Annotated in this window: 205 protein-coding genes, 3 tRNA genes, 8 pseudogenes and 2 riboswitches (1 of these 218 only partly in view); of the genes and pseudogenes, 100 read left to right on the top strand and 116 right to left on the bottom strand. The window is 63.9% G+C overall.

Annotated elements, in window-relative coordinates; all coding sequences use genetic code 11:
- Positions 1-394: 394 nt before the first annotated feature.
- Both DCY11_RS08200 and gmd read right to left on the bottom strand, forming a co-directional pair.
- The gene (locus tag DCY11_RS08200) at positions 395-1,351 is read right to left on the bottom strand and encodes an NAD-dependent epimerase/dehydratase family protein (protein ID WP_108682478.1); all 957 of its coding nucleotides are present in this window, start codon (positions 1,349-1,351) and stop codon (positions 395-397) included.
- Between the two features lie 37 nt (positions 1,352-1,388).
- Positions 1,389-2,369, bottom strand: a complete 981-nt coding sequence (gmd, locus tag DCY11_RS08195) for a GDP-mannose 4,6-dehydratase (protein ID WP_108682477.1) — start codon at positions 2,367-2,369, stop codon at positions 1,389-1,391.
- A 295-nt stretch (positions 2,370-2,664) separates the two neighbouring features.
- On the opposite strand from gmd, the gene DCY11_RS08190 reads away from it, so the two are divergent.
- Together DCY11_RS08190 and DCY11_RS08185 are read left to right on the top strand one after the other, a co-directional pair.
- Positions 2,665-3,855, top strand: a complete 1,191-nt coding sequence (locus DCY11_RS08190; RefSeq protein WP_159079884.1) for a glycosyltransferase — start codon at positions 2,665-2,667, stop codon at positions 3,853-3,855.
- Positions 3,852-4,859, top strand: coding sequence for an NAD-dependent epimerase (locus DCY11_RS08185; RefSeq protein WP_108682475.1), 1,008 nt, complete (start codon positions 3,852-3,854; stop codon positions 4,857-4,859). Before DCY11_RS08190 ends, DCY11_RS08185 begins: the two co-directional genes overlap by 4 nt.
- Before the next feature lie 48 nt (positions 4,860-4,907).
- On the opposite strand, the pseudogene DCY11_RS08180 reads toward DCY11_RS08185, so the two are convergent.
- Both DCY11_RS08180 and DCY11_RS08175 read right to left on the bottom strand, forming a co-directional pair.
- Positions 4,908-6,232: pseudogene (locus DCY11_RS08180) on the bottom strand (UDP-glucose/GDP-mannose dehydrogenase family protein).
- 298 nt (positions 6,233-6,530) lie between these two features.
- Complete coding sequence (locus DCY11_RS08175) at positions 6,531-7,253, bottom strand: bifunctional 2-polyprenyl-6-hydroxyphenol methylase/3-demethylubiquinol 3-O-methyltransferase UbiG (protein ID WP_108683742.1); 723 nt, start codon at positions 7,251-7,253, stop codon at positions 6,531-6,533.
- A 545-nt stretch (positions 7,254-7,798) separates the two neighbouring features.
- Here DCY11_RS08175 and DCY11_RS08170 point away from each other — a divergent pair.
- The 4 genes from DCY11_RS08170 to DCY11_RS08155 all read left to right on the top strand — a co-directional run bounded on the left by DCY11_RS08170 (position 7,799) and on the right by DCY11_RS08155 (position 12,844).
- Entirely contained in the window at positions 7,799-8,473 is a 675-nt protein-coding gene (locus tag DCY11_RS08170) for a hypothetical protein (protein WP_108682474.1), read from the top strand.
- A gap of 16 nt (positions 8,474-8,489) precedes the next feature.
- Positions 8,490-9,452: a glycosyltransferase family 2 protein gene (locus DCY11_RS08165; protein WP_108682473.1), complete on the top strand. Its 963-nt coding sequence runs from the start codon at positions 8,490-8,492 to the stop codon at positions 9,450-9,452.
- Between the two features lie 14 nt (positions 9,453-9,466).
- Positions 9,467-11,659 (top strand): GtrA family protein, encoded by a 2,193-nt coding sequence (locus DCY11_RS08160; protein ID WP_159079883.1) that lies wholly within the window; start codon positions 9,467-9,469, stop codon positions 11,657-11,659.
- Between the two features lie 99 nt (positions 11,660-11,758).
- Positions 11,759-12,844, top strand: coding sequence for a glycosyltransferase family 4 protein (locus tag DCY11_RS08155; protein WP_159079882.1), 1,086 nt, complete (start codon positions 11,759-11,761; stop codon positions 12,842-12,844).
- Here the strand turns inward: DCY11_RS08155 and DCY11_RS08150 are convergent.
- Entirely contained in the window at positions 12,841-14,811 is a 1,971-nt protein-coding gene (locus DCY11_RS08150) for an acyltransferase (RefSeq protein WP_159079881.1), read from the bottom strand. The genes DCY11_RS08155 and DCY11_RS08150 overlap by 4 nt on opposite strands.
- A gap of 134 nt (positions 14,812-14,945) precedes the next feature.
- Between DCY11_RS08150 and DCY11_RS15500 the strand changes: the two genes are divergently transcribed.
- The 3 genes from DCY11_RS15500 (at position 14,946) to DCY11_RS08135 (ending at position 19,961) form a co-directional block, all read left to right on the top strand.
- Positions 14,946-15,983 (top strand): hypothetical protein, encoded by a 1,038-nt coding sequence (locus tag DCY11_RS15500; RefSeq protein WP_159079880.1) that lies wholly within the window; start codon positions 14,946-14,948, stop codon positions 15,981-15,983.
- A gap of 515 nt (positions 15,984-16,498) precedes the next feature.
- Positions 16,499-18,940 carry a glycosyltransferase gene (locus DCY11_RS08140; protein ID WP_159079879.1) on the top strand — a complete coding sequence of 814 codons (2,442 nt, stop codon included), beginning with the start codon at positions 16,499-16,501 and terminating at the stop codon, positions 18,938-18,940.
- A gap of 37 nt (positions 18,941-18,977) precedes the next feature.
- Complete coding sequence (locus tag DCY11_RS08135; RefSeq protein ID WP_108682467.1) at positions 18,978-19,961, top strand: sulfotransferase; 984 nt, start codon at positions 18,978-18,980, stop codon at positions 19,959-19,961.
- Here the strand turns inward: DCY11_RS08135 and DCY11_RS08130 are convergent.
- Positions 19,958-21,130, bottom strand: coding sequence for a glycosyltransferase family 2 protein (locus tag DCY11_RS08130; protein ID WP_108682466.1), 1,173 nt, complete (start codon positions 21,128-21,130; stop codon positions 19,958-19,960). The two genes, DCY11_RS08135 and DCY11_RS08130, sit on opposite strands and share 4 nt — an antisense overlap.
- A gap of 182 nt (positions 21,131-21,312) precedes the next feature.
- Between DCY11_RS08130 and rfbC the strand changes: the two genes are divergently transcribed.
- From rfbC to rfbD, 4 genes are read left to right on the top strand one after another with little or no spacing between them, the layout of a single operon-like run.
- The gene (gene rfbC / locus DCY11_RS08125) at positions 21,313-21,879 is read left to right on the top strand and encodes a dTDP-4-dehydrorhamnose 3,5-epimerase (protein ID WP_108682465.1); all 567 of its coding nucleotides are present in this window, start codon (positions 21,313-21,315) and stop codon (positions 21,877-21,879) included.
- Positions 21,880-21,889: 10 nt separating this feature from the next.
- Positions 21,890-22,966, top strand: a complete 1,077-nt coding sequence (gene rfbB / locus DCY11_RS08120; RefSeq protein WP_108682464.1) for a dTDP-glucose 4,6-dehydratase — start codon at positions 21,890-21,892, stop codon at positions 22,964-22,966.
- Between the two features lie 39 nt (positions 22,967-23,005).
- A complete protein-coding gene (gene rfbA / locus DCY11_RS08115) occupies positions 23,006-23,881 on the top strand; it encodes a glucose-1-phosphate thymidylyltransferase RfbA (RefSeq protein WP_108682463.1) in 876 nt (291 codons plus the stop codon).
- A gap of 37 nt (positions 23,882-23,918) precedes the next feature.
- Positions 23,919-24,809, top strand: a complete 891-nt coding sequence (gene rfbD, locus DCY11_RS08110) for a dTDP-4-dehydrorhamnose reductase (RefSeq protein WP_108682462.1) — start codon at positions 23,919-23,921, stop codon at positions 24,807-24,809.
- A 1-nt stretch (position 24,810) separates the two neighbouring features.
- Here the strand turns inward: rfbD and DCY11_RS08105 are convergent, their stop codons facing one another.
- The 3 genes from DCY11_RS08105 to DCY11_RS08095 form a co-directional block, all read right to left on the bottom strand.
- The gene (locus tag DCY11_RS08105) at positions 24,811-26,223 is read right to left on the bottom strand and encodes a mannose-1-phosphate guanylyltransferase/mannose-6-phosphate isomerase (RefSeq protein WP_108683741.1); all 1,413 of its coding nucleotides are present in this window, start codon (positions 26,221-26,223) and stop codon (positions 24,811-24,813) included.
- Positions 26,224-26,416: 193 nt separating this feature from the next.
- Positions 26,417-27,043, bottom strand: coding sequence for an ABC transporter ATP-binding protein (locus tag DCY11_RS08100; protein ID WP_159079878.1), 627 nt, complete (start codon positions 27,041-27,043; stop codon positions 26,417-26,419).
- A 141-nt stretch (positions 27,044-27,184) separates the two neighbouring features.
- Positions 27,185-28,063 carry an ABC transporter permease gene (locus DCY11_RS08095; RefSeq protein WP_108682460.1) on the bottom strand — a complete coding sequence of 293 codons (879 nt, stop codon included), beginning with the start codon at positions 28,061-28,063 and terminating at the stop codon, positions 27,185-27,187.
- 165 nt (positions 28,064-28,228) lie between these two features.
- Here DCY11_RS08095 and DCY11_RS08090 point away from each other — a divergent pair, with 165 nt between their 5' ends.
- Positions 28,229-29,044 carry a sulfotransferase gene (locus DCY11_RS08090; protein ID WP_159079877.1) on the top strand — a complete coding sequence of 272 codons (816 nt, stop codon included), beginning with the start codon at positions 28,229-28,231 and terminating at the stop codon, positions 29,042-29,044.
- Between the two features lie 12 nt (positions 29,045-29,056).
- Here the strand turns inward: DCY11_RS08090 and asnB are convergent, their stop codons facing one another.
- The 3 genes from asnB to DCY11_RS08075 all read right to left on the bottom strand — a co-directional run bounded on the left by asnB (position 29,057) and on the right by DCY11_RS08075 (position 34,256).
- Positions 29,057-30,985 (bottom strand): asparagine synthase (glutamine-hydrolyzing), encoded by a 1,929-nt coding sequence (gene asnB / locus DCY11_RS08085; protein ID WP_108682458.1) that lies wholly within the window; start codon positions 30,983-30,985, stop codon positions 29,057-29,059.
- Positions 30,986-31,143: 158 nt separating this feature from the next.
- Positions 31,144-32,193 (bottom strand): class I SAM-dependent methyltransferase, encoded by a 1,050-nt coding sequence (locus DCY11_RS08080; protein ID WP_159079876.1) that lies wholly within the window; start codon positions 32,191-32,193, stop codon positions 31,144-31,146.
- A 185-nt stretch (positions 32,194-32,378) separates the two neighbouring features.
- Positions 32,379-34,256, bottom strand: coding sequence for a protein kinase (locus tag DCY11_RS08075; protein ID WP_108682456.1), 1,878 nt, complete (start codon positions 34,254-34,256; stop codon positions 32,379-32,381).
- 230 nt (positions 34,257-34,486) lie between these two features.
- Between DCY11_RS08075 and DCY11_RS15495 the strand changes: the two genes are divergently transcribed.
- The gene (locus DCY11_RS15495) at positions 34,487-34,648 is read left to right on the top strand and encodes a hypothetical protein (RefSeq protein WP_158007375.1); all 162 of its coding nucleotides are present in this window, start codon (positions 34,487-34,489) and stop codon (positions 34,646-34,648) included.
- 22 nt (positions 34,649-34,670) lie between these two features.
- On the opposite strand, the gene DCY11_RS08070 is transcribed toward DCY11_RS15495, so the two are convergent.
- The 3 genes from DCY11_RS08070 to aat all read right to left on the bottom strand — a co-directional run bounded on the left by DCY11_RS08070 (position 34,671) and on the right by aat (position 37,052).
- Positions 34,671-35,711 (bottom strand): lipopolysaccharide biosynthesis protein, encoded by a 1,041-nt coding sequence (locus DCY11_RS08070; protein ID WP_108682455.1) that lies wholly within the window; start codon positions 35,709-35,711, stop codon positions 34,671-34,673.
- Positions 35,708-35,998: an oligosaccharide flippase family protein gene (locus DCY11_RS08065; protein WP_159079875.1), complete on the bottom strand. Its 291-nt coding sequence runs from the start codon at positions 35,996-35,998 to the stop codon at positions 35,708-35,710. Before DCY11_RS08065 ends, DCY11_RS08070 begins: the two co-directional genes overlap by 4 nt.
- Before the next feature lie 76 nt (positions 35,999-36,074).
- A complete protein-coding gene (aat, locus tag DCY11_RS08060; RefSeq protein WP_108682453.1) occupies positions 36,075-37,052 on the bottom strand; it encodes a leucyl/phenylalanyl-tRNA--protein transferase in 978 nt (325 codons plus the stop codon).
- 183 nt (positions 37,053-37,235) lie between these two features.
- Between aat and DCY11_RS08055 the strand changes: the two genes are divergently transcribed.
- The gene (locus tag DCY11_RS08055) at positions 37,236-38,279 is read left to right on the top strand and encodes an NADP(H)-dependent aldo-keto reductase (protein ID WP_108682452.1); all 1,044 of its coding nucleotides are present in this window, start codon (positions 37,236-37,238) and stop codon (positions 38,277-38,279) included.
- Positions 38,280-38,312: 33 nt separating this feature from the next.
- Positions 38,313-38,921, top strand: coding sequence for an RNA 2',3'-cyclic phosphodiesterase (gene thpR, locus DCY11_RS08050; protein WP_108682451.1), 609 nt, complete (start codon positions 38,313-38,315; stop codon positions 38,919-38,921).
- Positions 38,922-38,934: 13 nt separating this feature from the next.
- Here thpR and DCY11_RS08045 read toward each other — a convergent pair whose 3' ends face one another.
- Positions 38,935-39,459 (bottom strand): low molecular weight protein-tyrosine-phosphatase, encoded by a 525-nt coding sequence (locus DCY11_RS08045; protein ID WP_108682450.1) that lies wholly within the window; start codon positions 39,457-39,459, stop codon positions 38,935-38,937.
- Between the two features lie 139 nt (positions 39,460-39,598).
- Between DCY11_RS08045 and DCY11_RS08040 the strand changes: the two genes are divergently transcribed.
- Positions 39,599-39,973 carry a YkvA family protein gene (locus DCY11_RS08040; protein ID WP_108683740.1) on the top strand — a complete coding sequence of 125 codons (375 nt, stop codon included), beginning with the start codon at positions 39,599-39,601 and terminating at the stop codon, positions 39,971-39,973.
- On the opposite strand, the pseudogene DCY11_RS08035 reads toward DCY11_RS08040, so the two are convergent.
- Positions 39,970-40,973, bottom strand: a pseudogene (locus tag DCY11_RS08035) (NADPH:quinone oxidoreductase family protein). The gene DCY11_RS08040 and the pseudogene DCY11_RS08035 sit on opposite strands and share 4 nt — an antisense overlap.
- A 132-nt stretch (positions 40,974-41,105) precedes the next feature.
- On the opposite strand from DCY11_RS08035, the gene DCY11_RS08030 reads away from it, so the two are divergent.
- From DCY11_RS08030 to DCY11_RS08015, 4 genes and pseudogenes are all read left to right on the top strand, one after another.
- Complete coding sequence (locus tag DCY11_RS08030) at positions 41,106-41,654, top strand: RNA methyltransferase (RefSeq protein WP_245409313.1); 549 nt, start codon at positions 41,106-41,108, stop codon at positions 41,652-41,654.
- Between the two features lie 72 nt (positions 41,655-41,726).
- A complete protein-coding gene (locus DCY11_RS08025) occupies positions 41,727-42,239 on the top strand; it encodes an invasion associated locus B family protein (protein ID WP_159079874.1) in 513 nt (170 codons plus the stop codon).
- Positions 42,240-42,378: 139 nt separating this feature from the next.
- Positions 42,379-43,559 (top strand): annotated as a pseudogene (gene rlmN / locus DCY11_RS08020) (23S rRNA (adenine(2503)-C(2))-methyltransferase RlmN).
- Positions 43,556-44,116, top strand: a complete 561-nt coding sequence (locus DCY11_RS08015) for a peroxiredoxin (protein WP_208430432.1) — start codon at positions 43,556-43,558, stop codon at positions 44,114-44,116. Before rlmN ends, DCY11_RS08015 begins: the two are co-directional and overlap by 4 nt.
- Positions 44,117-44,119: 3 nt before the next feature.
- Here the strand turns inward: DCY11_RS08015 and DCY11_RS08010 are convergent, their stop codons facing one another.
- Positions 44,120-44,611 (bottom strand): 2-hydroxychromene-2-carboxylate isomerase, encoded by a 492-nt coding sequence (locus DCY11_RS08010; RefSeq protein ID WP_371514992.1) that lies wholly within the window; start codon positions 44,609-44,611, stop codon positions 44,120-44,122.
- Positions 44,612-44,789: 178 nt separating this feature from the next.
- On the opposite strand from DCY11_RS08010, the gene DCY11_RS08005 reads away from it, so the two are divergent.
- Positions 44,790-45,224 (top strand): hypothetical protein, encoded by a 435-nt coding sequence (locus tag DCY11_RS08005; protein ID WP_108682448.1) that lies wholly within the window; start codon positions 44,790-44,792, stop codon positions 45,222-45,224.
- A 33-nt stretch (positions 45,225-45,257) separates the two neighbouring features.
- Here the strand turns inward: DCY11_RS08005 and DCY11_RS08000 are convergent, their stop codons facing one another.
- The gene (locus DCY11_RS08000; protein WP_108682447.1) at positions 45,258-45,479 is read right to left on the bottom strand and encodes a hypothetical protein; all 222 of its coding nucleotides are present in this window, start codon (positions 45,477-45,479) and stop codon (positions 45,258-45,260) included.
- 224 nt (positions 45,480-45,703) lie between these two features.
- Here DCY11_RS08000 and DCY11_RS07995 point away from each other — a divergent pair, with 224 nt between their 5' ends.
- The 3 genes from DCY11_RS07995 to DCY11_RS07985 all read left to right on the top strand — a co-directional run bounded on the left by DCY11_RS07995 (position 45,704) and on the right by DCY11_RS07985 (position 48,996).
- Positions 45,704-46,528 (top strand): phosphatase PAP2 family protein, encoded by an 825-nt coding sequence (locus DCY11_RS07995; RefSeq protein ID WP_108682446.1) that lies wholly within the window; start codon positions 45,704-45,706, stop codon positions 46,526-46,528.
- A gap of 153 nt (positions 46,529-46,681) precedes the next feature.
- Positions 46,682-47,893, top strand: a complete 1,212-nt coding sequence (locus DCY11_RS07990; RefSeq protein ID WP_108682445.1) for an argininosuccinate synthase — start codon at positions 46,682-46,684, stop codon at positions 47,891-47,893.
- 32 nt (positions 47,894-47,925) lie between these two features.
- Positions 47,926-48,996, top strand: a complete 1,071-nt coding sequence (locus DCY11_RS07985) for a nitronate monooxygenase family protein (protein WP_108682444.1) — start codon at positions 47,926-47,928, stop codon at positions 48,994-48,996.
- 45 nt (positions 48,997-49,041) lie between these two features.
- On the opposite strand, the gene DCY11_RS07980 is transcribed toward DCY11_RS07985, so the two are convergent.
- Entirely contained in the window at positions 49,042-50,124 is a 1,083-nt protein-coding gene (locus DCY11_RS07980; RefSeq protein ID WP_108682443.1) for a cupin domain-containing protein, read from the bottom strand.
- A 230-nt stretch (positions 50,125-50,354) separates the two neighbouring features.
- Here DCY11_RS07980 and typA point away from each other — a divergent pair, with 230 nt between their 5' ends.
- The 3 genes from typA (at position 50,355) to DCY11_RS07965 (ending at position 55,000) form a co-directional block, all read left to right on the top strand.
- The gene (gene typA, locus DCY11_RS07975; protein WP_108683737.1) at positions 50,355-52,184 is read left to right on the top strand and encodes a translational GTPase TypA; all 1,830 of its coding nucleotides are present in this window, start codon (positions 50,355-50,357) and stop codon (positions 52,182-52,184) included.
- Positions 52,185-52,304: 120 nt separating this feature from the next.
- On the top strand, positions 52,305-52,811 hold the full coding sequence (locus DCY11_RS07970) for a GNAT family N-acetyltransferase (RefSeq protein ID WP_108682442.1): 507 nt from the start codon (positions 52,305-52,307) through the stop codon (positions 52,809-52,811).
- Between the two features lie 110 nt (positions 52,812-52,921).
- Positions 52,922-55,000 carry a bifunctional diguanylate cyclase/phosphodiesterase gene (locus DCY11_RS07965; protein WP_108682441.1) on the top strand — a complete coding sequence of 693 codons (2,079 nt, stop codon included), beginning with the start codon at positions 52,922-52,924 and terminating at the stop codon, positions 54,998-55,000.
- A gap of 30 nt (positions 55,001-55,030) precedes the next feature.
- Here DCY11_RS07965 and DCY11_RS07960 read toward each other — a convergent pair whose 3' ends face one another.
- On the bottom strand, positions 55,031-55,600 hold the full coding sequence (locus DCY11_RS07960) for a hypothetical protein (protein ID WP_108682440.1): 570 nt from the start codon (positions 55,598-55,600) through the stop codon (positions 55,031-55,033).
- 162 nt (positions 55,601-55,762) lie between these two features.
- Between DCY11_RS07960 and dapB the strand changes: the two genes are divergently transcribed.
- Together dapB and DCY11_RS07950 are read left to right on the top strand one after the other, a co-directional pair.
- On the top strand, positions 55,763-56,560 hold the full coding sequence (dapB, locus tag DCY11_RS07955; protein WP_108683736.1) for a 4-hydroxy-tetrahydrodipicolinate reductase: 798 nt from the start codon (positions 55,763-55,765) through the stop codon (positions 56,558-56,560).
- 201 nt (positions 56,561-56,761) lie between these two features.
- A complete protein-coding gene (locus tag DCY11_RS07950; RefSeq protein ID WP_108682439.1) occupies positions 56,762-57,415 on the top strand; it encodes a 2,3-bisphosphoglycerate-dependent phosphoglycerate mutase in 654 nt (217 codons plus the stop codon).
- A 21-nt stretch (positions 57,416-57,436) separates the two neighbouring features.
- Here DCY11_RS07950 and DCY11_RS07945 read toward each other — a convergent pair whose 3' ends face one another.
- Positions 57,437-57,943, bottom strand: a complete 507-nt coding sequence (locus DCY11_RS07945) for a DUF2244 domain-containing protein (protein WP_108682438.1) — start codon at positions 57,941-57,943, stop codon at positions 57,437-57,439.
- Positions 57,944-57,985: 42 nt separating this feature from the next.
- Between DCY11_RS07945 and nth the strand changes: the two genes are divergently transcribed.
- Complete coding sequence (nth, locus tag DCY11_RS07940; protein WP_245409312.1) at positions 57,986-58,696, top strand: endonuclease III; 711 nt, start codon at positions 57,986-57,988, stop codon at positions 58,694-58,696.
- Here the strand turns inward: nth and DCY11_RS07935 are convergent.
- Positions 58,693-59,421, bottom strand: coding sequence for a sulfate transporter family protein (locus DCY11_RS07935; RefSeq protein WP_108682437.1), 729 nt, complete (start codon positions 59,419-59,421; stop codon positions 58,693-58,695). The genes nth and DCY11_RS07935 overlap by 4 nt on opposite strands.
- Positions 59,422-59,527: 106 nt before the next feature.
- On the opposite strand from DCY11_RS07935, the gene DCY11_RS07930 reads away from it, so the two are divergent.
- Entirely contained in the window at positions 59,528-60,526 is a 999-nt protein-coding gene (locus tag DCY11_RS07930; protein ID WP_108682436.1) for an adenosine kinase, read from the top strand.
- Between the two features lie 10 nt (positions 60,527-60,536).
- Here DCY11_RS07930 and coaA read toward each other — a convergent pair whose 3' ends face one another.
- Genes coaA through hisB form a run of 7 tightly spaced genes read right to left on the bottom strand, consistent with a single transcriptional unit; the run spans position 60,537 to position 65,288 of the window.
- Complete coding sequence (coaA, locus tag DCY11_RS07925) at positions 60,537-61,490, bottom strand: type I pantothenate kinase (protein ID WP_108682435.1); 954 nt, start codon at positions 61,488-61,490, stop codon at positions 60,537-60,539.
- A gap of 21 nt (positions 61,491-61,511) precedes the next feature.
- Positions 61,512-61,829, bottom strand: coding sequence for a phosphoribosyl-ATP diphosphatase (gene hisE / locus DCY11_RS07920; protein ID WP_174202142.1), 318 nt, complete (start codon positions 61,827-61,829; stop codon positions 61,512-61,514).
- A 60-nt stretch (positions 61,830-61,889) separates the two neighbouring features.
- Complete coding sequence (hisF, locus tag DCY11_RS07915; RefSeq protein WP_108682433.1) at positions 61,890-62,666, bottom strand: imidazole glycerol phosphate synthase subunit HisF; 777 nt, start codon at positions 62,664-62,666, stop codon at positions 61,890-61,892.
- A 3-nt stretch (positions 62,667-62,669) separates the two neighbouring features.
- Positions 62,670-63,428 (bottom strand): 1-(5-phosphoribosyl)-5-[(5-phosphoribosylamino)methylideneamino]imidazole-4-carboxamide isomerase, encoded by a 759-nt coding sequence (hisA, locus tag DCY11_RS07910; RefSeq protein WP_108682432.1) that lies wholly within the window; start codon positions 63,426-63,428, stop codon positions 62,670-62,672.
- Positions 63,429-63,441: 13 nt separating this feature from the next.
- Positions 63,442-64,092: an imidazole glycerol phosphate synthase subunit HisH gene (gene hisH / locus DCY11_RS07905; RefSeq protein WP_108682431.1), complete on the bottom strand. Its 651-nt coding sequence runs from the start codon at positions 64,090-64,092 to the stop codon at positions 63,442-63,444.
- A 4-nt stretch (positions 64,093-64,096) separates the two neighbouring features.
- Positions 64,097-64,597 (bottom strand): DUF2628 domain-containing protein, encoded by a 501-nt coding sequence (locus DCY11_RS07900; protein WP_108682430.1) that lies wholly within the window; start codon positions 64,595-64,597, stop codon positions 64,097-64,099.
- 58 nt (positions 64,598-64,655) lie between these two features.
- Complete coding sequence (gene hisB, locus DCY11_RS07895) at positions 64,656-65,288, bottom strand: imidazoleglycerol-phosphate dehydratase HisB (protein WP_108682429.1); 633 nt, start codon at positions 65,286-65,288, stop codon at positions 64,656-64,658.
- Positions 65,289-65,356: 68 nt separating this feature from the next.
- Between hisB and DCY11_RS07890 the strand changes: the two genes are divergently transcribed.
- Genes DCY11_RS07890 through DCY11_RS07875 form a run of 4 tightly spaced genes read left to right on the top strand, consistent with a single transcriptional unit; the run spans position 65,357 to position 68,515 of the window.
- The gene (locus DCY11_RS07890) at positions 65,357-66,064 is read left to right on the top strand and encodes a DUF2939 domain-containing protein (RefSeq protein WP_108682428.1); all 708 of its coding nucleotides are present in this window, start codon (positions 65,357-65,359) and stop codon (positions 66,062-66,064) included.
- The gene (gene hslV, locus DCY11_RS07885) at positions 66,039-66,617 is read left to right on the top strand and encodes an ATP-dependent protease subunit HslV (protein ID WP_108682427.1); all 579 of its coding nucleotides are present in this window, start codon (positions 66,039-66,041) and stop codon (positions 66,615-66,617) included. Before DCY11_RS07890 ends, hslV begins: the two co-directional genes overlap by 26 nt.
- Before the next feature lie 32 nt (positions 66,618-66,649).
- On the top strand, positions 66,650-67,954 hold the full coding sequence (gene hslU / locus DCY11_RS07880) for an ATP-dependent protease ATPase subunit HslU (protein WP_108682426.1): 1,305 nt from the start codon (positions 66,650-66,652) through the stop codon (positions 67,952-67,954).
- Between the two features lie 12 nt (positions 67,955-67,966).
- Positions 67,967-68,515, top strand: coding sequence for an AAA family ATPase (locus DCY11_RS07875; RefSeq protein ID WP_108682425.1), 549 nt, complete (start codon positions 67,967-67,969; stop codon positions 68,513-68,515).
- 3 nt (positions 68,516-68,518) lie between these two features.
- On the opposite strand, the gene DCY11_RS07870 is transcribed toward DCY11_RS07875, so the two are convergent.
- The 3 genes from DCY11_RS07870 to DCY11_RS07860 are packed head-to-tail and all read right to left on the bottom strand — an operon-like array spanning position 68,519 to position 70,930.
- The gene (locus tag DCY11_RS07870; protein ID WP_108682424.1) at positions 68,519-69,169 is read right to left on the bottom strand and encodes a Smr/MutS family protein; all 651 of its coding nucleotides are present in this window, start codon (positions 69,167-69,169) and stop codon (positions 68,519-68,521) included.
- Between the two features lie 24 nt (positions 69,170-69,193).
- Positions 69,194-70,198, bottom strand: coding sequence for a murein transglycosylase A (locus DCY11_RS07865; RefSeq protein ID WP_108682423.1), 1,005 nt, complete (start codon positions 70,196-70,198; stop codon positions 69,194-69,196).
- Positions 70,199-70,207: 9 nt separating this feature from the next.
- A complete protein-coding gene (locus tag DCY11_RS07860) occupies positions 70,208-70,930 on the bottom strand; it encodes a Tim44/TimA family putative adaptor protein (RefSeq protein ID WP_108682422.1) in 723 nt (240 codons plus the stop codon).
- A 298-nt stretch (positions 70,931-71,228) separates the two neighbouring features.
- Between DCY11_RS07860 and secB the strand changes: the two genes are divergently transcribed.
- On the top strand, positions 71,229-71,747 hold the full coding sequence (gene secB, locus DCY11_RS07855) for a protein-export chaperone SecB (protein WP_069444014.1): 519 nt from the start codon (positions 71,229-71,231) through the stop codon (positions 71,745-71,747).
- A 26-nt stretch (positions 71,748-71,773) separates the two neighbouring features.
- Here secB and dnaQ read toward each other — a convergent pair whose 3' ends face one another.
- The 5 genes from dnaQ to DCY11_RS07830 are packed head-to-tail and all read right to left on the bottom strand — an operon-like array spanning position 71,774 to position 75,416.
- Positions 71,774-72,463 (bottom strand): DNA polymerase III subunit epsilon, encoded by a 690-nt coding sequence (gene dnaQ / locus DCY11_RS07850; RefSeq protein WP_108682421.1) that lies wholly within the window; start codon positions 72,461-72,463, stop codon positions 71,774-71,776.
- 23 nt (positions 72,464-72,486) lie between these two features.
- Entirely contained in the window at positions 72,487-73,110 is a 624-nt protein-coding gene (coaE, locus tag DCY11_RS07845) for a dephospho-CoA kinase (RefSeq protein ID WP_108682420.1), read from the bottom strand.
- Positions 73,110-73,952: a shikimate dehydrogenase gene (locus tag DCY11_RS07840; RefSeq protein WP_108682419.1), complete on the bottom strand. Its 843-nt coding sequence runs from the start codon at positions 73,950-73,952 to the stop codon at positions 73,110-73,112. Before DCY11_RS07840 ends, coaE begins: the two co-directional genes overlap by 1 nt.
- A 7-nt stretch (positions 73,953-73,959) precedes the next feature.
- Positions 73,960-74,583: a Maf family nucleotide pyrophosphatase gene (locus tag DCY11_RS07835; protein WP_108682418.1), complete on the bottom strand. Its 624-nt coding sequence runs from the start codon at positions 74,581-74,583 to the stop codon at positions 73,960-73,962.
- Positions 74,580-75,416 (bottom strand): pyruvate, water dikinase regulatory protein, encoded by an 837-nt coding sequence (locus DCY11_RS07830; protein WP_108682417.1) that lies wholly within the window; start codon positions 75,414-75,416, stop codon positions 74,580-74,582. Before DCY11_RS07830 ends, DCY11_RS07835 begins: the two co-directional genes overlap by 4 nt.
- Positions 75,417-75,845: 429 nt before the next feature.
- Between DCY11_RS07830 and hemE the strand changes: the two are divergent.
- From hemE to DCY11_RS07810, 5 genes and pseudogenes are all read left to right on the top strand, one after another.
- Positions 75,846-76,888: pseudogene (gene hemE / locus DCY11_RS07825) on the top strand (uroporphyrinogen decarboxylase).
- Between the two features lie 15 nt (positions 76,889-76,903).
- Complete coding sequence (hemJ, locus tag DCY11_RS07820) at positions 76,904-77,332, top strand: protoporphyrinogen oxidase HemJ (protein WP_108682416.1); 429 nt, start codon at positions 76,904-76,906, stop codon at positions 77,330-77,332.
- Positions 77,333-77,617: 285 nt separating this feature from the next.
- Positions 77,618-78,883 (top strand): transcription termination factor Rho, encoded by a 1,266-nt coding sequence (gene rho / locus DCY11_RS07815; protein WP_108682415.1) that lies wholly within the window; start codon positions 77,618-77,620, stop codon positions 78,881-78,883.
- Between the two features lie 116 nt (positions 78,884-78,999).
- Entirely contained in the window at positions 79,000-79,245 is a 246-nt protein-coding gene (locus DCY11_RS15490; protein WP_159079872.1) for a hypothetical protein, read from the top strand.
- Positions 79,246-79,606: 361 nt separating this feature from the next.
- Entirely contained in the window at positions 79,607-80,017 is a 411-nt protein-coding gene (locus DCY11_RS07810) for a hypothetical protein (protein WP_108682414.1), read from the top strand.
- Positions 80,018-80,290: 273 nt separating this feature from the next.
- Here the strand turns inward: DCY11_RS07810 and DCY11_RS07805 are convergent, their stop codons facing one another.
- Positions 80,291-82,375, bottom strand: a complete 2,085-nt coding sequence (locus tag DCY11_RS07805) for a thioredoxin domain-containing protein (RefSeq protein ID WP_108682413.1) — start codon at positions 82,373-82,375, stop codon at positions 80,291-80,293.
- Between the two features lie 57 nt (positions 82,376-82,432).
- On the opposite strand from DCY11_RS07805, the gene mnmE reads away from it, so the two are divergent.
- From mnmE to DCY11_RS07780, 5 genes and pseudogenes are all read left to right on the top strand, one after another.
- Positions 82,433-83,782, top strand: a complete 1,350-nt coding sequence (mnmE, locus tag DCY11_RS07800) for a tRNA uridine-5-carboxymethylaminomethyl(34) synthesis GTPase MnmE (protein WP_108682412.1) — start codon at positions 82,433-82,435, stop codon at positions 83,780-83,782.
- A gap of 149 nt (positions 83,783-83,931) precedes the next feature.
- Positions 83,932-85,814: pseudogene (mnmG, locus tag DCY11_RS07795) on the top strand (tRNA uridine-5-carboxymethylaminomethyl(34) synthesis enzyme MnmG).
- Positions 85,811-86,476: a 16S rRNA (guanine(527)-N(7))-methyltransferase RsmG gene (rsmG, locus tag DCY11_RS07790; RefSeq protein WP_108682411.1), complete on the top strand. Its 666-nt coding sequence runs from the start codon at positions 85,811-85,813 to the stop codon at positions 86,474-86,476. Before mnmG ends, rsmG begins: the two are co-directional and overlap by 4 nt.
- Entirely contained in the window at positions 86,473-87,276 is an 804-nt protein-coding gene (locus DCY11_RS07785; RefSeq protein WP_108682410.1) for a ParA family protein, read from the top strand. The genes rsmG and DCY11_RS07785 overlap by 4 nt, the downstream gene beginning before the upstream one ends.
- Before the next feature lie 43 nt (positions 87,277-87,319).
- Positions 87,320-88,186 (top strand): ParB/RepB/Spo0J family partition protein, encoded by an 867-nt coding sequence (locus DCY11_RS07780; protein ID WP_108682409.1) that lies wholly within the window; start codon positions 87,320-87,322, stop codon positions 88,184-88,186.
- Between the two features lie 37 nt (positions 88,187-88,223).
- Here DCY11_RS07780 and pyrE read toward each other — a convergent pair whose 3' ends face one another.
- From pyrE to leuS, 4 genes are all read right to left on the bottom strand, one after another.
- Entirely contained in the window at positions 88,224-88,811 is a 588-nt protein-coding gene (gene pyrE / locus DCY11_RS07775; RefSeq protein WP_108682408.1) for an orotate phosphoribosyltransferase, read from the bottom strand.
- 56 nt (positions 88,812-88,867) lie between these two features.
- Positions 88,868-89,869: a DNA polymerase III subunit delta gene (holA, locus tag DCY11_RS07770; protein ID WP_108682407.1), complete on the bottom strand. Its 1,002-nt coding sequence runs from the start codon at positions 89,867-89,869 to the stop codon at positions 88,868-88,870.
- 96 nt (positions 89,870-89,965) lie between these two features.
- Positions 89,966-90,490 (bottom strand): LPS assembly lipoprotein LptE, encoded by a 525-nt coding sequence (locus tag DCY11_RS07765; RefSeq protein WP_069444001.1) that lies wholly within the window; start codon positions 90,488-90,490, stop codon positions 89,966-89,968.
- Complete coding sequence (gene leuS, locus DCY11_RS07760; RefSeq protein WP_108682406.1) at positions 90,477-93,083, bottom strand: leucine--tRNA ligase; 2,607 nt, start codon at positions 93,081-93,083, stop codon at positions 90,477-90,479. The genes DCY11_RS07765 and leuS overlap by 14 nt, the downstream gene beginning before the upstream one ends.
- Positions 93,084-93,232: 149 nt before the next feature.
- On the opposite strand from leuS, the gene DCY11_RS07755 reads away from it, so the two are divergent.
- Positions 93,233-93,928, top strand: a complete 696-nt coding sequence (locus tag DCY11_RS07755) for a YggS family pyridoxal phosphate-dependent enzyme (RefSeq protein WP_108682405.1) — start codon at positions 93,233-93,235, stop codon at positions 93,926-93,928.
- A gap of 10 nt (positions 93,929-93,938) precedes the next feature.
- On the opposite strand, the gene DCY11_RS07750 is transcribed toward DCY11_RS07755, so the two are convergent.
- The gene (locus DCY11_RS07750; protein ID WP_245409311.1) at positions 93,939-94,466 is read right to left on the bottom strand and encodes a L,D-transpeptidase; all 528 of its coding nucleotides are present in this window, start codon (positions 94,464-94,466) and stop codon (positions 93,939-93,941) included.
- Between the two features lie 147 nt (positions 94,467-94,613).
- On the opposite strand from DCY11_RS07750, the gene DCY11_RS07745 reads away from it, so the two are divergent.
- Positions 94,614-95,303, top strand: coding sequence for a response regulator transcription factor (locus DCY11_RS07745; protein WP_108682403.1), 690 nt, complete (start codon positions 94,614-94,616; stop codon positions 95,301-95,303).
- Between the two features lie 33 nt (positions 95,304-95,336).
- Here the strand turns inward: DCY11_RS07745 and DCY11_RS07740 are convergent, their stop codons facing one another.
- The 7 genes from DCY11_RS07740 to tesB all read right to left on the bottom strand — a co-directional run bounded on the left by DCY11_RS07740 (position 95,337) and on the right by tesB (position 104,256).
- Positions 95,337-96,158 carry an exodeoxyribonuclease III gene (locus DCY11_RS07740; protein ID WP_108682402.1) on the bottom strand — a complete coding sequence of 274 codons (822 nt, stop codon included), beginning with the start codon at positions 96,156-96,158 and terminating at the stop codon, positions 95,337-95,339.
- Positions 96,159-96,499: 341 nt separating this feature from the next.
- The gene (locus DCY11_RS07735; RefSeq protein ID WP_108682401.1) at positions 96,500-97,324 is read right to left on the bottom strand and encodes an outer-membrane lipoprotein carrier protein LolA; all 825 of its coding nucleotides are present in this window, start codon (positions 97,322-97,324) and stop codon (positions 96,500-96,502) included.
- 114 nt (positions 97,325-97,438) lie between these two features.
- Positions 97,439-99,946, bottom strand: a complete 2,508-nt coding sequence (locus DCY11_RS07730) for a DNA translocase FtsK (RefSeq protein WP_108682400.1) — start codon at positions 99,944-99,946, stop codon at positions 97,439-97,441.
- Between the two features lie 20 nt (positions 99,947-99,966).
- Positions 99,967-101,028 carry an aminotransferase class I/II-fold pyridoxal phosphate-dependent enzyme gene (locus DCY11_RS07725; RefSeq protein WP_245409310.1) on the bottom strand — a complete coding sequence of 354 codons (1,062 nt, stop codon included), beginning with the start codon at positions 101,026-101,028 and terminating at the stop codon, positions 99,967-99,969.
- A 358-nt stretch (positions 101,029-101,386) separates the two neighbouring features.
- A complete protein-coding gene (locus DCY11_RS07720) occupies positions 101,387-102,571 on the bottom strand; it encodes an ammonium transporter (RefSeq protein ID WP_371515044.1) in 1,185 nt (394 codons plus the stop codon).
- 254 nt (positions 102,572-102,825) lie between these two features.
- Positions 102,826-103,164 carry a P-II family nitrogen regulator gene (locus DCY11_RS07715; protein WP_045363861.1) on the bottom strand — a complete coding sequence of 113 codons (339 nt, stop codon included), beginning with the start codon at positions 103,162-103,164 and terminating at the stop codon, positions 102,826-102,828.
- Positions 103,165-103,389: 225 nt separating this feature from the next.
- A complete protein-coding gene (gene tesB, locus DCY11_RS07705) occupies positions 103,390-104,256 on the bottom strand; it encodes an acyl-CoA thioesterase II (protein ID WP_108683733.1) in 867 nt (288 codons plus the stop codon).
- Between the two features lie 169 nt (positions 104,257-104,425).
- Between tesB and DCY11_RS07700 the strand changes: the two genes are divergently transcribed.
- Together DCY11_RS07700 and gluQRS are read left to right on the top strand one after the other, a co-directional pair.
- Entirely contained in the window at positions 104,426-105,673 is a 1,248-nt protein-coding gene (locus DCY11_RS07700) for an FAD-dependent monooxygenase (RefSeq protein ID WP_108683732.1), read from the top strand.
- A 4-nt stretch (positions 105,674-105,677) separates the two neighbouring features.
- Complete coding sequence (gene gluQRS / locus DCY11_RS07695) at positions 105,678-106,565, top strand: tRNA glutamyl-Q(34) synthetase GluQRS (RefSeq protein WP_108682398.1); 888 nt, start codon at positions 105,678-105,680, stop codon at positions 106,563-106,565.
- A 24-nt stretch (positions 106,566-106,589) separates the two neighbouring features.
- Here gluQRS and DCY11_RS07690 read toward each other — a convergent pair whose 3' ends face one another.
- The 4 genes from DCY11_RS07690 to DCY11_RS07675 all read right to left on the bottom strand — a co-directional run bounded on the left by DCY11_RS07690 (position 106,590) and on the right by DCY11_RS07675 (position 109,049).
- A complete protein-coding gene (locus tag DCY11_RS07690) occupies positions 106,590-106,802 on the bottom strand; it encodes a Trm112 family protein (RefSeq protein WP_108682397.1) in 213 nt (70 codons plus the stop codon).
- Entirely contained in the window at positions 106,799-107,476 is a 678-nt protein-coding gene (locus tag DCY11_RS07685; RefSeq protein ID WP_245409309.1) for an LON peptidase substrate-binding domain-containing protein, read from the bottom strand. Before DCY11_RS07685 ends, DCY11_RS07690 begins: the two co-directional genes overlap by 4 nt.
- A gap of 22 nt (positions 107,477-107,498) precedes the next feature.
- Positions 107,499-108,407: a thioredoxin gene (gene trxA, locus DCY11_RS07680; protein ID WP_208430430.1), complete on the bottom strand. Its 909-nt coding sequence runs from the start codon at positions 108,405-108,407 to the stop codon at positions 107,499-107,501.
- Positions 108,408-108,554: 147 nt separating this feature from the next.
- Positions 108,555-109,049 carry a prolyl-tRNA synthetase associated domain-containing protein gene (locus tag DCY11_RS07675; protein WP_108682394.1) on the bottom strand — a complete coding sequence of 165 codons (495 nt, stop codon included), beginning with the start codon at positions 109,047-109,049 and terminating at the stop codon, positions 108,555-108,557.
- 198 nt (positions 109,050-109,247) lie between these two features.
- On the opposite strand from DCY11_RS07675, the gene DCY11_RS07670 reads away from it, so the two are divergent.
- Positions 109,248-109,322 (top strand) — tRNA-Gly (locus tag DCY11_RS07670).
- A 106-nt stretch (positions 109,323-109,428) separates the two neighbouring features.
- Here the strand turns inward: DCY11_RS07670 and DCY11_RS15485 are convergent.
- Entirely contained in the window at positions 109,429-111,390 is a 1,962-nt protein-coding gene (locus DCY11_RS15485) for a L,D-transpeptidase family protein (protein WP_159079871.1), read from the bottom strand.
- Positions 111,391-111,824: 434 nt separating this feature from the next.
- Here DCY11_RS15485 and DCY11_RS07660 point away from each other — a divergent pair, with 434 nt between their 5' ends.
- The 5 genes from DCY11_RS07660 to DCY11_RS07640 all read left to right on the top strand — a co-directional run bounded on the left by DCY11_RS07660 (position 111,825) and on the right by DCY11_RS07640 (position 116,273).
- On the top strand, positions 111,825-112,436 hold the full coding sequence (locus tag DCY11_RS07660; protein WP_108682393.1) for a LemA family protein: 612 nt from the start codon (positions 111,825-111,827) through the stop codon (positions 112,434-112,436).
- 28 nt (positions 112,437-112,464) lie between these two features.
- Positions 112,465-113,241 carry a YgcG family protein gene (locus DCY11_RS07655; RefSeq protein WP_108682392.1) on the top strand — a complete coding sequence of 259 codons (777 nt, stop codon included), beginning with the start codon at positions 112,465-112,467 and terminating at the stop codon, positions 113,239-113,241.
- Between the two features lie 108 nt (positions 113,242-113,349).
- Positions 113,350-113,982: a TPM domain-containing protein gene (locus tag DCY11_RS07650; protein ID WP_108682391.1), complete on the top strand. Its 633-nt coding sequence runs from the start codon at positions 113,350-113,352 to the stop codon at positions 113,980-113,982.
- Positions 113,975-115,342 (top strand): MFS transporter, encoded by a 1,368-nt coding sequence (locus DCY11_RS07645; RefSeq protein ID WP_108682390.1) that lies wholly within the window; start codon positions 113,975-113,977, stop codon positions 115,340-115,342. The genes DCY11_RS07650 and DCY11_RS07645 overlap by 8 nt, the downstream gene beginning before the upstream one ends.
- A 196-nt stretch (positions 115,343-115,538) precedes the next feature.
- Complete coding sequence (locus DCY11_RS07640) at positions 115,539-116,273, top strand: hypothetical protein (protein ID WP_159079870.1); 735 nt, start codon at positions 115,539-115,541, stop codon at positions 116,271-116,273.
- 65 nt (positions 116,274-116,338) lie between these two features.
- On the opposite strand, the gene purH is transcribed toward DCY11_RS07640, so the two are convergent.
- From purH to htpX, 4 genes are all read right to left on the bottom strand, one after another.
- The gene (purH, locus tag DCY11_RS07635; protein WP_108682388.1) at positions 116,339-117,925 is read right to left on the bottom strand and encodes a bifunctional phosphoribosylaminoimidazolecarboxamide formyltransferase/IMP cyclohydrolase; all 1,587 of its coding nucleotides are present in this window, start codon (positions 117,923-117,925) and stop codon (positions 116,339-116,341) included.
- Between the two features lie 3 nt (positions 117,926-117,928).
- Entirely contained in the window at positions 117,929-119,707 is a 1,779-nt protein-coding gene (locus DCY11_RS07630; RefSeq protein WP_108682387.1) for a heparinase II/III family protein, read from the bottom strand.
- 130 nt (positions 119,708-119,837) lie between these two features.
- Positions 119,838-121,196, bottom strand: coding sequence for a 16S rRNA (cytosine(967)-C(5))-methyltransferase RsmB (gene rsmB, locus DCY11_RS07625; protein WP_108682386.1), 1,359 nt, complete (start codon positions 121,194-121,196; stop codon positions 119,838-119,840).
- A 119-nt stretch (positions 121,197-121,315) separates the two neighbouring features.
- Entirely contained in the window at positions 121,316-122,287 is a 972-nt protein-coding gene (gene htpX / locus DCY11_RS07620; RefSeq protein ID WP_108682385.1) for a zinc metalloprotease HtpX, read from the bottom strand.
- A 223-nt stretch (positions 122,288-122,510) separates the two neighbouring features.
- Here htpX and DCY11_RS07615 point away from each other — a divergent pair, with 223 nt between their 5' ends.
- Positions 122,511-122,990 carry a globin domain-containing protein gene (locus DCY11_RS07615; RefSeq protein ID WP_108682384.1) on the top strand — a complete coding sequence of 160 codons (480 nt, stop codon included), beginning with the start codon at positions 122,511-122,513 and terminating at the stop codon, positions 122,988-122,990.
- Positions 122,991-123,067: 77 nt separating this feature from the next.
- Here DCY11_RS07615 and DCY11_RS07610 read toward each other — a convergent pair whose 3' ends face one another.
- The 8 genes from DCY11_RS07610 to DCY11_RS07575 all read right to left on the bottom strand — a co-directional run bounded on the left by DCY11_RS07610 (position 123,068) and on the right by DCY11_RS07575 (position 130,007).
- Entirely contained in the window at positions 123,068-123,412 is a 345-nt protein-coding gene (locus tag DCY11_RS07610; RefSeq protein WP_069443981.1) for a hypothetical protein, read from the bottom strand.
- Positions 123,413-123,530: 118 nt separating this feature from the next.
- Positions 123,531-125,498 (bottom strand): acetate--CoA ligase, encoded by a 1,968-nt coding sequence (gene acs, locus DCY11_RS07605; protein WP_108682383.1) that lies wholly within the window; start codon positions 125,496-125,498, stop codon positions 123,531-123,533.
- Between the two features lie 107 nt (positions 125,499-125,605).
- A complete protein-coding gene (locus DCY11_RS07600) occupies positions 125,606-126,052 on the bottom strand; it encodes a DUF1761 domain-containing protein (RefSeq protein ID WP_108682382.1) in 447 nt (148 codons plus the stop codon).
- A gap of 71 nt (positions 126,053-126,123) precedes the next feature.
- Positions 126,124-126,555: an EVE domain-containing protein gene (locus DCY11_RS07595; RefSeq protein ID WP_108682381.1), complete on the bottom strand. Its 432-nt coding sequence runs from the start codon at positions 126,553-126,555 to the stop codon at positions 126,124-126,126.
- Between the two features lie 13 nt (positions 126,556-126,568).
- Positions 126,569-126,859: a YciI family protein gene (locus DCY11_RS07590; protein WP_108682380.1), complete on the bottom strand. Its 291-nt coding sequence runs from the start codon at positions 126,857-126,859 to the stop codon at positions 126,569-126,571.
- A gap of 53 nt (positions 126,860-126,912) precedes the next feature.
- Positions 126,913-127,920: an NAD(P)H-dependent glycerol-3-phosphate dehydrogenase gene (locus DCY11_RS07585; protein ID WP_108682379.1), complete on the bottom strand. Its 1,008-nt coding sequence runs from the start codon at positions 127,918-127,920 to the stop codon at positions 126,913-126,915.
- Positions 127,921-127,980: 60 nt separating this feature from the next.
- A complete protein-coding gene (gene tsaD / locus DCY11_RS07580) occupies positions 127,981-129,063 on the bottom strand; it encodes a tRNA (adenosine(37)-N6)-threonylcarbamoyltransferase complex transferase subunit TsaD (protein WP_108682378.1) in 1,083 nt (360 codons plus the stop codon).
- Positions 129,060-130,007: a DUF808 domain-containing protein gene (locus DCY11_RS07575; RefSeq protein WP_108682377.1), complete on the bottom strand. Its 948-nt coding sequence runs from the start codon at positions 130,005-130,007 to the stop codon at positions 129,060-129,062. Before DCY11_RS07575 ends, tsaD begins: the two co-directional genes overlap by 4 nt.
- 215 nt (positions 130,008-130,222) lie before the next feature.
- Between DCY11_RS07575 and hemC the strand changes: the two genes are divergently transcribed.
- The 6 genes from hemC to DCY11_RS07545 all read left to right on the top strand — a co-directional run bounded on the left by hemC (position 130,223) and on the right by DCY11_RS07545 (position 136,224).
- Positions 130,223-131,149, top strand: coding sequence for a hydroxymethylbilane synthase (gene hemC, locus DCY11_RS07570; RefSeq protein WP_208430429.1), 927 nt, complete (start codon positions 130,223-130,225; stop codon positions 131,147-131,149).
- 9 nt (positions 131,150-131,158) lie between these two features.
- Positions 131,159-131,875 carry a uroporphyrinogen-III synthase gene (locus DCY11_RS07565; protein ID WP_108682375.1) on the top strand — a complete coding sequence of 239 codons (717 nt, stop codon included), beginning with the start codon at positions 131,159-131,161 and terminating at the stop codon, positions 131,873-131,875.
- Positions 131,876-131,963: 88 nt separating this feature from the next.
- On the top strand, positions 131,964-133,529 hold the full coding sequence (locus DCY11_RS07560; protein ID WP_108682374.1) for a COG4223 family protein: 1,566 nt from the start codon (positions 131,964-131,966) through the stop codon (positions 133,527-133,529).
- 3 nt (positions 133,530-133,532) lie between these two features.
- Entirely contained in the window at positions 133,533-135,296 is a 1,764-nt protein-coding gene (locus tag DCY11_RS07555; protein ID WP_108682373.1) for a heme biosynthesis HemY N-terminal domain-containing protein, read from the top strand.
- Positions 135,297-135,399: 103 nt separating this feature from the next.
- A tRNA-Thr gene (locus DCY11_RS07550) sits at positions 135,400-135,475 on the top strand.
- 149 nt (positions 135,476-135,624) lie between these two features.
- Positions 135,625-136,224 carry a cysteine hydrolase family protein gene (locus DCY11_RS07545; RefSeq protein WP_108682372.1) on the top strand — a complete coding sequence of 200 codons (600 nt, stop codon included), beginning with the start codon at positions 135,625-135,627 and terminating at the stop codon, positions 136,222-136,224.
- A gap of 7 nt (positions 136,225-136,231) precedes the next feature.
- Here DCY11_RS07545 and DCY11_RS07540 read toward each other — a convergent pair whose 3' ends face one another.
- Complete coding sequence (locus tag DCY11_RS07540; protein ID WP_208430428.1) at positions 136,232-137,092, bottom strand: 3-hydroxybutyryl-CoA dehydrogenase; 861 nt, start codon at positions 137,090-137,092, stop codon at positions 136,232-136,234.
- A 389-nt stretch (positions 137,093-137,481) separates the two neighbouring features.
- Here DCY11_RS07540 and DCY11_RS07535 point away from each other — a divergent pair, with 389 nt between their 5' ends.
- On the top strand, positions 137,482-139,947 hold the full coding sequence (locus DCY11_RS07535) for a DUF3141 domain-containing protein (protein ID WP_245409308.1): 2,466 nt from the start codon (positions 137,482-137,484) through the stop codon (positions 139,945-139,947).
- 31 nt (positions 139,948-139,978) lie between these two features.
- Here DCY11_RS07535 and DCY11_RS07530 read toward each other — a convergent pair whose 3' ends face one another.
- From DCY11_RS07530 to DCY11_RS07495, 8 genes are all read right to left on the bottom strand, one after another.
- Positions 139,979-140,881: a MipA/OmpV family protein gene (locus DCY11_RS07530; protein WP_108682370.1), complete on the bottom strand. Its 903-nt coding sequence runs from the start codon at positions 140,879-140,881 to the stop codon at positions 139,979-139,981.
- A gap of 141 nt (positions 140,882-141,022) precedes the next feature.
- Positions 141,023-142,216: an acetate/propionate family kinase gene (locus DCY11_RS07525; protein WP_108682369.1), complete on the bottom strand. Its 1,194-nt coding sequence runs from the start codon at positions 142,214-142,216 to the stop codon at positions 141,023-141,025.
- Positions 142,216-143,625, bottom strand: coding sequence for a bifunctional enoyl-CoA hydratase/phosphate acetyltransferase (locus DCY11_RS07520; protein WP_174202141.1), 1,410 nt, complete (start codon positions 143,623-143,625; stop codon positions 142,216-142,218). The genes DCY11_RS07525 and DCY11_RS07520 overlap by 1 nt, the downstream gene beginning before the upstream one ends.
- A 69-nt stretch (positions 143,626-143,694) precedes the next feature.
- Positions 143,695-146,049, bottom strand: coding sequence for a DUF3141 domain-containing protein (locus DCY11_RS07515; protein WP_159079869.1), 2,355 nt, complete (start codon positions 146,047-146,049; stop codon positions 143,695-143,697).
- Positions 146,039-146,803, bottom strand: coding sequence for an enoyl-ACP reductase FabI (fabI, locus tag DCY11_RS07510; protein WP_108682367.1), 765 nt, complete (start codon positions 146,801-146,803; stop codon positions 146,039-146,041). The genes DCY11_RS07515 and fabI overlap by 11 nt, the downstream gene beginning before the upstream one ends.
- A 164-nt stretch (positions 146,804-146,967) precedes the next feature.
- Entirely contained in the window at positions 146,968-148,146 is a 1,179-nt protein-coding gene (locus DCY11_RS07505) for an osmoprotectant NAGGN system M42 family peptidase (protein ID WP_108682366.1), read from the bottom strand.
- Between the two features lie 72 nt (positions 148,147-148,218).
- A complete protein-coding gene (ngg, locus tag DCY11_RS07500; protein ID WP_108682365.1) occupies positions 148,219-149,982 on the bottom strand; it encodes an N-acetylglutaminylglutamine synthetase in 1,764 nt (587 codons plus the stop codon).
- 7 nt (positions 149,983-149,989) lie between these two features.
- Positions 149,990-151,765, bottom strand: coding sequence for an N-acetylglutaminylglutamine amidotransferase (locus DCY11_RS07495; RefSeq protein ID WP_108682364.1), 1,776 nt, complete (start codon positions 151,763-151,765; stop codon positions 149,990-149,992).
- Between the two features lie 455 nt (positions 151,766-152,220).
- On the opposite strand from DCY11_RS07495, the gene DCY11_RS07490 reads away from it, so the two are divergent.
- Positions 152,221-155,664, top strand: a complete 3,444-nt coding sequence (locus DCY11_RS07490) for a L,D-transpeptidase family protein (RefSeq protein ID WP_159079868.1) — start codon at positions 152,221-152,223, stop codon at positions 155,662-155,664.
- Positions 155,665-155,673: 9 nt separating this feature from the next.
- Here the strand turns inward: DCY11_RS07490 and DCY11_RS07485 are convergent, their stop codons facing one another.
- The 3 genes and pseudogenes from DCY11_RS07485 to cobS form a co-directional block, all read right to left on the bottom strand.
- A complete protein-coding gene (locus tag DCY11_RS07485; RefSeq protein ID WP_159079867.1) occupies positions 155,674-157,614 on the bottom strand; it encodes a glutamate ligase domain-containing protein in 1,941 nt (646 codons plus the stop codon).
- A gap of 80 nt (positions 157,615-157,694) precedes the next feature.
- Positions 157,695-157,976 carry a hypothetical protein gene (locus DCY11_RS07480; protein ID WP_159079866.1) on the bottom strand — a complete coding sequence of 94 codons (282 nt, stop codon included), beginning with the start codon at positions 157,974-157,976 and terminating at the stop codon, positions 157,695-157,697.
- Positions 157,977-158,121: 145 nt separating this feature from the next.
- Positions 158,122-158,870: pseudogene (gene cobS / locus DCY11_RS07475) on the bottom strand (adenosylcobinamide-GDP ribazoletransferase).
- A gap of 52 nt (positions 158,871-158,922) precedes the next feature.
- On the opposite strand from cobS, the gene cobT reads away from it, so the two are divergent.
- Entirely contained in the window at positions 158,923-159,942 is a 1,020-nt protein-coding gene (cobT, locus tag DCY11_RS07470; protein WP_108682358.1) for a nicotinate-nucleotide--dimethylbenzimidazole phosphoribosyltransferase, read from the top strand.
- On the opposite strand, the gene DCY11_RS07465 is transcribed toward cobT, so the two are convergent.
- The 4 genes from DCY11_RS07465 to cbiE are packed head-to-tail and all read right to left on the bottom strand — an operon-like array spanning position 159,943 to position 163,641.
- Positions 159,943-161,256, bottom strand: coding sequence for a cobyrinate a,c-diamide synthase (locus tag DCY11_RS07465; RefSeq protein ID WP_108682356.1), 1,314 nt, complete (start codon positions 161,254-161,256; stop codon positions 159,943-159,945). It lies immediately after the preceding gene.
- Complete coding sequence (gene cobM, locus DCY11_RS07460) at positions 161,253-162,014, bottom strand: precorrin-4 C(11)-methyltransferase (protein WP_108682354.1); 762 nt, start codon at positions 162,012-162,014, stop codon at positions 161,253-161,255. The genes DCY11_RS07465 and cobM overlap by 4 nt, the downstream gene beginning before the upstream one ends.
- Entirely contained in the window at positions 162,011-162,397 is a 387-nt protein-coding gene (locus DCY11_RS07455) for a cobalamin biosynthesis protein (protein WP_108682352.1), read from the bottom strand. The genes cobM and DCY11_RS07455 overlap by 4 nt, the downstream gene beginning before the upstream one ends.
- Complete coding sequence (gene cbiE, locus DCY11_RS07450) at positions 162,394-163,641, bottom strand: precorrin-6y C5,15-methyltransferase (decarboxylating) subunit CbiE (protein ID WP_108682350.1); 1,248 nt, start codon at positions 163,639-163,641, stop codon at positions 162,394-162,396. Before cbiE ends, DCY11_RS07455 begins: the two co-directional genes overlap by 4 nt.
- Here cbiE and DCY11_RS07445 point away from each other — a divergent pair.
- Positions 163,640-164,401: a cobalt-precorrin-6A reductase gene (locus DCY11_RS07445; protein ID WP_108682348.1), complete on the top strand. Its 762-nt coding sequence runs from the start codon at positions 163,640-163,642 to the stop codon at positions 164,399-164,401. The two genes, cbiE and DCY11_RS07445, sit on opposite strands and share 2 nt — an antisense overlap.
- On the opposite strand, the gene DCY11_RS07440 is transcribed toward DCY11_RS07445, so the two are convergent.
- Genes DCY11_RS07440 through DCY11_RS07410 form a run of 7 tightly spaced genes read right to left on the bottom strand, consistent with a single transcriptional unit; the run spans position 164,365 to position 172,596 of the window.
- Positions 164,365-165,129, bottom strand: a complete 765-nt coding sequence (locus tag DCY11_RS07440; protein ID WP_108682346.1) for a precorrin-3B C(17)-methyltransferase — start codon at positions 165,127-165,129, stop codon at positions 164,365-164,367. The two genes, DCY11_RS07445 and DCY11_RS07440, sit on opposite strands and share 37 nt — an antisense overlap.
- Positions 165,126-165,857, bottom strand: coding sequence for a precorrin-2 C(20)-methyltransferase (locus DCY11_RS07435; RefSeq protein WP_108682344.1), 732 nt, complete (start codon positions 165,855-165,857; stop codon positions 165,126-165,128). Before DCY11_RS07435 ends, DCY11_RS07440 begins: the two co-directional genes overlap by 4 nt.
- A 10-nt stretch (positions 165,858-165,867) precedes the next feature.
- On the bottom strand, positions 165,868-166,500 hold the full coding sequence (locus DCY11_RS07430) for a precorrin-8X methylmutase (RefSeq protein ID WP_108682342.1): 633 nt from the start codon (positions 166,498-166,500) through the stop codon (positions 165,868-165,870).
- Positions 166,493-167,770, bottom strand: a complete 1,278-nt coding sequence (cobG, locus tag DCY11_RS07425; RefSeq protein WP_159079865.1) for a precorrin-3B synthase — start codon at positions 167,768-167,770, stop codon at positions 166,493-166,495. Before cobG ends, DCY11_RS07430 begins: the two co-directional genes overlap by 8 nt.
- Positions 167,767-171,105, bottom strand: a complete 3,339-nt coding sequence (gene cobN, locus DCY11_RS07420; RefSeq protein WP_108682338.1) for a cobaltochelatase subunit CobN — start codon at positions 171,103-171,105, stop codon at positions 167,767-167,769. The genes cobG and cobN overlap by 4 nt, the downstream gene beginning before the upstream one ends.
- Before the next feature lie 16 nt (positions 171,106-171,121).
- Positions 171,122-172,174 (bottom strand): cobalamin biosynthesis protein CobW, encoded by a 1,053-nt coding sequence (cobW, locus tag DCY11_RS07415; RefSeq protein ID WP_108682336.1) that lies wholly within the window; start codon positions 172,172-172,174, stop codon positions 171,122-171,124.
- Positions 172,171-172,596: a DUF1636 domain-containing protein gene (locus DCY11_RS07410; protein ID WP_245409489.1), complete on the bottom strand. Its 426-nt coding sequence runs from the start codon at positions 172,594-172,596 to the stop codon at positions 172,171-172,173. Before DCY11_RS07410 ends, cobW begins: the two co-directional genes overlap by 4 nt.
- A 109-nt stretch (positions 172,597-172,705) precedes the next feature.
- A riboswitch (cobalamin riboswitch) is annotated at positions 172,706-172,929 on the bottom strand.
- Positions 172,930-173,290: 361 nt separating this feature from the next.
- Positions 173,291-173,493, top strand: a riboswitch (cobalamin riboswitch).
- Positions 173,494-173,527: 34 nt separating this feature from the next.
- On the opposite strand from DCY11_RS07410, the gene DCY11_RS07405 reads away from it, so the two are divergent.
- The 4 genes from DCY11_RS07405 to DCY11_RS07390 are packed head-to-tail and all read left to right on the top strand — an operon-like array spanning position 173,528 to position 176,778.
- Entirely contained in the window at positions 173,528-174,157 is a 630-nt protein-coding gene (locus DCY11_RS07405; RefSeq protein ID WP_108682332.1) for a HupE/UreJ family protein, read from the top strand.
- A 7-nt stretch (positions 174,158-174,164) separates the two neighbouring features.
- Complete coding sequence (gene cobU, locus DCY11_RS07400) at positions 174,165-174,701, top strand: bifunctional adenosylcobinamide kinase/adenosylcobinamide-phosphate guanylyltransferase (protein ID WP_108682330.1); 537 nt, start codon at positions 174,165-174,167, stop codon at positions 174,699-174,701.
- Positions 174,698-175,315 (top strand): cob(I)yrinic acid a,c-diamide adenosyltransferase, encoded by a 618-nt coding sequence (gene cobO / locus DCY11_RS07395; RefSeq protein WP_108682328.1) that lies wholly within the window; start codon positions 174,698-174,700, stop codon positions 175,313-175,315. The genes cobU and cobO overlap by 4 nt, the downstream gene beginning before the upstream one ends.
- Positions 175,316-175,317: 2 nt before the next feature.
- Positions 175,318-176,778, top strand: a complete 1,461-nt coding sequence (locus DCY11_RS07390) for a cobyric acid synthase (protein ID WP_108682326.1) — start codon at positions 175,318-175,320, stop codon at positions 176,776-176,778.
- On the opposite strand, the gene cbiB is transcribed toward DCY11_RS07390, so the two are convergent.
- Positions 176,762-177,739 carry an adenosylcobinamide-phosphate synthase CbiB gene (cbiB, locus tag DCY11_RS07385; RefSeq protein WP_108682323.1) on the bottom strand — a complete coding sequence of 326 codons (978 nt, stop codon included), beginning with the start codon at positions 177,737-177,739 and terminating at the stop codon, positions 176,762-176,764. The genes DCY11_RS07390 and cbiB overlap by 17 nt on opposite strands.
- Here cbiB and cobD point away from each other — a divergent pair.
- Positions 177,738-178,799, top strand: coding sequence for a threonine-phosphate decarboxylase CobD (gene cobD / locus DCY11_RS07380; RefSeq protein WP_108682321.1), 1,062 nt, complete (start codon positions 177,738-177,740; stop codon positions 178,797-178,799). The genes cbiB and cobD overlap by 2 nt on opposite strands.
- Before the next feature lie 21 nt (positions 178,800-178,820).
- Here the strand turns inward: cobD and DCY11_RS07375 are convergent, their stop codons facing one another.
- From DCY11_RS07375 to ligD, 3 genes are all read right to left on the bottom strand, one after another.
- On the bottom strand, positions 178,821-179,042 hold the full coding sequence (locus DCY11_RS07375; protein ID WP_069443941.1) for a hypothetical protein: 222 nt from the start codon (positions 179,040-179,042) through the stop codon (positions 178,821-178,823).
- Between the two features lie 150 nt (positions 179,043-179,192).
- Complete coding sequence (locus DCY11_RS07370; protein ID WP_108682319.1) at positions 179,193-180,008, bottom strand: extensin family protein; 816 nt, start codon at positions 180,006-180,008, stop codon at positions 179,193-179,195.
- Between the two features lie 94 nt (positions 180,009-180,102).
- Positions 180,103-181,029 (bottom strand): non-homologous end-joining DNA ligase, encoded by a 927-nt coding sequence (gene ligD, locus DCY11_RS07365; protein WP_108682316.1) that lies wholly within the window; start codon positions 181,027-181,029, stop codon positions 180,103-180,105.
- Positions 181,030-181,254: 225 nt separating this feature from the next.
- On the opposite strand from ligD, the gene DCY11_RS07360 reads away from it, so the two are divergent.
- Positions 181,255-182,139 (top strand): SDR family oxidoreductase, encoded by an 885-nt coding sequence (locus DCY11_RS07360; RefSeq protein ID WP_108682314.1) that lies wholly within the window; start codon positions 181,255-181,257, stop codon positions 182,137-182,139.
- A 49-nt stretch (positions 182,140-182,188) separates the two neighbouring features.
- Here the strand turns inward: DCY11_RS07360 and DCY11_RS07355 are convergent, their stop codons facing one another.
- Genes DCY11_RS07355 through DCY11_RS07345 form a run of 3 tightly spaced genes read right to left on the bottom strand, consistent with a single transcriptional unit; the run spans position 182,189 to position 184,907 of the window.
- Positions 182,189-182,842, bottom strand: coding sequence for a response regulator transcription factor (locus tag DCY11_RS07355; protein ID WP_045364002.1), 654 nt, complete (start codon positions 182,840-182,842; stop codon positions 182,189-182,191).
- On the bottom strand, positions 182,843-184,363 hold the full coding sequence (locus DCY11_RS07350) for a histidine kinase (RefSeq protein ID WP_108682312.1): 1,521 nt from the start codon (positions 184,361-184,363) through the stop codon (positions 182,843-182,845).
- Positions 184,356-184,907, bottom strand: a complete 552-nt coding sequence (locus DCY11_RS07345) for a hypothetical protein (RefSeq protein ID WP_108682310.1) — start codon at positions 184,905-184,907, stop codon at positions 184,356-184,358. The genes DCY11_RS07350 and DCY11_RS07345 overlap by 8 nt, the downstream gene beginning before the upstream one ends.
- Positions 184,908-185,474: 567 nt before the next feature.
- Between DCY11_RS07345 and DCY11_RS07340 the strand changes: the two genes are divergently transcribed.
- The 13 genes from DCY11_RS07340 to DCY11_RS07280 all read left to right on the top strand — a co-directional run bounded on the left by DCY11_RS07340 (position 185,475) and on the right by DCY11_RS07280 (position 198,307).
- The gene (locus DCY11_RS07340; protein ID WP_108682307.1) at positions 185,475-187,382 is read left to right on the top strand and encodes a methanol/ethanol family PQQ-dependent dehydrogenase; all 1,908 of its coding nucleotides are present in this window, start codon (positions 185,475-185,477) and stop codon (positions 187,380-187,382) included.
- Positions 187,383-187,559: 177 nt separating this feature from the next.
- Positions 187,560-188,444, top strand: coding sequence for a methanol oxidation system protein MoxJ (gene moxJ / locus DCY11_RS07335; RefSeq protein WP_108682305.1), 885 nt, complete (start codon positions 187,560-187,562; stop codon positions 188,442-188,444).
- 77 nt (positions 188,445-188,521) lie between these two features.
- A complete protein-coding gene (moxG, locus tag DCY11_RS07330; RefSeq protein WP_108682303.1) occupies positions 188,522-189,145 on the top strand; it encodes a cytochrome c(L), periplasmic in 624 nt (207 codons plus the stop codon).
- A 25-nt stretch (positions 189,146-189,170) separates the two neighbouring features.
- Entirely contained in the window at positions 189,171-189,467 is a 297-nt protein-coding gene (locus DCY11_RS07325) for a methanol dehydrogenase [cytochrome c] subunit (RefSeq protein ID WP_108682302.1), read from the top strand.
- A gap of 171 nt (positions 189,468-189,638) precedes the next feature.
- Positions 189,639-190,697 (top strand): MoxR family ATPase, encoded by a 1,059-nt coding sequence (locus tag DCY11_RS07320; RefSeq protein WP_108682300.1) that lies wholly within the window; start codon positions 189,639-189,641, stop codon positions 190,695-190,697.
- Entirely contained in the window at positions 190,694-191,584 is an 891-nt protein-coding gene (locus DCY11_RS07315) for a DUF58 domain-containing protein (protein WP_108682298.1), read from the top strand. The genes DCY11_RS07320 and DCY11_RS07315 overlap by 4 nt, the downstream gene beginning before the upstream one ends.
- Positions 191,581-192,501 carry a nonribosomal peptide synthetase MxaA gene (locus DCY11_RS07310; RefSeq protein ID WP_108682296.1) on the top strand — a complete coding sequence of 307 codons (921 nt, stop codon included), beginning with the start codon at positions 191,581-191,583 and terminating at the stop codon, positions 192,499-192,501. Before DCY11_RS07315 ends, DCY11_RS07310 begins: the two co-directional genes overlap by 4 nt.
- Positions 192,498-194,264: a pentapeptide repeat-containing protein gene (locus DCY11_RS16155; protein WP_108682294.1), complete on the top strand. Its 1,767-nt coding sequence runs from the start codon at positions 192,498-192,500 to the stop codon at positions 194,262-194,264. The genes DCY11_RS07310 and DCY11_RS16155 overlap by 4 nt, the downstream gene beginning before the upstream one ends.
- Positions 194,261-194,878 carry a M48 family metallopeptidase gene (locus DCY11_RS07300; protein WP_108682292.1) on the top strand — a complete coding sequence of 206 codons (618 nt, stop codon included), beginning with the start codon at positions 194,261-194,263 and terminating at the stop codon, positions 194,876-194,878. Before DCY11_RS16155 ends, DCY11_RS07300 begins: the two co-directional genes overlap by 4 nt.
- Entirely contained in the window at positions 194,875-195,885 is a 1,011-nt protein-coding gene (locus DCY11_RS07295) for a vWA domain-containing protein (RefSeq protein ID WP_108682290.1), read from the top strand. Before DCY11_RS07300 ends, DCY11_RS07295 begins: the two co-directional genes overlap by 4 nt.
- 17 nt (positions 195,886-195,902) lie before the next feature.
- Positions 195,903-196,415, top strand: coding sequence for an SRPBCC family protein (locus tag DCY11_RS07290; protein WP_245409488.1), 513 nt, complete (start codon positions 195,903-195,905; stop codon positions 196,413-196,415).
- 2 nt (positions 196,416-196,417) lie between these two features.
- Positions 196,418-197,392 (top strand): cytochrome D1 domain-containing protein, encoded by a 975-nt coding sequence (locus DCY11_RS07285; protein ID WP_159079864.1) that lies wholly within the window; start codon positions 196,418-196,420, stop codon positions 197,390-197,392.
- A 12-nt stretch (positions 197,393-197,404) separates the two neighbouring features.
- Positions 197,405-198,307 (top strand): trypsin-like serine protease, encoded by a 903-nt coding sequence (locus DCY11_RS07280; protein ID WP_108682284.1) that lies wholly within the window; start codon positions 197,405-197,407, stop codon positions 198,305-198,307.
- Here DCY11_RS07280 and DCY11_RS07275 read toward each other — a convergent pair.
- Positions 198,291-198,914 (bottom strand): hypothetical protein, encoded by a 624-nt coding sequence (locus DCY11_RS07275; RefSeq protein ID WP_108682282.1) that lies wholly within the window; start codon positions 198,912-198,914, stop codon positions 198,291-198,293. The genes DCY11_RS07280 and DCY11_RS07275 overlap by 17 nt on opposite strands.
- 305 nt (positions 198,915-199,219) lie before the next feature.
- Between DCY11_RS07275 and DCY11_RS07270 the strand changes: the two genes are divergently transcribed.
- The 6 genes from DCY11_RS07270 to DCY11_RS07245 all read left to right on the top strand — a co-directional run bounded on the left by DCY11_RS07270 (position 199,220) and on the right by DCY11_RS07245 (position 207,208).
- Complete coding sequence (locus tag DCY11_RS07270) at positions 199,220-199,594, top strand: hypothetical protein (protein WP_159079863.1); 375 nt, start codon at positions 199,220-199,222, stop codon at positions 199,592-199,594.
- A 290-nt stretch (positions 199,595-199,884) separates the two neighbouring features.
- Entirely contained in the window at positions 199,885-200,607 is a 723-nt protein-coding gene (locus DCY11_RS07265; protein ID WP_108682278.1) for a response regulator transcription factor, read from the top strand.
- A 373-nt stretch (positions 200,608-200,980) separates the two neighbouring features.
- Positions 200,981-202,906 (top strand): PQQ-dependent dehydrogenase, methanol/ethanol family, encoded by a 1,926-nt coding sequence (locus tag DCY11_RS07260; protein ID WP_108682276.1) that lies wholly within the window; start codon positions 200,981-200,983, stop codon positions 202,904-202,906.
- Positions 202,907-202,995: 89 nt separating this feature from the next.
- Positions 202,996-204,924 carry a quinoprotein dehydrogenase-associated putative ABC transporter substrate-binding protein gene (locus DCY11_RS07255; protein ID WP_108682274.1) on the top strand — a complete coding sequence of 643 codons (1,929 nt, stop codon included), beginning with the start codon at positions 202,996-202,998 and terminating at the stop codon, positions 204,922-204,924.
- Positions 204,921-206,228 carry an ABC transporter substrate-binding protein gene (locus DCY11_RS07250; RefSeq protein ID WP_108682272.1) on the top strand — a complete coding sequence of 436 codons (1,308 nt, stop codon included), beginning with the start codon at positions 204,921-204,923 and terminating at the stop codon, positions 206,226-206,228. The genes DCY11_RS07255 and DCY11_RS07250 overlap by 4 nt, the downstream gene beginning before the upstream one ends.
- A gap of 5 nt (positions 206,229-206,233) precedes the next feature.
- Entirely contained in the window at positions 206,234-207,208 is a 975-nt protein-coding gene (locus DCY11_RS07245) for a PQQ-dependent catabolism-associated beta-propeller protein (protein ID WP_108682270.1), read from the top strand.
- 92 nt (positions 207,209-207,300) lie between these two features.
- Here DCY11_RS07245 and DCY11_RS07240 read toward each other — a convergent pair.
- Positions 207,301-207,376: transfer RNA gene (locus tag DCY11_RS07240), tRNA-Ala, on the bottom strand.
- 211 nt (positions 207,377-207,587) lie between these two features.
- Between DCY11_RS07240 and DCY11_RS07235 the strand changes: the two genes are divergently transcribed.
- Positions 207,588-207,881, top strand: coding sequence for a YggT family protein (locus tag DCY11_RS07235; protein ID WP_045364043.1), 294 nt, complete (start codon positions 207,588-207,590; stop codon positions 207,879-207,881).
- Positions 207,882-207,888: 7 nt separating this feature from the next.
- Complete coding sequence (locus DCY11_RS07230) at positions 207,889-208,248, top strand: DUF167 family protein (RefSeq protein WP_108682268.1); 360 nt, start codon at positions 207,889-207,891, stop codon at positions 208,246-208,248.
- Here DCY11_RS07230 and pyrF read toward each other — a convergent pair.
- The 4 genes from pyrF to dnaK all read right to left on the bottom strand — a co-directional run bounded on the left by pyrF (position 208,245) and on the right by dnaK (position 212,955).
- On the bottom strand, positions 208,245-208,952 hold the full coding sequence (gene pyrF, locus DCY11_RS07225; protein ID WP_108682266.1) for an orotidine-5'-phosphate decarboxylase: 708 nt from the start codon (positions 208,950-208,952) through the stop codon (positions 208,245-208,247). The genes DCY11_RS07230 and pyrF overlap by 4 nt on opposite strands.
- A 24-nt stretch (positions 208,953-208,976) precedes the next feature.
- Entirely contained in the window at positions 208,977-209,540 is a 564-nt protein-coding gene (locus DCY11_RS07220) for an NADPH-dependent FMN reductase (RefSeq protein WP_108682264.1), read from the bottom strand.
- A gap of 212 nt (positions 209,541-209,752) precedes the next feature.
- On the bottom strand, positions 209,753-210,910 hold the full coding sequence (gene dnaJ / locus DCY11_RS07215) for a molecular chaperone DnaJ (RefSeq protein WP_108682262.1): 1,158 nt from the start codon (positions 210,908-210,910) through the stop codon (positions 209,753-209,755).
- Between the two features lie 119 nt (positions 210,911-211,029).
- Positions 211,030-212,955, bottom strand: coding sequence for a molecular chaperone DnaK (dnaK, locus tag DCY11_RS07210; protein ID WP_108682260.1), 1,926 nt, complete (start codon positions 212,953-212,955; stop codon positions 211,030-211,032).
- A gap of 379 nt (positions 212,956-213,334) precedes the next feature.
- Between dnaK and DCY11_RS07205 the strand changes: the two genes are divergently transcribed.
- Entirely contained in the window at positions 213,335-213,904 is a 570-nt protein-coding gene (locus DCY11_RS07205) for an alpha-ketoglutarate-dependent dioxygenase AlkB (protein WP_245409487.1), read from the top strand.
- A gap of 12 nt (positions 213,905-213,916) precedes the next feature.
- Here the strand turns inward: DCY11_RS07205 and grpE are convergent, their stop codons facing one another.
- The 5 genes and pseudogenes from grpE to DCY11_RS07180 all read right to left on the bottom strand — a co-directional run.
- Positions 213,917-214,579, bottom strand: a complete 663-nt coding sequence (gene grpE / locus DCY11_RS07200) for a nucleotide exchange factor GrpE (RefSeq protein WP_108682255.1) — start codon at positions 214,577-214,579, stop codon at positions 213,917-213,919.
- 100 nt (positions 214,580-214,679) lie between these two features.
- The gene (gene hrcA, locus DCY11_RS07195; protein WP_069443911.1) at positions 214,680-215,774 is read right to left on the bottom strand and encodes a heat-inducible transcriptional repressor HrcA; all 1,095 of its coding nucleotides are present in this window, start codon (positions 215,772-215,774) and stop codon (positions 214,680-214,682) included.
- 66 nt (positions 215,775-215,840) lie between these two features.
- Positions 215,841-216,743 carry a GNAT family N-acetyltransferase gene (locus DCY11_RS07190; protein ID WP_371515043.1) on the bottom strand — a complete coding sequence of 301 codons (903 nt, stop codon included), beginning with the start codon at positions 216,741-216,743 and terminating at the stop codon, positions 215,841-215,843.
- A gap of 283 nt (positions 216,744-217,026) precedes the next feature.
- The gene (locus tag DCY11_RS07185) at positions 217,027-219,300 is read right to left on the bottom strand and encodes an ATP-binding protein (protein WP_159079862.1); all 2,274 of its coding nucleotides are present in this window, start codon (positions 219,298-219,300) and stop codon (positions 217,027-217,029) included.
- Between the two features lie 110 nt (positions 219,301-219,410).
- Positions 219,411-220,316 (bottom strand): annotated as a pseudogene (locus DCY11_RS07180) (YifB family Mg chelatase-like AAA ATPase); the annotation flags it as partial.
- A gap of 22 nt (positions 220,317-220,338) precedes the next feature.
- On the opposite strand from DCY11_RS07180, the gene DCY11_RS07175 reads away from it, so the two are divergent.
- Positions 220,339-221,997 carry a recombinase family protein gene (locus tag DCY11_RS07175; protein ID WP_108682249.1) on the top strand — a complete coding sequence of 553 codons (1,659 nt, stop codon included), beginning with the start codon at positions 220,339-220,341 and terminating at the stop codon, positions 221,995-221,997.
- Positions 221,997-222,827, top strand: a complete 831-nt coding sequence (locus tag DCY11_RS07170) for a ParB/RepB/Spo0J family partition protein (protein ID WP_108682247.1) — start codon at positions 221,997-221,999, stop codon at positions 222,825-222,827. Before DCY11_RS07175 ends, DCY11_RS07170 begins: the two co-directional genes overlap by 1 nt.
- Before the next feature lie 378 nt (positions 222,828-223,205).
- Here DCY11_RS07170 and DCY11_RS07165 read toward each other — a convergent pair whose 3' ends face one another.
- The 3 genes and pseudogenes from DCY11_RS07165 to DCY11_RS07155 form a co-directional block, all read right to left on the bottom strand.
- Positions 223,206-223,844, bottom strand: coding sequence for a helix-turn-helix transcriptional regulator (locus tag DCY11_RS07165; RefSeq protein WP_208430517.1), 639 nt, complete (start codon positions 223,842-223,844; stop codon positions 223,206-223,208).
- Positions 223,825-224,184, bottom strand: coding sequence for a hypothetical protein (locus DCY11_RS07160; protein ID WP_108682243.1), 360 nt, complete (start codon positions 224,182-224,184; stop codon positions 223,825-223,827). Before DCY11_RS07160 ends, DCY11_RS07165 begins: the two co-directional genes overlap by 20 nt.
- 117 nt (positions 224,185-224,301) lie before the next feature.
- Positions 224,302-224,949: pseudogene (locus tag DCY11_RS07155) on the bottom strand (magnesium chelatase domain-containing protein); the annotation flags it as partial.
- A gap of 122 nt (positions 224,950-225,071) precedes the next feature.
- Between DCY11_RS07155 and DCY11_RS07150 the strand changes: the two are divergent.
- Positions 225,072-225,275 (top strand): 2TM domain-containing protein, encoded by a 204-nt coding sequence (locus DCY11_RS07150; RefSeq protein WP_108682239.1) that lies wholly within the window; start codon positions 225,072-225,074, stop codon positions 225,273-225,275.
- On the opposite strand, the gene gshB is transcribed toward DCY11_RS07150, so the two are convergent.
- From gshB to hemW, 4 genes are all read right to left on the bottom strand, one after another.
- Positions 225,272-226,219: a glutathione synthase gene (gene gshB, locus DCY11_RS07145; protein WP_108682236.1), complete on the bottom strand. Its 948-nt coding sequence runs from the start codon at positions 226,217-226,219 to the stop codon at positions 225,272-225,274. The genes DCY11_RS07150 and gshB overlap by 4 nt on opposite strands.
- A gap of 108 nt (positions 226,220-226,327) precedes the next feature.
- Positions 226,328-226,687, bottom strand: a complete 360-nt coding sequence (locus DCY11_RS07140) for a YraN family protein (protein WP_108682234.1) — start codon at positions 226,685-226,687, stop codon at positions 226,328-226,330.
- The gene (gene rsmI / locus DCY11_RS07135) at positions 226,684-227,610 is read right to left on the bottom strand and encodes a 16S rRNA (cytidine(1402)-2'-O)-methyltransferase (protein WP_245409486.1); all 927 of its coding nucleotides are present in this window, start codon (positions 227,608-227,610) and stop codon (positions 226,684-226,686) included. Before rsmI ends, DCY11_RS07140 begins: the two co-directional genes overlap by 4 nt.
- A gap of 74 nt (positions 227,611-227,684) precedes the next feature.
- Positions 227,685-227,694 carry the end of a radical SAM family heme chaperone HemW gene (gene hemW, locus DCY11_RS07130; protein ID WP_108682232.1) on the bottom strand. It continues 1,172 nt past the right edge of the window, so the window shows 10 of its 1,182 coding nt (coding positions 1,173-1,182); its start codon lies beyond the right edge, outside the window — the gene reads right to left on this strand; its stop codon occupies positions 227,685-227,687.

Genomic DNA, 227,694 nt, shown 5'->3' with positions numbered 1-227,694 from the left:
CCCACGGAAGACGTCGGAAGTTCCGCACCCCTGGACACAAAGCGCCGCGCAAACGCCACGCGCCGATTTCCGTATTGGGCCAACCTGCTGCACTTCAGATTTCCACTCAGACCTGCATCTACTGCATTCCGCGTCAGCGACGAGCAGTCGTCAGGAAGCCCCGACGGCGGTATCCGACAGTAGCCGCTGATCTGGGCGCTTTTCAGTGTCATATCCTCGGAATGGCCTTATTCAAGGTGGAGAACGGTAAGACATGTCCACGAGGCAGACTACGGAACATTCGACGCGCTGGCCATGCTGCTTCACGGTCGGAGCAACCGTGCGATCGCCGAGACCGAGTCCAAACTGGGATGACTGGAATTGGCTTAGTCGGCAACGACATCCCCTCGGCAAGCTAGCTCCCTGAAACCCGCGCGCGGCAGTCGTCGAGGACATCCGCGAGGGTAACATCGAATGGGACTTCCGGGGTCCAGGACAACAACGCGCGGGCACTGGCAGCGTTGCCGGTTATTCGAGACACATCGCTTGGGCGCAAACGGTTTGGATCCTGCTCCACGGTGATCTGTTTCTGGCTAAGGGCGAGCAGCGCATCGAGGATGTCGCCGATGCGACGCGGTTCTCCGGAAGCGATGTTAAGAATAGTGCCGGGCGCAATCGCTGCCGCGTGATCGACTGCGCTGGCATAGGCTCTCGCGACATCGCGAACATCGAGGAAGTCGCGCTCGGCATCGAGATTGCCGACACGAATGACAGGCGCCGACCGGCCGGCCTCGATCCGCGCAATCTGAATCGCGAACCCTGGAATGACGAAAGACTCCGACTGCCCGGGCCCAGCGTGGTTGAAGGGTCGGCAGCGGATCACCTTCAAGCCCCGCGTGGCGAACGCGCCAAGCGCAATGTCGGCCGCGGCCTTCGTGGCCCCGTACTCATCGCCTGGTGCCAGTATCGCCGTTTCATCAAGCGGCTCGCCGGACTTGCCCGAAAGCCCGTAGGCGAGGCCGGAGCCCGCGAAGATCAGGCTGGCCTCCGGCGCGAGTGTCATCAGAGCGCGCGCGATGGTCAACGTCCCATGCAGATTGACGTCCCAGGCGGCGTCAGGGTTTCGGGCGGCTTCCGTCGGGGCGGCAATCCCCGCCAGGTGCACGACGTGGGTTGGGGCAACTTCGGAAATCAGCGCGTGAACAGCATGGGCGTCGGTTATGTCGAGGGCAACAACGCTCTGCCCCCCGAGGTCCGGCATCGACACACGCGATGTGGGCACGAGCTCCATGGCATCGCCGAATCTCTGCGTGAGCGCGGACAGCACATACGGGCCGACAAAGCCATCCGCACCGGTGACGATGACCCTCATGGGATGCTCCTTGGGCCCGGACAAGTTTTACCTAGACTCAGCTCTGTGTTGACAAGCGGCCAAGATCGGCCTCGACCATTTCGGCGACCAATTGGTCCAGAGTCGTCTTCGGCGTCCAGCCCAGCTTCTCTTTGGCCTTGGACGGATCACCGAGCAGAACATCCACCTCTGCCGGCCGCATGAAGCGCGGATCGACGGTCACGTGATCCTCAAAATTCAGACCGACATGGGAAAATGCCAGACGGCAGAAGTCCCGGACCGACACGGTCTGTCCCGTCGCAACGACATAGTCGTCGGGCGTTTCCTGCTGCAGCATCAACCACATCGCCTCGACATAGTCGCGGGCATGGCCCCAGTCGCGCTTGGCATCCAGGTTCCCCAGGGCAAGCTTGTCCTGCATGCCAAGTTTGATGCGCACCACACCGTCGGTGATTTTCCGCGTCACAAACTCGATTCCGCGCAGCGGCGACTCATGATTGAACAGGATGCCGCTGGAGGCATGGAGCGAGAAGCTCTCCCGATAATTGACGGTCATCCAATGGCCGTACAGCTTCGCAACGGCATAAGGCGACCGTGGATAGAACGGCGTCTTCTCGTTCTGCTGTGGCTCTTGGATCAGTCCGTACATTTCCGAGGAAGAGGCCTGGTAGAAGCGCGCCTCCGGGCACTCCAGGCGGACAGCCTCCAGGACATTGGCGACGCCGATGCCCGTAACCTGGCCGGTGAGCAGCGGCTGCTGCCAAGACGACTTCACAAAGGACTGGGCGCCCAGATTGTAGACCTCGTCAGGCTTCACATCGCGCATGATGCGAATGAGAGAGGCGAGATCGGTGAGGTTGCCGTCCTGAAGGTTGATGTCGTCGATAATGCCAAGCCACCGCAGACGAGCCCCGATGACGTCCGCAGAGGCACTGCGACGAAAAAGACCATGCACCTCGTAGCCTTTTTCGAGAAGCAATCTCGACAGATAGGCGCCGTCCTGACCCGTGACGCCGGTAACCAAAGCCTTCTTACCCATCGTAGCGGCCACCCTTCCAACTGCCTCTCGACACCGTCACGGCAATGAACCGCCGCGATGATCGCCAGACGGTGCAGTGAATGGGGGCTACTAGCTCCCAACTCGGCCTACGTCAACCGGAGCGCGAGCTCCGGACGGCGCCGGTCCGAACTGGGACGATGTCCCGCACAGTGTCGCATGGCGGTGGCACAATTTGGAAAAAGGTGGGATGCATCATCGCGGACGCTCGAGACCTCGGGCTGTTGGAATCTTGGGTGACAGAAGGGACGGCTGCAGGATGATATTTGGTTCGAGTTTGGACGAGGCACCCAAGCTCTTGTTCGTTGTCCATGCTTGGGGCGGGGGGACGATCCGCTTCGCCATCGAACTAGCCGAGATGATCTCAAACCGGGCAACCGTTGTCTGGGCTTGGGGCGAGAACGACAAGACCATCCACGTCTCCAGCACACGTCCGTATGACTCCGAGATCAGCTTCAATGTGGCGGCCGGACTTGAAGCGCCTCTGGAGCACCTGAGGGCCTATGGATTCCGCCGCGCCAACGTCATCCAGACTATTGGGTTCGGAAAGACGATCGGCACCCTGCTGAAGGGCCTCGACATATCTTATGACGTGACCTTCACGGACTACCACTACTTTTCGGACACGCCGCATTTCGAGGACGACCAGGGGATGTTCGTCGGCGACGAGGCGGTCGCGCAGAGCCAAGCATCTTGGCGGGGGAAGGTCCCGCCGCTCCTGCTCGGTGCGGGCCGGCTTATAGCGATCTCAGGCGACCTCGCCAACCGGCTCCAGGGCTTCATCCCCGAGAGGCCCGTCATCGCGACACGGGTTTATGAAGCTCAAAAACTGAACCGAAAATCCGTCAAGCGTCCGGTGCTCGCGAGAGGCGAAGCCATGCGTGTCCTATTTTTGGGACGTCCCAATCCGGTAAAGGGTGTGAACATCGTTCTGAATGTCATCGAACGCATCCGGCAGGCTCAGCTGCCGATCGAAGTCCACTGCCTTGGGGAGATTGATCCTGACCGAGAAAGACAGCTGCGCGCCATCGAGCAGGTGACGGTACACGGCGCCTACGAGCATTCCGATTTGCCGGAGATTGTCGGCAAGATCGACCCGCATCTCGCGTGGTTCCCATTTACTCAGCCCGAGACACATAGCTACGCGCTCTCCGACGCGATGCGAATGGGTCTTCCAGTCCTTGCCACGGCCATCGGAGCGGTCCCTGAGCGGCTCTATGGCCGGCCCCACACCTGGCTCGTTCCCTTTGGCGCATCGATGTCGGAGAACCACTTCAACTGGATCGAAAAGCTCTATCGAGACCGGCTGGACTGCGGCCCATCTTGGGTGGACATTGGTCACCTTCCGACGATTGATCGCGCCTTCTTTCCTAAGCGCTACATTGAACCAATATTGCCTGGATTCTGGGAAAGGCTATCCCGCTTCATCCGGCTCAGAAGTTTTCATGGCGGGGAATCAAGCGAATGAGAGTCATTGTTACGGGCGCCGCTGGCTTCATCGGCTTCCACACTGCCAAGGCCCTGTTGGAACGCGGCGATACGGTCGTCGGATTCGACAATCTGAATGACTATTACGATGTCGTGCTGAAAGAAGCACGACTGGCGGAGTTGGCTCCCTTCGATGCGTTCTCGCTTGTTAGGGGAGACGTTGGCGATCGGGCCGCCGTCGAAAAGCTGTTCGCCGACGCCAAGCCCCAGCGGATCATACACCTCGCGGCGCAGGCCGGGGTTCGGCATTCACTGACACACCCTGAGAAGTACGTTCAATCCAATCTCGTCGGCTTCTTCAATGTTCTCGAGGCATGCCGGCATAGCGCAATCGAGCACCTCGTGTTTGCGTCGTCCAGCTCTGTCTATGGCGCCAATACGCATGTGCCGTTCAGCATCCACGACAATGTCGACCACCCGCTGAGCTTCTACGCGGCAAGCAAGAAGGCCAACGAGCTGATGGCCCACTCCTATGCGCATCTTTATCAGTTGCCGGTGACGGGTCTACGATTTTTCACCGTGTACGGACCATGGGGACGTCCGGACATGGCCCTGTTCAAATTTGTGCAGCGGATATTGGCCGATGAGCCCATCGACGTTTACAACGAGGGCCACCATGCGCGCGACTTCACTTATATCGATGACATCGTCAGCGGCGTGGTGCGCGCGGCGGACAAAGTGGCCGCGCCCAACCCAGGCTGGTCGGGCGAAAATCCAGACCCCGCAACGTCGACGGCCCCCTATCGGCTCTACAACATTGGCAACAACAATCCGGTCCAGCTGATGGATTTCATAGCCTGCATCGAGCAAGCGTGCGGGCGAACCTCGAAGAAAAAACTTCTGCCGATGCAGCCGGGCGACGTGCCGGAAACTTTTGCCGACATTTCCGACCTCGCAAACGACATGGGCTTTTCGCCGAACACCCCAATCGAATACGGGATCGAGAAGTTTGTCGCCTGGTACCGCTCTTATTACGGTGTTTGATCAGCGCCCGGCACGTAGGACGCAAACGACCTGTCGAGCATCGCGCCTCTACCGCCACTCCTCGTCGGCCGCGCCGCGCCCTACACCAGTGTATTTGAAGCCTGCGGCGGCGGCACGGGTCGGTGAATAGACGCTCCGCAAATCGACCAGCGCGTCGCCGCTCATGGCATTGCGCAGACCCTTCAGGTCCAGCGCTCGAAATTCGTTCCATTCCGTCAGTACCACAAGCGCATCGGCGCCCTTGGCGGCATCCATTGCGGACGCAAACCATTCGACTTCCGGAAGCATGGCCTCGGCATTGGCTTTCCCTTGCGGATCGCAGGCGTGAACCTTTGCCCCTCTCGCCTGCAGCATCGGAATGACAACGAGGCTCGGCGCCTCGCGCATATCATCCGTATTTGGCTTGAAGGTCACGCCGAGGATGGCGACCGTCCGGTTCTTCACCGAGCCCCGAGAGCCTGCTCGATACGCGAGGCCATGGAAATCTTGCGCTCCGCGTTGACCTTTTCCACCTGCTCGATCAGCGACAGCGGGGACTTTGCTTCACGCGCCGTTCGTACAAGCGCGCTCACGTCTTTCGGAAAGCATGACCCCCCATAGCCTGGCCCCGCGTGCAGAAACTTGGGACCGATGCGGCCGTCGGCGCCGATGGCGTTGGCGACCTCGCCAACGTCGGCACCAACCCTTTCGCACAGATCGGCAATCTCATTGATGAACGTGATCTTCATGGCAAGAAAGGCGTTCGCGGCGTATTTCGCAAGCTCCGCCGACTCGCGGCTGGTGAACACGATCGGTGCGTTGCGCAACGCGAGCGGTTGGTAAAGCTGCTCCATCACTTTCCGGCCGAGCGCGGTATCGACACCGACGAGTACACGGTCGGGGTGTGTGAAATCGCGAATGGCGGAGCCCTCGCGCAAGAATTCCGGATTCGAGCAGACAGAAAAGTTCACATCCGGACGTAGTTCTTTCAGGCGTCGCTCGATTTCGCGACTGGTTCCCACCGGAACCGTGGACTTTGTGGTGACGACCGTGTCGCCCTGGACGTGCGGCGCCAAGTCTTCCAATGCCTGGTAAACAAAGCTCAGATCCGCGTAGCCATCGCCGCGGCGCATCGGGGTCCCCACAGCCAGAAAAATGACATCCGCATCGCGCACGGCGTCGGCGAGCCCGGTGCTGAATAGCATGCGACCGGCCTCGGCATTCCGCGCGACCAGTTCGTCGAGGCCCGGCTCGTAGATCGGGATAAGGCCCTTCTTAAGCCCCTCGATCCGATCCACGTCCTTGTCCACGCAGATGACGTTCCACCCGAAATCGGCAAAACAAGCGGCGGAAACCAAGCCGACATAGCCCGCGCCAATCATGCAAATCTTCACGCAAGTTCTCCTGGGTAGCAGCCCTGTAGACGATCGAACCGTTTGACGCCCCCCAATAGTACCCCGGCAGGATCGGCACAATAGTCAGCGGCCACATTGGGGGTGGAGCACTGGCCAGCAAGGATACTTGATGGGTGCTTGGCGCCCTTACGAACGCATCAGCCCACTTGAAGGGAGGTGGTCCGTGCGCACGCCAACCGTCGCCATGACCGTTTCGCGATTGTTGCAATACGACTACTTGGGCAACAATTTTGTGACAACAGCCTTTCGGGCAAGCCGCGGGCAGGGCGGCGCTAGGCTACGCCGCACTGGCGATGGCGAGGAGAGATAAGCCAAACGGGAGATCGAAGCTCTGCAGCAGGCGTCGTTCTGAGGAAAACACTTGGCGCAAGGCGCTATTGATCGCATCGGAGGGGATCCCAGTACCAGGCGAACGGCCCCGGCTGGCGAAGCGGGCAGCCACGGCGAATGGGAAGAGAAGCGTGTTGAAGTAGGTAATTCGGTCAACGCTCAAGCTCGCGCCGCGAAGCTTCTCTGCAAGCTCTGGCGCCGTGTAACGCCGCTTGTGATGGAGAAACTCATCGTGCGCGCTCCACATCCATTGATATGCGGGGACCGAGACGAGGACATGCCCTCGGTCGGCAAGCAGCCCTCTTACAACCTCCAAAGTCGCGCTGTCTTCTTCGATGTGCTCCAGGACATCAAACAGGCATACCAGGTCGAATGTGTCACCGACATAGGGCACCTCGTTGGGGCACGCACCAGGTCTGATGTCGAATTCGGCGCCCGTCTTCGAAACGGCGAGCTCCCGCGCGGTGCCATCCATTTCCATCCCACAGACTCTGCCGTGGCGCGAGAGCATACGCAAATTGCCGCCTGTTCCACTGCCGATCTCGAGGATCCGCGCAGAGCCCGGCAAGCCCAATCGCTCTATCTGGGACGACAGAATCTCCCGGCGGGCCACAAACCACCAGTGACGATCTTCGGTCCTGGCAAGTTCGACATACGCATCAGGTTCCATTACAGCCACCGTGCTGGAGTTCGTCGACAACGTACCATGGTCACCGCCTCCCTCGAGAACTATTGCGCCGTCACGCAACGCCGATTGCACTGTTGCCGGCGCGGCTAAACTTCTTCGATGATCGTAATGTTCACCCCGACCCCTGCTTTGGCCTCAGATACGACTGCCCTCTTCTAGCGTAGCGGCTGAACCGAGCTGCTCTAGGCTAGACAGATGCGCGGGATTACCAGAAGAACTTCATTGTACCAATTGTCCTCTCCGGCAGCCTCCGGCCCCATCGTTCGTCCACCCACCCATCGATCGCCCGGAAAAAAGACTGTTGGCAAAATCGTATTCACTGCTACCAACAGAGCCTGGGATAGGATTGCGCAACCATTCAAATGCGCCTGCACCGGCGAACCAACTGTATAGGGACTTCGATCCTGTAGAAACTGGCCCGCATTCGCGGGGAGGGGCTGTTTAGTATGCAGGAAATACAAATTTCAAAACAGGCCGCAAAGTATATTTCTCTTCAAAGACTTGAAACTCAATCTATTGGGAGAAATTTGCACTATTCTGGGCTTGGGAAATTTCTCTATGGGATCTACGAGAAGGTCCCGTTTCTGAAAACGGCGTTCCTCTACTATGCATCGACGATCGAGCCGACGCTCCGAAGCGATCGGATTTTATCGTCCTACAGCAAGGTCATGAAGACCGAGTTCGAGAGGATACGGCCGTACTTACCCGAACCCTTGAATGTTGTGCTCGGCATCGGGCCTGGTATTGGCGGGTTGGAGATTTACCTCTCGAAGTACCAGCGCGATCGTGGTTTGGAAGCTCCAAAGGTCCTCTTGCTCGACAAGACCGGCATCGATCCCATTCAGTACGGCTTCCATGAAGTCGCCGCCGTCTACAATTCCCTCGATCTGACCCGGCAGTCACTCTGCCTCAATGGTCATCCGCCAGACCGGATCGATGTCTTCGATGCCGCTGAGGCCGAGAAACTACGCGACCGCTACGAAGGACAGGTCGACCTGGTGACGTCTCTCATTGCTTGGGGATTTCACTTTCCGCTCGAGACCTATCTGGCCCTCGTCGTGGATCTGCTCAGGCCAGGCGGTCGCGTCATCGTGGACGTTCGTCGCGGGACAGACGGCAAGCAGACACTCATCGACACGTTTTCCGACGTGCAGGTGATCTACGAGGACGACAAGTTCGAACGAGTCATGGCCATCCGCTAGGCGCGAGGGCAACTCGATGGCAGATGAGACAGTCGAAGCAGGCAAGCCCGTCCTGAGTGTCGTGGTGCCAATGCGTAACGAAGCCGATGTCCTCGGCATATTTCTGGCGCGCCTCTTACCGGCAATGGATGCAATCGGCGTCGGCTACGAGGTCGTTTGCGTCGATGATGGCAGCACGGACGAAACGTGGGCTAAGGTCCGCGAGGTAGAGAGTGCCGACCCACGGATCCGTGGACTTCGGCTCTCTCGGAACTTTGGCAAAGAACTCGCGATGACGGCCGGGCTAGATGCGGCGAAGGGAGACGCGCTCGTCTTTATCGATGCAGATCTCCAGGACCCGCCGGAGCTCATCAGCGACTTCTACAAGCTGTGGCAAGCCGGCTATCAGAACGTCTATGGCTTGCGCATCAGCCGGCAAGAGGACAGTTGGGCCAAGCGCACATCCGCGTCCCTGTTCTATGCCGTGTTCAACCGGTTGAGCAGTGTCCCCCTGCCTGTCAACGCCGGGGACTTCCGGTTGCTCGGCCCCGAGGCGGTGGCGGCCTTGCGTAGATTCAAGGAACGGCATCGTTTCATGAAGGGGCTCTATGCATGGATCGGCTTTCCAAGCGTCGCGGTCCCTTACGAACGCCCATGCCGCGCAGCCGGCGCTACAAAGTTCAATGCGGCCCGCTTGTTCAATTTCGCCGTGGAAGGCATCGCCTCCCATTCCACGACACTGTTGAGGCTGTGGACGTATGTGGGGATTCTGGCCGTCCTGCTGGCCGCGCTGCTTGGGTTGTGGATGATCATCGAGTACTTCGCCTTTGGCCGAAACCCCCGCGGCTATTACCTCAACCTATTCATATTGTTAGGTTTTTCTTCGATCAATTTCATCATGCTCGGTATTATCGGGGAGTACGTTGGGCGCATCTATGAAGAGGTGAAACAACGCCCACTCTACATTCTCCGCTCCGACGATAGCGAACCCACGGAATAGGTGAGATTTCACCCGTGACGCGAACGGCGGCCTCCCAAAGACATGCAAGCGCCGAGTTTGCGTATTTTCTGCTTGTCGGCGCCACCATCACGGCCGCCAACATCTTGGTCTACTACGTCCTGGTGAGCGTCGTCGGACTGACGCCGGGGCTGTCCGCGGTCATCGCCTTCGCAATTCTCGTACCGCCGCATTTCCTGAGCTACGCGAAGATCGTGTTCGGCCATAGCGGCGTTAGCTGGTCCGTACTTTTCCGGTATGTGCTGACGCTCGCTACGAGCTGCGGCGTCAATCTCGCACTGGTGCACTTCTACTGGGCCGTCTTGATGGCCGACCCGCTCCCGGCGCAGGCTCTCGCCCTGCCGGTCGTACTTGCCACTAACTACCTGCTACTCAAATTCTGGGTCTTTCAGGGTCAGCCGGCAGACCAAGAGGGCTCCCGTTTCAGCTTAGCTCTTGTCGCCGCAATCATCGCTGCCCTGTCGGCGTACTTCGCCATGGTTTGCATGGTGCTCTACGTGCATCCAATGCCCATCGCAGACGATTGGCGGCAGCTCAACGACTATTTCTTGCGCAGCCCCATGGAGGCTATCTTCAATCGCCAAAACGGGCATTTGCTGATCGTGCCGAATGCGCTGATGTACGCCAACCAGATCTACCTAGACGGCCGCATGAGCAACCTGGCGCTGGTGAATATCGGTTTCCTGGGGTTGTTCGGGCTGGTTGCCGCAGCCGCTGCCGACACGACGCTTCGTCACCGCAAGGCTCCAATCGACATCCGCCTTGCGACCGCAGCCGTGATCATCGCATTCCCGTTCTGCTTGCTACAGCCCGTCACCCAGTTCTGGGGCCTCGGCGTCCACAATCACTTGGCGATCCTCAGCACAGGCCTTGCGGCCTTTGCGGCAAGCGGGCTCTCGGGACGGCTCGACCGAGTCAAAACAATGATCTTGTTCGTCCTTGCCGCGGCCATCGCCGGCACGAGCTTTTCCGCAGGTGTCGCTGCCTGGAGCCTTGGCTTTTTCGGGGCCATCGCGACCCGCGCAAGCTGGCGCGTCGTGATGCTGTATTTAGTCGTAGGCCTCGTCGGTGCAGCACTCTGTCTGGGTGTTGGAACGAGTGGAACCCCCGTCGATCGCGTCCCAGGGATAGCCAGACTTGCCGCCGCAGTGCTCGTGGCAGTCGGCAACGCGATGTCGCCACTTTTCCACCACCTCCGCGATCCGGGGCGGTGGAATGTCGCCTGTGCGATCGGGGCCGTTGCCGTGGTCGTCTGGATCTTCGGAACCGTGCAGCACCTCGCATTGACGCGCGGCGATCCATACGATCGCAACTTCCTCGGTGCGCGATTTTTCCTCTTACTGTGCTGTTTCGCTTTGATAGCCGGCTTTCTCATTGCCGTAGGGCGCCAGGACCTAGAGAACGCGACGCTCGCTCCGCGGTTCGCAACATGGTCGACGGTCTTCTATCTCGGCATTGTCGGCTGGGGCATTCTGGAGGTCGATCGCCTGACCGCTGGGATGGCGAGAAAGCGCATTCTATACTCGGCAGGACTCGCGCTGCTCGCGACCGTGCTCGTGATCGTCAATCTCAATGTCGTCGACAGGAGAGTACGTGCCGTACAAGCCTACGACACGCGCCTAACCACGGAAATGACGGTCAATCGCGATAGCCGTCCGACCGCAACACAACTGTGGCACAACCGGACTGACGTATGGCTCCGCGTCTTGCATGAATTGATCGAACGGAAGACGAATGTCTTCGCCAGCGGCTGGGCCCGACGCTACGGCTCCAGCCTTCCGCCATCCACGGCCGATGCGAAACGTGATTGTGTTTCTCGCGTCGCGATATCGGAAACGCCGCGCGCCGACGAGTGGCTGGTCACGGGTTGGATCTTCAGGAAGGGCGTCGTGGCCGCGCCGATTTCCACGGTGTATTTTACAGACGATACCGGCGACGTCGTGGGATTTGCCAGACCTGTCTTTGCGCCGAGGTCCTTCCACAAGGACAAGACGTACACGGCAAACCGGCCACTTTGGGTCGGCATTGCGCAGGACCTTCGTATTCCCGCTATCGGCGACCTGCCCGGACCTGCTGGTGCGATGCAAGGTAGGATCCGGCTCGCGGCTGCGAACGCAGCCGAGGTGCGGAAGCGCGTTGCAGTGACGGGCGAGAGCCGGAATGGCTCTTGGTGCAAGCCGATCCCATAAACGTGTTTGCACTTGGGCTATAGGTGCTGGCAAATGGGGACCTTTGAGGGGCCGCACACACAAGAAAGGACCACTCAGATTTCCGCGTCGAAACCATCGGTGACGTTCCTGTATCTCGGCCGAAGGGGCTCTCTCGGCCAGTTCACACGCGAGTTGATCGCTGCGGCGGATCGAGATTCGGCACGTGTGTCGCGTTTCATCGTCTCGGACGACGGTCCCGTCGGTGGAAAGGATCAGGACACTGATGCCGTTTTTTCGGTGCCGACCTTTTCGCGGGCGACACCCGTCAGCGTGGCGCGCAACTATTTCGCTGCGCGCCGCATGATTTTGGACCGGCTGCAGCAAGACCGGCCCGACGCCGTCGTGGCCCTCATGCCCCATGTGTGGACGCCTCTCCTGGCACCAGCCATAAAAGGACTGGGGATCAGATACGCGCCGATCATCCACGATGCCCGGCCTCATCCAGGCGATTCCACGGCCTGGACAACGCGCTGGCTCTTGCGCGATGCCAAACACGGCGATTCCGTGATTACCTTGAGCCAAAACGTCGCCGACAAGCTCGTGGAACAGCGCAAAGCTACCCGCGAGCGGACCGTGCCGCTCTTTCATCCCGACCTTGCTTTTCAAAATACCTTGAAACAGCGAGTACGGGATCGTACCCGGCCCTTGCGTGTCCTCTTCTTCGGCCGGGTCATGTCCTACAAGGGCTTGGCGCATTTGACCGACGCGATCGAGATTCTGCACGGTCAAGGCATGGATATCGAACTTGGCCTTGCTGGGTCAGGTGACCTCGGAAAGGAACGAGCCAGGCTCGAAGCGCTCGGTGCGGAGATCATCAACCGCTGGATCGACGAGAGTGAAGTCTCTGGGATTCTCGACCGCTACGATGTCATGGCTTCGCCCCATGTCGAGGCAAGCCAATCCGGGGTCGTGGCGACCGCGCTGGGGCATGGCATGCCAGTCGTTGCCATGCCGACAGGTGGCATTACCGAGCAAATCGTAGACTCCGAGACAGGAATTCTGACCAAAGACATCACGGCGATGGCGCTTGCCGAGGCAATCAACCGTCTTGCCACGGAGCCTGACCTTTACGACACCATCAGCTCCCACATCGTAGCCAGAGCCGACGACCGCTCGATGACGCGCTTTCTCGAAGAGATCTACGCAAGCGTGCTCGCGACTTAGCGGCCAACGGGAGGAAAGCCGATCTTCTCTAGATCCGCACCGTAAGATTCTGCCATGCGGCGCGCGATCAGCCTCGACAACGGAAGGGACCGATGGTGCATATCGTAGCTGAAGGGCTCGCCGTCCGTTTCGACGATGCAGGACTTCAGCGTTCCCTCTGGACACAGAAGTGCCATCTCGTCGATGAAGAGGAAATCCAACGTATCCGCTTCTGGGACTTGATTGGTTTTGGGACCGTCAAAATCTGCGACCGTGACGTTCTCTTTCGCTTTGCAGACATCGAGCGTGCCGAAACGGTTTGCCAAATCTGGGCAATCGGCCGAAAGATTGAGGTATGGGCCCATCACAACGAATGTGATGTTGGGATTGCGCGTCTGCATCCATTTGAGAACAGCCCACGCCTCGCGCGCATAGGCGCCGAACGGATCGTTCTGGCCCAGCACGACGATATCAATGTTCTCGAGAAAGTCTGGCCGATTTAGCACCGCAGCGCGCGCGGGACACTCGGCGTGGTTGGCAGACGAATGGATGCCGGCCTCGTCCAGCGTAAGGTCGCAACGATTTATCGTACTGAAGTAGATCAAATTGACATCGTCTGCATCGCCGTAGAGCGTTGCGAGACTATTGTAGGCATCAGGCTCGTGCGAGTTGCCGAAAACGAGGACTTGGAGCGGCCGATCCATGTGGCAGCGCTCTGAACTGTCGATCTTGTCGATGCGACACCCTTTCCGGATGAGATCGAAACGCGCGCTCTTTCCCCCCTGAATCTGCTCGGCCGTGAGCCCGGCGTCGCGCCCCAAAAAACCTGTGGCAAGTGCACTTGCCAACGCCACCGTGATGACGGCACCGGCAGCCACGACGGGCGCGAATCGGCGCGTAGGAAACAGCCAGCTCGTCTTGCGCCGGGCGGGCTGCTCAATGAACCGATAGAACAGGAACGCCAGACCGATCGACGCGGCGAGCATGGCGGCCGCGGCGGCAGGGCTCGGTTCCCGGAATGTCAGGTTGCGATAGAAGACAATGATCGGCCAATGGACCAGATAGAGCGAGTAGCTGATCAGCCCGATGCCAACCGCGACGGGGTTCGTCAGCATGCTGCCCACGAAGGTCGCGCGTGCCGCCAAGATGACAAGCAGCGCTCCCACGCACGGACCAAGGGCCCACCAAGACGGCCAAGGAACCTCGGCGGGCAGAAGCACAACGGTCCAAGCGATGAGCACCAAGCCGAAGAGCATTGCCGCTTCTTGGACCGTTCGCGATAAAGGCATTTCGCGCACGAGCCAGACACCGGCCGCACCAATTGCGAATTCGTAGACGCGAAAGGGCATCAAGAAGAACATCGCGGATATCGGTTCGTGGAGCCAGCCGGGCCGAAACCAAACGACCAGAATATTGGCGCTCAGGCTGGCAGCGCCGAGGGCAACAAGCCCCGCCCATAGTGCCCGACCGGGCCGCAATACCGCGAGCCCGAGGATGACGGCGGGCCAGACGAAATAGAACTGCTCCTCCACGCCGAGCGACCAGGTATGGAGCAAAGCCTTGGAGTCGCTCGCCGCATCGAAATAGCCGCTCTGCAGCCAGAACAAGATATTGGACACCGATAGCAGCGCGGCAACGCCTTCATTGCCGACACGCTGAGCAGCGGGGCCCGGCAGGAGCAACCCGGCTGCGAGTACGGTGAGCACAAGCGTCGCCAGCAGCGCTGGGAAAATTCGGCGCAGGCGTGCCATGTAGAAATGGCCAAACCGGAAGCGGCCCGTCGCCTCGACCTCGCTCACGATCTTCCTGGTAATCAGATATCCCGAGATGACGAAGAAGACGTCGACGCCCGAATAGCCGCCTTGAAAGCCCGGCACACCGAGGTGGAACAGCAGAACTGCGAGAACCGCCACGGCACGAAGACCGTCGACATGCGGCTCATACTGCTGCGATGAGATGCGGTAGGCTGGTCCGGCAGATGCTTTCAAGGGTAGTCTCTCGGCAAACGGCCTGAACCAGTAGCCCATTGCTTCTGTGGACTAAAGACCGTATCTGACCCAGCCCCATTTTTTTGGTACAGACAGCTGAAGATCTGCAAGCCGTGGAGTCATCCCAAAATACCATGGGACCTACCAAGGAACTCATTCTGCATATTGGGCGGTCCAAAACCGGCACCAGTTCCCTACAACACTACCTCAGCAACAATAGAGCTGCGCTTGTGGCCAGGGGAATCTGCTACCCGAAGACGGGATGCGGAAATGGTGTTGCCCACCACGAAATTGCGCGCGCCTGCTGCAATCTCGGCCTGTTCGGCCCGAAGCTTCGGGCGCTGAGAGCAGCCTTCGAGGAGGAAGTCGCGCCGTTCGACAGGCTCATCCTGAGTAGCGAGAATTTTCAACAAGTATTACTTGCCCATCGTTTGCTATATTTTTTTGGAGACTCTGGAGCTTGGCCGAATGAAGTCCTGAAACACTACGTATTTCCGTCAAAAAGAATAAGACCTTATCGCATAACGAGCATTTGTTACCTAAGAGAGTATTTGGAGTATGCATCAAGCTCCTACGCCCAGAACGTACAGAATTCCAATCAAACGCGAAATTTGACACAATATTGCAAGAAACACTTTCGTAGGCCGCTGTCCAAGTTCGTAGATCTGTGGAAGCGCTTTTCGGATGACGCGATCTTTGTCGGGTATGACAGACGAAAGCTGTTCCAGCAGGACGTCGTCGCGGACTTCTTTAACCGCATTGATGTCCCTCCCATGGCACCCGTCACCGAGACCGATGCCAATCCCTCGATCTCCGGCAACCTGCTTGCCTTCAAACTTCTTGTGAATCGAAATGTGCCTCACACGCGCGACCTGTATCGCGCCTTTAGAGACCTCGCGTTGCTCGACGCCCGCTATCGTGGCCGCATGTTCGTGAGCGATGCCCTGTCGGCGGCGCTGCGCAAACGCGGACGGAATTACAATGCCCGGCTGGAGCAGCTTGTCGGGCAAGTCGAGGAGCGCTCATTCGAAAATGGGAACCGCTTCGATGCCAGCCAGTGGAAGCATGACATGGAGTGCTTTCTCGACCATCCGAACCTGTCCAAGCTAAAGGACCGGCCCGAAATCTTCCGCACGCTGGCCAATGATGCGGCGAAGCTTGTGCCTCAGTGATGTATCGCTATTTTTCTTGAGCTTTGTGCCCCCTCATATTGTATTGAGTTGGGCAGGCGCGCCAAGACAATGGGTGGGGGCGCGCGGCGGCCCAATCCAACAGTATTTGTATGAACGGAAAATTAGACCCTAGTCGCTCGGACCCTGCGGCAGGCTCCGACAAGAAAACGGCGCCAATAGCTGATCCCGCTCAGTCCGATGGTCCGCCAGCGGACACAGTTACTTATGGCGACGACCTCCCCACACGAAGAAGACTGTCGCGGCACGCGAGGCGAGCCATATCATCTGTCAAGCAGGGCGCTCGCGTCGCCGGACGGACGACAATCGAGGCGTTGCCGCTTAGCAGCGCCGAGAAAGTCCGGATAAAATATCTGATCTTATCGGTTGTGGGACCCATTTTCGGGGTGCGTCGCGGCTATTTGGAGGCCAAGAGGGGGGATACCGCTAAGCGCCTCGGCGCGCTCAAAGAGCGCTACCGGGATCTCGCCACAACCGCGCGCGGGTTTGGTCGCGACATGCCATCTCGAAGTGTCTCTATCGTGGTGCCAGTCTACAACGAGCTGAGCCATACGCTGAGTTGCATTGCCGCCATTCGGAAGAATACCGCCGAACTCGACTACGAGATTATCCTGGTAGACGATTGCTCCACTGATGGCACGCAAGCAGCCTTCGCTCAAAGTCGCGATCTCCTCTATGTCCGCAACGAGAAGAACCTAGGTTTCATTGGATCCTGCAACGCCGGCGCCAAGAAAGCCCGCAAGACCTATATTTGCTTCCTGAACAACGACACGAGTGTCCGGCCCTATTGGCTGTCGGCTTTGGTGAATACTTTCGAGCTGCACGAGAACGTCGGGTTGGCGGGCTCCAAGCTCGTGTACCCGGACGGCCGCCTGCAAGAAGCCGGCGGCCTTGTTTGGGAAGACGGTTCGGCGTGGAATTGGGGCCGGTTTCAAGATCCGCACGATCCTCGCTACAACTACGCGCGGCATGCGGACTTCTGCTCCGGCGCGTCCATTCTCCTTCCGCGACGGCTTTTTGAGAGCGTCGGCGGGTTCGACACTCTCTATACTCCTGCCTATGCCGAAGACGTCGATCTCGCCTTCAAGGTGCGGGCGCTCGGCCTGTCGACGATTTATCAGCCTCTGTCGCAGGTGCTGCATTTCGAGGGTGTCTCAAGCGGCACGGACACCTCTCAGGGCATCAAGAAATACCAGGTCGAAAACCTGGTGAAGCTGGCTGCAAGATGGGCGCCCGCGCTCGTCGGCCAAGGCTACAGCGAGGATGCGGACCGGCATTGCGATCGTGGAGTGGTGGGCCGGATCCTCGTGGTCGATCAGATCACGCCGGAACCCGACCGTGACGCAGGTTCCGTAGCGCTTCTCGAAGTTTGCCTGGCTTTGCGCGACTTGGGCTACAAGATCACCTTCATGCCGAGTTCGAACCTTTGCGACATGCCGCCCTATACGGACCTCCTCGGAGCCCTTGGAATGGAGTCGGTCCTGCTCCCCTGGGCCAAATCCGTCGGCGACCATCTCAGAGACCACGGTTCGTCCTATGACGCGGTCATCGTGTCACGGCCCGACACGTGGTTCGAGCATATCGACGACATCCGTAGCCTCGCGCCGCAGGCGAAGATTGTCTACGACGCCTGCGACCTTCATTTCCTGCGTCACCAACGCGAAGCTGAAACGGTGGCGAGCGCGAGCATGCAAGCGAAGGATGAGCTCGAAATTGCCAAGCGTGCTGAGCTGGATCTGATCGCAAGTGCCGATGTCGGCATGGTTCACTCATCCGCGGAGAAGGCGCTGGTGGAGCAAGAGCGGCCCAACGCCCGGGTGGTGGTTGTCCCGATTATCCACGAGCCCCGCGGCAAGGGGAAACCCATGGAAGAACGATCCGGCATTGTCTTCCTGGGCGGGTACCGTCATCCGCCGAATGTCGATGCCGTCGAGTACTACCTTTCCGAGATCCACCCTGCTGTCAAAGAAGGCATCGACGAGCCCGTTGTCTTTACGGCAGCGGGCAACGCGCCGCCGGCAGCATTCGAGGAGCTCGCCAGCGCAGAGATCTTGGTGCCGGGCTATGTCGAGGACTTGGAACCGCTCCTCTACAATGCGCGGCTCATGGTTGCGCCTCTGCGTTACGGCGCGGGCGTCAAAGGCAAGATCCTCAGTGCAATGGCGCACGGCCTGCCGGTGGTGACGACTTCGATCGGGGCCGAGGGCATCTCCGACCAGGACGATATGCTGGTTGCGGATGACCCGAAGTCGTTCGCCGAGGCCGTCTGCCGGCTCTACTCCGACCGCGAGCTGTGGCACCGGCTGCAAGGCGCCGGTCTCGCGTTTCTCGAAAAAAATACCTCCTGCGATGTCGCGCTCAGAATTATGGGCGGCGTGCTGGAACAGCTTGGGCTGCCGTACCTTCGGTGGCGCGTTCCCGAGGCCGCTCAACCCGGGGGAGCATCCAATTTTGGTACCCCGACATACTTGAGCGACGTACGTGCGCTCGTCGGCGCGGGGCGCCGTCTGCTGATGGACACTGACAATATCGACCTGGTCATTTTGCCGGATGGGGTCGCTGCCCCTCAATGCGATTGGACGCCGATAATGGCGCACCGTTCCGGCTGTACCGAACGCTTGCGGGCTGCCCGTTCGATCGTGGCGATCGCGGATGCGGCCGATGAGAAAGCCACCGAGGCACTTGGCCGGGACCTGTCGACGTCACTCGGCGCCGACGCGAACTGCGCGGTTGTTTTCGCACCGCCCCGTGTGACTGCAGGGCCTCGTGGCTATGCCATCAAGGCGCCTTTCCGTGACACCGAAGTCCAAGATATACACTTGCCGTTTCACGAGTCGCTTGGCGACCATTTCAACATATCAACCCACACTTGCTCGTGGCACATTGACAAGAGCCTGACGGGATTCCCATCCATCGCCGTTCTACGGATTGGGGCCTAGGGATTCTCAGCCGCAATAATTTTGTAGAGAGACTGAAATGCCTCAGCCCATTTTTATTATCGGCTCGCCGCGTTCGGGAACCTCGATTCTGACTTGGGCGATCGGCCAGCACCCCAACATCGCGGTGCAGCCGGAAACCAACTGGATGCCGATCATTGCCCAAGCTGCTGTCGATGCGTACAAGCTCGGAACGGCTCGTCAGCAATTTTCTCAATTGAGCTGGGCCAAGCTTCCCTTTGAAGACTTCATCACGCGGTTCGGGAAGGCCATAGACGACATTTCGCTCGACTGTTTCGAGCGCCGTGTGGAATTGGCCATCCCCAATTATCGCGACAGCAAGGGCAAACCACACGAGCGTTCGGCCGGGCCGCTCATCAAGAGTGCCGACGAGCCCAAGCAAAGATGGGTCGACGGAACGCCGGAATACTCTTTCTCTACTTATGCACTCGGACTCATGTTCCCAGACTGCAAATTCATTCACATCCTGCGGCGTCCCGACCAAGTGGTGAATTCGCTCGCGCACTTCTCCAATCTTGGCTACGCGGATACCCAGAACAAGAGCATCGCAAACGCATTGGGCGTCTGGATGCGGCATACCGTTGCGGCGCGAGACGCTGCCAACTATTTCGGACAATCGAGACTGTTGAGAATTGATCATGCCGATCTCGTTGCGGACAACGAGAGCGTCATGTCGCGCTGCTTCGAATTTCTCGGTGAGCCAAATTGCGAAGGCGCCGCGGCATTGCTGTCGAAGAAGAAGATCAACAGTTCCTCTGCCGACGACGAGCGCCAGACGACGTTGGCAGAGCTCGAAAGCAGATCCGATTACGTACAGGCAACCGAGCTATACGAAACGCTGCGTGACAGCGACGTGCCGGTGTGCGGCGATCCTCGTGCCCTTTCCGAACAGCTTCGCAAGTTCGCCCCCGAGAGTGCGGCTCTCGGAGAAAAGCTAAAGAGCGACCCGCTTGATGGCGCGACCAAAGCACTTAATAAGCTTAAGACCAAACTAGGCCACTAGCGGCGAAGACCGCATAGCTCAAGGAGCTGGTCGGCAACGTCGCTGTCCGCGAAGGCGAAGGGGTAGACCTCGCCATCACTGCCGAGCTGCGCCTCTTCCCCGTTGGGTTGCAACAGAAATTGGGGCGAGCCCGGCGGAGAAACCGCGTCCCCTCCCGCCGTCGACACAAGCCGCGCCAACACCGCAAAGCAGACCGCGCGGGCCTCGTTCCGGTCGAGATAGCCTCGAACCAGCCCTGCGTAGTCCGGGTGGCGGGCCAAGAGCCGGATGAGACCCTCGCGCGCCCGGCGCTGCGACGAAGCCCCGAAGCTCTGTCCAGCTTTATGGTAGACGTACGTGTTGGGCGCGAGGACGTTTCTAAAGCCCGCGTGTCGCGCCCGAAGGCAGAAGTCGGCCTCCTCGCCATAGCCCGCACCGAATTCGAGATCGAAGGGGCCGACGCGATCAATGGCGCAGCGCGACATCGCCATGCAGAAACCGACGCCGCGAGGGATATCGATGGGCTCGAACGGACCGGCGGCTTGGAACGCCGCATCGATTTGCACCGTTGTCATGCCGAATGGGCGTTTGTTCTCGTAGTTCAAATCGGGAAAGCCCGCGCCGTAGGCATTGCTTGAGAACGGCGTCACGGATGCGATGTCCGGGTTCGACCTCAACGTCCGGATAAGGCGCCCAAGGGCGCCAGGGGGCACCTCGATATCCGTGTTGAGGATGATGACGTCCCGTTCCGAGGCAGCCAATCCCCGATTGCAGGTCTCTAGAAACCCGACATTACGGGCATTCTCGATCAGGGTCGCGTTCGGGACTGCGGCAACGAAAGACTGCAACAGCGGCGAGAGCCGCGTATCGGCGCTGCAATCGTGTACCAGGACGACTTGGGCGAAGTGAGCCGCCTCCTGATGCAGGGTGCGGAGCAGGCCGTCAACTCCTTCGAAGTCGTTGTAGACCGGCACCACGATGTCCGCATCCCATACCGCGGGACGCACATCGGCCCGGGTCGCCCCCGACGCTAGGCGGGGCACAGTCCGGATTGGGCGCTGGCGCGACGTCCGATTCAGATAAATGAGCCGCGCATAGTCCGCCAGGATGCGCGGCGCGGCGGCGCCCCCGATCCGCAAGGCGGTCTTGACGATGCCTATGGCCGTCGAAATGGCTTGGAAAGCTGCCAATGGGACTGGGTCTTGACTGCTGTTGGTGGATTCTGCGTTTACCTAAATTGACTTAGCAGAGGGTACCGCGATTGGCACCCAGGCAATTGACGGTGTGCGCTGACCTAGGTTAAGTCCGCCCCTTCGGTAAACGCCGCGCTGTCCCTTTTGGCCGCGCGCGCCACCAGTTGCGGGGTTACCCAATGCTTGTCAGGCAACTCGGCCTGCCGGAAGTGCTTGAGATCGTGCCGAAGAAGCACGGGGACGCCCGGGGTTTCTTCTCCGAGACGTACAACGCCAAGCGCTTTGCTGAAGCCGGCATCGAATTGCCCTGGGTTCAGGACAACCACGCTTTTTCTGCGCACGTTGGCGTCTTGCGGGGTCTCCACTTCCAAAAACCCCCATTCGCCCAAGACAAGCTCGTCCGGGTGGCCAAAGGCGCGATCGTTGACGTTGCCGTCGATGTCCGCCGCGGATCTCCGCGTTTCGGACAATGGTGCAGCCTTCGCGTATCTGCTGACGACTGGAACCAAATCCTTATTCCAAAGGGGTTCGCACACGGCTACATGACGCTGGAACCCGACACCGAGGTCATCTACAAGGTCTCGGAGTTGTATGCCCCCGAGCACGATTGCGGGATCCATTTTGCCGATCCTGACATAGGTATAGTCTGGCCGCTCGACAGCATGACGCCAACCCTATCGGCTAAGGATGAGGTTGCCCCGCGCCTGCGCGACGTCGAGACAGGCTTCGAATATTCCGAAAACTAAGGAGCGAATTTTGAAGATTCTTGTCACAGGTGGTGCGGGATTTATCGGCTCTGCGGTCTGCCGCCACCTGGTTAGCGACCTTGGCCATGACGTCGTCAATGTCGACAAGCTCACATACGCCGCAAATCTCGAATCGCTCAAACCCATCGCCAACAGCCCGCTCTATCAGTTTCGCCAGCTTGATATATGCGACGGCGAGGCGATCCTCGATGTTTTGCGCAACGAGGCCGTGGACATCGTCATGCACTTGGCCGCTGAGAGCCATGTGGATCGCTCAATCGACGGCCCCGCTGTCTTTATAGAAACGAACATCGTCGGCACGCATTCCCTTCTTGAGGCTGCCAAGGCCTACTGGAACGAACTCAACGGTGAACGACGCGACAGGTTCCGTTTCCACCACATTTCGACCGATGAAGTCTTCGGTGATTTGCCCTTCGACGACAGTCTCTTTACCGAGGAGACGCCCTATGATCCGTCGTCACCCTATTCCGCATCGAAGGCGGCATCGGATCATTTGGTCCGATCCTGGCATCGCACCTATGGGTTTCCGGTGGTGCTCTCGAACTGCTCCAACAATTACGGGCCGTACCACTTCCCAGAGAAGCTCATTCCGCTTGTGATCCTCAATGCATTGGAGAACAAGACATTGCCCGTGTATGGCAAAGGCGACAACGTGCGCGACTGGCTTTTTGTCGAGGATCACGCCCGCGCGCTTGCGATGGTCGCCATGAAGGGACGAGTTGGTGAGTCCTACAATGTCGGCGGCAACTCCGAGCGCACCAATCTTGCGGTCGTCGAAGCCATCTGCGACATCGTTGACCAACGGCGCCCGCGGGAAGACGGCACCTCCCGCCGCGACCTGATCTCTTTCGTGATAGACCGTCCTGGGCACGACCGGCGCTACGCGATCGACGCGAGCAAGATCGCGGACGAGCTCGGCTGGAAACCCGCGCGGACGTTCGAGGAGGGTCTCCGAGAGACCGTCGACTGGTATCTCGCCAACGAGGAATGGTGGCGGCCGATCCGCGACGGCCGCTATGCAGGCGAACGGCTGGGGACCAAGAAACTTGTGGCGGGAGCCAAATAGGTTGGCCCGGTAAGCCGACTAGAAACAGGGATTGGGTTGATGAGAGGGATCATACTTGCCGGTGGAGCCGGGACGCGTCTGCATCCGATGACGCTGGTCACGTCGAAGCAGCTGATGGCGCTCTACGACAAGCCGATGATCTACTATCCGCTCGCGGTCCTGATGATGGCGGGGATCAAGGAGATCCTCCTCATCTCGACACCCGTCGACCTTCCGAATTTCAAGCGGCTTCTGGGCGACGGCGCCAAATGGGGCATCAAGATCGAGTATGCCGAGCAACCGCGCCCCGAAGGTCTGGCGCAGGCCTACATTATCGGCGCGGATTTCGTCGGCGATCAGAATTCGTGCCTCATCCTCGGTGACAACGTCTTCTACGGCCACGGTCTGTTGGAGCTTCTCGCCAGTGCGCGGGAACGCCCGACGGGTGCCTCCGTGTTCGCCTATCACGTCACCGATCCCGAACGGTACGGCGTCGTCGAGCTGGACGCGTCAGGCCGGGCCCTCTCCATTGAGGAGAAGCCGGCAAAACCGAAATCTCCCTGGGCCGTCACGGGGCTGTATTTCTACGACAACCAGGTCGTCGACATCGCTGCAAACCTCAAGCCGTCCGCGCGTGGCGAACTGGAAATAACGGACGTCAATCGTGTCTATGCGGAATGGGGGCAGCTCTTCGTTGAGAAGATGGGGCGCGGCTTTGCATGGTTGGACACAGGTACGCCCGACGCCCTGAGCGACGCGACCGCTTTCGTGGCCACGCTGCAGCGCCGCCAAGGTTTCCGCATCTGCTGTCCCGAAGAGACGGCTTACCGCATGGGCTTCATCGATCGCAGCCAGCTTGAGACGCTAGGTAGCGAGCTTGGCAAATCCGACTATGGAAAGTATCTCCTGTCCGTGGCGGCCGAGGAAACCGAGTAGGTCGGCCACGAACGCTTCCGATAGTGAGTAGAGTCCGATGCGCATTCTTGTGGCCGGGAACACCGGCCAGGTAGCCCAAGCACTGGCGGAATGCGCTGCGCACGGCAGCGGCCTCACCCTTCGCTCCCTCGGCCGCGACACCATGGATATTCGCGACAAGCCTGCCGTTGTGCGGGCCGTCGATGCGGAGCGCCCGGACATCGTCGTCAATGCTGCCGCCTACACCGCCGTCGACAAGGCGGAGTCCGACGAAGACGCCGTCTTTGCCGTGAACGAGACAGGCGCCCGCAATCTCGCCGAGGCGAGCGCGTCGGCGGGCATTCCGGTTATTCATCTGTCTACGGATTACGTCTTCGACGGCACGAAGCCGGACCCCTATACCGAAGACGACCCGGTCGCGCCCGCAGGCGCCTATGGCCGCTCGAAACTTGCCGGCGAAGTTGCGGTGGGCGAGGCGAATCCGCAGCACATCATCTTCCGCACCGCCTGGATTCACAGCGCGACGGGGCATAACTTCGTCAAGACGATGCTGCGTCTCGCGGCCGACCGCGATGCGCTCAACGTGGTCGATGACCAGCGTGGCAACCCGAGCTACGCCCCTCACATCGCAGACGCGATCCTGACGGTCGCGCGCGGCCTGAAGGCAGACGGAGCGTCCGCCGCTTGGGGCCTCTATCATTTGGCGGGAACCGGCGCCACGACCTGGTGCGGACTGGCGCGCGAGGTGTTCGCGCGTTCGCGCGCACTCGGCGGGGATTATGCCGACGTGAACCCCATCACGACGGCGGACTACCCTACACCGGCACAGCGCCCCGCAAACTCGCAACTGGACTGCGGGAAGCTCGCCCGTACATTCGGGATCGAGATGCCGTCCTGGCAGGACGGCGTCGCCGAATGCGTCTCACGTCTAGTGACGCGCGAGGCCTAGGTCAGTTCCGGTTGTAGATGTCTTCGATCCGGATGATGTCGTCTTCACCCAGATAGCTGCCGGTCTGCACCTCGATCAGCTCGAGGTCGATCTTTCCCGGATTGGCGAGGCGGTGCGTACACCCGATCGGCAGGTAGACAGACTCGTTTTCGTGGACCTGCATGACCTCGTTGTCGCGGGTGACCTCGGCGGTTCCCTTGACCACGATCCAGTGCTCCGCCCGATGGAAGTGCTTCTGCAACGATAGCCTGCCGCCGGGGCGCACCAAAATGCGTTTCACCTGGTGGCGGACACCCTCGTCGACACCCTGGTAGTAGCCCCAGGGCCGGTAGACGCGCCGGTGTTCCACGATCTCACGGCGCTTCTCCTGCCTCAGCGTTTCAACCAGCGCCTTCACCTTGTCGGCCTCGTTGCTGTTGAGAACGAGCACCGCGTCGGGCGTCGTGACCACGACCGCATCCTTGATGCCGACAACAGCCGTCAACGTCTCCTCGGAGCGCACGTGGACGTTCTCACAATCAACCAACAGCACGTCGCCGCGTGCTGAGTTGCCATGCTCGTCCTTGGCCAGGAAATCCTGGACCGCGTTCCACGTGCCCAGGTCCGACCAACCGACATCTGCTTCGACGACGGCGGCCCTGTCCGTCCGCTCCATGACCGCATAGTCGATCGACTTCTTGGTCGCACGCCCGAACGCCTCCGGATCGAGCACGACAAAGCCGAGGTCCGACTTGGCACCCTCGACCGCCTCGTCGACCGCCTCCGCCATCTCGGGCTCGAACCGCGCGATTTCACTCCGCATCAGCTCCGCCGGAAAGACAAAGTTGCCGGAGTTCCAAAGATAGCCTTCCGCGACATACCTGCGTGCGGTCTCCTCGTCGGGCTTCTCGACGAAAGCCGCGATGGTGTGTGCACCGGCGTCGCCGATCGGGTCCCCGGGCTGGATATACCCGAACCCCGTGGCTGGAAATGTCGGCTTGATGCCGAAACTTGTGACGTACCCTTGCCGTGCCGTGGCCACGGCTGCGTCGCAAGCTTCCAGGAACGCCTCGGGCTTCTCGTAGACGTGGTCGGCGGCGAACAGAGACACGATCATGTTCGGCCCGCCCTTCGCCGCCAAGGCGGCGGCAACAGCAACAGCGGGCCCCGAGTCCCGGCGCTCAGGTTCGAGCACGATGGTCGCCTCCAGGCCGCATTGCTCCAGCTGCTCGGCCACGAGAAAACGGTATTCCTGATTGGTGACAACGAGCGGCCGGTCGAACTGGCCGCTTTCGCCCAGCATCGTCACAAGGCGCTGAAATGTGGACTGCTCGCCGACGAGCGGAATGAACTGCTTCGGCAGCGTCTCACGGGATTCGGGCCAAACACGGGTACCGGCCCCGCCACACATGATTACAGGAACGCTTCGCGCCACCATCTCTAATCCCTCACTCCCTTAGTCCAATGATCGGATGGTCGCCACCGCGCCAGACACCGTGAGCCAAACATTGTGGAACCCAAGTTTCTCAGCGCAATGTGCCACAGTTTTCGTTCGTACTCTTTCGCGTTCTGGTCGTACGGAAAGCGCCTCTGCTGTGTCACAAGATCCTATAGGAGCGCCTCGCCGACTAGGCCTGTTGGTAGAGGTCGGATTCATAGAAGGCGATCGCATCATCGATGCTACCATCGAAAACGACCTTGCCGGATTTCAGTACGAGCCCTCGCGTGCACAGCTCCTTGAGAATGTCTGAACTATGGCTCGCGAAAATCAGCATACGGCATGAATCGATGTGACCGAGAAGCCGTTCCCGCGATCTCTGTACGAAGAATCTGTCGCCGGCGCTGATCCACTCGTCGAGAATTAGGATCTCCGGTTGGACAGTCGTCGCGACGGCGAACGCAAGTCTGAGCTGCATGCCGGAGGAGTATGTTCGCACCGGATCATCGATGACCTTCTCAAGCGCCGCGAACTCCAGGATGTCCGGGATATGCCGTTCGATCTCCTTCTTGGACATGCCCGAGCAATAGCCGCGCAGATAGATGTTCTCCATCCCCGTGGCTTCCTTCTCCATTCCCATCGAGACATTGAGAAGGTTCTGGGTTTTCCCCGAGATTTGGAGCCGGCCGCCGCTGGGCCGAAGGACGCCGGCAAGTACCCGCAGCAGGGTCGTCTTGCCGGCCCCATTTGCGCCGATCAACCCGACGCGGTCGCCGTCATTGAACTCAAAGCTCATGCCCTTGATCAAAGGGCGCAACTGCCTCTCCTTCCCTCGACCCAACAGGTCGCGCGCAACGGAAAAGCTGCGAATGGTCGGCCTTCGCCTCGTGATCAGGGGTACACTGAGGTGAATATCGCGCGCTAGGATATGGCTTTCAGTTTGCATTCGGACCCTCAGCTACACCCAAAGGGGGATATACGGCTTCGCACGCCTGTACACTATGCAGGCCACACTCCAGGCAATTAACGCAAGGAGCACGACGACACCAATTTCAAACCACGGGACGACGCCGTAGATCAGCGGCCCGCGTATGATCTCAACGAGGTAGTAGAACGGGTTGAGATAGATGAAGGGCCCGATCATTCCGGCTTTGCCGGTCGTGCCAGTCGACCAGATGATCGGCGTGAGAAAGAACGCGAGGCGCATCAATGACTGAAGCAGTTCGCCGAAGTCCGGATAGCGCGCCCCGAGCACACTGAAAAATAAGCACACGCCGAGGATCGTCAGCATCAGGAGGGGCACGGTGAGCAACAGGGCCACGGCAGCGGTAGTCAGCGGTATTTGCGTAACCACCATGGCGCCGACGACCACGATAAGGTTGTAGGCGAGGTTGATCAGCTGACCTGTGAAGTCGCGAAGGACGTAGTCGGGATAGTTCACATAACCATTCTGGATCATGCTGCCGTTCTGCTGGAACAGGCGGGAACTCTTGACCAAGAGTTGCTGCATGAAGGTCCAGAATACGTATCCGGCAGCAAGGTGCCCGAAATAGTAAGGATTGTCACCACCGAGCATCTGCGAATAGAGCGTCCCCAGCATCGTGACGAATGCCAGCGTACCGGCCACCATCCAGAACGCCCCGAGCGCCTGGGAACGATAGCGGACGCTGGTCTGGATCCAGGCGCCATACAGCCAGAAGCCCGGCGCCCGTAGCGATGCCAGCACATCGCGGATCAGCTCAGGCAGGAGAAACGTTGACCGAGGTGCGGATTGGCTGCCGCTGCGGGCGTCGTTCTTGGGCGTTTTCTTGGTATCGATCGGCGCTCGGCTATCCATTAGCGCTTCCGTGGACGAGACATCTTGTTTAGGCGCGATGCAGATTGGGCTCGCACTTCGCGCACTGGGTCTATATTAGGTCCGGGCGCATAGCAAGGCGCCTAACCGGCGCGCCCAGAAGCATTGTCCCACGACCCAAACAGCCACGATTCCAGCAAATTCTCAGTGACTAGACTGGTCTATATCGGCGGCTACGGCCGCAGCGGGAGCACGCTACTTGAGTACTTGCTGACCGCGAGTCCGAACGTCATTGCCTGCGGCGAAGTGGTCGCCTGCGCCAACGGGCAGTCGGCCGAGCTGTGCTCCTGTGGGGAGCCGCGTGAAGTCTGCCCCGTCTGGGGCAAGCTACTCAGGACAACGAGCCAGCCCGTCAACTGGTCGCATCTTGCGCTCACCAAAGCGGTCCTCGATCAGGTGACGCCGGACGACGCAATCGTGGTCGATTCCTCGAAGACGGCCTGGGGCTCGTTCCGGGTCCCATTCGCGCTCCAACAAGAGCTTGGCAAGCGGTTTGGGTTGATCCACGTCGTCCGCGATCCGCATGGCGTCTGCTGGTCCAATGTCACCGGCAGGCGGAGACGGCGCGGCAAGCTTCTTCCAGAAATTCAGTATTCGCCGATGCGCTTCGTGCGGCACGCCAGGAGCGTGCTTGGGTGGTGGGTCGCGAACATCGCTTGCGAATTCTTCCGCCGGCGTCATCCGGACCGGTATGTCCGGGTTCGCTATGAGGACCTGGCCAGTGCGCCAGATGCGGTGTTGGACACAATCTTCCGCCAACTTGAGCTCGGACCGAAACCGGACTTGGGTACGGTAGGGGAGCACAACAACCGCCACCAGCTTTTCGGAAGCCGCGTGCGCTTCACCAAACTCTCTCCGACCGACATTCGACCGGACACAAGGTGGCGCAGCGACATGAAACCGCTGGATCGCTGGGTGATTTCGGCGCTGACGTGGCCGTTACGTTGGCGCTACAGCTACTAGGCCGCGCGGCGCCTACACTGCTCGGCGCCAAGCCTCGAACATCAGTACATTCCAGAGGAAATGCTGCCAATTGCGCCGCCCCGACAGATGCTCCGCCCATTTGAGCCTGATCGGCGCCGGATCGAGATATCCAGCCTGCGCCAATTGAGTCGGATCGAGGAGATCCTCAGCCCAGTCCTTCAGCGGTCCCCGAAGCCAAGCGTCGATGGGAACGCCGAAGCCCATCTTGGGCCGCTCCACAAGCGCCTTCGGGACGTATTTGTAGAGGAGCTGGCGCAGCAGCCACTTTCCCTGACCGTCCCGAATTATGAGATTGTCCGGCAGTTGCCACGCGAACGCGACCACGCGGTGGTCCAGGAGCGGCACCCGCGCCTCAAGCGACACCGCCATCGAGGCGCGGTCGACCTTGGTGAGGACGTCGTCCGGCAGATAGGTCACCATGTCGGCGTACTGCATCCACGCCAACTCGTTCTTGAAGCGCTCCCGCACGTCCTTTGCGAATGGTGCCGGCTCAGGCCGGCGAGCGCCCCGGACCAGCGACCACGCCTCAGCCCAAGGGGAAACCAGAACGCGGTAGTAGTCGTCCGCGTCCGCGCCCAGCACGGCGGCAAGCTTGTGCAGCTTGTCGCCCGCCTGCCGTGGACGCAGCCCCGCCGGCACGGCTGAGAATAGGGCGTCCCACGTCTGCGGCGACGCCAACGACAAGAGCCTGGAAACGGCGCCGGGCAAAGGCCCGGGCAACCGCCGCAGCGCCCGCACCGCGCGCAAGCCCTGGGCGTAGCGATTGTAGCCTGCGAAGAGTTCGTCGCCCCCGTCGCCCGAGAGCGCCACCGTGACGTGCTTCCGCGTCATCTCCGACACCAGATAGGTCGGGATCTGGGATACATCCGCGAAGGGCTCGTCGTAGATCTGAGGCAGCTTCGGCACGACACTTTGCGCTTCCGCGGCGCTCACATAGAGCTCCGTGTGATCGGTACCGAGATGCCGCGCCACCGCCTTCGCAGCGTCCGCCTCGTTGTAGGCCGCCTCATGGAAGCCGATGGAGAAACTTCTGATGGGCGCCTGCGCGTTCGCCTGCATGAGCGCCGCCACGGTCGACGAGTCGACGCCGCCTGACAGGAACACCCCGAGCGGCACATCCGCGACCATGCGCCGTGTCACCGCATCGGTGAGGAGCGCTTCCAGTTGCGCGACCGCCTCGGTCTCGTCTGCCTTCAAGGGCAAAGACTGTCCGCGCACCGCCACATCGAGCGCGGACCAATAAGCGTGGCACCTGACGACGCCATCGGCTCGCACTTCGAGCATCGTGCCCGGTTCCAGCTTGGAGATGCCGCGATATATGGACGCCGGCGTCGGCACGTAACCGGTGCAGACGTAGGACGCGAGCGCCTCGCGATCGATCTCGGGCGGGAACCCCGGCAGCGGCCGCAATGCCTTCAACTCGGAAGCAAACGCGATGCGGCCATCGATACGCCCCCAGTAAAGCGGCTTGATGCCGAGCCTGTCGCGGACGAGCGTCAAAACCCTTTCTTGCCGGTCGAAGACGGCGAAGGCGAACATGCCGATCAGCCGCTCGACTGTCTCCGGGACGCCCCACGCCGAGAAGCCCTCGACGATTACTTCCGTGTCGGAGTGGCCGCGAAACCGGTGCCCCACCTGTTCGAGCTCGGCGCGGAGCTCGTCGGCGTTATAGACCTCGCCGTTGTAGGACAGCACGTAGCGCCCCGACGCCGACGCCATGGGCTGCGCGCCCGCGGCGCTGAGATCGATGATGGAGAGGCGCGCGTGTCCCAGCGCGACGCCGGCTTCGGGTTCCGTCCAGACCCCGTGCGCGTCAGGGCCCCGATGGTGCAGTACCCGCACCATGTCTTGCGCCAGCGCCTCCAGCGCCTCGCCCGTGTAAAGCTGTTCGGGGTCGAGCAGTCCTGCAATGCCGCACATCTAGGAAACCCAAAGCGCGGAGCGGGGGGAGGATGGGATCATAAGTCGAGAGACGGCATCGGGCCCGAGATTGTCAAGATGGCGCGCTGCAAGGTGCCGCTCTCGACCCCAGGCGATACCCATGGCGATCCGGGCGCCGTCGGGAACCACGACTCTGTTCAGCTTCGGCCAATGAACCTCGACAAACGATTGCGCGCTGACTTCACAAGCGCTGCTGCCTTCCTTAGGGGCGCCGTGACCTTCCACGAGCTCGACGTCAGCAGGGCCTTGTTCCTGCGTTCCTCACGCGCGATTTTCAGAACCTGGCGCTCGATCTCCAGCCCCTGGCGCTGGATCTCCGACCTCTGGCGCTTGATTTCCTGCTCCCGACGCTGGATCTCCTGCTCCTGGCGCTGGATCGCTGCGCCTCTCTCCTCGACGAGCTTCTTGATGCCGCTATCGAGATGTCGCGCCACGGCAGGCCCAATCAAAAGATTAGCCGACTTCTCGGGCGGCAACCTTGGTACCCAGTTCATCGGGTCGGAAATGGGAAACTCGGACCCCGTCAATAACCGAGAGAACGGACGGCCTTTGACCGTGGAGTGCTTCTGGACCACCAGCATCGAGTCGAAGAAGGCGAGCCTTGCAATCTGCGTGCCCAGCGCTTGCAATCGCGCCAGCTCATCTTGAGGCAGTCTTGGGCTCTCTTCGAAGTGATCGACGTTGAGGGCATCAATGAGATCTTTGGCCCACTCGATTGGCGCCCCCCTAAGGCGAAACCCACCGCCGTAGTCCGGCCAATAGCTCGTGTGCATATCCTCGATAATGTAAACCCCGCCGGGCTTCAGCCGCTCGAACAAGATGTCGAAGCTTGTGATCACGTCGCGCGCGAGATGCGAGCCGTCGTCAATGATGACGTCGAAACGCCTTTCGCCCAGGGCGCTCGTGACAAACTCCAACTGCGTCGCGTCGCCGATATGAATCTCTATGCCGTCACTGAACCTGAGCTCGCGGCATCGGCTGTCGACGTCGATCCCCACCACATGAGAGTTCGGCGGCAGCACTTTGAGCCAAAGTTCTAGCGAGCCTCCATTCTGCACGCCGATCTCCAGTAGTGAGAGAGGCGCTCCCCGCTCGATCCGTGGACCAAGTTCAGACTCGTAAACTGGAAGGTATTGCTCCCACTTGTCGCAAAGTAGGCCGCCATGTGCCCAGAACGCTTCTTTCAAGTTGGCAGAGCCCATTGCCCAATCTCTGGTTCTGGAACTTCGCAAGCGCGACCTATCCGTCCCTCTAGGCGGCGCAGATTGCATCGCGCGGAGCTTGACCGAACTCAACTGCGAGGGCAATGATCGAAAGCTTCGACCCGAAACATTCCGTCCAAATGCGTCCGTGCGGGGTCCAACTTCCCCGCTCAATCCTCGGTCTCGGCTGGCTCTTCTTGGTTCAGCTGGGCCTTGAGAGCCTCGATGATGTCGCCGAGATCAGTGGTGCGGCGGCTGGGTTCCGGCGCCGTCATGCCGCGCACCAGATCGCCGATGTCGCGCGGCATCTGGTCCCCGGCGTCGCGCTTCCAGAGGCGCCCCAAATTCGCCCGGGAGGGCACCCGGCCGCCCCAAAGCTCGGCGATCATCTGTCCGAGGGCGTAGATGTCGGCGCTCGTGTCGACCTCCGCGCCGGCCACCTGCTCCGGCGCCACGTAAGGCGGCACGCCCGGATACCCCCCAACCCCGGGTGCCGCGGCGACGGGCGCCAAACCCAGCTCGATCAGCACCGGAAGCTCGCGCCCCTGGTTGTCGCGCCCGATGACCACGTGGTCTGGGGTCAAGTCGCGGTGCACGATCTCGCGGCGGTGCAGCACGCCGAGCGCCCCGGCCGTATCGGCCAGCAGCGACAGCATGCGGGCCGGCTCGGTGCCGGCTGTGTAGAGGTCACGAAGCGTCGGGCCCTCCGGGCGGAGCTGCAGCGTGTAGAGCGAGCCGCCCGGCGCGAGACGCATATCGCGGATCTTGGCGATCCGCGCGTCGTGCAGCGTCGCGACCGTCGCGTAGGCCCGCCGCTCCTTGGACAGCACCGCCTCACGCTGCTTCTCGCCGAGCGCGCCGAGATCCAGCGTCCGCAAGGAGACCTCTTCGCCGTCGCCCATATCCAACGCGAGCACGCTGTCGCCGGCGCTCCCGTGACCGAGCGGGCGGAGTTTCACAAACCGCAAGTCGCGCTCGCCGTCGAGCCCGACCAAGCTCTTCGAGCCGGCCAGATCGAGGAGCCGATCCGCGCCCGCGCGCCGTAGAATTTCCGTGCGCAGCTCGCCTGCCACTTTGAGCTTCGCCTCAAGCGCCGCCCGCAGGGCGCAGCCGAGCGCACTCAAGGTGCCGGTCACGTCGCCGCGCCTCAGAAGCGCGTTGGCAAGCGCGCGGCACGCAACAACGACGCGCGCCGCCGCGTCTTGCTCCGTGTACTGTTCAACGAGGAGCTTGAGGCTTTCCACGGCGGGTTCGCCGGCACGAATCTCCTGCAACTCCGTCACGGCCTCGACGAACTCCGAATGGTCTATCGCGGTGGGGTCCTCGGGCAGAAAATTCTCGGCTACCAGCAGCCCGCCTTCCGCCTCGTCGTGGCGGCCGAGACCCGCACTCGCACGGGCCGCCTCGAGCTGCGTGAGGAACCGCAGGCGCCTGTCGTCCTCGCTCAAGGTCGCGTTGGAGACCTTGACGTGGGCGGGAACCTCCTCATGCCGCCCCAGCGCGTTCAGCGCCTGAACGAGATTGATGCGGGCGCTGTGGACGGCGTAGTCGGGCACCATGAGCGTGTCGTTGCCCGTCAGAAGAAAGTCGAACAGAAGGGCGCTGTTCTCGAAGCGGCGCGCTTCCAGCTCGCTCTGCGCGACATCGGCAACGAGCCGCACGACCTCTTCGGGTTTGCCGCCGATTGCGGTGAAGGCCAGCGCCGTGACCAGCTCATCCCGCGCGAGGCGATCGTCGCCAGACGCCGCATGAATGGCGGACATGGCGCGGGCGACATTGCCCAGCTCGCGGTAGCTTGGCGGCGACAGCTTCGCCGCCAGCGTCCGCGCCTCGCCAAGTTCCTTGAGCGCATCGGCGTCGCGGCCCATCTGGCTATAGACGACGCCCAGCATGCGATGGGCGCGCGGGCGCTGCTCGGAATCGCGGGGGAAGCCCAAGAGAAGCGTCGCGAGTTCCGAAAGCAACGAGTCGGGCGACGACTGGCGCCGCTCGACAGCCTCTTCCAGAGCGTCCAGAGCCCCGGTCAGATCTTTCGACTTTTCGGTCATACGGCAACACCCCCGGCCAATGCCGTGGACGGAGTGTCGTCGGCAAGTCGTCGGAAAGCAAGTTTCGGGAAGTATGTGTCCAACAGTCCGCCCGGTCACTCAAGTCCGTTTTTCAAGTTCATTGATCGCGATCCACCTGTTGCGCTAGGGTCGCCGCGACAAAGCTGGCGTCCGCTCTGTTGCGGTGCAAGACAATCCTGACAAGACAAACCCGAAACGAGTTTTCATTCATGCCCCTATCCTTCGGCGCTTTCGGCAAAGCCGTCGCGATCTTCGTGGTCGCCGCGTTCGTTCTGTGGCTTATCTTCACCTATATGTTTGCCAGCGAGGAAGCCGCCGTGGAAGCGGAGCAGGTCGGCGCGCTCCCGGCGGCTGCGGCGCCACTCTCGTAGCGGCTGCACCCTCCTAGAAGAATTATCCGCGGTCCCGCAGGGCGCGCGACATGACGTGCAGCGCGTCGGTCCGAAGTCCGCTCACGCGCGACAGGACCACCGCACAGGCACTCAGCCAAACCAGCGTCGCGACGGCGACGGCAAGCGCGGCCCCGACGACGCCCAGAGGTGGCACGAGCGCCAGGTTGGCCAACACGAGCACCACCAAGGCGGTGACCGCGAGCAACGCGTTCTGGCGCTGTGCGCCGATCACCGAGAGCAGAGCGACATTCGGTCCGAACACAGCCCGCACCAGCTGGCACCCGATTAGGATCAGCAGCGGCACCTTCGCGCCCGTGAAGTCCGGACCGAACAGCGACAGGATGGTCTCGCCCCAGAGCGCGACAACGAGCATCGCGACGAGGGTGGCGGCAAGCGGAAATCCGATGGCCTTCAGCGCAATGCTGTCGATGTGGCCGTGCTCCTTGCGCGCGTGCGCGTCGGCGAGGTCGGGCACGCTCACCTGGTGCGCCACCTGCACCGCGAAGCCGACCAGCAGCGCCATCTTGAGACAAATGCCGATAATTGCCGTGTCGGCGCTGGTCAGAAGCGGCGTGACCAAGAGGATGTCGACGTCAGCAAAAAAAGACGTATAGAGCGCAACCAAGACCAAGGGCGGCCCCTCGCGCCGCCAAATCCGCAGGTAACGCGGCGGAACCTCAGTGCCCGGCATCTCGGCCCCGGGCACGGTCCTCGACAATAGAAGGTACTGCACGACTGCGAGGCCGATGATGATGATCGCAAATAGCCCCGCTGTGAGCGGTGCCGTCAGGGTCGCCCCCAAAGCGACAAGGATGAGAAGAGCCGCAAGCAGCACGAAGGGCCGGATGCATGTATCCGGCAGATAGGCCAGCGCGAACCTGCGAAACGACGATGCCAGAGATCCGTTTAACTCGATCGCGGCGATCGCGGGTATCGCCAGCGCAGCGGCGCCAGTCGCAATCCTCGCGTCGAGCTCCAGCCCCGGCCAGAATACCGCAAATGCAATGACGACGCCCGTGGCGAGGACGGCGCTTCGCGTCACGGTATTCCTGACGTAGGCGATGAAGGCAGCAAGCAGCCCGCGCGGCCCTTCTCGCGGTAGCGCGATACGAAGCGCGACGCGATGCTGGGGTAGCCGAGCGCCGCGACCATCCCCATGACGGCGGCGAGGCTGGTGACGGAGTAGAACAAGCCCAGCGCCGAGGCATGGAGGGTGCGCGCCAGCAGCACCTGGGTGGCGAAGCCGGCCGCCGCGCCGGCGATCCGGGCGAGCGACAGAAGCGAAGACGTCGACACGAACGGCTTCAGGTGCCGGTGCAGGAACGCCATCCAATCTCCTTCCCTCGCAGCGCCCCCGGAGACGTTGGGCCGTTGGGTCGAATAGTGCATGCGCGCCGTGCCGCCCTCACGCCGCACGCGGCGCCGCGCCAGGTGGATTGGGCGACGCGACGTCCCAGCCCTTGGACCAGTCCGCCGGGTCGAGCGCGGGATCGACAGTCCAGCGACCGACCCGCCCCTCTTCGGAGGTGTACCACGGCAGCAAGGACAGGAAGTCGTCGCGCGGCATGGCCACAAAGCCGGTCTCGGCCAGATGGGGCGTCATCCATTTCGCATCGTAGAGACGGTAGCCCCAAGCCGCGAGGTGCCGGTGCAGATAGGCGACCGCCACCTTGGACGCATGGGACGAACGGCAGAATTTGGACTCGCCGAAATAGACGTCGCCGATGGCGAGGCCGAAGAGACCGCCGACCAGCCGGCCTTGCCCGTCCCACACCTCGACGGAGTGCGCGTATCCGGCTCTGTAAGCTGCGTAGAAGGCTCGCATGACCTTCGGCGTGATCCAGGTGAGCGGCGTCTTGCCGGGTCGCGGTTGCGCGCAGGCCTCCATCACGCCGGCGAAATCCGTGTCCATCGTGACCGTGAAGTTGTGCCGGCGAATGAGCCGCCGAACGGTACGCCCGACATGGGCAAGCCTCGGATCCTGCACGGCCCGCAGCGACGGACACCACCATTTCATCGGCCCGATATGGCAGACCGGAAACAGGCCCCGCGCGTAGTTGTGCAGGAGCGCCGGAACGCTGAGGTCGTCGCTGATGCCGGCGAGCCCCCAGCGGGTAGCGTAGGTGGGCCGCGCCGGCAGCTGATCCCGCGTGCCTTTAGGGCTCAGATAGTAGGCAAGCGTCATCTGCCACAGCCGCGGCAGGAGCGCGATGCGCTGCGGCTGCATCGCATAGGCCGCACCGACAACGAGCCGCCGCAGATACCGGTCCCATGGTTCCCGAAAGGTCGGCTCATGAAATGACGCTTCGTTCGGGCTGGGCGGCTCGATGGCCGCAGCGCTGCCCAAATCCCTCGGTAGCCTTTTTGGCCCAAGCACACCCATGCGGGCATCCCATCCCTGTCGGCGCCCGGCCGGCGGGTTTCCCGCGCCGGGCTGGTTTAACCTACCTTTCTAGGCCAGGAGTCCTTAACAACTGGATTAGGGCCGCCGCCGCTAACAACTTGTTATCCTTTGCGAAATGTGACGCAACGGACAGACACACGCGACACGAACGACGGAGATTGCATGGAATATCGGGAACTTGGACGCACCGGCGTGAAGGTGAGTGCGCTCACGCTCGGCACGATGACTTTCGGCCAACAGAACACCGAGGCCGAGGGCCACGCGCAGATGGACTACGCGCTCGAGCAGGGCATCAACCTGTTCGACGCAGCGGAGATCTACCCGATCCCGCCGAAAGCTGAGACCCAAGGCGCCACCGAAGAGATCGTCGGAACCTGGCTCGCGTCACGCAAGGCCCGCGACAAGGTGATGATCGCCACCAAGGTGGCGGGGCGCAGCAGCGTCATCGACTGGCTGCGCGACGAGCCCATGTTGTCGCGCCAGACGCCGGAGCAGATGCGCGAGGCCATCGACAAGAGCCTCAAGCGCCTCCAGACGGACTACGTCGACCTCTACCAGCTCCACTGGCCGGACCGGCCTATCCGCGTCTTCGAGGGCCTCGAATACCGGCGGTTGGGCGACGACGCCCACAACATTCATGAAATTCTCGAAGTGCTCGGCGAACTCGTCGCAAGCGGCAAGGTGCGCTTCATCGGCCTCTCAAACGAGACGCCATGGGGCACGATGAGCTTTCTCAAGCTCGCCGAGCAGCACAACCTGCCGCGGGTGGTCTCGATCCAGAACGCCTTCAACCTCGTCAACCGCTCCTATGAAGTCGGCCTTTCGGAGATCAGCTACGAGGAGCACGTCAGCCTGCTCGGCTATTCACCGCTCGGCCAAGGCTATTTGACCGGCAAATACGAGGACGGGGCGCTGCCGGAAGGCGCGCGCAAGACCCTGTTCAATAGGCTCGGCCGTTACGAGCAAGGAAACGGCCCGCGCGCGATCTCCGCCTATGTGGCGCTCGCCCGGCGCCACGGCCTCGACCCCTCGCAGATGGCGATCGCCTACGCCCTGTCGCGCCCCTTCATGACGTCCGTCATCATCGGCGCGACCTCGATGGAGCAGCTCAAGACCGATATCGACGCCGCAGAGCTGACGCTGCCCGAGGCGGTTCTTGAGGACATCGAGAATATCCACCTTGACTACCCCAACCCTTGCCCCTGAGACTCGTAGTCGCAACAACATGTTGATTCGGTTATGCCCAGGCTATTCACCGCAATAGAGATCCCGAGGAGCATCGCCGATCGTCTGTCCATGCTTCGAGCCGGGCTATACGGGGCCCGCTGGATCGACCCGGAATACTACCACCTGACATTACGCTTCATTGGCGATGTGGACGGCGCGACGGCCCGTGATTTCACCGAGGCTCTCGGTGAGCTGGTCGCCGCGCCCTTCACCCTTAAGCTGAACGGTCTCGACTCTTTCGGCGGAAAGAAGCCTCGGACGATCTTCGCGGGCGTCGCACCCTCGCCGGAGCTCGAAGCGTTGCAGCACGCCCATGACGGAGCGGCAAGGGTCGCCGGTCTCGCGCCGGAGCGGCGCAAGTTTACCCCCCACGTGACCATCGCCCGCCTGCGCGGCACCCGCCCGGATGCTGTGGCGGCCTATCTCCAGAACGCAGGGCTGATCTCCGAGACCTTCACAGTGAAGCGGTTTGTCCTCTACTCGTCGCGCAACTCGGTCGGCGGCGGACCCTATGTCGTCGAGGCGGCCTACGACCTCGATGACGAGGAGGTTGACTACGGCGACGACTTTTATGGCGGCTACGAGTTCGACCACCCGCCGCTCTTCGGGATCGATCCCTAGGCCCGCGACGTCCTCAGACCTTCGACGCCGCCTCGCTCGCGCGCATCAGCTCGGACAGCAGACCCTTCGACGCCGCCTCGATGAGGTCGAGCGCGTGGTCGAAGCCCGCCTCGCCGCCATAATATGGGTCGGGCACGTCCTCTTCGGGAAGATGCGGAGCGAAGTCGAGGAAGCGCCGGATCTTATGGCGGGCCGCGTGTGGTGCGATGTCCTGAAGATCGGAGATGTTCGATCCATCCATGGCCAGGATCAGATCGAAGTGGTCGAAGTCCTCGAGTTCGACCTTGCGCGCGGACTGGGCGGAGATGTCGACCCCGCGCGTCAGCGCGGCCTTCTGGGCCCGGGGGTCGGGCGCCTGGCCCTTGTGCCAATCGCCCATCCCGGCCGAATCGATTTCGAACAGATGAGCCCCGCCCTCCTCTTCGGCCACGCGGCGAAACACGCCTTCGGCCATGGGCGAGCGGCAGATATTGCCGAGGCACGCAAACAGCAGCCGGTGCCGGACGGTCTCGGTGTCTTCGGTTTTGTCTCCAGTCATGTCTCGGGTCTTAGGGCTCCACTTGAGAAGGGGGTCACGACATCCCACATAATAAAGGAATTATGCCCGCACACATCAAACGGAGAGGCAGTCGACTATGACCGTATTTGAAGACGCGGCCGATCTCCGTGAGGCCGCGATGGGACGGGAGATAACCGTGGAAACATTCCACAAACGCGAGCAGAAAGTGCGCCGCAATTTTTGGCGCAAGCTGAAGCGCGTCGCAGGACTTGTGCCCTTCGTCGAGGACCTTGTCGCCGCGTATTTCTGCGCCATGGATCCGTCCACGCCGATGCGCGTGCGCGGCATGCTGCTCGCGGCGCTCGCCTATTTCATCATGCCGATTGACCTCATTCCGGACATCGTCACGGGCCTCGGCTTCGCCGACGACATGGCGCTCCTGACGGCCGTGGTGGGCCTCGTCTCGGCGAACATCACGCCGGTCCACAGGACGGCAGCCGCACGGGCGTTGGACAAGGAATTGCCGGACGCGAGCGCGGCCGCACACGGCTAGCCTGGACGGCGCAATAACCCTCTATTCCTGCGGCGGACGATCACCTTGCCGCTGGCCTTGCGCTCCTGGATGACGCGTAGGGCCTCCTTGGTTTCGGCAAGCGGGTAGGTCCCGTGGACGTGCGGCGCGAGCCGCCCCTCCTGGCACCAATTCAAGACCTGCAGCGTGTTCGCACGATGCGCCTCTGGCTCGCGGTCCACGAACGCCGTCCAGAAGACGCCCAGCACGTCGCATCCCTTCAGCATGATCACGTTGAGCGGCAGGCGCGGGATGTCGCCGGACGCAAAGCCGATAACGAGATAGCGGCCCTTCCACCCCAGCGCGCGTAAAGACGGCTCGGCCGCATCGCCGCCGACGCAGTCATACAGCACGTCGAGTCCGTCGGGGCCGTGCGCTCCTTGAGCGTCGTCTTCAGGTCGCAGGTCTCGTAGTCGATGCCCTCGTCGGCGCCGTGCCGCATGGCCAGCGCGATCTTCTCCTCCGACGAGGCGACGGCGATGACGCGCGCGCCCATCAGCTTGGCGATCTCGACCGCCGCGAGACCCGCACCGCCGGCGGCCCCCAGCACCGCAACGCTCTCGCCGGGCTGCAGCTTGGCCCGGTCCTTGAAGCCGTGCATCGCGGTCCCGTAGGTGACGGAGATCCCCGCCGCCACGTCGTCGCTGACCCCATCGGGAATGGGGATCACGCGCGCGGCGTTGACGGCGAGCCGTTCGCGGCAGCCGTTGCCGCCCACATGCGCCATGACCCGCTGGCCGATCGTGAGGTCGGTGACCTCGTCGCCGAGCGCCTCCACGACCCCGGCGATCTCCCCCCCTGGCGAGGCCGGCAGGCTTGGCGTGAATTGGTACTTGTTCCGCAGGACCAGCGTATCGAAGAAGTTCAGGCCGACCGCGGTGACTTTGACCACGACCTCGCCTGGCTTCGGCGTCGGGTCTGCGATCTCAACGAGCTTGAGCGCATCGATCCCCGAGAACTCACTGAACTGCACTGCACGCATGTAATGGCCCCCGGCTCTGTCGCGTTGCCTTCCATGCCTTTTGCCCCGTGCGCGCCGCCATCACAAGGCCGCGCGGCAACGAGGCTGCACAGCCGCCTTTTGCTCAGGTCCCACGTGTGGCAAACAAGCCCCGTGAGACGAACCACTCCAAGCACGCGCGGCTATTTCGGCATCGGCGCCGAGGGTATTTCCAAAGCGGAGAATCTCGGCGGCCTGCTCCGGTCGGCGCACGCCTTCGGAGCGAGCTTTGCGTTTACGGTCGGCGCGGACGCCCGGTCCCTCAAAATGCGCTCGGACACATCCAAGGCGGACAACCACTTGCCGGTTTATCACTGGCAGACGGTGGACGAAATGCAGTTTCCCAAGGGCTGCAGTCTCGTCGGCATCGAAATCCTGGACGACGCCACAGAACTGCCGAGTTTTCCTCATCCCTTGCAGTGTGCGTACGTGCTGGGACCGGAACGGGGTGTACTGAGCGCAGAGCTGCTTGCGCGCTGCGGTCATGTAATTCGCATTCCGACGAATTTCTCATTGAATGTGGCGACAGCAGGGGCAATCGTAATGTATGACCGGCTTCGGGCATTGGGTCGTTTCGCCCCGCGTCCGGTCAGCGAGGGAACCGTAGCACCGCCGCTGACGCCCCATGTGCAGGGGCGGCCCAAGCGGCGGCGTCAGGGTTGACCTTTGGACCATAACTAGGGAAGACTGCAGCCATTCATGCGTAGAGACTGCTCACGACACGGGGACGGGGAGATGCGCCGAGCCGTTGTAGCGGCTTGTGCGGTGGTGGCGTTCAGCGCAACGCCGGTCGTCGCGCAGGAAGTCAAACTTCTTCAGAAATTCAACGACTGGGCCGCCTACGTTTCGCAAGGCAGCCCCAAGGTCTGCTTCGCCGTCTCGCAGCCTCGCAAATCGTTGCCGCGGAACGTGCGGCGCGGACCCATCTATTTCTACACGTCAGATTATCCCAGCGACAAGATCGCCGGCGAGATCAGCGTGAAGATGGGCTACCCCTTTCCGCCTGGCGGCAAAGTCACGGTGACGATCGGCAGCGACTCGTTCGAACTCTTCACCAAGGACGAGGGCGCCTTTGTCGAAAAGCCGGAAGACGAGGCCAAGCTCGTCGAGGCGTTGAAGGCCGGCAGCGCCATGACCGTCAAAGGCCGGTCGGCCCGCGGCACCAACACCACGGATGAGTATTCCCTGAGCGGCACGTCCAGCGCGATCGAAGCCGCCGCCAAGGAGTGCGCCCCCGAGGCGGGCTAGGCTCACCGAACTTCTTTTTGCTGAAAAGCCTGCCGGCCGGGCGCCCGAAGCGGGCGACCCTTGAGGCCGCTTTCGTACCGCTGCATCTTGGCATTTCCGGTTCGCCTCATGATATGAGGGGCCAAGAAAGCAATTTGTCATGACCACGACCGCCACAATCGATCCGGCCACGGAGCCGCAGACCGCCGAATCGCACCCACACGAGAGCCTTGCCGGGCTTGGCAGGGACGGCTTGCGCGAGCGGCTGGCCGCCGCCGGCGTGCCCGAGCGGCAGCTGCGCATGCGCGTCGCCCAGCTCTGGGGCTGGCTCTATGTGCGCGGCGCGACCTCGTTCGACACCATGACCGATGTCGCCAAGGATCTGCGCGCCACCCTGGCGGCGCAGTATTCCCTCGATCGCCCGGCAATCGTGTCGGAGCAGGTCTCCGTCGACGGGACGCGCAAATGGCTGCTCCGTCTCGCCGACGGCAAGGATGTAGAGACGGTCTACATTCCCGAAGAGGATCGCGGCACGCTCTGCATTTCGAGCCAGGTGGGGTGCACGCTGAACTGCACCTTCTGCCACACGGGCACGCAGCGGCTCGTGCGCAACCTCACCGCACAGGAAATCGTCGGGCAAATCCTGCTCGCGCGAGACCGGATCGGCGATTGGCCCGGCGCGGTCCCGAAGATCCCACGGGGCTCCCCTCCGGCGAGCGGAAGATCACGAACGTGGTGCTCATGGGCATGGGCGAGCCGCTCTACAATTTCGACAACGTACGCGAGGCGTGCGCCATCGCCGCCGACGGCGAGGGGCTCTCGATCTCCAAGCGCCGCATCACGCTCTCTACCTCCGGCATCGTGCCGGAGATTCCGCGCTGGGGCGACGAGGCGGGCACCATGCTCGCAATCTCGCTGCACGCCGTCCGCGACGAACTGCGCGACGAGCTCGTGCCCATCAACCGCAAATGGCCAATTCGCGACTTGCTGGAGGCCTGCCGGGCCTATCCGGGCCTCTCCAACGCGAAACGCATCACATTCGAATACGTGATGCTCAAGGGCGTGAACGACTCCATCGACGACGCCAAGGCGCTTGTGCGCCTGCTCAAGAAGATCCCCGCCAAGATTAATCTGATTCCGTTCAATCCCTGGCCGGGCGCGCCCTACGAGTGTTCCGACTGGGAGCAGATCGAGAAATTCGCCGAGGTCGTGAACCGCGCCGGCTATGCGAGCCCGGTGCGCAGCCCCCGCGGCCGCGACATCATGGCTGCCTGCGGCCAGCTCAAGAGCGCCAGCCTGAAGCAGCGCGCGAGTACCCGTCTCGACGAGGCGCGGGCTTGAGCAGCCTGCAGGATCTGCCGGACGACCTTCCCCGCCCCATCGACGACGGCGCCTGCGATCATCTCGCTGGGAGGGCGATGCCGGAGATCGTCCTCGCCTCCACCAAGGGGCGCGACGTCAACCTCGGCGCCCTCGGTCCCGGCCGCACGGTCATCTACTGCTATCCGCGCACCGGCGTGCCCGGCGAAGCCTTGCCCGATGGATGGGACGCCATCCCTGGTGCGCGCGGGTGCACGCCGCAGGCCTGCGCCTTTCGCGATCACGCCGCCGATTTGGCCCGGCTCGGGGCGCAGGTGTTCGGGCTCAGCACCCAGGACACCGCCTATCAGCGCGAGATGGCGGAACGTCTGCACCTTCCCTTCGAGATCCTGAGCGACGACCGGTTCGCCTTCACCGAGGCGATGCGTTTGCCGACCTTCACGCTGGACGGCATGCGGCTGATCAAGAGGCTCACGCTCATAGTACGCGACGGCGCCATCGAGCACGTATTCTATCCGGTGTTCCCGCCGACCTCGAGCGCGGCCGATGTCGTGGCCTGGCTCGAGAGCCGCGCTTGAAAGCTACCCCTTCGCCCAGCGCAGCGCTGCTTCCAGACGGTCGTTGCCCCAGAACAGCTCGTCACCGACCGTGAAGGACGGTGCGCCGAAAATGCCCAGTGCTTTCGCTTCGTCGACCTGAGCGAACAAAGCCTCCTTGCCCACCGGCGCGTTCGCCGCCTCGAAAGCGGCATCCGAATCGACATCGATGCCGGCCAGAATGTCCCGCAGCGTTTCGTCGTCGGAGATGTCGCGCTGCTCCGCATAGTTCGCCGTGAAGACGGCGCGCGTGAACGCCGCCGTCCAGCCATCCCCCTCGCCGGCGAGCGCGAGCCGCGCAGCCTTCACGCCGTTCTGCGGGAAGCGCACCGGCGGCAGGCGCAACGGCAAGCCCTCGTCATCGCAAACGCGGGCGAAATCGCGCCACATATAGCGCCCCTTCGCGGGATAGATGTTGAAGGGCGAATCGTTCCATCCGAGCTCCTTGAAGATCGGCCCAACAGAAACGGCCGCCAACGGACCGCGACGCCCGCATCGCCCGCGAGCCGCGCGATGCGCATGGCGGTTACATACGAGTACGTGCTGGCGAACTCGTACCAGAAGTCGATTCTAGGCATGATGCCGGTCCCCGGGGCTGCGATGCATCTTCTATAGTCGCGCCATCTATAGTCGCGACCGGGGCGGGCGTCACGGAGTGGAGCATTTGGAAGACCGCACGATTGGGCATTTTGTTTGGCGCGGGATCGTCGTCGTCGTCTCGTTCTGCGTGGGCGTCGGCGTCGCGCTCGCCGTGCTGTTCGCGCTGGGATCGGTGTGGATGGGCGACGAGCTGCGCGCCATCGCGATCGAGGACCCGCAGTTCCGCGCCTTCGTGCTGCAAGACCCTGTCCTGCAGGATCCGCAAGTGCAACGCAGCGTGGCGATGGCGTTCGGCGCGGTCGTATTCATCGGAACCGTCGGCCCGCGCTCACCGCCCTGCCGGCCTTCGCCGCCGCCGTCATCGGGGAGGTCGCGCGCATCCGCTCGTGGATGTACTACGTGCTGGCCGGGGGCGCGGCGCTCGCCGCCATTCCGATCCTCGCCGGCGCAGCGGCCGACGCGCCCTCGCTGCCCGCGAGCGACTACATGACCATCTTCGCCACGGCGGGTTTTGCCGGCGGCTTTATTTACTGGCTTCTGGCAGGTCGCGGAGCTTGACCGGCGAACGCGCCTTTTCGTGGGCGAGGGCCACGAGCCAGGGCTCCGGCTTGAAGAGCGTCACGGTCTCGCGCCAGGACCGCTTGGCCTGGCTGCGGCGGCGACGCCATGCATAGCCGAATTCGCGAAGCAGAGCCGAGCGCGACTGGGTCGGCTTCTGGTCGGTATCGATCGTGTCTTTCGTCATCTACGCACTCCTTCGGACCCCCGAAGAATCAACTTGCTCCACTCTCCGTGGTTCCACCCGATTGCGCAACAATCATAAAATCGTCACGGTGGCACGGGTTTACGAGACCGCATGGCTGTTGTTGGCATTGTGCCTGGGCTGCGCCATAAAGCCTTGATTTTGGTCATGCGAACCCGCCGCCGGCACCCCCGCGGCGGCCGGTTCCCTCACGTTAGGAGATATGCGTGGCGCGCCGCTTGCTGCTCGCGACTCTGGCTTTCGGGCTGATCCTGGGTTTGATCTTCGCAATCTTCCCGGAGATCGACCTGTGGGCGGCGTCTCTGTTCTACGATCCGCAGACCGGCCGGTTCCCGATGGCGCGCGACGCGGACTGGGAGAGGGTCCGGAACCTCGCCTATTGGGTCCCCTATCTCCTCGTCGCCCCGTCGCTCTTCGTGCTGATCCGCAAGTTCGTGTTTCCGCGCACCAAGATGATCATCGCGCCGTCCGTGGCGCTGTTTCTCGTCGGCTCGTTCATCGCCGGGCCCGGCGTCCTCACCAATCTCGTTCTGAAAGACAATTGGGGGCGGCCGCGGCCCAACCAGGTGGAGCAGTTCGGCGGCAAGGACACGTTTGAGCCGTGGTGGCGCCCCGGTGGCGCGTGCCACCGCAATTGCTCCTTCGTGTCGGGCGAGGGGAGCCTCGCCTTCTGGACCGTTGCGCCGGCCATGCTGGCACCGCCAGCCGCCCGGCCCTTCACCGTGGGTGCCGCAGTGGTCTACGGCATCTCCGTCGGCGGGCTGCGCGTCACGTTCGGACGGCACTTTCTGAGTGACGTCCTCTTCGCCGGCGTGTTCACCGTCGGCATGGTCCTGCTGTTCTACTACCTGCTCCTGGCGCCGGGGCGCCGCAACGATGCAAAGCTGGAGGCGCAGCTCGACAGGATCGCCTTCGCCCTCCATCGCGGCATCGCCGCGCTTCTCGCCGGCATCGGCACGGGGCTCACGCGACTGGGGGCGGGCCTGCGCCATTCGGGCCAGGCATTGCTGCGGCGCGCCGACCCCGACTAGCGGCCCTATCCCTCTGCGCGGGGCCTCTCCCTTTCGGGCCTCTTGCGCGCGGGCGTGCCGCGCCTATAGTCCCGGCCAACGCTGCAATCGCGCCGTAAACGCGCGCCTCTCCAAGACTTCAGCAGGACTTCAAGACTTCGGCAGGACTTCGGAATGACTGATATCAAGAAGGTCGTGCTCGCCTATTCCGGCGGTCTCGACACCTCCATCATCCTCAAATGGCTCCAGGAAACCTACGGCTGCGAGGTCGTGACCTTCACGGCCGATCTCGGCCAGGGCGAGGAACTCGAGCCCGCCCGCAAGAAGGCGGAGATGCTGGGCATCAAGGAGATCTACATCGAGGATCTGCGCGAGGAGTTCGTACGCGACTATGTGTTCCCGATGTTCCGGGCGAACGCGCTCTACGAAGGTGTGTACCTGCTCGGCACCTCGATCGCGCGTCCGCTGATTGCCAAGCGGCAGATCGAGATCGCCAAGGAGACCGGGGCCGATGCGGTCTGTCACGGCGCCACCGGCAAGGGCAACGACCAGGTGCGCTTCGAGCTTGGCTATTACGCGCTCAACCCGGACATCAAGGTGATCGCACCCTGGCGCGACTGGGAGTTCAAGTCCCGGTCCGACCTCATCGAGTTCGCCGAGAAGCACCAGATCCCCGTGGCCAAGGACAAGCGCGGCGAGGCGCCCTTCTCGGTCGACGCCAATCTGCTGCACTCCTCCTCGGAAGGAAAAGTGCTTGAGGACCCCAACGTCGAGCCGCCGGCTTACGTCTTTCAGCGCACCGTCGCGCCGGAGGATGCACCGGACGAGCCCACCATCATCACCATCGGCTTCGAGAAGGGCGACCCCGTCTCGATCGACGGCATGGCCCTGTCGCCCGCAGCAGTCCTCACCAAGCTCAATCAGCTCGGCCACGACAACGGCATCGGGCGCGTCGACCTCGTCGAGAATCGCTTCGTCGGCATGAAGTCGCGCGGCATCTACGAGACGCCGGGCGGCACCATCCTGCTCGCGGCGCATCGGGCCATCGAGTCGCTCACCCTCGACCGCGAGGCCATGCACCTGAAGGACCAGCTCATGCCGCGCTACGCGGAGCTCGTCTATTACGGGTTCTGGTTCGCGCCGGAGCGCGAGATGCTGCAGGCGCTGATCGACAAGAGCCAGGAGCACGTGGAAGGCGAGGTCACGCTCAAGCTCTACAAGGGCAACGTCATCGTCATCGGCCGCCGCAGCGAGAAGTCGCTCTACTCCGATGAGATCGTCACTTTCGAGGACGACCAGGGCGCCTACGACCAGAAGGACGCCGAAGGCTTCATCAAGCTCAATGCGCTGCGGCTGCGCACGCTTCGCAAGCTGCAAGGGTCGTAGCGGCGCGGCCGCACCGGGAGGAGAAAGACGCCATGACCTGGCCTGACCGACGGCTTCTCGACCTGTTCGGCATCGACGTCCCGATTCTCGCCGCGCCCATGGCCAATTCGGCGGGGGTCGAGGTGGCGATTGAAGTTGCCCGGGAGGGCGGACTTGGCGCGCTTCCGTGCGCGGTGCTGAGCCCCGCTGAGATCGAAGCCGGGGTCGCCGCCTTCCGCGAAAAGACGGACGCGCCGCTCAACGCCAATTTTTTCTGCCATACGCCCGAGCCCGACGATCCGGAGCGCGACCGCGCCTGGCTCGCGCATCTCGCACCCTATTTCGAGGCCGCCGGGGTGGCGCCGCCGGATCTGCCGCTGCCGGCCGGGCATGCGCCGTTCGGTGAAGCCGAGTGCGCCGCAATCGAGTCCGCCAAACCGGAGATCGTCAGCTTTCATTTCGGCCTGCCTGCGGCGCCGCTTCTGGCGCGCGTCAAGGACACTGGCTGCAGGGTCATCTCCTCGGCGACCTCGCTCCGCGAAGCCCGATACCTCGCCGAGAACGGCGTCGACGCGATCATTGCCCAAGGTGCCGAGGCGGGCGGCCATCGCGCCATGTTTCTGGAGACCGACGTCTCCCGCCAGGTCGGGACGTTCGCGCTCGTTCGCAGTATCGCGGCGAACCTCGATCTGCCGGTGATCGCGGCGGGCGGCATCGCCGATGGGCAGGCAATCGCCGCGTGCTTTGCGTTGGGCGCCGCCGCCGTGCAGGTCGGCACGGCCTACCTTCTGACGGACGAGGCCTGGACGCCGCCGCTCCACCGCGCGGCGCTGACGGATCCGGCACGCGAAACCGCCATGACGAATGTGCTGACGGGACGCCCGGCGCGGGGCGTCGTCAATCGCTTCATGCGCGAACAGGGGCCGATGAACGCGGCCGCGCCGCGTTTCCCACGCGGACGCCCGGCGATCGCGCCGCTCCGCGCCAAAGCCGAGGCCGAAGGCTCAAGCGACTTCTCCCCGCTCTGGTCCGGCCAGGCCGCGACCCTGCCGGGTGCCATGGGCGCCGGCGCGCTGACGCGCTGGCTGGCCGACGGCGCACGCGCCGAGCTGTCCCAGGGATAGCCGCCGGACTTGGACCTACACTTCGGTCCGTAACCGCGCGCCGGCCTAGGACTCCTCCTCGGGCATGATGACCGCATCGCCGGGCATTCGTTCGAACACGCTCTCCTTCACGCCAAAATTCGTCGAGAGGAGAAGGTCGGGCGTTCCCGCCATCCAGGCGGTGATCGAGATCGACTCGTAGGTGCCGTTGTTGAGCACGACGAGCAGCTCGAGATCCTCGTCGCCCGTGTTCTCGATGTAGTGGCCGAAGCCTTGCGGGACGTAGCCCACGTCGCCGGCCGCGAACTCATCCGTGCGGGCGCGCCCGGCCGAGCCGAACACCGTCATGCGTCCCGTGCCGGTCAGATAGTACTGCCACTCGACCGCGTTCGGATGCCAATGCAGCTCGCGCATGCCGCCCGGCGCAATGGTCAGCAGCGCACCGGTCATCGTCGTCGAAATCGGGAACTCGATCTCCGAGGCGATCCGCATCTCGCCGCCCGGAAACGGCTCCGGCGCCTGGGCGAGAAGGCGATAGCGGTGGGTCAGCGGGGGCGCGTTGAGCGTGCCCGGCGCCGGGAACTCGTCCAGCGGCGGCGGCACGGGGCCCTTGGCGATATAGACTTCGTGATCGGGGAAGTTCGCGAAGGCCGATTCCGGTAGACCGAAATTCTTGGCCAGCACGTCGTGCGGCGTGTGCCCCAGCCAGTCTGTGATCGAGAAGGTGCCGAATTCCGAGAAGTAGCCGTTGTCGAATACGAGGATGAAGGTGCAGCCGTCGGCGAGCCCCTGGATCGAATGACCATGACCGCGCGGGAAGTACCAGACGTCGCCGGGTCCGAAATCGACGACCTCGGCCTGGTTCTCCGGATCGATGGTGGTGACCCGCGCATGGCCCTCGATCATGTAGGCCCACTCGGCGGCATTGGCGTGCCAGTGCAGCTCACGCACCGCGCCGGGCTCCAAGGTCATGTAGACGCCGGCAAGCGCCTCGGAGACCGGAAACTGACTGACATTGGCTTCCTTCGCGGTGCCGCCCGCGAACTGCTTCGCGCGCGCCTCGCCCAGCGCGTATCGGAACGACGGCAACTCCTTGCCGGCAAGAGCCTGTGGCGTCGGCCCATAGGGCGGCTCCGGGGTCTCGGACATCGGTGAACCTTCTGTGCTTGATCACAACAACCACGCCGGGAACCGACCCAACGGGCGGGCGAGTGTGCGGTATCGGCGCCCGCGCGCGCAACGGATATCGCGCCGCCGCGACGCACCTGTGACCGGCGCGCCCGCGCGCCATTGCGGTTGACGGCAAAATCCCTATATTGCGCCGCAATAACAGCCCGCTGGCGCATCCGCCCGCGCCTGGCCGAAAGACCTATCCAAACATGAAGCTACGCAACATCGCCATCATCGCGCATGTCGACCATGGCAAGACCACCCTCGTCGACCGCCTCCTCCAGCAGTCGGGCGCCGTGCGCAACAATCAGCGCGTCGACGAACGCGCCATGGACTCCAACGATCTGGAGAAGGAACGCGGGATCACCATCCTGGCGAAGGCCACCTCCATCGTCTGGGACGACACCCGCATCAACGTGGTCGACACACCGGGCCACGCCGATTTCGGCGGCGAGGTGGAGCGCATCCTCAACATGGTCGACGGCGCTCTCGTCCTGGTCGATGCGGCCGAGGGCCCCCTGCCTCAAACCAAGTTCGTCGTGTCCAAGGCGCTCAAGATGGGGCTTAAGCCCATCGTCGTGATCAACAAGGTCGACCGCCCCGATGCGCGGCCCGACGAGGTCCTGAACGAGATCTTCGATCTGTTCGCCGCGCTCGATGCCAACGACGAGCAGCTCGACTTCCCGGTCCTCTATGGGTCGGCGAAAGAAGGCTGGATGGCCGAAAGCCCCGAGGGGCCGAAGGACCAGGGCATGACGCCCCTGTTCGAACTGGTCTTGCGCCATGTGCCGGCGCCGGCCATCGAGGAGGGTCCCTTCCAACTGCTGGGAACGATCCTCGAGTCCAATCCTTATCTCGGGCGCATCGTCACCGGCCGCATCACCGCCGGCACGATCAAGCCCAACGAAATGGTCAAGGTGCTGGACCACGAAGGCAAGCTTGTCGAGCAGGGGCGCGTCTCCAAAGTGCTCGCCTTCCGCGGCCTCGAGCGCGCGGCGCTGGACGAGGCAAGCGCCGGCGACATCGTCTCCATTGCGGGCCTGCCCAACGCCACGGTCGCCCACACGATCTGTTCCCCGGAAATCGATGTGCCGCTCACGGCCCAGCCCATCGACCCGCCGACGCTCTCCATGACCTTCCGCGTCAATGATTCGCCGCTTGCCGGAACCGAGGGGTCGAAAGTCACCGGCCGCATGATTCGCGACCGGCTGCTGCAGGAAGCCGAAGGCAACGTGGCGCTGAAGGTCACCGAATCGGACGAGCGCGACTCGATGATCGTTGCCGGCCGCGGCGAGCTGCAGCTTGGGATTCTGATCGAGACCATGCGCCGCGAGGGCTTCGAGCTTTCCGTGTCCCGGCCGCGCGTCCTGTTCACCCGTGACGAAACCGGACAGCTCTTGGAGCCCATCGAAGAGGTCGTCATCGATCTCGACGAAGAGCACCAGGGCGCGGTCGTGCAAAAGCTGTCCGAACGAAAAGCCGATTTGATCGAGATGAAGCCGTCCGGCGGCGGGCGCGTGCGCCTGGTCTTCCATGCGCCGACACGCGGCCTGATCGGATATCAGAGCGAACTTCTGACGGACACGCGCGGCACCGGAATCATGAACCGCCTGTTCCACGGCTACGCACCGCATAAGGGCGCGATCCAGGGACGGCGCAACGGCGTCTTGATTTCCACCGACCAGGGCGAGGCTGTGGCCTATGCGCTGTTCAACCTGGAAGACCGCGGGCCGATGATGATCGAACCTGGTGCGCGGGTGTATCAGGGCATGATCGTCGGCGAGCACACGCGCGGCAACGACCTCGAAGTGAATGTCCTGAAGGGCAAGAAGCTGACGAATATCCGCACCACGTCCAAGGACGAAGCGGTACGGCTGACCCCGCCCATCCGCATGGTTCTGGAAAAGGCGTTGTCCTACATCCAGGACGACGAGTTGGTCGAGGTGACCCCCGATTCGATTCGTCTGCGCAAACAGCATCTCGATCCGAACGATCGCAAGAAGGCCGAGCGGCAGCGGGAAGCGGAAAACGCCGCCTAGACTGCGCCGTCCGCAGCACGGACGCACAACAGCACCGCGTCGGGGCTCGGGGCCATCGGAACAAGGGATAACCCAAACGGACCCTTTGCCCGATCGGAGCCGCTGAGCTAGGCTTGGTGCATGTCCGTCGATGTCGCTCAGGTGAGGCCGGCACGGCCAAAAGATGCAACCGCGCTTGCGACCGCTTACGAGGAAGCATGGCGCGGGGCCTATCAGGGCATTATTCCCCATCTCGATCTTGAACGAATGATCGCCCGCCGCGGCAAAGGCTGGTGGGAACGGGTGCTGCAGCGGCGCGCGTCCGTGCTCGTGCTCGACTTTGGCGGTCAGGTGGCGGGCTACGTCACCTTCGGGCGTTGCCGCGTCGGCCGCGGCCCCTTCCGCGGCGAGATCTTCGAGCTTTACCTCTGCCCCACCTATCAAGGGTTGGGACTCGGCACGAAGCTCTTTGAGGGCGCGCGACAGAAGCTCCAGGAATGGCGTCTCCCGGGCCTCCTGGTGTGGGCCCTCGCGGACAACGAAGCCGCGTGCGACTTCTACCTCAGGCTCGGCGGCAAGCCGCTTGCCGAGGGCACAGAGGACTTCAGCGGGACGAGCCTGCGCAAGATCGCATTCGCTTGGCGCTAGTTTTCATCTGCCGATTCAGCATCCATTAACTCTACCCATTCGGTCTGCCTTAACGACCTCGCCCATAGGGTCTTCTATTCGGGAAGGGACGGCAGGGAAGACAAGATAATATGGCAGAGTTCGACAAGCGCGACCGATGGATCATGCTCGGTCTTGTTGCGCTGGGGCTTTTCACCGTGATGGCGGCCGTTCTGTCAGGCGGATCGGCAATCAACTACGCGCTCGAGGTCGAGGCCAGCAACGCGGCGCACGCCTGGGGCGCCAAGGCCGACAAGCGCATTCGCGGCGCCCTGGATGGGTCGGACGCTCTGCCTGAGGGAGAGGCTCTACACATTCTCGATGCGGCAGCGCTGCGGCGGCACTTGACGCAGGACTCGGATCCGGCGGGCAGCATGCCGACGATTTCGGTCAATGAGAGCCATCGCAAGTTCGCCGACCGTCTTCGCTGGCTCACGGGCGGACTGCTTGCCGCCGATCCCGGACGCTCCGGCGAGGATGCCGTCAGCAAGATGGAAGGCTTTGCCGTGCTCAGCCCGAGAGGCGAGCCCATGGCTGTCGGCGGTCCGCTCGCGCCGGACGTCCTTACACGCACGCTCCAGACCGACCAGAACCGAGCCGCCATCGCCGACGCGGTTGCGCTGAAAGAGATCACGGTCGCCTCGTTGCCGGGACAAGATCGAAAGAGCCTCGCTATCGTTCCCGTGATCCACAACGGCAACGTGGCCTATCTCTATGCGTTCGAATTCGACCAGAGCGCGGCGGCTTCCCTCACGAACCTCGCCCTTGTCGTCGTGACCGTGACCACGGGCCTTCTGATCATCATGGGATTCTCGGTTCCGGCCGCCATCGCTTCGCGGCGCATTCGCGAACGTTGGCAGGCCGAGGACAAGATCCGCTACCTCGCCATGCACGATTCCCTGACCGGGCTGCCTAATCGGCTGCAGTTCCGCTACCACCTGGAACAGGCGGTCGCCCGCGCCAAGCGGCATGACACCAAGATTGCCGTCTTCGGCCTGGACTTGGACCGGTTCAAGAACGTCAACGACACCCTTGGCCACGCGACCGGCGACGCCTTGCTGGAAGAGGTGTCCGCCCGGCTGGTCGAGACCCTTCGCGACAGCGACATCGTCGGACGGATGGGCGGCGATGAGTTCGCCGTCGTCGCCGAGAACATCACGGTTCCGGAAGACGCCATGACCTTGGCCCAGCGCATCTGCGATGCGCTCGGAGCGCCGTATCGGGTCAACGGCCACGAGATCACCACCTCCGCCAGCGTCGGCATCGCCCTCGGGCCGATCGCCAATCAGCCGGTGGAAATCTTGATGAAGAATGCCGACTTGGCGCTCTACCGCGCCAAGCAGGACGGCCGCAATACGTTCCGCTTCTTCGAACCGGCCATGGACGCCGCGCTTCAGAGACGCCGCCGTCTGGAGCATGACCTGCGCAACGCCATCCGCAAGAACCAGCTCTATCTCGACTATCAGCCGCAGTTTGGTCTCAGCGAAGGCCAGCTCACCGGCTACGAGGCGCTCGTGCGCTGGTGGCACCCGACCGAGGGCGAAATCCCGCCGTCGACATTCGTGCCGATTGCCGAGGAGACGGGCCTCATCGTGCCTCTCGGCGAGTGGATCCTGAAGACCGCCTGCACGTACGCCTTGGGATGGCCGAGCGACACCAAGCTCGCCGTCAACCTGTCGCCCGCCCAGTTCAAGACACAAGATGTCTTCGAGCTCGTACGACGCGTGCTCGTGGAGACGGGCCTGGAGCCGGAACGCCTCGAGCTCGAGATCACGGAAAGCACCATCCTGCAAAATACCGACAAGGTCATCGACACGCTCAGCCGGCTGGACCAGCTTGGCGTTTCCATTGCGATGGACGACTTCGGCACCGGCTATTCGAGCCTGTCCTACCTGACCCGTTTCCCGGTCAAGAAGATCAAGATCGACCGATCCTTCATCGATACGCTCGGTACGAACCCGCAGACGAGTGCGATCGTCTCCAGCATTGTCGGCCTCGGCCAATCCTTGCATGTGACGATTACCGCCGAGGGTGTCGAAACCGAAGGGCAGGCGGCCATGCTGAAGCGCTGGGGCTGCGATCAGGTCCAGGGTTACTATTTCGGCCGGCCCGAGGCCGAGGTGCCCGCCAACCCGCTCGAAGACGAGCCGCTCGACCGCAACGTCGCGTAACCTGTTGAAGCGAATCGCTGCGACCGGTCGTCAGTCGACCGGTTGACCGCCCGCGCCGTATGTCCGCGGTCGATCTCGTTCGCATGAGAACCGACCCGCGTCCTTGTCAGCGATTTCGCGGGCCAGCTTGTTCGCGTCCGGGTTCTCTTCCGCGCGCACATAGGCGACATGGCAGGCGTTGGTGTTGCCGAGCTTGGTGACGACCAGGGTCGACCCTCCGCCGAGGCCGTCCGAGTCCCAATGGTACCGAAGGATCGTGGCGAACGGCTTCCCGGCCTCGACCCGCCACTCCAGCGTCTCTCCGATCGTGTTGAACATCGGGAGGGTCTGCCCCGCGGCGGTCTGATCCTTAGCGTGGGGGCCATAGGACACGAACATGCGCAGGTCGCCCTCCGCGACCCGGGCGGCCATCCCGCCATATCCCTTGCACCGAAAGACCGCCCCGTGTTCGGCAAACGCGGGCGGTGTGACGTTGTCGCATTTGTCGAGAACGAGCGGCGTATAGGCGCTTTCGGCCGCAACGGCGGACGGCACCGTGGCAAGGACCACGCCGCAGCTCCCGAGAGCGGTCGCAATGGTCCCGATCAACCGTCCACTCATGTCCGACAGCCCCCCTACTTTGGTCCTGTGACATTCCAACCTTGCCAGACTTGTGACAAGCGCCTGGTCGTCATACAACGGCACCGCACAATTTTTTGCCGTCGGCCGTCCTACCATGGCGGCACCACGAGAGCACCGAGGGCGCCACACACGATGAGTGACATGAGGATCGCGGTTCTCGGTGCTGCCGGGCGCATGGGCCAGGCCCTGACCCGGGCCCTGCACGCGACCCCGGGCTGCGAGATCGCCGGCGGCCTCGAGACGGCGGGTTCACCGGCCATCGGCTGCGATATCGGCGAGATCGCCGGCCTCGATCCCATCGGCGTTCCCATCACCGACGACCCCCATGCGCTCTTCGCCCATGTGGAAGGCGTTCTCGACTTCACTCTGCCCCATGCCACGACGGAGTTGGTGGCGCTCTCGGCCCAGGCACGAATCGTCCACGTCATCGGCACGACCGGGTTCAGCGATGAGCAACTCGCACGGATCGACGCGGCCGCCCGGCACGCTACCATCGTGAAGGCCGGCAATATGAGCATGGGTGTCAATCTCATGACCGCGCTGACGAAGCGCGTCGCCGAGATTCTGGGACCCGAGTTCGATATCGAAATTCTGGAGATGCACCATCGCCACAAGCGCGATGCGCCGTCCGGTACGGCGCTGATGCTGGGCGAGGCGGCCGCAGAGGGGCGGGCGGTTGCGCTGGCGGACAAGGCGGTCCGGACCCGCGACGGCGAGACGGGCCCGCGCGCCGAAGGCGACATCGGCTTCGCGACCCTCCGGGGCGGCGACGTCGTCGGCGAGCACAGCGTGATCTTCGCCGGTCCCGGCGAGCGTTTCGAGCTGACACATATTGCATCCGACCGCGGAATTTTTGCCCGCGGCGCGGTTCGCGCGGCCCTTTGGGCCCGGGGACGGCCGCCGGGGCTCTACTCGATGGCGGATGTGCTTGGACTGTAACAACGCAGTGATAGTTCGGTTGGGGACATCCGATGGCAGAGCTAAGGCCTTGTTATCCTTGCAGCCAAAAAGTCACCCCATTGGTCGATAATAGTGACCATGGCTCTTAACCATGCGGACCTATAATCGCCGCCAAGAAGAGGCGTCCACGGCGTCAAAGGGCCAGTTGAGCAGACGATGACAGGGCGGTATTCAGGGGACATGCTTCAAAAGACGAGCGATCGACCGCAGGGCTCAGACAATGTTCTTGTTTTGGTCCGGCACGGCCAAAGCGAGTGGAACCGCCTGAACATGTTCACGGGCTGGAAGGATGTCGGCCTCAGCGAGGAAGGCGTCTCCGAAGCCCACCGGGCCGGTCAACGGCTCAAGGACGAGGGCTTGGTCTTCGACAGCGCCTTCGCCTCCACGCTGAAGCGGGCCCACAACACGCTCGACATCATTCTCGGCGAAGTGGGTCAGGGCAAACTCCCCATCATCAAGGCTGCCGCGCTCAACGAGCGCGACTATGGCGACCTGGTCGGGATCAACAAGGAAGAGGCGCGCAAGCGCTTCGGCGCCGAGAAGGTTCAGATCTGGCAGCGCTCCTACGACGTCGCGCCGCCGGGCGGCGAATCCCTGAAGGATACGGCGGCGCGGGTCTGCCCCTTCTTCGACCGTTGGATCGTCCCGGAGCTCCAGTCCGGCAAGAACGTGATTGTGGTCGCGCACGGCAACTCCCTGCGCTCACTGATCATGGAGCTGGATAAGCTCACGCCGGAAGAGGTGCAGCACTACTCCCTGGCGACCGCCACACCGGTGATCTATCGGGTCAAGGCGGACGGGACCCTCGCCGAGAAGCGCAGCCTCGCCGCGTAGGGCTCAAACCAGCCTGCTTCGTCAGACAGCAGGCGCGCAGCCCTCGCGCAGTGCCGCCTTCAGCGCATCCGCAAAATCTTCCCGTTCCGGATCGGTCAGAAAAGCGCCGAACACGAGGCGTTTGCCGTGGCTTGCAAGTGACAGTTCCGACGAGAGCCCGACGCGCTCGTCGACCCGGACCCGAACCCAATAGGGGTTGAACCGCCAGGACTGCTCCTTCCCATCGGGCGCGACACGCGTCACCGTCAGCGCCTCGTCGTCGAGCGCCACAGTCTCGTAGACCCGCAAGGCCCGGAAGTTGAGTCGGAACGCCACGTAGACGAGCAGCACGTCGAGGCCCATGAAACCGATGATGGGCCAGGCCCCCATGAGGAAGAACATCAGCCCGGTGCCGAAAGAAACCGTACTGATGGCGGCCATGAAGATCACAAAGCCCTTCGGCCCCAGAGATCGGTGCGGGGTCAGGACCGCACGAAATCGGGGCTCGCTGTCATCGGGGCCTTGCGGCAGGGTCGGCGTGTCTGTCATAGCGTTCACAATAATACAGCCGGGAAGGGTGGCACAACGCAAGTGGCGGTTGGATCGAGAAAGGGTGAAGCGCCGAAACGGCGCCCGGCGCGTCGGCGCTCGGGCACCAAGCTGACCCGCGCCCAGATCGCCGAAATGTTCGCGCGCTTCGAGGCTCTCGATCCCGATCCGCAGACGGAACTGAACTATCGCGATCCGTTCACGCTCCTCGTCGCGGTGGTGCTGTCCGCCCAGGCGACCGACACTTCCGTGAACCGCTGCACACCGGCTCTCTTCGAGATCGCCGACACACCGGAGAAGATGGCCGCGCTTGTCGAAGAAGACGTCAGTGATCGGATCAAAACGATCGGTCTGTTCCGCAACAAGGCCAAGAACGTGATCGCGCTGTCGAAGAAGATCGTCACCGAGCACGGCGGCAAGGTGCCTGAGTGCCGCGAGGATCTGGAGGCGCTGCCGGGGGTGGGGCGCAAGACCGCGAATGTCATTCTGAACGTCGCATTCGGCCAGCCCACCATCGCCATCGACACGCATATCTTCCGGGTCTCCAACCGCACCGGCCTCGCACCCGGAAAGACACCGCTGCAGGTCGAGGAGACTCTCGAGCGCGTGATCCCTAACGAATACAAGCTACACGCCCATCATTGGCTGATCCTGCACGGACGCTATGTGTGCAAGGCACGCAAACCTGAATGCTGGCGCTGCCACATCAGCGATCTATGCGCCTTCAAGCAGAAGGTCGAGGCGCCGGCTTAGGTGCGCGTCGATTGCGCAATGGGCGCTCGTGCCGCTCCACGCTGTCCGGGCCCTGGCAGTCCAGGCTTTGTCTTGGCAGCGATGCGCTTCCACATGCGCACCATGAAACCTGTCGCAAAAAGCGGTGTGATTAGGTTGAGGATCGGCACGGACGCCACGGCCGCAATCACCAGCCCGCACAACAACACGGTCGTAGTGTTGGCCTTGCGGATGCGCTTCGCCTCGCGCTCACTTACATGCCGCATGGCGGCGAGCTCAAAATACTCCCGGCCGAGCAGGTAGCCGTTGCCCACATAGAACGCGATCAGGTTGACGCCCGGCACCAGCAACAGCAGCAGCGCGACGAGGTTGACCAGGAGCACAATGAAGAAGAAGCGGATCGCGAGCCAGATCGAGCGCGCGATCGGCAGCTCGCGCCCGGGCGGATCGGCGGGGAACCCCTGTTGCTCGACCACGGCGGCGATGTCGTCGAGATAGAGGCCCGCGATCAGCGACGTCACCGGCGGTATGAGGAAGATCGAGGCCGCGACCAGTGCGAGACCGCCGAGAACCTGAACGGATGTCTCGATCCAGTCCGGCCACGCGACGAAGTAAGCAAACGACCACTGGATCGCGATGAACAGCCCGGCCAGCAAGGCGAGCGTAAAGGCCACGCACTTCACCATGACCGAGCGGAATGGCGGCGAGAAGAGTTCCCCAAAGGCTTGACGTGCTGCGCTAAGCATGACTTGTCCTGCGTCTGTCTGCTGGAGGAATATAGTGATGGAAGATCGCGACGCCAGCAGCCGTACCTGAACCGAAAAAAGCTGAACCGGGAGACTTGGCGGGACTATGGCTGAAAAGACGATCGACGTGGTTGGCATCGGAAACGCCATTGTGGACATCATCGCACGTTGCGACGACGCGTTTCTGACCAAGCGGAACCTGGACAAGGGCTTCATGCGGCTGATCGATTCTGCCGAGGCCGCCGAACTCTACGAAGAGATGGGACCGGCCACGGAGCGTTCGGGCGGATCCGTCGCCAATTCGATCGCAGGCCTCGCCGCACTCGGTGCGAAATGCGGTTTTATCGGTCGCGTCGCCGCCGATCAGTTCGGCGGCATCTTCCGTCACGACATCCGCTCGCTGGGCATTTCATATGAGACCGAGCCGGCCGTCGACGGCGCGCCGACCGCGCGCTGCCTGATCCTGGTGACGCCCGATGGCGAGCGCACCATGAACACGTTTCTCGGTGCGAGCGTGGACATGACGGCAGCCGACATCGATGCCGAGCTCATCGGCGCAGCCAAGTTCGTCTATTTGGAAGGCTATCTCTTCGACAAGGATGAGGCCAAGTCCGCGTTCCGCGAAGCGGCCAAGCTCGCCAAAGAAGCCGGCGCCAAGGTCGCCTTGTCCTTGTCCGACCCGTTCTGCGTCGACCGGCACCGGGAAGATTTCCGCGAACTCGTCAAACACGGCGCCGACATCGTGTTCGCCAACGAGAAGGAAATCACCTCGCTCTACGAAACCAACACATTCCTGGAGGCGGCGGATGCGGCCCTGCAGGACTGCGAGATGGCTGTCCTCACCCGGTCCGAGGACGGGTCGCTGATCGTCGGCGGCGGCGAGACCATCGAGATTCGTGCCGAACCCGTCTCTCAGGTGGTGGATGCCACGGGCGCGGGCGATCTGTACGCGGCAGGTTTCCTGTTCGGCCTCTCGCGCGGCATGCCGATCGCCGATTGCGGCCGTCTTGGCAGCATCGCCGCCGCGGAAGCCATCTCCCATATCGGTGCGCGGCCCGAGGCCAACCTGGTGGAACTCGCCAAGTCTCGCGGGATCCTCTCCTAGCGTCAGTCCGTCAGAGCTTCCGCAGCGCCACGCTTTCCACGGCGTGGCCGGCGCCCTTGCGCAGGATCAGATCGGCGCGCTGCCGCGTCGGCAGGATGTTCTCATGTAGGTTGACGAGATTGATCGTCCGCCACAGGGACAGAGCGACTTCGCGCGCTTCACCTTCTGACAGCGTGGCGTAGCGATGGAAATATGCCGCCGGATCGCGGAACGCCGTCTGGCGCAAGCGCAGGAAGCGCTCCACGTACCAGTGCTCGACGAGGGCTTCCGACGCGTCGACATAGATCGAAAAGTCGAAGAAGTCCGAGACGAACGGGATCGTCTCGCCGTCCTTCGGCAGAATGGCGGGCTGCAGCACGTTGAGCCCTTCGACGATGACGATGTCCGGATGCTCGACGGCGAGTGTCTGGCCCTGCAGCACGTCATAGACGACGTGCGAATAGACCGGGGCCACCACGCGCGCCTTGCCCGATTTCACGTCACCCAGAAAATTGAGCAGGGTCGGCAGATCGTAGCTCTCGGGAAACCCTTTCCGGGTCATCAGCCCACGCTCTTGGAGGACTGCGTTCGGAAACAGAAAACCGTCCGTCGGAACCAGCGCCACGTTCGGATGGCTCGGCCAGCGGGCGAGCAACGCCTGAAGCACACGGGCCGACGTGCTCTTGCCCGCAGCGACACTGCCGGCAAGGCCGATGACGAAGGGAATCTTCCCGTTTCCCTTGCGCAGGAACTCTTCTGTGACGCCATGCAGGCCTTGCGAGGCCTCGACGTAGAGATTGAGCAAACGGCTGAGGGGCAAATAGACATCGACCACCTCGTCGGTGGACACGCGCTCGGTCACGCCAGAGAGATTCTCGATGTCCGCCTCGGTCAGCGTGAGCGGCGTGTCCTCGCGCAGGCGCGCCCATTCCTCGCGCGAGTAGAGCGTGTAGGGCGAGAAACCGACGGCGGGCATGATGTCCATCACGAAACACCCCGTGGCGGGTTAGCCGGCCGAGCCTTTTTGGCGCGCAAGACCCGACGTGCCCATACGCTGCTCGAGCACCTCGCAGACCTCGTCGAGCGCAATGTCGCGGGACTCCAGCAGCACAAGGAAGTGATAGAGCAAGTCCGCGCTCTCTTCGAGGAGCGCGTTCCTGTCCTGCGCCGTCGCGGCGATCGCCACCTCGACGCCCTCTTCGCCCACTTTCTTGGCCGACTTGATCGGATCGTCCAGAAGCTGCCGGGTGTAGGACTTATCGGCCGCTTCGGTCCGGCGTTCGCGGATCGTGGCGGCGAGCCTATCCAATGCATCCTTGCTCATGCTGTGGCTCATACACTGTGCCGCCGCCGCTGGGAATAGGCGCAAAGGCGGATCAAAGGTTCAGGGGTCCAGGCGAACAGGCAGTCCCGCATCGGCCATGAAGCGCTTGGCTTCGCCGATCGAATGCTCGCCGAAATGGAATATCGACGCGGCCAGCACCGCCGAGGCATGGCCCTCGCGCACCCCGTCCACCAGATGCTGCAGATTTCCGACGCCGCCCGAAGCAATGACGGGCACCGAAACCGCGTCCGCGATCGCCCGTGTCAGCTCGTTGTCGAACCCGGCACGCGTGCCGTCGCGATCCATGGAGGTCAGCAGGATCTCGCCCGCGCCGAGCGAAACGACTTCTTCGGCATAGGCGATTGCATCGATGCCAGTCGGCTCCCGCCCGCCATGGGTGAAGATTTCGAAGCGCGGCGCCTTGCCGTTGGCGCCCACGCGCTTGGCGTCGATCGCCACTACGATGCATTGGGCTCCGAACTTCTCGGCCGCGCGGCGCACAAGCTGACGGTCGCGCACCGCCGCCGTGTTGATCGAGACCTTGTCGGCGCCCGCTTCGAGAAGTGCGCGCACGTCGTTCGTGGACCGCACGCCGCCGCCCACTGTCAGCGGCATGAAGCAGCGCTCCGCGGTGCGGCTGACGATGTCGAGAATGGTTCCGCGCTTCTCGTGGCTTGCGGTGATATCGAGGAAGCACAGCTCGTCCGCGCCGGCCTCGTCATAGGCGGCGGCGGCTTCCACGGGATCGCCAGCATCGCGCAGATCGACGAAGTTCACGCCTTTGACGACGCGCCCGTCCTTCACGTCGAGACAGGGAATGACGCGGACCTTGAGCATCGATCAGTACTGTCCCGTCACGCCGTGGTGGCCGTACTTCGCCGCGATAATCGCGAGAGCCTCGGCCGCATCGAGACGGCCGTCGTAGAGCGCACGCCCTGCAATCGCGCCGTCGAGCTTCGCGCAGCGCGGCTCAACGAGGCGCTTGATATCCTCGATGGACGCGAGGCCGCCGCTGGCGATCACCGGGACGGAGACCGCATCGGCCAGCTCCACCGTGGCGTCGAGATTAAGCCCTTCGAGCAGCCCGTCACGGGCGATGTCCGTGTGAATGATAGCGGCCACGCCCGCGTCCTCGAACCGGCGCGCGAGATCCAGCGCCGTCATTTCCGAGGTCTCGGCCCAGCCTTCGATGGCGACCTTGCCGTCGCGCGCATCGATCCCCACGGCGATGCAACCGGGGAAATCCCGTGCCGCCTCGCGGACGAGATCGGGGTCGCGCACCGCCGCCGTACCGAGGATGACCCGGTCGATACCCTTGTCGAGCCACATGGCGATCGTGTCGATGTCGCGGATGCCGCCGCCAAGCTGGATCGGCAAATGGCTCGCCGCGTAGATCGCCTCGACCGCGGGTCCGTTCACCGGCTTGCCTTCGAACGCGCCGTTGAGATCGACCACGTGCAGCCATTCGAAGCCTTGGTCCTCGAACGTCTTGGCCTGAGCCGCCGGGTCCTCGTTGAAAACGGTGGCCTGGTCCATCTCGCCTTGGCGGAGGCGCACGCATTGTCCGTCCTTCAGATCGATGGCGGGATAGAGAATCATGAATGGTGTCTCGCTATGGCTTCCATTTGAGGAAATTGGCGATCAGGGCCAATCCCAGCTTCTGGCTTTTCTCGGGGTGGAACTGGCTGCCGGCCACATTTTCCCGCGCAAGGAATGCCGTCACCGTGCCGCCGTAGTCCGTGGTCGCGACACGGGTCTCACGCGCCGACGGCACGAAATGGTAGGAGTGCACGAAGTAGGCGTGAAGCCCCTCCGGGCCCGTTGGAATGCCCTCGAACAGTGCGTGGTCGCGATCCAAGTTGAGCGTGTTCCAACCCATATGCGGGATCTTCAAGGTGACGTCGTTAGGTTCGATCGCACGCACCTCGCCGCCAATCCAGTCGAGCCCCGGCGTGACCCCGTGCTCCAGCCCGCGGGTCGCCATCAACTGCAACCCGACACAAATCCCGAGAAACGGCGTGCCCCGCTCGCCGACCGCCTCGTCCAGCGCCTCGATCATGCCCGGCACGGCGGCGAGCCCCGCCTTGCAATCGGCGAAGGCGCCGACGCCCGGCAGCACGATACGGTCGGCACCCAGAACCTCGTCCGGTTCCGTTGTGACCTTGATCTCGAGCGGGGAGCCTTGTTCGCCCGCGGCACGCTCGAAGGCCTTCGCGGCGGAATGGAGGTTGCCGGAGCCGTAATCGATGATGGCGACGTGCATGGTGTCAGTTCCGCGGAAACGAGCCGATCACTTCATCGCCGGCAGCAGGGCGCGTCGGCACGATCGCGGCGGCCTTCGCCGGTACCGGAAGGACGGCCGGAACGCCTTGTGTTGCCGTCTCTTGCTCTGGTAGCCAGCGCGAGAAGAACCGCGTCTCGGCCTCGACCTGATCGCGGCCGAAAGCCGTGCCGGCGAATTTGAAGCCGCGGCGGCGCAGGGCCCAGCTACGGAGGTCATTGGCCTCGAACGCGAACAAAACCGTGAGGCCGATCGAAACCCAGCCCGCGATTTCCTGTCCGGCCGGACCCGATCCGAAGACGACAGGCAACGACAAGAAGATGGCCAGGAAGGCGATGAGCTCCAACCACATCCGCTGATAGATGAGCCAAAGGATCGGGACGATCAGCGCGAGCCAGGCAATTCCCTCCTTCACGAAGGCGACCTTGCCCGCGCGCGCGTCGAGATCGGCGTCGTCGGCAGGCTCATAGACGGAATAGACAGTCACTGTTCGCTACGCTCAACTTCGATCAGGCCGCCGCCCGGCGTTCCGCCCTCACGGAACGTCAAAGCTGGCCCTTGGTGGAGGGCACGCGCCCGCTCTGCCGCGGATCCACGGCGACAGCCTGGCGCAACGCCCTTGCCAGCGCCTTATAGCAGGTCTCGGCCACGTGGTGATTGTTCTCGCTGTAGAGAGTCTCCACGTGGAGCGTGATGCCCGCGTTCTGCGCGAAGGCCTGGAACCATTCGCGGAACAGTTCGGTGTCCATCTCGCCGATCTTGGAGCGGCTGAAGTCCACCTTCCACACGAGAAACGGCCGACCGGACACGTCGAGCGCGACGCGGGTCAGCGTCTCGTCCATGGGGAGGTAGCAGGAGCCGTAGCGCGCGATGCCGGCCTTGTCGCCGAGCGCCTTGGCGAAGGCCTGGCCCAGCACGATCCCGGAATCCTCGGTCGTGTGGTGCTGATCGATGTGGAGATCGCCCTCGGCCTTCAGCGTGATGTCGAACAGCCCGTGGCGCGCCAGCTGCTCCAGCATGTGGTCGAGAAAGCCCACACCGGTCGTGACATCGTAAGCGCCCGTCCCGTCGAGATTGACGGTAGCGCTGATGTTCGTTTCCTTGGTGCGGCGGTCGATTGTCGCCGTGCGGGGCGTTGCCGCACCGGCGGCATCCGCTGATTTGCTTCGCTGTTGCATGTCTGCCAGCCTAATCCAAAGGCTCTTAGCAATTCGCTTCCATAACGAAAGCGCTTATACGCCCCGTCATGGAGCCATGCTATGGGCGACTGTCACAAATTGAGGGAATTGCGCCAATGCGCCGTTTGTTTCTGCTGATTCTCATCCTGCTCGCCATCTACCTGGCCTACCCCTACTGGACGCTGTACCGGCTTCAGAACGCGCTGCTGTCGAACAACGCCGAAACTTTGAAGAAAATTGTCGATTTTCCGGCCGTCCGGGCCAACATGCAGAAGCAGGTCCAGGGCGGACTGCTGAAAAAATCCCAGGAATTAGGCAAAAAAGCCCCGGTTCGGGGGGATATCGGCGAGGCGCTGACCCGCGCCTTCGGCCCATCGGTGGTCGGCGGCTCGATCGACAGCCTCGTGACGCCGGAGGCGGTCCTGAGCAATCCGACGATCGTGGAACACCGCGAGAACCAGGAAGGTTTCGGCGATTTCCTCAAATGGGCGTTCTTCTCGGCCCCGACCACCTTCACGATCCAGTCGCAGAACCCCGAAAAGGCCGATGCACCCGTGATCACCTCGACCATGAACCTCGAGGGTTTCCGCTGGCGCATCACCGACATCGACCTGCCGCCGCTGAAGACCCTGGTGCCCGACATGATCGCGCCGGAGCCGGATGCCGCCCCGCGAACTAGGAAAACGGGTCGCCCTGGAAGGGAGCAGCGCTTGACGAACGCGACGCCAGGCCCGATATCGCAGGACAGTTATGAGTGCTTCTTCCTCTTCGTCTGAGACTTCGCCCCCCTCCTGGCACGGCACGACCATTCTCACCGTCCGCAAGGGCGGCAAGGTGGTGGTGGCGGGCGACGGCCAGGTCTCCTTGGGCCAGACCATCATCAAAGGCACCGCGCGAAAAGTGCGCCGCGTCGGCTCGGGATCGGTGATCGCCGGGTTCGCGGGCTCGACCGCCGATGCCTTCACCCTGTTCGAGCGCCTCGAGACCAAGCTGGAACGGTTTCCCGATCAGCTGAAGCGCGCCTGCGTCGAGCTCGCCAAGGACTGGCGGACGGACCGCTATCTGCGCCGGCTGGAGGCCATGATGATCGTGGCCGACCGGGACGAGAGCCTCGTCCTGACCGGCACCGGCGACGTGCTGGAGCCGGACGACGCGGTCATGGGGATCGGCTCGGGCGGCATGTATGCCCTCGCAGCGGCCAAGGCCCTGCTCGACTCCGACCTCGATGCGGAGCAGATCGCGCGCAAGGCCATGGCCATTGCTGCCCAGATCTGCGTTTACACCAACGACTCCCTGACCGTCGAAACCCTCGATACGGCCGCCCGCTAATCCGACACCAACCAGTATCCGCCAGTACCTGTATGACCGCTTTTTCCCCCCGCGAAATCGTCTCCGAACTCGACCGCCATATCGTCGGCCAGAGCGACGCCAAGCGCGCCGTGGCCATCGCCTTGCGCAATCGTTGGCGGCGTCAACAGCTGGACGAAGACATGCGCGAGGAGGTCCTGCCGAAGAACATCCTGATGATCGGCCCCACCGGCGTCGGCAAGACGGAGATTTCCCGCCGCCTGGCCAAGCTCGCCAACGCGCCCTTCATCAAGATCGAAGCGACCAAGTTCACCGAAGTGGGCTATGTGGGGCGCGACGTGGAGCAGATCGTCCGTGATCTGATCGAAACCGGCATCGGCCTCGTACGCGACGCAAAACGCAAAGAGGTTTCGGCCCGCGCCCAGGTCAATGCGGAGGAGCGCGTGATCGACGCGCTTGTGGGTCCCGGCGCCGGCAGCACAACCCGCGAGTCGTTCCGAAGGAAACTCCGGGACAATGAATTGAACGACAAAGAGATCGAGATTCAGGTGGCCGATACGGGCGGCATGCCATCGTTCGAGATTCCAGGCATGCCCGGCAGCCAGGTCGGCATGATCAACCTGTCCGACATGCTCGGCAAGGCGCTGGGCCAGCGCACGCGATCGCGCAAGGTCACGGTCGAGGACTCCTTCGAAATTCTGATGGCGGAGGAATCCGACAAGCTCATCGACGACGACATGATGATCCAGGAAGCGATCCGGAACGTGGAGAACAACGGCATTGTGTTCCTGGACGAGATCGACAAGATCTGCGCCCGCTCCGATCGTGCCGGCGCGGACGTGAGCCGCGAGGGCGTGCAGCGCGATCTTCTGCCGCTCATCGAGGGCACGACGGTCGGCACGAAATACGGGCCCGTGAAGACGGACCACATTCTCTTCATCGCCTCGGGCGCGTTCCACATCGCCAAGCCGTCGGACCTGCTGCCCGAGCTGCAAGGCCGCCTGCCGATCCGCGTGGAGCTGCGCGCGCTCACCCGTGAGGACTTCCGCCGAATCCTGACGGAGCCGAAGGCCTGCCTCATCAATCAATATGTGGCGCTGATGAAGACCGAAGGCGTGACGCTCGAGTTCACCGAGGACGCCATCGACGCCATTGCCGACATCGCCGTGGAGGTGAACACCTCCGTCGAGAATATCGGCGCGCGGCGTCTGATGACGGTGATGGAGCGCATTCTGGACGACATCTCCTTCGGCGCTTCCGACAAGAGCGGCGAGGCGATCACCATCGATGCGTCCTACGTGCGCGAGCATATTGGCGACCTCGCCAAGAACGCCGACCTCTCCAAGTTCATTCTCTAGGAACGATCTCCAATGGAGCGTCGTGTCGTGATCTCCGGCTGCTCGGGCGGGGGAAAATCGACCCTGCTCGAAGCACTGCGCGAACGGGGTTTTAGCGTCGTCGACGAACCGGGACGCAGGATCGTTCGCGAGCAATTGGCATCGAACGGGTCAGCGCTGCCCTGGGTCGACCTTGCGGCGTTTGCGAGAGCCGCGATCTCGACGGCGATTTCCGACTGGAAAGCCAACGCGGAATCCGAAGGTTGGGTCTTCTTCGACCGCGGCCTGGTGGATGCCGCGTCGGCCTTGGAACATGCCACCGGCGGCCGCGTCCTGGCTGAGCGGGGCCGATCGTACTCCTATCATCGGCGCGTGTTTCTCACCCCGCCCTGGCCTGAGATCTACGGACGGGACGAGGAACGACAACACGGTTTCGAGGCGGCCACCGAAGAGTACGCGCGGCTCCTCGCGGCCTACCCGGATCTCGGCTACGAGGTGACGGTCCTGCCCAAAACCAGCGTCGCCGAACGGGCAGACTTTATCCTTCGCACGCTTGAGGCCGACGAGTCGTCAGGCGATTAGCAGTCACCGCCTGCGGTCTGACCGCCGCAGCCGCACATAGAGCGCGCCTTCGCCGCCGAGACGGCGGGGGGCGTCCGAGAAGCTGACGATGAGCGGCGCCAGGTCCCCATGGGAAAGCCAATGGGGCACCGCCTGGCGCAACACGCCCCGCGTCTCCTCGCCATAGAAGCTTCCGCCCTCGGCGCGGAGCGAGCCCTTGCCGGTGATGACGAGCACATGGCGATAGTCCTTGGCCCGGGCCCATTGCAGGAATTTCCGCAAGGCGCTGTGTGCCTCGCGCTGGCGCATGCCGTGCAGATCGATCCGCGCTTCGATGGCGAGATGGCCCTTGTCGAGCTTGCGCGCGGTCTGCCGGTCGAGGCCGGCCTTCGGCGAGGGCGCTTTCTTGACGCTGACATTGCCGGCGGTGGTTCCGGGTTTCGGCTCAGGCTGTAGCGCGCCCGAGGGCACCGCCTCGGCTGCCCTCGGTGGTTTGGGCGTGGAGGGTCTTGCGGGAGCCTTGAGCGGCGTTTCCACATCGATAAAACGGTTCTTCTTGGCGAGCGGCTGAGCGGTTTCGGCCACGCGCGCCCACAGCGCCTCGTCGTCCTCGAGACGGACGGGCTTGGTATCCTTCTTTGCCGCCGTGTCTTTGCCTGGTTTCTCCTTGGCCATGACCGCACACTAGCGCAAAGCGCCTTAACGCTTCCGCATCAGGACATGGAACCGCGCCGCATGGCGCGTGCGACCCGCAAGCGCGCCCGCGGCCTCGCCTGTCCCAAAGAAGATGTCGCCGCGCTGGGGGCCCCGGATCGCCGAGCCCACATCCTGGGCGATCATCAGTCGCCGGAAGGGTCGTCCGTCCTCCCCAGCGAGATCCGGGACCGTCACGAAGACCGGCGTACCGAGCGGGATAAAAGTGGGATCCACTGCGAGACTGCGGCCGGGTGTGAGGGGCACACCCTCGGCCCCATGCGGGCCCCGCGCCGCCTCGTCGCCCCGAAGCACGGAAAAGAAGATATAGGACTGGTTCATCCGCATGAGCGCGCGGCCGCGTTCGAGATCGCTACGCAGCCAGGCTTTCAGCGCATCCATATCGATGCCGCCGGCATCGAGCTCGCCGAGATCGACCAGGACCCGTGCCAGCGATGTATACGGCTGACCGTTCTTGCCCGCATAGGTGAGACGCACCGAGGTGCCGTCGTCGAGATGCACGAGGCCCGACCCCTGCACATGCATGAAGTAGAGGTCAACAGGATCGTCCGTGTAGAGGACGACCAGCCCTCTCCCGTCAAGCGCACCCGCTTCAATGTCGGCGCGCGTGAAGAATGGCACCATACCCTCAGACGTCAGACGAAAGCCGGTCAGGGTGTCGTTGTGTGCCGCGCGGTTCGTCTCGTTGATTGTGGTGACGAGATCTCTCGGCAGCCCGTGGATCGGGATGGGAAACTGCCGCGACCAGGTGGAGGAGCCGCGCAGCTCCGGCTCGTAATAGCCGGTGACGAAGCCGGGCGTGTCGGCGCTCGCCGCAAAAGCCTCGAACCCGGATTCGAAGTACTCCCGCGCCTCTGCCTCTTGCAGGCGCTCGACGCCATCGCGTGTTGTCGAGTTCACGAGGGCGCGCAGCGCCGCTGCGTGATCGTCCTCCGCCCAGCCGTCCAGGTCGGCAAAACTGCACGGGGTTGCGTAAATGGAGCCGGTCAACGCCGGCTGCTAATTCGCTGCCTCGGTGGCCACGAGCTTCCAGTTCGGATTGCGGGACGCCGTATCGCGAGCGAAGGTCCAGATGTCCGTGACCTCGCGCACCTTCTTCGGATCGCCGTCGACGACCTCTCCGGCCGAGTCGCGGGTGACCGAGATCAGCTCGCTCACGAACTTGACCGTGACGAAGGCCTGCTTGTCCTTGACCTCGGCTTCGATCATGTCCGCCTTGTCGATGCCGACCAGCGTCGTGTGGTGCGTCTCGCCGCGCTCGTCGCGCTCGGCGATCGCGCGCGAGAAGCCCTCGAGGACGTCGTCGCCGAGGAGCTGCTTGAGAGTCTTCTCGTCGCCCTCGGCAAACGCGGCCACGATCATCTCGTAGGCCATCTTGGCGCCGTCCAGAAACTGCGCCGGGTCGAATCCGGGATCCGACTTGATCAATGCGGTGAGCGATTTGCCGAGCGGGCTGTCAGCCTTGGCATACCGTTCCAGACGCTCTTCGATGTCCTCGGCCGAAGGGCCGGTATCGGTACCCACGGGAGCCTCCGCGTTCCGGCCGCGCGGCAGCGCCACGACGGTGCCCTCCGGCGCCTGTTTGGTGTCGGGGCGGGAATAGGGATCGAAGGGCTGCCGCTCGTTTCCGGTCCTGCGTCCGAGCACGCTGCGCAGCCTGATGAAGATCACCACCGCGAGAACCAGAAACAGCAATGTATAGATGTCGAAAGCTTCACTCATAGTCTTGCTGCCATCCAGTTCCGGATCCTGTCCGGTTCATGCAAAACGCCTCGCGGTCAATGGACCAATGCCATAGGTACAATATTGTTGCATGCCACGGGGTTTTCTAGCGGTCGCAACCCGCCGCAGCGCATTTTTCATATCGAACAGGCTGCGTGATAGGGCCAACTTACGTCATTCCCCTCACAGACGCCAACCCCAAAGGAATGGCCGGGCGCACCCGTGCACTTTGTCGAATTGCGTGGCGCTCGCCTCCCGTGCTAGCCAGCGGTCGGAGTTTGCGCCGAGGGAGGATGAGATGGCCAAGAACGACAAACAGAATAGCCCGAAAGGCGCCAACGGGGATGGGCCGGCAGACGCGAAAGCCGGCTCTCAGGCCCAACTCAACGTGCTTGCACAGTATGTGAAGGATTTCTCCTTCGAGAGCCCCGGCGCGCCGCAGACGCTGCAGGGCCCCGGCGAAAACCCCCAACTCCAGGTCGGTGTCAACGTCAATGCCGGACCCCGGGGCGAGGACATCTACGAGGCCGTGGTGCATCTCGAGGCCCATGCAAAGAGCGACACCGGGGTCATCTACAATGTCGAACTGGACTTTGGTGGCCTGTTCCGGATCAAGAATGTCCCGGAAGACATGCTGCAGCCGGTGCTGTTCGTGGACTGCCCCACCCTGCTGTTCCCGTTCGTGCGTCGGGTAATCGCCGATGTCGTCCGCGATGGCGGGTTCCCGCCGCTTATGCTCGATCCGATCGACTTCGGCCGCCTCTACGCCCAGAACCTGTCGAAGGGCGGCGACGTCGATATGAGTCAGCCGAACTAGGACGTCTGACAGCCGTCAGGATTCACTCACTCGTAGCGGCGCCAGATCGCGTCTTCACCCAAACTGGCGACGAAGGCGTGATGGGCTTCGCGTTCCTCGGCCGTCAGCCGTGAGGGCAGCGGCGTCGCACGCGGGGTCACCGTGACAGCGTTCCCCGCTGTATCCGCCTGCTGCGCCCCGTTCCCGGCCAGCTCCAACCGCGCCTGCTTGCCGCCAACGAGCTCCACATAGACGCCGGCCAGCAGACGGCAGTCCAGGAGCGCGCCGTGGAGATCGCGGCCGCTGAGATCGATGCCATAACGGCGGCAGAGGGCATCGAGACTTGCCGGCGATCCAGGATGGCGCCGCCGCGCCAGCGCCAGCGTGTCCACAATTCTGTCCCAGGTCAGAAGCGGCTTCGATGCCCAGCCGAGCTCCGCGTTCAAGAAGCCGAAGTCGAACTTCGCATTGTGAATGACGAGCATGGCGCTTTCGACGAAGTCGAGGAACTCGTCCGCCTTGTCCGCGAAGAGGGGCTTGTCCCCGAGGAACTCGGCGGACAGCCCGTGCACGGCGAAGGCCTGCTCGGGCATGTCGCGCTCAGGGTTCAGATAGCAATGCCAGGTCCGGCCGGTGGGGATGGAGTTGACCAGCTCCACGCAGCCGATCTCGACGATCCGATGTCCCTCCTTGGGATCGAGACCCGTCGTCTCCGTATCGAGAATGATCTCACGCACCGGTTCGAATGAACTCCGCTTGGTTAGGGACGTTGAGCGCGCAGGCGCTCCATCACGCTTCCGTCCTTTAACTTAAGCGATTCGATCAGCACATCGAGCTGCGCCTGCAGGTTTTCCAGACTGGACCCGCTGTCCAGCACGTGGTCGGCCCGCGCGCGCCTGTCCGCATCGTCGAGCTGCCGCGCCCGAAGCGCTTCGAACTTCTCTTGCGTCATGCCGGGGCGCTCCATGACACGCCGGCGCTGCACGTCTTCCGGTGCACTGACGGCGACAGTGACGTCGACGCGGGACTCGGCGCCCGTCTCGAACAGAAGCGGAATTTCCAGAACCGCCATCGGCACGCCGCCGTCCTCCTGGTCGCAGAGAAAATCGATCTCCGCCTGGACCACCAACGGATGCACGATCCCCTCGAGTTCCTTCAGCCGGTCAGGCCGGCCGGCCACTTCCTTGGCCAGAAGCGCGCGATCCACCTGGCCGTCGCGGGTGGTGCCCGGAAAAGCGCTCTCGATCAGGGGCACGGCCTTGCCCTCGTACAGCTTGTGCACATAGGCGTCGGCGTCGAAGACGGGCACCCCGTGGCGCTTGAAATGAGCGGCGGCAGAGCTCTTTCCCATGCCGATCCCGCCCGTGAGGCCGACGACCAGCATCAGCCCGCCTCCAACGTGGCGACCACGTGGGCGCGCAGGTCTGGGGTCACCTCCGGGCGGACGCCGAACCAGCGCTCGAACCCAGGCACGGCCTGATGCAGCAGCATTCCCAACCCGTCCACAGCAGTCAGCCCACGCGCCCGGGCGGCAGCCAGCAAAGGCGTCTCCAGGGGCACGTACACGATGTCGGTCACCACGGCGTCAGCCGGCAGCGCCGACACCATGATGTCCAGCGGGGCCTGGCCTGCCATGCCGAGGCTCGTCGTGTTGACCAGGAGGCGGCAGGCGGACAGCGCCGAATCCTTGTCCTCCCAGGGAACCACTTCGACGGGATCGCCGAAGTCCCGGGCCAGCGTCTCGGCCTTGGCAATCGTGCGGTTCGTCAGGAGGATCCGGGGAATGCCCGCCTCGATCAGCCCATGAAGGATCGCCCGCGCGGCGCCCCCGGCGCCCAGCACCATGGCCACGTCGCAGCCCTCGCGCCAATCGGGCGCGGACGATTGGAGATTGGTCATGAAGCCGTAGGCATCCGTATTGCTGCCCCGGATCGCGCCGCTCTCATCGAGCCACACCGTATTGACCGCGCCGATCGCCTTGGCCGCCGCGTCGACCTCCTGGACTGCGCGCAAGGCCGCTTCCTTGTGGGGCAGCGTGACGTTCGCGCCCACATAGCCGTGCTTCGAAAGAGCAGTGAGGAATTCAGGGAAGTCCTCGGGCCGCACGGCCTCTTTAGTATAGGCCCCGTCGATGCCGTAATGGTCGAGCCAATAGCCATGGATCGCCGGCGAGCGGGAGTGCTCGACCGGCCACCCGATCACGCATGCGCGCGGCGCCGTGCTCATGGTCCCGTCATCCCTCGATCGCCCCCTCGCGCCGCAGCGCATCGAGCAGCGGGAGCAGCGGCAGGCCCAGGATCGAGAAGAAGTCGCCTTCGATCTTTTCGAAGAGCTGGATGCCAAGCGATTCGATCTGGTAGGCCCCGACCGCGCCTAGAACGCCCTCACCCGCCGCGGCGAGGTAGCGCCCCACGAATTCCGGCGACAGACGCCGCATGGTCAGCGTCGCGACGTCCGTGTAAGCCCAGACGGTGGCACCACCCGTGGCAATAACAACGGCGGTGTGCAGTTGATGGCTCTTGCCGCTGAGGTCGAGCAGCCGGGTTCTGGCATCCTCCATCGACTGCGGCTTCCCGTAGATCTTGCCGCCGGCGGCCATCACCTGGTCTCCGCCGATGACGAAGGCATCGCCCGACTGGGCGCTCACGTCCTCGGCCTTGGCGCGCGCCAGGACCTCTGCCACGTCGCTGGGTTCCACCGTGCCTTCGAGACCCATCGCCGTGCGCATGGCCGCCTCGTCGAGATCGGAGCTCTTCGTGCTGAAGGTGAGGCCTGTGCCTTCCAGAAGCTTGCGCCGCGTGGCGCTGGCGGAGGCGAGAATGAGGGGCGCGCGGCCCTCTTGGAGAAAATTCGTCATGTATCGAGGGCCGGTGCGTCGCGGTCGTCATAGAGCCGGATGATCGCGGCCGCGGTCTCTTCGATCGACCGGCGCGTCACATCGATGATGGGCCAGCCGTGGCGCGCGCAGAGCTGGCGCGTCTGCGCGATCTCCGCCGCAATGGCGTCGCGATCCACATAGTCGTCCAAATGCCCATGGGCCTGCTCGATCACCCGATTGTGGCGCACTTGCGAGATCCGCTCCGGGCTCGCGACCAGAGCGACCACGAAGGCGTTCGTCTCTTGTTCGAGCTGCGGCGGGACGGGCACGCCCGGCACGAGGGGGACGTTGGCGGTCTTCAGTCCCCGATTGGCGAGATAGATGCTGGTCGGCGTTTTCGAGGTCCGGCTGATTCCGAGTAGGATGATGTCGGCATCGTCCAGATTGTCCGGCAAATGCCCGTCGTCGTGCATCATGGTGAAGTTCAGCGCCTCGATGCGGCGGAAATAGTCCGCGTTGAGCTGGTGCTGCCCGCCCACCATCGGCGTCGATGCCATGCCCAAATAGGATTCGAACACCTGAAGCACGTTCAGCAGCGGCGCGACGTAGGGAACGTTCAAACCTTTGCAGGCCTGCTCGAGCTTTTCGGCCAGGTCGCGATTGAACAGCGTGTAGAGGACGATGCCCGGCGCCGCCTCGACCTCGCGCAGCACCCGTTCGAGTTCGCGTTCGCTGCGGACAAGCGGATGCAGATGTTCGATCGCTCGCGCCGCCGCATATTGCACTCCCACGGCCCGCGCGATCGTCACGAGCGTCTCGCCCGTGGCGTCGGAGATCATATGCAGATGGAAGGTACGCTGTTGGATATCCATTGTACGGCCATTGGATAACTGGGGCGGGCGATGGGAGCAACACTAGCCGGTGCCGCGTCTCTCCCCGCTGACCCGCAAATCATACGCTTTGTTTTTCACAGATTCGTCTGTGTCTAGATCGTGACGGAGTTTGTCAGCAGGGGGGACAATAGCCTTTTTCATCCCCAGCTCCGAGAGGGTGAAACGCACAGGTCGTCCCGCCGTTCTCAAGCCGTCCCGTCGCGGAAAAAAATGTGAGGGTCCATAATGTTATGCCTTGTATCAAGCGCGCCTGGCCACAGCCCGCTACAATCATCGCGATACCGTCGCATTCGGCCATGCGAAGCCTGTTGAAACAGTGGTGATGAAGATGAATGTCCGCTATCCACGGCATAACAAAAACAACAGAAACCCTTTTAAAGACTCTTCTTATTAGTTTTAGAGAGGCGCATGTCTGTTCCCGAGTCTCCCTTTCTGTCCGTTCTGAGCGGTCAGACCTGTTCGCCTGCACCCATGTGGCTGATGCGTCAGGCCGGCCGCTATCTGCCCGAGTACCGGGAAGTCCGGAAGACCGTTCCCTCGTTCCTGGATCTGTGCCTAACACCCAAACTGGCGGCGGAAGTCACGCTTCAACCCTTACGCCGGTTTCCGTTCGACGCTTCGATCGTGTTCTCCGACATTCTCATCGTGCCGTTTGCACTCGGTCAGTCGGTTGCGTTCGTGGAAGGAGAGGGTCCGAAGCTCGAACCCATTCGCGACGCCGCGGCACTGGGTCGGCTCGATCCTACAGCGGCCCCTGAAAAGCTCTCACCGGTCTATGAGACGGTGGAACGGGTAGTCGCCGGGCTTCCGGAGGGCGTTCCGTTGATCGGCTTCTGTGGGGCGCCCTGGACCGTTGCCACCTACATGGTCGAAGGCGCGGGCAGCAAGGACCAAGCGCGGGCCCGGGCGCTATCCTACGAGGACCCCCCGCTGTTCCGGGCTCTCATCGATACGATCGTGGAGACGTCGGTGACCTATCTGCTGGGGCAGGTCCGCGCAGGCTGCCGGGCGCTCCAGATCTTCGACAGCTGGTCGGGGAGCCTTCCCGAAGATGCGTTCGCCCGGTGGTGCATCGCGCCAACGCGGGAGATCGTGGAGCGGGTGAAGGCCGAGGTGCCGGATATTCCGATCATAGGCTTTCCCGGGGCGCCGGACCTTCGGCGGTGCGTTACGCGCAAGAGACGGAGATCGATGCGGTCGGATGCGACACCAGTCTGCCGGTTGGCTGGATCCGCGACACGCTCCAGCCCATCGTGCCCGTGCAGGGCAATCTGGATCCGGTGCTGCTGGTCGCGGGCGGCCCCCAACTCGATGCGCGTGTCCATGAGATCCTGGAGACGCTCGGCGACCGGCCGTTCATCTTCAATCTCGGCCATGGCATCCTGCCGGAGACACCGATCGAGAACGTGGAACGGCTCGTGCGTCTGGTGAAGGGCGATCACGCCGTCTAAAGGTCTGAAAAACTTATGTTTCTTCTCTACATCAAGGCGTTTCACATCATCTCGGTGATCGCCTGGATGGCCGGTGTCCTCTATCTGCCGCGGCTGTTCGTCTATCACACCGAGGCGGAGGCGGGATCGAAGCAGTCCGAAACCTTCAAGGTCATGGAACGCCGGCTCCTGAAGGCGATCATCACGCCGGCCATGATCGCGAGCTGGGTGTTCGGGCTGATCCTCGCCTATTACGCAGTGGATTGGGCCCTTGCCGGCTGGTTCCACCTCAAGCTGCTCCTGGTCGTGGCGATGTCGGGTTTCACGGGCTTTCTCGCCCGCTGGACCCGGGAGTTCGCCGAGGATCGCAATACCCACAGCCAGCGCTTCTACCGGATCGCCAATGAAGTCCCGACGCTCCTGATGATCGCTATTGTCATCCTGGCGGTGGTAAAGCCTTTTTAGGGGCTTATTGCGGTTTTTTGCGGCTGATTACGGCTCAATCAGAACCCAAGCAAATTCTGTGCGGCTTTTGAGCCAAGTCTATTCCGCGCGGGCGCGGGCTCTGCTATAAGACGACTCGAATTTAGTCTAAGCCTCAAGGTTCCAGTCCGGTATCTGACGTGGACTGGCCGGGGCGGTCCGCCGCCCTCCCGCCATAGACCATCCCTTTCCCTTTCTCTTCGTTCGCGTGCCGCAAGGCGCGCGGCAATCAAACCGACAACCCTTTTCCCCATTGGAGTTAGCAGCGTGCAGGAAATGAAGCTGCAAGATTTGAAGGCCAAATCGCCGACGGAGCTTTTGAGCTTTGCCGAGGAGGTCGAAGTCGAAAACGCGAACGCCATGCGCAAGCAGGAGCTCATGTTCGCGATCCTCAAGCAACTCGCCGCCCGGGAGGTGGATATCACCGGCCAGGGCGTGGTCGAGGTTCTGCAGGATGGATTCGGCTTTCTACGGTCGCCCGATTCGAACTATCTGGCCGGCCCCGACGACATCTACGTTTCGCCCTCGCAGATCCGGCGCTTTGGTCTTCGGACCGGCGACACGGTTGAGGGGCAGATCAGAAGCCCCAAGGAAGGTGAACGCTATTTCGCGCTTCTCAAGGTCAACACGATCAATTTCGAGGACCCCGAGAAGCAGCGCCACAAGATCCACTTCGACAATCTGACGCCGCTCTATCCGGACGAGCGTCTCGAGATGGAGACCGAGGATCCGACCAAGAAGGACTACACCGGCCGGGTCATCGACATCGTCGCGCCGATCGGCAAGGGCCAGCGTGGCCTGATCGTGGCGCAGCCGCGCACCGGTAAGACGATCATCCTTCAGAACATCGCCCACTCGATCACCGCCAATCATCCGGAGTGCTATCTGATCGTGCTCCTGATCGACGAGCGCCCGGAAGAAGTGACCGACATGCAGCGCTCGGTGAAGGGCGAGGTTGTGTCCTCGACCTTCGACGAGCCGGCCGCGCGCCACGTGCAGGTGGCCGAGATGGTCATCGAGAAGGCCAAGCGCCTGGTGGAGCATGGCCGCGACGTGGTCATTCTGCTCGATTCGATCACGCGTCTTGGCCGCGCCTACAACACTGTGGTGCCCTCGTCGGGCAAGGTGCTGACCGGCGGTGTGGACGCGAACGCGCTGCAGCGCCCGAAGCGTTTCTTCGGCGCCGCGCGCAATATCGAAGAAGGCGGTTCACTGACGATTATCGCTACGGCCCTGATCGATACGGGCAGCCGCATGGACGAAGTCATCTTCGAAGAGTTCAAGGGCACCGGTAACTCCGAAGTCGTGCTCGACCGCAAGGTCGCCGACAAGCGCGTGTTCCCGGCCATCGATATCGCCCGCTCCGGCACCCGCAAGGAAGAGCTGCTGGTCGAGAAGGATCAGCTCAAGAAGATGTACGTGCTCCGCCGCATCCTGAACCCCATGGGCACCATGGATGCGATCGAGTTCCTGGTCGACAAGCTGAAGCAGACCAAGAACAACGACGAGTTCTTCGATTCGATGAACACTTAAGGTTAGATGCTTAGATCCTTCGATGGGCCGCCTTGTCGGCGGGCGTTTGTACAATTGGCGAATCCACAAAGCTGAAGTAGGCTTATCTCTGGTTTTACAACTAGGGAGGGCTGGAAATGGCCGAATGGGATTCAGGTGTTCCGGGTTGTTTTGGCAGTGCTGACGGCATCTTCGCCGGGCATCCCAGCGATGAGAAACGCGCATTCAAGTTGCTCACGTCATTGCGCGAGCGGCACATCGGCTGGAAAGCTGCAAGAAGGCAGCTCAGTCTGTATTTGGATTCCAAGGGCGCTGGTGCAGACCACAAGCGTGAGCAGCTCAAACGAGCGCGACGGATGCTTAAACCCTGGCTCCTTGATTGATGCCCATTTTGTTGACGAAAGCCCCGGCTCATTTGGCCGGGGTTGTTCGTTGAACTCTCGGCGCGACTCAGACTAAAATCCTCAGTATCCGAACGGGGATGTCCCCTCCTTACATTTGAGTGATTTGAAGGTTTCGCTTGCTGAGCCGGGCCATTCCGCACGACTCCGCTCGATGAAAGGTTCTCGGATATATGGACGCCATTCTCTCTTCACAGAGTCTCTTTGTGAATTGGCCAGAGCCATGCGCGTTGTCTGGTCGCGATTGTTTGCAAGATGGTCGTGGTGGCCGACCAGTCACGCCTTGCGTTGGAGTTAGACCGCGTGGTGGTGGTGGTCGTTTTGAGTCGCAGGTCCTCGACCCATGACGATCACTCTGGGCGACATCGCAAAGCTGCGCTCTGGCTGGTGTGAGATCATCGAGGTTGGCAACCTTCCGTTTGGTGTTGCCTCGGAGATCGGAGTCTTTTCAACGCTCGTGTACCTCTCACGAGAGAGCCTGCTTCATATCAATGAGAAACACCCCGACATTTCCGACATCGATCTGTTGCTGTCGTGCTTGGTTATTCAAAATGGAATGGTCGTGCAAGAAAAGGCTAAGCCCAATGCCTACGTCTGCTCGTACATCGAGCCAAACTCTCAGCTTAGGTATGTTGCCGTTCTAAAGGTCGCGTCACCCGACCGTGAGATGCTGATGACATCGTTTCGAAGATTACGGAGGCGACAGACTCGGAGCTTCTTGCGTCGCGGTCGCTTGATCAAGAAGCATCCCTGAATAGTAGACGAGCGCCCCTGGGCCAGGGGCGCTCGTCTTGATGGATCGAGGTGGGGCCTGCCGGTGAACCCCACATTGTGCGACCGCTCGCCCAAAGAACTTTTCAGCGCAGTGCTACGGCAGGCAGATTTTCACCGTGTCACTCGATCCATTCACTATATGGTGCTATTCGCACTCAAAGTCAAGAATCGTTATTGAATCTCAATAGGTTAACGAATTATCATTGTGCCAGAGTCACTTAGCTGGCCTGTCGTTGTGGACGATCTGCGCGGCTTAGGTCTGCTTGGACGCCCTATTGCTCGGCCCTGCAGTTCCGGAGCTGGGCGCTTGCCGCGCCGTCTTGATTGTCTCCACGAGCTTTTCCGGTTCGGTGACCGGCAGGGAGCATTGCGGGCCGATACAGACGTAAGCCGTGGTCTTGCCGTCGATGACAGTCTTGCCGGCGGCGGGTGACGTCGACGGCAGGGTCTCGTCGGCCCAGACTTCGTCGACAACCGCATTGGGGAGCGACACGTCGCGGAGCGCCGCGCGCATGGCGGTGGGGTCGCCGCCTTCCGGAACCATCAGGACTACGAGCGCCGGCGCCAGCCGGTCGAGCGCCGCGCCCAGCATCCCTGAATGGCCAACGGGGTTTGCTGTAATCGCGGGGCCGAACGCCTCGATGAGCCTCTCGGCACGATCCGTATACGTATTATTGCCGGTCCAGGAGGTGAGCGCGACGAGGTTCGACACCATCATCGCGTTGGCATTGGGCGTCGCGTCGTCATGGGCGTTGAGCGGGCGCACGAGGATGTCGTTCGTGTCGTCGGCCGCCAGGTGATAGCCGCCGAGATCCTCGGACCAATAATGTTTGTCGAGCACGTGGGTCCAGGCGCAGGCCTGCTCCACGTATTCGGGGTTGTTGGTGGCGTTGGCGAGCGCGAGCGCGGCGCGGATCATATTGGCATAGTCGCTGGCTGTGGCAGGGGCGTTACCCGGGCCTTCGCGATAGGAATGAATGAGCCGCACGCCCATACTCATCCGCATAAGGACGAAATCGAAGGCGGTTTCCGCGGCCTCTAACCACTCGGGCCTGTCGAAGGCCGTGGCCGCATTGGCAAGCGCCGCGATCATCAGTCCGTTCCAGTCGGCCAAGACCTTGTCGTCGAACCCAGGACGTATACGGAGGGAACGGCTTTCGAAAAGCGTCCGCAGCATGCGTTGCAGCCGCGCCTCGGTTTCCTCGTCCCGCAATTCGACCGTATGCAGACGGTTGGGAATATTCTTGTCTTCGAAATTGCCCGGCGGTGTGACGTCGTACATGTCGGCGAAGAAGTTGATGTTGTCCGCGCCGAGCAGGGCCTTCACCTCGTCGAAGTCCCAGACATAGAACTTGCCTTCCTCCCCTTCGGAGTCCGCATCGAGCGAGGCGGCGAAGGCGCCGCCTTCCGTGACCATTTCCCGCAACAGCCAGCCGACCGTCTCCTCGATGCGCGTGGCAAAGAGGGGCGACTTGGTCTCGCGCCAGACCTCGGTCATGAGGTCGATCAGGAGCGCGTTGTCGTAAAGCATCTTCTCGAAGTGCGGCACGAGCCATTGCTCGTCGACGCTGTAGCGGGCGAAGCCCCCACCCACATGATCGTAGGTTCCGCCCTGGCAGATATGGGTCAGGGTGAGGTCGACAGCCTCGCGCAAGGCTTCGGCGTCGTAGCGGAGGCCGCCGCGCCAGAGGAGCGCGAAGAAATTGGTTTGGGGAAATTTTGGGGCCCCTCGCATGCCCCCCGTCACGGGATCCACGGCCTGGAGGAAGCGCTGGGTCCAGTTCTGGAGCGTGGCGTCCGTGAGCCGGACCGCCTCGCCCTTGGGCTGGGTGGGGTGAAGCCTGGTGCGCAGGGCGTCGGCGTTGGTGCGGACCTTTTGCGGCTCCGCGTGAAACGTGTGGGCGACCGTGCGCAGAACGCTCACGAAGGCCGGCCGGCCATAGCGCTGGTGCTTCGGGAAGTAGGTTCCGCCCCAGAAGGGTTCGGCGTCCGGCGTGAGGAACATGGTCAGCGGCCACCCGCCCTGTTCGCCGATCATCTGCAGCGCGTTCATGTAGATCGAGTCGACGTCTGGCCGTTCCTCGCGATCGACCTTGATGTTCACGAACAGGTCGTTCATGACCGCGGCTGTTTCAGGATCCTCGAAACTCTCATGGGCCATGACATGGCACCAATGACAGGCGGCATAGCCGACAGACAGCAGAATTGGCTTGCCGGTGCGTTTGGCTTCGGCCAGCGCCTCCGGGCCCCACGGGCGCCAGTGGACGGGATTGTCCTTATGCTGGCGCAGATAGGGGCTGGTCTCGTCGCCGAGTTGGTTTCCGCCGTTTTCGGTCATCCTGCCTTCCGGTCCGCGTGTGGACGCGAATTCGATATTCTTTGGGTACGATAGACTATGAAGCATAGCCCCACGCATGACGAGGCCAGGCGGGCGGAAGCGTCGCAGTCCGGCGAGACGATCGTGGCCCTTGCCTCGGGCGCAGGGGTTGCCGCCGTCGCGGTCATTCGGATTTCCGGGCCGCAAACGCGTGCGGTACTGGAGCACCTCATAGGATCGGTGCCCGTTCCACGTGAGGCTGCCTTGCGCCGTATCGGTGGAATCGATCGTGGGCTGGTGCTGTGGTTTCCGGGTCCGGCCAGCTTCACGGGCGAGGACATGGCCGAGCTGCAAGTTCATGGCGGCCGTGCCGTCGTGAAGGCCGTGGTGGAGGCCGCGCTGGCCACAGTGGGTACGCGCCTTGCCGAGCCCGGCGAGTTCGCCCGGCGGGCCTTCGAGAACGGCAAGTTGGATCTCACCGAGGTCGAGGGCCTGGCCGATCTCGTCAGCGCCGAGACCGAGGCGCAGCGGCGTCAGGCTCTGGCCCAGTCCGAAGGCGGGCTTCGGCATCTCTACGAGGGCTGGCGGGCCGAGCTCCTGAAGGCGCAGAGCCTTATGGAGGCGGGCCTGGACTTTTCGGACGAGGCGGACGTGGCCGACGACGCCACGCGGTTGTCCGTGGATGTGGTTCAGGGGCTGCTGCCGCGCATCGAGACTCATCTCGCCGACCAGAGCGGCGAGCGCCTGCGGGACGGGTTCCGCGTGGTCATCGCGGGACCGCCGAACGCCGGCAAGTCGTCCATCCTGAATGCGCTGGCAAAGCGCGACGTCGCGATCGTCTCGGAGGAGGCCGGCACGACACGCGACGTGATCGAGGTGCATCTGGATATCGGCGGCTTGCCGATCATCGTCGCGGACACGGCCGGGCTTCGCGAGGGCGGCGGCGCCGTCGAGAGCGAGGGTATCCGCCGTGCGGTCTCGCGCGCGGAGGCGGCGGACCTGGTGCTTTGGATCGTGGACGGCGCATCGTCGAATCCGGTCCCTGCGCCGGGCTTTGGTGAAGTGCCTGTTCTGACCGTGACCAACAAATCGGATTTGGTCTCGGGTGCGGAGCGTGGCCCCGCATCCGGGCTGACAATCTCGGCCAAGACGGGAGAGGGGCTCGAAGGGCTCGTCGCCGAACTGGGCCGGCGCGCGGGCGAGGGTATCGACGTCCAGGGCGGCGCGCCGATCACGCGAACCCGGCACCGGGTCGAACTTGTGTCAGTTCGGGACGCCCTGAAACGATTTGTTAACCATGGTCTTGATGCGGAGCTCCGGGCGGAGGAGCTTCGGATCGCCGCCCACCATCTGGGGCGTCTCACGGGCCGGATCGACGTGGAAGAAGTGCTGGGCGCCATCTTCTCCGAGTTCTGCATCGGCAAATAGGGCGCAAGGCGCCCGCGCCTGCCGAAATGATTCACGTGAAACGTTGCCGAGCGCCGCGCTCTGAATGATTCACGTGAAACATCCGTCGGGCGCTGCTGAGACGACGGCTCTGCTTTGACGCGGGGGCGTTTCACGACTACTTACCGCCCATGAGCGACGCGCCTACACACAAGACTTTCGATGTCATCGTCATTGGCGGCGGCCACGCCGGCTGCGAAGCCGCGGCTGCGGCCGCGCGGCTTGGTGCGCGCACGGCTTTGGTCACCCACAAAGCGGCGTCCATCGGCGAGATGTCCTGCAATCCGGCCATCGGCGGTTTGGGCAAGGGGCACTTGGTGCGCGAGATCGATGCGCTCGACGGACTGATGGGCCGGGTCGCCGACGCAGCAGGCATTCAGTTCCGCATGCTGAACCGGAGTAAGGGGCCGGCGGTGCAGGGGCCGCGCGCCCAGGCGGACCGCAAGCTTTACCGGCAGGCCATGCAGGCCGCCATCGCGGCCACGGACAATCTTCATGTGATCGAGGCGGGCGCCGAGGACCTCATCGTGGATGGGGACCGCGTGGCGGGCATCGTCACAGGCGACTGCCGCCGGTTTATCGCAGGGGCGGTCGTTCTGACGACCGGGACGTTCCTGCGCGGGCTCATTCATATCGGAGACACGCGCATTCCGGCCGGGCGCATGGGCGAGGCGCCCGCCCTGGGTCTGTCCGAGCGCCTCTACGGCCTCGGGCTCCGCATGGGACGCCTGAAGACGGGGACACCCCCACGCCTCGACGGCAAAAGCATCGATTGGGACCGGTTGCAGGAACAACCCGGCGATACGCCGCCGGTGCCGTTCTCGTTCCTCACGGAGACGATCACGACGCCGCAGGTGCCCTGCCACATCACCTATACGTCTGAAGAGACTCACAGAATCATCGAGGCGAACCTCTCGCGCGCGCCGATGTATTCGGGCGCCATCGAGAGCGTCGGCCCGCGCTACTGCCCCTCCATCGAGGACAAGGTGGTCCGCTTCAAGGACCGGGCGAGCCACCAGATCTTTCTGGAGCCGGAGGGCCTCGACGACGACACGGTCTACCCGAACGGGATTTCGACCTCCCTGCCCGAGGATGTCCAGGATGCGTTCCTGAAGACCATCGCGGGTCTCGAGAACGTTCACGTGAAACGCCCGGGCTATGCGATCGAGTACGACTACGTGGATCCGCGCGAGCTGCATCCGAGCCTCGAGACCAAGGCCGTGGGCGGGCTGTTCCTCGCCGGCCAGATCAACGGCACCACGGGATACGAAGAAGCGGGCGCGCAAGGCCTCATTGCGGGTCTCAATGCCGCGAAGGTCGCGGGGGCGACTTTGATCGCTTCGCCGTGACACGGGCCGACGGCTATCTCGGCGTGATGATCGACGATCTCGTGACGCGCGGCGTCACCGAGCCCTACCGGATGTTCACCTCGCGGGCGGAATACCGGCTCATGCTCCGCGCCGACAACGCGGACCAGCGGCTGACGCCGCTCGGCATCGCCGTGGGCTGTGTGGGCGCCGAGCGGCGCCGGTCTTATGAGGCGAAGGCGGAACGTCTGGCGGTGGGTGCCGAACTCCTCCGCGCCCTGACGCTCACACCGACTGAAGCCGCGAAGGCCGGGCTTACCATCAATCGGGATGGGCGCAAGCGCAGCGCCTTCGATCTCTTAAGCTATCCGGAGATCGATCTGGCGTGTCTCACGCATATTTGGCCGGAGATTGGTGCGCTCGATCTGACCATCGCGAACCAACTCGCGATCGATGCGCGCTACGCGGTCTATATCGCGCGGCAGGAAATGGACGTCGCCGCGTTCCGCAAGGACGAGGCGATCGCAATCCCCGCCGACTTTTCCTACGAGGCGCTTCCGGGGCTATCCAACGAGCTCCGGCAGAAGTTGACCCGGCATCGGCCGGCGAGCCTCGGCCAAGCCGCGCGCCTCGACGGGATGACGCCGGCGGCGCTGATGTTGCTCCTCGCCCATGTGAAAAAAGGCGCACCGGCGAAAAGCGCATGAGTGCGGACACTAAGCGCGGCGCCCTCGCCTCGAGTGCGGAATCGTTCGCCGAAACCTTTAAAGTTTCACATGAAACAATCCACAGGCTAGAGCGCTTTGTGGAGCTCCTGGAGCACTGGCAGAAAACGACGAATCTCGTCGCCCCCTCCACGCTTCCCGACGTCTGGAGCCGCCACCTGGCCGACTCAGCACAGCTTTCAGGGCTTGCACCGAAAGCACGACTCTGGCTCGATCTAGGATCGGGCGGCGGCTTTCCAGGAATGGTCGTCGCCATCCTTCGAACCGGCGATCCGGACTTCCGCATGCATCTCGTTGAATCGAATCACAAAAAATGCGCGTTCCTCGGCCAGGTCGCTCGGGCCGTTGAGGCCCCTGTGGACATTCACGCGATGCGTATTGAACAGTTTGCCGAAAACGCCCAAAGCCTAAGGCTGGACGTGGTCAGCGCCCGCGCGCTCGCGCCGCTGCCCCGTCTCTTGGAGCTTGCAGAGCCGTTTCTGCGAGGTGAAACCCGGGGGCTGTTCCTGAAAGGCCGCGAGACAGAAGCCGAGATCGCCTCCGCCCAAGACCGGTGGAGCTTCGATCATGCGTGCCATCCCAGCATGACCGCAGACGACGCGCGGATTGTCGAGATCACGAACCTGCGCGGGAGGCCCGCATGAGCCGGAACGCCATGCGCGTCATCGCACTCGCCAATCAGAAGGGCGGCGTCGGCAAGACCACCACCGCGATCAATCTCGGCACCGCCCTCGCCGCCGTCGGCGAACGCGTGCTGATCGTCGATCTCGATCCGCAAGGCAATGCCTCCACGGGGCTCGGGATCGAACAGCGCGAACACTCGACCTTCGACGTTCTCACGGGCGACTCCTCGATCCTCGACGCCAAGGTCGCGACGCATGTTCCGCGCCTGTCGATCATCCCGGCGACCATCGATCTGATGTCGTTCGAGCGGGAGGTCGGCGAAAGCAGCGGCAAACACTACCGTCTACGCGATTGCTTCGCCGAGCTTGCGGCCAGCGAGACCGACGATGCCCGCACCACCTATGTGCTGATCGACTGCCCGCCCTCACTCAACCTTCTGACCCTGAATGCCTTGGCGGCGGCAGACGCCGTGCTGGTGCCGCTGCAATGCGAGTTCTTTGCCTTGGAGGGTCTGGCGCAGCTCTTGAGCACCGTCGAGGAGATCCGCGGCCGGCTCAATCCGAAGCTGCGCATCCATGGCGTGGTGCTGACGATGTACGACCAGCGCACCAGCCTGTCGGATCAGGTGGTGCAGGACGTGCGGGATGTCCTCGGCGACAAGGTCTACACGACCGTGATCCCCCGGAACGTGCGCGTGGCCGAGTCGCCGTCGCACGGCAAACCCGTTCTTCTCTACGATTACAAGTGCAGTGGAAGCCAAGCCTATATCCAGCTCGCCTCGGAGGTCATCGAGCGCGAGCGGCGGATCAAGGCGGCATGATGCGGGGGCGGCCCAATGCCGTCCGGAACTGGAGACCAAGAAGATGGCAGTGAGCGCACAGAAGAAGCGATTGGGCCGGAGCCTCGCCTCCCTCATCGGAGACGAGCCGACGGGAGCCCCGCTCGCTTCCGAGGATCAGCGAACCGTGGCTCTATCGGCGCTCAAGGCGAGTTCCTACAACCCGCGGCGCGACTTCCCCGATGCCCAGCTCGATGAGCTCGCGGCGTCCATTCGCGAGCGCGGTCTGGTGCAGCCGCTCGTCGTGCGGCCGAAGGGAACCGACAAATACGAGATCGTCGCCGGCGAGCGCCGCTGGCGCGCGGCCCAGCGGGCCAACCTCCACGAGGTTCCCGTTATCATCCGTACACTGACGGATAAGGAAGCGATCGAGATCGCGATCATCGAGAACGTTCAGCGCGAGGACCTCAACGCCATCGAAGAGGGCGAGGGCTATCAGGCGCTCATGGACGGTCACGACTACACCCAGGAAGACCTGTCCAAGGTCATCGGCAAGAGCCGCAGTCACCTTGCCAATACGCTCCGCCTACTGAAGTTGCCCAAGGCTGTCCGTGACCTTGTCCGCAATGGCGATCTCAGTGCAGGTCACGCCCGCGCGCTGATCGGGCGCGATGATGCCGCGCAGCTTGCCGAGCGTATCGTCAAGGAAGGCCTGACCGTGCGCCAGGTGGAGGCGCTGGCCCAGGAACAAAAGGCCAAGGGCAAGACGAAAGCCAAGGCCGGCAAGGACGCCAATACGCGCGCCGCCGAGACGGAGCTGCACGAGGCGCTGGGCCTGCGTGTCGAGATCAAGAGCGGACGCGGCGAACGCGGCGAGCTGCGCATTCGCTACACGAATTTCGATCAGCTCGAAGACTTGCGCGAACGGCTCATGCGCACACCCGGCCGCTAGCCGCAATCGTCGTTCCTAAATACGACGTATACGGATGTTATGCCGCGTCGGCGCCGAGAAACTCTTCGGCCTTGAATAGAGACTTGAAGGGAACGCCTGCGCCGGCATAGAGCGCCGCCGCGCCTTCGCCACGGTCGAGGATCGAGATGACCAGGGACACCTTGGCGCCGGCGTCCTCGACGACCTTGACCGCATCCATGGCGGAGCCGCCCGTCGTCGTTACGTCTTCGAGAATGACGACCGTCTTCCCTGTGATGTCATTTCCGTCGACGCGCTTCTTGGTGCCGTGGTCCTTGACCGCTTTGCGCACGAAGAAGCCGGGCAGGTAGCGCCCATAGGCGGGAGACTTCATGGCGACAGGCGCGATCAAGGGAACGGCGCCCATCTCGAGCCCGCCGACGGCGTCCGCCTCGATGCCCTCGAGCTCCTGAAGAATAAGCTCGGCCATCAGCGCCGCGCCGTCCGGGTCGAGCATCGCCGGCTTCATATCGAAGTAGTAGGTGCTCTCCTTGCCCGAGGCGAGGACCACCTTCCCGCGCCGGAAGGCCTTCGCCTGCAACAGCATGAAGAGCTTGTTGCGGCGCTCGAACGTCGCGGGGTCCTGTCCGGCAGCCTGGTGCTCCATTGCGCATCCCTCTGTAAGTGAAGTCGCCTACTGAATAAGAACGCGCAGGCGCGGCGTCAAACCTTTGACGCGAGCGCCAACAGAAGCCGTTCGCCAAAGGCCGGCCCAAGGTCAGGCGACCGCCGGGTCCGGCGCACGGCCTCTTGAATCAAGGGCAGGGTGCTCGCCAGCCGCCGGGCGCCCCATTTGCGGCAATGGCTGAGAAACACGTCCCGCTGCTTGTAGTGCAGTGGCGGCCGCAGCTTCTTGGCGCCGTCCTCGATCGTGCCCTTGTGGGTGGCGACGAGGTAGAGCTTGGTGAAATGGCGCGACAAGGCGCCGAGGGCCACGGTGCGGTCCGTGCCCGACGCGGCCAGCCGGTTGAGTTCGCGCAAAGCCTTTGCGGCATCGCCGGCACTCACGGCGTAGACGAAATTGTCGAGGGCGATCTCCGACGCGTCCCCGACGATGGCGGCGACGTCGTCATGAGTGACCTGTTCCGCGCCTTGCGCATAGAGGGCGAGCTTGGCGACCTCGCCCCGCGACAGCGCCTGGTCGGCCCCGAGGCGTCCCATCAGATAGGCCTTGGTCTCACGGTCGATGGACAAATGGCTCTTGGCGAGTTCCGTCTCGATCAGCTCCGATAGGCCCCGCTCGTCCGCATAGCAGGGCAGGGCAGCGGCCTCGGCATGCTTCTCGAACAGCTTCCGTAGCGCCGAATCGGGCCGGAGATTTCCCGCCTCGATGACGAGGGGATTGTCGAAAGGCTCCGAGAACAGGGCCTTGAGCGCGGCGACGTCGAGTTTGGCTCCGGCCTTCGCCCGCACGACCTTGCCGGAGGCGAACATGGATCGCGTCCTGCATTCGACCTCCAGCCGGGCCGGATCCTCCGCGAAGTCCCGGTCGTCCAGGCGGACCACCTCGGCGTCCTTGCCTAGTCTGTCGGCCAGAGTCTTGGCGAGAGCGGCCGCCCGCTCCGACACGAGCCCGGCATCGGGCCCATAGACCAGCATGGCCCGGCACGCGGGATCCGGAGACCGGAGGAATCGTGAAACGGTGGCGGCTTTATAGGCGACCATGGGACCAAGGAATCATGGGCTCAAACTCGGGCTCAAGCCAGCACGGGGCGTGACCGCCCGCAAATCATGAGAACGCCGCCGGGCCGGTGAGGCTGGCTACGTGGTCGCAAGGTAGGCCGCGAGTTGGCTCTTGATGCTTTGCGAGACCGTCTCGGCGGCGCGGTCCTCGGCGTTGTACCGGGCCCGCACATTCGCGAACACTTCCTGGAAGCGCGTGTACGGCGCCCGCGAAACGGCCTTGCCTTCGTGGATGACCTTGCCGGTGGCGATGTCCGTGAGCCTATACGTGGCCTGGAGCTGGTAGACCTGCCCTTGCGCGTTACCGGTCACCTGCACGAGCTGCTGAATGTCGCGCTCTTTCAGGGCAATCTTGAGCTGGTAGCGGGGGGTCGGCGCGGCGCCGCCGCCGGTGTTCGAGAAGATCAGCTCGTTGCGGACCTTCTGCCCGACACGGCCGGGGATCGGCTGCACGTCGACCGCCGACATCGCCTCCGAAAGCCGTGCCCCGGAGGCGGTCGTTGTATTGCTGCCGTACAGCGGCTGGAATCCGCAGCCCGCCAGGCCCAGCCCGGCGATGGCGGCTACCGCGACAACAGCGAATGCGCGACTACGCGACCACATTGACGATCCTCTGTGGTACGACCACGATCTTCCGAATTTCCCGTCCCTCAATGGCGCGCGCGACCGGAGCCAGCGCAAGCGCCGCAGCCTCAATATCTTCTTTCGAGGCGTCGCGCGCAATCGTCAATTCGCCTCGCCTCTTGCCATTCACCTGGACGGCGATTGTGACCGAATCTTCGGTCAACAATGAGGACTCGGCCTCGGGCCAGGCCTGTTCGGCCACAAGGCCTTGATTTCCCATGATTTTCCAGCATTCCTCGGCCAAGTGCGGCACCATGGGCGCTGCCACCCGCACCAGAGCCTCGGCAGCCTCGCGAATCGCGAATTTGACCCCCTCGCTTGGGGCTTCGGCCTGCAGCGCCGAGGAAAGGGTACCGGCCAGCTCGTAGATCTGTGCCACGGCCGAGTTGAATCGCAGCCGCTCGACGGCGCTCGTGACCGCCGCGATGGTCTTGTGGGTCGCCCGGCGCAGGGCAAGCGCGTTGCCGTCCAAGTCCGCCGGACAGGCGGTTCCGGCAGCGGCGCCCTTCTGCGCCGCCTCGCCGGCGAGGCGCCAGATGCGCTGCAGGAACCGGTGGGCGCCGTCGACGCCGCCCGTGGTCCACTCGATGTCGCGCTCGGGTGGGGTATCGGAGAGCATGAACCACCGGGCCGTATCGGCGCCGTAGGTCCCGATGATGCTGTCCGGATCGACGACGTTCTTCTTCGACTTCGACATCGATTCGACGGCGCCGACCGTGACGGGCGCGCCGGTTGAGACGTGTACGGACTTTCCGTCGCGCGTGGCGACGTCTTCCGGGAACAGCCACTTGCCGTCCTCGTCCTTGTAGGTCTCGTGGGTGACCATGCCTTGGGTGAACAGGCCCTGGAAGGGCTCGTCGAGCGCCACGTGTCCGGTCTTGTGCATGGCGCGCGTGAAGAAGCGCGCATAGAGCAGATGCAGAATCGCGTGCTCGACGCCGCCGATATATTGGTCCACGGGCAGCCAATAGCCGACCGCGTTCGTGTCGGTCGGCACGCTGGCCCGCGGCGAACAGAACCGCGCGAAGTACCAGGACGAATCGACGAACGTATCCATGGTGTCGGTCTCGCGCGTCGCCGCGCCGCCGCATTTGGGACAGGACACCTTCTTCCAGGTGGGATGCCGGTCGAGCGGATTGCCGGGCACGTCGAAGGTTACGTCCTCGGGCAGCTTGACGGGCAGATCCTCGTCCGGCACCGGCACGAGCCCGCAGGTCTCGCAATGGATCATGGGGATGGGACAGCCCCAATAGCGCTGGCGGGAGATGCCCCAGTCGCGCAAGCGGAACTGCGTCTTGCGCACCCCCTGCGGTGCCCCGCCGACCTCGCGCGCCTCCAGGCGATCGGCCATGGCGTTCTTGGCATCGACCACGGCCAACCCGTCGAGGAAGCCGGAATTGAACAATGTTCCGTCGCCCGTATAGGCTTCCTCGCCGACCTCGAACGCTTTGGGGTCCGCGCCGGGCGGCAGCACCACGGGCAGTACGGGCAGCCCATAGGCGCGGGCGAATTCCAGGTCGCGCTGATCGTGCGCCGGACAGCCGAAGACGGCGCCGGTGCCGTACTCCATGAGAATGAAGTTGGCGATGTAGACCGGCAGCTCGGCCCCTTCGATCATTGGATGCGCGACGCGCACGCCCGTATCGTAGCCCTTCTTCTCCAGCGTCTCGATTTCCGCCGCGCTCGTGCCGTGCCGCTGGCACTCCTCGACGAAGGCGCGCGCTTCCGGGTTAGAGGAGGCGATGGCCTGCGCAAGCGCATGATCGGGCGCGATGGCCACGAAGGACGCCCCGAACAGCGTATCGGGACGCGTGGTGAAGACCTCGACGGTCTCGAAGCCCTCCGGGCTGCCGCCAGGCGATGTCTCGAACTTGAGGAGCAGACCTTCGGATTTCCCGATCCAGTTCGCCTGCATCAGGCGCACCTTGTCCGGCCAGCGCTCGAGCGTTTCGAGCGCGTCCAACAAATCCTGGGCATAGTCCGTGATCTTGAACACCCATTCGGGCTGCTCGCGTTGCTCCACCAGCGCGCCCGAGCGCCAGCCGCGCCCGTCGATGACCTGCTCGTTGGCGAGCACGGTGTTGTCGACCGGGTCCCAGTTCACCTTGCGCGTCTTGCGGTCGACGAGGCCCGCCGCGAGCATGTCGAGAAAGAGCTTCTGCTGCTGGTGGTAGTATTCCAGATCGCAGGTGGCGATCTCCCGCGACCAGTCCAGCGACAGGCCCATGCTCTTCAGCTGGCCGCGCATGGTCGCGATATTGTCGTAGGTCCACTTGCCCGGATGGACGCCGCGCTCGATGGCGGCGTTCTCGGCCGGCAGGCCGAAGGCGTCCCAGCCCATGGGATGCAGCACGTTGTAGCCGCGCGCGCGCATGAAACGCGCCACCACGTCGCCCATGGTGTAGTTGCGCACGTGGCCCATGTGGATCCGCCCCGAAGGATACGGAAACATCTCGAGCACGTAGTATTTCGGGCGCCCGCCATCCTCCTGCGCCTCGAACAGGCCCCTGTCGTCCCAGGCCTTCTGCCAGTGCTTTTCACGTGCCGGCGCGTCGTAGCGATCCGCGGCCATAGTCACCCCATTCTTTTCTCGATTGCGCGGCAATCGAAACCAAATCGGCAACCGGGTCAAGCGCGCGGTGATGCCGTGCGGCGGCATGACCTGCGCGGGTGCTGGACATGCTGGGTGCTGCCGCTAATGATGGGCGCCGGGAATCCCGCATGAACACAGAAAGCCACTCCGCCGCCGAAATTCCGGCCCGCCTGAACCAGGTTCGGGAGGATATCCGTCTTGCCTGCGAGGGCGCGGATCGCCCGGCCGACGCCGTCGAGTTGGTGGCCGTCAGCAAGACCATGCCCGCCGCCGCAATCGAAGACGCCATCGAGGCGGGCCAGCGCGTCTTCGGCGAGAACCGCGTGCAGGAAGCATTGGGCAAGTGGCCGGCGCTGAAGGAGCTTCACCCCGGCATCGAACTGCATCTCATCGGACCGCTGCAGACGAACAAGGTCAAGGACGCCGTGGCGCTGTTCGATGTCATCCAGACCGTGGACCGGCCGAAGCTTGCGCGGGCCCTCGCCGAGGAAATGGAGCGCACGGGCAAGCGCCCGCGCTGCCTGGTCCAGGTGAATACGGGCGAGGAGCCGCAAAAGGCCGGAGTGGCGCCGGACGACGTTGCCGAATTCGTCGAGCTCTGCCGCGAGACCTTCAACCTGCCGATCGAGGGACTGATGTGCATTCCCCCGGTCGATGAAGAGCCAGCCATGCACTTCGCCTTGCTGGCCAAGCTGGCGGACGAACTCGGCCTCCCCGAACTCAGCATGGGCATGAGCGGCGACTTCGAAACGGCGATCGTTTTCGGGGCGACCCATGTCCGGGTCGGTACGGCAATCTTCGGCGCGCGCGTCCTGCTCGACTAGGCGGCGCCGGCTAGGGCAGCACCAGAAAACGCCCGCCTGGACGCAGCTGGGCGAGCACTGCTTGCAGATCCCGCAGCGAGAAGGCGATGCAGCCCTCTGTCGGCGTGTAGCCTGGCCGGGCGAGGTGACTGAAGATCGCGCTGCCGCGCCCCCGGATTCGCGGCCGGTCGTTGTGTCCCAGAACCAGCACGATGTCGTAGAGCGCGTCCTCGCGCAGCATGGACTCGGTGCTCGGGCCGTAGGGAATGCGGACGTGGCGGTTGTAGTTTCGGTCCGACGGGTCGTCGCACCAGCCGTCGCGCGGGTTGATCGCCTTGAGGGGAAACGGGGTGCGCGGCCGTAAGAGCCGGTCTGCCCGGTAGAACACGCGGCGCACGGGCAGCGGCCCAGTTGGTGTGCCGCCGTCGCCTTCGCGTTTGAGCGGCTTGATGCCGCCTCGGCCGAGTGCCGCCCGGCGGACGCCATGGGCGAGCTGTACCCGCGCCTCCGTCGGCCGTCCGGGCGCGCGGCGGACAATGATGGGCTTGGGCCGTTTCACGCCCGCGGGGCCTCCATTCGCCAATACGCCAGAGAATCGATATACTTGTAGCTTCGCTGCGCCCCCTTAAGAACGTGTACCGAGAAACTGTCCTGCTGGCGACCAGCAACAAGCCCTTGGCAGAAATCAGTCGGGAAGGACCGCCCCATGAGCAATGCGCGCAAGATCCTCATCATCGACGATGACGATGAGCTGCGCGAGTCCTTGAGCGAGCAGCTGTCGCTGCACGAGGAGTTCGAAACAGAACTCGCCTCGACGGCGCAGGACGGACTCAAGCTTGCCCGCAACGGCCATGTGGATCTGGTCCTGCTGGACGTGGGGCTGCCGGATCTCGACGGCCGCGAGGCCTGCAAGCTCCTGCGGCGCGGCGGCTTCAAGGGGCCGATCATCATGCTGACGGGCCAAAGCTCCGATGCCGACACCATTCTGGGTCTCGAGTCGGGCGCGAACGACTATGTCACCAAGCCGTTCCGGCTCGGTGTCCTTCTGGCGCGCATCCGCGCCCAGCTCCGGCAGCACGAGCAGAGTGAGGACGCTGTCTTCACCATCGGGCCGTACACGTTCAAGCCTGCCTCGAAGCTGCTGCTGGAGGCCAATGGCGGGAAGAAGATCCGGCTCACCGAGAAAGAGACGTCGATCCTCAAATATCTCTACCGCGCCGGAGAGCGCGTGGTGACGCGCGACGTCCTGCTGCACGAAGTCTGGGGCTACAACGCCGGGGTCACGACCCACACGCTCGAGACCCACATCTACCGTCTGCGCCAGAAGATCGAGAAGGATCCGTCCCAGGCCGAGCTTCTGATCACCGAGACGGGCGGCTACAAGCTCGTTCCCTGATAGGTCTTTACCGACAAGCGGCCGAGAGCCGCGTCACCCGATCTCGAAATCCGAAATCACCGGCACATGGTCCGACGTGCGCTCCCAGTCGCGCGTCTCTTGCAGGACCCGCATGGCGACAGCCGCGCCCTCCAAGGCCGGCGTCGTCCAGATATGGTCGAGGCGGCGCCCTCGGTTGGAGACGCGCCAGTCGCGGTTGCGGTAGCTCCACCAGGTGAACAGCGATTCCTCCGGCGGCACGTGGCGGCGCATGACGTCGATCCAGTCGTGCGACGCGAGCGCCTTTGCCATCCGTTCGGTCTCGGGCGGCGTGTGGCTGACGACTTTCAGAAGCTGTTTGTGAGACCACACATCCGTCGGCAGCGGCGCCACGTTGAGATCTCCGACCAGGATCATGCGGTTCTTGGCCTTGGTCTTGTGTGCCGCCGACCAAGCCGTCAGGGCATCGAGGAAATCGAGCTTGTGCTGGAACTTGGTGTTGGCCACCGGATCGGGAATGTCGCCCCCGGCGGGTATATAAAAATTATGCAAAGTCAGCGGCTTATGACCGATCAGGCCGTCGTCCAGCACGACGGAGACGTGGCGTGCGTGCCCGTCGCCGCACAGATCCATGCGGTCCATTTTCACGAGGGGAATTTTCGAAACCGTCGCCACGCCGTGGTAGCCCTTCTGGCCGGTCACGGCGATATGCGGAAAGCCCATCGCCTCGAAGGCGGCGCGTGGGAACTGATCCTCCTGGCACTTAATCTCTTGCAGACAGAGCACGTCCGGGTTTTCGGCGCGCACGAAGCGTTGAACGAGATCGAGCCGAAGGCGAACGGAGTTGATATTCCACGTGGCCAGTCTGAAACGCATGATCAGGCTTGCTAATCCGTCACCGGGGCCCGCGCAATGGTAACGGCCGGCTAAGGCGCTGTTTTCTGGGGATGGCGGCCCAACAAGACTCCGGGCAAAGAAAAAGGCGTCCAACCGCTGCGCGGGGTTGGACGCCTAAAGCGCGTTCTTCGCGCGAGCCGGGAGGGAAGCCGGCTCGAGCAGACCACACCTTCGGCTAGACGGGGGGCACTGCCGATGAAAAGCGATGTGGTCCGCTTCTGATCCAGAGATATGCAGTCCCACCGCCGACTTCAAGCTTTGCCACAAGAAAAACTTAATAAGTAGTAAAGAAGATGAAGCTAATGCCGTAAGTCTCTGATTCAGCCACCCATTCTAAATGGGTTGGTCTCTTCCTTAATCTTGAAGAAAGTAGGCGATTTCTTGCGCCCGCGGACGAGACTGTCCACCGTCACGCGTGTGGTCAGGCCTTGCGCGTCCGTGATGGTCCACTCCTGCAGTTCGAGAGTACCGCCGGACTTGAACAAGAGCCGGATATGCCCGGCTGTCCCCTTCTGGTCCTCCAGCGTGATCGCCAGGCTGCCGTTGTCGCGCTCGACGCCGACAATCTTGGCGTCCCGTCCGAGATCGACCGTCTTCCCCAGCAGCAGCCGGAACGGGGTCGACTTGATGGGATATTTCTCGACTGTCTTCAGGCTCGTGTCCTGAATACCGAGCGAGTGACCGTCGGCCACGATGCGCAACGGGCTCGGGGGCGCATAGTCGAAGCGGATCTTTCCGGGACGCAGCACGTAGAAACGACCGTGCGTGCGGTTGTTGCTCGCGTCCGTCTGACTGAAATTGCCCTCAAGGCTCGTCATGCCGTTGAAGTAGGCGTTGATCTTGCTGACCGCCGCGGCTTGCTGCTGCCCGACCAGCGGAGTCGGACCCTTGGCTTGCTCGACCGCAACCTGCCAGCTCCCTCCCTCGTCAACCTTCGGCGGTACAACCTCTTCAACCGGGACCGCGCTCTCGACCGGCAGAACGCTCTGGTCGATGCTTGGACGCAGAGCCTCGGGAGATGCGGGTTGTGGCGCGGGTGTCTTGGTGACGGTTGTCGAGGAGCCCTGAGCATATGCCAGACCCATGGTCAGGCAGAACGCAATCGGCAGACCTGCGGCAGCTCGTGCAGCGCAGCCTTTCGTCATAAATCCCCCATCATCGGAGCCCGCTTGGCGAGGACGTGTGTTCAACGCCTCGGAATAGACGATTCCGCAAAATATGGTCAACTTCTTGGCGGCGACCCGTTTTGTCGCGGGGGTCTAGTAGGGGGAGGCGCCGTCGTCGTTGCCGACGAGGATTTCACGCTTGCCGGCGTGGTTGGCGGGGCCGATCAGGCCTTCCTTCTCCATCCGCTCGATCAGGGTGGCGGCACGGTTGTAGCCGATCCCCAAGCGCCGCTGAATGTAGCTGGTCGAGACCTTCTTGTCGCGGAGCACCACGGCCACGGCCTGATCGTAGAGGTCGTTGCTGCCGTCGCCATACTCGGCCGCGCCGCCATCCTCGTCGTCGCCGGACTCATCGTCCTCGGTGATCGCATCGAGATAGGCAGGCACGCCCTGTTTCTTCAGATGGCGGACGACTTTCTCCACCTCATCATCCGACACGAACGGGCCATGGACGCGGATGATCCGGCCGCCGCCCGCCATGTAGAGCATGTCGCCCTGACCCAGGAGCTGCTCGGCGCCCTGCTCGCCCAGGATCGTGCGGCTGTCGATCTTGGAGGTCACCATGAAGCTGATCCGCGTCGGGAAGTTCGCCTTGATGGTACCGGTGATGACATCCACGCTCGGCCGCTGCGTCGCGGTGATGAGGTGAATACCGGCCGCGCGGGCCATCTGCGCCAGGCGCTGGACTGCCGCCTCGATGTCCTTGCCGGCGACCATCATGAGGTCCGCCATCTCGTCGACGATGACGACGATGTACGGCATCGCCTCATAGTCCATCTCTTCTTGTTCGTAGATGGCCTGCCCGGTTTCGCGATCGAAGCCGGTTTGCACCGTCCGGGTCAGGGTCTCACCCTTGGCCTCGGCTTGTGCGATGCGGGCGTTGTAGCCCTTGATGTCCCGCACACCGAGCTTGGACATGCGCTTGTAGCGCTCCTCCATCTCGCGAACCGTCCATTTCAAGGCGACGACGGCCTTTTTCGGATCGGTCACGACGGGCGCAAGGAGATGCGGAATGCCGTCATAGACCGACAATTCCAGCATCTTCGGGTCGATCATGATGAACTTGCACTGCTCCGGCGACAGTCGATAGAGCAGCGACAGGATCATCGTGTTGATGCCGACGGACTTACCCGAGCCTGTCGTACCGGCGATGAGCAGATGGGGCATCCGCGACAGGTCGGCGACCATGGGTTCGCCGCCGATGGTCTTGCCGAGCGACAACGCGAGCCGCGCATCGGTTTGCTGGAAGTCGGGCGATTCGAACAGTTCACGGAGCATCACCATCTCGCGCCGCTCGTTCGGAAGCTCGATGCCGATGGCATTGCGTCCGGGTACGACGGCGACGCGGGCGGCGATGGCGCTCATGGACCGGGCGATGTCGTCGGCGAGACCGATCACGCGCGACGACTTCGTGCCGGGTGCAGGCTCCAGCTCGTAGAGAGTGACCACGGGCCCCGGGCGCACATTCGTGATTTCGCCCTTCACGCCGAAGTCCTGAAGCACGCCCTCGAGCTCGCGGGCATTCTCCTGCAACGTCTCGTCGCTGATCCCGGCGCCCCGTGCGACGCGCGGCTTGGCCTGCAGCAGCCTCACGGACGGCGGGTCGAATGGTGCACCGCTCGGGCGCGCCGCAACCCGCGTTTGCTTGCGGACCGGTTTGCGCTGCGGCTCCTCGGTGCGTGTGATGCGGTACCCGGGGTCTGCGGGACCGTCCTCATCGTCGTAGGAGTCCTCGGCATAGCGATTGTCGACGAGCGGCGCCGGTCCGAAGGACGGCTCGATGCGGCCGTCGTCGTAGGCGAGCAGCCTCTGCTCCTCCTCCGCGTCTTCCCAGGGCTGGAGATCTGGCTCCAGGTCCTCGTCGGCCTCGAGGTCGTCGTCATCCACGGCCGCGGCGCTCGGCTTGCGGCGGAACAGCCGCCGCACACGCGCGAAACTGTCGATGGACACATGCATCGCAGCGCCGAGCCAGGCGTTGGCCCACTCCTCGGCGGCGCTCGGACGTGGGGCCCACAAGCTGACCAGCTTCGAGACGCTGGTGCCGCTTGCGAAGAACAAGAGCCCGAAGCCGGCGATCATGAACACGAGGCCGGCGACGAAGGACACAGCCGCTTCAGGCAGGAACGGTCCGATGACATGGGCCCCGGCCATGATGAAGTCCCCGAGGATGCCGCCGAGCCCGTTCGGCAGCGGCCAGCTCTTGGGCTGGGGCAGTCCGGCGAAGGCGGCGGCGAGGAGAAGGCCGGCGAAGGGCCACGCCAAGAGGCGATACTTGATCTTGCCGGGAACCGTATTGGTCACGAGATGCCAGCCCCAGGCTGCCAGCGGCAGGAACATGAAGATCGCGGCAAGTCCCAGGGATTGAATCCCGAGATCCGCGATCACGGCGCCCCAATCTCCCAGAAGATTGCGCGGAACGACGGGGGTCGCATTGTTGAGGCTGGGATCGTGGACGGACCAGGTCGCCAGCGCCAGCCACACGGCGCAGGCCCCTGCGATCAGGACAAACCCGTAGGTGCCGAACATCAGGCGCCGCAGGCCATGCGCGACAGCGCTCGGCAGGAGGCGTCGCTTCGGTTCTGATCTGCCTGTTGCTGCCATACCGCTTGCTCGCTGTCCCTCTAGCCCAATGTGGCGACGATCCGCGCAAGGCCGTCGCGCGTTGTCTCCGCGTCGTGCACGAGCGCAAGGCGGACGTAGTCCCGGCCGGGATCGGCCTGGCCGTCTTGCGACTTCGTGAGATAGGTCCCTGGGAGAACTTTGACGCCACATCCTTTCCAAAGGGTTTTCGCGGCCTCTTCGCCGCCCCCGAAATCGGCCATATTCAGCCAAAGAAAAAAGCCGCCTTCCGGCCTGGCATAGCCGTACCGGTCTTGAAGAATGGCCTCTGCGGCCTCGAAATTGGCCCGGTAGACGGCGCGCGCCTGCTCCACATGGGTCTCGTCGGCCCACGCCGCGGCGGAAACGTATTGGATCGGCAAGGGAACCTGGGGGCAGGCAACGTTCCGAAAGCGCCCGAAAGCAGCCAAAAACGCCGGATCACCCGCGATAAATCCCGATCGCAGGCCCGGAAGCCCGGAGCGTTTCGACAGGGACTGGAAGGAAACCACGTTGGCGAGGCTGCCCGTGGTCTCCAGCGCCACCTCCAAGGCGCCTGGGGGCGGCGTATCGGCATAGATCTCCGAATAGCATTCGTCGGCGCAGAGCAGAAAATCGTGGGCCCAGGCGAGGCGAATCGCCTTCTCGAGATAGTCACGAGAGGCCACGGCGCCTTCGGGATTTGACGGCGAGCACAGATAGAGCGCCGCCGTCCGCTGAAGAAGCACCGGATCCAGGCTGTCGAGATCCGGCAGAAATCCTGTATCGGCGCCGGATCTCAGAAAGATGGGCTCGGCGCCCGCAACCGCCGAGGCCGCCGCGTAGACTTGATAGAACGGGTTCGGAATGAGGACGGCCCGGTCGGCGATGTTCGGCTTTCGCGCTAGCGCCGGAAAGATCGCGGAGAAGAGTCCCTCCCGCGAGCCGTTGAGCGGCAGCACATGCCGTTCCGGGTCGGCCACGCCGTCAAGCGCAGGGTAGCGCCGCCCGAGCCACCCGCAGATGGCCTGGCGCAATTCCGGTATGCCGCGAATGGGCGGGTATTTTCCGAACGAGGCAACATGCTCGTCCAGCACGGGCTGCACGAAGGGGGGCAGCGCCGTGTGCGGCTCCCCAGCGAGAACAGAATGGGGTCGGCCCCGGGAGGCGTGTCCTCCAGCAACGCGTTCAGCCGGGCAAACGGCGATTGGATCAGGGCGTCGAGGGCGGTTTCGGCGGCGGCTTTAGAGTTGGTCATCGTGCGCCTGCGTGTAGGCCAAGTCGTGGCTCGCAGCAACGGCGCGGCTTGCAGCCATGCCGCGCTCGGACGTTGCGCGGCTCGACATAAAGAGACCCCGGCATCGAAGTGATGCCGGGGTCCGAGGTGGAGCTAGCTGTCAAGGGAGGAGGAGACCTAGCTCAAATTCTCCAATGTTCTTGTCCCTCTTTGTTTTGCGCGAAGGCTTATTGGACGGTCTCACCATGGAGATTGATGTCCAAGCCCTCGATCTCGACCGGCTCGCTGACCCGGAGACCCACCAGAATGTTGGTGACGATCAGGATCACGAAGGTCGCGATCGCGCACCACACGATGGTGGCGACGATGCCCCAAAGCTGGGTCAGCACCTGGCCGGGGTTGCCCTCGAGCAGGCCGGCCGTACCGCCGATCGCCTCAACGGCGAAGACGCCGGTGAGGATGGCGCCGACGATACCGCCAACGCCGTGGATGCCCCAGACGTCGAGCGAGTCGTCATAGCCAAGAGCCTTCTTCACGGCAGTCGACATGAAGAAGCAGATCACACCGGCGGCAATACCGATCCAGAGTGCGCCCCAACCATCGACGAAGCCGCAAGCCGGGGTAATGGCCACGAGGCCCGCAACGGCACCGGAGATGATACCGAGTACGGACGGCTTCTTGTGGACGAGCCATTCGACGAACATCCAGGCAAGAGCCGCAGCTGCCGTCGCGACTTGCGTCGCAAGCATGGCCATGCCGGCGCCGCCATTGGCACCGAGAGCCGAACCGGCGTTGAAGCCGAACCAGCCAACCCACAGCAGCGAAGCACCGATCACGCTGAGCACCAGGTTATGCGGTGCCATGTTCTCGTTCGGGTAACCCACACGCTTGCCGAGGAAGATACACGCCACGAGAGCGGCAACACCGGCATTGATGTGAACGACCGTACCGCCAGCGAAGTCGAGAACGCCGTCCTCGGAGAGGAAGCCGCCGCCCCAGACCCAGTGCCAGACCGGCACATAGACGATGATCAGCCACAGGCACATGAAGATGCACACGGCGGAGAACTTCATGCGGTCCGCAAAAGCACCCACGATCAGGGCCGGGGTAATGGCCGCGAAGGTGAGCTGGAACATGAAGAACACCGACTCGGGGATCGTGCCGCTCAACGTGTCCGAACCGATACCGGCAAGGAACATTTTGTCGAAGCCGCCGATATACGCGTTCAGTGAACCGCCGTCGGTCGCAGCCAGCGAGTAGCCGACGAAGTACCACAGCAGCGTCATCAAGCAGACGATTGCAAACACCTGCATGAGGACAGCCAGAACGCCCTTCTTACGGACGAGGCCGCCATAGAACAGGGCGAGACCGGGAATGGACATCATCAGCACGATAGCCGTGGCGACGATCATCCAGGCCGTGTCGCCTGTGTCGAGTGTGGCTTCAGGTTCGGCCTCTTCGCCCGCTTCGGCGAGAGGTTCTTCGGCCGGCGGCTCTTCAGCCTGGGCTACCTGAAACTCGGTCATCTGGGCACTTTGAGCAGTGGCCGCCTGAGAGGCGCCCTCAGCAAATGCCGAGTCGGCATGGAACAGCGCTACCAAAAAGAGCGCTGCGACCACGCCGAACATGTATTTGGCAAAGGTCGTCATCTTCAACTTTCCCCCAATCACAGTGCAGATTCGTTGGTTTCGCCGGTGCGAATGCGCACCGTTTGCTCGACGGGAACGACGAAGATCTTGCCATCGCCGATCTGACCGGTCTTCGCGGCCGCGACGATCGCGTCCACGGCGTTGTCGACCATCTTGGCCGGCACCACGACTTCGATCTTGATCTTCGGTAGGAAGTTCACCGCGTACTCGGCGCCACGGTAGATTTCCGTGTGGCCTTTCTGCCGTCCGTATCCCTTGACCTCGGTAACGGTCATGCCTTGCAGTCCAAGCTCTGTGAGGGCTTGGCGCACCTCGTCGAGCTTGAATGGCTTGATGATTGCCATCACCAGCTTCATCTGTTTGAGCCCTCCTAATGTTGACGGCTGTCTGGGCGGATGTTGCCGCAGTTCAGCCGCTGGAACCCGTTGACAGAGTCAAGCTGCGTGCCAAGTCGGCAAATGTGTCCTCAACTCGTTGGTTTTACGGAAATTTTACGATGATGGCCGCGCCCTGCGCATTGGTTGAGCAGCAGCAAGATGCACAGCTATGCAGCAAAACTGACAGGATGCACAGAAAATAGGCTATTTGGACGGCACGCGTTCGCGCACAAGCCCTTCTTGGGCTGTGGAGGCGACGAGGCGCCCATCGCGCGTGAAGAACGTGCCCCGACAGAACGCCCGTGCTGCGCCCGATATCGGGCTGTCTTGAGCGTAGAGAAGCCATTCATCCGCCCGGAAGGGCCGGTGGAACCACAGGGCGTGGTCCAGGCTCGCCAGCATCAGGTTTGGATCGAAAACGAACCGGCCATGGGCGACGAGGGCCGTATCCAGGAGGGTGAAGTCCGAGGCGTAGGCGAGGACACATTGATGTAAGGCCGGGTCGTCGGCCAAGGAGCCGTTCGCCCGAATCCAGATGTACTGGCTCGGGTCGCGCTTCTGCGGCGACAAATAGCGCGATAGATCAACGGGCCGCATCTCGATGGGACGCTCGGCCTGCCAATAGGCCTTGGCCGGAGGCGGCATTCGATCCATCAGCGTCTCGGCGAGGGCGGCCTCGCTCGGGACCTCCTCGGGCGGCGGCACGTCGGGCATAGGCATTTGGTGCTCGAGCCCCTTCTCTTGCCGCTGAAACGACGCCGACATGGAAAAGATCGGGTGGCCGTGCTGAATCGCCACGACGCGCCGGGTCGAGAAGCTCTTGCCATCTCGGAGCCGGTCCACTTCGTAGATGATCGGGACGGCGGGATCGCCAGCGCGCAAAAAATAGGCATGGAGCGAATGGGCACCCCGGTCCTCCACCGTCCGCTGGGCGGCGACAAGGGCCTGACCGATAACCTGGCCGCCGAACACCCGCTGCCAGCCGATCTGGGGACTCAGGCCCCGGTACAGATTGTGCTCCAGGGGTTCAAGGTCGAGGATCGACAGAAGTTGATCGACGGCAGCGCTCATAGGACGGACCTCGTTCGACGGCGTGGGTTGGGGCGACGCGCCCAAGCCCCAGCCCATAGCAGCTTGATTGCGGGTACGAAAAGGCGCTTAGCCCCATCGGGCGCCGTGCCGCTCGCGGTCCGGCACGCAAGATGTGGCGCGGGCGCGCCGGCTCGCCTATAGAAGGCCGGTGTCGCAGAGTGCCAAAGGACAGAGCGGTTTCCACATCGTCGTTGCCGGTGGAGGCTTCGCCGGGGGCGTCCTCGCCTTGGCGCTGGCCCGTCTCGCGCCGAAGACCTGCCACGTGACGCTTGTCGATGCGGCCCCGCCGGACGCGGAGCAGCCGCCGGACGGGCGCGGACTCGCGCTGTCGCCTGCCTCGAAGAACCTCCTCAATGCCGTCGGGCTGTGGTCCCGCCTGGAACCAGGCGCGCAGTCCATGGATGCGATAGAGATCACCGACAGTCCGCTCAATGCGGCCTTGCGGCCTCATCTTCTGGGTTTTGCGGACGAGCTGAAGGATGAGGGGACGAAAGCTTGGCTCGTCGAAGCCGGGGCGCTCCTCGGGGCGATCGCGGACGAGGTGCGCACGGAACCGGCGATCGACCTCATTGCGCCGGATACGGTTCAGACCTTCGAGACCGACGGGTTCGGCGCCACCATACATCTAGCGAGCGGGCGGACCTTGCGGGCGGTGCTGCTGGTTGCGGCTGACGGCAAGAAGTCGAAACTGCGCGAGCGCGCTGGTATCAAATGTATCGGCTGGTCCTACGCGCAGATGGGGATCGTGGCGACCGTCGCCCATGAACGTCCTCACCAGGGCCGCGCGATCCAACACTTCCTCCCCTCGGGTCCCTTTGCCATCCTGCCGCTGAAGGGCAACCGCTCCTCGATCGTCTGGACCGAGGACGCCGACCTCGCGAAGACTCTCGTCGAGGGCGACCCGGACATCTTCCTGGCCGAACTCAGCCGCCGCTTCGGTCACCGCTTGGGGACGATCTCGCTCGAAGGACCCCCGCGCGCTTTTCCGCTCTCGTTCCAGATGGCCCGTGCTTTTGTCGGCGATCGCCTGGCGTTGGTGGGCGACGCGGCCCATGTGGTGCATCCGCTCGCCGGCCAAGGGCTCAATATCGGGCTGCGCGATGTGGCCGCCTTGGTGGAGGCGATCACTGACAGCGCGCGCTTGGGACTCGACATTGGTTCGGCGACGGCGCTCGGGCGTTACCAGCGTTGGCGCCGCTTCGACAGCGCGTTCTCGGGCGCGGCGATGGACGGCATGAACCGGTTGTTCTCGAACGACAGCGCACCCTTAAGGGCGATCCGCGACCTCGGCATGGGGCTAGTCGACCGCGCGCCCGGCCTTAAACGCTTTCTCGTCCGCGAAGCCGCGGGCGCGACAGGCGATGTGCCGCGCCTCCTCCGCGGCGAGGATTTGTAGTGGCATGGCGGGCCAAGAGGCAGCGTCCACGGGTTTCGTGACGCGATTTGCACCCTCGCCGACAGGGCTCCTGCATCTGGGGCACGCCTATTCGGCCCTGACGGCTTGGGAGGCCGCCCAAGCGGCCAATGGGGTGTGTCTCCTTCGCATCGAGGACACGGACACTGGACGTGTTCGCCCCGAATACGAGGCCGCAATCTACGAAGACCTGTCCTGGCTTGGGCTCGCCTGGCCGGAACCCGTGATGCGCCAATCGGAACGGCATGCCGCCTATACGGACGCGCTCGCCCGCCTTAGCGCGCGCGGGCTGACCTATCCGTGCCGCTGCACCCGCGCGGACATCCGCGCTGCGTTCGCCGCGCCGCAGGAAGGCGCCGCGCCCGCAAACAATGCGCCGTCGGTCTATCCGGGTACGTGCCGGGGACGACCCTTGTCCGACGCGGGACCTGAGGATGCGATCCGCCTCGATCTCAATCGCGCGCTCCACCTCGTCCAGGGAGAAACACTAACGTGGCTCGAAACGGGGCCTGCGCACGCAGGCCGGCAGGCGCTGGACTGCGATGCCCTGCGGCGCGAGGTCGGCGATGTCGTGCTGGCGCGCAAGGACATCGGCACGGCCGCCTATCATCTTGGGGTCGTTGTGGACGATGCGGCCCAGGGGGTGACGCATGTCATACGAGGCGCGGACTTGCTGGACGCGACGCCGATCCATCGTCTCCTGCAGGCTCTCCTCGATCTGCCCGTGCCGGTTTGGCACCACCACGCGCTGGTGCGCGACGAGAACGGCAAACGGCTCGCCAAGCGCGACGATGCGCGTGCGATCCGTGCCTATCGAGACTCGGGAATGACGCCGGCGGAGGTCCGGGATTTGTGCCGCGCCCAGACAGTGTGAGGTTCGGCGGTTCGGCGCGAACGCCTAGCTCTGGTCGAGCTCGCGCGCTTCTTCAGGCAGCATGACGGGAATGCCGTCACGAATGGGGTAGGCGAGCCCCGCCGCGCGGCTGATCAATTCCTGCCGCTGCGCATCGTAGTCCAATGACGTTTTCGTCAGGGGGCAGACTAAAATTTCCAGGAGCCGTGGATCGACGCTCCCGCTTTCCGTGCTCGGTGTCTTGCTGGGATCGGTCATTGCAGCGAAGTCCCTGAACTGTCGTCGCGCGAGGCCAATTCCATTTCCGCCAAGGCGACCAAAGCCTCGGCGCGCTCTTTAAGGCTGGCCGCCTCGAGCAGCGCCTGCTTCTCTTCCGGCCCGTAAGGCGACAGGATCGAGAGTGTGTTGACGAGCTGCTCGTTCGCCGCCTCGTTGATCCGCTCCCAATCCGCGTTCAGACCGTTGGCCTCGAGGTAGCGCCTGAGAGTCGCGAGCAGGCGCACGCGATCCACATCCTCCTCGCCGAGGTCACTGATAAAGTCATCCGTATACGGCTTGAAGTCTGCGGCAAACAGTCTGAACGGCGTGTCGGAGGTCGCTTCATCGCCAACCAGGAAGCGCGAAATGCCTGTCAACGAAATGACCAGCGGCCCATCGTCGGTCTCGTTGAAGCTCGTAATACGTCCCACGCAGCCGACGGGGCGGATCGGGAAGGACTTTCCTTGCGGCGACTCCGCCGAGCCCGTGCTGCCGCCGGGCTGCACCACGCCGATGAGGCGCTCATTGGCCAAGGCATAATCCACAAGCGCGAGGTAGCGCGGTTCGAACACGTTGAGCGTGAGCGAGGCGCGGGGAAGCAGGATCGAGCCGCGCAGGGGAAACACCGGCAAGACCGTGGGTAGATCTCCGGGATTGTCATAGGAGTTGTTCATGGAACGCGCCCCATCGGCCTCGTCAGGCAAAAAGCAGCGACGACAATCTCTGCCGGCCCGAGGTCGTCGCGGGGTCCGCCGGACCCCAAACCTCGAAGAACTGCACAAGTTGCTTCCGGGCTGCATCGTCGTTCCAGCTCCGGTTCTTGGCGACGATCGACAAAAGCGCATCGAGCGCCTCTTCACGGTCTCCGCTCGCGTTCAGAGCCAGGGCCAAGTCGAACTGGGCTTGCGGGTCGTCAGGCGATTGCGCCGCCTTCGCCCGCAGCGTGTCCACGTCGCCGGCATCGCTGGATTTTCGCGCAAGGTCGAGCGCGGACTGGGCCGCGGCGATGGGCGCGCTGTCGGCCTTGTTCGGGGGTGCCAGCGCCAGCGTCTGTTCGGCGCGGTCAAGGTCGCCCGTCTTCACGTAACATCTCGCAAGGCCGGCGAGCGCCTCCATGTTCTCGGGCTCGTCCTGCATGATCTGACCGAAGATCTGCGCCGCTGCGTTGACATCGCCTGCCTCGAGCGCGGCCGTGGCCGTCTCCACGTCGGCGGCGGTCCCAACCGTCTCGCCCACCAGCCGTGCGATGAAGGCGTTGATCTGCGATTCCGGCAGCGCTCCCATGAAGCCGTCCACCGGACGCCCCTCTTTGAAAGCGAATACGGCGGGGATGGACTGGACGCCCATCTGGCCGGGGATCTCGGGGTGATCGTCGATGTTCATCTTGACCAGCGCCACGGCGCCCTTGGTGGCGCGCACCGCCTTTTCGAGAACGGGGGTCAGCTGTTTGCAGGGTCCGCACCAGGGCGCCCAGAAGTCGACCAGCACCGGCCGCTCGTTCGAGGCCTCGATGACATCGCGCATGAAGTCCTGGGTCGTGGTGTTCTTGACGGTCTCGGCGCCGGGCGTGGCCTCGCCATCGGCGCCCAGGATTGGGGTATCCATGCTCATACTAAATTCCGTTGGCCGCTGCGAACGCGCGGCGTCTTGCGGTTGTCTCGCTCGCCTCGAAAGATGGGCCGTCCCGCCGCGTTTGGCAACCTTGGCGCCGCGCACGGCGCCCATTCCGTGCCGCGCCTTGTCCGCACCATGTCACTGAAGCTGCAACACCCGAGGCTTGTGTCCGCAGGCCCGCATGAAGCGCAGGAGATCGGACATCGCGAGACGGGTTGTGGCGCGGTTGTCGAGGGGATGGCAGTTCACTTCCGCGAACGCCATCAGGGCTTCGTCAACGACCACGGCGGCAAGGTCCCTTGAGCCCTCATGTATCAGGGCCAGCGCCGTCACCGACCCAGGCTCGACCCCGAGCACGGCTTTCATCTGCTCGGGCTTTCCGAAGCTGAAGCGGCCGAGCCCCAGCGTCTTGGCCAAGGTCTTGAGATCCACTTTCGTGTCTTCCTTGGCCACGACCAGGACAAGCCGGTTGTCCTTGTCGCGCAAGAAGAGGTTCTTCGTGTGGGCGCCCGGAATCGTCCCGCGCAGCGCCTGAGACTGCTCGACCGTGAACATGGCGTCGTGTTCGACGGTCGTCGACGCAATTCCGAGCGTGTCCAGATACGCAAAGAGCTTCGCGCGTGCTAATTCCATTGCGTTTGCTGCCCGGTTCCTTTAATGGGAGCCCCTCACCGGGGCCGCGAGAGGACCCGGCTGCCGCGCGGCGGGCCTCGCTAGACAGGCCGGACGCGATGCAATACAAGGCCACGACACCGCCACGTCAGTGGTGCAAGTCAGTGGCAAATGACCACCAGGCGACTTGAAATTCAAGGACGGTCGGTGGTTTGGAGTGCGGGTGTAGCTCAGGGGTAGAGCACAACCTTGCCAAGGTTGGGGTCGTGGGTTCGAATCCCATCGCCCGCTCCAATTTCTCACAAGGCAGACTGCATTGGGCGCCCGACGGGCGCGGGCACGCGCTGGCGCGCGGCCAGCCTGTGCCGACACGGTTAGACCGGACGCGGTGGCCTTGGATCTAGAACTGGAAGAAACCGCGGCGCGGCGCGCGGCGCGAGGAATAGCGGGAGCGAGACCGTTCCCGCGTGTAGCTGGGACGCTGTGCGGTCGAGCGCTTGCGCACCGTGCGGCTCGGCGTGGTGCTTGCCCGCTGGACGGCTGCGCCCTTGCTCGTATCCCAAACCAGGAAATCAGCGCCCTTGGGCAGCGCCGCCGAGTTGATGGCCGTGTCGGCCACGATCAGCGACGAGCCGGGTGTCAGGCGCTCGGAGATGCGCTGGCGCACATCGGCCGGAATATTGATGCGGTCGAGGACTGACTCCGCCGTCTCCTCGTCGTTGAGGCTGATGGCGGTCCACTCGGCCTGCTTTGCGCCGGGCTCGAAATGCATGATCGTGAAGAGATGCGTGCCGAGCCGCTTGTCCGGATTTGAGAAGCTGACCGGTGTCGAGAACACGCTCGCAAACTTTTGCCGAACGAAAAGCTGCCCTTCCGCGGGCTCTTCCTTGCCGGCCACTTCGTAGATCTTCTTGATGACGTCGTCGGTGAACGCGCCCGTGACGGGCATCTCGTTATCTTTTTGGAAGGCCTTGAGCGCCCGGATCGTTGCCGACCCGCGCGTGCCGTCGAAGTTCTGCGGCGCCAGATAGCCCATGTCGGACAGCATGTACTGAACGTCGACCGTACGGTCGCGCGTCGTCCGGCGTGTCACGAGAATACGCAGGGGCTCCTGAGAGATCGGATCTGCGGCTTCGACCGCAGCAGCGCGGGCGCCGGCCTTCAAACGCGACGTCATCGCGGACGGCCGCTCCAGCGGCAGCGGCGGATGATCGTTGAGACCAAGGACCGAAAGAGCCACCGTCACGGGCTGCTGCGCACTGGCCTCCAACGTGTCGGCGGTCACTGTCGGCGTTGCGTCGGCGGCAGGCATGCTCTGCGATGCCGTATCGCTCACGAGTTCCGCAATCGGATCGCTGTCTTCCGCCTGCGGTGCCACGTCCTCTGCTTCGGCAACCGGCTCGTCGGAAGCTGCCGTCTTGTCCACGGGTGCCAAGCGGTCCTGGCCCTTCGGCTCCTCGCGGTCCAGCAGACGATCCTGATGCTTCATGAAGTCGTCGGAGGTCTCGACGGCGGCAATTTCGGCTCCGGCCAAATCGTCGTCGGCAGCCGTGGCCGGGCTCTTGGCGGCAACCGCATGGGCGCCGCTGCCCACGAAGGGAGCGGCGCTTGGGTCGATCGCATGACGAGTCGTGTCGTCCAGGCTGTGCGGCGTCTTGGGGCTCTCGGCCTGCGGGATCGAGCCCGTTGTCTCCGGAGCGAGCGCCAGCTTCGCGGAGGCCTTGTCGGCGGTGGGCTCCGGCGTGACGGCGGTCGCCTTGGCGAAGATGATTGGCAAACGGAAGGGCCGCTCGGGCGTCGTCTCGTTGCTCGACTTGCGCAGAGGCTTCGCGGCCGGCGCGGTCTGGGTCAGGAGCTCCGGGGGCATCGGCGGCGGCAGCGGCTGGAACAGCGCCGGATGCGAGATCGGCTTCGGCTCGACGGCGCTGTGCGCGACGACGACCTGCGCTCCGACCTGGGTCATCTTGAACAGCTTGGGCGCGAAGGAATAGGGCAGGCGGATACAGCCGTGAGAGGCCGGATAGCCCGGGATGGCCCCGGCGTGGAGAGCCGTGCCCGTCCAGGTCAAGCGCTGCATCCACGGCATGGGAGCGCCGTTGTAAAGGTTCGAATAGTGGCGCCGCCGCTTCTCGAGAATGCTGTAGACGCCAGCCTTGGTCGCGTAGCCGCGCTTACCGGTCGACACGGCCGTGGTTGTGATCACCGACGTGCCGCGGAAGACCGTCGCTCTCTGGTTCGGCAGCGATACGACGATGGTCATCGGATCGTCGGCGTTGCCGGGTGCGGTTTCCTCGGCCGCGGCCGGCGCAGCCCAAAGGGCCGCCGCAAACAGCGCAGCGCTGGAAACGCTCGATAATCTCATAAGGGTCCGCATCTTGGCGCCTGCCCGTCTGTTCCAGGTCTTACGCCTACGCAACACCGCAACTGCACCCATTAAGAGCCCCCAAAACGACTCACGAATCAGCCTAAAAGAGGCCTTGCAGTTTGACTAGCAAAGCCTTCGGATTGGCTAACGCCCACCACCGCGTGCCGAACGGAAGTCCTTCACGCGCGCTTGTGGAAAAAACGTTGACCTGACGCACAGTTAGTTTGGGTGTGCACCGCAAAAAGGGAAGAGGCCTGGGTCGGTATGCAGGCCCTGCGACAGCAGAAAGTTACCCGCTGTCTCATTCGCGCAACACCAAATCCAGGCGCAAAGCGCTTGTGATCTGCGAATCGGCCCCGCGAAACTGCTTGTCAGCATCCGGGGCTGCCACTACACGAGTCGGTAGAGGGATCGCTCGAAAGGAGATCGACATGCAGGCCTTGGCACGGATTTGGAACGGGCCCGTCGGCCGGGTCGGACTCCTGTCGCTGATGGCGGCGATGCTCGCCGGTTGCGGCATCAACACCATCCCCACGCTGGATGAGCGCGCGCAAGCCGCGTGGAGCGAAGTGCTCAACCAGTATCAGCGCCGGGCCGATCTCATTCCGAACCTGGTCGAAACCGTGAAGGGCTTCGCCGAACAGGAAAGCAAGGTCCTGACGGAGGTGATCGAGGCGCGGGCCAAGGCCACGCAGGTCCAGATCCCGAAAGACATCCTCACCAACAAGGAAGCCTTCGACAAATTCCAAGAGGCGCAGAACAATCTGTCCGGTGCACTGGGCCGGCTGCTCGTCACTGTCGAGCGCTACCCGGACCTCAAGTCGAACCAGAACTTCCTGGCGCTGCAGTCCCAGCTCGAAGGCACCGAGAACAGGATCGCCATCGCGCGGCGTGACTACATCGCCGCGGTTCGGGACTACAACACCGAGCTGCGGACCTTCCCCGGACGGCTATGGCACATGATCCTGTATTCGGGTCTGGAGCCGATGCAGAACTTCTCCGTGTCCCAGGATGCGATGGAGACGCCGAAGGTCGAGTTCTAGCGGGCCGACCCGTCAACGCGAGGGCTTTATGGCCGGAATTTCGCACAGCCGGGCGATCCTTCACGGCCTCCTGGGCGCGCTGACACTAGTCTTCTGTCTGGCCCTCTTGCTTCCGGGCGCCCAAGCCGAGCCGGAGTTCCCGGCGCTCACGGGGCGCGTCGTCGACAACGCCGATCTCCTGAGCCCTGCCGACGAGCAGGCGCTGACGGAGAAACTGAAAGAACTCGAAGACAAGAGTTCGGATCAGCTGGTCGTGGTCACCCTGCCTTCGTTGCAGGGCTACACGATCGAGGATTTCGGCTATCAGCTCGGCCGCCATTGGGGCATCGGCACGAAGGAGCTGGACAACGGCGTCCTCCTCATCGTCGCGCCCAACGAGCGCAAAGTGCGCATCGAAGTCGGCTACGGGCTCGAACCCATCCTCACGGACGCCCTGTCCCGGGTGATCATCGACAATGCGATCCTGCCCCGCTTCCGCAGCGGCGACTTTCCGGGCGGCATCAAGACCGGCGTCGAGGACATCGGCCTTGCGCTCACGGGCGACACGGCTGAGCTGGAACGGCGAGCCAAAGTTCGCCGCGACGCGGATGAAGTGCCGATCGACTGGTTCACCATCCTGTTCTACATCGCGATCTTCGTGCTGATCATGTACCTGTCCAGCAAAGGCGTGATCGTCGCGCCGGGCGGCAGCCGCGGCGGCCGCTCCGGCGGCGGCTATTCGGGCGGCGGCTGGAGCAGCGGCGGTGGCGGCTTCTCGGGCGGGGGAGGCGGCTTTGGCGGCGGCGGTTCCTCCGGCAGCTGGTAGCGCGGCACGCTTTCTTCACCGGCCACATTGCCGGTTCCAAACCCGGCGATTATCGCCATAGTGTGCCGGGGTGCGATCGAGGCGCTCCGGCGCGAAAGACCACAGGCGATGAAGCCCTTCACCCCAGCTGAACACGAGGCGGTTTCCGACGCGATCGCACGTGCCGAACTCAAGACCAGCGGCGAGATCGTTATCGTCGTGGCGGAGTCCTCGTCGGGCTACTACTTCTTCGCGCTGTTGTGCGCCGCGCTTCTGGCTCTCGCCGTGCCGTTGCCCTTCATCCATCTGACGAAGTGGCCCATCGAGTATGTGTATCTGACCCAGCTCGCGGTCTTCGCCGCCGGAGTGCTGCTGGTCCAGTGGCCGCCGGTCCGCGTGGCGCTTGCACCGGGACGCCTGAAACGGCGCCGCGCGCATCTGCGGGCGCTCCAGCAGTTTCTGGCCCAGAACCTTCACACCACCAAGGGACGCACCGGCGTTCTCGTCTACGTGTCCGACGCCGAACGCTACGCCGAGGTGATCGCCGACAATGGGATCTACGAGAAGGTGCCGCAGAATGTCTGGGACGATCTGATCGCGGACCTCACGGCGAAGATTGGCCGGGGGGACCGCGTGCAAGGTCTGATCGCGGCGGCGGAGCGGTGCGGCGATATCCTGGCCGAACATTTTCCGCCCGGGCCGCTGGGCGAAGACGAACTGCCGAACCATTTGATCGTGCTCGACGCCGAGCGCTATGTCTGACACCGCGCAGCCTGTCGGCAAACGCGGCGTGGTGGGGTGGGCCCTGTTCGATTGGGCCACGCAGCCCTATTACACCCTCGTCGTCACCTTTCTGTTCGCACCGTATTTCGTGAACGGCTTCATGAGCGATCCGGCTCATGCCCAATCGCTCTGGGCGTTCGCCACGAGCGCCGCACAGCTGCTGACCGCCGTGCTTGCGCCGGTACTCGGTGCCATCGCCGATGCGGGGCTGCCGCGTAAGCCTTGGATCGCGGTGTTCTCGGCCATGTTGATCATTGGTCTCGGCGGTCTGTGGTTCGCCGTGCCGGGGTCGACCGCGGCCGTGCCCTTGGTGCTCGTGTCCTTCGGCATCGCTACGCTCGGCGTGGAACTGGCCACGCAGTTCAACAACGCCATGATGCCGGGGCTTGTCTCGGCACGGCGCTTGGGCCGGCTCTCGGGCCTTGCCTGGGCGGTGGGCTACGCCGGCGGACTGGTGAGCCTTGCGCTTGTCGCCGGCCTCCTGGTGACGAGCCCGCACACGGGCAAGACGCTGTTCGGCTTGGACCCCATTATCGCACTCGATACCGCCACACGCGAAGGTGACCGGCTTGTCGGACCGTTCTCGGCGCTGTGGTATCTCGTGTTCGTCCTGCCGATGTTCCTGTTCACGCCGGATCGGCGCAGCGCACCGGCGGCCGTCAATCCCGTGCGGGAAGGTCTCGTCCGGCTGCTGCAGTCCTTGCGGGAGTTGCTGCGGGCGCACCGGAACGTCGCGCTCTTCCTGCTTGCGCGCATGCTCTACGCGGATGGGTGTGCCGCGGTGTTTTCCTTCGGCGCGATCTATGCGGCCAGCGTGTTCGGCTGGGGCGTCACCGAGCTTGGCCTGTTCGGGATCATCCTGACGGTCGCGGCCTTCTTCGGCGCGGGCCTCGGCGGCCTTGTCGACGACCACGTCGGCTCGAAGCATGTCATCGTTGTCGGCCTCCTGATTTTCATCGTGGGCTCGCTCGGCGTCCTGTCTGTGGATCCGGACGAGATCCTCTTCTTCGTGCCTGTGACGGAAAAGGTGGATGGCGGCGGGCTGTTTGCCTCGACCGGAGAGCGGGTTCTGCTCGCCTTCGCGCTTCTCATCGGCATTGCGCTGGGGCCGATCCAGGCTTCGAGCCGCACCCTGCTGGCTCGCATCTGTCCGCCCGCCCAGACCACCGAGTTCTTCGGTTTTTTCTCCTTCTCGGGAAAAGTCACGGCCTTCGCCGCGCCGCTGGCCATCGGCATCGTGACAACGCTGACGGACAGCCAGCGCCTTGGAATCTCGATCAGTCTCGTGTTCCTGATCGTTGGGCTCCTGCTCCTTCTGCCGATCCGTTCATCGCGCTGAACGGGCCCGCGGTGCGCCGGATCGCGATAGTCCGGACCGATCCAAGCGTCACACCCAGCACACGTCAGTCCCTCAACGTCACCGGCGTTTGAGAGCCATCCACGCAAACCGTAGAAATACGTGGCTTTTCGCGCTACGCTTCACTGAGTGCCTTAGGATGGAAATTCGCGCGCAATCGATGGATCGGGGGGCGATCATGAAATACGTGGGTTTGGGTGGTGCTTTGCTGGCAGCGGCGTTGCTTGCTGCTTGCGAGAAACCAAAGGACGAAACGAGCGAGAAGGACGTGGCGCCGGCCGCCACGGAAGAGACCACGACGGAGGCTGCGCCGGCAGCTGAGCCTGCTGCCGAGGAAGAGCCTGCGGCGGCCGAAGAAGAGCCACCGGCGGCTGAGGAAGAAGCAGCTCCTGCCGAAGACGAGGCCGCTCCTGCTGCGGAAGAGCCTGCTGCCGCCGAGGAAGAACCGGCTGCGACCGAGGAAGAGCCTGCGGCTGCCGAGGAAGAGCCGGCTGCGACTGAGGAAGAGCCCGAAGCCGCTGCAGAGGACGCGATGGCTCCTGCAGAGGAAGAGCCGGCTGCCATTGAGGAGACGACCGTCGAGGAGACCGTGGTCGTGCCTCCGACGGTGTCGGAAGATGCGCCGACCCTGCCGCACACGGGTGAGCCGCCCTCGCCGAACCAGCCGCAGCCGGTCTATCCGGAAGACGCTGCCGACGACATGTCGGAGAGCGCGGACGAGGCGCCTGCCGTCGTTGTCGAGGAAGCCGAAGAGGTGATGACGACACCGGAAGGCAACACCGTCGTGGTCGACGAAGAGGCCGCGACGATCGTCGTGCCGCCGACCGTGTCGGAAGATGCGCCCAAGCTACCACACAAGGGCGAGCCGCCGTCGCCGAACCAGCCCCAACCGGTCTATCCGGACGGGCTCTAGGCGAACGGCCAACAAGAGCTGACGAAGAGGCCTCCCTTCGGGGAGGCCTTTTTGCGTTTTGGGGGCTAGTGCCGGAAGTGGCGCATGCCGGTGAAGATCATGGCGAGGCCGGCCTCGTCGGCCGCGGCAATGACCTCCTCGTCGCGCATGGAGCCGCCGGGCTGGATCACCGCCGTCGCGCCCGCTTCCGCCACCACTTCGAGGCCATCGGCGAAGGGGAAGAACGCGTCCGACGCGGCCACGGATCCGCTTGTGAGGGGCTGCGGCAGCCCCAACGCCTCGGCCGCGTCCTGGGCCTTGCGCGCGGCGATGCGTGCCGAATCCACGCGGCTCATCTGTCCGGCGCCAATGCCGACCGTCGCGCCGTCCTTGGCGTAGACGATCGTGTTCGACTTCACATGCTTGGCGACGGTGAAGGCGAAAACCAGATCGGCGAGCTCCTGCTCGGAAGGCTTGCGCTTGGTCACGACTTTCAGCGCGTCCTGGTCGACCAGCTGGTTGTCCCGGGATTGGACCAGGAGGCCGCCGGCCAGCGAGCGCACCGTGATTCCGTCGGCGCGTGGATCGGGCAGCCCGCCTGTCAGCAGCAACCGCAGATTCTTCTTGGCGGCGATGATCTCCTTGGCGGCGCCGGTCGCATCGGGCGCGATGATCACCTCGGTGAAGATCTTGACGATCTCTTCGGCGGCTTCGGCATCGAGCGTGCGGTTGAGCGCCACGATGCCGCCGAACGCGCTGACGCTGTCGCAGGCGAACGCCTTCGCATAGGCGTCAGCCAGCGTCGCCCCGAGCGCAACGCCGCACGGGTTCGCATGTTTGATGATCGCGACGGCGGCGGAGCTGTTCGGATCGAACTCCGCCACGAGTTCGAAGGCGGCGTCCGTGTCGTTGAGATTGTTGTAGGAGAGTTCCTTCCCCTGTACCTGTTCGGCCGTTGCGATGCCGGGTCGCTGCTCGGCGGTTTTGTAGAACGCCGCCCATTGGTGCGGGTTCTCCCCGTAGCGCAGTTTGGCTTCGCGCGTGCCTGCGAAAACGCGCTTGTGCGGCGCAGTCACGTCGAGCTGATCGGCGAACCAGGTCGCGATCGCCCCGTCATAGGCGCCGGTATGCGCGAAGGCCTTGGCCGCCAGATGCCGCCGCGTGGCGCCCGTTGTGCAGCCTTCGTGAGTCGCGATCTCTTCCAGCACTTGATCGTAGTCGTCCGGATCGACGATGACGGCGACTCCGTCATGGTTCTTGGCAGCCGCGCGGATCATCGCCGGGCCGCCGATGTCGATGTTCTCGATGGCAGTGTCGAAGTCCGCGCCGCCCGCCACCGTCGCCTCGAATGGATAGAGATTGACCACCAGGAGATCGATCGGCGGAATGCCGTGCGTTTCCATTGCGCCCACGTGCTCGGCGTTGTCGCGCATGGCGAGGAGCCCGCCGTGGATCTTCGGATGCAGCGTCTTCACGCGTCCGTCCATCATCTCGGGGCTGCCCGTGACCTCGGCGACGTCGACCACGTCCAGCCCGGACTCGCGCAGGGCTCGTGCCGTGCCGCCCGTGGACACCAGCGTCACATCATATTTGGCAAGCGCCTGTGCGAACTCGACGAGTCCGGTTTTGTCGCTGACCGAAAGCAGCGCTCTTCTGATCTTACGTGTCGGCATGGTCTAGCTGTCGTTCGAACGATTGTCGGGTGTATCGTTGGGATCGACGAGCGCGTGCGGCGCAGCCTCGTCACCCGTCTTTTCGAGGTTCCAGACGATGCGCACTTCGCGCGCGTCGCCCATCATGCCGCTGAGCACGATCTGCGAGGTCACTTGCGGCCCGCGCGGATCGGCGAGAAGCACGCTTTCCTCGATGCTCATCTCCTCGGCGTTGGCAGTGAGCCGCCATGTCTCGCCGTTGCGCAAGACCAGCACCGCCGACATGCCGTCGCCCATGGTCTGGGCCTTGACGGAGGGGTGCAGGTGAAACCGCACGGCATACGCCCCGGCGATGAGCACATCCGGGCTCTTCAGGCCGCGCGTCGAAAGCTTGTCTTCGCTCGAGATCAGATTGCCGTCCGGGGAGATCAGGATCTGCCGGGCGTGGCTGACACCGTAGCGTTCCACATAGCCGTCATGGGAGCCCTTGATGCGCAAATTCCCGCCCTCACCCTGGTCGGAAAAGGCCCCTTGCGGATTGAGCGGCCCGATCAAGGCGGCGTCCGCCTCCGGTTCGGCGTCTTCGCTCGCCAGTTCGAACTCGGCCAGCGAGTCGTCCTCGAGGCTGAGCGTCGAATGCGCCGGCGTTGTGCGCGAATAGAGGCGCCATTCCTCGAACTCGGGCGTCGGCGCGCCGCAATTGATGATCATGGGCGCGTCTCCCGAACTCATCTCGAAAGACAAGAAGCCCGCATGGGCTTGGCGCGTGAGGGACTTCGCGGGCGGCGGCCCGAGGTCGCATAGAATGAGGGTCGATCCGGCCTCCACGCGGACATAGCCCGAATTCGCCGCGGAACGGACCGGCGCCCCATCGATGTCGTCATAAGCGCGCACGGTGGCCAGCGCGTCGGTGGGCGTGGGACCCGCGCCGTTGAATCGGGCCATCGATCCGTCGCCCAGCCGGAAGAAGCGCAGCATCGGCATGATGCGGTCGACCGCGTCGGTGAGTTCCTTCGGCGGGGTGCGGTCGCGGGCCACGAAGCATTGTCGCAAAGGCAGGAGGTCCAGCAACAGCTCGATGAGCGCCTCCGGATTGCGGGAGATATGGCCGCCATCTGGCAGGATCTGCCGGTCGAGCTCGCGGCAGAACGGCTTGGTATAGCGGTCGACCACCGCCTTCTGGTCGGCGATGCACAGCCCGCCATAGAGCAGCGCCGTCAACGACAGGAGCCGCGGCACCCCGTCGGGTGCGTCGCGATAGCCCGCCGAGAGATAGCGCAGTTGCGCGGTGAGTTCCTTCAGAAACGATTCGTAGGCCTCCGGCTCGTCGGCGGCCAGCACGAGGACCGAGTTCGAGAGCCAGGAGATTACCCGCCGGGCGACGATCTCCGGTTGCCACGCAAGCGACGGCACCTGCCGGCGCAGGCGGATGAAATCGTGAACCAGCGTCTTGGCTTGTTCGCGGGACAGTTCGGAATCCGCCGCCCGCAAATGCCGGAGCCAGCCGAAACCGTAGAGTTCCCGCGCCCAGCTCGCCGACGGTGGGTTGATTTCGAAAGGCGACTGAGCGCCGATATCGGCCAGCTTTCCGGCCAGTCCGAAATGGCCGTTGTAGATCTCCGTCGCGAAGCTCGGATCAGCGGTCCGCAGTTCCTGGGGGGCGAGAAGCAGTTGCTCGGCCTGCGACCCGGGGTAGCTGACGGCCGCGAGCCCGGACAGCATCATGCGCCGCAACGCACTCGGCCCGCCAAGCTTCACCTCTTGAGCGCCGGACTCGCGCTCGAAGGCCTGATCGCCCACCATTAGGATCGTTCTCCATCCGAGCTGCAGCACGCAAAACAGGCGCCACGCTCTCCCCCGCCGCTTGTTGACCAAGCTCGGCGCATTGTCGTGCAGCAGGACCCCAAGGGCAAGTGGCTCAACACTTTCTTCCCTAGCCGGCGGCGACGATCCGGGCCGCGAAGAACCCGTCCATGCCGCTCCATTCGGGACTATCGAGTTGGAGTTGGAAGGGGAACGTCCGCAGCACGCCGGAGGATTGCGCCCACTCCGTATTGCCAAGCGGTTCGTCGGCCCGCATTGGCTCGATACGGAGCGAATCGGTCCGGGCGAGGAGCGCGGCAACCTGCGCTTCGCCCTCTTCCGGCTCGAGCGAGCAGGTCGAGTAGACGAGGGTGCCGCCCGGCTTCAAAAGGCGCACCGCATTGTCGAGCAGCCGGGTCTGAAGCGCCGCCAGTTCCGCAATGTCTTTGTCGGTCTTGAGATAGGGCACGTCGGGATGACGGCGGATCGTACCGGTCGACGAGCAGGGCGCATCCAGCAGCACCGCGTCGAACGGGGCATCCGGCTGCCATTGGCTGGCATCGGCGGTGACCGTCTCGGCGGCGAGGCCAAGGCGGGCAAGGTTCTCCTCGAGGCGCGCGAGACGGTTCTTGGAAAGGTCGACGGCGGTCACGGCCGCGCCTTTGGCGACGAGTTGCGCCGTCTTGCCGCCGGGAGCCGCGCACAGGTCGGCGACGCGCTTGCCTGCAACGTCACCCAGCAACTGCGCCGGAATGGAGGCCGCGGCGTCCTGCACCCACCAGGCGCCTTCATCGAAACCAGGCAATTCCTCGATCCGCCCGCGCGGGATCAGACGCACGCTGCCGGTGGGCAGCACGCGGCCGCCGAGATTCTCGGCCCACACATCCGGGTCGCTTTTCACGGTGAGATCGAGCGGCGGTTCGATCAGCTGCGTCTCTGAGATGGCACTTGTCCGGTCCTCGCCCCAGGCGCGGACCCAGCGCTGCCACAGCCAGTCCGGCGTGTTGACCCGGGCCGGGTCGAGCGTGTCCGCGATGGCGGAGCCCTTCTCGGACACGCGGCGCAGGACGGCGTTGACCAGCTTGTCGTAGCGCTTGGCGCGCGGATCCCATTGGGCTAGGCGCACGGCGAGATCGATGGCCGCATGGGGCGGGACGTTCATGAAAAGGATTTGCGCCGCGCCAGAGAGCAGGATCGGATAGAGCGTGCCTGCCTTGGCGGGCAGCCCTTTTTCCAGAAACGTCTCCAGCACGCGATCGATCTGCCCCTTACGGCGCAGGGACGTGCCGACGATCGCCCGGGCGAGCGCCCGGTCCCGTGTGGGCAGATCGAACAAGGCGCCATTGCGCACCCGTCCGAGCACATCGTCCAGGGCCTGGTGTTTTTGCAGCACGGCGTCGAGCAGGTCCGCGGCGGCGCGGCGGGCCGGCAGCCCGACCTGGTGGTCGCGCGTAGGCGAAAGGGTCTTGTTCCGAGGGGTGGTCTTCATCGCTTTGTCTCCAAGGTGCTTTGGTTTCTAAGAGTCTAGGGGAGATCGGTGGCCGGTGAGGCTCTTGGTCTTGCGGCGCTCAGCGCCGAATTAGGGACTGTTGCATGGCTAGCCCGAGTTTAGCCCCACGGGCCGCGCGCGCGGCGGGGGCTCTCGGGCACGCTTCCGGACCAGGGCCCGGCTTGCGTGGTAGAACGCGTATCTCCGCCGTCATAGCCGCCGGAGCCCAGCCCGCCGGATCCCATGGTGTGCGACATGGCTTTAAGCCTCGCCACACGCTCCTCCATGGGCGGGTGCGTCGCAAACATCCTGTCGAGACGGAGACCATGCAGCGGATTGACGATGAACAAATGCGCGGAGGCGGGGTTCTCTTCCGCCTCTTCGTTGGGGATGCGCGCCGCGCCCCCGGCGATCTTCTGCAAGGCGGACGCGAGCCACAGCGGATGGCCGCAGATTTCGGCGCCGCCTTTGTCGGCTTCGTATTCGCGCGTCCGGCTGATCGCCATCTGCACGAGACTCGCCGCCATGGGGCCGAGGATCATTAGGGCAAGCGTCCCAATGAAGCCCATGTGGTTGTTGTCGCGATTGCCGCCGAAGAACATGGCGAAGTTCGCGAGCATGGAGATCGCACCCGCGATGGTCGCCGTGACCGTCATCAGCAGCGTGTCGTGATGGCGGATATGGGCGAGTTCGTGGGCAATGACCCCGGCCAACTCCTCGCGGGTGATCGTTTGCATCAGGCCGGTCGTCACCGCCACCGCCGCATTCTCGGGGTTGCGGCCCGTGGCGAACGCGTTCGGCTGCGGATTGTCCATGACATAGACCTTGGGCATGGGCAGGTTCGCATTGCGGGCGAGCCCCGCCACCATGTCGTACAGCTCGCGCGCATCGCGGCCGCCATTCGGGTCCACCAAATGCGCGCCATACATGCGCAGCACGGCCTTGTCCGAGTTCCAATAGGCGAACAGGTTCATGCCGCCCGCCATCACGAGCGCGATGATCATGCCGGTCTGCCCGCCGAGCAGGAACCCGATGCCCATGAAGAGGGCGGTGAGCGCTGCGAGCAGAATCGCGGTGCGCATGTAACTCATGGACGGTGTGGCCTCCGTAGACTGTCCAAAAAACCGCGGAAATCCGCGGCTTCTTATATGTTGGGAGCGGACCGGCCCGGCGCAAGGGCTTGAGCGGGCGCAGAAAATCCGGGTCGCTTCCCTGCCTGCGCGCCGCCGCCGACTTAAGAACGCGCTTACCTTAACGCTTCATCAATCCGGTTTGCGCATTCTGTCGAAAATTCAGTTCAAGGAGTAACCCGACATGCCAGCCGCACTGCACGTTTCGGATGCTGCGCCCAAGAAATCCACCCGGCGCGCCAGAAGCACCGCGTCCAAGGATCTAAACCTGACGACGGAACAGAAGCGTTTGATTCTCAACAGCTTTTTCCGCCTCGAGCCCGCTCTGGACCTTGTCGCCCAACTCTTCTTCCTGAAGCTGTTCCGCCTCGATCCCGGCCTTCGCAAGAAATTCGACGGTCCGGTGGAGATGCAGGCCCGGAAATTCTCGGCCAGCGCCAAGCTCGCGATGATCTCGCTCGGCCACGAAGACGGCCTGGCGCCGACGCTGAAGCTGCTCGGCACGCGTCACCGGCAGATGGGCATTCGCGCCCGTCACTACCGCACCATGTCCCGCGCATTGGTGTGGACGCTGGAGCGGTCCCTCGACAAATCCTTCGACCGCGATACGCGCGATGCCTGGAACACCATGCTGGCCCAGTTCGCGAAGGTGATGTCCGGCTAGAACCGGCACCCTCTGAAATCCGAAGATGCGTTGCGATTGGGGCCTCCCGGCGGGGCCCCAATGTCGTGTGCGGGGCCCTAGCTTTCCGGCTCGAGCTTCACCTTGATGTTGCCGTTCTTGGACACGGTGACGGTGACGTTCTCTTCCGGCTCCAGAACCTGAGCCTTGCCGTCTACCGAGAGCTGATCGGCGGTGACCATGATCTCGTGGCCCTCCACGATGATCTTCACGCCGTCCGCGATCGATTCCTGGCTGAGCGTTTCGTAATGGCCGTCGACCGTGACGGTCCGGCTGCCGACAGTGAGCGCCGTGACCTCCCTGCCGCTGTCCCCCGATCCCACATTGCCGATCAGGAGCACGATCACGATCACGAGCCCCAGGGCCAAGGCAACAGCCACCAGCACCCGCATGATCCAGACCATTCGCTATCCTCGTGAAACCGCCCCGCGCCGCACGAGGCTCCCACGAAGTTCATAGCGCGGTTCGGCCGGGCATGGGAGCCCGGCCGTTCGATAGCCCGCGATTGGGACCCTCGGGTCTTTAGCTGACGCGCTTGTTCTGCCTGTTCTCGATCAGATGAGAAACGACGGTCGGATCCGCCAGCGTGGAGGTGTCGCCCAGATTGCCGTACTCGTCCTCGGCAATCTTCCGCAAGATGCGCCGCATGATCTTGCCGGAGCGCGTCTTGGGCAGTCCCGGTGCAAACTGGATGTGGTCCGGGGCGGCGATGGGGCCGATTTCGTTGCGGACCCAGTCGCGCAGCTCCTTCTTGAGCGTATCGATCTCGTGCTCGCCGGCCATCAGGGTGACGTAGCAGTAGATGCCCTGCCCCTTGATGTCGTGAGGGAAGCCCACGGCCGCCGCCTCGGAGACTTTCGGATGGGCCACGAGGGCCGATTCGACCTCCGCGGTTCCCATGCGGTGGCCCGACACGTTGATCACGTCGTCGACACGCCCGGTGATCCAGTAATAGTCGTCCTCGTCGCGCCGGCAGCCGTCGCCGGTGAAGTACATCCCCTTGTAGGCGGAGAAATACGTGTCGACGAAGCGCTTATGGTCGCCGTAGACCGTTCGCATCATGCTGGGCCACGAGTCGAGGATGACGAGATTGCCCTGTCCCGGTCCTTCGATCATGCTGCCTTCCGAGTCGACCAGGGCTGGCTGCACACCGAAGAACGGACGCGTCGCCGAGCCCGGCTTCAGCTTCGTTGCGCCCGGCAGCGGCGTGATCAATACGCCGCCGGTTTCGGTCTGCCACCACGTATCCACGATCGGACAGCGCATCTCGCCGACCACGTGATAGTACCACTCCCAGGCTTCCGGATTGATCGGCTCGCCCACCGAGCCCAGCAAGCGCAGCGACTTGCGGCTCGTCGACTTCACATAGTCCTCTCCTGCGCCCATCAGGGCCCGGATGGCTGTCGGGGCAGTGTAGAAGATGGTGACGTTATGCTTGTCCACGACCTGCCAGAACCGCGACGGATCCGGAAAGTTCGGCACGCCTTCGAACATCAATGTGGTCGCGCCGTTCGCTAACGGGCCATAGACGATGTAGCTGTGGCCGGTGACCCAGCCCACGTCGGCCGTGCACCAATAGACATCATCGTCGTGATAGTCGAAGACGTATTGGTGGGTCATCGATGCATAGACGAGATACCCGCCCGAGCAGTGGACGACACCTTTCGGCGCGCCGGTCGAACCGGACGTATACAGAATAAATAGCGGGTCCTCGGCGTTCATCTCTTCCGGCGGGCAATCGGGGCTCGCTTCGGCCATCGCCTCGTCCAGCCAGATGTCCCGGCCCTCCGTCCACGGAATATCGCCGCCCGTGTGACGCACCACCAGGATCTTCTCGACATGACCGCTCTTGTCCGCGGCGGCGTCGGCATTGGCCTTGAGCGGAACGCTGCGCCCGCCGCGCCGTCCCTCGTCGGAGGTAATGATCACGGCCGATTTGCAGTCCTCGATGCGGCCTGCAAGCGAATCCGGCGAGAATCCGCCGAATACGATGGAGTGGATCGCGCCGATGCGCGCGCAGGCCAGCATGGCGTACGCCGCGGCGGGAATCATCGGCAGATAGATCGTGACACGATCGCCGCGTTTGACGCCTTGAGCCTTCAGCACGTTGGCGAGGCGGCAGACATTGTCGTGCAGCTCGCGATAGGTGATGTGCTGGGCGGGGGTCTCCGGATCGTCCGGCTCCCAGATGATGGCCGTCTGGTCCGCGCGCTTCGCAAGGTGCCGGTCGATGCAGTTCGCCGATACGTTGAGTGTTCCGTCCTCGAACCATTTGATGGAGACGTCCGGATACGCGAAGGTCGAGTTCTTGACGCGCGTATACGGTTTGATCCAATCGATGCGCCGTCCTTCCCGTCCCCAGAAGCTGTCCGGGTCCTCGACGCTCTCTTTGTAGAGCGCTAGGTATTTGTCGTTGTCGATATAGGCGCGTTCTTTCCACGCGTCGGACACTTCGACGGGGTCGAGTTTGTAGACCTTATGCTCGGACATCGGTCCGGATCCTCCCTAGTACGCGAGTAGCCTTGAACGGCGTATTGTGTGGGACATTATGCCGCCATGCGGGGCGGTGGAGAAGTGTCTGCGGGTCATTCTTTCGTCTAGACCCGACTTTCGTCGAAGACCTGGGGCCGTCTAGACCCGAAGGCGCCGAGGATGGCGCCCATGACCAGGAGCACGGCCAGCCAATGGCCGCCGTCAATGGCGGTGAGTTTGGTGCTGGCGCCGCTGAAGGCGTGGTTGACGCCCATGGTCGTGATGACGAACCCGATCCAAATGAAGAAGCCGCTGATGAGCCCGCCCCGGACCGTAACGTTGCCGAGGTGTCCCATCAGTCCGGACAGCATGATCGCCATCACCAGGTTGGCGACGATCGCGATCACGAAAGGCATGGCTTTGGCGCCGCCGCCGGCCTTGGTCTCGTCGCAGCTCTTGCCGAGGGCGTCGAGCCACGCCTTGCCAAGGACCGTGTACCAGATCGCACCGACGCCGAATCCCGCCAGTGCGGCGACCACGACGGCCAAATAGTTCGCCCCTGCGAATGCCATGTTTGCCTCCCCGCAGCCATCACGGCTGTCTTGTTCGACAAGACCTTAACGCAGAAAAAGCGGCGAGAGCACTAGGCCGTCGGCGGATTCTTTAGCCCCGCCAGCGCACACACCGCTTTCCACTCGGCCGCAGTCACCGGTTGCACGGACAAGCGCGAGTTGTTGACGAGAACCATGTCGGCGAGTTTCGGCGTCGCCTTGATCTCGTCGAGCGTGACGGGTTTCGGGAGATCCTCGACGGCGGCGACATCCACGCATTCCCACTTGCCCGTGGTGTCCGTGGAGTCCGGATGCGCCTCCACGACCACCTTGACGATCCCCACGCACGCCTTCTCGCCGATCGAGTGGTAGAAGAAGGCGAGATCCCCCTTCTTCATCGCGCGCATGTTGTTGCGGGCCTGGTAGTTGCGCACCCCGTCCCACTCGGCGCCCTTCGCGCCTTCCTTCTTCTGATCCTCCCACGACCACGTGCCGGGTTCGGACTTCATCAGCCAATACGCCATCGGACCTCCGCGCCTACTCTTCCGGCTTTCCGAGAGACCACTTCCAAGGGCGGATGTCGACCGAGGCGAACAGGCCTGCCTTGGCGAAGGGGTCAGCGTCGGCGATCGCTTGCGCGTCGGCGAGCGAGAGCGCCTCGATCACGACGAGGCTTCCGGTCATGGTCTCGCCGTCCTCGGCCGTGAACGGGCCGGCAAATTTCAGCGTGTCTCCCAATCCTTGGAGGTAGGCCAGGTGTTCGGGGCGGTGCGCCTTGCGGATGGGCAAGCCGTCCGGTTTGTCGGTGCAGATGAACGCGAAATACATTCAGGCCTCCCTCGGGTAGGTGTCGAACGCCGCTGCCGCGGCGCGCTGTTTCGTCATTCGGTCTCGGAGCGCAAGGGGCGCGAGAGCAGTGCGTCGATGGCAGCATCGACACCCATCTCGCCGCTCACAATGGCATGGACCGCCTCGGCGATGGGCAGCTCGATGCCCCGCGCCCGGGCGATCTCCACCATGGCTTGCGCCGTCGCCACCCCCTCGGTCACGGACAAGCGCTCCGACAGGACTTCCGCCGTCGTGGCGCCCCGGCCCAGGGCGATGCCGAGCGACATGTTGCGCGACTGCTCGCTGCCGCAGGTGAGCACGAGGTCGCCCAGGCCCGACAGACCGATCAGCGTTTCCAGCGCGGCGCCCATGGCCACACCGAAGCGCGCCATCTCGGCAAAGCTGCGGGTGATGAGCCCGGCTTGAGCGCTGCTGCCGAGTTCCTTGCCGACGACAATGCCGGCGGCGATGGCGTAGACATTCTTGACGGCGCCGCCGATCTCCGCACCGACCACGTCGCCGCTCCAATAGCAGCGGAAGGCCGGCGCGTGGAGCGCATGGGAGAGGTCCCGCCCCAGATCTTCCGCGCCAGTCGCAAGGGTCACGGCAACGGGCAATTCGCGGGCGGCCTCCGCGGCAAAACTCGGGCCGGACAGGACGGCGATCGTCGTGCCCGGCAACACGTCGGCGGCCACTTGCGACATCAGCAGGCCGGTCGACTGCTCGATGCCCTTGCAACACAGGACGAGCGGTTGCCCGCTCCGCATATAGGGCTGCAAGGCGCCGAGGATATCGCGCAGGTGCTGCGCGGGGCTCACGATCAGAAGCGCATCGCAGGTCGCCACCTCGCTCAGTTGCGACGTCGCTTCGATGGCCGGGTCGAGATCGACGCCCGGCAGATAGGTGGGATTGGCGTGGGTTTGATTGATCGCGGCGACGGTTTCGGGCTCGTGGGCCCACAGCAACACGTCGCGGCCCGCACGCCGTGCCACGGTCGCGAGGGCCGTTCCCCACGCACCGCCGCCCACAATGCCGATCGTCTGAAGCTGCCTGCCAGTCACGGCGACCGGTTTTAGCGCAGATTCGCCTTCCGCGTGGACGAAAAAGCACCGAATGCGGCGTTAGGCCTTCACGCCGGCGCCGAGTGCCGGCGCCGCGTCCGGATCGAGCGGCCAGCGTGCGCGCGCCGGCGTGCCCATATCGTCCGTGAGGCCGCGCGCCAGCCGCTGAGCACCGGCCCAGGCGATCATGGCGGCGTTATCCGTGCACAGGTGCGGGGGCGGCACCACCAGCCGGTATCCGCGCGCCGCCGCCACTTCACCGAGCGCGGTCCGGAGCGCCCCGTTGGCCGCGACGCCACCCGCGGCGACGAGCGTTAGCACCGTGTCCGCGGGGGCGAGGTCTTCGAACAGGTCCATGGCCCGGGTGACGCGGTCCCGGACCACGTCGCCGACGGCTTCCTGGAAACTGGCGCAAAGATCGGCGACGTCCTGCTCGCTGAGAGGTTCTCGTGCCATGGCCTCCTGGCGCAGCGCCGTCTTGAGACCGGCGAGCGAAAAATGCGGCTCGGGGCGACCCATCATGGGGCGCGGCAGCGGAACGTTCGCAGTCCCGCGTGCGGCCCAGCGCTCGACCTCCGGCCCGCCCGGATAGCCGAGCCCGAGCAGCTTGGCAGCCTTGTCGAACGCTTCGCCGAGGGCGTCGTCGAGGGTGGTGCCGAGACGGGTGTAGGCGCCCACGTCGTTCACGACGACGAGCTGCGTGTGCCCGCCCGAGACGAGCAGAAGCAGATACGGCGGATGGACATCGTCCGTGAGGCCGGGGCTGAGCGCGTGCGCTTCCAGGTGATTGACCGCGACGAACGGCTTTCCGGCCCCGAGCGCGATGGCCTTTGCGGTGGTCAGGCCGACGATGACGCCGCCGATCAGGCCGGGACCGGCGGCGGCGGCCACACCATCGAGGTCGCCGAAGTCGAGCCCGGCCTCCGCCATGGCCTGGTTGATCGCCGGCTCCAGCAAGTCCACGTGAGCGCGCGCGGCGATCTCCGGCACGACGCCCCCATAGGCCGCATGGAGGTCGAGCTGGGCCCGGACGACATTGGCGAGAATCTCGCCGCTGCCATCGGCGCGAAGACGCACGACCGCGGCGGCGGTCTCGTCGCAGCTGGTTTCGATGCCAAGGAGCGTGAGTGGTGTCCGGTTCATTTCTCCGGAAATAGCACACCGATCGGCATCAGCAGTACCGTCACGACCGGAATGAGGATCGATCCGAGCAGGAAGCCGAAGACGGCATGCACCGTGGCGGTGACGATCCAGGTGAGCGCACCGCCCGCGTCATCGCCGATCAGCGACGTCACGATCCAGCCCGTGGCCTCGTGCGGCCATGAGACGTGCAGGGTGTGAAGGCTGTGCTCGACGATGCTGCCGCCGACCCAGAGCATGGCGATCGTACCGACGACGGAGATGACGTTGAGGACCGTAGGCATGGCCACGACAAGACCACGCCCAAAGGAACGAAGGAACTTCAGCGACGCCTCCTGGCTCATATGCAAGCCGATATCGTCGACCTTCACGAGCAGCGCGACGGCGCCATAGACGATGACGGTGAACACGACGGCGACAACCGCCAAGACGATGGCGCGGGTCAAAAGGTCGTCGACCTCGATGGTCGACAGAGCGATGGTCATGATCTCGGCCGACAGGATGAAGTCGGTCTTGATCGCACCCTTGACCCGCTGTTCCTCGAGATGAGCGGCGCTGACGGGCTTTTCCGTGTCGCGCTCGGTCTCATGATGGCCGAGCATCCAATGCCAGATCTTCTCGGCGCCTTCGAAACAGAGGTAGCAGCCGCCGAGGAGCAGCAGCGGTGCGATGACCCACGGCGCGAACGCTTGAAGCAAGAGCAGCGCCGGCAACAGGATCACGAGCTTGCTGACGATCGACCCGGTGGCGATCTTGCCGACCATGGGCAGTTCGCGGGCTGCGGCGATACCCGTGACGTATTTCGGCGTCACGGCGGCATCGTCCACCACCACGCCCGCCGACTTGCCCGTGGCTTTCGCCGCATGGGCGGCGATGTCGTCGACCTGCGCCGCGGCCATCTTGGCGATGGCGGCGACGTCGTCGAGCAATGCGAGAAGGCCGCTCATGGCTTCAGTTTCGCTCCAACCTTGTTCTGCCCCCGTAGCGGACCGCCTTGTTATACGCAACACGCGAGCGGTGCGACAGTTGCGGCGGCAAGGCTTCGAGGTCGGCCCGAATGGCCTGGGACATTGAAGGGGCTGGCGAAACGGTCCAATAATGGGGTACTCCCCTCCGTGAGTCGCCCGCGCAGCCTATTGTTAATGCGAGGATTTTTCGCAGCTTGCCCGCATCACTTCCCATCGGCACACGAGGCAGTCCCCTCGCGCTCTGGCAGGCCGAGCACGTGCGCGACCGCCTCGCGGCCCATCACGGTCCGGAGCTCGGCGCGGCGTCGCTGAGCGTGATCACCACCAGCGGCGACCGAATCCAAGACAAGCCGCTGGCCGATTTCGGCGGCAAGGGGCTGTTCACGAAGGAAATCGACGAAGCCCTTCTTCGGGGCGATATCGCGCTTGCCGTGCATTCCATGAAGGACCTGCCGACGCAGCTTCCGGATGGACTGTGCCTTGCTGCCGTCCTGCCGCGCGCCGACGTGCGCGATGCCTTTCTCAGTACATCCGCGGCCTCCTTGGCGGCGCTCCCGGCCGGCGCCGTGGTCGGTACCTCTTCCTTGCGCCGGGGCGCCCAGGTCAAGCGGGCGCGCCCTGACGTGCGCGTCGTCGACTTTCGCGGCAATGTTCAGACGCGCCTGCGAAAACTCGCCGAGGGCGTCGCGGACGCAACGCTGTTGGCCAAAGCGGGCCTCGACCGGCTCGGCCTCGCCGATGCGGCCACGTCGGTGCTTTCGGTGGGCGACATGCTGCCGGCTGTCGCACAAGGTGCGATTGGCGTCGTTGCACGCTGTGATGATGGCGAGACGCGCGCGCTGTTGCAGCCGCTGAACGATGCGGCGACGCAGACCGCCGTCACCTGCGAACGGGCATTTCTTGCCGAGCTGGACGGGTCGTGCCGGACCCCTATCGCGGGACTTGCGGTGAGTGAGGGCGACACAATCCGGTTTCGCGGGTTGATTCTCTCTCCGGACGGCGCAGAGTGGCACGAGGTTGAAATGACCGGACCCGGCGCCGAAGCAGAAGCGATCGGCCGCCAGGCCGGCGAGGACGTGCGCGGCCGTGCCGGCTCCGCGTTCCTCGACAAGCTGACGTGATGTGAACGAATGCGCTTGCTCGTAACGAGGCCGGAACCGGATGCGACAAGGGAAGCGGAGACGCTGTCCGCATTGGGGCATGAGCCTGTCCGGGCCCCGCTGCTCGAGATCGAGTTTCTTCAGGACGTCCCGCTGAATTTGAACGGCGCGCAAGCGATCGTCATTACGAGCCGGAATGCGCTGCGCGCCCTCGGAACCCATCCCGAACGCGACAAGGCGGTCGAACTGCCGCTATTCGCCGTCGGCGAAGCGACGGCTTGGGCGGCCCGGCAGTTGGGCTTCACCGAGGTGACCATCGGCCCCGGAACGGGCGCGGGGCTGCCGCCGATCATCTGCACGGAAGTTCATCCCGACCACGGTCCGCTGCTCCATATCGGTGCGGAGAAGGTCGCTTACGACCTGAAGGGCACGCTCGAGGAAGACGGCTTCGAGTTGCGCCGGGTCGTCCTGTACCGCTCGCACCCCGTCGAGGAGCTGAGCGAGCAGATCGTCGAGGAACTCAAGCGGGGCGACGTGGACGGCGTGCTCTTGTTGTCGCCGCGGACCGCGCGCGCATTCGCCAGACTCATCCAGCGCTACGGCCTCGTCACACAAGTTAAGGGACTCGTTTGCTATTGCTTGTCCAAGGCGATAGCAGAGGCCGTCGTGCCCTTGGGCGTCGAAGCACGCGTTCCCCCGTATGCGCGTGAGGAGGATCTCATTGCGCTGGTGGAGGCCGGTGCGTGAGTATTTTCTCGATGCGTGCCACGGGCCGATTCGATTTTCGGCTGTATGAGTTCGGCCACATTGGCGACAGCGCAGAGGTCATGATGCGATGAGCGGTACCTTCGACGAGAGGGGCACGGGATCCGATTCCGCGGACAAGCGTCCGCGCCCGACCATCGAGGGCACGGCGACGGAAGTGTCCGTCGAACCGAGCGCCGAGGAGTCGAAAGCCGAAGAGACGACGGCGGGAGCGCTCGAGGCCGGTTCCGCCAGCGCGGACGAAGCGCCGGCACACGAGGCGGACGTCGAGGAGTCCGGCGAGGACAGCGCCGATGGCGATGAGCCGGGCGAGGCGGATGGAGAGTCCGACGCGCAAGCCGACGAGGCACAGCCGGCGCCTGCGGCCGTATCCAGCGACCGCTCGTTCGGCAGCAGATTTCTCGCCTGGATCGGTGCCCTCTTCACCCATGCCTTGGCGGGGCTCGCCGGCGGGCTCGCGGTCTTGGCGGCCTTGGTCTGGGGCTACCTGCCGGTAAGCGCGCCGCAACAAGAGGCCGGCATCGAGAACATCGAGACCAGGATTGCCGCGCTCGAAACTGCGCCGAAGACCCCGGACAACGCCGACGCTCTCGCGGCATTGCAGTCCCGTCTGACGACGCTTGAGTCCACGTCCGGAGAGGCTGCAACGCCGGCCGTCGACCCGGCCGAGGTCAAGACACTCGCGGCACAGGTGGCCGAGATGCAGCAGAGCCTCAAGTCGATGGCCGAGGCGGCGAAAGACGGCGGTTCCGTCGCTGACGCCGCGGCGATCAGCCGGCAGGTCGCGGAGGCCGAACAGCGTCTCGACAGTCAAATACAGAGCAAGGTCCAGACAGAGGTTCAGTCGGCCTTGGCCGGCGCCACGGCGTCCGGCGCAGACGGCAAAACCGTCGAGGCGCTGAAGTCGGAAGTTTCCGCTCTCGACGCCAAGCTCAAGGCGTTGACGACGGCCACGATGTCCGCGGATGACGGGCCAAAGTTGAAGCCCGAGATCTCAGCGTTGCAGCGGCGCCTGAACGAGATCGAGACGACGCTTCCGTCTTTGGAGCGCGCGGTCGATGAGGAGAACGCCCAAACCAGGAAGGCCAATCTCACGATCGCCTATTCGGGCCTGCGCGACGCGGTCAACTCGGGCCGCCCCTTCGCGCCGGAACTCGCGGCCATGACGGCGCTGTCGACCGACACGAACGACCTCGAAGACCTTGCCGAGTACGAGCATACCGGCATTCCGACCGTACCGATGCTGGCCGCCTCGTTTGCCGCGCTGCGCGAGCAAGCGCTGGCCGCGCAGCCTGAAGCCGAGCAGGATCTTTTTGGCCGGCTCCTCGGCGGCGCCCAGTCGCTCGTCAAGGTTCGGCGGATCGGGGAACAGCCGGACGGCACGGGGCCGGATGCGATCCTGGCCCGCGCCGACGCGAAGCTCCAAGCCGGGAATCTCCAGGAAGCCCTTATGGAAGTTGAAAAGCTCAAGGGGCCGGAGGCCAAGACCTTCGGACCGTGGATCGACGATGCGCTCGCGCGCCTCGATGCGGACACGGCCTTGCAGCGCATGCAGGAGGCGCTACTTGTATCCTTGGCAGAAACTGACGGCGCCCCTCAGATTGTGGTCCCCCCGGCGGCAGACGAGACAGAATAGCCGATGACACGCATCCTCTTTTTCACGCTCTTCGTCATCGCGGCGGCGCTGGGACTTGCCTGGCTTGCCGACCGGCCCGGCACGATCTCGGTGGAGTGGCTGGGCTATCAGATCGAGACCAGCGCCTTCGTCGGCGTTGTGTCCCTGTCGGTGTTCGTCGTGGCCGTGATCCTGATCTTGGCCATACTGCGCTATATCTGGACCCGGCCGTCGGCTGTCGCCGCGCATATGCGCCAGCGCAAGCAGAAGCAAGGCTTCGACGCGCTGTCGCGTGGACTCGTTGCCATCGGGGTTGGCGACCGCGCCCAGGCGCAGCGCTATGCGGGGGTCGCTCAGCGCAACCTGCCGCAGGAGCCGTTGACGGCCCTGCTGAAGGCGCAAACCGCCCAGCTCAAGGGAGACGACGCGGCCGCGCGGCGGACCTTCGAGGGCATGCTCGACAATCACGATACGGAATTGCTCGGCGTGCGCGGTCTCTTTCTCGAGGCGAAGCGTGCGGGCGATGAGGGGGCGGCGCTCGTCCTCGCGCAGCAAGCCGTCGACCGTAATCCGAAGCTGGCCTGGGGCGTCAATGCGCTGTTCGATCTTCAGGCCCGGTCCGGCGATTGGGATCGCGCTCTGAACACGCTCGCGGTCGCCCGCCAGAACGGACATGTGGATTCGAAAAGCGCGAACCGGCGCCGCGCGGTGCTGCTGACCGCCGAGGCGCGTGAGACCGAGGCCTTCGATCCCAGCAAGGCGCTCATCCTGGCAAACGAGGCCTTGCGGCTGGCGCCGTCGCTGGTGCCGGCGGCCGAGATTGCGGGGCGCCTGCTTGCGTCCAAGGGCGAGGTGCGCGCCGCGTCCCGGCAGATCCTGCGGACCTGGACGCTGTCGCCGCATCCCAGTCTTGCCGTGGCCTACGCCTTCGCCAAGCCCGGCCTGTCGCCGAAGGACCGCCTGAAGCGCGTCGAATATTTGGCCAAGCAGACCCCCGACGACGTGGAAGGCTCCGTCGCCATTGCCCAGGCCGCCGTGGAGGCCCAGGAGTGGGATCGGGCGCGCGAGGCTCTGGAGCCGTACCTCGAGGAAGCGCCGTCGGCCCGGATCTGCACCCTGATGGCACGGATCGAAGGCGGCAGCGGCGACAAGGGCCGCGAGCGCGAATGGCTTGCCAGGGCGCTGCGGGCCCCGCGCGACCGCGCCTGGATCGCCGACGGCTACGTCTCCGACCGCTGGCTGCCGGTGTCACCGGTTACCGGCGTCGTGGACGCGTTCGAATGGAAGGCGCCGGCGGACGCCATCGGCCGGCCCGACGAGACGCTTCAGATCGACGAATGGACCGGGCCGCCGCGTGATGCCAGCGCCATGCGCCGCGACAGCCATCCGGCGCATGCGCCTGACCTGCAAGACGAGGCCCGGCCCGCACTGGGCGAGCCGGTGACCGAAAGCCCATCCGTGATCGAGGGCACGGCCGAAGAGGTTGCGGTGTCCCCGCCGCCGTCGGCCGAGCCTCAGCCCGCCGAAACTGCCGCCGCACAGCCCGAGGATAGCCCGTCCGCGCAAGCCGCGCCGGCGCCTGTGACGTCGGTCACGCCTACGGAGAACGCCGGACCCGAGGCCAGTTCCGCTTCCGCCGTCAAGACAGGTGACGGCGCTGCCGGCGAGAAGCCGAGCGCGTCGATCCTCGTCCCTCCGCGGGCGCCCGACGATCCAGGCGTGGCGCCGGACACCGAAGACGAGAGCGAAGTCTCGCTGGAACGGCTGCGCTCCGCCCACATCCGCTAGAGGCGCGGATGCCAATTTCGGGCGGGGGACCCGCGCATTCTGCATCGCGGCGCGCTTGCGCCGCGCGGCCAATGGCATTAAGCACGAGGCCACACTGAAAAGGGCCGCAATAGCTCAGTCGGTAGAGCGGCGCATTCGTAATGCGTAGGTCGGGGGTTCGAATCCCTCTTGCGGCACCATTCTCCTCACCCCTTCACGTCCAATTTCGGCTGATCCGGCAAGTCCGGATTCACTCTCCTTTTAGGCGCTTCTTTTTTTCCGCCTGCCTGCGCTAGGATGCTTGCCGAAAGATCGGCGCACCGGCCGACGCATCGTAGGAGGGAACTGCATGTCCAACCCGACACTTCGCGATCTCACCGGCATGAGCCCGGACCCCGCGCCGATTTCGACGAGCGCGCTTGTCTTGATCGACTGCCAGCAAACCTATCGCGAGGGCGTCATGCAGCTCGAGGGCGTCGAGCCGGCTCTCAAGGAAGCGGCCGAGCTGCTTCGGCGGTTCCGCGAGGCGGGGCGCCCCGTCATCCACATCATGCACGATGCGGGCGAAGGGACGCCCTATGACGTCGGCGCGCCGATCGGACAGATTGCCGATGTGGTGGCACCGGTCGACGGCGAGACGGTCATCATCAAGAGATTTCCATCCGCCTTCGAGCAAACGGAGCTCGATTGGGAGCTCAAGAAGCACGGCGTGGACAATGTCGTGTACGGGGGGTTCATGACCCATATGTGCGTGAGTTCGACCGCGCGGTCGGCCTTCAACAAGGGCTATGCCAATACGGTCGTCGCGGGCGCCACGGCGACGCGTGAGCTCGCAAACCCGGCGACCGGCGAGGCCATGCCCGCCGAGCAGCTTCAGGGAGCCAGCCTATCGGCACTCGCGGACATGTTCGCCGTGGTCGTCCCGAAAACCAAGAACCTGCCGGATTGAGCCGGCCCTAGCTGCCGTAGTCGAAGAAGCCCTTGCCGGATTTGCGGCCGAGATAGCCGGCCGCGCACATCTGCTTCAGAAGCGGGCTCGGCCGGTACTTAGGGTCGTCGAAGCCGTTGTAGAGCGTCTCCATGATGTTGAGACACACATCGAGGCCGATCAGGTCGGCCAGCGCCAAGGGCCCCATCGGGTGGTTGGCGCCGAGCTTCATCATGTCGTCGACGTCCTCTGGCGCGGCGACGCCCTCGGCCACGCAGTTCACCGCCTCGTTGATCATCGGGATGAGCACACGGTTGACCACGAAGCCGTAGCTGTCCTTGGAGACCTTCGCCTCCTTGCCGACCTTGGCGACCATGTCCGTCACCGCGTCGCAGACGTCGTCGGACGTCTGGAGCGCGCGGATGATCTCCACCAGCATCATCAGCGGGACGGGATTGAAGAAATGCATCCCGATCACCCGCGAGGGGTCCTTGGACACCGCCGCGATGCGCGTCACGGAGATGGACGAGGTGTTGGTTGCGAGGATCGCGTCCGGACGGCAGACCTCGTCCAGCTCCTTGACGAGACCCGCCTTGAGATCGAAGACTTCGAGAATGGCCTCGACCACCAGATCGCAGTCGGCCAAGTCGGACAGCTCCGTCGTCCCGGTGAGCCGTTCCAGCGTCGCATCCCGGTCGGCGCTGCTGATCTTCTCTTTGGAAACAAGGCGGTCGAGGCTCTTCGCGACGGTCGCCATCCCCCGGTCGACATACTCGGGTTTCAGGTCGCGCATCACCACCGGGTAACCGGCCGCGGCGAAGGTCTGCGCAATCCCGTTGCCCATCGTGCCCGCGCCGATCACGCCGATCTTGCGAATCTCGATTGCCATTGACGCCCCCATTTTTTCAGACGCTATGCAGAGGATCCGCCGGGGCCGGGCTGCGGGCCAAGATCGGGTCCCTTGATCAAGTCCCGTGCGTCACCCGGACAAGCGGAACGCTCTTCCCCGCTGGCTTAACCATCTTGCGTTGTCAGTAGGGTGACACTTCCCGGCGGCTGACGCACAGTGACTCTGTGTCGCCGGGCTTTCGGTTGCAGGTGCGACAGAAAGGCCTAGAATGTTAGGCAAATAAGACGAAGGCCTTATCGGTCAGGGTGGACACGCTTCAAAGGGCTGTCATTCAATACGCGTAGGTTTTTCTCTACGACAGACGCTACAACGTTCCGACAGCTCTGCTTGAACAGACGCAGACCTGCAGATCAAAGGTCCACAGTCCCATGACCGATACGGTTGCCGACACCGGCCCGACTTCCGACGACGTTATTGAATCCATGTTCGACTCCGTCGCGAAGGCGGTCTCGGAATCGCCTGCCGTGATGCTCAACCGGCGGGTCGAGGCTGCGACACAAGTCTCCGAGGGCCTCCAGACGACGCAGACCTTCCTGATGCACAGCGCGATGAGTCACGCCGAGCGCATTGCCCACGAGCATCAAGAACGTCTCAAGGCCTCCTTGGCCACGCTGTCGGATATCGCCAAGGGCTTCTCCGAAAATCCCGACTTTGATGGTCTCGCGGGGGCCTGGCAGGCTTACGTGAACGACAGTATGCAGCGCGGGGCTCTGTTCCTCGACACCATGCGCGAGCGCGGCGACATCTTCTTGGAGCACGAGGCGGCGGGGTGTCCCCCTGTCCTGACCTACGACTACGAGGTCGTGCTCGACGGCGCAGATCTGCGCCATCCCTGCAACTACATGCTGCTGAAGATCTTGCCGCCCGAAGGCATCGAGATCGACGCCACCGCGCGGCCCTACGTGATCATCGATCCGCGTGCGGGGCACGGCGCCGGCATCGGCGGCTTCAAGTCCGACAGCCAAGTCGGCGTTGCCTTGGCGAAGGGTCACCCGGTCTATTTCGTCGCGTTCCGGCGTGAGCCGATCCCCGGCCAGACCCTTGCCGATGTGACGCGCGCGGAAGCCGAGTTCGTTCGCGAGGTGGGACGTCGCCATCCCCAATCCCCAAAGCCCGTCGTCACCGGCAACTGCCAGGGCGGTTGGGCAACGCTTCTCCTTGCCGCGACCAATCACGACCTTACCGGGCCGATTGTTCTGAACGGGTCGCCCGTTGCGACCTGGGGCGGAGAGGTCGGCAAATACCCGATGCGCTACAACGGCGGCATTTTGGGCGGCACATGGCAGCCGATGTTCTGGTCGGACATGGGCGATGGCGTATTCGACGGCGCCCATCTGGTGCAGAACTTCGAGATGCTCAATCCGAGCCGCAACTATTTCGGCAAGTATTACGACCTCTATCGCGACATCGACCATGGCCGCGAGCGCTTCTTGGAATTCGAGAAGTGGTGGGGCGGGTTCTTCCTTCTCAACGAGGCCGAAATCCACTGGATCGTCGAACAGCTCTTCGTCGGCAATCGGCTCGCAAAGAACGAAGCGCAGCTCGAGCCCGGGCGGCACATCGATGTAAAAAACATCCGTTCACCGATTATCGTGTTCGCCAGCCAAGGCGACAACATCACGCCGCCGCAGCAGGCGTTGAACTGGATCGCGGACAGCTATGCGGACACCTCTGAAATCAGAATCCGTGGCCAGCGCATCATCTACATGGTGCACGACCAGGTCGGCCATTTGGGTATTTTCGTTTCCTCCAAGATCGCCAAACGCGAGCACACGGAGATGACCGGCACGATGGAAGCGATCGAGTCGCTCCCGCCTGGCCTCTACGAAATGAAGATCGACGACTATCAGGGTCACGGCGAGGGCCGTGAGTTTACGGTGAGCTTCCACGAACGCAAGCTGGATCAACTCCGCGCTCTCGACGCCAAGCGCGACGACGAGCAGCCATTCGCGGCCGTTGCCCGCATGTCGGAGATTCAGGCGCAGCTCTACGATCTTTGCTTGCGGCCTTTCGTGAAGGCGGCAGTCAATCCGGGTATCGCCGAACTCGCGCGGATGCTGCATCCCTTGCGGCTGCAGCGCGGGCTGGTGTCCGGCCGCAATCCCGTGATGGCCGGCGTGACGAGTCTGGCCGAGAAAGCCAAGGAAGAGCGCGAGCCGGTAGCCGGCGACAACCCCTTCGTTCAGGCCGAGCGGGTGTTCGCATCACTCTTCGAACAGTCTATCGACTTCATGCGCGACGTCCGCGACGCGATGTACGAGAACATGTTCTTCTCGATGTGGTCGACGCCTTGGGCGGCGACGTTCGGTGCGCCCAACCTGCTGGGACGGACGCTCAAGAACGAGGCCGAACTTCGGGCGCTCCCCGAAGTTCAGTCGGCTCTGCGTCACATGTCGGAAGGCGGTTTCGCCGAGGCTGTGATCCGCATGCTGATCCTGCTTGCGGACTCGCGCGGCGAAGTGCGGCGTGACCGTCTGGAGCGGTCCGGCACGGTGCTCACGCAGGACGAACCCTTCCGGTCGCTCAGCACCGACCAGCGGCGGCAGATCATCGACGAGCAGACCCTGGTGGTTCAGTTCGAGCGTGAGGCGGCCATCCAGACATTGCCGGATCTCCTCAAGACCGCCGAAGACCGGAAGCTGGCTGCCGAGGTTGCCCAATTTGTGCCGGGGTCCATCGAGGAGATGTCGCCGAATACGCTGGAAATGCTTCAGCGCTTCCGCCACGTCTTAGGCCTGTCGCCGATTTCCGGCGACATCACGAAGGATCCGCTCGCCGGCCGCGGTTTCGGTACGCTGCGTGGGGGTTCGAGGATGCCGTCGGCCGCCGAGTAGCGGAGGCGCCTGGGCCAATGAGACGCCCGGCCTAGCGGTCCCAGTAGAAGCGATAGGCGAGGCCCACGGTCCCTGACACCTGATCGGGTGTCTGTACGACGGGGCTGTCCGCGGCCTCGTCCAGAAGCCGGCTATAGTTCACACCGCCCTTCAAGACCCAGCGGTCACTGATGTCATAGGTGCCGCCGACGGAGACGAACACGTCTTTGATGCCGCCATCGGTCTTATAGACCGGCAGGCCTGCCCTGGAGCGGTTGGCCTCGGCCTGCGTCACGCCGAAATAGGTCTGCATGTATTCGGCGCTGGCAAAGGTTGTGCCGACGCGGACGCCGGCCTTCAAGCGATCCGTCAGTTGCTTCTCCGTCTCGATGCCGAACCGGTATTGCGGACCGGCGGAATCGCCCGTGACCTTGTCGATATAGGCGGCATCGAACGTGAAGGCGCCGAGCGTGTAGGCTGTGTACGCGCCAAGCACGAGACCGCCCTCGACATCGCCGAGGCCTTTCAGAAGATCGCCGTCGTCTTGATCGCGCGTCGTGATGTAACCGGTCACCGCCCCGATCTGAAAATGGTCGCCGCCAAAAGCGCGGATCCGGATTTCATCGAGCCCCCGGAAGGTGACGCGCTGGCGTACTTCCTTGAAGATGCCGTCCGGCGTGTCCTCGGTCTCGACAAACGAGGGAATGATCATTGGGATCGGAATGACTTCGTGCTCGTTCGAGCCTTCGTATTTAGGCTGGATGATCGCAGCCGCGCCAAGCGCGACGCTCTTCCGCACAACGGTCTCGCCGCCCGCGGGGCCGTCGACCAGCGCCGCTTGAGCATGTGCATCGGTTGCGGCAAAGCCGCCCGCGAGGACGGCACAGATGGCGCCGACCCTCAGAGCACCGTGGGCGCAACCCTGGTGCCGCGCAAACCCTAACCCAAGCCGCATTCGTGAAACCCCGTTGAATCGTCCGGCATTTTTAGCATGGATAGGGTTAACCAGATAGTCGCGAGGGTCACAAATGGCCCGAGATCGTCATAGGAATTTGCGATGGAATTCCGGGGGCTTGGCGGCAGGCGCGGCAGGCGATCAGGCCGCCGCGGCCGACGCGATGGCCTCTTGCGCCTTCTCGGCTGCGTGAGAGGCGATCATCAACTCTTCATTGGTGCGGATGATGAAGACGCGGACACGGGAGCGCTGGGACGAGATGATCGTCTCGCCCGCGCGGTTCTGCGATTCGTCCAGTTCGAGACCCAGCCAGCCAAAGTCCTGGCAGACGCGTTCGCGGATGCGCCAAGCGTTCTCGCCAATGCCACCGCAGAAGACGAGCGCGTCGAGACCCGACAAGATCGCCACCATGGCCCCGAGCTCGCGGCGAATGCGATAGACGAAATAGTCAATCGCGCGCCGTGCCTCGATCGTGCCGGCCTCTTCCAGCACGCGCATATCGTTCGAGATTCCCGACAGACCTTTGAGCCCGGACTGCTTGTAGAGCAGGTTCTCGATCTCCGCCGCCGAGAGGCCTTTCTCGGCCATCAGGTATAGAACGACGCCGGGATCGAGCTGACCGCAGCGTGTCCCCATGGGCAGGCCGTCGAGCGCGGTGAAGCCCATCGTTGAGCCGACACTCTGTCCGTCTTGGATGGCGCACATCGAAGCGCCGTTGCCCAGATGTGAGACGACCACGCGCCCGGCTGCGTGCATCGGCGCCAGCTGCCGCAGCGCGCGCGTCACATACTCGTAGGAGAGGCCGTGAAATCCGTAGCGCCGGACACCTTCTTCATAGAGCTCCAACGGCAACGCGTAGGTGTCGTTCACCCAGGGGTGTTGCCGGTGAAACGCCGTGTCGAAACACGCAACCTGCGTCGCCTCCGGGAAGGCCGCCTGCGCGGCCCGCACCCCGGATAGATTGTGCGGCTGGTGCAACGGCGCCAGCGGAATCAGTTTCTCGAGAGCGGCGAAGCGGTCTTCGTCGATGATCACCGGCGAGCCGTAGTCGGGGCCGCCATGGACGATGCGATGCCCGACAGCCTTCACCTGGGCGCCGGAGAATCGGTCGTCCATGAGCGCGAGGATCGCGACCAGTGCCGAGGCATGATCGCTGACCTCGGCGGCGTCGAGATCCTGTTCGGTCTTTTCCGCCTCGGCGATCCGCGCGCTCAGATGCGGTTTCGTCCCGATCCCTTCGATCTGTCCCCTCACGCGCTCGTCGAGACTGTCCGCCTCGAACAGCGCGAACTTGATGGACGACGATCCTGCATTGAGCGTGAGGATATGGGTCATTACTCGGCCGCCTCCGCAAGTCGTGACCCGACGGGGAAACCGTTCTCCTGCCAGAACCGGTACAGCACCGCGATGGCGCAAGAGGCGAGCCGCGCCTTCTCGCCGTCGGCGCGGCTGGTCAGGATGATGGGTACGGAGGCACCGAGCGCAATGCCTGCGGCCTCGGCGCCGGACACGAAGGCGAGCTGTTTCGCCAGCATGTTGCCCGCCTCGAGATTGGGAACGATGAGAACCTCGGCATGCCCGGCGACGAGGCCCGTGACGCCCTTGGTCGTGGCTGCTTCGGCGTCCATGGCATTATCCATCGCGAGCGGGCCGTCGACGACACCGCCTTTGATCTGGCCGCGATCCGACATTTTCGAAAGTGCCGCCGCATCTAGGGTCGAGGGGATCTGAGGGTTCACCGTCTCGACCGCGGACAACACGCCGACCTTGGGTTTCTGGATGCCGAGAGCCAGGGCCACGTCGATGGCGCTCTGGGTAATGTCCACCTTGGTCGCGAGGTCCGGCGTAATGTTGATGGCCGCATCCGAGATGATCAGCGGATGATCGAGCCCCGGCACATCCATCACGAAGGCGTGGCTCATGCGGCGGCTCGTGCGCAAGCCGCCCTTGCTCTTCAGAACCTGATGCAACAGATCGCTCGTGTGCAAATGGCCCTTCATGATCGCCCCGGCGTAACCCTCGTGCACGAGTTCGACGGCCCTGCCGGCCGCGGCGACATGATCGGGAATGTCGATGATCTCGAACATGCCGAGATCTTCGCCCGCCTCGTGGGCAGCCTGACGAATGAGCGGCTCGGATCCGATGAGGATCGGCCGGATGAGCGCATGCCGTGCCGCTAGGAGCGCGCCGCCGAGAGACTCTTTCTCTTCCGGCGCGACGACGGCGGTCACGAGCGGCTCAAGTCCCTCGCAAGAGTGAATGTAGTGGTCGAAGTGTTGGTGACGCTGGAGGACGATCTCCGGCAACTCTTCCATGTCGACCCGGACTTTGCGCTCCGGCGCGAGCACCTCGGCCACACCCTCGGCGACCGTCTCGCCGCCGCGTCCTTTGACAACCGTGTCCATCACCACGACCGAGTTCGGGAGCTTCTCCTTCACGGTGACGGTGATCGTCAGTTCGTCGCCCACGTGGGCCCGGTCGAGAAACCGAAGGGTCTGTGACCGGTACAATGTTCCCGGTCCCGGCAGCACATTGCCGAGCACCGACGAGATCAGGGCGCCGACCCACATGGACGGTGCGACCGCCTCGTGATCGTCGTGCTCGTCGTCATCCGGAATATGAAGCGGATTGAGATTTCCGGACGCATGGGCAAAGACGAAAAGGTCGTTCGCGGTGCAGACGCGTTTGACCGACTCCGTGTCGCCAATCGAAAGTTCGTCGTAGAGCTTGTTCTCGCGGATCATGTATGCCTCCTGCGGTCTACTGCTTTCCGCTGTAATAACGCTCGGTTCGTCAGGCGAAACCCCGGTGCCTCAAGCGCCAATGCGCATGCCGGAAGCCACGCCGTTGGTCCTGCCTGGGGCGGGTTCCTTCCACCCCCGGGCCATCGTGTACAATGTTGATTGCAATTGCTTGAACATGGCGATCGTTCGTTCATCCATCTCTTCGATGGGACCGACGATGTCGAAGACAAGATTGACCGCACGGACACGGTCGACGTCGTCACGCAGCAGCACCGGGAGAGACGAGACGGCACCGTCGCCGGCGAATTCGACGATCATGTTCTGCTCGTTGATGAGGCGGGCCCGCCGGTCCGGCGTCATCGTATCGAATGGCGCGCGCGAATGGAGTAGGCGGTTGGTACGCTCTAGGCGGTCGCGCCGGACGGAGCCGCGCGCACGTGCCAGTAGGATCAACATGCGTACGATCGCTTCCTTGTAGCCGCCAGCTTCTGCGCTTCGGATTGCGTCACGAACTTGAGGCAGCCTTCGAATGTTATGCTCTTGCGGGCGGGCCCGGTATGTGGCTCCAAGCCGCATCATCCAAGGGTTCGCGTAGAGTCCGAGGAAAGCGATTTCCATGCAGGCATCACGCATGTCGCGGGCTAGGTTGAAACTCTCCTCGATTACCGTCGCCGACAGGCGCTCTGCCCGTAAGAACGGATTGTCCTCGTCAGCCTGCTCGCGTGCATCCCGTGTCGCTTCCGCCAGCGAATAGATGTCGCCGAACAATGGATTGTCGCTCGAGAAGAATGTGTACTGCGCGCGCATCGGATGCGCTTGGCGCAACGTCTCGGCGACCTCCGGCGTGACGAGCGCACGCAGCAGGGGCTGCATGGTCAGTTCATAGGTTTTGACCGCCCACTCCGAAAGCCGTGCGACGGCGGCGAAAGCCGCTTCTTCTTTGCGGTCTCCTCCAAGCGCCAGGATGTCGTCGATCGTGCGGGTCTCGAACGAGACCGTCGGCACGTCATCGCCCTCGTGAATAAGCATCTCGTAGAGACCCGGCGCCAGCGACTCGATCGTCTGGACGACCGAGGCGATCTCCTTGTGCTGCTTACTCGCGACTTTTGCGGACACGAAGATGCCGAGATGACCGATGCTGTCATGGAGCGTGTAGGCGATGACGTGACCGCGCGCGCGCAGTTCCTGGACGGACTCGTAGAGATCGGCGATCCAGAAGAGTGCCTGCTGCGGTGGGGTAATGTTGTCGCCGTGGGAAGCGAATACGACGACAGGCGAATCGATCCGTGTGAGGTCGACCGGCGTGCCGTCGTCGAGCACCGCCTCACCGCGTACCAGCTTGTTGCCCACGAAGAGGTTCTCGACGATCCAGCGTATCTCCGCCTCGTTCATGAAGTAGAAGCCGGACCACCAGCGTTCGAAGTCCAGATAGCGCTCGGAGTCCCAATCGACCTTCGAGAAGATGTCGTAGTTCTTGCGCCAGATCGTCTTGCCGGGATTGAGCTGTTCGAAATTGTGGATCAGCGTCGCGCCGTCGAACTTGCCCGCACCGAGATCGGCGGTCAGCAGAGCCGGAACGGCGCCGCCTTCCATACCGGCGAGATACCGAAACGGATTCTGTCCGACCTTGCCGGCCCAATAGGAGAGCGGCGTGCCCGCGATCACCACGGGTCCCATCAGATCCGGATGGGTCGCGGCCAGGATCATGGCGGCCCAGCCTCCCTGACAATTGCCGGTGACGAGGGGCTTGGAACTCCTCGGATGACGCTCCCGAACCGCTTTCAGGAATTCCGCCTCGGCCGCGCAGACTTCCGCCAGCGTCTGATGCGGCTCGGGGTCCCGGAAGAAGATGACGAAGTAGACCGGGTGGCCGTCGTTGAGCGCCTCGCCCACCTCGGACTCGCTCTTGAAGCCGCCGATGCCGCTTCCCTGACCGGCGCGTGGATCGATGATCACCCAGGGACGGCGGTCGTTGCGGGGCGGTGGCGTACCTTCCGGCGGAATGATCCGCACAAGTGCGTAGTTGGCCGGACGCTCGAGCAACCGTCCGTCCACGATGATCTCGTAGTCGAAGGCGAGGACCGGCGTGAAGCCCTCGGCCTCCCGGGCCGCGCACGCATCGCCGCGCCGGCACAGCGTCTCGAGCGTCAGCACCCAGCGCTGGGCCGCATCCTTCCAATAGGGAGCCAAGCTGGCAGCGGCGAAGGGGGCTGCGAAGCTGGCGGCTAGCCCAGCCCACTCCGCGGCAAGGCCGCTCCAGACTGTGTGGGCCTTCTCCGCGATATCCGATCCGTGCTGTACCGAAAGCTCGCCAAGGAGGCGCGCTTGCGCTTCCGCCTGCTGCAGGTCTTCCGCCGCATGCCGGGCATAGGCGTCCTGACTCTGTGCATAGCTACCGGATCCGCTCGGGGGCTCATCCGACAATGTGATACCCGCCGTCGATGTAGTGCACGCCACCCGTGACGTTCTCCGCCTCGCGGCTGGCGAGAAATGCCGCATAGGCGCCGATATCCTCGATCGACGCCAGGTGATGGGTGGGCGCGCGCTCGGCCGCCTCATTCATCAATTCGTCAAAACGGGAAATGCCAGAGGCGGCGCGGGTCTTCAGCGGCCCCGGGGACAAGGCGTTTACGCTGATGCCCTTGGGTCCGAGCTCCGCGGCCATGTAGCGCGTGACCGACTCCAGCGCGGCCTTGGCCGGTCCCATGATGTTGTAGTTCTCGACAACCTTTTCCGCTCCGAAAAACGAGACGGTCATGCAACTGCCCCCATGGCGCATCAAGGGCTCGGCCCGGCGCACCATGCGGATGAAGGAGTAGACCGAGATGTCCATCGCCGTGATGAAACCATCGCGCGAACAGTCCACCACGCGGCCGTGCAGATCCTCGCGCGGGCAAAACGCGATCGAGTGCAGGCAGATATCGATATGTCCCCAGATTTGACGAATGCGGTCGAACAGCTGCCCGTACTGACCATCTTCGCGCACATCGAGGGGAAGTATGATGTCGGTGCCGAGCTTCTCGGCGAGCGGCCGCACATGCTTCTCGGCTTTATCGTTTTGATAGGTAATCGCAAGGTCCGCGCCTTGGTCGCGGAACGCCTTCGCGCAGCCGAACGCGATGGAGTCCTCGTTGGCGACTCCAAGGACGAGAGCCTTTTTTCCTGCAAGTGAGAACATGGTGTGACTCGGTAGGTCTGTGACAGTGGAACCTACCGGCGTAACATGACACTTCGGATTCAGTACCGGGGTCAGATTGCGCGTTATGGTCGCGGGCGCCCTGGCGCCTAGCGCCTTTTTGGACCTTCCCCTGCCGATTGGCGCTCGGGGAGCCGTGCGCGCCGCTACTCGTCCACCGCCTCGTCTTCGATCGCGTCCATGCGCACATCCGACGAGAGCTTTTGCTCTGCCTTCTCCGTAGGCTGGCTGGTGAAGTCCTCGAGCGTGCTCACCTCCTCGGCGTCGCGCCAGAACGCGATGGGGCTGAGAAGGTAAGCTGTGATGAGTTCCGCCAGAGACCGCAAGGCGTGAACGTGAATGCGTTCCCAGCCGTGGGAGGCATCGATCCCGAAGCAGACCAGGGCCGTGCGGACGTCGTGGCCGGCCACGACAGCCGAGGCGACATCGGACCGGTAATGCCGGAAAACGTCCTTCTGGTAGAAGATGTCGTCCTCGCGGCACAGACGCGCCAGTTTGCGCGTGAGGTGGTAGTCGAACGGACCGTTCTGGTCGGCCATGGCGAGTGTGACGCCGAACTCGGCGCTGTTCTGGCCCGGAGCGGTCGTGCCGTTATCGACCGCGATGAGCGAGGCGATATCTTCCGTCAAGATATTGGCCGCGCCGATGCCGACCTCTTCCTCGATCGTGAAGAGGAAATAGGCGTCGACCGGAAGCTGTTCCTTTACCGCGATCAGGGCTTTCAGCGCCGCGAACATCACCGCCACGCCCGCCTTGTCGTCGAGATGCCGCGAGCTGATGAACCCGTTCTCCATGAACTCCGGCTGGGGATCGATGGAGACAATGTCGCCGACCTCGACGCCGAGCCGCATAGCCTCTTCCGCCGTCGAGCACCGCGCATCCACACGGATCTCCACGTACGGCCAACCCGACGGCTGCTCGTCGACATCGTCGCCGAACGTATGCCCGGAGGCCATCAGCGGCAGGATCGTCCCGCGATAGCTGCCGCGTTCGGTGAAAATCGTGCATCGCGCGCCCTCGGCGAAGCGCGCGCTCCAATAGCCGATGGGCACCACGGCCAAGCGTCCATTGTCCTTGATGGCCTTCACTTGAGCGCCGAGCGTATCGAGATGGGCTGCGATCGCGCGCGCCGGCCGCCGCTCCTTGCCACGCAAGACGGCCCGAATGGCGCCACGCCGCGTGACCTCGAACGGAATGCCAAGCCGGTCCAGCTCCTCGCCGCACCACCGCACCGCATTGTCGGTGTAGCTCGTGGGGCTCGGAATATTGAGGAAAGTCTCTAGCGTGTCGGCAAGGTAGTCGAGATCGATGTGGAGAATAGTCATCACGCAGCCCTGGTGTTCGGAGCGCTTGTCGGCGCGCCCTTCATGGATTGGCTATGGGTAGTACGAGGACGCCTACATTTGAAGCGCTTTGCGCACCGTGGCAGGCACGGTCTGGGGAAACAGAAGGTCGATAAAGCGCGCTGCGGTCGGCTGGGGCTCGTGATTGGCAAGCCCGGGGCGTTCATTTGCCTCGATAAACCAGTAATCCGGTTCCGTCGGGGTCTTCACGATGAAATCGATGCCGGTCACGGGGATTTCGATCGCCTTGGCGGCATTGACAGCGGCGTCGATCAGCGTCCGGTGAAGAATGCCCGTCACGTCGTGAATCGTGCCGCCCGTGTGCAGGTTCGCCGTCTTGCGGACGGCGATGGAGGCGTCAGGCTCGGGAATATCGTCGTAGGTGTAGCCCGCCGCGGCCAGGCATCGTTCCGTCTCCGTGTCCATCGGTATGGACGATTCACCGCCCGTCGCGGCGAGCCGGCGTTTGGTCTGGCGCTCAATGAGTTCCCGCACGGTCGACTTGCCATTGCCGATAATGGTGGCGGGCTTGCGGATCGCGGCCGCAACCACGCGGTAGTTGATGACGACGATCCGAAGATCGACGCCTTGGACGAATTCTTCGAGGATGACCTCGTTGCAGAGCGTCTTGGCGTAGTCGATTGCCGCCTTCGTATCGTCCCAGTTCGTGAGACCCACGGCGATGCCCTTGCCCTGCTCGCCGCGGGCCGGCTTCACCACGATCGACCCATACCGACCCATGAAGGCGCGGGCCGTGTCCTCGTCGTCCACCGTGATCTGCTCGGGAACTCGCACGCCCGCTGCGCTGACGATACGCCGCGTGACCCGTTTGTCGTCGCAGATGCTCATGGCGATCGCGGTGGTGAGCGCTGTCAAACTTTCGCGGCAGGCCACGGAACGGCCGCCATAGGTGAGCCGGAAGAATCCGCCCTCGGCGTCGATGATCTCAGCCGCGATGCCGCGCCGTTGAGCCTCGTCGACGATGATTCGCGCGTAAGGGTTGAGCGCGTCGTACTCGTCGGAAGTTTCGGTGAAAAGCTGCTCGTTGATGACGTTCTTGCGTTTGACGGTGAACGTGGCCCAGCGGATGAAGCCCAGCTTCTCGTACAGCGCGATGGCCAGCTTGTTGTCGTAGAGCACGGACAAATCCATGTACGAACAACCACGTTCCTTGAAGTGCTCGGAGAGTCGGCGCACCAGCGCTTCACCGATTCCAGGCAGCGTCGATTGGGTGTCGACGGCAAGGCACCACAACGAGGAGCCCTTTTCAGGATCGCCGAAGGCCGCGTTGTGGTCGACGCCCGTGACCGTTCCGACGATCGTCTTGGTCTTGTTGTCCACGGCGACGAAGTAGGTGATCGCCTCGCTGTCGCGGTTCTCCCAAAAGAAGTTCGGTGCGACCGTTACCATGCGCCGGGCCGCATAGATGCGATTGATCTCCTCGGCGTCCTGCAGTGAATCCAGTCTGCGAATCTGGAATCCGCGCGGCGCCGTCGTCGACGGCTCGTAGGTTTTGAGATCCAGCCGATAGGTATGCGAGGGATCGAGAAACAGTTCCTGGGGCGCCGCCGCCAGCACCACATGAGGATCGAGAATGTAGAAGGCGATGTCTCGCCGCCCGGGACCTTCCGCTCGCAGGCAGTCGGCCAAATCCGACGCGCTGGCGAATGTTTGGCCGAACAAGAGGCGCCCCCAGCCGCAGTCGAACGCGACGTTGCTTTGGGGACCACCCCGCGGCGACAGGTCCGCACGTGGCGTCGTGCCGTGCGGAGCGCCGTTTTCCGTCGCGCCTTCTACGCTGCTTTTTTCCGTGCTCATGCCGTGCCTAGATGTTGTGGGACTGAAGCCAAAGCTCCAACAACGCACATTGCCAAAGCTCCGATCCGCGCAACGGTGTGATGTGCGATTTCGGGTCTGAGAAAAGACTGTCGAGATAAGCCGGCCGGAACAGGCCGCGATCGCTTGCGGCCTGGCACGACAGCGCGTCGCGGGTCATCTCCAGGACGGGACCGTCGATATATTTCAGCGCAGGCACCGGGAAATAGCCCTTCGGCCGGTCTATCACGGACGAAGGGATAACATCGCGGGCCACATCTTTCAGCACGCCTTTGCCTTCGTCCTTGAGTTTCATCTCGGGCGGCACGCGCGCGGCGAGCTCGACGAGTTCGTGGTCCAGGAACGGCACCCGTGCCTCGAGACCCCAGGCCATGGTCATGTTGTCGACGCGCTTCACCGGATCGTCGACGAGCATCACGGTGGTATCGATGCGCAAGGCGCGGTCCAGCGGCGTCTCGGCGCCGTCTTTCATGAGGTGCGCTTCCACGAGCCGGGCCGGCTCGTCCTCGTCGGCCATCCAGGTCTCGTTCAGGTGCGAGCCGAGTTTCTCGCGGCCACGGTCGAAGAACAGGGCCTTGTAGTCGGTCAGCACGTCGTTGGAATTCGCCAGCTTCGGATACCAATGGTACCCGGCGAAAACCTCGTCCGCGCCCTGGCCGCTCTGCACGACCTTCACGTGCTTCGCCACTTCGCGGGAGAGCAGGTAGAAACCCACATTGTCGTAGGACACCATGGGCTCCGACATCGCCGCGATCGTCTCCGGCAGAGACTCGAGCATGTGCCCCGTGGGGATCATGATCTTGGTGTGGTCGGTGCCGAAATGCTTGGCGATGATGTCCGAGTATTTGAACTCGTCGCCGGCTTCGCCGTGCGCGGCCTCGAAGCCGATCGAGAACGTCTTCAGATGCTGCTGGCCGGCCTCGGCCAAAAGGCCCACGATCAGGCTGGAATCGACGCCGCCGGAGAGCAGCACGCCCACCGGAACGTCGGCGATCATGCGCCTGTCGACCGCGCGCCGCAGCGCGGCGCCGACACGGTCCTTCCACTCGTCGTCACTGGTGGCGAGATCCTCCGCCGAGCGATCGAAGCGCAACTCCCAATACTGGGTGTCCTTGAAGCTTCCGTCGGGCTCGATCAGGCGCAAGGTCGCGGCCGGCAATTTGCGCACACCACGCAGGATCGTGTGCGGCGGCGGCACGACCGCATGAAACGTCATGTAATGCGCAAGGCCGACCGGATCGAGCGCCGTGTCGACATCGCCCGCCGCAACGAGCGCGGGCAGTGTCGAGGCGAAGCGAAGACGCCTGTCCGACATGGTGTAGTAGAGCGGTTTGATCCCGAGCCGGTCCCGGGCCATTGCGACGCGGCCGGTGTCGCGCTCATAGACGACGAACGCGAACATCCCGTTGAAATGCTTCGGTGCCTCTGGTCCCCAGGCATGCCAAGCCTTGAGGACGACCTCGGTGTCGCTGGTGGAGAAGAACCTGTAGCCCTTGGCCTCCAGCTCCGTCCGCAACTCCTTATGATTGTAAATGCAGCCGTTGAAGACGAGCGTGATCCCGAGCTCCGAATCAACCATGGGCTGCTGGCCGCGTTCAGATAGATCGATGATCTTCAAGCGCCGATGGCCGAAGGCGAAGGTGCCGCGCGAGACGATGCCGCCGGCATCCGGGCCGCGCGGAACCATTGAGCAGGTCATGGCCTCCATGGCCTCGACCGATGCAGGCGAGCCGTCGAATGTGATCTCGCCGCATAATCCGCACATACTCTGATGCCTCTCTTGGGATGGTGGTTTCGGCTGGCCGCGCCAGGCCATTCCAAGAATAAAGCAAGAATGGGGCCGGACTCGCGAGGTTTCGCGCGCACCGGCAACGGCGCTCGTAAGAACCTAGAATTGCGTTGATATTGGAAAGTATTGCATCGATGCGTGTATCGATCAAATTGAGGCCCGCTCAATGCCCGGGTCATATCCGCGCAGATGCCGTTTTTTTGGGCAGCGGCCAATGAAATCCTCGGCTCAACTCCCGGCGCGGCAAATATGGCCGTCGAGAAACCACCGGAAAGATGCGAGGCTGGCGTTTTTGTGATGGGCCGCCCCTCGGAAAGCCAAGGAACTGCCCTGTTTTGCCATTATGTTTAGGCTCTTGCGCGATCCTCTGCAAATTCATGAAAGCGCCGACTACATTAGCGTTGAGGCGCGGAGGCTTTGAGGGACGACGAATGAGCGGACGATTCGCCATTATTGGGCTGACAGCGTTGGCCCTTTTGGCATTGGGGATTGGTACGAGCGCGGTTCCGGGCACGGCAACGGCGGAATTCCGCGTGCCCGGCCTCTTCGGCGGCAAGAAGGTCGTCAAGCGCAGACGCTATCGCCGGCCCCCGCCCGTCCAGCCGGTCCGAAATCCCGACCGGATATTCGCGGCCACCTCCGCCAAGACCGTTTCGCCTGAGGTCGCCAAAGGCAGCGACACCGCGCTCGCCGTTGGCACCGCGTCGGCCGCCAGCGTGGCCATGGCGCTGCCGGCGGCAACGCCTCTCGCGGCAAAGTCAGATGATTCCGCCGACGCGGCCGCCGACGCAAACAAGTCCGACGAGACCGAGACGGCCGATGCGGATGACGCAAAGTCGGATGCGGACGGCACGGAGGTCGCTGCGGCGTCCGACTCTGGCGACAGCGAGTCCAAGACCGAAACCGCGGATGCCTCCGACACGAAGCCTGAGCCGGAGTCGACGGCTGAGGCGGAGGCCGAAGCGGACTCTGCAGATGACGACAAGACGGCGGTGACGGACTCTGAGCCTGCGGATGCCGACGAAAGTGCGTCCGAGGAGGCGACCGCCGAGGCGGATGAGGCAGACACGTCAGAGGCTGCTTCCGACACGGCAGCGGTGACGGAAGAGACCGCCGATACGAAATCAGCGGATGCCAAATCCGAAGAAGACGATGCGTCGCCCGACACCAAGACCGCCGATGCGGCGAAGGAGGACGAGGCGTCTGATGCGAAGCTGGCCGACGCCGGGCCGGACAAGTCCGACACCGAGACGGCAGCCGACTCTGAGGCGAACGCCGACGAGGCTGACACGCCCGTAACGGCGGATGCCGAACCTGACGAAGACAAGACGGCCGGGTCCAAGACGGCTGACACCGAGAGCTCCGACGACGAAGCAGCCGAAACCAAGACAGCGGACGCGAAAACCGCTGACGACGAGACCTCCGGCGCGGATGCCGCCGATGAGAAGACGGCAAAGGACGAGACCGCCGACGACAAGGAAGCGGAAGAGCCTCAGTCGAAGAGCGCCGCTACGGACACGTCCAAAGAGACCGAAACCGCATCGGCCGATGCGTCCACCACGTCGGGCGATACCGCAGACGAAGACAAGCTCGACGAAGCGGCCGACACTGCGGCGAAGGCCATGGACACCGCCAACGACGAAGCCGAGACAGCCGCGACGGCCGCGGCTGGAGCCATAGCCGAGAGCAAGGACACCGAGGCCGACGAGCCGGCGAAGGTCGCCGATAGCACCAAGGACGACGACGCGACGGCCAAAGACGCGAAGGTCGAAGACTCGGAGGACGTCGCCGCCAAACAGGCGGATGACGAGAACGTCGATACCAAGAGCGCCGACTCCAAGACTGCCGACGCTAAGGACGCTGACGCCGAGGCTGCCGCGGACGCGGACAGCAAGGACGTCGCCGAGAACGCCGAAGAGCCTGCCGAGGCGGCCGACGATTCCGAGGGCGAGATCGTCACCGCGTCTCTCCCGCCCGCTCCGGAGCCGAAGCCCGAGATCGCGCGTATGGCGAGCCCGGCCAACACGCCGGAACGTGCAGCCGAGACCGCGACAGACCCTGAAGACACCGAGCCGACCCCGGACAGCGAGGTGACTGCCTCGATCTCACCGTCATCCGAGCCCGACGGCATGGCTCAATCGGACGAAGCGCAGGACGTTACGGATGTAACTCGCTCGTCGGACGAAGAACCGGCGGAAGAGCGGCTCGAGCTCGATCCGCGCGCCTATTCCGCGACGGTCGTTCTCGACGTCTCGCCGCCGCCAGGTGCAGAGGCGGACGGCGAGGACGCCAAAGTCGCAGCACTCGAACCCGGTTCGGCCCGTTTGACCCCCGACGATGCTGCGTCCGAAAGCGAAGACACGGAAGAGGCGGTCGACCTTGGACCGCCGCCACCGCCGCCCGTCGATCCTGTCATCGCGGGCGTGCGCTCTAAGCTGGACGGCTCCGCACCGCCCAAGGTGGCCACCGCGGATCTGGAAGCGCTCAAGACGCTGTATGGCGAGCGTGACGACGATCCGCTATGGGTCGCCGAGGACGGCCTGACGCCCAAGGCGAAGACACTGATCGCGACCATCCGCGACGCGGACGACTGGGGTCTCGACGCGGATGCCTACGACGTGCCGTCCCCCAGCGATACGCTGACGACGGACGAAGCCCGGGCCGATGCCGAACTCGCCCTCTCGGCGGCGATTTTGAAATATGCACGACACGCGCAGACCGGCCGGATGACGCCGTCGAGCGCCCACAAACTCTTCGACTTCCACCCGACGGCAAGTGATCCCAAGACGGTCCTCACGGAACTTGCCGCGTCGGACACACCGGACAAATCGCTTCTCGCGCTTCATCCGCAGAGCGAGCAGTATCAGCGCCTGCATGCGTCCTTGGTTCAGGCGCGGGACGCGGCGAAGCAGTCCGGCCGCAACCCGGACAATGACCGGACCGTCCAGCTCATCGCCATCAACATGGAGCGTTGGCGCTGGCTGCCGTCCGACCTCGGCAACTTTCACGTCTGGAACAACATTCCGGAGTTCAAGTTCCGGGTCCTGAAGGGCGGTCGCACGATCTACGAGGAAAAGACGATCGTGGGGCAGACCCAATACGCGACGGCTTTCTTCTCCGCGCCGATGCGGAACATCGTCTTCAATCCCAATTGGACGGTTCCGCCGACGATCGTGAAAGAGGACATCGCACCGAAGTTGAAGGGCCCGCAGCGCTCGGGCGGCTTGTTTGGCGGACGTGAGTCCCGCAACAGGATGCTGAGCCGCTACGGTCTCAAGGTTAGCAAAGGCGGCAAGCCCGTCGATGCGGATGCCGTCGACTGGCAGAACGTGAATGTCCACACCTACACGTTCCAGCAGGATCCTGGTCCCCACAACGTGCTTGGCCAGTTCAAGTTCAACTTCCCGAACAAGCACGCGATCTACATGCACGATACGACCCAGAAGGAGCTGTTCGGGCGCCGCGTACGGACGCTGAGCCACGGGTGCATCCGCGTCAATCAGCCGGCCCGCTTCGCTGCTTTCCTTCTCAATGAGGACAAGGGCTGGTCCATGGGCACGGTTCAGGACATTTTGGCCCGCTCCCAAGGCCAGACCAAGGTGATCGCGCTCGAGCACAAAATCCCGGTCCATCTCACCTACAATACGGCGATCGCCGACGGTTACGGCTCCATCCGTGAATTCGGGGACGTGTACGGCATCGACAACCGCATGGCGGCGAAGCTCTTCAAGAACCCGGCGCACTTCAACGTGCCGGTGTCCGGACCGGAAATCGCCGAGACATCACCGACCCAACGCTATTCCGAGCCCCGTCCACGCCGGCGGCGCACCGCGAATAGCGTCGACGACTTCATCTCCGGGATCCTCGGCAACTAGCCGGGAACGCTAGGCTCTCTCGATCGCACCTAGAATGTCACGTGCGAAAGCCGTGAGCGATGGATCGCGGGCGCCCATGACAAGAACGACGTCGCCTTCGCGCGCCTCGTTCGCGATCGCCTCGATCAGCCAGTCTCGCGAAGGCGCGAATGCAGCCTGCGTCCCTGCGCCAGCGATCTCGGCCACGATGTCCGCGGCCGAGAAGTCACGCGTGGCCGTGCCGCCCGCGTAGAACACTTCGAGCATGAAGAGCTGGTCGTCCGGGGCGAGTTCGCCCGAGAACGTGCGCACGAAGTCCCGCCACAGGAAGCGCGTCGGCCCGTAGCCGTGCGGCTGGTAGATCGCGAGCACGCGGCGTCCGCGCAGTTTCGCTGTCCGGATCGCGGCGGCGATCTTCTCCGCGTTGTGGGCGAAGTCGTCCACGACCTCAATTCCGTTCATGCGGCCGATCGTTTGGAACCGCCGCCCGATGCCCGAGAAGCCCGCAAGCGGCTCCGCCATCCCTTCCAGCGGCAGACCCGCGGCGCGGCAAGCCGCGATGGCGGCAAGCGCGTTGGTCACGTTGTGCAGCCCGGGAACGGGAATCGCGAACGAGATGCCCTCCACCTCGAAGCGCGCGCCGTCGGCGCTGTGCTCCACGTTGACCGCGCGAATGTCCGCCCGCTCGCTGAGGCCGAAGCGGATCGCGCCGCCAGAAAACGCGTCGAGGTTCGCATCGTCGCCTACGACGAGGGTTTCGCGGGTCCGCGCGCGCAGCGTGGCGAACATGGCCGCCACCTCCTCCATCTCTTTGTGGTCGCGTTGCAGGTTGAGGATGATGCCGATCGACGGCGCGTAGCGGACGAGGGAACCGTCGCTCTCATCCGCCTCGACCACGAGGAGGTCGGAGGCACCGGCGAAGGCATTGCCGATCAGTCCCTCGGCTTGCAGCGCCGGCAGGTCGCCGCCGGTGATGACGGACGGATCGGCGCCAATCCCACGCAGGATCTCGAACGTCATGCCCGTGACGGTCGACTTCCCGCTCGTACCCGTCACCGCGATGGATCGGTAGGCGCCGACGAAATGGGCGAGCATCTCGGAGCGGTGCACGATCGGCACACCACGGGTTTTCGCCGCGGCGAAATCGGGCACCGTTTCTTCCACCGCCGTCGACACCACGAGCGCGGCGCAGTCTTCCCCGATCCCGCTGCCGTCTTGGGCGAACACGCCGATACCCAACGCTTCGAATTGGGCGCGAACAGCCGCGCGCTCACCCTGGTCGAAAGCGCGGTCGCTGCCGCTCACGCGTCCGCCCTTCATCGCCTGAAACTGGGCGAGGGCGCTCATGCCGGAGCCGCCGAGACCCGCATAATGAAAACGGCCCGACGACAGATCGGGGATTTCGCGGCTCTCCGACGGCGCGATCAGAATGAGGTCGCCCTCCTGGGCCGCGTCGAACAGGGCGGTGACATCGGTGTTGCTCATGCGGACACAGCCGCACGAGGCCGGGCGCCCGATGTGCTCCTCGTGGTTGGAGCCGTGGATGTAGATGTAGCGCTCAAGGGAGTCGCAGCCCGGCCCGCGGTTCACGCCGCCCTCGAGGCCATCCAGGGTCAGGATCCGTGTGAGGATGAGATCGGACTCGCAAGTCTCGCCCTGCCAGCGTTCGCCGGTCGGTTCGCGGGAGGAGAACACCGTGCCCGCCTCTGCGCCGGCGCCGATCTTCCGGTCGATGCGGTGCCAGCCCGGCGGCGTCTTGAAAGAGTTCTCTTCGCCGCCGATCCCTTTAAGCGCCGTGGAGACCGGCCAAGATCCCACAGCCGCGCCGTTCTCGATCAGCGTCGCCGTCTGGCGCTCGACGTCGACGACGAAGAGCCGGCCGGGAAGGACCGTAGGCGCGCCGGGGCGGGCGCGGGCAGCCTCGAAAAGCGCAAGGGCGCGGGTGGTTATGGCGGAAACAGGCGGCGTCACGCGGCGCACTCTGCCACAAGGGCACGGCGCCGTGTCACTCTTTTATTGCAGCCCCGTGCAACGCAGCCCTGTGAATCGGGTCAGCGCCCGGAACTGAACAGCGGTCCGCCGTACGGATAGTAGAACTTCCAATAGCGGTATTGGTAGGGGCGCCAATAGCGCTTGCATTGCCAGCCGCACTTGCGCGCGCTGCGCCGCACGGTCTTACGCTTGCGTTTGGCGACCGTCGTCACCATCGCTCCGGCGTCCTCGGCGATCGTGTGGGCCGCGGTGCTGGACAGCGGCACGGGCGCCGCGCGTGCGGGCGTAGCGGCAAGCCAAGCTGCACCAACCATAACGAGGGCTGCAATCGCAATTCGCATGGGACAGAACTCCTTCTGGCCGGATGCATCTCGTGGCCGCTCTCAAGCAACGACGTGCACACCATACCACGGCAGTCTTTCGACCGTCTTACGCGGGTCTTAGCGATTTGGTTACCCTGACGGCTCCAGCGACCCGATCTTCGCCTCAGGGCAGCGCGGCCGCCGTGAGCAGGATCAAGACTTCGCCGGCTTGTTCGGCCGTGCCCAGAACATCGCCTGTCTGCCCGCCGATTTTCCGGATCGCCATCCGTGCAAGCAAAACAAGCGCCACCGCGACCAGGACAGCCGAGACAAGGGTCGCGCCGAACCCGAGGCACACGAGCATCACGACAATGCCGAGGGCGAGGGCGCCGGCCGCCACGTTCGCGCTGGGCTGGCCCGCGCCCGCCGACAATCCGTCCTCCCGGGCCCGCGGAACGGCCCGCATGAAAAGCGGCAACGCCCCCTTGCCCCCGCATGGGCGGCGATCAGTGCGAGAATGGCCGGGCCCGCACCGGCGGCGGCAAGGCTCGACAAAGCGCCGACGCGCAACAGGAAGGACACGATGAGGGCGATGACGCCATAGGTGCCGATCCGGCTGTCGCGCAGGATCTCCAGCACCCGCGCGCGCTCGTGGCCGCCGCCGAACCCATCGGCCGTGTCGGCCAGCCCGTCCTCATGAAGGCATCCCGTCGCCAGCGCCGTGGCGGCAACGGCCAGCGTCGCCGTCACGAAGGGCGGCAGATTGAGCGCCAACGCCACGTAGAGCACCACGCCGCCGATCAAACCGACGACGGCACCGGCGATTGGGAACGTCCAGGCGGCGTCGGCCAGCCGGGCGTCCGCCGGCGCCGTGACAGGCAGCCGCGTGCAAAAGGCTAGGCCCGCCCGGAGGTCCGTGGTAATGCCGCCCATAGAGTTGAATTCCCCCGTCTTTCCAGACTTACTTTTGCGACCCTACGCTGAAATGTCCCGATTTTCTTCTCTCAAACAGTTGCGCGCCGCCTGTCTCGACCTGCCAGCGCCTGATCAATCCGCCGCGGACGCTGCCGCCGCGCGCGAAGCCCAGCTGACCAAACCGCCGGGCTCGCTTGGGCGGCTGGAAGAGCTGACGGCTTGGCTCGCGGCCTGGCAGGGGCGCAATCCGCCCGCCTTGGAGAAGTGCGAAATTCTGATCTTCGCCGGCAATCATGGCGTGGCGGCCCAAGGCGTCTCGGCCTATCCGCCCGAAGTCACGGTGCAGATGGTGGCCAACTTCGCCGCCGGCGGCGCGGCCATCAATCAGCTCGCCCGCGTCAATGGGGCAGCTTTGCGCGTGACGCCGCTCGATCTCGACCGGCCGACCGCCGATTTCACCGAAGCCCCTGCCATGAGCGAGGACGAGTTTCTGGACGCCGTGGGGACCGGTTACGACCAGGTGCCCGACGGCGCGGATCTGATCATCCTGGGCGAGATGGGCATCAGCAACACCACCGCCGCCGCCGCGCTTTCCGGCGCGCTTTTCGGCGGTGGCGCCCGCTTCATCAGCACCGGCACCGGTGTCGGCAAGGACGGCTTCGGCCGCAAGCGTGCCGTGATCCAGCAGGCCCTGCTCTGCCATTCCGATGTTTTGGGCGATCCCTTGTGCGCGGCGGCTGCCGTCGGGGGACGGGAGCTTGCCGCCATGATGGGCGCGTGTCTTGCCGCCCGTCACAAGCGCGTACCGGTGCTGATCGACGGTATGGTGAGTTCGTCGGCGGTGGCGCCGCTCAAAGCTTTAAGGGCCGACGCCCTCGATCACGCGCGGGTCGGGCACAAATCGGCGGATGCCGGACACGAATTGCTCTTGCGCGAACTCGGTATGACACCGCTTCTCGATCTCGGCATGCGGCTTGGCGAAGGCACGGGCGCCAGCGTGGCGCTGCTGATCCTCCGCGCAGCGCTCGCGTGTCACACGGGCATGGCCACCTTCGACGAAGCTCAGGTCTCGGGGAAGGCCGCGTCCTAGCTACGCAGCTGCGATCGCGTGGAAGAAGGTGCCGGTGACGGTGCCGCGCCGTCCGCCTGAAGAGCCGATCGGTGTTCCTTCGCCGTCGGCGAGCGCGGCCAACGGGGCATCGTCTCCCGGTTCGATCACGCGGGCATAATGATATTCGTGGCCGCGCACACGCGCGCCGATGCCCCCGAGCACCGACGGCTCTAGCAGCTTCGCTTCGCGATAGCCGAGATGCATCTTTCGATCCGCAAAGCTCGTGGCGTGGCTCAAAAGTCCGGTCATGGCGTGGCGGACACCGTCCGCGTCCACCAGCCCCTTACCCAGAACCATGTACCCGCCGCACTCCCCGTGCACGGGCCGCGTCTCGGCAAAGGCCGCGAGCTTGCACGTGAAGCCGCTAGCGGCGGCGATCCGGCCCGCATGCAGTTCTGGGTAACCGCCCGGAAGCCAGCACGAATCGCAACCGGGATCCGGTCCTTCGTCCGCCAGCGGCGAGAACGGCACGAGGGTCGCGCCTTGGTCCCGCCAGCCCTGAACGAGATGCGGATAGAGGAACGTGAAGGCCGCGTCCTGCGCCACCGCGATGCGCATGCCAGGCGGGGCCAGGCGGCCCGAAACCGCGTCGCTTTGCAGGAGAGGTGGCCGCGCGAGGGCGAGGACCGCATCGACATCGAGATGTGCCTCCGCCAGCGCGGCCAAGGCCGCAAACCTGTCGTCCAGATCGTCATGCTCGCCGGCCTGGACGAGACCCAGATGCCGTTCCGGCAAGGTCACGGTCTTGTCGCGCGGGAGCATGCCGAGAATCGGGATGCGCAACGCCTCGATCGCGCGTGACACCAACTTTGCGTGCCGCTCACTTGCCACGCGATTGAGCACCACGCCGGCAATCTGCACGGCCGGGTCATGGGTGGCGAAACCCCTGAGAAGCGCGGCTGCGGATTGGGCCTGCGACGTGACGTCGATCACCAAGACAACCGGCAGCCCGAAACGGGCCGCAAGATCGGCAGTCGCACCGGTGCGGCCGGCTGCGCCAGCGATTCCGTCGAACAGGCCCATGACCCCTTCCACCACGACGATATCGGCCTCGCTCGTGGCCCCGCTCATGAGGGCGTTCAACAGTCCCGGCGGCATGGCCCAGCTGTCGAGATTGACGCTGCCGTGGCCGGTAGCCCGCTCGTGGAAGGCGGGGTCGATATAGTCCGGTCCCGCCTTGGCCGCATGCACCGCCAAGCCACGGCGCTTGAGGGCGGCCAGCAGCGCCAGCGTCAGCGTAGTCTTACCGGCGCCCGATTTGTGGGCAGCGACGACGAGCCCCCCGCCGCTCATGCAGGGCCTCCCCGGTAGCGGCGACGATAGTCCGGATCGTAGAGGGCGCTCTCTCTGAAGTCGGAGGCGGCGAGCGCCGGGCCTACCAGGATCATCGCCGTGCGCTCGATGGGGTTGGCCTCGAGCTGCGGGCAAAGCGTGGCCAGTGTCCCGCGCAGGATAGTTTCATTCGCGTGGCTAGCATGGGCGACGATGGCGGCGGGGCAGTCCGCGCCATAGTACGGCAGCAGGGTCTCGACGATGGCGGGAAGCGCGTGAATGGCCAGATGAATGGCGAGCGTCGCGCCGGTGGCGGCGAAGGCTTCGAGGCTCTCGCCGTCCGGCATCTTCGAGGCTCGGCCGGACACGCGCGTCAGCACCACGCTCTGCGCAACTTCCGGGACCGTCAATTCGCACCGGAGCGCGGCGGCCGCGGCGGCGAAAGCCGGAACGCCCGGCGTCAGCGTATAGGGAATGCCGCGCGCATCGAGCCGGCGCATCTGCTCGGCCACGGCGCTGTAGACCGATAGATCCCCCGAATGGAGCCGCGCCACGTCGTGTCCTTGGTCGTGTGCTGCCACGTATTCGGCCTCGATCTCGTCGAGCGACATCGGCGCGGTGTTCACGATGCGCGCGTCCGCAGGGCAGTAGGCGAGTAGCTCCTCAGAGACGATCGATCCGGCATAGAGGCAGACCGGGCAACGCGCGATGAGATCGCGGCCGCGCACCGTGATGAGGTCCGCGGCGCCGGGTCCCGCCCCTATGAAGTGAACGGTCACGTCTTCGGGGCGGTGCCCGCGATGGCGCAGGTCACGGGCCCGACGATCGTGCGGGGGCCGAACAGGGCGGACTCGGGTCCGGCTGCGGCGAGCGCTGCGGCTTCGGCGACGGACGGTACGCCGAACATCTCCTTGACCCTCGGCGAGAAGGACTGGGTGCGCGGGCCCGCCGCTTCCAGAGCCGCAGGCTTGATGAGGATGAGTTCGAGGCCGCACGCGGCGGCGGCATCGACGAGGCCCGGCTCGCTGCCCTTGCCGTCCGACGTGGCGAGCGACGTCAACGCCGCGCGCGTCTGTCCCGTCTCCGCGAGGGCCGCCTCGATAGCCGCGTCGATCTCCTGAGCCGTGGCGCCTTTGCGGCAGCCGATTCCAGCGACAATCATACTTTCTCCCAGGTCCATTGCGTCACGGGCATTGCCGTACGCCAGCCGGTCTTTCCACCAACGGCGTCCGCGCGCGAGATGGCCACGCGGGTCAACGTTCCGCCCCGCGCGGCATGCCTCGCGATGAGTTCCGATTCCGTCTCGAGCGTCACCGCGTTGGCCACAAGACGGCCGCCGGGCTTCAGCGCATTGAGACATGTGTCGAGCACGCCATCGCCACTGCCACCGCCTCCGACGAAGATCGCGTCGGGTGTCGGCAAATCGGCAAGCGCTTCCGGCGCGCGGGCCTGTCTCACATCGAGATGTGGCACGCCGAAGGCAGCGGCATTGCGTTCGGCGCGCGCGGCACGCGCTTCGTCCGCCTCGATAGCGATCGCCTGAAGCGAGGCGTCCGCGAGCAGCCACTCGATCCCGATCGACCCGGAGCCGGCACCGACATCCCACAGGAGTTCGCCATGCCGGGGGGCCAGCGAGGAGAGGGTCAAAGCCCGGACCTCGCGCTTGGTGATCTGGCCGTCATGCTCGAACAGGTCGTCGCTTAGACCGGGCGTATAGCTAAGGACGCGCGCGCCTGGCTCGGCCGCCACGTCGATGGCGACGGTGTTGAGCGCGGCGACATCGGTCAGGTCGAAACTTTGGGCCTCCGCTGCCCGCACGCGCTCGCGCGGGCCGCCCAACGCTTCCAGCACGGTCATACGCGATGGGCCGAAGCCAGCTTCAGCGAGGAGTTGCGCCAAGGCCGCCGGGCCTTCGGCATCCGACGTCAGGGCAAGGAGCTTCGCGCCTGGATGCAAATGCGGCCGAATGCGGTCGAGCGCACGGCCATGCACGGAGACGATCGTCGCCTCCTGAAGCGGCCAGCCCATCCGCGCGGCGGCAAGGCTGAAGGAAGACGGCGCCGGCACCACCCATGTCTCGTCGGCCGCGATATGGACCGCGAGCGTCGCGCCCACGCCATAGAAGAAGGGATCGCCGGAGGCGAGGACGCAGACCCGGCGTCCCCGCAAGGCCACCACCTGCCCCGGCGCCAAGGAGAAGGGCGAGGGCCAGGGCTTGGCCTCGCCGCGAATGAGCGGCGCGGCAAGCGCGAGGTGGCGCACGCCCCCGAACACGATTTCCGCGTTCTCGATGAGGTCGCGGGCCCCGCGGCCAAGGCCGTCGATCCCATCCTCGCCGATACCAACGATGGACAGCCACCGCTGCAATGGGGCAGGCTCCGCCGCAAACGGACTAGGACCGGACATGAACATCCTCATTCTCGGAGGCACCACGGAGTCGCGTAAGCTCGCCGGGGCACTTGATGCGCGCGGCGATGTCGAGGTCACGTTGTCGCTGGCAGGCAGCACGGCCGCGCCCCGCGCCCAAGGTGTGCCGACACGCGTTGGCGGGTTTGGCGGCGCCGAAGGTCTTGCTGGTTTCATCCAAGCGGAAAACATCGGCATGCTGATCGATGCGACCCACCCCTACGCGGATCGAATCTCGGCAAACGCGGAACTGGCGGCGGAGAAGACCGGCGTCTCGTTCCTGGCGCTGCGGCGTGCGCCTTGGGTCGCCGTTCCGGGAGATCGCTGGATCGAGGTCGCGACGGTCGCCGAGGCCGCTGCCGCATTGGGACCCGACCCTGTGCGCGTGTTTCTCGCCCTTGGCCGCAAGGACATCGCGCCATTCGAGAGCGCGCCGCAGCACACCTATCTCGTGCGTAGCGTCGATCCCATCGATCCGCCGCTCGCGGTTCCCAATGCGGAATACGTGACGGCGCGCGGGCCGTTCAGCGAAGCGGACGACCGGGGCTTGCTCGAGCAGCACGGAATCGAGGTCGTCGTGTCCAAGAACAGCGGGGGCGAGGCCAGCTACGGCAAGATCGCGGCGGCGCGGGCGCTCCACCTTCCCGTCGTGATGATCCGGCGCCCGGACCTGCCCGAGGCGCCGTCGGTTGCCACCGTCAGCGAGGCTCTCGCATGGTGCGATCATGCGCTCACCGTGGCGGCCATGCGCGGCGTGTAGACGAGCGGCGGCTGCCCGTCGCGGGCGATCACGCGGGTCTCCGGCGAGCCGACGATGATGAGCGTCGCCATGTCCGCGGGCGTCTCGGCCGCCTTGTCCAGCGTGGTCACGGTCACGGCTTCGTCGGCGCGCCCGACGGCGCGCCCGAATACCACGGGCGTCTCCGGCGCAAGATGACGCCCGAGACGTTCGAAGGCCTGGCCGAGCTGCCAGGGTCGGGCCGTGGAGATCGGATTGTAGAACGCGATCACGAAACCGCCCGTGGCGGCCGCATCGAGGCGCCGTTCGATCAGGTCCCAGGGCTTGAGATTGTCCGACAGCGAGATGGCGCAGAAATCGTGTCCTAGCGGCGCACCGGCACGGGCGGCGACGGCGAGCATGGCGGTCACGCCCGGGAGGATGCGCAGGTCGAGTGCACGCCAAGCCTCCGGTCCGTCCTCGATCTCCCCGCAGACGGCCGCGGCCATGGCGAACACGCCGGGATCGCCGCCCGAGACCATGGCTACATGGGCGCCTTCCGCCGCGTGAGCGAGCGCGGCCTGCGCGCGGTTGCCTTCGACGCGATTGCCGGATGGATTGCGGGCCTGTCCCTCGCGCATGGGAACGCGGTCGAGATAAGGGCCGTAGCCGTAAAGCGCCTCGGCGCTTGCAAGCGCCTCCCGCGCCTCAGGGGTGAGGAAGCGGTCGTCGCCGGGACCGAGCCCGACAACGGTCAAGCGTCCGCTCATCGGCGCTCCTCCCAGCCGGGCACGAGGACGATAGCGAAATAGGGCGCCGTTACGTCCAACTTGTCGGTGAGCTTCATCACGGCCGAGTTCGTCATCGTGCCGCGCTCCACATAGATCGCCCGGTCGAGGCATCCGGCCCGTTCGCAGGCGCGGCGGATCTTGGCCAGGTGCCGCCCGATCTTCATCACCACGGCGGCGTCGCTGTCGGCCAGCCGCCGTTCGAGTTCCACTTCGGGCAAGGTCCCCGGCAGCACGGTGAAGATATCGTCGCCCTGGGTGATGGGTGTGGCAGCGGACGACCAGCAGCCCGACATGCCGGTGACGCCGGGGATCACCTCCGTCGGGTAGTGCTGGCTCAGCCGCACATGGATATGCATGTAGGAGCCGTAGAACAGCGGATCGCCTTCGGACAGGACGGCCACGTCCCGCCCGTCGTCGAGATAGGAAGCAACCGCCGCCGCGGAGACGTCGTAGAAGTCCGCGATGGCGTCGCGGTAGGCGGTGTGCGCCTTGGGGATCTCGGTGGTAACCGGATAGAGCAGCGGCAACTCCTCGGCGCCGTTCAAATGGCCTTCCACAATCCGCCGCGCATTACTCTTATTGCCAGCCTTCGCGAAATAGGCGACCACGTCCGCCGACTGAAGCGCCTTCAACGCCTTCACCGTCAGAAGCTCCGGATCGCCGGGCCCGACGCCCACGCCGATCAAACGGCCGGTCATGCGGCTCATACACTCATCCTCATATGCCTTCGCGCGCGAGCGCATTCAGCGCCGCCGCCGTCATGGCGCTGCCGCCCATGCGGCCGCGCACGATAAGCCAGGGGACGCCGTGCGACCGCGCCGCCAAGGCGTCCTTTGATTCGGCCGCGCCGACAAATCCGACCGGCACGCCGAGAATGGCGGCGGGCTTGGGTCCGCCCGCCTCGATCATCTCCAGCAGATGGAACAGCGCCGTCGGTGCATTGCCGATGGCGACCACCGCCCCCTCGAGCCGATCGCGCCACAGCTCGAGCGCCGCCGCCGAACGGGTCGTGCCGAGTTGCTTAGCGATCTCGGGCGTGCGCTCGTCCCGCAAGGTACAGATCACGTCGTTGTCGGCGGGCAGCCGCGCCCGCGTGACGCCATGGGCCACCATCTGCGCATCGCAAAAGATTGGCGCCCCGTTCCGCAGCGCCTCGCGCGCGGCGGGCACGAAGTCGTCGGAGAACTCGAAGAACTCGGCCGCATCCACACGGCCGCACGCATGGATCATGCGCACGGCGATGTCGGCTTGCTCGGGCGTGAAGCGCGATAGGTCGGACTCTTCGCGGATGATCGCGAACGAACGCTCGTAAATCGCCGTGCCGTCGCGAATGTAGTCGTAGTCAAGCATTCTCGTTCTCCGCGGCGACCCGGCGCACAATCTGCTCGATCAGGTCATCCGTATACACATCATTTGTCGGCACATTACGAACGGAATCGCCGTCGATGATGCGTGCACCTTGCTCGGCGCCCATTATCGTCAGCGGCGCCGGTCTTGGATAGGCGCAGCCCTTGCTGCAACCGGAAATGTGAAGCGCGAACGTGCCTTGCGGCAGACGTTCGGCGATGCGCGCTGCGAGTTCGCGTGACGGGATATGCCCCGACCTGCAGGCGGGTGCGCCCGCGCAGGCGGCAATGCGCCGCCGCGGGTCGCGGGAATCGACGATGAAACCGAGCGTGTCGGCGGCCGTCCCGAGCGCGAAGGCCGTCATCTCACCGATGGGGCCGAGAAGGAGCGTCCGCTGGGGCGCCAGCGCCACCCAGTCCGCACCGTTGGCGCCGGCAATGCGGGCAAGCGCGATGAGGTCGAGCGCCTGAGCCTGGCCGAAAGGAAGCGCCACGCCGATCGCGCAGGCGCTGCCCGCCAGGCGGTGGAGGCCGATAGTTTCGGCGGTCCGCGCAGCAGACCGCGTGGGGGCCGTGTCGAGATGATCCCCCGCTGCACGCAGGAACCGTTCAGTGCCCTCGTGCGCGACGACATCGCGCGCCCGTGCTTTGGCGCCGCTTGCCGCCAAGGCCGCGAGCAGATTGACGGCAACCGTGCCCGCACGCTCCGGCTGCGAGACGCCAAGCGGCGTAGCGGTATCGCCGTCGCCTCCAAGGCTGACCGAAACCTTCGGTGCGGATGATGAATCCGTCAGCACCAGGCGAACGTCAGCCGCCAATCCATCGAGCGAGATGGGCCCGCCATCATCCACGACAACAGACACTTTCGGTGCGAGCCGGAGAGCGCGCTCCGCGATCCCGTTGCGGATTTCAGAGGCGAGGTCTTGAGCGTTGAAGCCGGCCCGAGGGTGCGCGGGTAGCGGCGACCCGACCACGGGGACATGATCGTCGAACGGGATGTCGAGCGCCTCGACCGCAGCTGCGAAGCGCGGCGCGGAATTATCCGACAGCCCCCGCACCTGCAGACTGCCCCGGGCCGTGATCTCCATGAGCCCGTTGCCATGGGTCCGTGCGGCCGCGCAAAGGGCGGCGAAGCCCTCGATCGGCACCGGCCCCGACAAAACCATCCGCGCAAGCAGGCCGTCACCCGTTTCCATGGGCTCGGACAGGCGGGGGCATGCGCCTCGCGGGCGTCGAGTCCCCCTGTCGTCGCTGTGATGCTGCTCCGCGCTCATTGCGCTGCCTCCGAGACGCCCAACAGGTCGTCTGTCAAAAGATCGTTCCGCTTCGGATGCCATAACCCCTTGCGGTGTGCATCGTCGAGGCGTTCGGCGATGGCGCGGGCGGCCGGCAGGTTTTCGCGGATCAGGAAATCCCGCACGTTGGGGTCCGCAAGATAGGCCCCGTGGATTGCATCGAACAAGCTATCGGAAACCGCATCCGTGATCTCGGCGAAGTCCGCGAGCCGGTCAACCGTCTCCGCCAGCTCCGCCGCGCCGCGCGCGCCGTGGCGCATCATGCCTTCGATGAAGGACGGGCTGATCGCGCGCGCCCTGACGATGCGGGCCAAGGCCTGCGGCAGCGGACGGGCTCTGGGTGCGTCCGGGTTGGTCGTATCGAGCACGACGAGATCGGGACTGGCGCCGAGTGCGCGCGCGGCGGCTGCAAATCCGCCGACATGGGCGACGTCTTCGGCGCCTTCGAGGATGTCCCGCGTCGGGTCGTCGCTCACATGCACAAGGAGGTCGGCTGCCGCCACTCGGTCGGCGAAGGCGCCGCGCCGGGCGGTGCCCATGCCCTCGGCGCCGCCATAGACGTGCGATGTGGCGGCGAGGTAGGCCGCGCTCAAGGCGTCGTCCGAGACGCTCTCGGCCCTCTCGGATCCGAGCAAGTCTTCGATTCCCGCGCCATACGCTCCTGGGGCATTGCCGAAGATGCGCGCAGGCGCGGTGTTGCCTTCGCGAGCGGCCGCAGCGGCCAGCGGGTTCTCGTCTGCATCTTCGTCCCGCGCTGCCACGAGTTTGACGGCGGCGTCCAGAAGGGCGATCTGCGCCGGAAAGAGGTCGCGGAACAGGCCGGAGATGCGGAAGGTGACGTCGACACGCGGCCGTCCCATTGCTGCGGGCGGCAAGACCTCGACGCCGGTGACGCGGCCGGTGGCGGGATCCCACACCGGCCGGCAACCCATGAGAGCAAGGCCTTGTGCGATCTCCTCGCCGCCTGTCCGCAAAGTGGAGCTGCCCCAGAGGTCGATCACGAGCGAGCGGGGCATCTCGCCGTGGTCTTGCATATACCCCCGAACGATCTCGCCGGCCGCCCGCGTTCCGAGCTCCATGGCGGTGTGGGTGGGCAGCACGCGCGGATCGGCCGTGTACAGATTGCGCCCGGTCGGCAGCACGTCGCGGCGTCCACGGGCCGGCGCACCGGCAGGTCCCGGCTTCACGCGCTTACCGTCGAGCGCATCGAGCAGCGCGGCGCGCTCCGTCCCCGCGCAAGCGAGCCAGTGGGAATCGTCCGTATGCGCATCGCGCCCGAAGACGTGCAGCCCGTCCTTGACGGCAAGATCCTTCAGATCGCACAGCCAGGTGTCGATCTTGCGCAAGGCCTCCTGCTCGCACTCACCCTGAGCGAGACCCGCCTCGGCGGCGAGGCCCGTCTCTTTCGCCTTGTCCACGATGAGGAGAGCGAGTCGGTCGCGACGCCGCGTGTCGAGCCCGTCGGCAATCGCGTACTCGTCGACGAGTTGCTCCAGCTCGAGCGCCGCGCCGGACATCTCCGTGCCCGTGAGCGGCGGTGGCAGGTGGCCGATGGTCACGGCCGCGACGCGCCGCTTGGCCTGCGCCGCTTCGCCAGGATTGGAGACGATGAAGGGATAGAACACAGGCAAGGCGCCGAGCACCGCTTCGGGGAAGCAGGATGCGGTCAGCGCGACCGCGTGCCCCGGCAGCCACTCCAGCGTGCCGTGCGCGCCGAGATGCAGAACCGCGTTGGCGCCGATCTCGTGCTGCAGCCAGAGCCCGAAGGCGAGCAGTGCATGGCGGGGTGGCAGCACCGGATCGTGATAGTCCGCGCGCCGCTCCGTGGTCTTGCCCCGGTCGGGCGGAAGCGCGGCGACGACATTGCCGAACCGGGCCGCCTTGAAGCGGAAGGCGCCGTCGCGAAAATCGGGATCCTCTTCCGGCGCACCCCAGGCCTCGCGCATGGTCGTGACCACGGATTCCGGCAGCGCTGCGAGAAGGCGCTCGTAGTCTTCGAGGGTCAGGCTCAAGCCGGCAGCCGGGTCGGTCAGGCGGGCCAGAAGGGCGCGGGAGTCCTCCGGAACATTTTCAACCGTGTATCCAGCGTCCCTGAGATCCGATAGGCAGGCCAGCACGCTCGCGGGCACGTCAAGCCCCACCGCATAGGCGGCCCGTCCGCCCGCGCCGGGGTAGTCCGGCAGTACGATCGCCAGCTTGCGGTCCGCGCGCGGCGTTTGCCGGAGGCGGGCGAGCTTGGCGATCTTGTCGGCGACGGCCTCGACGCGATCGGGTTCGGGCTTGCTGACGAAGCCTTCGAAGCCGAGCGCGTCATCTCTGTCGCGCTTGTCCTTGAAGCCGAGCGTGCCGACGAGGACACGCCCGTCGAGCTCCGGCAGCACCACATGCATAGAAAGGTCCGACGGTCCAAGCCCGCGCGGGTTGGAGGCCCAAGCCTCGCGCCGCGTATTGGCGACGATCGCTTGTAGAACCGGCGCGTCGCATCCGTCGAACACACCATCACCGGCGGCAAAGGCTGTCGTCGTCACGATCACCGAAGGGTCGAGCCGTTCGAAGGCGTCCCGCACGAAGGCGATCGCGTCCGGCGCTTTGAGACTGGGGACGAAGAGCGGGATGGGATTGAGGCCGCGTGCTTCCAGTGCGCCGCAGAGTGCATCGATCGGCCCGGTGTCGGCGGCCAGCAACGAGGCGCGATAGAAAAGAATCGGAACAACGGCTCCTCGCTCTGCGCCCAGCGGGCGCAGGGCATCGAGATCGGACACGCCTGCGCCGGGCCGGTAGGCGCCCATGCGCGGGAAGGTCTGCGGGGCCGGCGCCTCGATCGCTGCGCCGCCAAGATGGGCCAGGCGCCGCAACAGCGCGCGCAGGTTCGCAACTCCGCCCTCGCGGAAATAGGCCAGAAGAGTCTGCAGCTCGGCTGCGTCCAGTGTCGACTGCTCGAACAGGCGCGGGTCGTCGCGGTCCTCGCCCGGCAGGATGGCGAGGGCGATGCCGCGCTCGCGGGCGATCGTAGACAACCTGTCGACGCCGTAGCGCCACCAGTCGAGCCCGCCCAACAGCCGAACCACGATCACCTTGGCGTGCTGGGCGACCGTCTCGATCCACAGATCGGTGGACATGGGATGGCGCAGGTCACGCAAATGCGCGAGCCGCACGGACGGCACCTGTTCGCGCTCGTGCGCATACGCGGCCGCAAGCCCCGAGAGGTCGCTGTCCGTAAAAGACAAGACCGCGATATCGCCGGGCGTCTGGCCCAGGTCGATCGGCTCGGCGATGTCGTCGAGCGTCGCGCTGCTTGTCTGCAGGAGGTGCATGCGAGGGTCCTATCGGTTACCCGGCCACGGCTTCGTGCCCGGCCAACGATCTGGCCACCGCCTCGCGGTCGAGGCCTTTCAAGCCGATCACGACGACCTTGCCTTGGCGATCCTCGGCCTGGTCCCAGGGGCGGTCGAAATAGTGGGTCACGCGCGGACCCACGGCCTGGATCAGCAGCCGCATCGGCTTGCCCGTCACGGCGGCGAAGCCCTTCACGCGCAAGATATCATGCGCCTCGGCCAAATCGGCGATGCGCTTGGTGATGTCCGCGGGATCGGTGACCTCTGCGATCGGAACCACGAACGTATCGAAATCGTCGTGGTCGTGGTCCTCTTCGCTGTCGTGATGGGTCATGCGGTTTTCGATGTCGTCTTCCGCGCCGATGCCGAGCCCGAGCAGGGCCGTGGCGTCGACCTTTCCTTCCGACACGGTCACCACACCGATGCCGCGCGGCAGGGCGTCGGTCACCGTCTTCATGGCGCGCTGCAGCCCGTCCGGATCGAGCAGATCGCGCTTGTTGAGGACAATCAGATCGGCACAGGCGATTTGATCCTCGAAGACCTCTTCAATGGGATCGTCATGATCGAGTGCATCGTCGGCGGCGCGCTGCGCAGAGAGCGCTTCGATGTCGGCGGAGACTTGACCGTCGGCCAGCGCCGCGCCGTCCACGACTGCCACGACCCCGTCCACCGTCACGCGGTTCTTGATCGCCGGCCAATGGAAGGCTTGGACCAGGGGCTTGGGCAGCGCGAGACCGGAGGTCTCGATGACGATGTGGTCGACCGGCGGCTCGGCCGCCAGGATCTCGTCGAGCGCGGGCACGAACTCGTCGGCGACCGTGCAGCACAGGCAGCCATTGGCGAGTTCGACGATGTTCTCTTCGCTGCAGTTCTCGTCCCCGCAGCCTTTGAGAATCTCGCCGTCGATACCGACGTCACCGAATTCGTTGACGATCACGGCCAGACGCCGCCCGCCCGTGTTGGCAAGCACGTGGCGGATGAGCGTGGTCTTTCCCGAGCCGAGAAAGCCGGTCACGATCGTGCAGGGAATGCGGGCGACAGAATTCATTCGAAATCCTCCGGAATGGGGCCGAGTACGAGGGGTGGAACACGGGCGACGAGGCCGCCCTTCAGGGCGTCGGGCCTGCCGCGCCAGGGCAGAAGTCCGTCTTCGGACTCCGCGAGAAGCATCGCGCCGTCGATGAGAGCTGCCGCATCGTCCGGGGCGGTCAAGTCGCCGAAGACATAAGTCCAGCTGTCTTTCTTCCGCATCGCGGCACTGAGCGAGCGGCGGCAATTGGCAAGGCATTCGACCTGGCGGACAGTGACACCCGTCCCGCGCGCGGCCTCGGCGGTGGCCTCGGCGAGCAGGAGCCCCGCGCGCGGGCCATCGCCGTCCTCACCTGGCTTGCGGCAGGTCACGCAGACATAGACGGTCGGCCCGTCCGGGACCTTGGCGGCACTGTCCTTGGCGTCTAGGGGAGATGTCACCCTGATAGATCCCTCGGCGATCTCAAGCGAAAGCCACAGCAGACAGGGTGCAAGTCGGCCCAGATTCGGGCCGGACGAAGATCCAACCGTCGCAGAGGCACCCCGCCCGGCGGACGACTAGATCGACGGCAGGTCTCCTGGCTTCGCGGGTCTCTCCCTTCGCCGCCTTCCCGGGGTCTCCCCAGTGGCGATGGCTCGGGCGCCCAAGACCGGTGTTGAAACCGTTCCATGGGCTCACCGCTTACAGTTGCGGGGGCAGCCGCGGATTTGGAGAACCTCCATACCGCGTTCCCTGTTCGCTCGAAACGAGCAACCGTCGATCAGGGACATAAGGGCCCCAGGCGCGTGTTTGTCAATGCGGGCCTTGCCCCGCTCGCCCTTGCCCCGTTCACCCTTGGGTCGCCGTATTGAGAAAGGCACGCAATGCGAGTATAACGCCACCATAAACAACTTATGGAGGATAGCCCCATGCCTACCTACCGGAAGAGGAAGGGGAGCGATACCTGGCACTGGTGCAGGAACTGCTCGCAATGGCCGACAAGCGACTATGACGAGGTCACCACATCCGGCCGGCCGAGGTCGGGAGAGCTTCACAACGAGTGCCGGTCAAAGGAGAGAGACGGCGACTGCCGTCAGTAGCCGAACGATCCCCACACGGCGTCACGAGCTTGGTTGCGGCGCATGCGAACGTCGCTATAGTCGGGGCGCCGATGGTTTCCGCATGAGGCGGATTCAAGAAGGGAATACGGTGAGGGTCTTACCCAATTCCGTGGCTGCCCCCGCAACTGTAAGCGGAGAGCGCCCCTCCTCAGGCCACTGGAGCAACCGCTCCGGGAAGGTGGAGGGGATGCGCAGACCCGCAAAGCCAGGAAACCTGCCGCGGCGCAAACCTTGAACCGCGCCCTCGGGTGGAGGGCGCAAGGGGGATCACATGACCCGTTCTTCTCTCCAGCGCACCGCGTTTCTGGCGCTCGCCGCGCTTGTGCTCACCGCCGCGCCGGCCTCTGCGCATCACGCGATGGGCGGCGTCTTGCCGTCGACCTTCGCACAAGGGTTCCTTTCCGGTCTCGCTCACCCGGTGGTCGGGCTTGATCATCTGGCCTTTCTCATCGCCGTGGGCGTCGCGGTCGGCGTCGGCGGTCTCAATCTCGGCCTGCCGGTTCTCTTCGTCGCGGCATCGGCCGTCGGTGTCGGCATCCATGTCGGCGGGTTCCAGATGCCCGGCGCCGAACTGATCGTGGCTCTGTCCGTGGTGATTGCAGGCGTTGTGCTTGCCGGTGGCCGCGCCCTTCCGCTGGCCGCCTGGGCGGTGCTGTTCGGCATTGCCGGCCTAGCTCATGGCTATGCCTATGGCGAGTCGATCTTCGGGGCGGAGTCCACGCCGCTTGTGGCCTATCTGCTCGGTCTCGTGATCATCCAGAGCGCTCTCAGCGTCGGTGTCGCCATGCTCTTCCGCATGCGCTCCCCGTCCGTCTCGGCCATTGCGCCCCGTCTGGCCGGCGCGGTGGTCGTCGGCATCGGTCTTGCGACGCTGCTCGGGCAAATCATCCCCAGCGCATAGCGGTTCAATGACAGGTACCGATCTCGAGGACGAGGGGATCACCTTCGTCCTCGGGGGGGCCCGCTCCGGAAAGAGCCGTTTCGCCGAGAGCTTCGTCACCAGTCTGCCCCGGCCGTGGGTCTATATCGCCACGGCCGAAGCGCATGACGACGAGATGGTGGCGCGCATCGCCGAGCACCGGGCCCAGCGTGAAGCTGGTTGGCAGACTCTGGAAGCGCCGCACGATCTGCACGATGCCATAGGCGCGGCACCCAAAGGAGCTGTCGTCCTGGTGGACTGTTTGACCTTGTGGCTCTCGAATATCATGCACGGCCCTTACGACATCGAGCAGGCGACGACTCGACTGGAGCAGGCTTTGCACGCCCGTGAGAACGCCACCGTGCTCGTCTCGAATGAAGTCGGTCTGGGGCTGGTGCCGGAAACGCCGCTGGGGCGAGCCTTCCGGGACGCGCAAGGGCGCCTCAACCAGCGCATTGCCGCCATCGCCAGCCGCGTCATCTTCGTGGTCGCGGGCCAGCCTCTCGTGGTGAAAGGAAACACATGACCAAGTCGGTCGATGAAAAGGACCTCGAGCGCCATCGCGCCAAGATGGCGAACCGCAAAAAGGCGCAGGATGCCGAGGTGGCCGAGAAGACGGTCGAGAAGGGTCTCCTGATCGTTCACACCGGAACGGGCAAGGGCAAGTCGACGGCGGCTTTCGGTCTTGCCTTGCGTATGGTCGGCCGGGGCAAACGCGTCGGCATCGTGCAGTTCGTCAAGGGCGCGTGGCACACGGCGGAGCGCGATGCGCTTGAGAAGTTCGGGGACCAGGTCGCCTGGTATTCCATGGGCGAAGGTTTCACCTGGGAGACCCAGGATCTGGAACGCGACATCGCCGCGGCGGAGCGTGCTTGGGCCAAGGCGGTCGAGCTGATGGACGACCCCAGCTTCAGCCTCGTCATTCTCGACGAGTTGAACATCGCCCTGCGCTACGACTATCTGCCGTTCGACGAAGTCGTGGCCACGCTGAAGGCGCGGCGCCCGGACCTCCATGTGATCGTGACGGGGCGCAACGCCAAGCCAGCGCTGATCGAAGCCGCGGACCTCGTTACCGACATGACGCTCGTGAAGCACCATTTCGCCGCCGGGGTGAAGGCGCAAGCCGGCATCGAATTCTAGCGATGACCGCCCGCGCGCTCATGTTTCAGGGCACGGGCTCCGATGTGGGCAAGTCCCTGATCGTGGCCGGGCTAGCGCGCGCACTCGTGTCCCGCGGGTTTAAGGTCTTGCCCTTCAAGCCGCAAAACATGTCGAACAATGCGGCCGTCACCCTCGATGGGGGTGAGATCGGGCGGGCACAGGCGCTGCAAGCGCGCGCGGCCCGCGAGACCCCAAGCGTTCACATGAACCCGGTGCTGCTCAAGCCACAAAGCGAGGTCGGCGCGCAGATCATCGTGCGCGGCCAGGTTTACGGAAAGGCCAAGGCTGCGGACTACCAGGCGCTCAAGCCCGAGCTCATGGACGCGGTGCAGGATAGCTTCGCCCTTCTCAAGGACGAGGCGGACATCGTGCTGGTGGAAGGGGCGGGCAGCGCGTCGGAAGTCAATCTCCGCGCAAACGACATCGCCAATATGGGTTTTGCACGTGAGGCTGACGTGCCGGTCGTTCTTATCGGCGATATCGACCGCGGCGGCGTCATCGCCAGCCTCGTGGGCACCAAGGCCGTGCTTGCCCCCGAAGATGCCGCGATGATCCGCGGATTCCTCGTCAACAAATTCAGAGGCGACCCGTCTCTTTTCGCGGACGGCATGGTGCGCATCGCAAGAGAGACCGGCTGGGAGCCGCTCGGCCTCATTCCGTTTTTCGCAGGCGCAAGAGCCCTGCCGGCCGAAGACGCGTTAGCGCTCGAGCAGCAACAGGCGGCCAAGACGGATGCGACGCTGAAGGTCGCCGTGCCGGTGCTACCCCATATCGCCAATTTCGACGACCTCGATCCGCTCGCCGCCGAGCCGGCCGTCGAAGTCGTCCGTGTACGGCCTGGTGAGGCGCTGCCCGGGGATGCGCAGCTTATCGTCCTGCCGGGCTCGAAAGCGACGCTGTCCGACTTGCGCGTTCTTCGCGACGCCGGGTTCGACATCGATATCGACGCTCATCTGCGCCGGGGCGGATCTGTGCTCGGCCTATGCGGCGGGTATCAGATGCTCGGGCGGGTCTTGCGCGATCCGGAGGGTATCGAAGGGGCGCCGGGTGAAGCCGAAGGCTTGGGGCTCCTCGATATCGAGACGACGCTCTCGGGAGACAAGCGGCTCGAGCCGGCGTCCGGCCACACCTTCGACGGAGTGCCCTTCGAGGGCTACGAAATGCATATGGGCCGCACGAAGGGCCCCGATTGCGGGCGCCCCTTCGCCCGACTCGACACGGGGTTCCAAGACGGCGCGATCTCGGCCGATCGCCAAGTGTACGGCACGTATGTGCATGGGCTATTCGCCGACGACCACCAGCGCGCCGCGTGGCTTGCCCGGTTTGCCGCAGGCCCCTCGCAGGTCCGTTACGATGAACAGGTCGACGCCGTTCTGGACGACCTTGCCGCCCATTTGGAGGAGCATGTCGACATCGACCGTCTTCTTACATTGTCGCGCTGAGGATCACGCTGAGCGCGGCCGCGATCGCCACAAGTGCGATCAACAGGCCGTCGGCACGGGCGTAAAGCCGAAGGGCGGCGCGAATGTCTTGTGCGGTTGCCGTGCGCCGGCCATCGCCGAGCCAAGGGCTGTCGTTTCTCGATCCGGCATAGGTCCGCGGTCCGCCCAAGGCCACACCGAGCGCGCCCGCCATGGCCGCCTCCGGGTAACCGGCATTGGGGGAGGCGTGTTTGGCCGCATCGCGCCGCATCGCATTCCAGGCTTCCTCGGGAGAAGCCTTGTCGGTAATGGCCGCCGCGCCGACAAGCAACAACCCGGACAGGCGCGCGCCCGGCAGATTGACCACATCGTCGAGCAGAGCGGATGCGCGTCCGAAATCCTCGTAACGCGCCGAGCGATGGCCGATCATGCTGTCGGCGGTGTTCACGGCCTTGTAGAGCGCTCCGCCCGTGAGGCCGGCAAGCCCCAGCCAAATCACGGGCGATACGACGCCGTCGGAAAAATTCTCGGCGAGACTTTCGATGGCCGCACGCGCGATGCCGGCTTCATCGAGCTTAGTCGTATCGCGACCGACGATTTCCGAGACGGCATGACGTGCGTCCTCCATCGTCCCGCTCTCGAGCGCCGCGGCCACGGCCGCCACGTGGGCATAGAGACTACGCTGCGCGATCAGCGTGCTCGCCGCGACCGCGGCAAAGAAAAGCCCGAACGGCAGCATCAGGAGCGCGCTCTCGAGAAGAATCGCGCAAGCGCCGACAACCAACAGCAGGAGCACGAGCGCCATGAGGCCCGCACGCCGTCGCGCCTCGCCGTCCGCCGCGGAGTCGTTGAGCCGCGCATCAAGCCAGCCGATCAAACGCCCCATCCACGTCACGGGATGGCCGATTCGCGCCGCAAGCCAGGCGGGATAGCCGACGGCAAGCTCGACGAGCATCGCAAGAAGCGCTAGCGGTGCTGCCATGACGTCACCCGGTCCATCTCCACTCAATCGCCTCAAAACCGCAAATGCCGCGGACGAAACGCACGCCTCGTTGTTGCACGGCGGCGATCTCGCCGCAGCACGCGCGCAGTTTCCCAATGCGCCTCAGCCGATCGTCGACCTGTCGACCGGCATCAACCCACATCCCTATCCTATCGCGTCTCTGGGCGAAGAAGATTTTGCACGGCTCCCCGAACCCGCGGCGCTCGCGCGCCTCTTAGATCTCGCTGCGGCCTTCTACGGCGCGCCGTCGGCGCAAAACGTGGTGGCCGCGCCGGGAAGCCAGATCTTGATGGCGCTGATCGCCGATCTCATGCCGCAAGGGTCCGCCGCGATTCTGGGGCCAACTTATGCAGAACATGCGCGTGTTGCGGCGCTGGGAGGCCACGCGGTGGCGACGGTCGGAAGCCTCGCCGACCTCGGCGGCGCCTCGCTGGCCGTGGTGGTCAATCCCAACAATCCCGATGGGCGCGTGACGTCCAAAGACGACCTGTCGAACCTGGCTGACGAGCAGAAGGCGAACGGCGGCATTTTGGTTGTGGATGAGGCCTTCATGGATGTCGGCCCCGAAGGCGCCAGCGTCTCGGATCAGGTCGAACACGCGCCCATCGCCGTGCTGCGCTCGTTCGGCAAGTTCTTCGGTCTTGCAGGCTTGCGTCTCAGTTTTGCGCTGGTGAACCGCTCGCTGGCGGAACGGCTTCGCGCCCGGCTTGGTCCATGGCCGGTTTCCGGGCCGGCGCTGTCCATTGGCGCCGCGGCGCTCGCCGACCGGGCTTGGATAGACGGCACCCGAATGGCACTGAGAACCGCATCGGAGCGGCTGGAGACATTGCTTAGCGCGGCCGGTCTGACACCGGTGGGCCGTACGGATCTCTTCTGCCTCGTCAGCAGCCCGCGCGCGCAGGCGGTTTTCACAACGCTCGGCGAGGCAGGCATCTTCGTGCGCCGGTTCGAGGAGAACCCGCAACTCTTGCGATTCGGTCTTCCGGGAAAAGAAGTAGAGTGGCAACGCCTGAGCGGCGCGCTCAAATCCCCGTCTTAGGGGGCCTTCCGCGGGAGCGGCCTAGTGGGCCCAGCGGCGGTTATAGTGCTCGGCGAGTTCTATGCTGCCTTGAGCTTCTTCCGGCAGGAGCCTGGCGATCACACCCATAGCCAGTTCGACGGACACTTCGCTGCCGCCGCACTCTTTGAGTTGATCCCGAAGCCAGCCATAGACTTCCTCGTCGCCCGATTTCAGCCCTACGGCGATTTCCTCGAGCATTTGCACCAACGATTCGGCTGCCATCGCGTCCTCCGATCGAACGAAGCCCAAGGAAAAACATGGGCTTACGCCTTGGTTAAAGCGTTCCTGGTGCGATTCTTCCCCGAACTGATCATACCCCAATGGTGCGTCTGCGAAGTTGCGGATGAGCCACAGTCGGCTGTTTTCTCCCCCCTAGTGGGCAGGCCCCAGCGTGTACGCCGGCATCTGCTGGTCCGCTTCGGTCGTTCCGGTGAAGGGGATCGGCTTGACCGATGCCGTCGAGACCGGCGACGTGTCGTCGGCCGCTGCGAACAGGCCTTGCTTCGGCTGCGGCCGGCAGTAGTGGCCGCCACCCTTCGATACGTTGGTAATGAGCAGGTCCACGTGGAAATGGTTGTAGTGGGCCCGGTCGCTGCCCGGCCCGAGAACCGTGAAGAACTCGCGGCAAGCGCCTGCGAAAGCTTCGCGCAGGAATGCTTTTTCGGCAGGCGTGCCGCGCCACCAGCCTTTGACGACCGTGATGGTGCGCCCATCCGCGAGCGTGAATCCGGCAATATCCAAAGCGTTGCCGAAGGCGTGCTCGGACAGCTTGCCGGTCGATTTGCTGTTTCGGCCGCGGCAGCTATAGGCGGAGATCTGCTTGATCTCGACCACGGGCTGCCGGAACTGGCGCATGGCGGCACGCTGTACGGAATTGTTGAGCCAGCGATCCAGCGCCGCCGTCATGGGACAGCCGATGGTCGCGGTCGGCGTGACGCGGACACGGCCGCCGAGCGCCGCCGAGACCCGTAGCGGCGCCAAAATGCCGCAGGCGCTACGGCCGCGGATCGACGAGGCCTGCGTCACATAAGAAGACGCGCGCACTTGGCCCGACGCCATGCATTGTGCCTCGGCACGGTCGCGCCATTCCGCGCGCGTGTCGTTCGGAATACCGCCGCCGCCGCATGAACTGAGAAAGACAGAAGCTGCCAGCGCGGCGGCCGGATACGCAATACGAGCCCCCAACATGGGCACGACTTTGGGGCCAAGTTTGTGAACAATTCTTCAATGCGAGGCCCTGACGGCCCCCGGTCTGGTCTCCAGAACTGGCAGGATACAGCCGTTAATCGAGGCCAAGCGCCTTGCGGGCGCGCGCCGTCATCGACTGCCGTGTCGTGAAATAGCCCTCCCAAGGGTCGGATTTCAGCTGGGACAGGCGGCGGGGCAGCGTCTTGACCGAATATGGCGCGCCGCTCTTGAGGCCGGCCAATTCGTCCCAACGCAAGGGCGTGGCCACGGGCGCCCCGGGTTTGGCGCGCGGCGAGTAGTTGCAGATCGCCGAACTGCCCCGGCCATTGCGCAGATAGTCGATGAAGATCTTGCCGGTGCGGGTGCGCTTGAGCGGGTTCGCCGTATAGCGATCCGGCACCTCCGCCACGAGCGCGTCGGCGACCGCGCGCGCGAAAGCCTTCACCGCCGGCCAATCGGCCTTGGGCGTCAGCGGCGCGACGACATGGACACCTTTGCCGCCCGTGGCCTTGAGAAAACTCGTCAGGCCGAGCTTGGCGAGAAAATCGCGCACGTGCCGTGCGGCCTCTCTCAGAACGTCGAACCCCAGCTCCTCATCCGGGTCGAGATCGAAGACGAGCCGGTCCGGCGTTTCGAGTTTGTCGACGGTGACGCCCCAATCGTGAATCTCCAGCGTTCCGATTTGCGTCAGCGCAAACAGTCCATTCTCATCGTCGATATAGAGATACGGCTGATCGGTCTCGCCGCCGGGAACGTCCACCTGCTTGATCTCCTCGGACATGCCCTTGGTTGCGTGCCGCTGAAAGAAGCGAGGACCACCGAGGCCCGCGGGGCAGCGCACGAGGCTGATGGGCCGGTTGGCGACGTAAGGGAGCATGGCTTCCGCGATTCGGACATCGTACTCGGCCAGATCGCGCTTGGTCAGCGGAACCGAGGGATACAGCACCTTGTCCGGACTGGTGAGCGTGATGGCGCCGAATGTGTCCCGATCGGGCTTCTTTGCCGTGCTTTCGGCCGCCATTTCGGCCCTCGCCTCCTATCGGTCTTGCCTTTTTGACTCTTGGCGTCTGCGCCAGTTCGGGACAGAGGATGCCATGTCTCCCGCCGGTTCCGAAGCGAAGTTCTACCAATTGCCCGCAGCCTTCGCTTGCGCCAGGGCGCGTTCGGTGGTTGCTTGCCGCCCGATTGGCGGACTTATCGGCGAGGGGAGAAAGACGCAGTGAGGGGGCAACACTAAGTGGCAGGCATGGACTCGGCTAAGGAAACGCGGGCGCCATTGAAGCCGGTCGCCGTCGTCACCGGGGCGACGCGGGGAATCGGTCGCGCTTTGGCCGAGGAGTTCGCGAAGAACAGCCATGCCGTGCTTCTTGTAGGGCGCAATGAGCCGGCCCTTGCCGAACTCGCCCAGCAGATCGCTGCCACCTACAATGTCGGCGCCTATTCCGTTGCGTGCGACCTCGCGACGCCGGAAGGGTGCGACAAGGTTGAAGACGCCCTGCAAGCGAACGGTCTTTATTGCGAGTCGCTCGTCAACAACGCGGCCATGATGACCGCGGGCCACTTCCAGGATCAGGATCGGGACACGCTGCTCAAGACGATCGATCTTAACTTGCGTTCGGTGATGGATCTCACGCGGCGCTTTCTGCCCGACATGATCGCACGCAGAGCCGGGGGCGTGCTGAACGTCTCCTCGGTCGAAGGGTTCATGCCGGTGCCTTATCAAGCGACCTATGCGGCAACGAAAGCCGCCATGATCTCCTGGAGCCGGGCCCTTGCTTACGAGGTGATGGGAACAGGCGTGCGGGTCTGCATGGTCGCGCCGGGCGTGATTGAAACGGACATTCATGCAGAGGGCGGCGCTGAGAACTCCTTCTACGCGCGCTACCTGCCCAGGATGACGCCGGAGCGCCTGGCCGAAGCGTCCTATCGGCGCTTCAAGCACGGCAACTGGATCATCATCGAAGGCTGGCTGAACCGCGCCTTCGTCACGCTCGCCCGATTCGTGCCGGGCTACTTCCTCATTCCCACATCGGGGTGGTTCTTTCGTGTGCGCGACGAAAACGGCACCGCAGCAGAAGCCAAGCCGCTTCCGCATCCGGACGACAAGACGCCAGAGCACGACAAGACCTGATGTGGGCCGGGACGGCCGCGCCGAGGTGAAGCGCGTCTGCTGGGTCCCGCTACTGCTTCAAGCTTCGTCCGGGCACGGACGGAAGGTTCTCGATCGCGAGCCGCATGAGCTCGGGCAGAGACTGCACCCGCAGCTTGGACTTCAGCTGGCTGCAGGTATTCGCGATCGTCTTGTAGCTCACGTGGAGGTCCGAGGCGATCTGAGCGTAGGACTTGCCTTCTGCCAACAGCGACAGGATCTGCAGTTCACGCTCCGTGATCGCGTGCAGCGGGTTCTTAGTGTGCCCGCGCGCCTCCATGAAAGCGATGTTGGAGGCGAGCTCATGGCTCAGATACGGAACGCCGTTGCGGATGGCGTCGAACGCCTTGACGATCTCGTCGCCTGACGTGTCCTTCAGGATGTAGCCGTTGGCGCCGAGCTTCAGCGCCTGCGACACGATGAAGGGATCGCTGTGCATGCTGAACACGAGAACGGGCGTGCGGCTGTCATGCAGGCGCAGGCGCCGGATGAAGGACAGCCCGCCAAGCGCGCCGGTGCGCATCGCCAAGTCCACGATGATGACGTCCGGCTTCTTGCTGCGGTAGAGCTGAAACCCTTCCGCGAGACTTTCCGTCTGCACGATTTTTTTTGCCCCTGCGAACTTGAGGAGCTGCTTGCAGCCCTCCAGCACGATGGGATGGTCGTCGATTACGAGAACCTGCATTTATGTAACCTCGGTGTCGTCGAGTATTCTGGGTGCGGCGGCTTTGGTCTTCGCCAGCGCCGCGGTGACTGGAATGACGATCTTCAGCAACGTGCCTTTCGATGACACGTTCTCGATCTGCCAGGTGCCGGACAGGGCCTGCACGCGTTCGCGCATGGCCGTCAGCCCAAAGCCGAGAGACGTGCCGGGCGACACGCCTTTGCCGTCGTCTTGAATAAGAAGGTGCAGGAGCCTGGCGCCGCGCTTGGGACGCTTGTCGAACAGGTCCACACGAATGGCTCGTGCATTGCCGTGCCGGATCGCGTTGGTGACGCCTTCCTGAATACAGCGGTAGATGGTCAGGTCGACCAACTCGCCATAGCGCTCGCCCCGTGTCCGCAAGGACGGGGTGATGTCTACGTCCGGATACCGGTTCTGAAGTTCCCCGACAAGCTCGCGCGCCAGCTCCGACAGAGCCACGTGGTCGACCGCGACCGGGCGCAGCTTCTTAAGCATGACCCGGTTCATGTGCTTGAGCCGGTCGGTGATTTTCAGGATCTCCGTCAAGTGTTCGCCGAGTTCTGCAGCGGACTCTTTCGTCGGTTGTTCGACGAGCCGTTGCGCCGACATGGCGTTGGCCATGATCCCGAACAGGCACGGGCTCGCCTCGTCATGCAGCTCGTTGGCGATCTCCCGCCGCTCTTCTTCCTGGACGGTGACGAGCTGGCCGTAGAGCCGCCCGTTCTCCGAGCGCGTGCGCCCCAGCGTTGCCGCGAGCCGGTTGAAGCTCGATGCGATCGCGCCAAGTTCCATGACGCGCGGTGGGGTGAGGCGGGTGCCGTAATCGCCGTCCTCGAGCCGCGACAGACCTTTCGCGACGTTCGCCATCGGATCGAGCAGCCGCCCCAGCACGAGATAGAGTGTCGCGAGAACCAGGATATTGATCAGGCCGACGACAGGGGCGAGGGCCGTCAGGTCGGCCCAGACCTCCGCGACTTCGTCGGAAGGTTCGCCGGCAATCACCACGGTGCCGAGATCCCAGGTGCGTGGCCCGTCGAGAACCGGCATCTCCACCATCACGATCGAGCCGGCCGTTTTTGCCGAGTGGACCACGCTGACGGTACTTGGCGCGACGTCGGGTGCGACGAGGGCTTCGAACCAGCGCGGCGCGGGCGGCGGAAGTCCCGGGTCACGCGTTGCGTTGGGTACGGGCGACAGCTGCACCAAGGCGCCGGTCGCGTCGGCCATGTAGATGCGCACGTGCCGGAGATTGCCGATGCGAAGCCGGCTTGAGAGCTGGTCCACGTTCTTGGAGATATCCTCGGCACGCGTGTTCGGCGACAGCGATTGGATGGCGACCCGTACGAAATTCTTGGCCAGCTCGACCGAGGCATCCATCTCGACCCGCGTCGCCTTGTTGGCATTGGCGACGAAGATCACGCCAACGATCAAGAGCGCGATGACGTTGATGACGCCGATGGCGATCATGAACTGGGCGCGGATTGTCCGATCGTACCAGATCGCATTCAGTAGCTTAGCCATGGCTTCGGTTGCTCCCGGGTGTGCGCAGACTGAGTTTTTGAAGGCGTTCGACGGCGGCGTTGCGGTCTAAACCCTGCTGGCGAAGAATGAAGTATTGCTGGCATAGCGTGCCGAACCCTTGGAGAGCGCCGGGCTTGGCCGCGATGGGCACGAGGGCGGCGATGATGTCGGATGCGTTCTCTTGAATGCCTTGCTCCGCAAGCATGTTCTCAACTTGGACCGCGCGGTTGGCGATCATGCGTGGCTCGTCGCCGAAGCGGTGCGCGGCGAGCCCCAGTTCCTTTCGGGCCGCTTCAACCCGCGGATCGTTCTGCGGCAGTTCGGTCTTGGCGGCGCGGCTCGCCAGCCACTGGGCCGGCGCTATGGGGGAGCCCGCGTCCAGCCAGGTGATCTGTGAATAGACGGAACTCTCGGTGTCCTGCGGTACGGGCGTCAGCGTGGCTGTCTCGGTTTCGTCGTCGCAGCCGGCCAGGCAAAGTGCCGTCAGCACAACCAGAAAAAGGCGCGAAAGGCGCGCGGCGACAGCAGGGAGCAAAGGGGACATTTGGGTGTCGGCTCTCGAGTTATTCGGCAAGATGCCCGGGCCACATGCGCTCCGCGCGCTGGCTCTCGACGGCATCTACTCGGTAGCAATAATGTCACCAAGTTTCTTGCTACCGTTGCCCAATCGGTCTGCTCGCTGTTCCCGAAAAATTGCTTACCCCTGCCGCTGCCCGAAGCGAATCCGTCAATGGCTGCCGGGAGAAAACGCACGCCTGTCCCGTCACTTATCCACATGCCTGCGATGAAGTTGCACCCTTAGGTTTCGAGCAATGCTCCAGAGAGGTTTCTGGGAATAGGCCCAAAGACGTTTCAGCGAGCGCGGCCATAGACTTCGTCCACCGCCAGGGATGTGGGCGCCCTGTACAAACAGGCCGCTCGTTTCTCCTGACTTGGCCAGACTTCAACACGTGGTTTGAACATTTGGCTTGGCGGCTGTGTGAAGCGCCGACGGCATCGTTCGCCCAAGGCGTTGTCGCGCAGAAACCGAGCGGAGAGGACGAGGTCCCTCGATCACGAGGGCTCTTGGACTTCTTCGTCATAATGGGAGCGAAAACGCGAGGGTTCGCATATGAGGAGATTTCACAGTATCGGTGGGTATGTGTCGGCGTCATGCGTCGCGCTGGCCCTCGGTGGCCTTCTAGCAGGGGCCGCCAACGCCAACGACCGTCTGGTCGAAATGGCGAAGAATCCAGAAAACTACGTCATGCCGGGTCTTGACTACACGGCGGACAACTACAGTGAGATGGATCAGATCAACACGGGGAACGTTAAGGACCTTCGTGTTGCTTGGACCTTCTCGACGGGTCTGCTGAATGGTCACGAAGGCACGCCGCTCGTGGTCGATGGCGTGATGTACGTCAACAGTTCTTTCCCGAACAACGTCTATGCCCTGGACCTCAAGAATCCGGGCAAGATCAAATGGCAGTACAAGCCGAAGCAGGATCCTGCGGCCCGTGCCGTGGCTTGCTGCGACCTGGTCAATCGTGGTCTCGCCTACTGGCCGACCGACGATAAGGGCAAGACGCCGAACCTCATCCTCTCCAACCAGTTGGATGGCCATGTGGTGGCGCTGAATGCTGACACGGGTGAGATGTACTGGAAGGTCGAGAACTCCGACATCAAGGTCGGCTCGACGCTTACGGTTGCACCTTATGTCGTCAAGGACATGGTCATTGTCGGGTCGTCGGGCGCTGAGCTCGGTGTGCGCGGCTATGCCACCGCATACAACGTCAAGACCGGCGAGCAGGTCTGGCGCCGTTATGCCACGGGTCCGGACGCCGAAATCGGCATTGGCGACGACTTCAACAAGGACAACCCCCAATACGGTCAGAAGGGTCTCGGCCTTGCGACTTGGGAAGGCGATGCCTGGAAGATCGGCGGCGGCACCAACTGGGGTTGGTATGCCTACGATCCGTCTTTGGACCTGATCTACTACGGCTCGGGTAACCCCTCGCCGTGGAACGAGACGATGCGTCCGGGCGACAACAAGTGGACCATGACCATCATGGCCCGCAACGCCGACGACGGCATGCTCAAGTGGGGGTATCAGAAGACCCCGCATGACGAGTGGGACTACGCCGGCGTCAACGTGATGATGCTCTCCGATCAGAAGATCGATGGCAAAGACCTCAAGCTGGTCACCCATCCGGACCGGAACGGCATCATCTACACGCTGAACCGCGTCAACGGCGACCTTGTCCGTGCCGACTTCCTGGATGACACCGTCAACGTTTGGACGCATGTCGACATGAAGACGGGTATTCCGGTTCGTAATCCGGAATACGGCACGCGCATGGACCACAAGGGCAAGGACATCTGCCCGTCGGCCATGGGCTACCACGACCAAGCCCACGACTCGTACGATCCGGAGCGGGGTCTCTTCTACCTCGCCATCAACCACATCTGCATGGATTGGGAGCCCTTCATGCTTCCCTACCGCGCCGGCCAGTTCTTTGTCGGTGCCACCCTGTCGATGTACCCGGGTCCGAAGGGCGACCGCGCCAACTATCTTGGCCTCGGTCAGGTCAAGGCCTACAGCGCGCCTGAGGGCAAGTACAAGTGGTCGGTCATGGAGCGCTTCGCTGCTTGGGGCGGCACGCTCGCGACCAAGGGCGGTGTGATGTTCTATCCCACCCTCGACGGCTACCTCAAAGCCCGCAACTCCGACACCGGCGAGCTTCTCTGGAAGTTCAAGATGCCGTCTGGCGGAATCGGCTATCCGATGACCTATGAGCACGACGGCACGCAGTATGTCGCAGTGTACTACGGCGTCGGCGGCTGGCCGGGTGTTGGCCTGGTGTTCGACCTCCAGGATCCGACCGCTGGTCTCGGTGCCGTGGGTGCGTTCCGCAACCTGCAGAACTGGACCCAGCAGGGCGGTGGCCTTCTGGTCTTCTCGCTCGACGGCAAAGGCCCGTACAGCGAGGACGTGAATCTCGACGAGTACTCGACCGAGATCATCACGGACGGAACCTAGTCAGACGAAGGGTCTGCCAGGGCGCCTCGGTGCGCCCTGGCGGAACCCGCTTCCCCGAGACATTGCGAGGGTCGACCAGGCCGCCTGATGGACGAGAGAGCGATCGGTGTTTGCCGATCCGCCGCCGCGCCGAGCCGATCCCTCCGAATGACAAGACAGTCTGTAAGGACACATGTGATGGACAAGAAATTCAACTTCCTGAGTAAGGCGCTTCTGACGACCGCTGCCGCCGTGGCCCTGTTTGCCGGGCCTGCGAATGCGGCGAGCGACGCAAAGAACGACGAGGCCCCCTTGCGGGTCTGCGCCGGCGCCAACGAAAACCCCTACTCCCTGAAGAGCGAGGAAGGCTTCGAGAACCGCATCGCGAAGGCGCTCGGCGAGGCCATGGGCAGAGATGTGGAGTTCGTGTGGGAGGACCGGCCTGCGATCTATGTGGTGCGGGACCTTCTCGACAAAGACAAGTGCGACATCGTGATTGGCGTCGATACCGGCGATCCACGCGTCCTCACCACGTCGCCCTACTATCGTGCTGGCTACGTCTTCGTGCAGCCCTCGAACTCCAAGCTCGAGATCGAGGCCTTCGACAGCGAGGATCTCGCCAAGGCGAACAACGTGGGTTACGAGCCCGGCGGGCCTGCCGAAGTGATGATGGTGAAGTACGGCCTCTTCAGTAAGAACTTCAACTACGTGAAGTCGCTGACCAACTTCAAGAGTTCCCGCAATCAGTACCTGCGCATCGATCCCGCGCTGATGGTGGGCAATGTGTCGTCCGGCAAGTCCGACGTCGCCATCGCGTTCGCGCCGTCGGTTGCCCGCTACGTCAAGGAGTCGGACGGCAAGCTCAAGATGACCGGCGTGCCGGACAACAATTTCCGCTTCGATGGCGAGCCGGTGCTGTTCCACTTCGATCAGTCCATGGGCGTGCGCAAGGACGACGAGAAGCTTCTCGCCGAGGTTGAAGAGGCTTTGGAAAAGGCCAAACCGCAGATCCAAGAGATTCTGATCGAGGAAGGCATTCCGGTCGAAGAGCCCACGAAGCCGCCGTCGGATACGAAGTCCTAGGACATTGCATGCGGGCGTCTGGGCGCCCGCCATAAAGAAGACTTGAGTAAGAAGATTCGAGAAGGAAGCGAAACGTAATGAGGCAGGGTTTTAAAGTTGCAGCCGTGGTGGCAGCGCTTTCGTTGATACCGCTGATGGCTCTCGCCCAGCAGATTCAACTGGTTCACACGATCACCGGCATGCCGCTTGATCTCAGCCTTTCGCCTGAAGAGGGCCGAGATACACCGGCGGTGAAGGAGTTCATGAAGACCGGCCACAATCCTTACATCGGGGTTGAGAGCTGCCTACACGAGGCCGAAGAGGTGTATCTCACCGCATGCTCCGGCTGCCATGGCCATATTGGCGAAGGCAAGCTCGGGCCCGGTCTCAACGACAATTACTGGACGTATCCCAAGAACCAGACCGATAAGGGTCTGTTCGAGACGATCTATGGCGGCGCCCGCAGCATGATGGGACCGCAAGCGTCCGCTAGAACGATGGACGAGATCCTCCTGGTCATCGCCTGGGTCCGTCATCTGTACAAGGACGATGTGGACGGCGCCGTCTGGCTCACTGATGAGCAGAAGGCAAACTTCGTTCCCTTCGATCCCGAACACCACAAGCCTGAAGCCGAAGAATTGGTTTGCGAAATTCCCGCGCAAACGGCCGCAGTAGGTGCGGACAGCGCGGAGAAGAAGACGGAAACACCGTCAGAAAACTAGCGACTGAGCACGGAGGAACTGACCCATGAAGAAGACACTACGTATTACAGGCGCGGCGCTTGCAGGCGCTGTTGCGCTTGCCATGACGGCCGGAAGCGCTCTGGCCTACGACGGCACGAACTGCAAGGCCCCTGGCAATTGCTGGGAGCCCAAGCCGGGCTATCCGGAGAAGGTTGCAGGATCCAAGTACGATCCGAAGCACGACCCGAAGGAACTCGCCAAGCAAAGCGAGTCCATCAAGGAAATGGAAGCGCGCAACGCCAAGCGTTCTGCGCACTTCAAAGAGACCGGCAAGTGGGTCTACGACGTTTCCAAGCTCTAGCTCTGTCTTGCTTCTCCCAGAGCTAACCCTCGGAACAGGGCGTCCATCACTGTTTTTCGGGGGCGGGGTGCAGCCAAGGGCTGCACCCCCTTTTGTCTTCGACAACTCGGACGTCGTGCCGCGCGCCTGCGCTTGAGCGAAAGCGGCACAGCGCAAGAGAGGGGCATTGCTATGGCAGGTCTTGCTGAGTCGCCTGCGGACTCCGTCAGCCGGGACCAAACGATCGATCTTGCCAATTGGCGCGACCGCGCCTTGGCGTTTGAAGGCGTCCTGCGGAACACCGTCATCGGACAGGACCGCGTCCTTCGTCTGCTGACGATCGCGATCTTCGCGCGTGGCCATGTGCTGCTGGAAGGGGATGTCGGCGTCGGCAAGACGACGTTGCTGCGGGCCGCGACCCGCGCGCTCGGCGGAGCCTTCGAGCGTGTCGAGGGCACGATCGACCTCATGCCCGCCGATCTGATTTACCACACATACCTCGACGAGGACGGACGGCCTCGCGTCGAGCCGGGTCCCGTCCTGCGCCAGGGCGAGGATCTCACCGTCTTCTTCTTCAACGAGATCAACCGCGCCCGTCCTCAGGTGCATTCATTGCTGCTGCGCCTCATGGCCGAGCGCAGTGTCACCGCGTTCAATCGCGAGTACTTCTTTCCGCATCTCCTCATCTTCGCCGACCGCAACAGGATCGAGCGTGAGGAGACGTTCGAACTGCCCGCCGCCGCGCGCGACCGCTTCTTCATGGAGATCTCCATGGAGACACCGAAGGACCGCGAGATTCGCCGCGCCTTGGCCTTCGACCGGCGCTTCTACGATGCGGATGCGCTGGTGCAATCGGTCACGGAGGATGTCCTCGACCACAGCCTGTTGAACGATGTGGCGCGCGGCGTGCAGGCACAAATCCAGACCAGCGAGGCGCTCGAGAAATACACTCTCGATCTATGGTCCGCCGTTCGGGATCCCGTGTCGGCCGGCATCGAGATCAGCGGTGTCGACATGTCCCGCCTCGTTCAGGGTGGCGCGTCGCCACGCGGCATTGCCTATCTCGTGCGCGGCGCGCGTGTCGAAGCTTGGCTCAACGGACGCGACATGGTGGTCCCCGAGGACATCCGATCCGTGTTCCCGGAGATCATGTCGCACCGCGTCTTTCTCGATCCGATCTACGAGCTGCGCCGCGAGGCCCTGGTCGAAGCGTTGTTCGCGGAGGTCTTTGCGAAGGTACCGGCCCCATGAGCACGGCTTCTCACGAAGCCAGTTCAGCTATCGACGTGCCTTACCGGCTGGCCTGGCGCGCGGCCGGCGTTCGCATCGGCGCCCATCAAGGAAAGATGGAAGGCGCCGGCGGCCTCTTCAAAGATCACGAACTTCTCGTTCGCGCCCGGGATCCGCGCCGGATCGACCTGCGGGTGTCGCTGCGCGATCCGTTCGGCAACCTCTATGCCAAGCGGTTTTCGCAGCGAAGCGCAATCACCGTTTATGCGCTCGTGGACTTGTCCGCCTCGATGGGGTTCCTCGGGCAGGCGCGCATCATCGACGTGGCCACGGACCTGTGCGCGGCCCTGGCCGGGTCAGCCCGGCGCATAGGCGATACGTTCGGCCTCATCGGCGCCAACCGCCGCATCGTTCCGACTTGCTTCTGGCCGGCGACCGCGTCGCGGGGTGCTGAAGCGGAGATGCTGACGAATCTGCGCGCCTTCGATCCGGCCGAACAGGGTGAACTCGGCGACAGCGCGGAGGGTCTTGTCGATGCCGCCGCAATCATCGCCGGGCGCCGCAAGTTGGTGTTTCTCATTTCCGACTTCCTCATGCCGGAGGGCACGATCGAAGCCATCTTCGAGGCCCTGGCCGGACACGACGTCATTCCGATCGTGCTACGCGATCCACGCGAGCTGGAGGACCTGCCGCGCTACGGCCTCGTGTCGTTCGCCGATCTCGAGACGGGTCGCAGGCGTCTGTATGCGATGCGCCCCGCTTTGCGGGCGGCGCTCATCGCCGACGATGCGGAGCGATCCAAGCGCTTGCGCTCGCTCGCCATGCGTTACGGCCGTCCTCCATTCGAGATTGTCGGCAAGATCGATTGGGACAGGTTTGGCGCGTATCTCATGGGTGAAGTGGGATGATCGCGTTTGTCCTCGCTCTGCTGCTCTCGACGCCGGCACTCGCGGCTGACGAGCCCGCATCGCCTGTCTTGTCCGTCAGCACGGTCGAGCCGCGCGGCTTCGGTTACTTCGTCGGAGATCTGCTGACGCGCGAAGTGCATGTTGACGTCGCCAAACCCTACGTCCTCGAAGCGGCATCTCAACCGAAGCCTGGCCGTCTGGCCTATTGGCTCGACCTTCGTTCGGTCGATCTGACCGAGCGGGAGGAGACCGGGGCGACGCGTTACCGCCTCAAGCTCGTCTATCAAACGCTCTACGTGCCGCTGTCGCCGGCCGAGCGCTACCTGCCGGCATTCGAGCTTCGCTTCAAGGATGGCGACGACGTCGCCGTCGCCAAAGTGCCGCCCTTCAAATTCGTCATGGCCCCGCTGCGGGAAGTCATCCCGGAGGTGCCGGCGGAGGGGCCGGAAGGCTATCTGAGGCCAGACGCCAAACCGCAAGCGGTGTCCACGCGCCGCGACCGCATTCTGTTCGGCATAGGGCTAGGGCTCGCAGGGCTGGCGCTGATCTTCCTGGCTTACGATCGGGCGTGGTGGCCGTTTCGTGCAAGGCCCGACCGGCCCTTCGCGCGCGCCTCCCGCCGGTTGCGGTTCCTCGCACGCCTGAACGATGACGAGGCCTATCGCGAGGGTCTTCTCGATCTCCACCGGGCGTTCGATGCCTCCGCCGGGCGCCGCGTGCTCGCGGAAGATGTCGGGGGATTTCTGGAAAGCCACGCGGTGTTTCGCGCTCAAGAGCGCGAGATCGATCGGTTCTTTGCCGCGTCGCGCCAGGCCTTCTTCGCAAACGATGTGAGCGGCGCCGAAAAGTCCATGCCGTTGCCGGCGATGGCGGCTCTGGGCGCGGAGCTCAGTGCAGCGGAACGGAGGGCCTCATGAATCTCGCCGTCAGCCATCCGTGGGTTCTGTTGCTGCTCCCATTGGCACTCCTGCCGCTCCTGGCTGCGGCGCGCGAGGCCGATCCCTATCCGTCGTTGCGGGCCGCCAAACCGGACCCGCTCTCGCAAGGCGTCGATGTGGCCTTGCGCGTGCTCGGCGCTGTCGCGATCGCCGCACTCGAGCTCGGGCTGGCGGGGCTCCACGTCAAGGGCCAAAGCATCGAGCGAACCGGCGAAGGCGCCAGTATCGTGCTGCTCTTCGATCGTTCGGCGAGCATGAACGACACTTTCGCCGGCCAGGCGCCGACACGCAGCGGCGAGGAATCGAAATCGGCGGCGGCGCGGCGCTTCTTGAAACAGTTCGTCGCCACCCGCGAGCACGACCGATTCGGCGTCACGGCCTTCTCGACGGCGCCGATGTTCGTCTTGCCGCTGTCGGATCACAAGGACGCAACGCTTGCCGCCATCGACGCCATCGTGCAGCCGGGCCTCGCGCTCACCAATGTCGGCAAGGGGCTCGCCATGGCGCAGTCCATGCACGATGCGGATATCGTGTCCGTCGATGACATGGCCGGGGGCGTTGCGAACCGCGCCATCGTGCTGGTCTCGGATGGCGCCGCCGTCATCGACCGCAAGATGCAGCAAAAGCTCGAGGCGGCCTTTTTGAAGCGGCCGGTCAACCTGTATTGGATCTTCCTGCGTACGGAAGGCTCGCGTGGCATCTTCGAGGCGCCCGATCCGGACAAGCCCGATACGCCTCGGGCCATGCCGGAGCGTCATCTCAATCTGTTCTTCGAGAACCTCAAGATTCCATACCGGGCTTTCGAGGTGGAAAACCCATCCGCCGTCGGAGAGGCGATCGCCACGATCGACAAGCTCGAGCGGCGCCCCATGCGCTATCACGAGCGCATTCCGCAAAAGGACCTGTCGGCACTCGCCTACAGCATAGCCCTCGGTGCTCTGTTTCTTCTCGTGCTGGCCAAGCTGGCCGAGGTCAGAGTTTCGCAGCCAGGGGCACGGGTGGGCCGTGTCGGTCACGCGAGTCTTGGTCTTGTGCTCTGCGCTCTAGCGGTTGCGAGCGCACCGAGTGACCCGGCACGGGGCGCGGAAGTCACGCGTGAGCAGCTCCTCGCGGTTCTCGAAGCCTTTGGCGAGGACCGGCCCGATCTGTCGCGGCGCGATCTCACCGGGCTCGATCTTTCCGGCATCGATTTCAAAAGGGCCGATCTGTTCGCAGCAAACTTGAGTGGCTCCATGGTGCAAGGCGCAAATTTCGCGGGCGCCAATCTCAACCGGATGGTCGCCAACGAGGCGGACTTCTCGGGCGCCAACTTCGAAGGCGCGAGCATGTTCGCCATCGTCATGAACGGTTCGGATCTCACGGGCGCCAATCTGTCCAAGACCCGGATCATCGGCCAGTTGGTCAAGGCGCGCTTGAACAAGGTCAAGATGGTGGACGCCGATCTCGGTGCTGACCCCGCCAATCAAGGCATGGTTCCGGTGCGTCTCGACATGGCCGGGGCGAGCCTCGAGGGCGCCGACCTCACGCGTTCGAACCTCGTCCATGTCGTTCTCACTTTTGCCGATCTCCGCGACGCCACCTTGGTGGATACGCGGTTCAACTGGGCGAAGATGTCCGGCGCCAAGCTCGATGGAGCCAATGTCGCCGGTGCCGACTTCTCCAATGCCGATCTCGATGGCGCCACGCTGAGCGGACTGAAGGGGCTCGACAGCGCGACCGGCCTGCCGGAGCAAGCCCAATGACGGCCGCCCGGCACTCAGTTCGTACACGGGGGCTTCTGCGCGGCGCTCTCGGCGCAATCCATGCCGCGCGCATCGTCTTCGTGTGGCTTCTGCTTGCCACTGGCCTCGCGCTCGCGATCTCGTCGGGGTGGAATTGGTACAAGGCCTGGAACGACAACCGCACGATCGCCGCGCTGGCTACCGGGCAGAATGTCGAAATTCGTCCCGACACCGCGTCGCCGCCGGTGCTGTTCGCGCGCGCCTACTATCTCCTCCAGCGCGATAGGGTTGGCGAGGCGCAGGTCCTGCTCGATCAGGCGAATTTCCGCGCCGACGACGAGACGCGCGTCGCGATGCTGTACGACGACGGCAATGCGCGCCTCAGGACGACCTTCGCCGCGATCGAACAGGGCAAGTTCGACAAGGCGACCTCGCTCGTCAATCTCGCCAAGGCCGACTACGAGCAGGCGCTCCGCCTCGATCCCGGCGCCTGGGACGTGAAATACAATCTGGATGTCGCCGCTCGGCTTGTGCGGGATCTGCCGACAATCGTGCAGACCGAGGAGCCGATGCAGCAGGAGCCGCGCAAGGACCTTTGGAGCGACTTGCCGGGAGTTCCACGGGGAGAGCCATGAGCCGCGTCCCGCTACCCTACGCTGTCCACGAGCATCGCTTCTGGCTGCTCGCCGCCGCGATGCTTCTGGTCGTCGTCGCCTTGGTCCTGCCGCGCGTGACGTTGACGCGAAAAGCCTATGACGTGATGGCATTCGTCGATGTGACCGCAAGCATGAATGCCCGCGATGGGGTTCTGAACGGGCAACCGGTCAGCAGGCTCGATTTCGTCAAGGATCGATTGGAAGGCCTCATCGCTGAGCTGCCGTGTCAAAGCAAGCTTGGGCTGGGCATCTTCACGGCGCGCCGCATCTTTGTCTTGTTCGAGCCGATTGAGGTCTGCGAAAACTTCTCCAGTCTCGATTCCGCGATCGATGCGCTTGACTGGCGCATGGGATGGGAGGGCGACAGCTACGTGGCGCTCGGCGTCTACGACGCCTTAGCCGTCGCCAAGACATTCGACGACGCGGTGCTGTTCTTCACGGACGGCCATGAAGCGCCGCCGCTCCCCTGGACGGGGCTCCCACCCTTCGAGGGCAAGCCGGGAGAGGTGCCCGGTCTGATCGTCGGCGTTGGCGGAAAGACGTTGGTCCCCTTGCTGAAATATGACGACTCGGGACGCGAGGTCGGCAACCTGGGGCCGTATGACGTGCTGCAGGAAAACCGCTTCGGGCCGCCGCCCCCCGATGCGTCCAGCCGTCCGGGCTGGCATCCGCGTCAGGCGCCCTTCGGCGATTTCCCCGTCGATAACAACAATCACATGAGCTCAGTAAAAGAGGAGCACCTAGAAGCGATCGCCGCTGTGACAGGGCTGGGTTACGCGCATCTGGGAAGCACAGGGGCGCTGGTTAAGGACCTCGAACGGGTCGCACCGGGCCGAGAGGTGCGCGTCGCGATGGACGTTCGCGCCTATCCCGCCGGCCTGGCGCTGCTTCTTCTCGTCATTCTTTACGGCGTCCTGCCGCTGCGGGAGCGCATCGCACGCCGCCGCCCACACTCAAAACCAACCCTGAATGAGGTTTATCCATGACGTTGTTTAGAATAGCCATGTTGCACGTCTTCCTTCTGCTCGGCGCTGCGTCCGCAGCAGCGCATGGCCCGACGCCACAGAAGGTCGAAGAGAGCATCGCGATTGCGGCTCCGCCCGCGAAGGTGTGGGAGCTGGTCAAAAACTTCGACGGCCTCGTGTCGTGGAATCCGCTCGTCGAGACGAGCTCGGGAACGGGCGGCAACGAGGCGGGTGCGGAACGAACGGTCGTTCTCCGTGAGGGTGGCCAGCTCAAAGACAGTCTCGATGAATATGTCGAGGAGGAGATGTCGTACTCCTACCGCCTCGATACGCCCGACATCGAAGCGTTCCCCGTGAGCTTCTACTCCGCCACGCTGGCCGTAAAGCCGGGCGCAGACGGCGGCAGCGAAGTGACATGGGACGCGCGTCTGTATCGCGCCGACACCGGCAATTTCCCTTCGGAGGAACAGAACGATGCGTCGGCGATCGCCGCCGTCACCAAGTTCTACAAGGCGGGACTCGACGAGCTGAAGAAGAAGGCGGAGGAATAGAGGTGGCCGGGGCGCGGCAACGCATCGCCGCCGCAGCCGGAATTTTTGCGGCGCTCTTCGCCGCCCTGTGTGTGGCGAACGGCGCTGCAGCCGCGCCGCGCCTCTATGTCACCAATCAAGAGGCGGGCCGCGTGGTGGTGATCGACACGGCGACCGACGAGACGGTCGAAACGATCTCGGTCGCACCGGGGCCGGCCATCATCGCCGCCGCGCCGAACGGGCGCACACTCTATGTCACCTATCCCGAGATCGGCCGGATCGACGTCCTGGATCCCAACGCACTGGACGCACCCCGCACCATCAGCATCGCCGGTACGCCGTTCGGGATAGCCGCCTCCGACGACGGGCGCCTCTTCGTCAGTGACTGGAACAGGAACATCGTGTCGGTCGTCGACGATGCGACGGGCAAGGTGTTCGCGGAGATAAAGGTCGGCCGCGCGCCCGCGCACGTGGCATTCGCCCCGCAGCTCAAGCGTGTCTTTGTGGCGAACAGAGAGGACGATTCCGTCACCGCGATCGATACGGACACATTGAAGGTCGCGGGCACGGTCAAGGTCGGTAAGGCGCCGTTCGCGCTGACAGTCTCGCCCACAGGCGAGCGCCTTTACGTGGCCAACGTCCGAAGCGGCGACGTGTCGGTCTTGGATGCTGCTTCCCTGAAGACGCTGGGGACCGTGCGGACCGGCGCCATGCCGTATGGCGTTGCGGTCTCGCCGGACGGTGCGCTTGTGTTCGTGGCGAACCAGCAGTCGGGCACCGTGAAGGTTCTGGATGCCGCCTCGCTCGATCCCGTTCAGCGCACCAAGGTCGGAAAGTATCCCGAGAGCATGGGCATGCTCCCCGATGGCGGGCGCCTGTATGTAGTCAATTGGATGTCGGGCGACATCTCGGTGCTCGACGGCAAGTCTGGAAAAGAGCTGAAGCGCATCGCCGTGGGCGAAGGAATTCGCGGTCTCGCCATCGCGGCGTCCGAGTAGAGGGCGCTCGCGATGCCGCGCCCGACACGCTTCCTCGACATCGCGCTTTGGCTGGCCATCCTGATTGCGGTCACTCTTCCGGGGGCTTCGGCCCGCGCTCTTCCCAATGGCATCGAGGATCGCGATGAGCGCTATCCCTTCGTCGTGGAGATCGCCCAGCGCGGCCGTATGATCTGCTCGGGCACGGTGCTCTATCCCCGCGTCGTCGTAACCTCGGCGCACTGCGTGCAGCATGTGGCGAAGGCATGGGGCAAGCGCATCTATGTCGACTCCTATTTGCAGCCGGACGAGCTGTTCGTGCACGTGTTCAAGCAGGGGCGCATGCGATCGTACGCCGTGGAAGCCGTCAACGTCGCTCCAGAGTGGCGCGAGAACGACACGAGCCAATGGAGAACCGCCCGCCTTCCCCATGACATGGCAATCCTTGTGACGGCGGCGCCGATCGATGTCGAACTGCCGCTCGGCAAGGCGGACGCGATGGGGTCTTCGTTGCCACGTCCCGCGACGACGGGGCCCGGACGCCGGGGCCTCCTTGTGGCGTATGGAGGGCTGACTTGCGCAACGGCCGAGGACTGCAGCAATGCGGGGATACGCCGCTATCGGCCGGTGAAGATCAAAGACGCAGCCGAGTGCTTCAAGAGCCGGCTCGACCGAGAGGCAGGCTTGCATGAGACGCTATGGTGTCTGGATGAGAATGTCCTACCCGGCGATAGCGGCGGCGCCCTCCTGATCGAGGATGACGACGAAGTGTTGCGCTATGTCGGTGTCATCTCGGCTCAGCGCGGCCTGCCGCCGGAACTGGCCGCCGTCTTTGGCCGCCGCGAGAGCGCCGCCACGGCACTTTCCGCAAATCGTGCGTTCATCGAAGAGGTAACGCGTTCGCTTGGCTACGGACCGGCTAGTTCGGATCCATGATCGGCGCGAGCTTGTCCTTCATCGCAACGATCATCTCGTAGTTCTCGTCGGACGGCTCGAGGCGCTTGAGGCTGGACGCGATCCGCCGATACATCTCGATGATCTCGGTCTTTTGCTCCGGGGTGAGATTGGGATTGCGCTCGGCATGCTCGACGTTCAAACGGAGAGCCGTGTCGGTCGCGCCGGGTTTCTTGCCCTGTGCCAGGAAAATGTATCCCCTGACCACGGTTCCCGCCGTGTCGGACCACTCCTCCAGATTTTTGAAGCCGTGCTTCTGGGCAATCGCTTCGAGGGCGGCACGCTTGTCGTCCGGCAGGGCGTCCAGGTCCGAGTTGCCGCTGCCCGGTACGGGCGGCTTCTCCGGCAGCTGCGTCTTGGAGAACTTCGCCCCCGTCTTCCGTATCTCCGGAAATGACGCGATCAGCCGGGTCACGTTGTCCTCGGTGAGCTCCACCTGACGCACGGAGGCGGTCATCGCTTCGAGGTCAGCTGGGTCGAAGCCTCCCTCCGCAAGCCCTTGCGCATCCGCGGTGTTGATGAAGGCAAGCGCGAGGAACGTGGCGAGGCTCAGACACAGAGCGCGAAGAGCCGGAATAGGAGTGGACATGGGAATACTCTCTTTTCGGGGGGCACAAGAGTCTTCCCTTAGACGATTGCAGGCCCTGGTAGCGATGCCATCTCCCGCAAATCTCCCGATGGAGAAATGCCCAGGACATAAGGGCCCATACCTCGGAAGTGCCCAGTGAAAATGGCCGAAATATCAAGCAAGACTGGACGAAACAGGGCCAGACTAGTGCCAATAGGAGAGTGGCAAACTTTCCTACCAACCCCCAGGATGTTCTTGACCGGGCGCCGGGTGATGTTGACAATTTTGCCTCAACGCAAATTTGCAGGAACCAGGACAGGCCATCCATGCAGGCAAAAACTCTCTTAGTTGCGTTGGCGGGCATCTTCGCGGCCGTTCCCGTGGTCGCGGGCGAGGCCGGCTCTCCTTCAAAAGTCAACGCCATGCTGTGCGAGACCGAGGCGCAGGCCATTTCTCTTGCGTCGGAGTTGTCGGCGGGCAAGACCGAGCCCATCGCGGTCAACGAGGTCAACAAAGCTGCAGGCTCTGAAGTCTGCGGACGCTTCATCGGCTACGCCGTCGTGGAAGTCGAAAAGACCAAGAACCAGTCCGGCGCCTTGTTCATGCTCGCCGGCCTTCGCTTCGCTGAAGACGGGCGCTTGGGCTGGACGGCATCTTGGATCACGCCCTTCGACGGGCTCAGCGTCGCGCGCGGCATCTGATCGAACCCGTGTGACGCACGGTGTCCGCCGGGAAGGACCGGCGGCCGGAGTGCCGTCTTACGAGCGGCCGGTCTCTCGGCGCACTGCGCTGAGCTTCGACCTCTGATCTCACAGTGTCGGCGGTGCGATGTCGTCCCCGATCCCGATGTTGGCGAATATTGTTCCTCGCCTTGCCAACGCGGTGAGGGTCGCTTCCCGTTTTTCTACAGGCGCTCTGGAATATCAGGCATGACACGCTCTGCTAGCATTTCCCCGTCGAGGCGAATCGAAGCGGGGCGAACTGAGATCCGGTGCCGAATGATGAAATCCAGAACGATCAGCAGACTGACTCCGACGATGTCATTCTGCTTGTCGACGATCATCCGGTCGTCTTCGCCGGTATTCGCCTGCTGATCGAAGAGACCGGCGGCACCGTCATTCGCAACGCGCAAAGCTTCGCCGAAGCCTTCAGGTTCTGCCGCTCCAGGCGCCCCGCTATCGTCATTGTGGACTTGGCCATGGGCGCCGGCGCGCTTGCGGGGCTGTCCTTCATCAGGCGGCTCCGCCGCTACGACGAGAGCGTGCCGATCCTCGTGCTCAGCATGTATGACGATCCGCGCATTGCACACGAGGCCCTGAAAGTGGGCGCGAATGGCTATGTTGTGAAGGATGCATCGAACGACGAGATTGCGATGGCGCTGACGACGGTGCGTCAGGGTCTTCCCTATGTGAGTCGGATCCTGGCGTCCGATCTCGCGTTCCTCAGAAATCGCGAACCCAAGACGTTGGCCCTCGAGGCCCTATCGTCCCGGGAACGCTTCATCCTTTCTCTACTAGCGGATGGGAAGTCCTACACACAGATCGCCGACAATCTCGCCCTCAGCTACAAGTCCGTTGCTCACATCTGCAATCGCCTGAAACCGAAGCTGGGCGTGCAATCGCTGCAGGAATTGGTTCACTTCGCGGTTCAGAACTTTCCGGCGCCCCCGAACGTCGCGCGCCCGCTTGCCAAAGGTTCCAAAAAAACGGGCTAGATCTTCCCCGTGCACCGGGAAGGCCCTGGGGAACATGTGTTGCACAATGTCGGGACAAATTCCCCAAAACCCAGACATGCGTTTCGCAGTCGGCGCGCAATCTTCTCTGAGAGGTCTGGAACACCAAGCAGCGTGACACTCTGTAGCATCCCAGTCGTCGGGAGCCCCTATGGCCCTCGGTTTGTCAGAGTGTTGACTTCGTTTCGAACCCGCGTCTGGGCACTTCTTCCCAACTCGACTTTCCCTCGGAACTTCGCACTCACGGACAAGCTAGCCAGCGAGTGCTTCGCCGACGTCACGCCCCAAGGGGCAAGTTTGGCGCGCAGGAACAAATCCTACGAGCCGTCCGGATAATTCGGGAGGAGCAACCGAAATGAAGTTTGAGAAACTAGGCCTAGGTATTGGCCTGACAGCCGCGCTTCTGCTCGCGCCGGTGTCGGTGATGGCGGACCAGTCCGCATCGGCCGAGATCGACGAACGAGCCAAGGATCCCAATTTGTGGCCCGCGCCGGGCCGTGACAACCAGCTGACCCGTCACAGCCCGCTGAAAGACATCAACACGGAGAATGTCGGCAAGCTTGGGATGATTTGGGCGCAGTCGATGAACTCGCTGCGTGGCCAGGAAGGCCAGCCCGTCGTCGTCAAGTTGGAAGACGGCACGCCCATGATGTATTTCGTGAGCGGTTGCCCGTCGATGCCGCTCTGCAACGTTGTGCAGGCGCTTGACCTGACGGATCCGGATAATCCGAAGCAGACCTGGAACTACGTGAAGAAGACCGATCGTGACGAATCGGCCATTCCGCGCGCCTGCTGCGACACGGTCAACCGTGGTCTGAACTACGCGAAGGGCAAGGTCGTGTTCCACACGCTGGACGGCTTCGTCATTGCGCTCGACGGCAAGACCGGCAAGGAGGTCTGGACCGTCAAGCACGCCTATCCTGAGAAGGGCGAGACGCATACCGGTCCGACGATGATTGCCGAGAACCTGGTTCTCGCCGGCTTCGGCGGTGACGAATTTGCCGCGCGCGGCCGCATCACGGCCTACAACATCGAAGACGGCAGCGAAGTTTGGAGCTGTCATTCGACGGGGTCGGACAAGGACGTCTGCCTGACGCCCGAGACCAACAAGGCCAACCCCCATTATGGGTCGTACGGCAAGGATCTCGGCGTCGTCACCTATCCGAACGACGAGTGGAAGATCGGCGGCGGCGCCCCCTGGGCGTGGTTCAGCTACGATCCTGAGCTGAAAATGATCTATTACTCCACGGGTAACCCCGGTCACTGGAGCCCCGGCCTTCGCTGCGGTCTCGAAGGTGAGGATCATACGCACGAGAAGTGCAACGAATTCGATCCCGACCTGACCTCCGGCAAGTTCGACAACAAGTGGTCGATGACGATCTTCGCCCGCAAGGTTGAGAACGGTGACGCTGTGTTCGCCTACCAGATGACCCCGTTCGACCAGTGGGACTATGACGGCGTCAACGAGAACATCCTCGTGGACATGGAAGTCGACGGAAAGCAGCGTAAGACGCTGGTGCACTTTGATCGCAACGGCTTCGCCTACGTCCTCGATCGTGTCGACGGCACGCTTCTTCGTGCCAACAAGTTCGTCACCGTGGACTGGGCGGAGAAGGTCGATCTCAAGACCGGCCGTCCGATCAAGGTGAAGGAGCATTCGCCCTTCAACATCGGTGTGAACACGTCGGCCTGTCCGTCTGCCATGGGCGGTAAGGATCAGCAGCCCTGCGCAATCGATCCCAAGGAAGGAAACATTGCGTACTGCCCGACCAACAACTGGTGCATGGAAGACGAGCCTCAGGAGCGCACGCACACGCAGCAGGGCACGGTCTACGTGTTCGCGAACGTGTACATGTATCCTGAAAAGCCCGGCGTAACCGGCAAGTTCAAGAAGTTCGACGTGCTGACCGGCAAGACGCTCTGGGAGATCCCGGATCCGTATCCGAACTGGGGTGGCGCTGCCGTGACCGACGGCGGTCTCGTCTTCTACGGTTCGCTCGGCGGTGACTTCCGTGCGGTCGACCGGAAGTCCGGTAAGGTCCTGTGGAGCCGCAAGCTGGGCTCCGGCATCATCGGCAATCCGATCACCTACAAGCTTGACGGAAAGCAGTACGTGTCGGTGCATTCGGGTATCGGCGGCTGGATCGGCCTGCCGGTCACCGCGGGTCTGGACATGAACGACAAGTTCGGTGCGATCGGCGCGACGGCCATGGCCAAGGCCACCGGCCTGACCAACATCCCGCAGGGTGGAACGGTCACGACCTTCAGACTCCTCGACTAGCTACGGCTTGTCAGTGGCGTCAGACGGGGCAACTCGTCTGGCGCCACCTCTTTCTCTGAGAACCTTTGATCCAAACTGGGGTTGTTGCGTTGACCCACCGATTCTCCTGCACCGCGGTTTGCGCGGCGTTTCTGTTTATTACAGGCGGCGCAGCCGCGACTGCTCAGGCCGAAGAAACGGCGCTGCCGGAAGTAACGGCGCAGTCCGAAGAAACAGCCGAGTTTCTCAGTCAGGGCTTTGCCAACAAGACCTATGACGAACTGACCTCCGCCGAACTCACCGCAGCCAAGGCGGTGGCGCGCAAGATGAAGATCGAGTCGCTGCGTGTGTGTGCGGATCCGGGCAATATGCCTCTGTCGAACGACAAGGGCGAAGGCTTCGACAACAAGATCATCGAGATTGTCGCGAAGGAACTCGGCGCCAAGATCATCCATTTCTGGCGTCCGCAGATCGACCGCGGCCTGACTCGGCAGACTTTCGATAACTTCGAGTGTGATGTGCTGCTGGGAATGCCCGCCGGTTACGACCAGGTGCTGACCACCACTCCGATCTATCGAACGCCTTACGTATTCGTCTCCCGCGAGGAAGACGACATCGACATCGAAGGATTCGATGATCCGCGGCTGAAAGAGCTTCGCCTCGGTGTTTATCAGCACTCTGGCCTCCGCTTGGTGCTCGCCAAGCATGGGATTACCGATGAGTTGGACGTCCATGTCCTTAGCCACGACGCGGACTTGCAGCCGGAGAAGCAGCCCTGGCGGCAGGTCCAGCAGGTTGTCGATGGAGAGATCGACATAGCCGGTGTGTTCGGGCCCTTTGCGGGCTTCCTCAAGACCTTGCGCGGCGAGGAGATCAACATTCAGCCCGTCAATCTGATGGACGACGAGGTGCCGCTCGAGTTTAACCTCGCGCTCGGTGTCCAGCCGACCAACATTGTCCTGAAATACATGCTGGATGACGCGCTTGAACGCGGCCGCGACGAGATCAAGGACGTCCTGAACGCGTATGGCGTGCCGCTCGTGCAATGCAGCAACTGCGTCGTGTCGGGGGACCTCCCCTCCCATGGCACCTACTTCACGGACCGGCAGGAGAAGGCGCGAAAGCTCTACCTGACGCCCTTGTCGGCGAATCGCGAAGGCTTGCAGAAAGATAAGGCGTCCCCTGATCAGGTCGTAACCGAAACGCGGCTCGACGAATGGCTCGACGACGGCGCCGATCTCAACGAGGAACTCAGCAACGCGGTTGTCGGTACCGACCGCGAGCGGGTCGCCTTCCTGCTCGAGCGTGGTGCCGATATCGATTCGCTCAACCTCATGGGCCTTGCCCCGCTCCACACCGCTGCCCGCGAGCGTGACTCCGACATGATCGCGTTTCTGCTCGACAAGGGCGCGGACCCGAATCTTGCGGATCGCGACGGTTGGACGCCGCTGCTCCACGCGGCATTTCGCAACCACGTGCCGTCCATCGAGGCGCTGGCGAAAGGCGGTGCCGATTTGGATAAAGCCGCTCCCAGCGGAGTGACACCGCTGGCAATCGCGATCATGGAAGCCAAGTTCTTCGCGGCCAACGCCCTCATGGATGCGGGCGCGAAGCTTGACGAGCCGGTGGGCGCGGAGCGGCTGACGCCCCTCATGATGGTTGCCACGCAGCCCCTCAAGTCGGGACGTGCCGCCCGCTTCAATCAGGGCGCCAGTTCCGTCGATGTCGCCCGCCGGCTGATCGAGGGCGGTGCGGATGTCGATGCGCGGAGCACGAAAGGCGTGACGCCGCTGATGATCGCGGCCACGCACAACAACCCGCCGCTGATCGGCCTGTTGCTTCAGGCGGGCGCGGATCCCGACGTGAAGACGCCGGGCGGTCAAACGGCGCTGGATATCGCCAAGGCCAATCAGAGCGAGGCTGCGATTCTCCAGCTCGAACTCCCGGCCAAGATCCGTGCGCCGGCAACCAATAAGTCCGAGCGTGGCGTCGAAGAAACGCCGAAGAAGTCGTCCGCGGCGCTTATGGAGGTGAAATGAGATTTGGAACGGCAACCTTATGCATCGCCGTCGCCGCGATCTCTGTCGCACTGCTCACCCCCGCTTATCCTACGGAGCAGCCCGGCAATAACGTCTCTAAACCGTCCGAAGAGTCTCGAGCGGCGCGGAAGCCACCGGCACCGCAGCCGGAAACGGTCGTGGACATCGTCTATCTCGGCAAGCAGTACGAGGAACCGATTCCCCTGTCGCTGATGGAGCCGGTCCTGACCGACAAGGGCGTCCAAGGCGCCCGCCTCGGCATCCTCGACAACAACGCGACGGCGCGCTTTCTCGGCGTCGAGACGGTGCTGACGGAGCACATCGTGCCCGAAGACGGCGATGTCACCGCAGAAGCCAAGAAACTACTTGCCGACGGACCGCGACTGATCGTGGCCGACTTGGAGCCGGACGACCTCCTCGCCGTGGCCGATCTTCCCGAGGCGCAAGACTCGCTCATCCTGAACATGCGCTCCGCCGACGACCGGCTGCGCCAGGAGAACTGCCGCGCCAATGTCGTTCACATCGTGCCCAATTGGGCCATGCGTGCGGACGCTCTCGCCCAATACCTCGTTTGGAAGAAGTGGCCGCGATGGCTGATCGTCAAAGGGACGAGCTCGCAAGACGACGACTATGCCGAGGCCGTAAAACGCGCGGCGCAGCGATTCGGCGGCAAGGTGGTTGACGAACGCACCTATGAATTCGAGGCCGGTTCGCGGCGCGTCGAGTCCGGGCATCAGCAGATTCAAAGCCAGATCCCGATGGTCACGCAGAACGCGCCCGATCACGATGTGGTCTTCGTCATCGATACGGGCGAGGCTTTCGGACTGTACTTCATGTACCGCACCTCGGATCCCGACCCGGTTGTCGGCACGCATGGCCTCACGGCCTCGATCTGGCACCGCGCCTTCGAACAATGGGGCGGCATGTCCCTGCAGAGCGCTTTCCAGGAACTGGCCGGCCGCAACATGACCGAGCGAGACTATGCGGGCTGGCTGGCCGTCCGCACGTTCGGAGAAGCAGCCGCGCGTTCCAAAAAGCGCGACGTCGGATCCCTGCGCGACTATGTCTACTCGGACAAGTTCCGCGTGGCCGGCTTTAAGGGTCAGAAGTTGACCGTGCGGCCTTGGGACCATCAACTGCGTCAACCGATTCTGATCATGGGCCCGCAGGCACTCGTATCCCTTTCGCCGCAGGAGGGGTTCCTGCACCAGCATTTCCCGACCGACACGCTCGGCTTCGATGAGCCGGAAACGGCCTGCCGTTTCCCTGAAAACACCGCCCCCGAAACAACCGTCCAGAGATAGTGGGAATGAAACGCCGCAATGCCGTCATGCTGGCCGTGGCGCCGATCGCGATGCTTGCGATCACGCCGGCCTACGCCGACAAGATTTTCGTCTCGAACGAGCGGGACAACACCGTCACCGTGGTCGACTCGGACTCCTTGGAGATCATCAAGACGATCGCCACGGGCCGCCGCCCGCGCGGGATCGTCACGGGGCCGGACAAGACCGAGGTGTTCGTGTGCGTCGGTGACGACGATGCCGTCGAGGTCATCGATGCGGAGTCGCTCGAGATTGTCCGTACTTTGGATTCGGGGCCAGATCCCGAACTGATGGACGTGTCGAAGGACGGCAAGACCATCTACATCGCCAACGAGGACGACTCGATGGTGACGATCATGAAACCCGACTCAGGGGAACTCATCGTCGAGGTTCCCGTCGGCGTCGAACCGGAGGGCATGCGGGTCAGCCCCGACGGCACCGTGACGGTGGCAACGTCCGAAAGCTCGAGCATGGCGCATTTCATCGACACGGCAACCAACGAGCTCGTGGCCAACGTCCTTGTCGATACGCGCCCGCGCCACGCCGAGTGGCAGCCGGACGGCAAGAACGTCTGGGTCACCTCCGAAGTGGGCGGGACCGTTGCGGTCATCGACGGCGACACCTACGAGACGCTCAAGGTGATCGGTTTCGAGATTCCTGGTGTGTCGCCGGAACAGATACAGCCCGTCGGCATGCGGTTCTCCAAGGACGGGAGAAAGGCTTTCGTCGCTTTGGGGCCCGCCAACCGGGTCGCGGTGGTGAACGCCGAGACGTTCGAAGTGGAGGACTACATCCTCGTCGGGCAGCGCCCCTGGCACGTGGAGATCGCTCCCGATGGCTCGAAGCTCTATGTCGCCAATGGGCTCACAAACGACATGACCGTCGTCGATCTGGAGACGCTGAAGCCGCTCAAGTCGGTCCCGGTCGGGCGTCTGCCTTGGGGCATTGCGATCACGCCTTAGGCTGGCGCTCGGCACATCGGCGCCAAGGCGAACCGGGCGGCCCTCAAGGCTTCCGGCGAGGCTTTGTCAAGCCACTGATTGTGCGAGGGATTTGGTGGAGCCGGACGGGATCGAACCGACGACCTCAGCAGTGCGATTGCTGCGCTCTCCCAACTGAGCTACGGCCCCATGCGAGCCCCGCATTTAGGGAGCCGCTCCCCCCTCTGTCAAGCAACGCCCGCATTGAGGCGCCGAATTCTGTACGGTGGTCAGTTGGTCGGGGAAGTGCCACGAAACGGCGCAGAGGGCGCACATAAACGGGCTTTTCGTCAGGGGGCTTGCCCTTTGGCGCGCCCGTCAGCTACATGGGGTCCGAGGCCGCGCGAGGAGGGGCCGTTACATGGTGCCTTTGATCGGATTCATTGCTCTTGTCATCGACCTCTTCATCTGGGTTGTCATCGCCAGCGCCATTCTGAGCTGGCTGATCGCCTTCAATGTCGTGAACACGAACAACCGCTTCGTCTATTCGATCGCGGACATGCTCTACCGCATCACCGAGCCCGCGCTTGCGCCGATACGCAGCTTCATGCCCAATCTCGGCGGTATCGACATCTCGCCGGTGATCCTCATCCTCATTCTGTTGTTCATCCGCGACGTGGTGCTGCTGGGCTGGCTGCTGCCGGCCTTCGTGTAGCAGTCCCATGGGCGACAGCGCCCAGGGGCCTCGCGCGCTGCAACTGAAAATCCGTCAGACGGAAACCGGCGTGGCCATCGCCGTGCGGCTTACGCCCAAGTCGGCGCGGGATGCGGTGGAAGGCGTCGAGGAGTTCGGGGGCGATCCCATACTGAAAGCGCGCGTGCGCGCCGTGCCTGAGAACGGCAAAGCCAATATGGCGCTCGAAGCGCTGATCGCTAAATGGCTCGGCGTGCCACGGTCGACAGTTTCGGTCATCCAGGGCACCAAGGCGCGCATCAAGATCGTGGCGATCGATGGCAGCGCCATTGGCCTTTCGGCCTTGGTCGCCACAAGGCTCACCGAATTCAGCAATCCTCCGTCCTAGGCGGTCGCGGCAATCTCCGCGGCGATGGCTTCTGCCGCCGCGCGTGGGTCTTCCGCGCGCGTGATGGGCCGCCCGATCACGAGGTAATGCGCCCCGGCGGCGATCGCGTCGCTAGGGGTCACGATCCGCGCCTGATCATTTGCATCTGCACCCGCCGGTCTGATACCGGGCGTGACGATGAGAAAGTCCCGCAGGCGCTCATGCAGCGCCGCTGCTTCCTTGCCCGACGCCACGATCCCGTCGAATCCCGCATCCTGCGCGAGCCGCGCCCGCTCTTGCACGAGGGCCAGGGGAGGCATCTCGATGCCTTGCTCCGAGAGATCCGCCCGATCGAGATTGGTGAGCACCGTTACGCCAAGCAGTTTCATCGCGCTGTCCCCGCGACCGCGCACGGCCGCGTTCAGGGTCTTGCGGTCGGTGGCGTGGACGGTGAGGAACTGCGCGCCGGTCTTGGCGATCGCCGCCGTGGCGCGCTCCACGGTCGCTTCGATATCGAGCAGCTTGGCATCGAGAAACACCTTGCGGCCTTGGCCGACCAGTTCCTCCGCAAAGCCGAGCCCGCCGCGATAGATCAGCTCGAGGCCGATCTTGAAGACGCCCACGCTGTCCCCGAGTGCGTCGACAAGCCTGCGCGCCTCATCGAGATCGGCGACATCCAGCGCAAGAACGATCCGGTCCTTGGGCGCCAAGTTCTCCGTTGTCATGTTTCCCCCCAAACGATTTCGCGCCTAGGCCCCGAACTTGCGCGCCGCCACAGCCAAGGCCTCCACCACATCGGCAAACATCTTCTGCCGTGTCTCGTCGACCAGACTACCATCCTCGGCGAAGGCCTTCATCGCGCCGGGCAAGGCCATTTGTTGCGGGATCACGGTGGCGCCGAGCCCGACCGTGAGGACTTGGCGCAGCTGCAGCAGCGCGCGCATGGCGCCGTAATAACCGGGTGACGTGCCCGAGACCGCGAACACGCGGGTCTGGAACACGTTCGGCTCCGTGCGCACGCGGCTAACCCAATCCAGTGTATTCTTGAGGAGCGCCGGAATGCCGGAATTGTACTCGGGCGTGACGATCATGACGCCGTCATACTCGCCGAGAAGCGCCTTGAAGGCTTGGGCCCGTTCCGGCACGCCCTCGGCGTCTTCCAGATCGCCGTGATAGATCGGCATGTGGTAGTCGCAAAGATCGGCGAAGACGGCCTCGATGCCGTTGGCTTCGGCGATCATCTGCCCCAGACGGGCCAGCTTCTTGTTGTGCGATCCCTCTCGAGCGCTCCCTGCGAAAAACAACAACCGCATAAGCGTCTCCGTTGTAGTCGAGCCTTCCCGTTGATCTTTGCAGGCTGAGGCTTGTTCGTCGAGGCTTAGAGCGCCTTCGCCGTGGCCTTGTGGCGAAGCGCGCCGGTGCCGCCCTCCTGTCGTCCGCGCGGGAATGCATGTAGGGACGGTTCGGCGGGAGCGGAAGAGGCGATCGTGGAATTAATCGACCTAATCGCGTGACGGCGGATGCGCTACTCGCCGATGCCGTCGAAGAATTCTTTCACGCGCGCGAAGAAGCCCGATGATTCGGGGCTCGTCTCCGCGTTCGACTCCTCGTCGAATTGACGCAAGAGGTCGCGCTGCTTGCGTGTGAGGTTCTTCGGCGTCTCAACCTCGACCTGAATATAGAGGTCGCCCTGCTGCTTGGACCGCAGAACGGGCATGCCCTTGCCTTTGAGGCGAAACTGTTTGCCGCTCTCGCTGCCCTCGGGAATCTTCACGCGGCTGCGTCCGCCGTCGATCGTCGGGACTTCGATCTGGCCGCCTAGCGCAGCCGTCGTCATGGAGATCGGCGCGCGGCAGAACAGGTCCGCACCGTCGCGCTGGAAAAACTCATGGGGCTTGATCGCCAGGAAAATATAGAGGTCGCCCGGGGGGCCGCCGCGCAAGCCCGCTTCACCCTCGCCCGCGAGCCGGATCCGCGTGCCATCCTCCACGCCCTCGGGGATCGTCACGGACAGTGTCCGCTCCCGCATCACGCGTCCGGTCCCTTGGCAGCTCGTGCAGGGGTCTTCGATGACCTCGCCGCGGCCGTCGCATGTGGGGCATGATCGTTCGATGGTGAAGAAGCCTTGGCTCGCTCGGACTTTGCCCGCCCCGCCACAGGTCCGGCAGGTGACCGGCGACGTGCCGGGCTTGGCGCCCGAGCCGGAACACTCTTCGCAGGTGACACCGGTGGGGACGCGAATTTGCGCCGTGCGGCCCTCATAGGCCTCGGCCAGTGAAATCTGCATGTTGTAGCGGAGATCGGCGCCACGCTCGCGGCCGCCGCGTTGCCGTGGCCGGCGCGCGCCCATGAATTCGCCGAACAGATCGTCGAACATGGCTGACATGGACTCCGAAAAGTCCGAACCAAAGCCGTGTCCGCCCGCGCCGCCGCCGAAACCGCCAAAGCCGGACCGCCCGTCGAAGGCCGCATGGCCGAACCGGTCATAAGCCGCGCGGCGCTGCGGGTCCTTCAGGACCTCATAGGCTTCGTTGACAACCTTGAAACGCTCTTCGGCGGTCTCGTCGCCGCCATGCCGGTCCGGATGACATTCCTTCGCAAGCCGCCGGAACGCGGTCTTGATCTCACCGTCATTGGCCCCGCGGGCAACGCCGAGGACTTCGTAGTAGCACTGCTTCGCCATCAACCCTCCGGACCCTCATACCGCGTTCGTTTCCGAACGGGCCGCTCGCGGGTCTCTTATTGGGCAGCCGGCGGAGCCCCGAGTGGGCCGGGGCTCCGCTGCCGTGTTGGACCTTGTCGTTACGCGGATTTCTTGTCGTCGTCGTCTTTGACTTCCTCAAAGTCGACATCGACCACGTTCTCGTCTCCGCCGCCGCTTCCGGCCGCGTCGGCTGAGGGCCCTTCAGCGGCACCCTCCGCCTCGTTCGACTGATACATGGCTTCGCCAAGCTTCATCGAGGCCTGGGCCAGCGCCTCAAGCTTCTGCTTGATGGCTTCCACGTCCTCGCCTTCGGCGGCGGTCTTCACCTCGGCCGCGGCAGCCTCGACCGCTGCCTTGTCCTCGGCCGAAACCTTGTCGCCGAAATCGGCGAGCATCTTTTCGGTCGAATGGGTCAGCGCTTCCGCCTGGTTGCGGACCTCGACGAGTTCGCGGCGCTTCTTGTCTTCCTCGGCATGGCTTTCGGCGTCCTTGACCATGCGGTCGATGTCCGCATCGGACAGGCCGCCAGAGGCCTGGATGCGGATCGACTGCTCCTTGCCGGTCGCCTTGTCTGCCGCCGAGACATTCACGATGCCATTGGCATCGATATCGAACGTGACCTCGATCTGCGGCACGCCGCGGGGTGCGGGCGGAATGCCGACAAGGTCGAACTGGCCAAGCATCTTGTTGTCCGCGGCCATCTCGCGCTCGCCCTGGAAGACCCGGATCGTCACCGCGTTCTGATTGTCTTCGGCGGTGGAGAAGACCTGGCTCTTCTTGGTCGGGATCGTGGTGTTCCGGTCGATGAGACGGGTGAACACGCCGCCCAGTGTCTCGATACCGAGCGACAGCGGCGTCACGTCGAGCAGCAGCACGTCTTTGACGTCGCCCTGCAGCACGCCCGCCTGGATCGCGGCGCCGATGGCCACGACTTCGTCCGGGTTCACGCCCTTGTGCGGATCCTTGCCGAAGAAGGTCTTCACCGTCTCGGCGACCTTCGGCATGCGGGTCATGCCGCCGACGAGGATGACCTCGTTGATGTCGCCTGCCTTCAGGCCGGCATCCTTCAGCGCCGCCTCGCACGGGGCGATGGTGCGCTTGATCAGGTCTTCCACGAGGCTCTCGAGCTTCGCGCGGGTCAGCTTCATGGTCAGATGCTTCGGACCCGACTGATCGGCCGTGATGAAGGGCAGGTTGATTTCGGTCTGCTGCGTCGACGACAGCTCGATCTTGGCCTTCTCGGCCGCCTCTTTCAGGCGCTGCAGAGCGAGTTTGTCGCCGCGCAGGTCGATGCCGTTCTCCTTCTTGAACTCGTCGGCCAGGTAATCGACCAGGCGCATGTCGAAGTCCTCGCCGCCGAGGAACGTGTCGCCGTTGGTCGACTTCACCTCGAACACACCGTCGCCGATCTCAAGAATGGAGACGTCGAACGTGCCGCCGCCAAGGTCGTAGACGGCAATGGTCTGGCCGTCCTTCTTGTCGAGACCGTAGGCGAGCGCGGCGGCCGTCGGCTCGTTGATGATGCGGAGCACCTCAAGGCCGGCGATCTTGCCGGCGTCTTTCGTCGCCTGGCGCTGAGCGTCGTTGAAATAGGCGGGAACCGTGATAACGGCCTGTTCGACCTTCTGCCCGAGATGGGCTTCGGCCGTCTCCTTCATCTTCTGAAGGATGTAGGCGGAGATTTGGGAGGGCGAGTACTTCTTGCCATGGGATTCGACCCATGCATCGCCGTTGTCCGCCTTGATGATCTCGTATGGGACGAGCTTTTGATCCTTGGCAACCGTCGGGTCGTCGAAGCGGCGACCGATCAGGCGTTTGATCGCAAACATCGTATTTTCGGGATTGGTAACGGCCTGGCGCTTCGCCGGCAGTCCGACCAGCACCTCGTCGTCGTCGGCAAACGCCACCATGGACGGTGTCGTGCGCACGCCCTCGGCATTTTCGATGACCTTCGGGCTTGTTCCATCCATGACCGCGACACAAGAATTCGTCGTGCCGAGGTCGATACCAATAACTTTCGCCATTTCCGAGCCTCTCTTTCTGGCAAACCGTCCGGGCCCTAGCGCGGCACCCGGCATTCACTGATGCGCCTGGCCTTCCTCAAGGCGGCGCGATCCGGTTCCCAATTGTTTCGCAGCGCCCCCATGCGCAAAATCACACGGGGTTCCGCGGTTATATAGGTGCCAACCCTAGGGCCCGCAAGGAGAACACAGGTCGCATCTGGAGGTATTCCAGGTATCGCCGCCGGTGCTCTTGCGCGATCCTCCTTTGTCACCCCGGAGACCTCGCGATGGGGCCTGTCCTGAGCATTTCCGCCCGGTAGACTAGAGCTTCAGGGCGAGTGGCGTGGAAGGGACGCGGAAGGGCAAACGGCGCGTGCAGTATTTTCCGAAAGAATTAACCGTGGCCGAACAGACCGCGCTGCTGGGCGATATTCGCAAGATTATCCGGCAAGCACCGCTGTTCGTCCCCACCATGCCGCGGTCGGGCAAGCCCATGTCGGTCCGCATGACCAACGCGGGTGTGCTCGGCTGGGTCACGGACAAGGCGCGCGGCTATCGCTATCAGGCCACCCATCCCGAGACTGGGGCCGCTTGGCCCGCGATTCCCCAAAGCCTCCTCGCGCTGTGGGAGAAGCTTGCCGGCTATCCCCATCAGCCGGAAGCTTGCCTGATCAACTACTATGGCTGCACGGCCAAGATGGGGCTGCATCAGGACCGGGACGAGGACGAGTTTGAAGCGCCCGTGCTGTCGGTCTCGCTGGGCGATACGGCAATTTTCCGTGTCGGCGGCACCACCCGGAAAGGCCCGACGCGCAAGCTCGAACTGACGTCGGGGGACGCGGTCGTTCTGGGGGGTGCAGACCGGCTGGCCTATCACGGTATCGACTGCGTGCTGCCCGGGACGAGCGATCTCCTGGACGAGGGCGGGCGGTTCAACCTCACGCTCCGCCGCGTCACAAAGCCCGCTTAGGCGCGCTGCCTGCTAGCTCTTGCCTTTGGTGTCGTCGTTGGCGGCAGGGCCGGTACCGAAGCCGTTGCCCTCAGGCGCACCGCCTTTCGGCGCCGGGGCCGGTTTCGGTCCGCCTTTGGACACGGCGACAAGCGCGGGCCGCAAGACCCGATCGCCGATGGTGAAGCCAGCCTGCATAACCTGCACCACCGTGCCGTCCGGCACGTCCGTGGTCGGGACTTCGTACATGGCCTGCTCCTGATTCGGGTCGAAGCGCTGCCCCAGCGGCTCCAGCCGCGTGACGCCATGCTTCTCCATCATCTTGAGCAGCTCGCGCTCGGTCAGCTCCACGCCTTCGAGAAGGCTCTTGAGCGCCGGGTCCTTTTCCGCCGCCTCCGCCGGCACATGTTCGAGCACGCGGCGTAGATTGTCGCCGATGGTGAGAACATCGCGCGCGAAATTCGAGATGGCGTAGCGTGAGGTATCTTCCTTCTCGCGCTCGGTGCGGCGGCGCAGGTTCTCCATGTCGGCCATGGTGCGCAAGACCTTGTCGCGCATGTCCGCGTTTTCCGTCAGCAGCGCCTCGAGATCGCCCGCGACGTCGGTGCCGGCGTCCTTGGTGGCGGACGCCTCCGGTGCGCCTTGCGGCGCCTGCGGCTTGTCATTGGGGCGGGTATCGGAAGGTTCGTCCGGCATCAAAACTCTCAAGCGTTTGGATTGACAGGAAGAGCCCCGGATATCGACCGGGCGGCGACAAAAATCAAGGGAGAAGGCGGGGATCGCCGTGGCGGAGGCCTTACGGGACGAGCCGCCCGAGGAGCCGCGCGGTGTAATCCACCATCGGAATGATGCGGGCGTAGTTGAGGCGCGTCGGGCCGATGACGCCCAGCACGCCGACGATCTTCTGTTCTGAGTCCTCAAACGGGGACACGATCAGAGCCGAGCCGGAGAGAGAGAAAAGATTGTTCTCCGAACCGATGAAAATCCGGACGCCCTGGGCCCGTTCGGCAAGACCGAGCAGTTGGATCAGCCCTTTTTTGGCATCGAGATCCTCGAACAGCAGCCGGACCCGCTCGAGGTCCTCCATTGCCTTGATGTCCTCGAGAAGATGCGCCCGGCCGCACACGATCAAGCTCTGGCGATTGTCGGCCTCCCCAGACCAGGTCGCGAGTCCGTCCGTGACCACCCGCGCCGTCAGTTCGTCGAGCTGAGCGCGCCGTTCCTCGATCTCCGTCTCGACGCGCTTGCGCGCCTCTTCCAGCGTCATGCCGGCGATACGCGCGTTCATGTAGTTCGTCGCTTCGTTCAGGGACGACGGCGGCAATCCTTGAGGTAGCGTCACGATGCGGTTTTCGACGTCCCCGTCTTCGCTCACGAGCACCGCCAGCGCCTGACCTTGACCGAGATTGACGAATTCAACCTGCCGCAGCGTCTTGCTTTGCTTCTCGGCCAAGACCACACCGGCGCAGCGAGACAGGCCCGACAGCATTTCGCCGGCCTCGGCGAGATAATCCTTCACGCCCCGGTGGCGGCCGCTCGCACCGATGCGGGCTTCGATTTCCTTGCGCTCCGCCTCCGTGACGTCGCCGATCTCCAGCAGGCCGTCCACGAAGAGCCGCAAGCCGGTTTGCGTCGGCAGCCGGCCCGCGCTCGTGTGCGGGGCGTAGATCAGCCCCAGCCCCTCGAGGTCGGACATGACATTGCGTACGGAGGCCGGAGACAGGGTCATCGGCAGGGCACGGCTCAAATTGCGCGAGCCGACCGGTTCGCCCGTCTCCAGATAGGTCTCGACGATGCGCCGGAAGATTTCGCGCGAGCGTTCGTTGAGCTGGCGCAATCCGGCTGCTGCGTCCGCCGCCGCCATGGCGCTTTTGACGTCCGTATGACCCATGCGGGAAATTTAGGTAGCGCTCCGCACGGCGTCAAACGACATCGGCGGCGGGCGTCAGCGCCCCGACTAGTTCAGCGGCCCGAAATCATGCGCGACCGGCGCCGCGAGTTCGTCCGGTGCGCCGAAATGGGCGAAATAGCGCGAATTGATGTGCTCCACCGGCAGGATGATCAGGACATCCGTGGTCCCGAACTGCCGGTCGATCACCGCGCCGTCACCGATATAGGCCCCGAGCCTCAGATACCCTTTGATCAGCGGCGGCATCGCCTTCAGCGCCGCGCGCATGTTCAGCGCTTCCTGCGGCATCATGTTCATGTCGACACGCAGATGGTCGTGGGCCGAGACGCGCCATTCCTCGGGCGGGCTGGCGGTGTGGTGCAGGAAGCTGAGCGCCATCGCATGCTGAGCGGGATCGACGCCCGGGAAGCTGGCGCAGCCGACCATGACGTCGACGCCGTGCTGGCGCACGTAGGACCAGATGCCGTGCCACAGAAGCTCCACGGTCCGGCGGTTGCGGTACGGCTTCAGCACGCAGGAGCGGCCAAGCTCCATGAAGCTGTTCCCGGATTTGGACTGGATGAGCGGTTCGATGTCGTATTCGCCCTGGGTGTAGAACCCGTCGTGTTCGTCGGCGATATCCTGGCGCAGAACGCGATAGGTGCCGACCACCTTGGGCCGCCTCCACCCCTTTCGGTTGGGATCGCCGTGGTCCAGCACCAGGAGATGGTCGAAAATCGGATCGAACGCATCCTCGTCGCGGCGCGACAGCATGGCCAGCGCGTTGGGCGTGGCCGCCATCTCCTCGTAGAACACTTTGTAGCGGAGCCGCTGCGCTCGGCGGATTTCGCTCTTCTTTCGGGCGAGCCGGACTTCGAGCGAGCCCATCCGCCCGTAGACTTGCGGCGGCTGAAACCGCCCGCGAAGACCGGACGATAATCCGCCTTTGCCCAAAGCGCCGCCCCTGCCCATGAAGGGCAGTCCGCCGGGGACGCCTCGGAAATTCAAGCCGGGGAATTTGGCTCCCACCAGAAACTTCTCTGCAAAGCGTCCCGGAGTCGTTTTCGTCGGCATGGTGCTGCCCACCTGACATTTTCGGGGATCGTACCGCGAGGCTTAAGCCAAGCTCTCGACGGATCGCAGGGCCTTCCGGCCACCCCCGATTCGGCCACATCAGAAGCGGGTTAGCAAACCAATTCGAACCCTATGTGACAGGCGGTGGATATCCGCGTGTGGCTGAAGTGGAGTCCAGTGCCTAGGCAGCCCCGGCCCCGGCCGTGTAGCGGTTTCGCTGCCAGCGCTGGACCAGCTCTTCCAAGTCCCGTTTTTCGAAGGGTTTGGCGAGATAGTCGTCCAGGCCGGCCGCGAGATAGGATTCACGGTCCTCCGCATAGGCATTGGCGGTCAGGGCAACGATCGGCGGACGCCCGGTCCCCGGTTCCGCGCTGCCGGGATAAAGGGCGCGGATTCGGGCCGCAGCCTCGATCCCGCCGACGTCCGGCATGTGGATATCCATCAGGATCAGGTCGAAGCCGGATCCAGTGCCGAGCGCGTCCTTGGCTTTCGCGATGGCTTCGGCGCCGTTGCGCGCGCGGGTCACGGCGGCTCCGGCCTTCATAAGGACGGTGCGCGCCAACAAGGCGTTGATGTCATTGTCTTCGGCGAGCAGAACCGACAGCCCCGTTGCTGCAGGGTCGCGGGCGGGGCCGGCGCCGCCGAGACGGTGGACGGAGTTCTGGGCCGTTTCCAGCGGGGCGAACAGGCGCGTCAGTGCCGAGACGGGCCGCACCGGACGCACCAGAAAGGCGGTATGGCCCTGACCTGCGACCGCTGCGTAGGCATCGCGTTCGCCCGGGTCGATGACGACCACCACGCGGGGTCCCGGCTGGCCTTGAGCGCCGCCGAGCAGCGGAACGAGGGACCGCGCGCCGTACTCGGCGTTCGCCATATCGGTCAGTAAGCCGCTGAAGGGAGCGCCTTCGCCCGCGGCATCTTGGGCCACACGGGCGGCTTCGGCGCGGGAGACGCACGTCACAGGCGCACCGGCGCTGGCGATGAGCTCCCGCAAGATCGTCGCCTCGGTCTGGCCTTCCAGCAGGACGAGCACACGTTCGCCCGCCATGGGCTTTGGCCACGCGGCGCCGAGGCGCGGGGTGTCGATAGGGGCCTCGAGCGGGAGGTCGACGCTGAACGTCGTTCCCGCGCCCGGCCGGCTTGCAACCCGGATGTCACCGCCCATCGCCTGCACGAGCCGCTTCGAAATCGTGAGGCCAAGTCCCGTCCCGCCATGGCGGCGCGTCGGACCCTGATCGGCTTGTTCGAACTCGGCGAAGATGCGCTCGAGCGCATCGGCGCGCACGCCGGGGCCCGTGTCCGTCACGTCGAAGCGGAGGACTGGTCGGCCGGCGTCCGACGAAGCGGCGGCCTGGCTGACGGACAGGCTTACGCCGCCGTGCTCGGTGAATTTGATGGCATTGCCGAGGAGATTGATCAGCACCTGGCGGACGCGGATCTCATCCCCCACCACGCGTTGCGGCAGGTCGGGCGCAACGAGCCAGCCGATCTCCAATCCCTTTTCGCGGGCGCGGGGAGCGAGCAGTTCGACGACGCCTTGAATGGCCTCGGACAGGTCGAACGGCGCGGGGCGCAGCTCCATCTTACCCGCCTCGATCTTGGAGAAGTCGAGAACCTCGTCGATGAGGCTTAGAAGCGTTGTCGCCGACGCCGAAATGGCGTGCGCATAGGTCAGCTGCTCCGGCGAAAGCTTGGTGTCGAGAAGCAGCCCCGTCATGCCGAGGATGCCGTTCATCGGTGTACGGATTTCATGGCTCATCGAAGCGAGGAACTGCGACTTGGCCTGGTTCGCCGTCATGGCTTCGTCGCGCGCGCGCGCCAGAGCCAATTCGGCGGCCCGCTGCTCCGTCACGTCGCGGGCGACGCTCTGAACCTCGCCGGCCGTTCCGTCTTCACTCGGCAAGACGAAGTCTTCCCACACGAACCAGCGCGGGCCGGATGTGGTGTTCAGCTCGATCACGCGGGTGCTCCGGCCTGCGCCTGTCTCTTCGCTTCTCGAACCGGATTCGCTGTCGAGAATCGGCAGCGTCAGCGGCGCACCGAGAACGTCGTCTCGCGCGACGCCGAAGGTTCTGCAAAACGCATCGTTGACGAAGGACAGATTGTTTTGCCAATCGCGGCGCGCGATGACCTCGTCCTGGTGATCCAGCAGGTCGCGATAGCGCCTCTCGCGTTCGCGGATTTCCCACTGCAGATCCTTGATCGATTCGATGTCGGTATTGAGCCGCTCGGCCAGGGCCGCGAGCCGGGTGTGGTCGGCCGTGGGCTGGATGCGCATGGCGACGACAAAGAGCGCGAAGCCCAGCAGCAGCGGCGCAAGCGCGAGCGTTCCGGTCCCGCCCAGGCCGAGCAGGCACAGCCCGATCAGCGCCAGCGCGAGGGCCGCGATGGTCAGGGGTGCGCGCACCCCGCCGGCGCCGTCAGCGCCGGAGCTCTGCCAGTTCGTGTACTGCACTGTTTTGACGCCTGTTTATGCGCCGGGCTTTTTGCCCGGCTTTTCATTGGCGCTGAGCTTGGCAGAGAAAGTTTGAGAAACTCTTGAGAGGATCGTGCGGAATTGCGGCTTCAGGCCGCCACTTTCGTCCGGCGCAGGGCCTCGCCGCGATAGCTGAGCGCCTCGGCGATGTGGATGCGGGAGACGGTCTCCGCCCCGTCCAGGTCCGCAAGCGTGCGTGCCACGCGCAAGGTCCGATGATAGCCGCGGGCGCTCAAAGAGAGTGTTCGCGCCGCATCGCGCAAGAGTCCCAATCCTTGCGCATCGGGCGTGGCCACCTTCTCCAGAACCTGTCCGTCGGCCTCCGCGTTGGTCCGCACCTGCGGCAGGCCAAGGCTCCGGTAGCGCGCCGTTTGGATGGACCGTGCCGCAGCCACGCGCTCCCGCACCTCGGCGCTGCCTTCGGAGGCGCGCGGCAGCACCAGATCGGCGGCAGAGACGGCCGGCACCTCGATCTGCAAGTCAATCCGGTCGAGCAGCGGCCCGGAGATGCGCGCCTGGTAGCGCGCCGCGCAGGATTGCCCCTGGCGGCAGACATGGCCCGGCTCGCCCGCGTGGCCGCAACGGCAGGGGTTCATGGCGGCGACGAGTTGCACCCGGGAGGGATAGGCGATGCGGTGGTTCGCCCGCGCGATGATCGTCTCACCGCTCTCGAGCGGCTGCCGCAGCGCGTCGAGGACCTGGGGGTTGAACTCGGGCAATTCGTCGAGAAACAGGACGCCGAGATGGGCCAGCGCCACTTCGCCGGGGCGGGGCCGGGTGCCCCCGCCGACCAGCGCGGCCATGCTGGCGGAATGGTGAGGCGCGCGGAAGGGCCGGTTGCGCCCGATCCGCCCTCCCGCAAGATCGCCGGCAAGGCTGCGGATCATGCTGACTTCCAGCATTTCGGCGGGTTCGAGAGGCGGCAGGATCGAGGGCAGGCGTTTGGCGAGCATGGATTTGCCCGATCCCGGCGGTCCCACCATCAGAATGTTATTGCTTGAATGACAATTATGACCCATGATTTTGCTCCTCAGCAGTTCGTTGTCGCTGGGGCTTGGTGGAGGAACGAAAGTGACTGATGCGAGTCTAGCTTTGCGGCCTAAGGCCTATAGCTACGTGCGGTTCTCTACCCCCGAGCAGGCTCGTGGCGACAGCCTACGCAGACAGATGGAAGCCGCTAGGGAGTATGCCGCCCGGCATGACCTCGATTTTGACGAGACGCTGACATACCAGGACCTAGGGACCTCCGCGTTTCGTGGCCTCAACATAGAGTCAGGTAAGCTTGGCGAGTTTCTCGACGCGGTGAGAACCGGAGTTATCGCCACCGGCTCGTATTTGCTCGTTGAGAGTCTTGACCGCATTAGTCGGGAAACGGTGTGGCAGGCCGTGGGCAAGATGCACGAAATCGTGCATGCGGGGATAAACCTCGTTGACCTGTCTTACGACGGGAAGGTCTACAACGCCGAGACCCTCCAAAAAGACGGTGGCCATGAGTTCATCATCATGGCTCTTGGCTTCATACGCGCCCATCAAGAGAGCGCGATGAAATCCAGAAGGCTGCTGGCGGTTTATGAGAACAAGCGAGTTAAGGCCAAGGCCGGACTAGCGGAGCCGTTTACCCGCATGCTTCCTGGGTGGCTCCGGTGGGATGATGCGGCGAAGAGGCACGTTGCTATCCCTGAAAGGGCCGAGGTCCTGCGGACCATTTTTGCCAAAGCCGACGAAGGCTGGGGCCAGCATAGGATTGCTGCCTGGCTCAACGACCAGAAGATTCCAACCTGGGGAGGACGCGGTAAGCAGCGCAAAGCAAAGCACTGGCACCGTTCTTACGTAAAGAAGCTCCTCACTAATCCGGCCGTCGTGGGCACTTTCACCCCGCAGCAAAAGCGCGAGGACCGTCATGGCAAAATCAAGCGCGAAAAGCTCGAACCTATTGAGGGTTACTTTCCAACTGTCATAGAGCCTGAGGTCTTTGGGCGCATCAGAGCTCGCATGCTGGCCGTAGCCCCTAAAGGTCGAAATGCGTCGAGGAAGCCCGCTTCCATCTTTGCCGGTGTAATTCGATGTGCCCGTTGCGGCGGTCTGGTGACCAGGGTGTCTAAGGGCAAGTACGTCTACCTAGTTTGTTCAGAGGCCCACCGAAAGGGCGCTAGTGACTGCGCGTATTGCGCCGTCCCGTACCGACACGTCGAGGATGCTCTGGTCACGAACGCAACGGCTATTTGCCGCGATGCGCCTCGTGGGCTCAGTTCCGCGGAACTCGAAGAAGAGATTGAGTCGCAGGACATCATCGTGGGCGTGCTGAGCGATGACGCCCGCGATTTGGCAGATGAATTGCTGGTTGCGAAGAGCCCCGCGCTCCGCAGGCTGCTTCTGGAAAAGGAGGATGAGCTTCGTTTAGCCCAAGACAGCCTAGCAGAGCTTCTAGCCCGGAGAGACGCATTGGCTCAGCCATTTGTGGGGCGAAGGCTCGCTGCGCTCAGGGACGCTCTAGCGCAGCGTCCGCTTGACGTGGAACAGGCCAACAAGGCGTTGCGGGAAGCGGTTAGCAAGATAGTCATGGACCCGGAGGCTGCGAGCCTCTCGATACACTGGCACCACAGTGCTCAGACCACGGATAATGTTAGTTTCCAGTCGCGGCATTGCCGCTTGTTTGATGGCGAAGGGGCGAGCTGATGAACTCAAGAGCATACCCCGAAATCAGGCGACCTTCGTGGGAATCCAGAATCGGTTACGAGTCGCTCAGGGAGGCTGAGAGGGTCGAGCGACCGCCAACAGAAAGGCCGCCCAAACTGGACCTCGGACAAATACATGTCGCGCCGGAGGTGTTTCAGTGGCGCGACCTGCGGCTGACACAGACGGCGGACGACGCACACATGAGGGAACTTGTGCGGGTCCTGGTCGACAACGCTTCTCCGCTAGACCCGCTCCTGGTCGCCCCGATAGGCGCTAGGTTCTACGTCCTCGACGGCCACCATCGATTTGACGCGTACCACAGCGTCGATTGGTGTCAGCCAGTACCCGTCGAGTACTTCGATGGCGGCCTAAAGGGCGCTCAGGTTGAGGCTCTCAAACGCAACTCAAAAAACAAGCTGCCGATAAGTACTCGGGACAAGCTTGAGGCGGCTTGGAGGCTCGTTCGCCAGGGCGATGAGAGCCAGTCGGCCATTGCCAAGGCGGCGACCATAAGCAGACGCACGGTCTCCACGATGGCAAAGGTTCTCGGAGAGCACCCCCAGGCTGGCGCCATGACTTGGCGACAGGCCCGAACGCTGCAGTTTGATGAGCAAACTGCCAACTGCGAGGGAGATTGGCGGCAGTTGAAGGCCCAGAAGTGGGCAAGTCAGTGGGCGAAACATCTCCCATCCGACTTTGGGGCGCATGCCGATATCGTGGCAATGGCCCTTGAAATCCTGAATTCGGACTTTCCTGGGCAACTAGTCCACTACTGGACGGGAAAAGACGTAGAGTTGCTTTCCGAGGTAGAGACTGAGTTCGATGTCTAGTGTGCAAGCACTAGTGTGCAAATTGCACAGTCCTGTAAGTAGAAAACAATAATAATGCAATCAAAAGTCTATAAATGTATATATATGGTATTAGGTCATAGTCTTAACCACCATTCTTAGATTGAAAATCGGGAAAGTTTTGAACCTAGTCTGTCAATATCGGTCTAGATGGGTTCCCGCCATGACGGGAGACTGAGGTATACTAGGGTTTAGCCGTTTTTGGAAGGTGGATTATCGGCCAATAGACCGATTTGGCCATCATTCGGAGAGGCTCATGCTGCTATCGAGCCAGACGGTCTGAGCGGCAAAGAAAAGCCCCGCAAACCAATAGGCGCGGGGCTCTTGTTAGGTTCTAGGTCGCTTCCATTGTATCCGGTCTTAGGCGGCTACCTTCTCATGGCGTTCCCGCCACTTACCGCGTTCGTCGTTACAACTTTCGTCCTCTATGTGCTCTCGACAGCCTCGAGAAAACGAAAGCTCCAATTCTTTGCCAGCTTCAAAGACATTCTCGATCTTCATATCGAAAAATACGCTTCGAAAAGCTCCAACTGCTTCTCTTGCGGCCTCCCTCTCCTCATCGGAAAGTTCGGATACCGACTTAGCTTCCTTCCGCTCCTCCAGAAAGGAGACGTCCTTGCACTGGGCAAGATAGAAGGCGCACATCCGCAATAGCTTCTCTGCGGAAGTAGAGAGAGTCTTAGTGCCAGACTCACACCTACTATAATGTTCCGGCGAGATATCGAGCGCTTCTGCGACCTGAAAAGACCGCATCGCAAGCGCCGACCTAATGTACTTTAGGTCTTTCCCAGAGAACTTCCTCGGATGCAACACCCGCGCTTGGACGATGGTTGCAATAAGACCAGGAAGGTCAACTATGCTGGTCTTCAACTTCCCAGATTTCTTATCTATCTTCTCCTCGACACCATTGCTCAAGAAAACCTTGAATGGTGTTCCCAACATTTCGCTGTAGTCCCGTGCAACAGGACCGTCAACGAAGTCATGCTGCATCTGGTTCACCTTCATTTTCCTCCTTAACCACGCACGCTGCACGAATCTCAAGCGCATGAATCGAACTGTCAAAAAACACGGTCACCTCCACCGTGTCGTCCTCAGACTCATGCTCAAAAACACAAATAGCTCCCGGGCCTTCGCACTTCGAACTGAGGACGCATTCGCCCAACTGCAAGGCCTCGATAGCCCGCGTCAGCGACACCCCGCCCATATCAGCCTGACAAAAACACGTGACACCGCCTGTGCCCGAGTACTCAACGAACGCCCGTATCCAAATTTCTTCTTGCCGCGGGCTGGGGTTCGTTGCCGTGTGCCCCTGCGGCGGCCCGTCGGAATCTCGCGCCATAGTTCGAACCTCTTGAATTCTGATGAGTATGTGGTGATGGTTGATCTAAGATCAAGTTAAAAAATGATCTTGGGTCAAGTTTTTTCGGTCTGATGGCCGGATTTGGCATTGAAAACTCAACATGAAAAAGTGATGCCCGCCGGCGGCCGCCACTTCCAGGGCGCGCTTCGCGGTTTCCTGCCCCTTGATGTCGGCCAGATCCGGCATCGCTTCATCTTCCGGCTCCAGATTGGGCTCGGGCCGCCGCAAGGTCTGGAGGCCTTTGAAATGGTTGATGAGCTGCAGCAGATCCGCCGGGGCCAGGATCGGCATATCGGCGGCGGCCCAGGCGGCTTCCGCGCCGCAGGGCCCGGGGCAGATCAGCCCCTTGTCCATCGCATTGGCGCCAACGGCCGCCGGCAGCGCGCCCGCAATGGCCGCGATCGAGCCGTCGAGCGCCAGTTCACCAAGGACGCAGTGGCCCTCGATCGCGTCCGGCGCAATTGCCCCGGCGGAAGCCATCACCCCGAGGGCGATGGGCAGATCGTAATGGCTGCCTTCCTTGGGGAGGTCGGCGGGGGCGAGATTGACGGTGATGCGTTTGGGCGGCAGCGCCAGCCCTATGGCGTTCAGCGCACCGCGCACCCGTTCGCGGCTTTCCGCGACAGCCTTGTCGGGCAGGCCAACGATGGTGAAGGCCGGCATCCCGGAGCTGATCTGCACCTGCACATCGACCGCGCGGGCTTCTATGCCCTCGAATGCAACCGTCGTAACCCGCGCGAACATGCGGCGAACCCCCGTTTGATCTTCGAGGGCAATGCTATCTCAGCGGGTAGGCAGGCGCAAGAACATTAAGAGAACAAACGCCGGGTCTGCCAAATCCGGTGCGATCGTGTTTGTCTCCTCCGATGAAGAACGATTCGATCCCGCTCGGATTCTTTATCCACGCCGGCGTCTACCTCGCCGTCGTCGGGCTGTGTGCCGCGCTGGCGCTGTCGCATGATCCGCCGCGCCACTGGTTCGTGTGGGTGGCGGTTGGCTGGGGCATCGGGCTGGGCGCCCATGCGCTGGCCGTTTGGCGCTGTCGCGCGCGACAGCGCGACAGGTCTTAGCGCGCGGCCACCTTGTTCTCGACCACGTCCCAGATCATGGCGGCGATGTCGTTGCCGCCGAACTCCTTGACCTGCCGAATGCCTGTCGGCGAGGTGACGTTGATCTCGGTGAGGTAGTCCCCAATCACGTCGATGCCGGTGAAGATCAGCCCGCGCTTCTTAAGCTCGGGTGCGAGCCGCGCGCAGATTTCCTCCTCGCGCGGAGTGAGCGTGGTCTTTTTCGCCGTGCCGCCGACATGCAGGTTCGAGCGCGTCTCGTCCGCCGCCGGCACGCGGTTGATGGCGCCGGCCACCTCGCCGTCGACCAGGATGATACGCTTGTCGCCCGCGCGCACGCTCGGCAGGTATCGCTGCACCATGATGGGTTCGCGGAAGGTCTGGCCGAGAAGCTCAATCAACGAATTGAGATTGGTGTCGCCCTCGGCGATGCGGAAGATCGCGGCGCCGCCGTTGCCGTAAAGCGGCTTCACGACGATGTCCTTGTGCTCGGCGCGGAAGGCGCGGATCTCGTCCGGGGACCGGGTCACGAGCGTCGGCGGCATGAGATCGAGGAAGTCGAGGACGAAGACCTTCTCCGGCGCATTGCGCACGGAGGCCGGATCGTTGACCACGAGCGTGCCGGGCTGCAGGCGCTCCAGCAGATGTGTCGTGGTGATATAGGCCATGTCGAAGGGCGGGTCCTGGCGGAGCTGCACCACATCGAACTCGGCGAGGTCCACGCTGCGCGGATGGGCGAGCCGGTAATGATCGCCCGGCTTGTCCTCGACCGTCAGGCTGTGGCCGAACGCGATCAGCCGGCCGTCCTTCAGCGAGAGATTGGGCGGCGTGTAGTAGAAGACGTCGTGGCCGCGGCTCTGCGCCTCCAAGAGCAACGCGAAAGTCGAATCCCCGTTGATGTCGATCAGCTCGATGGGATCCATTTGGAAGGCGACTTTGAGGGCCATGATGTCCTGTCAGGTCTGGGGGCCAAGATGAGGGGCCAGGGCAAGTTCCGCGGAACTTGCGCGCTGGGGCAGCACATTTCAAGCGCGGCACATCCGCCGCCGTGTCGCTCACACGGGGAACGCGTTTTCCACGTGCTGCGGCAGGGTCCAGGGGGCGCACAGCACCACGTCGAAGGCGATGTCGCGGCCGACGAAGTCCGGATGGCTTGCGATCCAATATTGGGCGGCGCGAACGATGCGCCGCTTCTGCCGCGCCGTCACGGAAAAGGCCGCCTCGTCGTGGGTCTTGCGATGCTTCACTTCGACGAAGGCGAGCCGCTCGCCTTTGGTGGCGACGAGATCGATTTCCCCCACCGGCGAGCGGTAACGCTTCGCCACGATGCGATAGCCTTTGAGGCGGAAGAGCCAGGCGGTGAGCGTCTCGGCCATGAGGCCGTCGCGATAGGCGCGTGTACGGGCGCGGCTCATGACCTGTCCCGTTTCGTCAAAGACAGCCCCAGCTCATAGACCCGCGCGCGTTTTACGCCGTGCGCATCCGTCACCGCGCGCACCGCATCGCGGAAGCTCATGGTCTCAAGCGCGGCCTCCAAGTCCGCCGTGAGGCGCGCATCGTCAACTTGCCCCTCCTCGGCGCGTGGCGGCGCGATCACCACGGCCACCTCACCTTTGACCGGCTGCGCTTCGATCTCGCCCGCGAGCGCATCCAGCGTCCCGCGATGCAGGGTCTCGTGCAGCTTGGTGAGTTCGCGCGCGATCACCGCCTCGCGCGGTCCCAACACCGCATTCATGTCGGCAAGGCTCTTGGCGAGGCGCGGCGCCGTCTCGAAGAAGATCAGCGTTGCGGGCGTGTCCTTGAGCGCCGTGAGACGCGCCTGGCGCGGTCCGGACTTCGGCGGCAGGAATCCGCCGAACAGAAAAGAGTCGGTCGGGAGCCCGGCGCTCGTCAGCGCCGCCAGCGCCGCCGAGGGCCCGGGAATGCTGGTCACCATCAGCCCCGCATCGAGCGCCTCGCGCACGAGCTTGTAGCCAGGGTCCGAGACGAGGGGCGTCCCGGCGTCGGAGATCAGCGCCACGGCATAGCCGGCCTCGATCCGGGCCAGCAGCTTCGGGCGTTCGCGCGCAGCATTGTGCTCGTGATAGGGCGTGAGTTCGGCGGAGATGTTGTAGTGCGACAGCAGCTTGCGGGAGTGCCGCGTGTCTTCCGCCGCGATCAGCGGGGCGCGGGACAGGACCGCAAGCGCGCGCAAGGAGATGTCGGCAAGATTGCCGATCGGGGTCGCCACGAGATAGAGCCCCGCCGGGAGCGGCCGGTCCAATAGCTCGGCCAGCGCCTCACTGGCTCGGGCGACCGTTCTGGCATTGGCTTCCGTTGTTCCGTGGTCCTGCAACAAGCTCCGTCTTTCTCTCGCGTCGTATTCCGGGAGTTGGGAATTTAGGCGGATTCGCGTGGCTCCGCACGTGGGCTTCAGGCGGCA

This window comes from Methyloceanibacter sp. wino2 (genome assembly GCF_003071365.1).
Taxonomy (GTDB): domain Bacteria; phylum Pseudomonadota; class Alphaproteobacteria; order Rhizobiales; family Methyloligellaceae; genus Methyloceanibacter.
Note: the sequence above shows the minus strand (reverse complement) of the source record. Positions and strands in the feature narration are given on the sequence as shown.

Excerpts from the sequence above, each read along its gene's own strand:
- DCY11_RS08200 (WP_108682478.1), bottom strand. The coding sequence starts at position 1,351 with ATGAGGGTCATCGTCACCGGTGCGGATGGCTTTGTCGGCCCGTATGTG.
- gmd (WP_108682477.1), bottom strand. The coding sequence starts at position 2,369 with ATGGGTAAGAAGGCTTTGGTTACCGGCGTCACGGGTCAGGACGGCGCC.
- DCY11_RS08185 (WP_108682475.1), top strand. The coding sequence starts at position 3,852 with ATGAGAGTCATTGTTACGGGCGCCGCTGGCTTCATCGGCTTCCACACT.
- DCY11_RS08175 (WP_108683742.1), bottom strand. The coding sequence starts at position 7,253 with ATGGAACCTGATGCGTATGTCGAACTTGCCAGGACCGAAGATCGTCAC.
- DCY11_RS08165 (WP_108682473.1), top strand. The coding sequence starts at position 8,490 with ATGGCAGATGAGACAGTCGAAGCAGGCAAGCCCGTCCTGAGTGTCGTG.
- DCY11_RS15500 (WP_159079880.1), top strand. The coding sequence starts at position 14,946 with ATGGGACCTACCAAGGAACTCATTCTGCATATTGGGCGGTCCAAAACC.
- DCY11_RS08140 (WP_159079879.1), top strand. The coding sequence starts at position 16,499 with ATGCCATCTCGAAGTGTCTCTATCGTGGTGCCAGTCTACAACGAGCTG.
- DCY11_RS08135 (WP_108682467.1), top strand. The coding sequence starts at position 18,978 with ATGCCTCAGCCCATTTTTATTATCGGCTCGCCGCGTTCGGGAACCTCG.
- rfbC (WP_108682465.1), top strand. The coding sequence starts at position 21,313 with ATGCTTGTCAGGCAACTCGGCCTGCCGGAAGTGCTTGAGATCGTGCCG.
- rfbA (WP_108682463.1), top strand. The coding sequence starts at position 23,006 with ATGAGAGGGATCATACTTGCCGGTGGAGCCGGGACGCGTCTGCATCCG.
- rfbD (WP_108682462.1), top strand. The coding sequence starts at position 23,919 with ATGCGCATTCTTGTGGCCGGGAACACCGGCCAGGTAGCCCAAGCACTG.
- DCY11_RS08095 (WP_108682460.1), bottom strand. The coding sequence starts at position 28,063 with ATGGATAGCCGAGCGCCGATCGATACCAAGAAAACGCCCAAGAACGAC.
- asnB (WP_108682458.1), bottom strand. The coding sequence starts at position 30,985 with ATGTGCGGCATTGCAGGACTGCTCGACCCCGAACAGCTTTACACGGGC.
- DCY11_RS08075 (WP_108682456.1), bottom strand. The coding sequence starts at position 34,256 with ATGACCGAAAAGTCGAAAGATCTGACCGGGGCTCTGGACGCTCTGGAA.
- DCY11_RS15495 (WP_158007375.1), top strand. The coding sequence starts at position 34,487 with ATGCCCCTATCCTTCGGCGCTTTCGGCAAAGCCGTCGCGATCTTCGTG.
- DCY11_RS08065 (WP_159079875.1), bottom strand. The coding sequence starts at position 35,998 with ATGGCGTTCCTGCACCGGCACCTGAAGCCGTTCGTGTCGACGTCTTCG.
- aat (WP_108682453.1), bottom strand. The coding sequence starts at position 37,052 with ATGGGTGTGCTTGGGCCAAAAAGGCTACCGAGGGATTTGGGCAGCGCT.
- DCY11_RS08055 (WP_108682452.1), top strand. The coding sequence starts at position 37,236 with ATGGAATATCGGGAACTTGGACGCACCGGCGTGAAGGTGAGTGCGCTC.
- thpR (WP_108682451.1), top strand. The coding sequence starts at position 38,313 with ATGCCCAGGCTATTCACCGCAATAGAGATCCCGAGGAGCATCGCCGAT.
- DCY11_RS08045 (WP_108682450.1), bottom strand. The coding sequence starts at position 39,459 with ATGACTGGAGACAAAACCGAAGACACCGAGACCGTCCGGCACCGGCTG.
- DCY11_RS08040 (WP_108683740.1), top strand. The coding sequence starts at position 39,599 with ATGGGACGGGAGATAACCGTGGAAACATTCCACAAACGCGAGCAGAAA.
- DCY11_RS08025 (WP_159079874.1), top strand. The coding sequence starts at position 41,727 with ATGCGCCGAGCCGTTGTAGCGGCTTGTGCGGTGGTGGCGTTCAGCGCA.
- DCY11_RS08000 (WP_108682447.1), bottom strand. The coding sequence starts at position 45,479 with ATGACGAAAGACACGATCGATACCGACCAGAAGCCGACCCAGTCGCGC.
- DCY11_RS07990 (WP_108682445.1), top strand. The coding sequence starts at position 46,682 with ATGACTGATATCAAGAAGGTCGTGCTCGCCTATTCCGGCGGTCTCGAC.
- DCY11_RS07985 (WP_108682444.1), top strand. The coding sequence starts at position 47,926 with ATGACCTGGCCTGACCGACGGCTTCTCGACCTGTTCGGCATCGACGTC.
- DCY11_RS07980 (WP_108682443.1), bottom strand. The coding sequence starts at position 50,124 with ATGTCCGAGACCCCGGAGCCGCCCTATGGGCCGACGCCACAGGCTCTT.
- typA (WP_108683737.1), top strand. The coding sequence starts at position 50,355 with ATGAAGCTACGCAACATCGCCATCATCGCGCATGTCGACCATGGCAAG.
- DCY11_RS07970 (WP_108682442.1), top strand. The coding sequence starts at position 52,305 with ATGTCCGTCGATGTCGCTCAGGTGAGGCCGGCACGGCCAAAAGATGCA.
- DCY11_RS07965 (WP_108682441.1), top strand. The coding sequence starts at position 52,922 with ATGGCAGAGTTCGACAAGCGCGACCGATGGATCATGCTCGGTCTTGTT.
- DCY11_RS07960 (WP_108682440.1), bottom strand. The coding sequence starts at position 55,600 with ATGAGTGGACGGTTGATCGGGACCATTGCGACCGCTCTCGGGAGCTGC.
- dapB (WP_108683736.1), top strand. The coding sequence starts at position 55,763 with ATGAGGATCGCGGTTCTCGGTGCTGCCGGGCGCATGGGCCAGGCCCTG.
- DCY11_RS07950 (WP_108682439.1), top strand. The coding sequence starts at position 56,762 with ATGCTTCAAAAGACGAGCGATCGACCGCAGGGCTCAGACAATGTTCTT.
- DCY11_RS07945 (WP_108682438.1), bottom strand. The coding sequence starts at position 57,943 with ATGACAGACACGCCGACCCTGCCGCAAGGCCCCGATGACAGCGAGCCC.
- DCY11_RS07935 (WP_108682437.1), bottom strand. The coding sequence starts at position 59,421 with ATGCTTAGCGCAGCACGTCAAGCCTTTGGGGAACTCTTCTCGCCGCCA.
- DCY11_RS07930 (WP_108682436.1), top strand. The coding sequence starts at position 59,528 with ATGGCTGAAAAGACGATCGACGTGGTTGGCATCGGAAACGCCATTGTG.
- coaA (WP_108682435.1), bottom strand. The coding sequence starts at position 61,490 with ATGGACATCATGCCCGCCGTCGGTTTCTCGCCCTACACGCTCTACTCG.
- hisE (WP_174202142.1), bottom strand. The coding sequence starts at position 61,829 with ATGAGCAAGGATGCATTGGATAGGCTCGCCGCCACGATCCGCGAACGC.
- hisF (WP_108682433.1), bottom strand. The coding sequence starts at position 62,666 with ATGCTCAAGGTCCGCGTCATTCCCTGTCTCGACGTGAAGGACGGGCGC.
- hisA (WP_108682432.1), bottom strand. The coding sequence starts at position 63,428 with ATGATTCTCTATCCCGCCATCGATCTGAAGGACGGACAATGCGTGCGC.
- hisH (WP_108682431.1), bottom strand. The coding sequence starts at position 64,092 with ATGCACGTCGCCATCATCGATTACGGCTCCGGCAACCTCCATTCCGCC.
- hisB (WP_108682429.1), bottom strand. The coding sequence starts at position 65,288 with ATGCAACAGCGAAGCAAATCAGCGGATGCCGCCGGTGCGGCAACGCCC.
- DCY11_RS07890 (WP_108682428.1), top strand. The coding sequence starts at position 65,357 with ATGGAGCCATGCTATGGGCGACTGTCACAAATTGAGGGAATTGCGCCA.
- hslV (WP_108682427.1), top strand. The coding sequence starts at position 66,039 with ATGAGTGCTTCTTCCTCTTCGTCTGAGACTTCGCCCCCCTCCTGGCAC.
- hslU (WP_108682426.1), top strand. The coding sequence starts at position 66,650 with ATGACCGCTTTTTCCCCCCGCGAAATCGTCTCCGAACTCGACCGCCAT.
- DCY11_RS07875 (WP_108682425.1), top strand. The coding sequence starts at position 67,967 with ATGGAGCGTCGTGTCGTGATCTCCGGCTGCTCGGGCGGGGGAAAATCG.
- DCY11_RS07870 (WP_108682424.1), bottom strand. The coding sequence starts at position 69,169 with ATGGCCAAGGAGAAACCAGGCAAAGACACGGCGGCAAAGAAGGATACC.
- DCY11_RS07860 (WP_108682422.1), bottom strand. The coding sequence starts at position 70,930 with ATGAGTGAAGCTTTCGACATCTATACATTGCTGTTTCTGGTTCTCGCG.
- secB (WP_069444014.1), top strand. The coding sequence starts at position 71,229 with ATGGCCAAGAACGACAAACAGAATAGCCCGAAAGGCGCCAACGGGGAT.
- coaE (WP_108682420.1), bottom strand. The coding sequence starts at position 73,110 with ATGCTGGTCGTCGGCCTCACGGGCGGGATCGGCATGGGAAAGAGCTCT.
- DCY11_RS07840 (WP_108682419.1), bottom strand. The coding sequence starts at position 73,952 with ATGAGCACGGCGCCGCGCGCATGCGTGATCGGGTGGCCGGTCGAGCAC.
- DCY11_RS07835 (WP_108682418.1), bottom strand. The coding sequence starts at position 74,583 with ATGACGAATTTTCTCCAAGAGGGCCGCGCGCCCCTCATTCTCGCCTCC.
- DCY11_RS07830 (WP_108682417.1), bottom strand. The coding sequence starts at position 75,416 with ATGGATATCCAACAGCGTACCTTCCATCTGCATATGATCTCCGACGCC.
- hemJ (WP_108682416.1), top strand. The coding sequence starts at position 76,904 with ATGTTTCTTCTCTACATCAAGGCGTTTCACATCATCTCGGTGATCGCC.
- DCY11_RS15490 (WP_159079872.1), top strand. The coding sequence starts at position 79,000 with ATGGCCGAATGGGATTCAGGTGTTCCGGGTTGTTTTGGCAGTGCTGAC.
- DCY11_RS07810 (WP_108682414.1), top strand. The coding sequence starts at position 79,607 with ATGACGATCACTCTGGGCGACATCGCAAAGCTGCGCTCTGGCTGGTGT.
- DCY11_RS07805 (WP_108682413.1), bottom strand. The coding sequence starts at position 82,375 with ATGACCGAAAACGGCGGAAACCAACTCGGCGACGAGACCAGCCCCTAT.
- mnmE (WP_108682412.1), top strand. The coding sequence starts at position 82,433 with ATGAAGCATAGCCCCACGCATGACGAGGCCAGGCGGGCGGAAGCGTCG.
- rsmG (WP_108682411.1), top strand. The coding sequence starts at position 85,811 with ATGAGTGCGGACACTAAGCGCGGCGCCCTCGCCTCGAGTGCGGAATCG.
- DCY11_RS07785 (WP_108682410.1), top strand. The coding sequence starts at position 86,473 with ATGAGCCGGAACGCCATGCGCGTCATCGCACTCGCCAATCAGAAGGGC.
- DCY11_RS07780 (WP_108682409.1), top strand. The coding sequence starts at position 87,320 with ATGGCAGTGAGCGCACAGAAGAAGCGATTGGGCCGGAGCCTCGCCTCC.
- pyrE (WP_108682408.1), bottom strand. The coding sequence starts at position 88,811 with ATGGAGCACCAGGCTGCCGGACAGGACCCCGCGACGTTCGAGCGCCGC.
- holA (WP_108682407.1), bottom strand. The coding sequence starts at position 89,869 with ATGGTCGCCTATAAAGCCGCCACCGTTTCACGATTCCTCCGGTCTCCG.
- DCY11_RS07765 (WP_069444001.1), bottom strand. The coding sequence starts at position 90,490 with ATGTGGTCGCGTAGTCGCGCATTCGCTGTTGTCGCGGTAGCCGCCATC.
- leuS (WP_108682406.1), bottom strand. The coding sequence starts at position 93,083 with ATGGCCGCGGATCGCTACGACGCGCCGGCACGTGAAAAGCACTGGCAG.
- DCY11_RS07755 (WP_108682405.1), top strand. The coding sequence starts at position 93,233 with ATGAACACAGAAAGCCACTCCGCCGCCGAAATTCCGGCCCGCCTGAAC.
- DCY11_RS07745 (WP_108682403.1), top strand. The coding sequence starts at position 94,614 with ATGAGCAATGCGCGCAAGATCCTCATCATCGACGATGACGATGAGCTG.
- DCY11_RS07740 (WP_108682402.1), bottom strand. The coding sequence starts at position 96,158 with ATGCGTTTCAGACTGGCCACGTGGAATATCAACTCCGTTCGCCTTCGG.
- DCY11_RS07735 (WP_108682401.1), bottom strand. The coding sequence starts at position 97,324 with ATGACGAAAGGCTGCGCTGCACGAGCTGCCGCAGGTCTGCCGATTGCG.
- DCY11_RS07730 (WP_108682400.1), bottom strand. The coding sequence starts at position 99,946 with ATGGCAGCAACAGGCAGATCAGAACCGAAGCGACGCCTCCTGCCGAGC.
- DCY11_RS07720 (WP_371515044.1), bottom strand. The coding sequence starts at position 102,571 with ATGATCGTCGCCACGGCTATCGTGCTGATGATGTCCATTCCCGGTCTC.
- DCY11_RS07715 (WP_045363861.1), bottom strand. The coding sequence starts at position 103,164 with ATGAAGCTGGTGATGGCAATCATCAAGCCATTCAAGCTCGACGAGGTG.
- tesB (WP_108683733.1), bottom strand. The coding sequence starts at position 104,256 with ATGAGCGCTGCCGTCGATCAACTTCTGTCGATCCTCGACCTTGAACCC.
- gluQRS (WP_108682398.1), top strand. The coding sequence starts at position 105,678 with ATGGCGGGCCAAGAGGCAGCGTCCACGGGTTTCGTGACGCGATTTGCA.
- DCY11_RS07690 (WP_108682397.1), bottom strand. The coding sequence starts at position 106,802 with ATGACCGATCCCAGCAAGACACCGAGCACGGAAAGCGGGAGCGTCGAT.
- DCY11_RS07685 (WP_245409309.1), bottom strand. The coding sequence starts at position 107,476 with ATGAACAACTCCTATGACAATCCCGGAGATCTACCCACGGTCTTGCCG.
- trxA (WP_208430430.1), bottom strand. The coding sequence starts at position 108,407 with ATGGATACCCCAATCCTGGGCGCCGATGGCGAGGCCACGCCCGGCGCC.
- DCY11_RS07675 (WP_108682394.1), bottom strand. The coding sequence starts at position 109,049 with ATGGAATTAGCACGCGCGAAGCTCTTTGCGTATCTGGACACGCTCGGA.
- DCY11_RS15485 (WP_159079871.1), bottom strand. The coding sequence starts at position 111,390 with ATGAGATTATCGAGCGTTTCCAGCGCTGCGCTGTTTGCGGCGGCCCTT.
- DCY11_RS07660 (WP_108682393.1), top strand. The coding sequence starts at position 111,825 with ATGCAGGCCTTGGCACGGATTTGGAACGGGCCCGTCGGCCGGGTCGGA.
- DCY11_RS07655 (WP_108682392.1), top strand. The coding sequence starts at position 112,465 with ATGGCCGGAATTTCGCACAGCCGGGCGATCCTTCACGGCCTCCTGGGC.
- DCY11_RS07650 (WP_108682391.1), top strand. The coding sequence starts at position 113,350 with ATGAAGCCCTTCACCCCAGCTGAACACGAGGCGGTTTCCGACGCGATC.
- DCY11_RS07645 (WP_108682390.1), top strand. The coding sequence starts at position 113,975 with ATGTCTGACACCGCGCAGCCTGTCGGCAAACGCGGCGTGGTGGGGTGG.
- DCY11_RS07640 (WP_159079870.1), top strand. The coding sequence starts at position 115,539 with ATGAAATACGTGGGTTTGGGTGGTGCTTTGCTGGCAGCGGCGTTGCTT.
- purH (WP_108682388.1), bottom strand. The coding sequence starts at position 117,925 with ATGCCGACACGTAAGATCAGAAGAGCGCTGCTTTCGGTCAGCGACAAA.
- DCY11_RS07630 (WP_108682387.1), bottom strand. The coding sequence starts at position 119,707 with ATGGTGGGCGATCAGGCCTTCGAGCGCGAGTCCGGCGCTCAAGAGGTG.
- rsmB (WP_108682386.1), bottom strand. The coding sequence starts at position 121,196 with ATGAAGACCACCCCTCGGAACAAGACCCTTTCGCCTACGCGCGACCAC.
- htpX (WP_108682385.1), bottom strand. The coding sequence starts at position 122,287 with ATGAGTTACATGCGCACCGCGATTCTGCTCGCAGCGCTCACCGCCCTC.
- DCY11_RS07615 (WP_108682384.1), top strand. The coding sequence starts at position 122,511 with ATGCCAGCCGCACTGCACGTTTCGGATGCTGCGCCCAAGAAATCCACC.
- DCY11_RS07610 (WP_069443981.1), bottom strand. The coding sequence starts at position 123,412 with ATGGTCTGGATCATGCGGGTGCTGGTGGCTGTTGCCTTGGCCCTGGGG.
- acs (WP_108682383.1), bottom strand. The coding sequence starts at position 125,498 with ATGTCCGAGCATAAGGTCTACAAACTCGACCCCGTCGAAGTGTCCGAC.
- DCY11_RS07600 (WP_108682382.1), bottom strand. The coding sequence starts at position 126,052 with ATGGCATTCGCAGGGGCGAACTATTTGGCCGTCGTGGTCGCCGCACTG.
- DCY11_RS07595 (WP_108682381.1), bottom strand. The coding sequence starts at position 126,555 with ATGGCGTATTGGCTGATGAAGTCCGAACCCGGCACGTGGTCGTGGGAG.
- DCY11_RS07590 (WP_108682380.1), bottom strand. The coding sequence starts at position 126,859 with ATGTATTTCGCGTTCATCTGCACCGACAAACCGGACGGCTTGCCCATC.
- tsaD (WP_108682378.1), bottom strand. The coding sequence starts at position 129,063 with ATGAACCGGACACCACTCACGCTCCTTGGCATCGAAACCAGCTGCGAC.
- DCY11_RS07575 (WP_108682377.1), bottom strand. The coding sequence starts at position 130,007 with ATGAGCGGCCTTCTCGCATTGCTCGACGACGTCGCCGCCATCGCCAAG.
- DCY11_RS07565 (WP_108682375.1), top strand. The coding sequence starts at position 131,159 with ATGCGCTTGCTCGTAACGAGGCCGGAACCGGATGCGACAAGGGAAGCG.
- DCY11_RS07560 (WP_108682374.1), top strand. The coding sequence starts at position 131,964 with ATGAGCGGTACCTTCGACGAGAGGGGCACGGGATCCGATTCCGCGGAC.
- DCY11_RS07555 (WP_108682373.1), top strand. The coding sequence starts at position 133,533 with ATGACACGCATCCTCTTTTTCACGCTCTTCGTCATCGCGGCGGCGCTG.
- DCY11_RS07545 (WP_108682372.1), top strand. The coding sequence starts at position 135,625 with ATGTCCAACCCGACACTTCGCGATCTCACCGGCATGAGCCCGGACCCC.
- DCY11_RS07540 (WP_208430428.1), bottom strand. The coding sequence starts at position 137,092 with ATGGCAATCGAGATTCGCAAGATCGGCGTGATCGGCGCGGGCACGATG.
- DCY11_RS07535 (WP_245409308.1), top strand. The coding sequence starts at position 137,482 with ATGACCGATACGGTTGCCGACACCGGCCCGACTTCCGACGACGTTATT.
- DCY11_RS07530 (WP_108682370.1), bottom strand. The coding sequence starts at position 140,881 with ATGCGGCTTGGGTTAGGGTTTGCGCGGCACCAGGGTTGCGCCCACGGT.
- DCY11_RS07525 (WP_108682369.1), bottom strand. The coding sequence starts at position 142,216 with ATGACCCATATCCTCACGCTCAATGCAGGATCGTCGTCCATCAAGTTC.
- DCY11_RS07520 (WP_174202141.1), bottom strand. The coding sequence starts at position 143,625 with ATGATCCGCGAGAACAAGCTCTACGACGAACTTTCGATTGGCGACACG.
- fabI (WP_108682367.1), bottom strand. The coding sequence starts at position 146,803 with ATGTTCTCACTTGCAGGAAAAAAGGCTCTCGTCCTTGGAGTCGCCAAC.
- DCY11_RS07505 (WP_108682366.1), bottom strand. The coding sequence starts at position 148,146 with ATGACTATTCTCCACATCGATCTCGACTACCTTGCCGACACGCTAGAG.
- ngg (WP_108682365.1), bottom strand. The coding sequence starts at position 149,982 with ATGAGCACGGAAAAAAGCAGCGTAGAAGGCGCGACGGAAAACGGCGCT.
- DCY11_RS07495 (WP_108682364.1), bottom strand. The coding sequence starts at position 151,765 with ATGTGCGGATTATGCGGCGAGATCACATTCGACGGCTCGCCTGCATCG.
- DCY11_RS07490 (WP_159079868.1), top strand. The coding sequence starts at position 152,221 with ATGAGCGGACGATTCGCCATTATTGGGCTGACAGCGTTGGCCCTTTTG.
- DCY11_RS07480 (WP_159079866.1), bottom strand. The coding sequence starts at position 157,976 with ATGCGAATTGCGATTGCAGCCCTCGTTATGGTTGGTGCAGCTTGGCTT.
- cobT (WP_108682358.1), top strand. The coding sequence starts at position 158,923 with ATGTCCCGATTTTCTTCTCTCAAACAGTTGCGCGCCGCCTGTCTCGAC.
- DCY11_RS07465 (WP_108682356.1), bottom strand. The coding sequence starts at position 161,256 with ATGAGCGGCGGGGGGCTCGTCGTCGCTGCCCACAAATCGGGCGCCGGT.
- DCY11_RS07455 (WP_108682352.1), bottom strand. The coding sequence starts at position 162,397 with ATGATTGTCGCTGGAATCGGCTGCCGCAAAGGCGCCACGGCTCAGGAG.
- DCY11_RS07445 (WP_108682348.1), top strand. The coding sequence starts at position 163,640 with ATGAACATCCTCATTCTCGGAGGCACCACGGAGTCGCGTAAGCTCGCC.
- cbiE (WP_108682350.1), bottom strand. The coding sequence starts at position 163,641 with ATGTCCGGTCCTAGTCCGTTTGCGGCGGAGCCTGCCCCATTGCAGCGG.
- DCY11_RS07440 (WP_108682346.1), bottom strand. The coding sequence starts at position 165,129 with ATGAGCGGACGCTTGACCGTTGTCGGGCTCGGTCCCGGCGACGACCGC.
- DCY11_RS07435 (WP_108682344.1), bottom strand. The coding sequence starts at position 165,857 with ATGAGCCGCATGACCGGCCGTTTGATCGGCGTGGGCGTCGGGCCCGGC.
- DCY11_RS07430 (WP_108682342.1), bottom strand. The coding sequence starts at position 166,500 with ATGCTTGACTACGACTACATTCGCGACGGCACGGCGATTTACGAGCGT.
- cobG (WP_159079865.1), bottom strand. The coding sequence starts at position 167,770 with ATGAGCGCGGAGCAGCATCACAGCGACGACAGGGGGACTCGACGCCCG.
- cobN (WP_108682338.1), bottom strand. The coding sequence starts at position 171,105 with ATGCACCTCCTGCAGACAAGCAGCGCGACGCTCGACGACATCGCCGAG.
- cobW (WP_108682336.1), bottom strand. The coding sequence starts at position 172,174 with ATGAATTCTGTCGCCCGCATTCCCTGCACGATCGTGACCGGCTTTCTC.
- DCY11_RS07405 (WP_108682332.1), top strand. The coding sequence starts at position 173,528 with ATGACCCGTTCTTCTCTCCAGCGCACCGCGTTTCTGGCGCTCGCCGCG.
- cobU (WP_108682330.1), top strand. The coding sequence starts at position 174,165 with ATGACAGGTACCGATCTCGAGGACGAGGGGATCACCTTCGTCCTCGGG.
- cobO (WP_108682328.1), top strand. The coding sequence starts at position 174,698 with ATGACCAAGTCGGTCGATGAAAAGGACCTCGAGCGCCATCGCGCCAAG.
- DCY11_RS07390 (WP_108682326.1), top strand. The coding sequence starts at position 175,318 with ATGACCGCCCGCGCGCTCATGTTTCAGGGCACGGGCTCCGATGTGGGC.
- cobD (WP_108682321.1), top strand. The coding sequence starts at position 177,738 with ATGACGTCACCCGGTCCATCTCCACTCAATCGCCTCAAAACCGCAAAT.
- cbiB (WP_108682323.1), bottom strand. The coding sequence starts at position 177,739 with ATGGCAGCACCGCTAGCGCTTCTTGCGATGCTCGTCGAGCTTGCCGTC.
- DCY11_RS07375 (WP_069443941.1), bottom strand. The coding sequence starts at position 179,042 with ATGGCAGCCGAATCGTTGGTGCAAATGCTCGAGGAAATCGCCGTAGGG.
- DCY11_RS07370 (WP_108682319.1), bottom strand. The coding sequence starts at position 180,008 with ATGTTGGGGGCTCGTATTGCGTATCCGGCCGCCGCGCTGGCAGCTTCT.
- ligD (WP_108682316.1), bottom strand. The coding sequence starts at position 181,029 with ATGGCGGCCGAAAGCACGGCAAAGAAGCCCGATCGGGACACATTCGGC.
- DCY11_RS07360 (WP_108682314.1), top strand. The coding sequence starts at position 181,255 with ATGGACTCGGCTAAGGAAACGCGGGCGCCATTGAAGCCGGTCGCCGTC.
- DCY11_RS07355 (WP_045364002.1), bottom strand. The coding sequence starts at position 182,842 with ATGCAGGTTCTCGTAATCGACGACCATCCCATCGTGCTGGAGGGCTGC.
- DCY11_RS07350 (WP_108682312.1), bottom strand. The coding sequence starts at position 184,363 with ATGGCTAAGCTACTGAATGCGATCTGGTACGATCGGACAATCCGCGCC.
- DCY11_RS07345 (WP_108682310.1), bottom strand. The coding sequence starts at position 184,907 with ATGTCCCCTTTGCTCCCTGCTGTCGCCGCGCGCCTTTCGCGCCTTTTT.
- DCY11_RS07340 (WP_108682307.1), top strand. The coding sequence starts at position 185,475 with ATGAGGAGATTTCACAGTATCGGTGGGTATGTGTCGGCGTCATGCGTC.
- moxJ (WP_108682305.1), top strand. The coding sequence starts at position 187,560 with ATGGACAAGAAATTCAACTTCCTGAGTAAGGCGCTTCTGACGACCGCT.
- moxG (WP_108682303.1), top strand. The coding sequence starts at position 188,522 with ATGAGGCAGGGTTTTAAAGTTGCAGCCGTGGTGGCAGCGCTTTCGTTG.
- DCY11_RS07325 (WP_108682302.1), top strand. The coding sequence starts at position 189,171 with ATGAAGAAGACACTACGTATTACAGGCGCGGCGCTTGCAGGCGCTGTT.
- DCY11_RS07320 (WP_108682300.1), top strand. The coding sequence starts at position 189,639 with ATGGCAGGTCTTGCTGAGTCGCCTGCGGACTCCGTCAGCCGGGACCAA.
- DCY11_RS07315 (WP_108682298.1), top strand. The coding sequence starts at position 190,694 with ATGAGCACGGCTTCTCACGAAGCCAGTTCAGCTATCGACGTGCCTTAC.
- DCY11_RS07310 (WP_108682296.1), top strand. The coding sequence starts at position 191,581 with ATGATCGCGTTTGTCCTCGCTCTGCTGCTCTCGACGCCGGCACTCGCG.
- DCY11_RS16155 (WP_108682294.1), top strand. The coding sequence starts at position 192,498 with ATGAATCTCGCCGTCAGCCATCCGTGGGTTCTGTTGCTGCTCCCATTG.
- DCY11_RS07300 (WP_108682292.1), top strand. The coding sequence starts at position 194,261 with ATGACGGCCGCCCGGCACTCAGTTCGTACACGGGGGCTTCTGCGCGGC.
- DCY11_RS07295 (WP_108682290.1), top strand. The coding sequence starts at position 194,875 with ATGAGCCGCGTCCCGCTACCCTACGCTGTCCACGAGCATCGCTTCTGG.
- DCY11_RS07290 (WP_245409488.1), top strand. The coding sequence starts at position 195,903 with ATGTTGCACGTCTTCCTTCTGCTCGGCGCTGCGTCCGCAGCAGCGCAT.
- DCY11_RS07280 (WP_108682284.1), top strand. The coding sequence starts at position 197,405 with ATGCCGCGCCCGACACGCTTCCTCGACATCGCGCTTTGGCTGGCCATC.
- DCY11_RS07275 (WP_108682282.1), bottom strand. The coding sequence starts at position 198,914 with ATGTCCACTCCTATTCCGGCTCTTCGCGCTCTGTGTCTGAGCCTCGCC.
- DCY11_RS07270 (WP_159079863.1), top strand. The coding sequence starts at position 199,220 with ATGCAGGCAAAAACTCTCTTAGTTGCGTTGGCGGGCATCTTCGCGGCC.
- DCY11_RS07260 (WP_108682276.1), top strand. The coding sequence starts at position 200,981 with ATGAAGTTTGAGAAACTAGGCCTAGGTATTGGCCTGACAGCCGCGCTT.
- DCY11_RS07250 (WP_108682272.1), top strand. The coding sequence starts at position 204,921 with ATGAGATTTGGAACGGCAACCTTATGCATCGCCGTCGCCGCGATCTCT.
- DCY11_RS07245 (WP_108682270.1), top strand. The coding sequence starts at position 206,234 with ATGAAACGCCGCAATGCCGTCATGCTGGCCGTGGCGCCGATCGCGATG.
- DCY11_RS07235 (WP_045364043.1), top strand. The coding sequence starts at position 207,588 with ATGGTGCCTTTGATCGGATTCATTGCTCTTGTCATCGACCTCTTCATC.
- DCY11_RS07230 (WP_108682268.1), top strand. The coding sequence starts at position 207,889 with ATGGGCGACAGCGCCCAGGGGCCTCGCGCGCTGCAACTGAAAATCCGT.
- pyrF (WP_108682266.1), bottom strand. The coding sequence starts at position 208,952 with ATGACAACGGAGAACTTGGCGCCCAAGGACCGGATCGTTCTTGCGCTG.
- DCY11_RS07220 (WP_108682264.1), bottom strand. The coding sequence starts at position 209,540 with ATGCGGTTGTTGTTTTTCGCAGGGAGCGCTCGAGAGGGATCGCACAAC.
- dnaJ (WP_108682262.1), bottom strand. The coding sequence starts at position 210,910 with ATGGCGAAGCAGTGCTACTACGAAGTCCTCGGCGTTGCCCGCGGGGCC.
- dnaK (WP_108682260.1), bottom strand. The coding sequence starts at position 212,955 with ATGGCGAAAGTTATTGGTATCGACCTCGGCACGACGAATTCTTGTGTC.
- grpE (WP_108682255.1), bottom strand. The coding sequence starts at position 214,579 with ATGCCGGACGAACCTTCCGATACCCGCCCCAATGACAAGCCGCAGGCG.
- hrcA (WP_069443911.1), bottom strand. The coding sequence starts at position 215,774 with ATGGGTCATACGGACGTCAAAAGCGCCATGGCGGCGGCGGACGCAGCA.
- DCY11_RS07190 (WP_371515043.1), bottom strand. The coding sequence starts at position 216,743 with ATGGGCAGGGGCGGCGCTTTGGGCAAAGGCGGATTATCGTCCGGTCTT.
- DCY11_RS07175 (WP_108682249.1), top strand. The coding sequence starts at position 220,339 with ATGATTTTGCTCCTCAGCAGTTCGTTGTCGCTGGGGCTTGGTGGAGGA.
- DCY11_RS07170 (WP_108682247.1), top strand. The coding sequence starts at position 221,997 with ATGAACTCAAGAGCATACCCCGAAATCAGGCGACCTTCGTGGGAATCC.
- DCY11_RS07160 (WP_108682243.1), bottom strand. The coding sequence starts at position 224,184 with ATGGCGCGAGATTCCGACGGGCCGCCGCAGGGGCACACGGCAACGAAC.
- DCY11_RS07150 (WP_108682239.1), top strand. The coding sequence starts at position 225,072 with ATGAAGAACGATTCGATCCCGCTCGGATTCTTTATCCACGCCGGCGTC.
- gshB (WP_108682236.1), bottom strand. The coding sequence starts at position 226,219 with ATGGCCCTCAAAGTCGCCTTCCAAATGGATCCCATCGAGCTGATCGAC.
- DCY11_RS07140 (WP_108682234.1), bottom strand. The coding sequence starts at position 226,687 with ATGAGCCGCGCCCGTACACGCGCCTATCGCGACGGCCTCATGGCCGAG.